This window comes from uncultured Cohaesibacter sp. (assembly GCF_963556055.3).
Taxonomy (GTDB): domain Bacteria; phylum Pseudomonadota; class Alphaproteobacteria; order Rhizobiales; family Cohaesibacteraceae; genus Cohaesibacter.
In genome coordinates, this window is the sequence record NZ_CAUVYE020000013.1 from 633,554 (window position 1) to 839,907 (window position 206,354).

182 protein-coding genes, 1 tRNA gene, 2 rRNA genes and 1 other RNA gene (1 of these 186 cut by a window edge) are annotated in these 206,354 nt (G+C 52.8%); 82 read left to right on the forward strand and 104 right to left on the reverse strand.

Going from position 1 to position 206,354, the window contains the following annotated elements:
* The 6 genes from ACHZB8_RS11575 to ACHZB8_RS11600 form a co-directional block, all read left to right on the forward strand.
* A protein-coding gene (locus ACHZB8_RS11575) for a sodium:solute symporter family protein (protein WP_316860487.1) crosses the window boundary here: on the forward strand, positions 1-1,721 show its 3' portion. The gene continues 52 nt to the left of window position 1, outside the view; only the last 1,721 of its 1,773 coding nucleotides appear in the window; its start codon lies beyond the left edge, outside the window; its stop codon occupies positions 1,719-1,721.
* Between the two features lie 110 nt (positions 1,722-1,831).
* The gene (locus ACHZB8_RS11580; RefSeq protein ID WP_316860489.1) at positions 1,832-3,673 is read left to right on the forward strand and encodes a DUF294 nucleotidyltransferase-like domain-containing protein; all 1,842 of its coding nucleotides are present in this window, start codon (positions 1,832-1,834) and stop codon (positions 3,671-3,673) included.
* 120 nt (positions 3,674-3,793) lie between these two features.
* Entirely contained in the window at positions 3,794-4,315 is a 522-nt protein-coding gene (locus tag ACHZB8_RS11585; RefSeq protein WP_316860491.1) for a hypothetical protein, read from the forward strand.
* A 32-nt stretch (positions 4,316-4,347) separates the two neighbouring features.
* Positions 4,348-4,713, forward strand: coding sequence for a response regulator (locus ACHZB8_RS11590; RefSeq protein WP_316860493.1), 366 nt, complete (start codon positions 4,348-4,350; stop codon positions 4,711-4,713).
* A gap of 12 nt (positions 4,714-4,725) precedes the next feature.
* Entirely contained in the window at positions 4,726-6,885 is a 2,160-nt protein-coding gene (locus ACHZB8_RS11595) for an exonuclease domain-containing protein (protein ID WP_316860496.1), read from the forward strand.
* Between the two features lie 275 nt (positions 6,886-7,160).
* Positions 7,161-8,645, forward strand: coding sequence for an ATP-binding protein (locus tag ACHZB8_RS11600; protein ID WP_316860497.1), 1,485 nt, complete (start codon positions 7,161-7,163; stop codon positions 8,643-8,645).
* A gap of 124 nt (positions 8,646-8,769) precedes the next feature.
* Here ACHZB8_RS11600 and ACHZB8_RS11605 read toward each other — a convergent pair whose 3' ends face one another.
* Together ACHZB8_RS11605 and ACHZB8_RS11610 are read right to left on the reverse strand one after the other, a co-directional pair.
* Complete coding sequence (locus tag ACHZB8_RS11605; protein ID WP_316860500.1) at positions 8,770-10,284, reverse strand: methyl-accepting chemotaxis protein; 1,515 nt, start codon at positions 10,282-10,284, stop codon at positions 8,770-8,772.
* Positions 10,285-10,617: 333 nt separating this feature from the next.
* Entirely contained in the window at positions 10,618-11,073 is a 456-nt protein-coding gene (locus ACHZB8_RS11610) for a hypothetical protein (RefSeq protein ID WP_316860502.1), read from the reverse strand.
* Positions 11,074-11,145: 72 nt separating this feature from the next.
* Here ACHZB8_RS11610 and ACHZB8_RS11615 point away from each other — a divergent pair, with 72 nt between their 5' ends.
* Positions 11,146-11,592 (forward strand): MarR family transcriptional regulator, encoded by a 447-nt coding sequence (locus tag ACHZB8_RS11615; protein ID WP_316860504.1) that lies wholly within the window; start codon positions 11,146-11,148, stop codon positions 11,590-11,592.
* Positions 11,593-11,663: 71 nt separating this feature from the next.
* Here the strand turns inward: ACHZB8_RS11615 and mnmA are convergent, their stop codons facing one another.
* A complete protein-coding gene (mnmA, locus tag ACHZB8_RS11620; protein ID WP_316860768.1) occupies positions 11,664-12,836 on the reverse strand; it encodes a tRNA 2-thiouridine(34) synthase MnmA in 1,173 nt (390 codons plus the stop codon).
* Positions 12,837-13,130: 294 nt separating this feature from the next.
* On the opposite strand from mnmA, the gene ACHZB8_RS11625 reads away from it, so the two are divergent.
* From ACHZB8_RS11625 to flhA, 9 genes are all read left to right on the forward strand, one after another.
* Positions 13,131-15,335 (forward strand): flagellar hook-length control protein FliK, encoded by a 2,205-nt coding sequence (locus ACHZB8_RS11625; protein ID WP_316860506.1) that lies wholly within the window; start codon positions 13,131-13,133, stop codon positions 15,333-15,335.
* Between the two features lie 22 nt (positions 15,336-15,357).
* Positions 15,358-16,026: a flagellar hook capping FlgD N-terminal domain-containing protein gene (locus ACHZB8_RS11630; RefSeq protein ID WP_316860508.1), complete on the forward strand. Its 669-nt coding sequence runs from the start codon at positions 15,358-15,360 to the stop codon at positions 16,024-16,026.
* Between the two features lie 357 nt (positions 16,027-16,383).
* Entirely contained in the window at positions 16,384-16,656 is a 273-nt protein-coding gene (locus tag ACHZB8_RS11635; protein WP_316860509.1) for a DUF1153 domain-containing protein, read from the forward strand.
* A gap of 418 nt (positions 16,657-17,074) precedes the next feature.
* Positions 17,075-18,664 carry a flagellar basal-body MS-ring/collar protein FliF gene (gene fliF / locus ACHZB8_RS11640; RefSeq protein ID WP_316860510.1) on the forward strand — a complete coding sequence of 530 codons (1,590 nt, stop codon included), beginning with the start codon at positions 17,075-17,077 and terminating at the stop codon, positions 18,662-18,664.
* Positions 18,665-18,672: 8 nt separating this feature from the next.
* A complete protein-coding gene (gene fliG / locus ACHZB8_RS11645) occupies positions 18,673-19,737 on the forward strand; it encodes a flagellar motor switch protein FliG (protein ID WP_316860512.1) in 1,065 nt (354 codons plus the stop codon).
* Positions 19,738-19,853: 116 nt separating this feature from the next.
* Positions 19,854-20,825: a FliH/SctL family protein gene (locus ACHZB8_RS11650; protein WP_316860513.1), complete on the forward strand. Its 972-nt coding sequence runs from the start codon at positions 19,854-19,856 to the stop codon at positions 20,823-20,825.
* Entirely contained in the window at positions 20,822-21,166 is a 345-nt protein-coding gene (fliN, locus tag ACHZB8_RS11655) for a flagellar motor switch protein FliN (RefSeq protein ID WP_316860516.1), read from the forward strand. Before ACHZB8_RS11650 ends, fliN begins: the two co-directional genes overlap by 4 nt.
* Before the next feature lie 15 nt (positions 21,167-21,181).
* Positions 21,182-22,555, forward strand: coding sequence for a sigma-54 dependent transcriptional regulator (locus tag ACHZB8_RS11660; RefSeq protein ID WP_316860518.1), 1,374 nt, complete (start codon positions 21,182-21,184; stop codon positions 22,553-22,555).
* A gap of 73 nt (positions 22,556-22,628) precedes the next feature.
* On the forward strand, positions 22,629-24,785 hold the full coding sequence (gene flhA, locus ACHZB8_RS11665; RefSeq protein WP_316860519.1) for a flagellar biosynthesis protein FlhA: 2,157 nt from the start codon (positions 22,629-22,631) through the stop codon (positions 24,783-24,785).
* 24 nt (positions 24,786-24,809) lie between these two features.
* On the opposite strand, the gene ACHZB8_RS11670 is transcribed toward flhA, so the two are convergent.
* The 5 genes from ACHZB8_RS11670 to fliI all read right to left on the reverse strand — a co-directional run bounded on the left by ACHZB8_RS11670 (position 24,810) and on the right by fliI (position 28,312).
* The gene (locus ACHZB8_RS11670) at positions 24,810-25,277 is read right to left on the reverse strand and encodes a GNAT family N-acetyltransferase (protein WP_316860520.1); all 468 of its coding nucleotides are present in this window, start codon (positions 25,275-25,277) and stop codon (positions 24,810-24,812) included.
* 11 nt (positions 25,278-25,288) lie between these two features.
* On the reverse strand, positions 25,289-25,726 hold the full coding sequence (locus tag ACHZB8_RS11675) for a paraquat-inducible protein A (protein ID WP_316860521.1): 438 nt from the start codon (positions 25,724-25,726) through the stop codon (positions 25,289-25,291).
* A gap of 45 nt (positions 25,727-25,771) precedes the next feature.
* Positions 25,772-26,317 carry a menaquinone-dependent protoporphyrinogen IX dehydrogenase gene (gene hemG, locus ACHZB8_RS11680; protein WP_316860523.1) on the reverse strand — a complete coding sequence of 182 codons (546 nt, stop codon included), beginning with the start codon at positions 26,315-26,317 and terminating at the stop codon, positions 25,772-25,774.
* Positions 26,318-26,544: 227 nt separating this feature from the next.
* The gene (gene fliJ, locus ACHZB8_RS11685) at positions 26,545-26,958 is read right to left on the reverse strand and encodes a flagellar export protein FliJ (protein WP_316860525.1); all 414 of its coding nucleotides are present in this window, start codon (positions 26,956-26,958) and stop codon (positions 26,545-26,547) included.
* Between the two features lie 13 nt (positions 26,959-26,971).
* On the reverse strand, positions 26,972-28,312 hold the full coding sequence (fliI, locus tag ACHZB8_RS11690) for a flagellar protein export ATPase FliI (RefSeq protein WP_316860527.1): 1,341 nt from the start codon (positions 28,310-28,312) through the stop codon (positions 26,972-26,974).
* A gap of 367 nt (positions 28,313-28,679) precedes the next feature.
* Here fliI and ctrA point away from each other — a divergent pair, with 367 nt between their 5' ends.
* Positions 28,680-29,381, forward strand: a complete 702-nt coding sequence (ctrA, locus tag ACHZB8_RS11695) for a response regulator transcription factor CtrA (RefSeq protein WP_316860529.1) — start codon at positions 28,680-28,682, stop codon at positions 29,379-29,381.
* A gap of 327 nt (positions 29,382-29,708) precedes the next feature.
* Here ctrA and ACHZB8_RS11700 read toward each other — a convergent pair whose 3' ends face one another.
* From ACHZB8_RS11700 to ACHZB8_RS11730, 7 genes are all read right to left on the reverse strand, one after another.
* The gene (locus ACHZB8_RS11700; RefSeq protein ID WP_316860532.1) at positions 29,709-30,674 is read right to left on the reverse strand and encodes a protein-glutamate O-methyltransferase CheR; all 966 of its coding nucleotides are present in this window, start codon (positions 30,672-30,674) and stop codon (positions 29,709-29,711) included.
* The gene (locus ACHZB8_RS11705) at positions 30,671-31,906 is read right to left on the reverse strand and encodes a chemotaxis response regulator protein-glutamate methylesterase (protein ID WP_316860533.1); all 1,236 of its coding nucleotides are present in this window, start codon (positions 31,904-31,906) and stop codon (positions 30,671-30,673) included. The genes ACHZB8_RS11700 and ACHZB8_RS11705 overlap by 4 nt, the downstream gene beginning before the upstream one ends.
* A 32-nt stretch (positions 31,907-31,938) precedes the next feature.
* The gene (locus ACHZB8_RS11710; protein ID WP_316860534.1) at positions 31,939-32,304 is read right to left on the reverse strand and encodes a response regulator; all 366 of its coding nucleotides are present in this window, start codon (positions 32,302-32,304) and stop codon (positions 31,939-31,941) included.
* Between the two features lie 35 nt (positions 32,305-32,339).
* A complete protein-coding gene (locus tag ACHZB8_RS11715; protein ID WP_316860536.1) occupies positions 32,340-32,828 on the reverse strand; it encodes a chemotaxis protein CheW in 489 nt (162 codons plus the stop codon).
* The gene (locus ACHZB8_RS11720; RefSeq protein ID WP_316860537.1) at positions 32,825-35,650 is read right to left on the reverse strand and encodes a chemotaxis protein CheW; all 2,826 of its coding nucleotides are present in this window, start codon (positions 35,648-35,650) and stop codon (positions 32,825-32,827) included. Before ACHZB8_RS11720 ends, ACHZB8_RS11715 begins: the two co-directional genes overlap by 4 nt.
* 233 nt (positions 35,651-35,883) lie before the next feature.
* Positions 35,884-36,621: a histidine phosphotransferase ChpT gene (chpT, locus tag ACHZB8_RS11725; RefSeq protein WP_316860539.1), complete on the reverse strand. Its 738-nt coding sequence runs from the start codon at positions 36,619-36,621 to the stop codon at positions 35,884-35,886.
* 262 nt (positions 36,622-36,883) lie between these two features.
* Positions 36,884-37,438: a YHS domain-containing (seleno)protein gene (locus tag ACHZB8_RS11730; protein ID WP_316860540.1), complete on the reverse strand. Its 555-nt coding sequence runs from the start codon at positions 37,436-37,438 to the stop codon at positions 36,884-36,886.
* Between the two features lie 223 nt (positions 37,439-37,661).
* On the opposite strand from ACHZB8_RS11730, the gene ACHZB8_RS11735 reads away from it, so the two are divergent.
* The 3 genes from ACHZB8_RS11735 to ACHZB8_RS11745 all read left to right on the forward strand — a co-directional run bounded on the left by ACHZB8_RS11735 (position 37,662) and on the right by ACHZB8_RS11745 (position 41,829).
* Complete coding sequence (locus ACHZB8_RS11735; RefSeq protein ID WP_316860542.1) at positions 37,662-38,273, forward strand: DUF1134 domain-containing protein; 612 nt, start codon at positions 37,662-37,664, stop codon at positions 38,271-38,273.
* A 234-nt stretch (positions 38,274-38,507) separates the two neighbouring features.
* Positions 38,508-39,827, forward strand: coding sequence for a hypothetical protein (locus tag ACHZB8_RS11740; protein ID WP_316860543.1), 1,320 nt, complete (start codon positions 38,508-38,510; stop codon positions 39,825-39,827).
* Between the two features lie 175 nt (positions 39,828-40,002).
* The gene (locus tag ACHZB8_RS11745) at positions 40,003-41,829 is read left to right on the forward strand and encodes an ABC-F family ATP-binding cassette domain-containing protein (protein WP_316860544.1); all 1,827 of its coding nucleotides are present in this window, start codon (positions 40,003-40,005) and stop codon (positions 41,827-41,829) included.
* Between the two features lie 30 nt (positions 41,830-41,859).
* Here ACHZB8_RS11745 and ACHZB8_RS11750 read toward each other — a convergent pair whose 3' ends face one another.
* Positions 41,860-42,117, reverse strand: coding sequence for a hypothetical protein (locus ACHZB8_RS11750; protein ID WP_316860545.1), 258 nt, complete (start codon positions 42,115-42,117; stop codon positions 41,860-41,862).
* Positions 42,118-42,233: 116 nt separating this feature from the next.
* Between ACHZB8_RS11750 and ACHZB8_RS11755 the strand changes: the two genes are divergently transcribed.
* From ACHZB8_RS11755 to ACHZB8_RS11765, 3 genes are all read left to right on the forward strand, one after another.
* On the forward strand, positions 42,234-43,118 hold the full coding sequence (locus ACHZB8_RS11755; RefSeq protein WP_316860546.1) for a DMT family transporter: 885 nt from the start codon (positions 42,234-42,236) through the stop codon (positions 43,116-43,118).
* A gap of 160 nt (positions 43,119-43,278) precedes the next feature.
* Positions 43,279-44,160 (forward strand): DMT family transporter, encoded by an 882-nt coding sequence (locus tag ACHZB8_RS11760; RefSeq protein ID WP_316860547.1) that lies wholly within the window; start codon positions 43,279-43,281, stop codon positions 44,158-44,160.
* Positions 44,161-44,347: 187 nt separating this feature from the next.
* Positions 44,348-45,934, forward strand: coding sequence for a peptide chain release factor 3 (locus ACHZB8_RS11765; protein WP_316860549.1), 1,587 nt, complete (start codon positions 44,348-44,350; stop codon positions 45,932-45,934).
* A 108-nt stretch (positions 45,935-46,042) separates the two neighbouring features.
* Here ACHZB8_RS11765 and ACHZB8_RS11770 read toward each other — a convergent pair whose 3' ends face one another.
* On the reverse strand, positions 46,043-47,239 hold the full coding sequence (locus ACHZB8_RS11770; RefSeq protein WP_316860550.1) for a peptidoglycan-binding domain-containing protein: 1,197 nt from the start codon (positions 47,237-47,239) through the stop codon (positions 46,043-46,045).
* Between the two features lie 253 nt (positions 47,240-47,492).
* Positions 47,493-49,346: a dihydroxy-acid dehydratase gene (gene ilvD / locus ACHZB8_RS11775; RefSeq protein WP_316860551.1), complete on the reverse strand. Its 1,854-nt coding sequence runs from the start codon at positions 49,344-49,346 to the stop codon at positions 47,493-47,495.
* Positions 49,347-49,808: 462 nt separating this feature from the next.
* Here ilvD and speA point away from each other — a divergent pair, with 462 nt between their 5' ends.
* The 5 genes from speA (at position 49,809) to ACHZB8_RS11800 (ending at position 55,712) form a co-directional block, all read left to right on the forward strand.
* Complete coding sequence (gene speA, locus ACHZB8_RS11780) at positions 49,809-51,707, forward strand: biosynthetic arginine decarboxylase (RefSeq protein WP_316860552.1); 1,899 nt, start codon at positions 49,809-49,811, stop codon at positions 51,705-51,707.
* A 170-nt stretch (positions 51,708-51,877) separates the two neighbouring features.
* Positions 51,878-53,083 carry a saccharopine dehydrogenase family protein gene (locus ACHZB8_RS11785; RefSeq protein ID WP_316860553.1) on the forward strand — a complete coding sequence of 402 codons (1,206 nt, stop codon included), beginning with the start codon at positions 51,878-51,880 and terminating at the stop codon, positions 53,081-53,083.
* Positions 53,084-53,167: 84 nt separating this feature from the next.
* On the forward strand, positions 53,168-54,361 hold the full coding sequence (nspC, locus tag ACHZB8_RS11790) for a carboxynorspermidine decarboxylase (RefSeq protein ID WP_316860554.1): 1,194 nt from the start codon (positions 53,168-53,170) through the stop codon (positions 54,359-54,361).
* Positions 54,362-54,384: 23 nt separating this feature from the next.
* Positions 54,385-55,269 carry an agmatinase gene (speB, locus tag ACHZB8_RS11795; protein WP_316860556.1) on the forward strand — a complete coding sequence of 295 codons (885 nt, stop codon included), beginning with the start codon at positions 54,385-54,387 and terminating at the stop codon, positions 55,267-55,269.
* A gap of 5 nt (positions 55,270-55,274) precedes the next feature.
* A complete protein-coding gene (locus ACHZB8_RS11800; RefSeq protein ID WP_316860558.1) occupies positions 55,275-55,712 on the forward strand; it encodes a GNAT family N-acetyltransferase in 438 nt (145 codons plus the stop codon).
* A gap of 60 nt (positions 55,713-55,772) precedes the next feature.
* Here ACHZB8_RS11800 and ACHZB8_RS11805 read toward each other — a convergent pair whose 3' ends face one another.
* Together ACHZB8_RS11805 and ACHZB8_RS11810 are read right to left on the reverse strand one after the other, a co-directional pair.
* Positions 55,773-56,339, reverse strand: coding sequence for a hypothetical protein (locus ACHZB8_RS11805; RefSeq protein WP_316860559.1), 567 nt, complete (start codon positions 56,337-56,339; stop codon positions 55,773-55,775).
* Positions 56,340-56,480: 141 nt separating this feature from the next.
* Positions 56,481-56,912: a deaminase gene (locus ACHZB8_RS11810; protein ID WP_316860560.1), complete on the reverse strand. Its 432-nt coding sequence runs from the start codon at positions 56,910-56,912 to the stop codon at positions 56,481-56,483.
* A 255-nt stretch (positions 56,913-57,167) separates the two neighbouring features.
* Here ACHZB8_RS11810 and ACHZB8_RS11815 point away from each other — a divergent pair, with 255 nt between their 5' ends.
* Positions 57,168-58,091, forward strand: a complete 924-nt coding sequence (locus ACHZB8_RS11815; RefSeq protein ID WP_324292908.1) for a 2-dehydropantoate 2-reductase — start codon at positions 57,168-57,170, stop codon at positions 58,089-58,091.
* A gap of 231 nt (positions 58,092-58,322) precedes the next feature.
* On the opposite strand, the gene ACHZB8_RS11820 is transcribed toward ACHZB8_RS11815, so the two are convergent.
* The 7 genes from ACHZB8_RS11820 to ACHZB8_RS11850 form a co-directional block, all read right to left on the reverse strand.
* Entirely contained in the window at positions 58,323-59,390 is a 1,068-nt protein-coding gene (locus ACHZB8_RS11820) for a sn-glycerol-3-phosphate ABC transporter ATP-binding protein UgpC (protein ID WP_316860564.1), read from the reverse strand.
* A 2-nt stretch (positions 59,391-59,392) separates the two neighbouring features.
* Positions 59,393-60,376 (reverse strand): hypothetical protein, encoded by a 984-nt coding sequence (locus tag ACHZB8_RS11825; protein WP_316860565.1) that lies wholly within the window; start codon positions 60,374-60,376, stop codon positions 59,393-59,395.
* A 6-nt stretch (positions 60,377-60,382) separates the two neighbouring features.
* Complete coding sequence (locus ACHZB8_RS11830; RefSeq protein ID WP_316860566.1) at positions 60,383-61,264, reverse strand: carbohydrate ABC transporter permease; 882 nt, start codon at positions 61,262-61,264, stop codon at positions 60,383-60,385.
* Positions 61,264-62,334 (reverse strand): sugar ABC transporter permease, encoded by a 1,071-nt coding sequence (locus ACHZB8_RS11835; protein WP_316860567.1) that lies wholly within the window; start codon positions 62,332-62,334, stop codon positions 61,264-61,266. The genes ACHZB8_RS11830 and ACHZB8_RS11835 overlap by 1 nt, the downstream gene beginning before the upstream one ends.
* A gap of 62 nt (positions 62,335-62,396) precedes the next feature.
* Positions 62,397-63,656 (reverse strand): sugar ABC transporter substrate-binding protein, encoded by a 1,260-nt coding sequence (locus ACHZB8_RS11840; RefSeq protein WP_316860569.1) that lies wholly within the window; start codon positions 63,654-63,656, stop codon positions 62,397-62,399.
* 20 nt (positions 63,657-63,676) lie between these two features.
* Positions 63,677-64,729, reverse strand: coding sequence for a LacI family DNA-binding transcriptional regulator (locus ACHZB8_RS11845; RefSeq protein WP_316860570.1), 1,053 nt, complete (start codon positions 64,727-64,729; stop codon positions 63,677-63,679).
* A gap of 466 nt (positions 64,730-65,195) precedes the next feature.
* The gene (locus ACHZB8_RS11850; RefSeq protein WP_316860571.1) at positions 65,196-66,308 is read right to left on the reverse strand and encodes a TAXI family TRAP transporter solute-binding subunit; all 1,113 of its coding nucleotides are present in this window, start codon (positions 66,306-66,308) and stop codon (positions 65,196-65,198) included.
* 281 nt (positions 66,309-66,589) lie between these two features.
* Here ACHZB8_RS11850 and ACHZB8_RS11855 point away from each other — a divergent pair, with 281 nt between their 5' ends.
* Complete coding sequence (locus tag ACHZB8_RS11855) at positions 66,590-67,372, forward strand: aldolase/citrate lyase family protein (protein ID WP_316860573.1); 783 nt, start codon at positions 66,590-66,592, stop codon at positions 67,370-67,372.
* Between the two features lie 14 nt (positions 67,373-67,386).
* Positions 67,387-68,277 carry a hypothetical protein gene (locus ACHZB8_RS11860; RefSeq protein WP_316860574.1) on the forward strand — a complete coding sequence of 297 codons (891 nt, stop codon included), beginning with the start codon at positions 67,387-67,389 and terminating at the stop codon, positions 68,275-68,277.
* A 134-nt stretch (positions 68,278-68,411) separates the two neighbouring features.
* Here ACHZB8_RS11860 and ACHZB8_RS11865 read toward each other — a convergent pair whose 3' ends face one another.
* From ACHZB8_RS11865 to ACHZB8_RS11875, 3 genes are read right to left on the reverse strand one after another with little or no spacing between them, the layout of a single operon-like run.
* Positions 68,412-69,437 (reverse strand): NAD(P)H-quinone oxidoreductase, encoded by a 1,026-nt coding sequence (locus ACHZB8_RS11865; RefSeq protein WP_316860575.1) that lies wholly within the window; start codon positions 69,435-69,437, stop codon positions 68,412-68,414.
* Between the two features lie 12 nt (positions 69,438-69,449).
* The gene (locus ACHZB8_RS11870) at positions 69,450-71,438 is read right to left on the reverse strand and encodes a TRAP transporter permease (protein WP_316860576.1); all 1,989 of its coding nucleotides are present in this window, start codon (positions 71,436-71,438) and stop codon (positions 69,450-69,452) included.
* A gap of 38 nt (positions 71,439-71,476) precedes the next feature.
* Entirely contained in the window at positions 71,477-72,418 is a 942-nt protein-coding gene (locus tag ACHZB8_RS11875; protein ID WP_316860577.1) for a DUF6282 family protein, read from the reverse strand.
* Positions 72,419-72,526: 108 nt separating this feature from the next.
* Here ACHZB8_RS11875 and ACHZB8_RS11880 point away from each other — a divergent pair, with 108 nt between their 5' ends.
* Positions 72,527-73,312: a helix-turn-helix domain-containing protein gene (locus tag ACHZB8_RS11880; protein WP_316860578.1), complete on the forward strand. Its 786-nt coding sequence runs from the start codon at positions 72,527-72,529 to the stop codon at positions 73,310-73,312.
* A 249-nt stretch (positions 73,313-73,561) separates the two neighbouring features.
* Here ACHZB8_RS11880 and pcaF read toward each other — a convergent pair whose 3' ends face one another.
* The 3 genes from pcaF to ACHZB8_RS11895 are packed head-to-tail and all read right to left on the reverse strand — an operon-like array spanning position 73,562 to position 76,156.
* Entirely contained in the window at positions 73,562-74,764 is a 1,203-nt protein-coding gene (gene pcaF / locus ACHZB8_RS11885; protein ID WP_316860580.1) for a 3-oxoadipyl-CoA thiolase, read from the reverse strand.
* Between the two features lie 10 nt (positions 74,765-74,774).
* On the reverse strand, positions 74,775-75,452 hold the full coding sequence (locus ACHZB8_RS11890; RefSeq protein WP_316860581.1) for a 3-oxoacid CoA-transferase subunit B: 678 nt from the start codon (positions 75,450-75,452) through the stop codon (positions 74,775-74,777).
* Complete coding sequence (locus tag ACHZB8_RS11895; protein ID WP_316860582.1) at positions 75,449-76,156, reverse strand: 3-oxoacid CoA-transferase subunit A; 708 nt, start codon at positions 76,154-76,156, stop codon at positions 75,449-75,451. The genes ACHZB8_RS11890 and ACHZB8_RS11895 overlap by 4 nt, the downstream gene beginning before the upstream one ends.
* A 125-nt stretch (positions 76,157-76,281) precedes the next feature.
* On the opposite strand from ACHZB8_RS11895, the gene ACHZB8_RS11900 reads away from it, so the two are divergent.
* Positions 76,282-77,043: an IclR family transcriptional regulator C-terminal domain-containing protein gene (locus ACHZB8_RS11900; RefSeq protein ID WP_316860584.1), complete on the forward strand. Its 762-nt coding sequence runs from the start codon at positions 76,282-76,284 to the stop codon at positions 77,041-77,043.
* A gap of 134 nt (positions 77,044-77,177) precedes the next feature.
* On the opposite strand, the gene ACHZB8_RS11905 is transcribed toward ACHZB8_RS11900, so the two are convergent.
* The 9 genes from ACHZB8_RS11905 to ACHZB8_RS11945 all read right to left on the reverse strand — a co-directional run bounded on the left by ACHZB8_RS11905 (position 77,178) and on the right by ACHZB8_RS11945 (position 86,705).
* A complete protein-coding gene (locus ACHZB8_RS11905; RefSeq protein WP_316860586.1) occupies positions 77,178-78,062 on the reverse strand; it encodes a dihydrodipicolinate synthase family protein in 885 nt (294 codons plus the stop codon).
* Between the two features lie 61 nt (positions 78,063-78,123).
* Positions 78,124-79,008 (reverse strand): ribokinase, encoded by an 885-nt coding sequence (locus ACHZB8_RS11910; protein WP_316860588.1) that lies wholly within the window; start codon positions 79,006-79,008, stop codon positions 78,124-78,126.
* Positions 79,009-79,031: 23 nt separating this feature from the next.
* Positions 79,032-80,081 carry an oligopeptide/dipeptide ABC transporter ATP-binding protein gene (locus tag ACHZB8_RS11915; protein ID WP_316860589.1) on the reverse strand — a complete coding sequence of 350 codons (1,050 nt, stop codon included), beginning with the start codon at positions 80,079-80,081 and terminating at the stop codon, positions 79,032-79,034.
* Positions 80,078-81,073: an ABC transporter ATP-binding protein gene (locus ACHZB8_RS11920; protein WP_316860590.1), complete on the reverse strand. Its 996-nt coding sequence runs from the start codon at positions 81,071-81,073 to the stop codon at positions 80,078-80,080. Before ACHZB8_RS11920 ends, ACHZB8_RS11915 begins: the two co-directional genes overlap by 4 nt.
* A 4-nt stretch (positions 81,074-81,077) precedes the next feature.
* On the reverse strand, positions 81,078-82,043 hold the full coding sequence (locus ACHZB8_RS11925) for an ABC transporter permease (protein ID WP_316860592.1): 966 nt from the start codon (positions 82,041-82,043) through the stop codon (positions 81,078-81,080).
* Positions 82,040-83,017 (reverse strand): ABC transporter permease, encoded by a 978-nt coding sequence (locus ACHZB8_RS11930; RefSeq protein WP_316860593.1) that lies wholly within the window; start codon positions 83,015-83,017, stop codon positions 82,040-82,042. Before ACHZB8_RS11930 ends, ACHZB8_RS11925 begins: the two co-directional genes overlap by 4 nt.
* Positions 83,014-84,072, reverse strand: a complete 1,059-nt coding sequence (locus tag ACHZB8_RS11935) for a nucleoside hydrolase (protein ID WP_316860595.1) — start codon at positions 84,070-84,072, stop codon at positions 83,014-83,016. Before ACHZB8_RS11935 ends, ACHZB8_RS11930 begins: the two co-directional genes overlap by 4 nt.
* 4 nt (positions 84,073-84,076) lie before the next feature.
* On the reverse strand, positions 84,077-85,054 hold the full coding sequence (locus ACHZB8_RS11940; RefSeq protein WP_316860596.1) for a nucleoside hydrolase: 978 nt from the start codon (positions 85,052-85,054) through the stop codon (positions 84,077-84,079).
* An 85-nt stretch (positions 85,055-85,139) separates the two neighbouring features.
* Complete coding sequence (locus tag ACHZB8_RS11945) at positions 85,140-86,705, reverse strand: ABC transporter substrate-binding protein (RefSeq protein WP_316860597.1); 1,566 nt, start codon at positions 86,703-86,705, stop codon at positions 85,140-85,142.
* 134 nt (positions 86,706-86,839) lie between these two features.
* Between ACHZB8_RS11945 and ACHZB8_RS11950 the strand changes: the two genes are divergently transcribed.
* Both ACHZB8_RS11950 and ACHZB8_RS11955 read left to right on the forward strand, forming a co-directional pair.
* A complete protein-coding gene (locus ACHZB8_RS11950; protein ID WP_316860598.1) occupies positions 86,840-87,739 on the forward strand; it encodes a LysR substrate-binding domain-containing protein in 900 nt (299 codons plus the stop codon).
* A gap of 739 nt (positions 87,740-88,478) precedes the next feature.
* Entirely contained in the window at positions 88,479-90,566 is a 2,088-nt protein-coding gene (locus ACHZB8_RS11955; RefSeq protein ID WP_316860599.1) for an FAD-binding protein, read from the forward strand.
* A gap of 37 nt (positions 90,567-90,603) precedes the next feature.
* On the opposite strand, the gene ACHZB8_RS11960 is transcribed toward ACHZB8_RS11955, so the two are convergent.
* The 4 genes from ACHZB8_RS11960 to ACHZB8_RS11975 all read right to left on the reverse strand — a co-directional run bounded on the left by ACHZB8_RS11960 (position 90,604) and on the right by ACHZB8_RS11975 (position 94,920).
* Entirely contained in the window at positions 90,604-91,629 is a 1,026-nt protein-coding gene (locus ACHZB8_RS11960; RefSeq protein WP_316860600.1) for a LacI family DNA-binding transcriptional regulator, read from the reverse strand.
* A gap of 394 nt (positions 91,630-92,023) precedes the next feature.
* The gene (locus tag ACHZB8_RS11965; protein ID WP_316860601.1) at positions 92,024-93,331 is read right to left on the reverse strand and encodes a TRAP transporter large permease; all 1,308 of its coding nucleotides are present in this window, start codon (positions 93,329-93,331) and stop codon (positions 92,024-92,026) included.
* Positions 93,332-93,337: 6 nt separating this feature from the next.
* Positions 93,338-93,859, reverse strand: coding sequence for a TRAP transporter small permease (locus tag ACHZB8_RS11970; RefSeq protein WP_316860602.1), 522 nt, complete (start codon positions 93,857-93,859; stop codon positions 93,338-93,340).
* A 98-nt stretch (positions 93,860-93,957) separates the two neighbouring features.
* Positions 93,958-94,920 (reverse strand): TRAP transporter substrate-binding protein, encoded by a 963-nt coding sequence (locus ACHZB8_RS11975; protein ID WP_316860604.1) that lies wholly within the window; start codon positions 94,918-94,920, stop codon positions 93,958-93,960.
* 919 nt (positions 94,921-95,839) lie between these two features.
* On the opposite strand from ACHZB8_RS11975, the gene ACHZB8_RS11980 reads away from it, so the two are divergent.
* The gene (locus ACHZB8_RS11980) at positions 95,840-96,283 is read left to right on the forward strand and encodes a hypothetical protein (protein ID WP_316860605.1); all 444 of its coding nucleotides are present in this window, start codon (positions 95,840-95,842) and stop codon (positions 96,281-96,283) included.
* A 353-nt stretch (positions 96,284-96,636) separates the two neighbouring features.
* Here ACHZB8_RS11980 and ACHZB8_RS11985 read toward each other — a convergent pair whose 3' ends face one another.
* The 6 genes from ACHZB8_RS11985 to ACHZB8_RS12010 all read right to left on the reverse strand — a co-directional run bounded on the left by ACHZB8_RS11985 (position 96,637) and on the right by ACHZB8_RS12010 (position 100,238).
* The gene (locus ACHZB8_RS11985; protein ID WP_316860607.1) at positions 96,637-97,602 is read right to left on the reverse strand and encodes a hypothetical protein; all 966 of its coding nucleotides are present in this window, start codon (positions 97,600-97,602) and stop codon (positions 96,637-96,639) included.
* Positions 97,599-97,955, reverse strand: coding sequence for a hypothetical protein (locus ACHZB8_RS11990; RefSeq protein ID WP_316860608.1), 357 nt, complete (start codon positions 97,953-97,955; stop codon positions 97,599-97,601). The genes ACHZB8_RS11985 and ACHZB8_RS11990 overlap by 4 nt, the downstream gene beginning before the upstream one ends.
* A gap of 208 nt (positions 97,956-98,163) precedes the next feature.
* Complete coding sequence (locus ACHZB8_RS11995; protein WP_316860609.1) at positions 98,164-98,373, reverse strand: cold-shock protein; 210 nt, start codon at positions 98,371-98,373, stop codon at positions 98,164-98,166.
* A gap of 270 nt (positions 98,374-98,643) precedes the next feature.
* Positions 98,644-98,853 (reverse strand): transcriptional regulator, encoded by a 210-nt coding sequence (locus tag ACHZB8_RS12000; RefSeq protein ID WP_316860610.1) that lies wholly within the window; start codon positions 98,851-98,853, stop codon positions 98,644-98,646.
* Between the two features lie 52 nt (positions 98,854-98,905).
* Positions 98,906-99,115 (reverse strand): cold-shock protein, encoded by a 210-nt coding sequence (locus ACHZB8_RS12005; protein WP_316860611.1) that lies wholly within the window; start codon positions 99,113-99,115, stop codon positions 98,906-98,908.
* A 301-nt stretch (positions 99,116-99,416) separates the two neighbouring features.
* Positions 99,417-100,238 (reverse strand): transglutaminase family protein, encoded by an 822-nt coding sequence (locus ACHZB8_RS12010; RefSeq protein ID WP_316860612.1) that lies wholly within the window; start codon positions 100,236-100,238, stop codon positions 99,417-99,419.
* A gap of 588 nt (positions 100,239-100,826) precedes the next feature.
* Here ACHZB8_RS12010 and ACHZB8_RS12015 point away from each other — a divergent pair.
* Together ACHZB8_RS12015 and ACHZB8_RS12020 are read left to right on the forward strand one after the other, a co-directional pair.
* Entirely contained in the window at positions 100,827-101,492 is a 666-nt protein-coding gene (locus ACHZB8_RS12015) for a ParA family protein (RefSeq protein WP_316860613.1), read from the forward strand.
* Positions 101,492-101,719, forward strand: coding sequence for a hypothetical protein (locus ACHZB8_RS12020; protein ID WP_316860614.1), 228 nt, complete (start codon positions 101,492-101,494; stop codon positions 101,717-101,719). The genes ACHZB8_RS12015 and ACHZB8_RS12020 overlap by 1 nt, the downstream gene beginning before the upstream one ends.
* A gap of 165 nt (positions 101,720-101,884) precedes the next feature.
* Here ACHZB8_RS12020 and ACHZB8_RS12025 read toward each other — a convergent pair whose 3' ends face one another.
* On the reverse strand, positions 101,885-103,195 hold the full coding sequence (locus ACHZB8_RS12025; RefSeq protein WP_316860615.1) for a hypothetical protein: 1,311 nt from the start codon (positions 103,193-103,195) through the stop codon (positions 101,885-101,887).
* A gap of 1,079 nt (positions 103,196-104,274) precedes the next feature.
* Between ACHZB8_RS12025 and ACHZB8_RS12030 the strand changes: the two genes are divergently transcribed.
* The 3 genes from ACHZB8_RS12030 to ACHZB8_RS12040 all read left to right on the forward strand — a co-directional run bounded on the left by ACHZB8_RS12030 (position 104,275) and on the right by ACHZB8_RS12040 (position 107,019).
* A complete protein-coding gene (locus ACHZB8_RS12030; RefSeq protein ID WP_316860616.1) occupies positions 104,275-104,841 on the forward strand; it encodes a hypothetical protein in 567 nt (188 codons plus the stop codon).
* 84 nt (positions 104,842-104,925) lie between these two features.
* Positions 104,926-105,330 (forward strand): hypothetical protein, encoded by a 405-nt coding sequence (locus ACHZB8_RS12035; RefSeq protein WP_316860617.1) that lies wholly within the window; start codon positions 104,926-104,928, stop codon positions 105,328-105,330.
* A gap of 891 nt (positions 105,331-106,221) precedes the next feature.
* The gene (locus tag ACHZB8_RS12040) at positions 106,222-107,019 is read left to right on the forward strand and encodes a tyrosine-type recombinase/integrase (protein ID WP_316860618.1); all 798 of its coding nucleotides are present in this window, start codon (positions 106,222-106,224) and stop codon (positions 107,017-107,019) included.
* A 73-nt stretch (positions 107,020-107,092) separates the two neighbouring features.
* Here ACHZB8_RS12040 and ACHZB8_RS12045 read toward each other — a convergent pair.
* Together ACHZB8_RS12045 and ACHZB8_RS12050 are read right to left on the reverse strand one after the other, a co-directional pair.
* Positions 107,093-107,167 (reverse strand) — tRNA-Glu (locus ACHZB8_RS12045).
* A 76-nt stretch (positions 107,168-107,243) separates the two neighbouring features.
* Positions 107,244-107,618 (reverse strand): hypothetical protein, encoded by a 375-nt coding sequence (locus ACHZB8_RS12050; RefSeq protein WP_316860619.1) that lies wholly within the window; start codon positions 107,616-107,618, stop codon positions 107,244-107,246.
* On the opposite strand from ACHZB8_RS12050, the gene ACHZB8_RS12055 reads away from it, so the two are divergent.
* Both ACHZB8_RS12055 and rpoH read left to right on the forward strand, forming a co-directional pair.
* Positions 107,617-108,645, forward strand: a complete 1,029-nt coding sequence (locus ACHZB8_RS12055) for an RluA family pseudouridine synthase (RefSeq protein WP_316860621.1) — start codon at positions 107,617-107,619, stop codon at positions 108,643-108,645. The genes ACHZB8_RS12050 and ACHZB8_RS12055 overlap by 2 nt on opposite strands.
* Positions 108,646-108,767: 122 nt before the next feature.
* A complete protein-coding gene (gene rpoH, locus ACHZB8_RS12060; protein ID WP_316860622.1) occupies positions 108,768-109,655 on the forward strand; it encodes an RNA polymerase sigma factor RpoH in 888 nt (295 codons plus the stop codon).
* A gap of 215 nt (positions 109,656-109,870) precedes the next feature.
* Here rpoH and ACHZB8_RS12065 read toward each other — a convergent pair whose 3' ends face one another.
* The 5 genes from ACHZB8_RS12065 to ACHZB8_RS12085 all read right to left on the reverse strand — a co-directional run bounded on the left by ACHZB8_RS12065 (position 109,871) and on the right by ACHZB8_RS12085 (position 117,353).
* On the reverse strand, positions 109,871-111,442 hold the full coding sequence (locus ACHZB8_RS12065; protein ID WP_316860623.1) for a hypothetical protein: 1,572 nt from the start codon (positions 111,440-111,442) through the stop codon (positions 109,871-109,873).
* Positions 111,443-111,509: 67 nt separating this feature from the next.
* The gene (locus ACHZB8_RS12070; protein WP_316860625.1) at positions 111,510-112,805 is read right to left on the reverse strand and encodes an adenylosuccinate synthase; all 1,296 of its coding nucleotides are present in this window, start codon (positions 112,803-112,805) and stop codon (positions 111,510-111,512) included.
* Between the two features lie 608 nt (positions 112,806-113,413).
* Positions 113,414-115,003, reverse strand: coding sequence for a phosphoglycerate dehydrogenase (gene serA, locus ACHZB8_RS12075; protein ID WP_316860626.1), 1,590 nt, complete (start codon positions 115,001-115,003; stop codon positions 113,414-113,416).
* Between the two features lie 104 nt (positions 115,004-115,107).
* Positions 115,108-116,271, reverse strand: a complete 1,164-nt coding sequence (locus ACHZB8_RS12080; RefSeq protein ID WP_316860627.1) for a phosphoserine transaminase — start codon at positions 116,269-116,271, stop codon at positions 115,108-115,110.
* 326 nt (positions 116,272-116,597) lie between these two features.
* Positions 116,598-117,353, reverse strand: coding sequence for a porin family protein (locus tag ACHZB8_RS12085; RefSeq protein WP_316860628.1), 756 nt, complete (start codon positions 117,351-117,353; stop codon positions 116,598-116,600).
* 420 nt (positions 117,354-117,773) lie between these two features.
* Between ACHZB8_RS12085 and ACHZB8_RS12090 the strand changes: the two genes are divergently transcribed.
* On the forward strand, positions 117,774-118,694 hold the full coding sequence (locus tag ACHZB8_RS12090; protein ID WP_316860630.1) for a DMT family transporter: 921 nt from the start codon (positions 117,774-117,776) through the stop codon (positions 118,692-118,694).
* Between the two features lie 77 nt (positions 118,695-118,771).
* Here the strand turns inward: ACHZB8_RS12090 and glmM are convergent, their stop codons facing one another.
* From glmM to ruvC, 14 genes are all read right to left on the reverse strand, one after another.
* The gene (gene glmM, locus ACHZB8_RS12095; protein WP_316860771.1) at positions 118,772-120,118 is read right to left on the reverse strand and encodes a phosphoglucosamine mutase; all 1,347 of its coding nucleotides are present in this window, start codon (positions 120,116-120,118) and stop codon (positions 118,772-118,774) included.
* 315 nt (positions 120,119-120,433) lie between these two features.
* A complete protein-coding gene (gene ftsH, locus ACHZB8_RS12100; protein ID WP_316860631.1) occupies positions 120,434-122,353 on the reverse strand; it encodes an ATP-dependent zinc metalloprotease FtsH in 1,920 nt (639 codons plus the stop codon).
* 248 nt (positions 122,354-122,601) lie between these two features.
* Complete coding sequence (gene tilS / locus ACHZB8_RS12105; RefSeq protein WP_316860632.1) at positions 122,602-124,176, reverse strand: tRNA lysidine(34) synthetase TilS; 1,575 nt, start codon at positions 124,174-124,176, stop codon at positions 122,602-122,604.
* Entirely contained in the window at positions 124,064-125,059 is a 996-nt protein-coding gene (gene ybgF, locus ACHZB8_RS12110; RefSeq protein WP_316860633.1) for a tol-pal system protein YbgF, read from the reverse strand. The genes tilS and ybgF overlap by 113 nt, the downstream gene beginning before the upstream one ends.
* Before the next feature lie 307 nt (positions 125,060-125,366).
* Entirely contained in the window at positions 125,367-125,846 is a 480-nt protein-coding gene (pal, locus tag ACHZB8_RS12115) for a peptidoglycan-associated lipoprotein Pal (RefSeq protein WP_316860634.1), read from the reverse strand.
* Between the two features lie 229 nt (positions 125,847-126,075).
* Entirely contained in the window at positions 126,076-126,612 is a 537-nt protein-coding gene (locus ACHZB8_RS12120; RefSeq protein ID WP_316860635.1) for a hypothetical protein, read from the reverse strand.
* A gap of 42 nt (positions 126,613-126,654) precedes the next feature.
* Complete coding sequence (gene tolB, locus ACHZB8_RS12125; RefSeq protein ID WP_394706187.1) at positions 126,655-128,007, reverse strand: Tol-Pal system beta propeller repeat protein TolB; 1,353 nt, start codon at positions 128,005-128,007, stop codon at positions 126,655-126,657.
* A gap of 197 nt (positions 128,008-128,204) precedes the next feature.
* Entirely contained in the window at positions 128,205-129,125 is a 921-nt protein-coding gene (locus tag ACHZB8_RS12130; RefSeq protein ID WP_316860636.1) for a cell envelope biogenesis protein TolA, read from the reverse strand.
* A gap of 2 nt (positions 129,126-129,127) precedes the next feature.
* Positions 129,128-129,580 (reverse strand): protein TolR, encoded by a 453-nt coding sequence (tolR, locus tag ACHZB8_RS12135; protein WP_316860637.1) that lies wholly within the window; start codon positions 129,578-129,580, stop codon positions 129,128-129,130.
* Positions 129,581-129,583: 3 nt separating this feature from the next.
* Positions 129,584-130,294 (reverse strand): protein TolQ, encoded by a 711-nt coding sequence (gene tolQ, locus ACHZB8_RS12140; RefSeq protein WP_316860638.1) that lies wholly within the window; start codon positions 130,292-130,294, stop codon positions 129,584-129,586.
* A 251-nt stretch (positions 130,295-130,545) separates the two neighbouring features.
* Positions 130,546-131,004 carry a tol-pal system-associated acyl-CoA thioesterase gene (ybgC, locus tag ACHZB8_RS12145; RefSeq protein ID WP_316860640.1) on the reverse strand — a complete coding sequence of 153 codons (459 nt, stop codon included), beginning with the start codon at positions 131,002-131,004 and terminating at the stop codon, positions 130,546-130,548.
* On the reverse strand, positions 130,997-132,046 hold the full coding sequence (gene ruvB / locus ACHZB8_RS12150) for a Holliday junction branch migration DNA helicase RuvB (RefSeq protein WP_316860774.1): 1,050 nt from the start codon (positions 132,044-132,046) through the stop codon (positions 130,997-130,999). The genes ybgC and ruvB overlap by 8 nt, the downstream gene beginning before the upstream one ends.
* Positions 132,046-132,663, reverse strand: coding sequence for a Holliday junction branch migration protein RuvA (ruvA, locus tag ACHZB8_RS12155; protein ID WP_316860641.1), 618 nt, complete (start codon positions 132,661-132,663; stop codon positions 132,046-132,048). Before ruvA ends, ruvB begins: the two co-directional genes overlap by 1 nt.
* Positions 132,664-132,681: 18 nt before the next feature.
* On the reverse strand, positions 132,682-133,143 hold the full coding sequence (gene ruvC, locus ACHZB8_RS12160; RefSeq protein WP_316860776.1) for a crossover junction endodeoxyribonuclease RuvC: 462 nt from the start codon (positions 133,141-133,143) through the stop codon (positions 132,682-132,684).
* Here ruvC and ACHZB8_RS12165 point away from each other — a divergent pair.
* Positions 133,024-133,512: a hypothetical protein gene (locus ACHZB8_RS12165; RefSeq protein WP_316860782.1), complete on the forward strand. Its 489-nt coding sequence runs from the start codon at positions 133,024-133,026 to the stop codon at positions 133,510-133,512. The two genes, ruvC and ACHZB8_RS12165, sit on opposite strands and share 120 nt — an antisense overlap.
* 94 nt (positions 133,513-133,606) lie before the next feature.
* On the opposite strand, the gene ACHZB8_RS12170 is transcribed toward ACHZB8_RS12165, so the two are convergent.
* From ACHZB8_RS12170 to ACHZB8_RS12195, 6 genes are all read right to left on the reverse strand, one after another.
* Positions 133,607-134,356 carry a YebC/PmpR family DNA-binding transcriptional regulator gene (locus ACHZB8_RS12170; RefSeq protein WP_316860642.1) on the reverse strand — a complete coding sequence of 250 codons (750 nt, stop codon included), beginning with the start codon at positions 134,354-134,356 and terminating at the stop codon, positions 133,607-133,609.
* Positions 134,357-134,479: 123 nt separating this feature from the next.
* Complete coding sequence (locus ACHZB8_RS12175) at positions 134,480-135,313, reverse strand: TIGR00282 family metallophosphoesterase (RefSeq protein ID WP_316860643.1); 834 nt, start codon at positions 135,311-135,313, stop codon at positions 134,480-134,482.
* A gap of 29 nt (positions 135,314-135,342) precedes the next feature.
* Positions 135,343-135,942: a 5-formyltetrahydrofolate cyclo-ligase gene (locus ACHZB8_RS12180; protein ID WP_316860644.1), complete on the reverse strand. Its 600-nt coding sequence runs from the start codon at positions 135,940-135,942 to the stop codon at positions 135,343-135,345.
* Between the two features lie 58 nt (positions 135,943-136,000).
* A non-coding RNA gene (gene ssrS, locus ACHZB8_RS12185) (6S RNA) lies at positions 136,001-136,160 on the reverse strand.
* Between the two features lie 55 nt (positions 136,161-136,215).
* Positions 136,216-136,575 (reverse strand): cell division protein ZapA, encoded by a 360-nt coding sequence (locus tag ACHZB8_RS12190; protein WP_316860645.1) that lies wholly within the window; start codon positions 136,573-136,575, stop codon positions 136,216-136,218.
* Between the two features lie 36 nt (positions 136,576-136,611).
* Positions 136,612-136,893: a DUF4164 domain-containing protein gene (locus ACHZB8_RS12195; RefSeq protein WP_316860647.1), complete on the reverse strand. Its 282-nt coding sequence runs from the start codon at positions 136,891-136,893 to the stop codon at positions 136,612-136,614.
* A gap of 542 nt (positions 136,894-137,435) precedes the next feature.
* Here ACHZB8_RS12195 and tkt point away from each other — a divergent pair.
* The 11 genes from tkt (at position 137,436) to ACHZB8_RS12250 (ending at position 149,324) form a co-directional block, all read left to right on the forward strand.
* A complete protein-coding gene (gene tkt / locus ACHZB8_RS12200) occupies positions 137,436-139,421 on the forward strand; it encodes a transketolase (RefSeq protein WP_316860649.1) in 1,986 nt (661 codons plus the stop codon).
* A gap of 229 nt (positions 139,422-139,650) precedes the next feature.
* Entirely contained in the window at positions 139,651-140,658 is a 1,008-nt protein-coding gene (gap, locus tag ACHZB8_RS12205; protein ID WP_316860650.1) for a type I glyceraldehyde-3-phosphate dehydrogenase, read from the forward strand.
* Positions 140,659-140,881: 223 nt separating this feature from the next.
* A complete protein-coding gene (locus ACHZB8_RS12210; RefSeq protein ID WP_316860651.1) occupies positions 140,882-142,075 on the forward strand; it encodes a phosphoglycerate kinase in 1,194 nt (397 codons plus the stop codon).
* Positions 142,076-142,240: 165 nt separating this feature from the next.
* On the forward strand, positions 142,241-142,867 hold the full coding sequence (locus ACHZB8_RS12215) for a thiamine phosphate synthase (protein ID WP_316860653.1): 627 nt from the start codon (positions 142,241-142,243) through the stop codon (positions 142,865-142,867).
* Positions 142,868-142,990: 123 nt separating this feature from the next.
* The gene (locus ACHZB8_RS12220) at positions 142,991-144,088 is read left to right on the forward strand and encodes a tetratricopeptide repeat protein (protein ID WP_316860655.1); all 1,098 of its coding nucleotides are present in this window, start codon (positions 142,991-142,993) and stop codon (positions 144,086-144,088) included.
* A 236-nt stretch (positions 144,089-144,324) separates the two neighbouring features.
* Positions 144,325-144,888, forward strand: a complete 564-nt coding sequence (gene efp, locus ACHZB8_RS12225) for an elongation factor P (RefSeq protein WP_316860656.1) — start codon at positions 144,325-144,327, stop codon at positions 144,886-144,888.
* A gap of 172 nt (positions 144,889-145,060) precedes the next feature.
* On the forward strand, positions 145,061-145,849 hold the full coding sequence (locus ACHZB8_RS12230; protein WP_316860777.1) for an inositol monophosphatase family protein: 789 nt from the start codon (positions 145,061-145,063) through the stop codon (positions 145,847-145,849).
* Positions 145,850-146,050: 201 nt separating this feature from the next.
* The gene (locus tag ACHZB8_RS12235; protein ID WP_316860657.1) at positions 146,051-146,524 is read left to right on the forward strand and encodes a YeeE/YedE thiosulfate transporter family protein; all 474 of its coding nucleotides are present in this window, start codon (positions 146,051-146,053) and stop codon (positions 146,522-146,524) included.
* A gap of 11 nt (positions 146,525-146,535) precedes the next feature.
* Positions 146,536-147,027 carry a DUF6691 family protein gene (locus ACHZB8_RS12240; protein ID WP_316860659.1) on the forward strand — a complete coding sequence of 164 codons (492 nt, stop codon included), beginning with the start codon at positions 146,536-146,538 and terminating at the stop codon, positions 147,025-147,027.
* 165 nt (positions 147,028-147,192) lie between these two features.
* Positions 147,193-148,230 carry a flagellar motor protein MotA gene (locus tag ACHZB8_RS12245; RefSeq protein WP_316860660.1) on the forward strand — a complete coding sequence of 346 codons (1,038 nt, stop codon included), beginning with the start codon at positions 147,193-147,195 and terminating at the stop codon, positions 148,228-148,230.
* Between the two features lie 65 nt (positions 148,231-148,295).
* The gene (locus ACHZB8_RS12250) at positions 148,296-149,324 is read left to right on the forward strand and encodes a peptidoglycan -binding protein (protein WP_316860661.1); all 1,029 of its coding nucleotides are present in this window, start codon (positions 148,296-148,298) and stop codon (positions 149,322-149,324) included.
* 21 nt (positions 149,325-149,345) lie between these two features.
* On the opposite strand, the gene ACHZB8_RS12255 is transcribed toward ACHZB8_RS12250, so the two are convergent.
* Positions 149,346-151,133 carry an ABC transporter transmembrane domain-containing protein gene (locus tag ACHZB8_RS12255; protein ID WP_316860662.1) on the reverse strand — a complete coding sequence of 596 codons (1,788 nt, stop codon included), beginning with the start codon at positions 151,131-151,133 and terminating at the stop codon, positions 149,346-149,348.
* A 340-nt stretch (positions 151,134-151,473) separates the two neighbouring features.
* Here ACHZB8_RS12255 and rpmE point away from each other — a divergent pair, with 340 nt between their 5' ends.
* A complete protein-coding gene (gene rpmE, locus ACHZB8_RS12260) occupies positions 151,474-151,698 on the forward strand; it encodes a 50S ribosomal protein L31 (RefSeq protein ID WP_316860664.1) in 225 nt (74 codons plus the stop codon).
* Positions 151,699-151,878: 180 nt separating this feature from the next.
* Here the strand turns inward: rpmE and ACHZB8_RS12265 are convergent, their stop codons facing one another.
* On the reverse strand, positions 151,879-152,427 hold the full coding sequence (locus ACHZB8_RS12265; protein WP_316860665.1) for a DUF1465 family protein: 549 nt from the start codon (positions 152,425-152,427) through the stop codon (positions 151,879-151,881).
* Positions 152,428-153,367: 940 nt separating this feature from the next.
* Here ACHZB8_RS12265 and ACHZB8_RS12270 point away from each other — a divergent pair.
* The 3 genes from ACHZB8_RS12270 to ACHZB8_RS12280 all read left to right on the forward strand — a co-directional run bounded on the left by ACHZB8_RS12270 (position 153,368) and on the right by ACHZB8_RS12280 (position 157,101).
* The gene (locus tag ACHZB8_RS12270) at positions 153,368-154,363 is read left to right on the forward strand and encodes an NAD(P)H-quinone oxidoreductase (protein ID WP_316860667.1); all 996 of its coding nucleotides are present in this window, start codon (positions 153,368-153,370) and stop codon (positions 154,361-154,363) included.
* A gap of 190 nt (positions 154,364-154,553) precedes the next feature.
* On the forward strand, positions 154,554-156,197 hold the full coding sequence (locus tag ACHZB8_RS12275; RefSeq protein WP_316860668.1) for a TadE/TadG family type IV pilus assembly protein: 1,644 nt from the start codon (positions 154,554-154,556) through the stop codon (positions 156,195-156,197).
* Positions 156,198-156,375: 178 nt separating this feature from the next.
* Entirely contained in the window at positions 156,376-157,101 is a 726-nt protein-coding gene (locus ACHZB8_RS12280; RefSeq protein ID WP_316860669.1) for a cell cycle transcriptional regulator TrcR, read from the forward strand.
* Positions 157,102-157,200: 99 nt separating this feature from the next.
* On the opposite strand, the gene ACHZB8_RS12285 is transcribed toward ACHZB8_RS12280, so the two are convergent.
* On the reverse strand, positions 157,201-159,102 hold the full coding sequence (locus tag ACHZB8_RS12285; protein WP_316860671.1) for a propionyl-CoA synthetase: 1,902 nt from the start codon (positions 159,100-159,102) through the stop codon (positions 157,201-157,203).
* A gap of 163 nt (positions 159,103-159,265) precedes the next feature.
* On the opposite strand from ACHZB8_RS12285, the gene ACHZB8_RS12290 reads away from it, so the two are divergent.
* A complete protein-coding gene (locus ACHZB8_RS12290; RefSeq protein WP_316860672.1) occupies positions 159,266-160,024 on the forward strand; it encodes a sulfite exporter TauE/SafE family protein in 759 nt (252 codons plus the stop codon).
* A 134-nt stretch (positions 160,025-160,158) separates the two neighbouring features.
* On the opposite strand, the gene ACHZB8_RS12295 is transcribed toward ACHZB8_RS12290, so the two are convergent.
* Positions 160,159-160,329, reverse strand: coding sequence for a DUF465 domain-containing protein (locus ACHZB8_RS12295; RefSeq protein WP_316860674.1), 171 nt, complete (start codon positions 160,327-160,329; stop codon positions 160,159-160,161).
* A 202-nt stretch (positions 160,330-160,531) separates the two neighbouring features.
* On the opposite strand from ACHZB8_RS12295, the gene ACHZB8_RS12300 reads away from it, so the two are divergent.
* The 5 genes from ACHZB8_RS12300 to ACHZB8_RS12320 all read left to right on the forward strand — a co-directional run bounded on the left by ACHZB8_RS12300 (position 160,532) and on the right by ACHZB8_RS12320 (position 164,106).
* Positions 160,532-160,738 carry a DUF465 domain-containing protein gene (locus ACHZB8_RS12300; RefSeq protein WP_316860675.1) on the forward strand — a complete coding sequence of 69 codons (207 nt, stop codon included), beginning with the start codon at positions 160,532-160,534 and terminating at the stop codon, positions 160,736-160,738.
* Positions 160,739-160,900: 162 nt separating this feature from the next.
* Entirely contained in the window at positions 160,901-161,401 is a 501-nt protein-coding gene (purE, locus tag ACHZB8_RS12305; RefSeq protein ID WP_316860778.1) for a 5-(carboxyamino)imidazole ribonucleotide mutase, read from the forward strand.
* Positions 161,388-162,488 carry a 5-(carboxyamino)imidazole ribonucleotide synthase gene (locus ACHZB8_RS12310; protein WP_316860676.1) on the forward strand — a complete coding sequence of 367 codons (1,101 nt, stop codon included), beginning with the start codon at positions 161,388-161,390 and terminating at the stop codon, positions 162,486-162,488. Before purE ends, ACHZB8_RS12310 begins: the two co-directional genes overlap by 14 nt.
* A 157-nt stretch (positions 162,489-162,645) precedes the next feature.
* The gene (gene rpsU / locus ACHZB8_RS12315) at positions 162,646-162,873 is read left to right on the forward strand and encodes a 30S ribosomal protein S21 (protein WP_316860678.1); all 228 of its coding nucleotides are present in this window, start codon (positions 162,646-162,648) and stop codon (positions 162,871-162,873) included.
* A gap of 408 nt (positions 162,874-163,281) precedes the next feature.
* Entirely contained in the window at positions 163,282-164,106 is an 825-nt protein-coding gene (locus ACHZB8_RS12320) for a tetratricopeptide repeat protein (RefSeq protein WP_316860679.1), read from the forward strand.
* Between the two features lie 58 nt (positions 164,107-164,164).
* Here ACHZB8_RS12320 and ACHZB8_RS12325 read toward each other — a convergent pair whose 3' ends face one another.
* Positions 164,165-165,583: an AarF/UbiB family protein gene (locus ACHZB8_RS12325; RefSeq protein WP_316860681.1), complete on the reverse strand. Its 1,419-nt coding sequence runs from the start codon at positions 165,581-165,583 to the stop codon at positions 164,165-164,167.
* Between the two features lie 41 nt (positions 165,584-165,624).
* Entirely contained in the window at positions 165,625-167,517 is a 1,893-nt protein-coding gene (locus ACHZB8_RS12330; protein ID WP_394706188.1) for a M3 family oligoendopeptidase, read from the reverse strand.
* A 348-nt stretch (positions 167,518-167,865) separates the two neighbouring features.
* Between ACHZB8_RS12330 and ACHZB8_RS12335 the strand changes: the two genes are divergently transcribed.
* From ACHZB8_RS12335 to ACHZB8_RS12345, 3 genes are all read left to right on the forward strand, one after another.
* Complete coding sequence (locus ACHZB8_RS12335; protein WP_316860682.1) at positions 167,866-169,497, forward strand: sigma-54 dependent transcriptional regulator; 1,632 nt, start codon at positions 167,866-167,868, stop codon at positions 169,495-169,497.
* 145 nt (positions 169,498-169,642) lie between these two features.
* The gene (locus ACHZB8_RS12340; RefSeq protein ID WP_316860683.1) at positions 169,643-171,394 is read left to right on the forward strand and encodes a L,D-transpeptidase family protein; all 1,752 of its coding nucleotides are present in this window, start codon (positions 169,643-169,645) and stop codon (positions 171,392-171,394) included.
* Positions 171,395-171,795: 401 nt separating this feature from the next.
* Positions 171,796-173,724 (forward strand): DUF882 domain-containing protein, encoded by a 1,929-nt coding sequence (locus tag ACHZB8_RS12345; protein ID WP_316860684.1) that lies wholly within the window; start codon positions 171,796-171,798, stop codon positions 173,722-173,724.
* A 172-nt stretch (positions 173,725-173,896) separates the two neighbouring features.
* Here ACHZB8_RS12345 and ACHZB8_RS12350 read toward each other — a convergent pair whose 3' ends face one another.
* Positions 173,897-175,120, reverse strand: a complete 1,224-nt coding sequence (locus ACHZB8_RS12350) for an outer membrane beta-barrel protein (protein WP_316860685.1) — start codon at positions 175,118-175,120, stop codon at positions 173,897-173,899.
* A 372-nt stretch (positions 175,121-175,492) separates the two neighbouring features.
* Here ACHZB8_RS12350 and ACHZB8_RS12355 point away from each other — a divergent pair, with 372 nt between their 5' ends.
* From ACHZB8_RS12355 to ACHZB8_RS12370, 4 genes are all read left to right on the forward strand, one after another.
* Positions 175,493-176,482, forward strand: a complete 990-nt coding sequence (locus ACHZB8_RS12355) for a KpsF/GutQ family sugar-phosphate isomerase (RefSeq protein WP_316860686.1) — start codon at positions 175,493-175,495, stop codon at positions 176,480-176,482.
* A 221-nt stretch (positions 176,483-176,703) separates the two neighbouring features.
* Positions 176,704-177,474 (forward strand): MotA/TolQ/ExbB proton channel family protein, encoded by a 771-nt coding sequence (locus ACHZB8_RS12360; protein ID WP_316860687.1) that lies wholly within the window; start codon positions 176,704-176,706, stop codon positions 177,472-177,474.
* 60 nt (positions 177,475-177,534) lie between these two features.
* Complete coding sequence (locus ACHZB8_RS12365) at positions 177,535-178,389, forward strand: flagellar motor protein MotB (protein WP_316860688.1); 855 nt, start codon at positions 177,535-177,537, stop codon at positions 178,387-178,389.
* An 81-nt stretch (positions 178,390-178,470) separates the two neighbouring features.
* The gene (locus ACHZB8_RS12370) at positions 178,471-179,547 is read left to right on the forward strand and encodes a cation diffusion facilitator family transporter (RefSeq protein WP_316860690.1); all 1,077 of its coding nucleotides are present in this window, start codon (positions 178,471-178,473) and stop codon (positions 179,545-179,547) included.
* Positions 179,548-179,607: 60 nt separating this feature from the next.
* Here the strand turns inward: ACHZB8_RS12370 and ACHZB8_RS12375 are convergent, their stop codons facing one another.
* Positions 179,608-180,063, reverse strand: coding sequence for an NfeD family protein (locus tag ACHZB8_RS12375; protein WP_316860691.1), 456 nt, complete (start codon positions 180,061-180,063; stop codon positions 179,608-179,610).
* A gap of 50 nt (positions 180,064-180,113) precedes the next feature.
* Entirely contained in the window at positions 180,114-181,085 is a 972-nt protein-coding gene (locus ACHZB8_RS12380) for an SPFH domain-containing protein (RefSeq protein ID WP_316860693.1), read from the reverse strand.
* 407 nt (positions 181,086-181,492) lie between these two features.
* On the opposite strand from ACHZB8_RS12380, the gene ACHZB8_RS12385 reads away from it, so the two are divergent.
* From ACHZB8_RS12385 to arsH, 4 genes are all read left to right on the forward strand, one after another.
* Positions 181,493-182,149 carry a response regulator gene (locus ACHZB8_RS12385; RefSeq protein WP_316860695.1) on the forward strand — a complete coding sequence of 219 codons (657 nt, stop codon included), beginning with the start codon at positions 181,493-181,495 and terminating at the stop codon, positions 182,147-182,149.
* Between the two features lie 72 nt (positions 182,150-182,221).
* Positions 182,222-182,566, forward strand: coding sequence for a helix-turn-helix domain-containing protein (locus ACHZB8_RS12390; protein WP_316860697.1), 345 nt, complete (start codon positions 182,222-182,224; stop codon positions 182,564-182,566).
* 27 nt (positions 182,567-182,593) lie between these two features.
* Positions 182,594-183,007 carry an arsenate reductase (glutaredoxin) gene (arsC, locus tag ACHZB8_RS12395; RefSeq protein ID WP_316860780.1) on the forward strand — a complete coding sequence of 138 codons (414 nt, stop codon included), beginning with the start codon at positions 182,594-182,596 and terminating at the stop codon, positions 183,005-183,007.
* 3 nt (positions 183,008-183,010) lie between these two features.
* Positions 183,011-183,760, forward strand: coding sequence for an arsenical resistance protein ArsH (gene arsH / locus ACHZB8_RS12400; RefSeq protein WP_316860699.1), 750 nt, complete (start codon positions 183,011-183,013; stop codon positions 183,758-183,760).
* Positions 183,761-183,920: 160 nt separating this feature from the next.
* Here arsH and ACHZB8_RS12405 read toward each other — a convergent pair whose 3' ends face one another.
* On the reverse strand, positions 183,921-185,132 hold the full coding sequence (locus ACHZB8_RS12405) for an NAD(P)-dependent alcohol dehydrogenase (protein WP_316860701.1): 1,212 nt from the start codon (positions 185,130-185,132) through the stop codon (positions 183,921-183,923).
* A 140-nt stretch (positions 185,133-185,272) separates the two neighbouring features.
* Between ACHZB8_RS12405 and ACHZB8_RS12410 the strand changes: the two genes are divergently transcribed.
* Positions 185,273-186,226, forward strand: coding sequence for an AraC family transcriptional regulator (locus ACHZB8_RS12410; protein WP_316860702.1), 954 nt, complete (start codon positions 185,273-185,275; stop codon positions 186,224-186,226).
* 96 nt (positions 186,227-186,322) lie between these two features.
* Here the strand turns inward: ACHZB8_RS12410 and ACHZB8_RS12415 are convergent, their stop codons facing one another.
* The 3 genes from ACHZB8_RS12415 to ACHZB8_RS12425 form a co-directional block, all read right to left on the reverse strand.
* Positions 186,323-187,909 carry a TRAP transporter large permease subunit gene (locus tag ACHZB8_RS12415; RefSeq protein ID WP_316860704.1) on the reverse strand — a complete coding sequence of 529 codons (1,587 nt, stop codon included), beginning with the start codon at positions 187,907-187,909 and terminating at the stop codon, positions 186,323-186,325.
* On the reverse strand, positions 187,909-188,445 hold the full coding sequence (locus tag ACHZB8_RS12420; RefSeq protein ID WP_316860706.1) for a TRAP transporter small permease subunit: 537 nt from the start codon (positions 188,443-188,445) through the stop codon (positions 187,909-187,911). Before ACHZB8_RS12420 ends, ACHZB8_RS12415 begins: the two co-directional genes overlap by 1 nt.
* Positions 188,446-188,684: 239 nt before the next feature.
* Entirely contained in the window at positions 188,685-189,773 is a 1,089-nt protein-coding gene (locus ACHZB8_RS12425; RefSeq protein ID WP_316860707.1) for a TRAP transporter substrate-binding protein, read from the reverse strand.
* Positions 189,774-189,902: 129 nt separating this feature from the next.
* On the opposite strand from ACHZB8_RS12425, the gene ACHZB8_RS12430 reads away from it, so the two are divergent.
* Together ACHZB8_RS12430 and ACHZB8_RS12435 are read left to right on the forward strand one after the other, a co-directional pair.
* The gene (locus ACHZB8_RS12430) at positions 189,903-191,300 is read left to right on the forward strand and encodes a cache domain-containing protein (RefSeq protein WP_316860708.1); all 1,398 of its coding nucleotides are present in this window, start codon (positions 189,903-189,905) and stop codon (positions 191,298-191,300) included.
* A 146-nt stretch (positions 191,301-191,446) separates the two neighbouring features.
* On the forward strand, positions 191,447-192,109 hold the full coding sequence (locus ACHZB8_RS12435) for a response regulator transcription factor (protein ID WP_316860709.1): 663 nt from the start codon (positions 191,447-191,449) through the stop codon (positions 192,107-192,109).
* 25 nt (positions 192,110-192,134) lie between these two features.
* Here the strand turns inward: ACHZB8_RS12435 and ACHZB8_RS12440 are convergent, their stop codons facing one another.
* The 4 genes from ACHZB8_RS12440 to ACHZB8_RS12455 form a co-directional block, all read right to left on the reverse strand.
* Complete coding sequence (locus ACHZB8_RS12440) at positions 192,135-193,244, reverse strand: hypothetical protein (protein WP_316860710.1); 1,110 nt, start codon at positions 193,242-193,244, stop codon at positions 192,135-192,137.
* Positions 193,235-193,900 carry a DUF1007 family protein gene (locus ACHZB8_RS12445; protein ID WP_316860711.1) on the reverse strand — a complete coding sequence of 222 codons (666 nt, stop codon included), beginning with the start codon at positions 193,898-193,900 and terminating at the stop codon, positions 193,235-193,237. Before ACHZB8_RS12445 ends, ACHZB8_RS12440 begins: the two co-directional genes overlap by 10 nt.
* Before the next feature lie 227 nt (positions 193,901-194,127).
* A complete protein-coding gene (locus ACHZB8_RS12450) occupies positions 194,128-196,374 on the reverse strand; it encodes a heavy metal translocating P-type ATPase (RefSeq protein ID WP_316860712.1) in 2,247 nt (748 codons plus the stop codon).
* Positions 196,375-196,443: 69 nt separating this feature from the next.
* Entirely contained in the window at positions 196,444-197,229 is a 786-nt protein-coding gene (locus ACHZB8_RS12455) for a creatininase family protein (protein WP_316860714.1), read from the reverse strand.
* Positions 197,230-197,363: 134 nt separating this feature from the next.
* Here ACHZB8_RS12455 and ACHZB8_RS12460 point away from each other — a divergent pair, with 134 nt between their 5' ends.
* Positions 197,364-198,542: a pyridoxal phosphate-dependent aminotransferase gene (locus ACHZB8_RS12460; RefSeq protein WP_316860716.1), complete on the forward strand. Its 1,179-nt coding sequence runs from the start codon at positions 197,364-197,366 to the stop codon at positions 198,540-198,542.
* 94 nt (positions 198,543-198,636) lie between these two features.
* On the opposite strand, the gene ACHZB8_RS12465 is transcribed toward ACHZB8_RS12460, so the two are convergent.
* Positions 198,637-198,771 (reverse strand): hypothetical protein, encoded by a 135-nt coding sequence (locus tag ACHZB8_RS12465; RefSeq protein WP_316860717.1) that lies wholly within the window; start codon positions 198,769-198,771, stop codon positions 198,637-198,639.
* A gap of 112 nt (positions 198,772-198,883) precedes the next feature.
* Here ACHZB8_RS12465 and ACHZB8_RS12470 point away from each other — a divergent pair, with 112 nt between their 5' ends.
* On the forward strand, positions 198,884-199,786 hold the full coding sequence (locus ACHZB8_RS12470) for a LysR family transcriptional regulator (protein WP_316860719.1): 903 nt from the start codon (positions 198,884-198,886) through the stop codon (positions 199,784-199,786).
* 102 nt (positions 199,787-199,888) lie between these two features.
* On the opposite strand, the gene ACHZB8_RS12475 is transcribed toward ACHZB8_RS12470, so the two are convergent.
* The 6 genes from ACHZB8_RS12475 to ACHZB8_RS12500 all read right to left on the reverse strand — a co-directional run.
* Positions 199,889-201,166 carry a uracil-xanthine permease family protein gene (locus ACHZB8_RS12475; protein ID WP_316860721.1) on the reverse strand — a complete coding sequence of 426 codons (1,278 nt, stop codon included), beginning with the start codon at positions 201,164-201,166 and terminating at the stop codon, positions 199,889-199,891.
* Positions 201,167-201,477: 311 nt separating this feature from the next.
* Positions 201,478-202,314, reverse strand: coding sequence for an S-formylglutathione hydrolase (gene fghA / locus ACHZB8_RS12480; RefSeq protein ID WP_316860723.1), 837 nt, complete (start codon positions 202,312-202,314; stop codon positions 201,478-201,480).
* A gap of 152 nt (positions 202,315-202,466) precedes the next feature.
* Entirely contained in the window at positions 202,467-203,204 is a 738-nt protein-coding gene (locus ACHZB8_RS12485; protein ID WP_316860725.1) for a hypothetical protein, read from the reverse strand.
* A gap of 353 nt (positions 203,205-203,557) precedes the next feature.
* On the reverse strand, positions 203,558-204,916 hold the full coding sequence (locus tag ACHZB8_RS12490; RefSeq protein ID WP_316860727.1) for a TIGR00366 family protein: 1,359 nt from the start codon (positions 204,914-204,916) through the stop codon (positions 203,558-203,560).
* A 733-nt stretch (positions 204,917-205,649) separates the two neighbouring features.
* Positions 205,650-205,764 (reverse strand): 5S ribosomal RNA (gene rrf / locus ACHZB8_RS12495).
* A gap of 165 nt (positions 205,765-205,929) precedes the next feature.
* A 23S ribosomal RNA gene (locus tag ACHZB8_RS12500) occupies positions 205,930-206,354 on the reverse strand; the annotation flags it as partial.

The window sequence follows — 206,354 nt, forward strand, 5'->3', positions numbered from 1 at the left end:
ACATCGGGATTGCCTTCTGGGCACGTGCCGGCTCGACCGGTGAATTCTACGCTGCAGGTCGCGGCGTTCATCCTGTTGCCAACGGCATGGCAACGGCTGCCGACTGGATGTCGGCGGCATCCTTCATCTCCATGGCAGGCCTCATCGCCTTCAACGGCTATGGTGCTTCGGTCTTCCTGATGGGCTGGACCGGTGGCTACGTGCTGCTCGCCATGTTGCTTGCGCCTTATCTGCGCAAATTCGGCAAGTTCACCGTTCCTGAATTTATCGGTGACCGCTTCTATTCATCAACCGCACGCATCGTGGCAGTTATCTGCCTGATCATCTGCTCGATCACCTATGTTATCGGTCAGATGAAAGGCGTTGGTGTTGCCTTCTCCCGCTTCCTGGAAGTGGATGCATCCACCGGTCTCCTGATCGGTACTGCTATCGTGTTCCTGTATGCGGTTCAGGGTGGCATGAAAGGCATTACCTACACTCAGATCGCTCAGTATATCGTTCTGATCCTTGCCTACACCATTCCTGCCATCTTCATTTCCATGGAACTGACCGGCAACTTCCTGCCACAGATTGGTCTGTTCGCTGACCATGTCTCCGGCACGCCTCTGCTGGCCAAACTTGATCAGGTGGTCACAGACCTTGGTTTCGGGGAATATACGGCCTTCACGTCCAACCCGCTCAACATGTTCATGTATACCATGTCCCTGATGATCGGTACGGCTGGTCTGCCGCACGTTATCATCCGCTTCTTCACCGTGCCGAAAGTCTCTGACGCACGTTGGACCGCAGGCTGGTCACTGGTCTTCATCGCGATCCTCTACACCACCGCTCCCGGCGTTGGCGCAATGGCTCGCCTGAACCTCATGGACACCATCCAGACCGGCACCATTGGTGCAGAAGACGGCAACCTCGCCTATGACGAGCGCCCGGACTGGTTCAAGAACTGGGAAACCACCGGTCTTCTGAAATTCGAAGACAAAAACGGTGATGGCCGCATCCAGTATTACAACGACGCATCTGAAAGCTTCAAAGCCAAAGCAGACGAGTTCGGCTGGAAAGGCAACGAGTTGAGCGTTGACCGTGACATCATGGTTCTGGCCAACCCTGAAATCGCCAAACTGCCAAACTGGGTGATTGCTCTGGTCGCCGCTGGTGGTCTTGCTGCCGCGCTTTCTACCGCAGCAGGTCTCTTGATGGCCATTTCATCGGCCGTTTCGCATGACCTTCTCAAAGGCACCTTCACTCCGGACATCTCCGAGAAACAAGAGCTGATGTATGCCCGCGTTTCCATGGCGGTTGCCATTGCTGTCGCTGCCTATCTGGGGCTCAATCCTCCAGGCTTTGCGGCACAGGTGGTTGCTCTGGCCTTCGGTCTTGCAGCATCGTCCATCTTCCCAGCTTTGATGATGGGCATCTTCTCCAAGCGTGTTAACTCCAAGGGCGCAACCCTTGGTATGCTCGCCGGTATCCTCTCCACCCTTCTGTATATCTTCACATACAAGGGCTGGTTCTTCATCCCCGGCACGGAAATGCTGCCTAACACCACTGCCAACCACTTCCTCGGCATCGCTCCGGAAGCCTTCGGCACCATCGGCGCAATCATCAACTTCGCCGTTGCCTATGCTGTGTCTTCCGCAACCGAAGAGCCACCGCAGGACATTCAGGATCTGGTCGAAAGCATCCGTGTACCAAAAGGCGCCGGTGCTGCGATCGATCACTAAGACAAAGTCGCGAAGGGCAGCAACCTGCCCCTTGCGGACCTTCGACACAAAGCAAAAAGATCCCGCCGACATCTTCGGCGGGATTTTCTCATGACATTTCGGAGCGACAGATGAGCATGTCCGATTTTGCCGACTTTGCGTCCCACAGACATCCGTTTGACCTGCTGGAAACAGACAGACTCGAGGAGCTGGCAACTCTGGCCACTGAGATTTCAGTCAAGGCAGGAGAGACGATCCTTGAAGTGGGCCAAGCGGTTTCCGGTCTTTACCTCATCAGATCAGGTGCCATCGATCTCATAACGCCTGAAGAAACATTGCTGCTGCATCTCAATGTCGGCAATTGTTTTGGCGAGCGCGCCATGTTGTCGGGCAGCGGAGCGCCAAACAAGGCCATTGCCAGTCAGGACAGCATCCTGTTCCTGATCCCGACTCAGAGTTTCGAGAAACTCGTCGCAGACTACCCCTCATTTCATGCATTTTTCGACAGTTCTCTGGCGCGAAAATCCTCCGGCCCCAAAGCGTCGGACGCGACAACAGATCTGATTTCTCTCACCATCGGCGACCTGATGACAGCCAATCCAATCACAGTGGCCCCCGATCTTTCGGTCAACAAAGCCGCCAAAGTGATGGAAAAAAAGAACATTTCCTGCCTTCTTGTGACCGAGCAGGAAAAACTGACCGGCATTCTGACCTCGGGCGACCTCACACACAGGATCATTGCCGCCGGACGCAGTCTGGAAACACCTGTCAAGGACGTGATGACCCCTGAGCCCTTCACCCTTGGGCCGGATGCCTTGGGCTTTGATGCCCTGATGGCGATGATGGAACGCACGCACACCCATTTACCTGTGGTCGAGAATGGCAAGCTGGTCGGCATCCTGACAAACACCAATCTGGTACGCAGGCAGGCCGTTTCGGCACCTTTCCTGATCCGTGATCTCCAGCGGCAGAACAGTTTCGAAAAACTGGCCGCCATCGTCGACAAGGTGCCACAAATGCTGGCGCAATTGGTCGGCAGTGGCGTCGATCCCTACAATATCGGGCGCATCATCACCAATGTCACAGACAGCCTGACACGGCGCCTCGTGCAACTGGCAGAAGAGAAATTCGGCCCGGCACCAATCCCCTATCTCTGGCTTGCCTGCGGCTCGCAGGGGCGTCAGGAACAGACCGGTGTGTCCGATCAGGACAATTGCCTGATGCTTGATGACAGCTATGACGAAGCAGAACATGGGGCCTATTTCAAACAATTTGCCCAGTTTGTATCGGACGGCCTTGATGCTTGCGGTTTCTATTATTGTCCCGGCGACATGATGGCCACCAATCCGCGTTGGTGTCAGCCGGTATCCGTCTGGCGCAGCTATTTCAGCAACTGGATCGAAAAACCCGATCCCATGGCCCAGATGCTGGCGAGCGTAATGTTCGATTTGCGCCCCATCGTCGGCGACAAAAGCCTGTTTGCAGGCCTATATCAGGAAACCCTCGACAAGACGAAGAAGAACAGCATCTTCCGCGCCCACATGATTTCCAATTCGCTCACGCACACCCCACCCTTGAGCTTTTTCCGCGGCTTTGCCCTGATCAAGAAAGGTGAGCACAAGGATACGGTTGATCTGAAACTAAACGGGGTCGTTCCCATTGTCGATCTGGCGCGCGCCTATGCCCTGCAAGGGGCGATCATCGCGGCCAATACCCGCGAGAGGCTGCTTCAGGCCAAGGAGCAGGGCACCATCAGCAGCTCCGGCGCTCAGGACCTCATCGATGCCTATGACCTGATCACGACCATTCGTCTTGAGCATCAGGCCAAGCAAATCCGCGACGGCCACAAGCCGGACAATTTCATGGCCCCCGGAACGCTCAGCGAACTGGAACGCAACCACCTCAAGGATGCCTTCATCATCATCAAGACCCAACAGTCAGCCCTTGGACATGCGCAAGGCGTCAAAATCTGACCAAAGGCTCATAGCCATTTGGCCACCAACGAAGGGCTGTCTTACCAACTGTATGGTTTCTATGCGAAAAACAAGACAAGAACCTTTAAAAAAAGAACGCAACATCAGGAGCCCCAGACTATGCTGTTCATCTTGCTAGGAACATTCATTGCCGGTATCGGAGCAGCCGGGTTTGCCATCCTTTTCTACAAATATGTGCTGCGTCGTCCACGACCAAAAGGCGCTATCCCGATTGCAGCCGGAACGGCGATGATCCTTTTGCAAATCGTGCTCGATTATGGCTGGTATTCGCGCGCCACCCACGATTTCGGCGAGGACGTGGTTGTCTTGCAGAAAGCGCAAGGCAAAAGCCTGCTTCAGCCCCTCTCCTATATCGTGCCGCGCACCGACCGCTTTCTTGCGCTGGACAAGGCGAGCATGAAAACCAATGACAATATTCCGGGCATCAAGCTGGCGACCCTGTTTGAAGCCAAGAAAGATGGCCCGACCACGTCCATTCAGCAACTGGTCGATTGCACCGGCAATCGCCGGGCCGACTGGACCGGCGACATGCCCCCCTCAACCAGCGATCTGCAAGCGAACACGACATGGTTCGATCTAAACAGTGAAGATCCTTTATTGAATGCAGTTTGTGCGAATTAGCCCCAAGTCGACCCATCCGAGGAGAAAAGCCAATGACAAAATCCGTTCTGGTTGTCGATGACGAAGCAACATTTTCCTTTGCTCTTGAACATCTCATGAAGTCAGAGGGCTACAGCGTCGAAACGGCTCAATGCGGCAAGGAAGCGATTGACCTTGTGATGGAGCGTCATCCCGATCTGGTCCTTCTTGATGCCTCGTTGCCTGACCGTGATGGCTATGACGTTTGCCAGACCATCCGCTCAGACCAGCGAAGCCAGGACATAAAGATCGTGATGATGAATGCAGGCAGCCGCGACATAGAAATCGAAAAAGGCCTGTCCGTGGGTGCCCACCGCTGCTTGAGCAAACCTTTCTCCTTGCAAAAAGTCGCACAAACGGTCGAGGAATTGCTGAAATAGGATCACCCCGGAATGGCCACATTGACAAACAGGCTGGAGCGCCTGAGCTTGCGCCTCAGAATATTTCTTTTTTTCGCGCTTATCGCCTTTGCATCCTGTGCCATCCTCGTCGTGAGCCTCGGATTTGCCTTGCAACGAATAGGCTTTGATGCTCTGCCGCATCTGATCCTTTTTGGTGGCATTGCCTGTTTTGGCATTTTCTTCATGACCGCCTGGGTCTGGCAGAAGTTCGACGTCAATGTTGCCCAGCCAATTGAAAGAATTGTCAAGAATGTTCGTTCCCTTGTCCATGCGGGATCGCCGCAACAACTGGACGAGGAAACAGGCAGATATCTGGGACTGCTCAACCCCGCCATAACCGAAATTTCCGCAGCCTTGACTGAGGAACGAACACAGACGGAAAAAAGGATAGCCAAGGCAATACAGGATGCAAAGAAACAGACAACGCATCTTGAAAGCGTCATCCAGTCTCTGGATCAGGGAATTCTGATCTGTACACTCGATTTCAAGATCCTGCTCTATAACCGGCACGCCATGCAGATCCTGCATGTTGCTGGCGATATAGGCCTTGGCCGTTCGCTTTTCTCCGTAGTCTCCGCAGCTCCCTTCCGCCATGCCCTTGAAAGGCTTACCCATCGCTTTGAGCAGGGCCGTCACACACGACATAGGGAAGGGCTCAGCCAATTGGTCATTTGCGCAACGGCCGACGGCAAACATACACTTCAGGGCCGCATGACCTTGCTGCTCAACGAAGAGGACCCGACTCCCTTCGGCTTTCTTGTGACATTCGAGGACATGACGCGCCAACTGGCTGAAAATATCGAGCGAGACAAACTGTTGCACAGCGCTCTTGTGGACCTGCGCCATCCCGCAGCCAACCTTCTGGCGACAGCGCAGATGCTTGATGGCGACTACAAGATAGATCAGGACACGCGTCGGTCATTCGAGCGGATGCTTGCCGAACAAGCCTCAAAGCTTGCGGAACGCCTCGAATTCTACGATCAGCAGTCACACGAAATGCTGACAAGCGCCTGGCCCATGAGCGATGTCTATTCATCGTCCCTGTTCAATTCGATTCTGAGACGCAACTCTTCCGAGACCATGAAAGTCACTTGCGAATTTGTTGGTGAATCGGTCTGGCTCCATTGCGACTCAATCACCATTGTTGAATTGCTGGAATTGGCCTTGCGCAGAACCGCTGAGTTGACTGAAGTTCGAGCCTTTCAATTCAAAGCGAGCGAACATGCAAAAAAGGTCTATATCGATCTTTGCTGGCGCGGGGATCCCTTGAGCATAGCGCAAATCAACAACTGGCTTGAAGAACCGCTTGATCAGGATTTGGCCGGGATCAACTCAAGAGATGCCCTGAGCCGTCACAAAACAGACTTCTGGAGTGCTCGCTCGGATGAAGGCTGCGCCTATTTGCGTTTGCCCCTCGCCCGCGCCCGTGATCATCACAGTCTTTCCGTGCAGGACGAACAAACGTTCCTCCTTCCCGAAAGACTAGAATTCTACGATTTCGAGCTGATGGAGCGGAAATATCTTGGTTCCCTCGAAGACGCTCCCTTGCGCGAGCTGGACTATGTGGTGTTTGACACAGAGACAACCGGTCTTGACCCGTCTGGCGGCGATGAAATCATCTCGATTGCCGGTGTGCGCATTGTCAATGGCCGCATCATAAAAGGCGAAGTGTTTGACCGCTTCGTTCACCCGGGGCGATCCATTCCCCCTGCCTCGACGAAAATCCACCACATCACCAATGAGATGGTCGCTGACGCCGACCCCATAGAGATTGTACTGCCGCGCTTCCATGCTTTTGTCAGCGATGCTGTTTTGGTTGCTCACAATGCAGCCTTTGACATGAAATTTCTAGAGCTCAAACAGCGTGAAACAGGCGTCCATTTCAAGAATCCTGTTCTCGACACCGTTCTGCTTGCCGCCCAATTGCAGGGACAGACAAGCAGCCTCACGCTTGATGCTCTGGCCGAACAATTCGGCATCGAAATCCCGCCCGAAGTGCGCCACACGGCCTTGGGCGACTCCCTTGCCACCGCAGAGGTCTTGCTTCGCCTCATCGACCTGTTGGAAGCCTCCGGCATCACCACCTTGCGACAAGCTGTTGAAGCGGAGAAACAGGCCGAAGCAATCCGCAGACAGCAGGCGCGCTACTAATTGGCGTGCCCTGCCTTTTTTGAAAAGCGGGAAGAAAAAATCAACACCACTCCAACAGCCACGCGTTGCCTGATTGTTGCCATCGGCTTTTTTTGTCACGCCCGACAGCGCTTTTTCATTGACTTCGAGGGCTGATGTATCACAACTATGCTCGCCCACAGAAAAGCCTCACAGCAAAAATGCCAGCAACAACCGACCCGTTTCTTGCGCATGGCAGGCGAATCTGAGACCTTGCGCGCCGTTCCACCTTATCGACACAGGATAGATAGACCAAAATGACCGTCAGCATAGATCTGGGGACCATGAAACTGGGCCAGCCGGCCGAGATGGATCTGGAAGAATTGCTGGCGACGCGCCTTCTGGTACAGGGCAACTCGGGCTCGGGCAAGTCCCATCTGCTGCGCAGGATCCTTGAACAAAGTGCCAAATGGGTGCAACAGATCGTCATTGATCCGGAAGGCGATTTTGTAACGCTGGCTGACAAATATGGCCATGCGGTAGTCGAAGCGGTTGGGACCGAAGCAGATCTGACCATGATCGCCGCTCGCGTTCGCCAACACCGTATTTCCGCTGTCCTCAATCTTGAGGGTCTCGATGCAGATCGACAGATGCGCGCCGCGGCCGCCTTTATCAATGGCCTGTTCGATATTGATCGGAACTATTGGTATCCGGCAGTGGTGGTGGTCGACGAAGCCCAGCTGTTTGCTCCGGCAGCGGGAGGAGAAGTCAGCGAGGAGGCTCGACGCCTCTCTCTTGGCGCGATGACCAATCTGATGTGCCGCGGTCGCAAGCGCGGTCTTGCGGGCATCATCGCAACCCAGCGTCTGGCAAAACTGGCAAAAAACGTCGCAGCCGAAGCCTCAAATTTTTTGATGGGGCGCACCTTTCTCGACATCGACATGGCCCGTGCCGCCGACCTTCTCGGTCTGGAACGTCGTCAGGCCGAAACCTTCCGAAATCTTGATCGCGGCCAGTTTGTAGCCCTTGGTCCGGCGCTCTATCGCCGCTCCGAAACCATCAAGATTGGCGCGGTGGAAACCTCGGCCCGATCATCAAGCCCCAAGCTGATGCCGCTGCCTGAGGTGAGGCTCGACAATATCGATGAACTTCTGTTCAAACCCGGCTCCGATGACGACCCGAAGCCTGCGACCCAACCACCAGCGCAGACCACCTCGGAAGTGTTGCAACAACTGGCAGAGAGGCAGCTGGACCAGAAATTCGGCAAGGAAACAGAGCCCCAACTGGATCTCGACCCCGGCCTGAGCAACGAGGAACGCACCGAAATCCTGCACAAGATCCTTACCGACCTGCTGGATGATCCAGAAGCAGCCTATCAGCCGGTCTCCGTGCTTTATCAGGATTTTCAGGTTCGCTGCCGGATCGAGAAAAGTCTCAAGACCACCCCGGATTTGCAGGAATTCCGTCAGCTTTTGTCGGTTGCACGCGCTGGAGTCGATGAACGTGAAGAAACCCTTGATGAAGATCAGTGGAAACAGGCTGGCATCATCGCCGAGCAATTGCCGGAAGACATGCGCGGGGTCTATCTGCTGCTCGCCAAGGCGGCACTGACCGGCAAAGCCTGCCCCACGAATATCGAGCTGGCAACCGCCTATGGCACCCGTTCCCCGTCCCGAGCCCGTTTCCTGCTGACCTATATGGAGGAACGCGGCTATCTTGTCTGCGCCAACGACCTGCGCGGCAACCGCATCGTCACGCTCAAGGATCTCGGCATTCAGACCGAGCCAGGCAACCCTGATTGATTATACCCTCTGGCCTGTTTGCCAAAGTGGCTTGATGCACTCAAGACAGGTTAAAAGAAAAAACCCGGCATACAGCCGGGTTCGTTCCTTGAAGACAAGACGATAATCACAATCCGAGACGAAGTCAGACCGGACGATAGCCCATTCGCAAGCCACCCCAATGCTGACCATTCACAAAAATCGGAGCCGACAGGTCTTTCATCAGCACATATTTGCCTCCGCCCATATCGCGGCGATAGGTTTGCAGCAGGAAGGGTTTCGAATTCTGCCCTGCCGCCAAACCGACACGATCATCAAAAATTCTCCGGTTTCGGCAATTGGCAGCATTCCAGACGGGATCATCGCGTTGTGGCGCTGAGAAGGCCTTGTTATGCGTCGGCAGATAACCATTTTTATCCACCGCAGCGACAAAGACGATTGCTTCATTTTCCGCCACGATCGGTTCCTGGAACCCCGGCATCACGCGATCAGTCATCGTCGTGAAGGGGGCCATCACCTGTTGCGGATTGGTGCCCTCGATTGGCTCGTAACGACTATCGAACAATTCGGCTTGCGAGATTCGACCCTGAGCGATTTCCGCTTCAAAAGCTTCTCCGACTTCCCTGGCAAGACGCTGGATTTCCTGAATGCAGAAAGTATCCCTTGTCTCAACACCACCAAGTGAGGATTTGGCGACCATGTTATCAGCCGAAGCACCAACCTCAAGCAAACGCCCGCAAGCTCCGTCAAGACCGGTTTGGGTAGATTTGAAGGCTGCGTGAACCGTATCGACATCCTGCACAAACGAAGAAAGTGATTGATCCGCATCCTGCACCTGAGAGCGAATGGCTCCGGAAGATTCCTGAATGCTCTGGAAGGTTTCATCCAGCCCCTTGATGACTTCCTGCATCGAGACGGTGCTGGTTTCCACTTCGCCCATGGCATCGCTCGCCTCACCGCTCAACCCGATCAGAGCTTCAGCCTCCTGATCCAATTCGGCGAGCGTAGAGCCGATCGTTTCGGTTGCACGGCTGGTCTGGGTGGCAAGGGCCTTCACTTCAGAGGCAACAACCGCAAAGCCTTTGCCCGCTTCCCCGGCCCGCGCCGCCTCGATTGTCGCGTTCAAGGCAAGCAGATTGGTCTGCCTCGCGATGGCATCAATCGCATCGGCGACGTCCCGCACCGACGTAAAAGCCTTCTGCAACCCCTGCAATTGCTGGGAAATGCCGGACACCGCCTGCATGAGGTCGCTCACCTTGGTAAGAGTGAGGTCGATCATCTGGCTGCTTCGATCCACATCTTGCGACGCGGTTTCGGCAATGTCGAAAGACTGATTGGCCGCCTCAAGAATTCTGTCATTGGACGACTTGATCTGACCCGAAGCGGTCACAAGATCGGAGATGGACTGGAAACAGGCGGTCGTATCTGAGTTGATCGTCTCGACTTCCCCGGAGATGTCGGCGAGCGTCAGCCCCAGACCGCTCAATTCATGCACGGTTTCAAACATCACTTCGGGAATTTGGGACTTGTCAGAAAATCCTGAATCCGCTGCGGCTTCCAAGCCGTCAACATTCGTTCCATGATGAGATTTATGTTCCAAATTCTGCTGGAACGGCAACTCATCGGCACTTGCCTTCGTTTGCTGAGAGAATCCGAACACGCCTTACCACCTCTATTTTTTATATCAACTGAGTTTTGGTATTTTAAGCGTAGTTAGAATTTTTTAAAAAATGCTAAATTATTATATATACCAAGGTTTTAGGCGGAATTGATCAATATACCACAGAGCCTGTTTTGTTTATTTTGAAAGTGCGAAACTTAGAAAATATATAGATAAACTAGGCAATTAACAGCCAGCAAAAGTTGTATCACAACCTTCAAATCCTGTTTATTGAAACACCACTTTTTTTCTTGAAATCCCTGCCGTGGTCGAGCTTTCCACACCAATCCCCTCAACTGGGGCCACCCTTTTTAAGCCAGATCTGAGCAAAACTCACTCGCTGTGCAGAGAGCCAGGTCTCACCCTGCCAGAAAGCCCAAGGCCATCGCGCATGCTCAACCCCAAAAGCGTGATATTCACACTTCCCGCAACAAGCTCAAGCAATTGCACGACATAAAAGCCGGTGTCGAACTGCCCAGCCTGCGCCTTGGCCGACAGATAAAGAGCGGCCGGGATCAGGATGACAATCCCGTTGGCTGCAATGATCGGCATCCGTCGGCGCTTGCGACCAACGATCGGATTACGCCATTTCTTACCAAGCGCATTGCCTGAAAGACCGGCAATCACAATCGCCGGAATGAGAGCCGTGAATCCCCACGGTATCAATTGCTTAACCATAACAACAATTGGTGCCCCCGCGAAGAGCTCGACGAATGCCGTACTGAGCCAGAAACTCGAAATCATCAAGAGCGCCAGGGCACCCGCAATGGGATGAATGACTTTGATCATGTCGCACCTCTCCTTTTACATAGCCTGCTATATATCATTGAATAGCAAGCTATACAAGTCTACAAATACCGCATGGAATTCACTCGGAATGAATCAGCAGGTTATCTGATCAACCACATGGCGCGCCTCTTCAGCCGAGGCCTGACAGAGCGCATAAAGGCTCTTGGCTTAACGGTTGGCACATTCCCGGCTCTGCTCGAGCTTTGGGAGACCGAAGGACTGACGCAAAAGCAATTGGTCGAACGGTTGGGGATTGAGCAGGCAACCATGGCCAACACGCTGATGCGAATGGAAAGGGACGGCCTGATACTCCGCAAGGCCGATAGCTCGGATGGTCGCGTTCAAAGAGTTTGGCTCACAGACCGCGCCCGCAGCTTGCGCGATCCCGCCATCGCGGCGGCCATTGAGGAAAATGCCTCAAAGCTTGTCGGCCTGTCCAAAGAAGAACAACAGCAATTCATTGCACTCATGCAAAGAGTCATCGAGACAAATGAGAACAAGGCCTTGACCAAGACCTGAGGTCAGAAACAAAAAGGCCAGCTATTGCAAGCTGGCCTTTGCCAAATGTCATTGCGGAGTGGGTTGCAACCTTAGGCGACGTCGATAACATCCGGGATTGCAACTTCGGTCTGAGTGCTGGCTATCCAGCCCCCACCCCAAAGCTGGGCTTCCTTTTCCGTGCTTTCATAGAACACGCAAGCCTGCCCCGGCGCGACGCCTTCCTCTCCATCCAGCAATTCCACCTCGAAACTGCCGTCCGCCATTATGTGCAAAAGTGCCGCTTTTGGGGGACGGGTCGAACGCACCTTGGCATAGATCTCAAGGCCCGTCTCAGGAAATTCGGCGACCACTTGCGGCCCAAGCCAGTTGACATCGCGCAGCTTGAGCCGTTTGGTCACCAACGCCTCACGCGGCCCCACGATCACGTGTTTCTTTTCAGGGTCCAGCTTGACGACATAGAGCGGAGCCCCACCATAGGAGACGCCAAGCCCGCGACGCTGTCCAACCGTATAGTGAATGATGCCCTTGTGATCGCCCAGCAGCGTCCCGTCGACATGAACGATCTTGCCCGGCTCTGCCGCGCCCGGATGCAGCATTTCGATGATGTCGGTATATTTGCCCGTTGGCACGAAACAGATATCCTGACTGTCCTTCTTGTCTGCAACCATCAACCCCAGCTCACGCGCCAGCGCCCGCGCCTCGGGTTTTGGCATGCCTCCCAGAGGAAAACGCAGAAAATCAATCTGCTCTTGAGTGGTCGCGAACAGGAAATAGGTCTGGTCCCGATCCTCGTCCGAGGGGCGGAACAGAACTCGGCGGTTGCCCACCAGCTTGGAGGAAATATAGTGCCCTGTCGCCATGCAGTCGGCACCGAAATCCTTGGCCGCCTCAAGAAGATCCTCGAATTTGACCGTCTGGTTGCAGGTCACGCAAGGCACAGGCGTCTCGCCAGAAAGATAGCTCTCGGCAAACCGATCAATCACCGCTTCCTTGAAACGGCTTTCATAATCCAGCACATAATGGGGAATGCCGAGATGTTCAGCCACCCGTCGCGCATCCTGAATATCCTGCCCCGCGCAGCAGGCACCTACCCGATGCATGGCCTTGCCATGATCATAAAGCTGCATGGTCACACCAATGACATCATAGCCCTGATGTTTCAAAAGCGCCGCAGTGACGGACGAATCCACACCACCTGACATGGCAACAACAACACGGGTGTCTTCGGGGCGACCAGGCAAATCGAGACTATTCATCATCAATCGATCCATTCTATCATTTCTCGGCAGCAAGCTCTGGTCCTGCTTGTTGAGCCGCCGACACTAGTTTAGGCCCTTATATAGCGACTTTACACAATTTGAAAAGGCCAAATTGGCATGGGGTCCGAATTGCGTACCCGGCATTTTTTTCCAATCACGGCAATAATTGACCTGCATGTGATCAGGAGCATCCAGAAAAACCGGCTGATTTCCGCCATTTCGAGCCAGACACAAAGCGAAAAAAATCTGGCACATTTCTTGAATACATATGCCTGACAATGCGTAATGAGGTTGGGTATGGCTGCTCAGTATTCTGTTTTGCTAAACACGGTTTCTGCTCCGGCAGCGTCGAGCGTAAATTCGACGAAAAGCTCCACATCTTTGACGAGTTCCTCCGGCTCGGCATCCGCTTTCGAACGCCAACTGGCCAACGAAAACCGCAAAAATGCATCATCCAAAGATGTAGCCAATTCCTCGGACAGCACAAAGACCAGAAAACCTGAGGCTGAGCAGGCTGCAAACAAGCCATCATCCGAGGCGCAAAATGCGTCATCAAGCGAGGCACCAGCACCGGAAGATGCGTCTTCTGATGTCAAGCCCGCAGTTGAAAACAGAAACGACACGCAAGCGAACGCAGATACAGCCAACAGCGAAGCGGCCAACTCAGCAGAACAGGGCGTTGATCCGTCTGCCGAGACTCAACAGCAAGTCATCTCGCAGCCACAAGGCACCCCTGTCCCACCAGAACAGAATACGGCCGATGCAACCTCTTCTGATAATGGAGAGGAAACTCCGGACACGACCGACAACGACGCCCCCCTCACCGTGGCTGAAGGGCTCATCACCCAAACGCTCATGGCACCTGTAGTTCCTGCCCAGAGATCGACCTCAGAACCCGTGGCTGTCGCGCAAGGCGAAACAACCACGCAGGTACAGCAAGTGGCAGGCCTTTCAGGATCCGGCACGGCTGCTCCTGCGCCAACAGTTCCGGAAGTGCCAACCGAGGGCCTTGCTCAGAAAGCCAGTCAGGCAGCCAGTCAGACAGTGGGTCAAGCAAGCGCACAACAGGGACCTGTTGAGCCTGTCCAACCAACTCAGAATGCTGTTCTCCCCGCCAGCCCGATCGCAGCAGGCGAACAGGCTCCCGCGCTCGGTGAACAGCAGGGAACGTCATCAACGGACACCTCCCAGCAGCAGGCGAATGTCCAGTCGGCACAGGTCTCCGAGATCAGCCAGTCCGTGTCGACATCAAGTGCATCACCTGACGCATCACAGATCTCAGCGACCAGCAATGCACAGGTTGAACCAGCACCTGTCGCAACGACCAATCAGGGCCAGACACAGGCACAAAGCCAGATACCCGCCAGCAGCGACGACATTCCCATGGCTGGCAAACTCACAGGCGCTCCGGCACAGCAACAGACCCCACAAGCTGCCAGCGCAGAGATCTCTGGCGGCACCAGCCAGGTAGCTGCCCAGTCTGTTGCAAGTGAGGAAACCGCTACGGCTGCACCGACCGAGAAACTCGTTCAGGGACAAACCTTGAGTGAGACGGGCAAACAACCGGCAGCAGAACAGACGGCCCAGATCAAGGAAACCGTAAAAACTGCAAAGGCCGAAAATGGCCAGCAGCAGACGACTGCCGTCAATGCGACCGGCAACACATCCAAAGCGCAGAATTCCGAAGTGGATCCGACCACCCAGCCAGTTGATCCGCTTCTGCAAACCAAGGATGGAACAGTTGACAAGTCGACCAAATCCTCAGTCGCACAAACCGGATCAACGACTGAGACAACAGATGTCCTTGCCAACAACGCCAAAAGCGCAGATGCATCTCCGGCTGAAGCCAAGGCGACAGTCAGCCGCGCACCCAAAGGGGATGCCTTTTCCAAAATGATGGCCCTTGGCGAAGGACAACCCATAAAATCCGGTACAGATACGATTGCCGACGATATGTCGCAGACAAGCACAGCCGCAGCAGCCCTTTCGCCACAAAGCTCAACCATCAGCCTGACGGGAGTTGAGACCTTGGCCAGAACCGGCCAGATGCCACATCAAATGAGCCTTGCCAATTCAGGTGCCATTGCCGCCGAGATCTCGAAATTCGCCCAGAAGGGTGAAACGCGCTTTGAAATTCGACTGGATCCGCCGGAGCTCGGCAAGATCGATGTCCGCCTGACGGTCGGTTCGGATGGCCAAACCCGTGCTCACTTGATTGTCGAACGCTCCGAGACCCTTGATCTTTTGACAAGGGACCAGCGGTTCCTTGAAAGAAGCCTCCAGCAAAATGGCGTCAATCTCGAAAATCAGGGTCTGGAATACTCCCTGATGGATCAGGGAAACCAAGGCTGGCAGATGGCGGACCAGGATAACAGCTTTTTCGAACAGGAAAGCCGTGAAAGCACGATAGACACTGAAGAAGAGATCGCGGTCAATGCGCCCAGCCAGGCCAGCAGAATGAACCAGTATTCCGCCACGGGCGGATTAAATCTTGTAATTTGAGTTTGAGACCGGAGACCTGACCATGACATCAATCGGTTCCATTACATCACAGACGGCCAGCAGCTCCGCTGCGGACAAGACCGGTCTCATCCAGAATTACGAGACATTTCTCACCGTGCTGATGACCCAGCTTCAACATCAGGATCCGATGGAGCCGATGGATTCGGGTGAATTCACCCAGCAATTGGTCCAGTTTTCCAGTGTCGAGCAGCAAATCAAATCAAACGAACAGCTGGAGAGTCTGGCTGAAATGATGACTGCGTCCAATGCGCTGAGCGTTCTCAACTTCGTTGGCACGACCGTAACCATCGACGGGTCTCAGGCTTATCTGGACAAATTCAATGACACGTCCTACAGCTTCACCGCAGAAACCGAAGGCACGGCAGATATTTATATCACCAATGCGGACGGAACCGTTGTATATGCCCAGTCCGACTATGCTTTCTCAAGCGGCGAACAGACTTTCTCGTGGGATGGAGCAGACGAGTCCGGTAACCGCATGGCATCGGGTACCTACACGATAAACTTCGACGCCAAGGATATGGATGGAAACGCCATGACCCTGTCAACAGACACATCGGGCGTCGTGACAGATGTGGACCTTTCCTCTACGGTTCCCCTGCTGATGGTCAACGGCCAATCGATCCAGACCTCCCAGATCAAGTCCGTAGGCATTGAAGCCGCCTCCTGAACCGGAGGACCCGCTTCGGTCTTCCCGCCTCAACTCCGGGACGAAAAGGCAAGCAATCCCTAGCAAAAACATTCTCAAACCCGAATGTTACGATAGAGCTCGCAGTCCTTTCAGGTAAAAGAAAAACATACTCTTGCAAAGTGCGAGTATATCGCCTGCGCAACAAAAAATTTACCTTATCGTAAGAAATGAGAACGGCATCACGCCCCCGTCAAACCTCATCGCCTTTCCGGAAATGCGAAAATTGACGCATATTGATAAAAACTATTACTAAACTCTATCCAGTGGCTTAGCTCTTTTTTAAAGGCATTGTCTTATGCTCTTCCGTGATGAGGTCAGGTTGAGTGTGAGAGTACAATGACCGATCAAATACGTGCTAGAGTAAAATATGTCATCGGTCCCGATGGGAGCCCTTTGACAGTGGCTGATTTGCCTCCCGCCAATACCAGACGGTGGGTAATCAGACGCAAAGCCGAAGTTGTTGCCGCCGTTCGCGGTGGTCTGCTTAGCCTTGAAGAGGCGTGCCAGAAATATGCTTTGACAGTTGAGGAATTCCTTAGCTGGCAGGCTTCCATCGATCAGCATGGATTGGCAGGTCTAAGGGCAACGCGGGTTCAGCAATACCGGTAAAATTTTGCAGAGAGCTTCAGCTCGCTGTAACAATTCAGAAAAGGTCGAGAGAATCTCTCGACCTTTTTATTTTTATACTGCAAATCTACTCGACAAATTTACGTATCGAAGCATTGAGCACAACTACTTAATTTATTTGGAATTTTGCCTTCCAAACATTTCTGCTTCGAAATCCCACAGCAAAAATAGACATAATTTCGACTTTTTTGACAAATTCGGCACTGAATTACAGTCGCATTTTGCATTGTTAACCATTCGTTAACCAAACTCTTAACATCTTGTTAACCATCTCCTAGGAAAATATTGCCTAGCGATTTGGAGCAAGCCTGAAAGACAAGGGCAAAGAAAAATAAGGGCAAGAATGTGAACGGCTTAATCGAATTTTTTCAAGACGCTTGGTCCGGCCCGCTTAGCAGCGATGGGTGTTGTCACAGCCGTTTTGATCGGTTTCTTTGCCTTCATCATGATGCGCATGACCGAACCAGTATTGGCCCCTCTTTACACCGATCTCTCTTTTGAGGATTCCATACAGATCACCAAACTGCTCGAAGCGCAGAATATCAAACATGAGGTCCGCGACGAGGGTGCAGCCATCCTTGCCCCGAAGGACCAGATCCTGAAATTGCGCATGCAGCTTGCCGAAAGCGGCCTGCCGACCGGTGGCAATGTCGGCTATGAGATTTTCGACAAGAGCGAGACCCTTGGCACCACAAGCTTTGTGCAGAATGTGAACCACCTGCGCGCTCTTGAAGGAGAATTGTCCCGCTCCATCCGCACCATTCGCAATGTCAGACTGGCAAGGGTTCATCTGGTTCTGCCCAAGCATGAGCTGTTCAAGCGCGACTCCAAGGACCCATCGGCCTCTATCGCGGTCAAGCTTCAGGGCAATCTGAGCACCACGCAAATTCAGGCCATCCAGCATCTGGTTGCCTCTGCTGTCGAAGGTCTTCATCCAGAAAGCGTGACGATCATCGACGAACGCGGCCGTCTTCTGGCCTCTGGACGCGGCGACGACGAGAACTACATGTCGGCCCACATGGAAGAACGCGAAGTTCAGCTCGAAAATCGGCTACGCGATCAGGTTGATGAAATCGTCTCCTCTATCGTAGGACAAGGCAGAGCCCGCATTGAAGTCGCGGCCGAGATGAATTTCAACAAGATAACGGAAACCTCCGACACCTTTGACCCCGACGGACAGGTTGTGCGTTCGACCCAGACGCGCAATCAGGCCTCCAACAGTCAGGAAAGAGAAGGCAACGAAGGCGTAACGGTTGGCAACGAACTTCCCGACGCCAACGCCCAGCAGCAGCCTTTACCCGGCACCCAGGAAAAGTCTGATACCACCGAAGAACTGATCAACTATGAAATCTCCAGGAAAACCACGACAGAGGTTTTCCAGGGTGGCCGCATTTCAAGACTGTCCGTTGCTGTACTTGTCGATGGGACATACGAACAGAATGATGCCGGTGAGTTGGTCTACAAACCGCGCACGCCTCAGGAGCTGGAGCAAATTGCGACGCTGGTTCGCTCTGCCGTTGGATATGATCAGACCCGCGGTGACAAGATCGAAGTCATCAACCTTCAGTTCGCAGAAGGACCGCAGACCATATTCGATGACGAGGGTGACGCTCTCTTTGCATTTACCAAAGATGACTATCTGCGCTTTACCGAGCTCGGCGTCATGTTCATTATGACTCTGCTCGTATTGTTGATGGTTGTGCGCCCGTTGATGAAACGCATGTTCGAAAAGGCAGAAGACAAGGACGACGATCACGAGATCATCATCGGCCCGGACGGCAAGCCCATGATCAAGACAGAAACTGGCGAGCTGATCCCTGCACCGGCAGGCGCAGAAGATATCAAGCATCCGACTATGCAAGCAATTGAGAATGCCCAGCTACAGGGAGCCCTACAGGCCGATACCCTGATCAAGGTTGGTGAACTCGTCAAGGAAAACCCGGAAGAAGCAGCCAAGATTGTCCGTCTCTGGCTTAGTGACGCAGCGTGAGGTAACCCATGGCCCCGAACACAGCCATCGCCAATTTTGAACGAAGCAATGCAACGGTTTCTTCCGAACATGAAGAACGCGAGTTGAGCGGCGCCGAGAAGGCTTCCATAATCCTTTTGGCTTTGGGTGATGAGCATGGTGGCCCGATCTGGAGCCGAATGGACGACATCGAGATCAAGCAGGTTTCCATTGCCATGTCCAAACTGGGAGGCATCACGCCAAACATGCTGGACAATCTCATCGTGGATTTTGTTGCGCGCCTCTCTTCCAAGGGAGCGGTCAACGGCAACTTCGATTCAACAGAACGTTTGCTACTGTCCTTCCTGCCACAAGAACGCGTCAACGCGATCATGGAGGAAATTCGCGGCCCTGCGGGTCGGAACATGTGGGAGAAGCTTTCCAATGTTCAGGAGAATGTACTGGCCAACTATCTGAAGAACGAATATCCACAGACGGTTGCGGTTGTGCTTTCCAAGATCAAGTCCGATCATGCCGCTCGCGTGCTTTCCATCATGCCGGAAGATTTCGGTCTGGAAGTCATCAACCGGATGCTATCGATGGAAGCGGTTCAGAAAGAGGTTCTCGAGAAGGTCGAACAGACCTTGCGTGTCGAGTTCATGTCGAACCTTTCCACCACTCAGCGCCGCGATGCCCATGAGGTCATGGCCGATATCTTCAACAATTTCGACAGACAGACCGAAGCCCGCTTGCTCGCCGCCCTGGAAGAGGAAAACAGGGAATCGGCCGAGCGCATCAAACAATTGATGTTCACCTTCGAGGATCTGAGCAAACTCGATGCGACAGGCGTTCAGGCTCTTTTGCAGAATATCGAGAAGGATGTTCTGGGATTGGCGCTCAAGGGAGCCAACGAAACCATCAGAACCCTGTTCTTCGACAACATGTCCCAGCGTGCCGGCGCCATGCTTCAGGAAGATATGGAGAGCATGGGCCCTGTCCGTCTGCGCGACGTCGACGAAGCACAAGGCGCAATGGTCAATATGGCCAAGGATCTTGCCGCTCGTGGCGAAATCATGATCGCAAAAGGCAACAGCGAAGACGAACTGATCTACTAAGTCAATCTGCAACCCGAACACACCAAGACCCGGCAAGACAGAAACAAACCGGCCATGACCCAGGCCAAATGAACAAGCAGCTCATCAAATAGCAGATGGGCTTTGTGGAAGAAACCATGTCTGAGGCAGCTCGCTATCTTTTTGACCTAGATTTTTCCGCTCCACCGGAGCCGGAAATCGAGGAAAAGATCGAAGAAATTCCGCCAGAACCGATGATCACGGTTGCTGAGCACGAGCGCCTGCTTGCTCAAGCCAAACAAGAAGCATTTACCGCCGGAACAGAGAAGGCTCTCAATGAGCGCGAGCAACTTGCCAGCGAGCAGAATCTGGCACTTCAGCAGAAAATGCTCGACGATGTCACAATGATCTATGCAGAAGTCAAAACCCTCATGCAAAGGCTCGAAAGGGATGCCAGCAAACTGGCCTTCACCTTTGCCTCCCGGTTCGCAGAGAAATTGGTGGCAAAAGAACCGAAAACTGAAATTCTCGCGTTGCTGAACCAGATACTGGGTCCCTTGCGCCAGACGCCTCACATCTCGATTCGTCTCAATGACGCTGTGGCCGAAGAGGTCAAGGCCAAGGTCGACGAGCAAATGAGTGAACTCGGCTTCACCGGCAAGCTGACCATTCTGCCAGATCCCGTCATCATGCCCGGTGACTGCGAAGTCGAATGGGTCGACGGTGGCATTGGTCGCAACATGCGCAGCGCCATCCGTCAGGTCGAACAACTGCTTGAAGACCATTTCTCCCATGTCCCCGAAGACGAAGCGGCAGACGAAGACGAGACCGGGGATCCGCAAGATGGGGATCCGCAAGAATCAGACACAGCAGAAGCCGAAACCCCGGAAGCGGACGCCCCGGAGGAAAAAGCGACTGAAGCTGATGCACCAGAACGAGAAGAAATGTCCGGGCAGGAAGCCAGTGAACAGACAATCGATCCGGACCCCGAACAGCAATTGAAAGCACTTCAAGAGGATGGCAAGGAAGCCGTTCATCAGAAAGACGAACAGCCAGCATCCAGGACATTCCCATCCAGTGCGGAGAGCAAGGCGGCAGCCGCCCCCGCAACAATCGGAGATAATGAATGAGCGACAATGAGCAAAATGACAGCCTGTCCTTACAGGAACAAAATGCACAGGCTGTCGTCAATGCAGGCATGGAAGGGTCTGAGAACAGCCCTAAAAATGCCGCCGATCTGGAAGCCGTTTTTGATGTTCCCGTTCGTGTATCAGCCATATTGGGACGCGCCAAGATGCCGGTAAGCGATCTTCTCAATCTCGATGTCGGCAATGTTCTGGAGCTGGACCGAAAGGTCGGTGAAGCTGTCGATATCTATGTCAACTCCCGTCTTGTTGCCCGAGGCGAAGTCGTTCTTGTCGAAGACAAGCTCGGTGTGACAATGACCGAGATCATCAAATCAGAAAAATAGGTTGGGAGAGAAAAAATGCGCCTACTCATTACCGGAACACTCAATGGCCAGCTTTCCCTAGCAACAAAAATTGCATTGGATCGTGGTGCCCAGGTCTCTCACGCGGAAACCACCGAAATGGCTCTCACCCACTTGCGCGCCGGACGAGGTGCAGACCTTATGATGGTTGATGTCAAGCTCGACATTGCCAAACTCATCAGAGCGCTGGAAGAAGAGCATATCACGATGCCGGTCGTGGCATGCGGGATCGAAAATGACGCCCGTGCAGCGGTGAATGCCATCCGGGCCGGGGCCAAGGAATATATTCCCCTGCCACCTGATCCCGATGTCATCGCGGCTGTTCTGGAAGCCGTCTCGAGAGATCAGGGAGACCTGCTCTATCGCGACCCGGCCATGAGCAATGTCGTGCAATTGGCCAACCAGATTGCACCAAGTGACGCCTCGGTTCTAATCACCGGAGAAAGCGGCACCGGCAAGGAAGTGCTGGCTCGCCATCTGCATGGCCACTCCCGTCGCGCCGCTCATCCCTTTGTTTCGGTCAACTGCGCTGCAATTCCCGACAATCTCCTTGAATCCGAGCTTTTCGGTCACGAGAAAGGAGCCTTCACCGGTGCTGTTGCCCGTCGCGTCGGCAAGTTTGAAGAAGCCAATGGCGGCACCTTGCTACTCGATGAAATCTCGGAAATGGACATTCGCCTGCAAGCCAAACTGCTGCGCGCCATTCAGGAACGTGTCATTGATCGTGTTGGCGGCACCAAGCCGGTGAATGTCGATATCCGCATTCTTGCCACGTCAAACCGCAATCTGGCTGATGAAGTTCGCGCCGGAACATTCCGCGAGGATTTGCTGTTCCGCCTCAACGTCATCAACCTCAATATTCCGCCACTTCGCGAACGCCCTCAGGATATTGACCTGCTGGCGGCTCACTTTGCCGACAAATATGCGCAAGCCAACGGCCTGCCACAGCGCAAGCTGAGCGCAGAATGCTATCGCCATCTGCATGCCAACAACTGGCAAGGAAACGTGCGCGAGCTGGAAAACACGATCCATCGCGCTGTGCTTCTCGCAACCGGTGTTGAAATCGGAGCCGAAGCGTTGCGCATGCCGGACGGAAGCCGGATGGACGAGACGATTGTCGGCATGGCAGCCGGCCCGGCAGCACAGGCCGTGATCGCCGCCGAAGGCGTCACCCGCTCACTGGTCGGGCGGACAGTCTCGGAAGTCGAGCAGGATCTTATCCTCGATACGCTGGACCATTGTCTTGGCAACCGGACCCATGCAGCCAACATTCTGGGGATCTCGATCCGCACCCTCCGTAACAAGCTCAAGCAATATTCCGACGAAGGCGTGGATATCCCCCAGCCGGGAGAAGCGCGCATAGCGGGATAGGATTAACCCGCTTTGGAATTAGCGGGAATCGAGAGATAAGAGAAACAACGCCACTCTTTGATGGAACCAGAGCATGAGTGATGCAGACGCAACAATGACACCAGAAGCCGCCAAGGGTGAGGCACCGGCTGCCTCGAGTGGTCCTTCTGTGTTTGACCAGTTGGGAAACGTCATCTCCTTCTTGCGACATGGAGATCTCGGCCTGGCAATTGGCGTCATGACCATTCTGGTGGTCATGATCCTTCCCTTGCCATCCGCTTTCATGGATCTGTTCCTCGCCATTTCCATCATCTTTTCGGTGCTCATTCTGATGACGTCTCTGTTCATCCGGGCACCGCTGGAATTCTCGTCATTCCCGACCATCCTGCTGATTTCGACCATGTTGCGACTGGCCTTGAACCTTGCATCGACGCGCCTCATTCTGGCCAATGGCCATGAAGGCACGGGCGCTGCCGGTAACGTCATCGAAGCCTTTGGCAACTTCGTGACCCGTGGCAATTTCGTCATTGGCGTGATCGTGTTCGCCATTCTGGTCACCGTGAACTTCGTCGTCATCACCAAGGGTTCTGGCCGAATTGCGGAAGTCGCAGCCCGCTTCACTCTCGATGCCATGCCTGGCAAACAGATGGCGATTGACGCCGACCTCTCCGCCGGTCTCATCAACGAGGAAGAAGCCAAGAAACGCAGGAAAGATCTTGCTGATGAAAGCACCTTCTTCGGTGCCATGGATGGTGCCAGCAAATTCGTGCGCGGAGATGCCATCGCAGGCCTCATCATCACCTTCATCAACGTGCTTGGTGGCATCATTATTGGCGTTGCGCAAATGGATATGGCCATTGGCGACGCGGCCCAGTCCTATACACTATTGACTATTGGTGACGGCCTTGTCTCCCAGATTCCTGCCCTGATCGTATCCACTGCGGCAGGTATCCTCGTCTCCAAGGCGGGCGTGTCCGGCTCCGCCGACAAGGCCATGGTCGGACAGCTTTCCGGATATCCCAAAGCTCTTGGCATGTCTTCAGCCGTCATGGTCGTCATGGCTTTCCTGCCCGGCATGCCCCTGATCCCGTTTCTCAGCCTAGGTGCTGGCGCGGGTTACTTTGCCTACAAGGCAGGCAGGCAACAGAAGCAGGATGCGCTCCAGAAAGTCATCGAGCAAAAGCAGAAGGAATTGCAGGAAGCAGAACCGCCCAAGGAAGAAACCATTTCCGAAGTGCTCAAGATGGACGAGCTGCGCCTCGAACTTGGCTATGGTCTCATCAGCATGGCCAACGGCAACGCATCCCAGGCCCTGACCGATCAGATCAAGGCTCTGAGGCGGCAACTGGCCGCAGAAATGGGCTTCATCATGCCCGCTGTGCGGATCATGGACAACGTCCAGCTGCAAGCCAACGATTATGTTCTGAAAGTCAAGGAAGTGGAAGTGGGCCGCGGTGTCGTTTATCCGAACCAGTTCATGACCATGGATCCGACAGGCTCGGACATAACCCTGCCAGGGATCAAGACAACCGAGCCGACCTTTGGTCTTCCGGCAACCTGGATCGATGGCTCCCTGCGTGAGGAAGCCGCTATTCTGGGCCTGACTGTCGTCGATCCGGCAACCGTCATCTCGACCCATCTGACCGAAATCATCAAGGCCAACATGGGTGAATTGCTCTCCTACGCCGTCGTTCAGGGACTTCTGGACGAATTGCCGAAGGAACAGAAAAAACTCATCGAGGATATCGTTCCGGGTCAGATCACGATCTCCGGCATCCAGAGGGTTCTCCAGTCTCTTCTCGAAGAACGCATTTCCATCCGCGACCTGTCTGCCATTCTCGAAGGAATCGCGGACGCTTCCGGCTTCACTCGCTCGATCCAGAGCATGACCGAGCATGTGAGAGCACGCCTGTCACTGCAAATCTGCGCCAGCCATCAGGCACCGGGTGGCTACTTGCCGATCCTGACGCTCTCGCCAAAATGGGAAAGGGAATTCTCAGGATCTCTCGTTGGCGATGGCGACGACAAGCAATTGGCCATGGCCCCAAGTAAATTGCAGGAATTTGTCGGGCTGGTCCGTGATGGCTTTGAGGATGCCGCCCAGGTCGGAGAAATTCCGGTTCTGCTGACATCTCCGGGCATCAGGCCCTATGTCCGCTCGATCATCGAACGCTTCAGGGCTCACACAACCGTGCTCAGCCAGAATGAGATTCACACAAGAGTGCGGCTGAAAACGGTCGGTTCGATCTAGATGAATTTCGGAAATAGTTAAGGATCAAGGCAAAGGCAGTCGCTTCGCCATTTCAGACGACTTTTCCCACCCCAGACTTTCATAAAGAGGGGCGCCTTGATCGCTTGCATGCAATATCGCATGACCCAAACCTCGACGCGAGAATTCCTGCTCGGCCAAAAGCACCAGTTCACGCGCTATTCCAGCGCGCCTATAGCCGGGTTCAACATATAAATTCATGATGAGCCCACGTCGCTCACTCTCCGGATGGGCAGGCCCCGGAGCCCAGTCGATTTCGGTCAGCCCGATTCCGGCAACCACTTTTCCTTCTTGTTCCACGATGAAGCCATAATAGCGACCATCTTCAAGGCGGAGCTTCAGCCACGATCTGAAAGGGGCTTCACTTCTCAGAAGCTGTTCTTCATCGACGGATCCCATTTCAACGAACATCGCGTGACGATGCCCACAGACACAGTCCAGATCATTCCCGTCAACAGGGCGCACGTGACGCATTTTTACTGATTCTACCTCTTGTTCACGATCACCGCAGCCAAAACGGACGTCAGAGTCGCACCGGCATAGAACCAGATCCCCGGCAGGGCCGTTGCTGTTGCCAGGCCGCTTGTCTTGGCTGAAAAAATCACCAGAGCGACCAGCAGCACGTCCATCATGGACCATTTGCTCGCAAGGCTGAGCAAGGCCAAAGATCGGCTTTTCTTGCCCCGATAGATGGCGATATGGAGCAGCAGAATCTTCGAGGCTGGAAACAGAATGGAAAAAGCCACGACTATGCCGGTCAGGACAAACTGCTGTTCAAGCCACAAGCCCATGACGATCGACATCAAGGACGGAGTTTCAGTAAAGAACAACAACCGGTCCAGAGACACCAGAGGCAATGTAATACCAAGCCCGAAGGAAAATGCGGCAAAGGCAACAAGGATGGGCAGAAGAAAAGAAGTCACAATAGCAATCCCGATCCGGTCCACAAGAGCATGAGCGCTCCCGGCTCACGGTCTATATATAAGCGCTGCAATTTTGCTTGCCAGATCTTTTACCTGATCCCAATCGGTAAATTCAATTTGAGCGTTAGGATCTGTCGGACCCTTTGTGATCGTCATGATAAGACGAATCATCGTCCGGCTGAACCAATCATAACTGGGATAATCCACTCTTCCGCCAACAGCGGTGACGATATCTGGCGTCACCGAATGCAGCTTGACCCATTTTTGCAAATAGAGGCTATTTTCCAGCAGCCGTTTTGCAGGCTTTCGAGCGGTCAGACTGACAGAAATCAGGACCAGACGCCTGCCTTGAAGCTGGTTTTTGTGTTTTTTCAGAAACTCATCGGCCGCCCTGAGGTGGCGACCATAACGGATCGCAGCAACAACCACGACAACTTGCGCTGACCCCAAGACATAATCGGACGTCATGCCCTCGCCAAGATCCGTAACCATGACATCCGCGCCGTCACGATCCAGAAATTCGTCGAGAGCCAGAGCGATTTTTCTGGCCTGCCCGTCGCGGCTTGCAAAAAAGAGTGCAATATCTGCCATGTCCCATCCATTGAAAGACTTGATCTCAAGGATTGACGATACAGCACCGCGAAGATCATGACCACATACAAACGCCCGCGACAAATTCGCAAAGGCGCCAAGCGCATGCTCCTCGCTACTTTGCGAAAAGCAGGCCTTCTACGTGTCATCTAAAAGAGCGAGTTGCATGGCGACGGTATCAGAAAGCGTAAAAACGATGCAGACTCAATCAGAACGAAGCAAGGCAATCAGCCGTTTCGATGGCGACCGATCATAGAGAAATCGTCAAGCTCGTCCTGTTCCGCCATTTCCTTGGCAGCGAATTCACGCTGTTGGTCGCGCTCTTCCAGCATCTCGACTTTTTTCATCTCACCAATGGCTTCGCGCAATTGGTCTTGCGCCCGCTCCAACTGCTCATTCAGATCGTCAATGGAGACCTGTAAATTTTCCTTGCGCTGAATGGCGGCCTTGGCAAAAGTGGGATAGGCGAAATGAGCGATGTCACTGATTCCGGCCTTTTCCTCCTCGATCGCGATTTGCGCATCGAGATCCCGGATCATGCCCTCAAACTCGGTGACCATCAATTCGATTTGTCCCACCTGACGCCGTTTCTCATCAACTTGGAACCGTTTCAGACGGATCAGACTTTCACGCGACTTCATTACTCAACACTCCTTAAAGCCCCGATTTACTCTGTGCGGATTGCGTTCCCAATATGGACTGAAGCATTTTATATCCCTCTTCGATACTGGTCGCCTCCCCCTTATTCTGTGTGAGGAACGTCTCCAGTGGTTCATGAAGAGCGATTGCCAAATCCACATCTGGATCGCTTCCCTGTTTATAAGCCCCCAATCGGATCAACTCTTCCATATCCGAATAGGTCGCCATAAATTGCCGAGCCTTCAGCACGTCTGGCCAAAAGTCAGGATCGGCTGCTTTGGGTAGGGTACGCGAAACAGATTTCAAAATGTTTATCGCCGGGTACCGACCCCTTTCCGCAATGGCTCTTTCCATGACGATATGACCATCAAGAATACCTCTCACAGCATCCGCCACAGGCTCATTGTGATTATCACCTTCTACCAAAACAGTAAAAAGACCTGTAACAGCGCCCTCATTTTTTTCACCGGGGCCTGCTCTTTCTAATAATTTCGGTAATTCTGCAAAAACAGTGGGGGTATAACCCTTCGACGTGGGAGGCTCGCCGGCAGCCAGACCGATCTCTCTTTGGGCCTGGGCAAACCTGGTGACAGAATCCATCATGCACAAAACCTGTTTGCCCTCTTTGCGGAAAAACTCCGCCAGCGTGAGTGTAAGATAGGCGGCTTGCCGTCGCATCAGCGCCATTTCATCCGAAGTGGCAACCACAACAATGGAGCGTTTCAGCCCCTCTTCGCCCAGATCATCCTCGACAAACTCCTGCACTTCTCGTCCGCGTTCACCGATCAGGCCAATGACATTGACCTCAGAGCTGGCGTTACGGGCCAGCATTGAGAGCAGAACCGACTTACCGACGCCAGATCCGGCAAAAATGCCCATTCTCTGCCCCTCACAGAGCGTTATGAATGTATTAAGGGCCCGAACACCCAGATCCATGGGACCACCCACACGCATGCGGCTATGCGCCGCCGGGGGCTTCTGACGCAAAGGCACCGCGTCATGACCTCGCGCCAGTGGCCCCTTGCCATCGATTGGCTCACCAAAAGCGTTAATCATGCGCCCAAGCCACGCCTTGGTCGGACGAACCATAGCCCGACCGTGCAATTCGGCCCGACACCCAAGGCGAATCCCGTCAAGCTCCGAATAGGGCAGACACAGTGCCCTGTCCGCAGAAAAACCGACAACTTCGCATTTTGCAGGATCGCGTCCCTCTGCATGTATAGAGAGCATTGAGCCGACGCTCATCTCGAAAAGTGGGCCGGAAACCTCAACCAAATGCCCCTGAATTGACGCAACTCTGCCATAGGAATGCCTGGGTGAAATGTCATCCAATTTGCCGATTAGGTCCTGTACCATTGCCAAGCCTTTAATATTTCTTTTCCATGGTAATGATTCGTTTACCTGATTGGTTAATTATTATCATCAGTAGGTTTGCTGGGGAAATATTTCCCAGTTGGGTCAAAACCGACTAACCCCGATAGGTGGTAACACTTGAAAGAGCTTCTTAAGGTGAAACTTTAATATCGGGACTGGGAACATTTTTCCTAGATTGCGGTGGGATCTCACTTTTCTTTGTGAAGTCTCACACGAAGCCTTGCATGATGGAATTAAGATTTGTTAACCATTATGTAATAGCTTTGGAATCTGGGGTTCGATTTGGTCCTTGTCGGCAGAGGCCTTGTGATTGCTCCAAGCCCAGAAAAGGCAAACTAAGAGGATTGGCATGCGCGTTTTGCTAATTGAGGACGACAGCGCCACAGCACAAAGCATCGAATTGATGCTGAAGTCTGAAAGCTTCAATGTCTACACAACCGACCTCGGTGAAGAAGGCATTGATCTTGGTAAGCTGTACGATTACGACATTATTCTACTGGACTTGAACCTGCCGGACATGAGCGGCTATGAAGTGCTGCGCACATTGCGTGTCTCAAAGGTGAAAACTCCAATTCTTATCCTTTCGGGTTTGGCCGGAATTGAAGACAAGGTTCGTGGCCTTGGTTTCGGTGCCGACGACTATATGACCAAACCATTCCACAAGGATGAACTGGTTGCGCGCATTCATGCCATTGTTCGCCGCTCCAAAGGCCATGCTCAGTCCGTCATCTCTACTGGCGAATTGACCGTCAACCTCGACACCAAGACCGTCGAAGTTCAGGGCCAGCGCGTCCATCTCACCGGCAAGGAATATCAGATGCTCGAGCTTCTGAGCCTGCGCAAGGGGACCACACTGACCAAAGAGATGTTCCTCAACCATCTTTATGGCGGCATGGACGAACCAGAACTGAAAATCATCGACGTTTTCATCTGTAAGCTTCGCAAAAAACTGGCAACAGCCACAGGTGGCCGCAACTATATCGAAACTGTCTGGGGGCGCGGCTATGTTTTGCGCGAACCTGACGAAGACGGTATGAGAGAAATCGCCTAAGGCATTTCTCGCCTATTGGACGAGCCAGGCACATCACGTCTGGCTTGTGGACATGGTTGAACGCGCCAAACCATTTCGAACAGGCCGCCATTTTGGGCGGCTTTTTCTTTGCCCGCTTGCCTGTTTCCCGCCTTCAGGCTCTGATTCGATGCAATACCTGCTCATCATTTCCCCAATTGCCAGCAGGGAATCAAAAGTGCAAAAGGCGTGAAAATCTTTCAAACTGCGGATTTCTGACTGGCCGATTTCGTTCCATTCCATGCCAAACAAAAAACCGCACCATGATCATGATGCGGTTTCTCAAGAATTATGACGTTGGAGGACAGTCTATTTTCGCCCGCCAGGAATGCTCGAAAGCCGAGATCCGCTGAAAGTGGAACTCCGAGGCATGGTAGTCCCTGCCCCGATAGCCCTTGCACCGAAGGATCCGTTGGCGACAGCACCACGAGAAACGGGCTCGGGACTTGCACTATTCGCCTGAGGCGAGCCAGCCTTGCAATAGAGACCACGTTTTCCTGAAACGGCCTGGAACGCATTTGTGAGTCCCACAACGGTTTCCGCTGCACCCAACAGCAGATATCCATCCGCAGGCATCTGTTTTGCCAAGCGCTGCATCACGTCCACTTTGGTGGATTGATCAAAATAGATCAGCACATTACGACAGAAAATGACGTCAAATTGTCCAAGAGCCGTATATTGATCCAGCAAATTATACGGCTTGTATGTCACCATCGAGCGTATCTCGGGAGAGATCTGCCACATTTCACCTTTCTGAGTGAAATATTTGAGAAGCAACTGAACCGGCAAACCGCGCTGTACTTCAAATTGGCTATAGATCCCGACTTTGGCCTTTTCCAAAACCTCATTTGAAATATCGGTTCCGATGATTTCGAAGCTCAATCCCGCCAGCTTGCTCGCATTCTCCTTGATGGACATCGCGAGGGAATAGGGCTCCTGACCCGTAGACGCCGCAGCGCACCAGATACGAACCTTGCCTCGTTTTCGCGTCTCCACCAAATGCGGAATGATCGTATTGGTAAAATGCTCGAAAGGCGTCTTGTCACGGAAGAAGAACGACTCATTGGTGGTCATTGCCTCAACAACCGCATTCTGCAAGCCGCGATCACCCAATCCCTTGATTTTGCCGATAAGCTCTTCAATAGACTGCAAACCCGATTTGCGAGCAATCGGCATCAGCCGGCTCTCAACCAGATATTGTTTGTCGTTAGAAAGCACCAGACCAGATTTTTCTTTCAAAAAATTCTGTAAGAAAGCATAATCCTGCGGCGTCATGAGCGCTCCCCTCTAAATACTCGCATTACTTTGGAGCCAATCTGATTGAGCGGTAGTACGGCCGCACAAACGCCAGCCTGAGCAGCCGCGCCGGGCATTCCCCAAACAACACTACTTGCTTCATCCTGGGCTATGATGCTACCGCCTGCATCGACGATATGCTTAGCCCCATCCGTGCCGTCATGACCCATTCCCGTCAGAATAACGCCAAGTGCTGCGGCACCATAAACCTGGGCAGCCGATTCAAAGAACGGATCAACGGCCGGTTTGCAAAAATTGACCGGCGGGCCATCACTCAGTTTGACCACTGCCTGCCCGGCCTGCTTGACCAGCTCCAGATGTTTACCGCCCGGAGCGACATAGATATGGCCGTTCTGAACCACTTCCCCGTCCTGTGCCTCAGCAGCAGGCATGCCGGACGATCTGGAAAGATGGTCAGCCAGAATGGCTGTAAAGGTCGCGGGCATATGCTGCGTGATCAGAATCGGAGCAGATCGCATTTGCGGACCGATCTCATGCAACAGTTTCTCAAGGGCCTGAGGGCCACCGGTCGAGCTTCCAATCAACAGAACACGAGGACGGGCTGATCCGATCTTGCGCAACATGATCCCATTCGGCCCGGCAACAGTACCGGCAACCGGTGCTGCGGCAGTCGTTGGTTTTACAGCCGTCCCGCCATCAGCCAGTGATTTCCGGCTTTGCTGAATGCGACTGGTTCCCGACAGACCCGACCGACCGACAGGGGCCGCGCGAGACGCACGGAATCCCGGAGCACTGTCAAGACCAGCTCCACCAATGCCCTTGATTTTCGCAAGGAGTTCATTGCGAAACTCGCGGGAAGTCGTGATCTGACTATTGGATTCCGGTTTCGGAACATAGTCTGTCGCACCAAGAGAAAGAGCGCGCAGGCTGATCTCGGCATTGCGCCGCGTGAGCGTGGAAGCCATGAGAATCTTTGCCCGGGGATGGTTCTTGAGCAGCAAAGGCAATGCTGTCAAACCGTCCATGTCCGGCATCTCAATGTCCAACACGACAATATCAGGTTTGGATTTGGCTATGTCTTCCACAGCCAAACGACCATTGCGGTGAGACCCCACCAATTCCAGGCCGGGATCATCGCTGACCCAACGCCCAATCAAACCACGGATAACAACCGAGTCGTCAACAACCATCACCTTCACTTTATTGGAAGACGATTTCGCGACCGGTGCTTCGGCAGACATCAAACCCATAACTCATACTCACGCAACATCGGTGTAACTGGCTAGATAAGGCCGACTTCTTGCAACTTTGCTTCCACGATTTCACGGTCAAACGGCTTCATGATATATTCATTGGCACCGGCGCGAATTGCTTTGGCAATGTGAGCGACGTCGTTCTCAGTCGTGCAAAAGATTACCTTCGGATTTGATCCGCCTTCGAGCTTTCGAAGCTCAAGCAAAAAATCCAGGCCGTCCATTACCGGCATGTTCCAATCGAGCAGGACGGCATCAGGCATCTGAAGCGCACACGCTTCCAGAGCTTCCTTGCCATCTTCGGCCTCGGTTATCCCGAAATCGAGATCCTCGAGAATCCGGCGGGCAACCTTCCTGATTACACTGGAGTCATCTACAACCAGACAAGTCTTCATTTTTTTCTCTCCAAAGGAAGCTTATGGCTCACCTATTAGGCTGCAACACTGTTGGTCACCATGTCACCAAGTACGCGATCAACATCTAGTATGACCATCAACTCGCTTTCCAGACGATGAACACCGGCGGCAACGTCCGCCCAACGTTGATCAAGATTGCTCGGAACCGCTTCACGGCTTTCCTCGCTAAGGTCAAGAACTTCCCCTACGCTATCAATGATCAACCCGTAGGATTCTTCTTTGAACTCGATACCGATTGCCATCATGCTTCCGGTATGTTCGTGCGGAGCCAGACCAAGACGCTTGCGCATGTCGATCGCCGTCACAATACGACCGCGCAGATTCAGCACGCCCGCAATTTCGGTTTGGGAAAGAGGAACCCGTGTAACGGATTCTGGCACGAACACATCATGGACTCGGCTAATCGGCAGACCAAACAATTGTTCTGAGATATAGATCGTCACATACTGGATGGTTTCGTTCAGGCTTTCATCTTCGAGACGATTGTTCACTTGGTCTCTCATGCGGCAACTCCCAATTCGATATGCTGTTCTTTAAGGGAAGCAATCAGTCCCGGACGGTCAAACTTGGCAACGTAATCGTTGAACCCTGCCTGGCGCCCGCGTTCGATGGCGGCAGGCGTGCAAAGAGAAGACAGGGCAATGATTGGAATGTCCCGAGTTGAAGGCTGACGCCGGATTGATTCACAAAGCTCAAAGCCGTTCATTTCAGGCATTTCAATATCGGATACAACGATTTCATAGCTTGGATCACGCTCAAGCACGGAGAGCGCCTCCTTGCCGCTTGAGCAAACGGTGACTTCATACCCGGCAGCTTTCAGAACCGGCCCCAGCATGTTGCGGAAGAAGCTTGAGTCATCCACAAACAGCAGCTTTTTCACCAAAAGATCCTCTGATGCCATTTCCTTGCGGTGGAACCAATCCTCAAACGCCTGAGGTAGGAAGTGACCCACATCGATGATCTCGGTTGCCCTGCCCTTGATCACAGCCGTGCCGAGGATGCCGGGAACTTCGGAAGACACTTCGATATTGAGTTGCTCGTCGACAATGTCGACGATTTCGTCAACCACCAGCCCCATGGAGCGGCCTGCATCGGAGAAGACCAGCATCGGCTGGCTGCCTTCGGTCCGGCGCTGTACAAAGTCATTCACCTGAACAAGAGGCATCAGGCTGCCGCGATACTGCACCATGTCTCTGCCGTTGGAGAATTCGATTTTCTCGATCTCGAATTCTTCAAGCCGCGTGACGAGTGACAGCGGAACCGCTTTCGGTTCGGGAGAACCGGCGCGGAAAATCAGCAAGGACACTGTATTCTGTTCCTCCGGCAAAGCTTCTTTCGCAGCTTGCTCGGTATTCGCTTCAACATCGGTACCAACATGGCTGCCAAAGGCTTGTGCAACGCCATTCGGATCCAGGATCATGATCACCGAACCATCACCAAGAATGGTGTTGCCGGAGAACATGGTCAGATGTCTGAGCATCGACGCCATTGGCTTGACGACGATTTCCTCGGTGTGGAACACCGCATCGACAACAACACCGAAGGTCTGGGCACCAACCTGCATGACAACGATAAAGCCGTTATCATTCAACTCGATATCCGCATCTTCCTTCTGTTCGATGCCGAGCAGATTGCTCAAATGCACCAGAGGCAGCAACTTATTGCGCAACCGAAGCACTGGCGTATCCTTGATCCGTTCGATCTTGTGTTCGGAATTGTTCTGAACACGAACCAACTCGACGACTGACAATTGCGGAATTGCGAACCGGTCACCGGACGCTTCGACCAGCAAGGTCGACACAATCGCCAGAGTCAGCGGAATTTTGATCGAGAAGGTCGAGCCTTTGCCCGGAACCGACTTCAGATCGACAGACCCGCCAATGATTTCAATATTGTTGCGAACGACGTCCATGCCAACGCCACGGCCGGAAACATTGGTCACTTTCTCGGCGGTTGAGAATCCTGCGGCAAAGATGAACTTGTTGATCTGCTGCTCGCTCATCTTCTCGAGTTCAGCTTCTGTAGCAAGTTCGTTCTTGAGGATCTTCGCTTTGACTTTTTCGGTATCGATACCACGACCATCATCAGAGATATCAATGATGATATGGCCACCTTCGTGATAGGCAGACAGCGTTACGGTGCCTTTTGCAGGCTTGCCCATGGCAACGCGTTCATCAGGCATCTCAAGACCATGGTCGGCAGAGTTGCGAACCATGTGAGTAAGCGGATCCTTGATCAGTTCAAGAACCTGACGATCAAGCTCGGTGTCCTGACCGATCATGATCAGATCGATTTCCTTGTGCAGATCATTGGCCAGATCACGAACGATGCGCGGGAGCTTCTGCCAAGCGTTGCCAATCGGCTGCATCCGGGTTTTCATGACCCCTTCCTGCAATTCGACCGTTACATTGGACAAGCGTTGCAGAGGCACCTTGAATTCGGAATCTTCATGACGGCGAACAATTTCCAGAAGCTGGTTGCGCGTCAGCACCAGTTCAGAAACCATCGTCATCAAATGCTCGAGAGTTTCCACATTCACACGAATTGAAGACTGATGCGAGCCACCGGATTTCTGATCCTTTTCAGCCTTGGGCTCTTCTTTCTTCTCTTTTTTGGCCTCAACCTTGGCAACAGGTTTTGCAGAAGGCATTTTGCCCTGACGCTTTTTGGCAGCGGCGTCGGCAATTGCCTCTTCTGCGGCTTCCTTGGCGCTCTGTGACACGTCCATGCCATCAGGCCCGTCAGCCTCACGGAATGCACGTTCAAGCTCATCAAGAGAAACCTCACCGGCTTTCAGCTCACGCTCAAGAACCTGATAAACTTCGTGCGGGGCGTCATCCTGTGCGCCTTTGGGAGCCTCCTGCTTGGCCTCTTCAGCCACAGGCTCCGCTTCCGCAGTGTCCTCTTCGGGAGTTTGATCAGAAACCGCCGTTCCCATTCCGGCATATTTCCCAATGCCAGACAAACGATCCAGTTGATCGATAAGATCATCGTCAGAGCCTTCGGGTTCCGCCTCGTTCTGTTCCAACTCACTGACGATTTCTTTAATTCGGTCCAGAGAGAGCAAGATAACAGATACTGACTCGCCAGTAACCGCTGCTCCATCTCTGAATTTGCCCATCAGGGTCTCGGCGGCATGCGCCAGACTCTCAAGTCTTGGCAAGCCCAAGAAACCACAAGTACCCTTAATCGTGTGCACAAGCCGAAATATATTGTCAAGAATTTGAGCATTGTTAGGTTCTTGCTCAAATTTTACCAGCTCGACGTCAACGACATCTAGGCTCTCATTTGTTTCCTCGATAAATTCGCGTAAAAGATCATCCATGGCCTAAAACCCTGATTTTGGCGGAAACCAGTCCGAAAAGACAGTTATTCCGCCTCAGTCTCAAGCCAAACCGTTAATTTAAGCTGAAGCCAAGCGCATAAACATTCAAACTTGAAGCAATAAGTAACTCATCTGTTTATAAATGTTTTTGGCAAGATTCGTACAGATCTACATCCAACAGGAAGTAATCAGCCTAAGAGTTTCAGATATAGGACAAATAGTTAGCGTGAAGATCACACGCCCTCTGCCGCATCTTTACCAATGCCATCAACACCATCAGGTAAACTACCGATAGTTTCTGCCAGCTCGTCCTCCGTCGGGATATGAACCGGTTTTGCCTCGATGGTAATTTTGTCATCGACCCAGTCGAATGCGAGATCCATCTTGGCCTCGCGTGCCAGAAGACCAGTATAATAGGGCTGAATCGTATGGGAAGTGATGCCTTGCTCGTCAGCAGGACGCCCGCGCAACAGTCGATCAAGGCTCGCCGGGATCCGTGCATTTCTGCCTTCGCACACCAGCGTGAAGGTCGGATATTTCGGATCCCCCTCAAACGAAACCTTGAGGCTACCCCCACGCGGGATGGTGGTGGCACCGATCAAGATGAGGTTGAGAAGAAGCTTGACCAGGTTCTTTGGCATGAGAACCGGTGCACCGCTCCAGTCAAGATCCGCCTTTTCGCCTTCCATGTAGCAACGAGCCACCTCTTCGGCATTACCCGTATCGATTTCAGCACCCGCAGATCCCGCCGCACCAAATGCCAATCGCGCAAACTGGAGCTTTGCAGATGCGGTTCGGGCGCTTTTGGTGATCAGCTCCATGGCGAAGACTTGCATTTCCTCGCCATTATCTTCGCCCAGAACTTCGAGACCATTATTGATCGCCCCGACAGGATTAATGATATCGTGGCAAACCCGGCTGCATAGAAGCGCTGCCAAATCCATGGAAGACAAACTCTCGTAACCAGACATTGCACCCTCGAATAGCTACGGCACTCCCTTGGGCCCGGTTCAATACCAATGCCGAGCTTTGACACTCAACAGCCCCCAAGTGAAAGTGGGTTAACTGAAATGCGAATCGACCTGTTTCGCCTTTTTTCGAGCATTACCTCTAAGGCTACCCAATGCCAAGTCCAGATCGAACACTATTTGTCAGTTTCACGAAGGGTATCGGGATAACTCAAGACCAATTTCTTGGAAAATGCGCTCTGTCAAACAATCATCGGAGCAGAGTCTAGCGCGGCTGGTTCGCCTCCAGCGTCTTCCAGTTTTTGATGGCCCGTTCCACATGCAAATCGACAGCTTCAGCCCACGCTGCCCGCGCCGTATAAGAATAGAAAAGAAAAAGACGACTTCTGTAAATGGCCCAGACATTGGGATTGCTATCCGAAATATAGCCTCTGGCCATGGCCAACGCCCCGTGCCCACCGAACATCGGTGCATAGACTTCCGGATTTGCGACAAAAACCTCTCTGTTGGCCCGGGAAGAAAACAGCCACGAAACGCCCTGCCACACATGTTCATATTCCCGCTCTCCGCGAATGGCAGCATGATCGGTGAAATAGGCCACCGGGTCATAGCCATAAAGTGCAAAGCCGCTATTCGAATCAACCACAATCCGGCGCGACTGTGCTGTGGCCTGAACCGGTGAAGCAAAGCCGACAACCATCATCGAGAGCATCACCAGATAAGCAAAGATGCCTATGCGAGTGCGAATAAAATACGGGATACAGCCAAGATCAAACGGCAAACTTCCGACAGGAAGCAAATTTCCACCCATTTTCTTCATAAAATCGACTCAACCCCGAAATGACGACGACCAGATCATTATTTGGCTTATATTCCCATCTAGGATATAGCAGCAATCTTTCCGTTAAATAAAAGCCTATGATGAAATGTGCGGTGAAAAATGACTTTTTCAACTTCGAATAGCTTTTTGATACCCAAATAGGCAAAATGATCGAACCCGAGTTAGTAAATAATCAGTACGAACAAACAAGGACACCGATGGAATGACGCAGTCGACAATGTCTTCAAGGACAGATCTCATCCTTCAAAATGTGATTCTGAGCCTTTTCTTGTTTTTTGCCCTCATCTTGTTCACAACACCTGGCAAAGCCCAGAACCCAGGTGCGGACAATCACTACACTGTCGCCGAAATCGTTGACACCGGACACAAATTCTTCGGCAAAGTTTCTGGCGGACTGGCGGCCGTCATTGAAAAAGCCGTCTCAAAGCACGGATTGCCGAATGGCTACATTCTTGGAGAAGAGGGAAGCGCCGCCCTTGTCGCTGGCGCTCGCTATGGTGAGGGGAGCCTCTACACCAAGAATATGGGCTCCCACAAGGCATACTGGCAGGGACCATCCATTGGCTGGGATTTCGGCGGTGATGGCAACCGCACGATGATGCTGGTCTACAATTTGCCATCGGTCGATTTTCTTTATCGCCGCTGGGGCGGGGTCAACGGATCGGCCTATCTTGTGGGTGGTTTCGGGCTGACGATGCTAACGGCAGGCAATCCCTATTATGTCGTTCCGATCCGCTCCGGCGTCGGGGCCAGACTTGGGATCAATATCGGCTATCTGAAATTCAGCAGAAAACCGACCTGGAATCCTTTCTGATCAAACCTGTTGATCTAAATAAATTTGGCAAGCACGATCTTTTTCTGTTCCGTTATCCGGCATTGGCTGATAACAATCACAAGATATGTCCGCCAAACAAAGCCTTGGTTTGTACTGAAAGGCATGTGCCTGAGCGAGACATGCTTTGGCGCCAAGGGTTAAGTGCAATTTGCATGACGTCCGAACAGACCGCCAGCCAGATGCTGATAGTAGAGTAGTCAGAGGATAAACACCGTGATTGCAATCATCATGTATATATTGCTCGGGGTCTTTGCCACTCTGCTGCTGATGCTGATCATTGTACCGCTCATCTGGAAAAGAGCCGTGCGTCTGACGCAAAAGCGCTTCATCGCGGAAATGCCGATCAGCTACAGCGAACTTCAGGCCGAGAAGGATCACCAACGTGCGGAATTGGCGATCGAGTTGCGTCGTCTGGAGGTCCTTGCAGACAGACGCCTCGAAGAGGTTGCCAATTCTTCCCTCAAGATCGACCGGCTGAAAAACACCATCACCAAACGCGAAACCGAAATCGCCAACCGGCTATCCGAGATCGAACAACTTGAGGAGACCCTTGAGGATCGCCAGCAAGAGCTTTCCAGGACGAACGACGGTCTCAAGAATACACAGCAGAAACTGAAAGAGGCCAACGAAACAATATCCGGCCTCTATAATGATGTGGCAAAGCTTGAAGAGGAACTGCGGCAACGCGAAACCGATATCAGCGAACAAAAGGTCGAAATTGTTGCTCAGCTGGCACGAATAGAAAGCCACAGAGAGGAAATCGCCAACCTCAATTCCGACCTCAATGCTGAAATTGATGAGCGCAAGAAGACGCAAGGCCTTTTAAACCAGAAAGCCACCGAATTCGACCGCGCCAAGGAACGACTGGCCAAGCAGCAGGAGAAAATCGACGATCTTCAGGCCAAACTGGCAGACAAGGATACGGAGATTTCCAATCTGACCAGACAGTTGCAGCGCGCCGCCGAGCAAACAATGAGTTCGGATGAAGACGGAAGCAAGCTTCTGGCCGAAGCCGAAGCACGCCGACTGGAAGCAGAAGTGAAGATTGCGAGTCTCGCCATGCAACTTGAGCATCACGAAGACGGGGAGAATCTCTCTTCTGTCATCGAAGGCCTGGAAAACGACAAGCAGAAGCTGGAAGACGAGCTCAAGACCCTTCGTGACCACAATGAGAAATTAAACGAAAAACTGTCTGGACTCGAAGCCCGGCAAGCACAGGACGATGAGAAAGAGGCACTTTCGCAAAAGGAAATCCTGCTGCGCAACGAAATGAAGCAGATCGCCGAACGGCTCGCGGAATTCAAGGCCAGCACGAAGAACAAGCCCGTCCAGCTCAAGGCCGCAGAGATTACAGATACAATCGAACACTCCGCTTCCCAACAACGCGATGGCGAGATCAGGGGCGGCGAAGACACGAACGCGCAACAACCTGCACAAGAAGCGGCTCCCAAAAAGACGAGGCAAGAGTTAGCGGACCCCTGGAGCCAGGTCGTCTCATTGGCCGAAGAGGTTCGGGAACTGGAAAATAGCTGATTTCCAACTGATTATCCTCGCGCATGAAAGCGGTGATTGAATCGCTTGTGCCTGCTCACTAAAACCTCCTTCCGCTATGGACTTGCCTTTATGCAGCAGTTTGTTTAAAGCCAGATGCACATGTCGCCAATGCCAATGGCACCTGACTGATCTTCCCTGTTTCGGAAAAATTCTGATGGCCCCACCGCTTCTTCACCTTCAAAATATCCATCTTGCAATCGGTGGACAGGCCTTGCTTTCCGGGGCCGAGCTGGCCGTCCATGAAGGCGATGCCATCGCGCTTGTCGGCAGAAACGGATCGGGAAAATCGACCATGCTCAAGATTGCGGCGGCGATTGTCGAGCCGGACCATGGCGAGCGCTTTTTTCAGCCCGGAACGACCTTGCGCTATCTGCCTCAGGAGCCTGACCTGTCCGCATTCAAGACCGTGCTTGACTATGTCGAGGAAGGCCTTGCGCCCGGTGATGATCATTATCGCGCTCAATATCTTCTCGAAGAACTGGGACTGACGGGCAAGGAAAAACCATCCGAGATATCGGGTGGCGAGGCCCGACGCGCCGCCTTGGCCCGTGTGCTGGCCCCTCAACCGGACATCCTGCTTCTTGACGAGCCAACCAACCATCTCGACCTGCCTGCCATCGAATGGCTGGAAGAGGAACTGAAGCAGATCCGCTCGGCCAAGGTCATCATCAGCCATGACCGGCGCTTTCTGGAGAATCTCACGCGAAATGTGGTCTGGATTGACCGGGGCACCGCCCGCCGCTCCAATCAGGGCTTTGCCCATTTTGAAAGCTGGCGCGACGACATTCTTGAACAGGAAGAAGTCGAAGCCCAGAAACTGAAAATGAAGATCCTCGCCGAAGAGGACTGGATCCGTTACGGCGTCACGGCTCGTCGCAAGCGAAATGTGCGCCGTTTGGGAGAGCTGCACTCGCTGCGCGAGAAAAAACAGCAAATGGCCCAAAACCGCCCGCAGGGCGATGTCAGAATGAGCGCCACCGAAGGTGAAGCCTCGGGCAAGTCCGTCATCAAGGCAAAGCATATTGCCAAATCCTTCGAGGGACGGCAGATCGTCAAGGATTTTTCAATCGAAATCCTGCGCGGTGACCGGATCGGCATCGTCGGCCCCAATGGAGCTGGCAAGTCAACTCTCATCAATCTTCTGACCGAAGGGCTCGAGCCGGATGAAGGCACGGTCACGCTTGGAACCAACCTCCAGATGGTCACGCTCGATCAGAAGCGTGAGAGTCTCAAACCGGACTGGACGCTCAAGGAAGCCCTGACCACTCATGGCGGCGACATGGTGCAAATCGGCAACAGCTCGCGCCATGTGGTTGGCTACATGAAGGACTTCCTTTTCCGCCCTGAACAGGCCCGCAGCCCCATCTCGGTTCTTTCGGGTGGCGAGCGTGGTCGCCTGATGCTGGCGCGGGCGCTGGCCAAGCCTTCAAATTTTCTGGTACTGGACGAGCCGACCAACGATCTCGATCTGGAGACCCTCGACCTGTTGCAGGAAGTCATTGATGACTATTCCGGCACCGTGCTTCTGGTCAGCCACGACCGCGATTTCCTCGACCGCCTGTGTACATCCACTCTCTATGCCGAGGGGAACGGGCGCTGGACAGAATATGCCGGCGGCTACTCCGACATGGTCGCCCAACGGGGCTCCGGTGTCGAAGCAAAGAAAGTCACCAGGAAGGAAAAGGCAGCAAAGCAGGAAAGCCTCGCCAAGAACAGCAATAATGGCGAACTCAAGCAGAGAAAGGGTCTGACCTTCAAGGACAAGCATCTGCTGGAAACCCTGCCTGCCAAGATGGACGAAATCCAGGGCAAGATCGATCGCCTGCGCACGCGTCTTGAAGATCCGGACTTGTTCAACAAGGATCCTGAAACCTTCAACAAGGCTGCCAAAGCGCTCGAAGCGCAGGAAGAGCTGCTCGCCAAGGCCGAAGAAAAATGGCTTGAGCTTGAAATACTGCAAGAAGAACTAGGCCAGCTCTGACAGCTCAAAGCAGACCAGGAGCCCTCTTTTCTATTCCTCAAGTTTGTGGCTATCGGCCGCAGTCAACTCCAAGCCGTATGCCTTGCGCATCGCTTCGATGAACTCGAGTGTCTCGGGACTGAATGGCGCCTTGCCTTCAAAGCTATGCAGCACGATGCCCTCGATCAGATCGCCAAGGCCGATCTCCAGGTGAGCGGCCAGAGCTTTCATGACTTTCAAAACATTCTTCTCCAGGCGCACGCCAGTCTGAACCCGCTCTATCTTTTTCTTCTCGGTCTTCTCGGTCACTGAGTTCTCCTCGATCTTTTCCTCCGCCAACTTGCCATTGACAGACCACATTTGACAATAAGGCTTTACATTTTTCTATTTTGGTACCATGGTACCATTAATATGTGAGGCACCCCATGACTGATAATCGCAAAGCAATTCTTCTCGCCCTTGTTTCCACGGCCCTGTTTGCCGCGACGGCAACACTGGCCAAACTGGCATCGCACGACTACCACTTTTTTCAGATCCTGTTCTTTCGGCAAATCGTCATCTTTCTTTCTGCCGTGCCAACAATTGCCAAAGACTTTCCCAAATATCTCAAGACAAAAAGCCCCCTATTGCACGGGGCAAGGCTTGCCGGTGCCTTCATTGCCCTGTCCTTGAGCATCCTTGCGCTGAGTGGCCTGCCTTTGACAACAGCAACCACCCTTGGTTTTGCCAATATCTTCTTCGTTGCGCTGTTGGGGCATTATCTGCTGGGTGAAACACTGGGCTCCTACCGCCTTGTGGCAATCGCAACCGGGTTTGTCGGGGTCGCCATCGCAATCCGACCGGATCCGTCCAGCCTGTTCAATCATTATAGCCTGTTCGCGATCATTGCAGCATTTGGCGCCGCCATTGCCGCCATCACAGTCCGCAAGCTTTCCCAAACTGAGGCAACGGCAACGCTTCTGTCCTATCAGGCCATTTTCATCGGCCTTTTGTCTGGCATTCCGCTTTTCTGGCTCTGGAAACAACCCGATCTGCTCGACTGGGCCTTGTTGCTGGGCATGGGAGTGCTGTCGACCGCAGCAAACTGGATTGGCATCAAGGCCTTGAGACATGGCGAGGCAGGACTTGTGAAAAGCGTTGGCTATCTCTCGCTTGTCTATGCTGCCATATTCGGCTTTCTGGTGTTTGGCGAGATTCCGCAACAAAACACGCTTATGGGGGCGATTCTCATCATCATTTCAGCCTTTGCGATCATTCAGCAAGGCAAGATGCAAACCCTCATCCGTCACCTCTTTGTCAGACAAAACTGACATTCTGCCTTTTGTGCCGATTGCAAAATGTCCAGCCTTGGGGATTTCTCGCTCTTTGCATCATCAAAGCGGGTGCAAAAAGGCGTGTGAGGAGATAGCCTGCAAGCCATAACAGTCATTCTTGCTGCTATTCCTTCCTCTGGCCACAGGTCCTCCCGCCATGTCAAACAATATCAAAGCCATTCAACTGGCTTTGCTTTCCACTGCATTTTTCACCATCGCCAACGCGATGATCAAAATGGCAACCAGCGACTTTCATGTCTTTCAGATCATAATTTTCAGGCAATCCATCATCTTGCTTGCCACGATGCCCGCGATCATTCGGACCTGGCCCAATACCCTCAAGACCAAAAGACCGCTCGCACATATTGTCCGCCTCTCAGGGGCTTCGACCGGGATGATTGGCGGAATGATTGCCGTGTCTGGCTTGCCCCTGGCGACAGCAACAACGCTCGGCTTTGCCAAAATCATGTTTTTGGCGATCCTGGCCTTTCTTTTTCTTAAGGAGTCGCTCGGCCCACATCGGGTTGGTGCGATTATTGTCGGCTTTCTGGGCGTCTTGCTTGTAATGCGTCCTGATGTCGACGGCATGATCAACCCCTACACCCTTGTTGCCGTTCTGGCTGCGGTGGGCAGCGCGGTCGCCTCAGCCAGTGTGCGTTCTCTCACCCGAACGGATTCAACAGAAACGCTTCTCGCCTATCAGGCTCTTGCGATTGGCATTCTGGCAGCCATCCCGCTTTACTGGGTCTGGCAGCAACCTGATTGGCAGGGACTTCTGTTTCTCATCTCGATCGGTTTGGTGTCAACCATCGCCCAATGGCTCGGCATCGTGTCCTATCGTTATGGCGAGGCCAGTCTGGTTGGCAGTATTGATTATATGAATCTCGTTTATGCGTCTTTTCTCGGCTATTTCATCTTCAGTGAAATTCCCGATAAGCAAACCATCGCAGGGGCCGTTCTGATCATCGGGGCTTCGGCCTATATCATGCATCGCGAAGCGCTGAACAAGAAACGCAAAAGACTGGAAGAACGGCCATGAACAAGTGGCAAAGGTGACCGCAAACGCATTTTACCTGACAGACCGGCCAGGCCTGCTATTAGCTCTGGCATTTATCGGCCCTTTCGCCTATTGTCCGGCCCGACTTATCAGTTTCAAAAAAGGGTAGATCGCGCTCCCGTCAAGAGGCGCTGAGCACCCTTCTGTGTGACAAGAAAGACAAAGCTCAATGCCAGCTTCTCATGAAATCCGCCGCACTTTCGCGATCATTTCTCACCCTGATGCAGGTAAGACAACGCTTACCGAAAAGCTGCTCTATTTTGGTGGCGCCATCCGCATGGCTGGTCAGGTCAAGGCACGTGGCGAAAAACGGCGTGCCAAATCGGACTGGATGAAGATCGAACAGGAACGTGGCATCTCGGTCACCTCCTCGGTCATGACCTTTGAGCATAAGGATCTGATCTTCAACTTGCTCGACACACCAGGCCATGAAGATTTCTCAGAAGACACCTACCGCACGCTAACCGCCGTTGACAGTGCGATCATGGTGATCGACGCCTCCAAAGGTATCGAGGCACAAACCCTCAAATTGTTCGAGGTCTGCCGCCTGCGCGACATCCCGATCATCACTCTGGTCAACAAATGCGACCGCGAGGCGAAAGATCCGTTCGAGCTGATGGATGAAATTCAGGAAACGTTGGCATTAGATGTTGCCCCGATGGTTTTGCCAATCGGATCCGGCTCGACTTTCCACGGCTGTTTCAACCTGACCAATGGCGAATATTATACAGCCAAGACTCGTGGCGATGCCTTCGACACCATCGTTGAAACCGATGGTATCAATGACAGCAAACTTGATGACATCGTTGATGGACAATTGCTTGAAGAATGCCGCGAGATGGTGGAGCTGGCATCGGTCGGCTATTCCGAGTTTGACCTCGAAAGCTATAGGGAAGGCCATCTTTCACCTGTCATCTTCGGCTCGGCACTCAAGGATTTCGGCCCCACCGCCCTACTCGATCTCATAGCCGAGATCGCACCGATGCCCCGCCCGGCCCCGACCACAGTGCGCACAGTGACACCAGATGAGAAAAAGGTGTCGGGTTTTGTCTTCAAGGTGCAGGCCAACATGGACAGCAATCACCGCGACCGCGTTGCCTTCATGCGCATCTGCTCGGGTGATTTCAAGCGTGGCATGAAATTGCGTCAGGTTCGCACGGGCAAGGATGTGATGGTGCACAGCCCGATCATGTTTTTTGCCCAGGACCGAGAGATTGCTCAGGAAGCAGGCCCCGGCGATGTCATCGGCATCCCAAACCATGGGACCATACGAGTCGGTGACACCTTCACAGAAGGTGAAGTCATGCAATTTACCGGACTGCCTGCCTTTGCCCCTGAAATTCTGCGCCGCGTGCGCCTGCCAGACAGCACAAAGGTCAAGCAGTTGCGCCGGGCGCTTGAAGATCTGGCCGAAGAAGGTCTGACACAGGTTTTCAAACCCAATATCGGCTCGAACTGGATCATCGGGCTTGTCGGCATCCTCCAGCTTGATGTCCTGAAATCCCGTGCCAAGGCCGAATATGGCGTAGAGATCGACTTTGAACCTCTGACCTACAATATGGCGGTCTGGGTCAAATGCGATGACGCAGCCAAGCTCAAGACATTTCTGTCTGCCAATGCCGGCAACATCGTCATGGATCGCGAAGGCAGCCCGGTTTTTCTTGCCAAGAGCCAATGGGAGATCGACTTCACCAAAGAACGCAACCCGGACATCATCTTCATGAAAACCCGCGAACTGATACAAAGCGGCGACTAGGTGAAACCCGTTTGTTTCTGAACGCCCCAAAACGGGAAGACGCGGACAAGAAAAAACCCGGCCTTGAGATGCAAGACCGGATCCCCCGGAAGCCATTTTGGTGCACTTTCAGAATTTCAGCGCATCATTGACTTTGTCCAGCTTGTTGTCGTCCAGCTTGTTGTCGGTCAGCGTGTCAGAGACATCGCGCAAGTAGGTTCCCTTGAACATGATCACCCGCACCGAATAGCCATCGGATGTCTTGGAGATATCGCCCTTGTAGAAAACATCGCAGCGATCAACGATACTCTTGAGCGTATCGGAAAGCGCTGCATTTCTGTCCTGACGAGCGGTTTCCAGGCGTTCAAGGAAGGTTTCGACACTGCTGAGTCTGGACATTTTCAAGGCACAATTGGCATTGTCGCTGATCACCTTGTTCGGTGCGGCACTAAGCTCCGGATAGGCCTCCGCCAGCTTGTTCTCGATAATGGATTGATCGACACCATCGATCACAAGGTTTGTCTCGGAATCCATCATATAGATCGGCTGCCCGTCGACGCTGAGGCTGCGAGCCAGCTTGAAGCGCTTGGAGACATCTTCCTGCTCGCTCGTGCAGGTGACAAATTCGCCGTTATCATTGCAAAGGTCATAGCCATTGCGCGCAAGAATATCCTGCGCCGATGCGTAGCCCTGCCCCAGAATGATGCCAAACAGGCTTGGAGCACCCTTTTTGAACATCATGGAAGTGTTGGCACCGGTAAGCGGTTTGATCCGACCATTCTCCTGTTCAGGGTCTTCCATCGGGGAGGCTGAGGCCAGACCATTTTCGGTATCAGCCCTGGCTGTGTCTTGCCCCGCAGGTGACTGCGAGGAAGAATATCCGTCTTCACCGGCCACAGGAGCGCCTTCAGTCGGAGACCTGTTTCCGAAAAGCTCCTTCTCGAAATCAGAAGAGAAGAGAACAGAGACCTGATCGGGTTTCAAATAACCCGAAGCCGAAAATCCTGCTGCGGTTTGAAAAGACCGGATGGCCGCCTTTGAACGGCGTCCCAAGACACCATCGACATATCCCGCATTGAAACCGAGTGAATTCAGGCGCTTCTGAACAGATTTGTTAAAAGCCCTTTGTTCAGCGCTCATGGAATATCGAGGCCGTGGTGCCGGTTTTCTATAATATCGATGAGAGTTGGCACTTCCCGCGATAACACCAAGCACGCCGCCAATGATCGTACCTGCGAAGAAGTCCCCACTCCGTGCGAATGCCTGAACCGACATGTTGGAAAATGCCAAACTGAGAAAAATGGCGAAAATCAAACTCTTCTTCACATCCAGTCTCCAAAGCAGATGTGCGCCCAGCCCCCTGAAAAAGCGCAACGAGTGAAGCAATCAGTCTTGATAAGAATATTAACGCCAAAACATGACGAAACTACGGGGTTCCCTGTCAGATTTGCAAATTTCCCGGCAAATGGCAAAGAACCCGCTCAAATCTGGCGGGTTCTTTTATGGACTAGTATAAAATAGTTTGACTTTGCAACACGTCAAACCGAGTGGGCAATCGATGTTTGCCTTTTCGTTGGCATCAATCGGCGCGCTTCAGCCCCTCGAGATTGCGAACAGCCCCTTTGTCGGCAGACGTAGCCATCAGGGCGTAGGCCTGCAAAGACCGGGAGACAATCCGCTCGCGTTTCTCGGCTGGTTGCCAGGCGGCATCGCCCTTGGCATCCATGGCCGCACGTCGTTCTGCCAGAACGGCATCGGAAACAGCCACATTCATCGAGCGGTTCGGGATATCGATCTCGATTGTATCCCCTTCCTCGATGAGGCCAATCGCACCACCGGCAGCAGCTTCCGGAGACACATGCCCGATCGAAAGCCCCGATGTCCCGCCGGAGAAACGGCCATCGGTGATAAGAGCACATTCCTTGCCCAGCCCCATGGATTTCAGGTAGGAGGTCGGATACAGCATTTCCTGCATGCCCGGACCACCGCGAGGGCCTTCATAACGGATGATAACGACATCGCCGGACTGAATCTTGCCGCCGATAATGCCCTTTACTGCTGCTTCCTGACTTTCGAAAATGCGGGCAGGACCGGAGAATTTCAAAATGCTTTCATCCACCCCTGCTGTTTTCACGATGCAGCCGTCAAGGGCAATATTGCCAAACAGAACCGCCAGACCGCCATCCTGACTGTAGGCATGCTCCTTGTCCCGGATGCAACCCTCGGCGCGGTCCTTGTCCAGTTCCTTGTAGCGGCTTGCCTGCGAGAATGCCTCAATCGAGTAGACGCCACCTGGCGCAGCCTTGTAGAGCTGCTCGACCTCGGCGCTTGGCGAGCCCATGATGTCGTATGCGTCAATGGCTTCACCGAGCGTGTTGGCATGCACGGTATTGCAATCGCGATGGATGAGACCGGCACGGTCAAGCTCGGCAAGAATACCGAAAATGCCACCAGCCCGGTTGCAGTCCTCGACATGATATTTCTGTGTCATCGGTGCCAGCTTGCAGACATTGGGAACGACGCGAGACAGGCGATCAATGTCAGCCATGGTGAAATTCACCTCACCTTCCTGGGCGATCGCCAGAAGATGAAGAACCGTATTGGTCGACCCACCCATGGCGATGTCCAGCGTCATGGCATTTTCAAAAGCCTTGAATGTCGCGATATTGCGCGGCAGGACGCTCTCGTCTTCTTCCTTGTAATAGCGTTTGCACATTTCAACGGCCTTGCGGCCCGCTTCAAGGAACAATTCCTTGCGGTCAGCATGGGTGGCCACGATGGTGCCGTTGCCCGGCAGAGCGAAACCGAGTGACTCGGCCAGACAGTTCATCGAGTTGGCAGTAAACATGCCCGAACAGGACCCGCAGGTCGGACAGGCAAACTCTTCAACCTTTTGCACGACTTCATCGGAAACCTGTGGGTCGGCAGACATGATCATGGCATCGATGAGATCGAGCTTGTTGTCGATCCCTTCCGCCTTGCCTGCTTCCATTGGGCCACCGGAAACAAAAATCGCCGGAATATTGAGGCGCATGGCAGCCATCATCATGCCCGGAGTGATCTTGTCACAGTTGGAAATGCAAACCATTGCGTCAACACAATGGGCATTGACCATATATTCAACCGAGTCGGCGATGATTTCACGCGACGGCAAGGAATAGAGCATGCCGTCATGCCCCATGGCGATACCATCATCCACCGCAATGGTGTTCATTTCCTTGGCGATGCCGCCAGCGGCCTCGATTTCACGGGCAACCATCTGCCCCAGATCCTTGAGATGAACATGGCCGGGCACAAACTGGGTAAAGGAGTTCACCACCGCGATAATAGGCTTGCCGAAATCCTCATTTCCAACACCGGTTGCACGCCACAGAGCACGGGCGCCAGCCATATTGCGGCCATGGGTGGATGTCTTGGAACGATAATCAGGCATTAGTGTATCCTTTAAAGGAGAGTGTGCACTCGACATCAAACGAGGCGAAAAACCGGGAAATGCGTATCATAACGCGACTTGAGCGTCCCCCACTCGACAATTGAGTGAGCAGACCGGCCTTTGTTTAAACCATATCGAAAGGCACTGACAATAGCATTCCTTTCAATTTCTGTATCATTTACGCACCAATCGAAAAGCCGAACATGCCTTTTTGGATCAATTTCATTGCCCACATGCAGCGATTTCATGCTTGGCTCGCAATGCAAGAAACTCGTTTTAAAAGGGTAAAAACCCGGTTATGGTCTGTGTCATGGGTTGCATGCAAAGGGAAATGTGCCAATCGAGAAATTTCGCTTGCACTAGCCCCTCTCAAGACGTCATAAGCAGGAAAAACATATAACACCCCGAATGGTCGCAACGAGCTTTCTCCACCATCGGGACTATGATTAAGAGGAAACGCGATTGAGCATCACCGAACAAGAAGCCCCATGCGCAATCTACGGCATTGAACGCTGGGGCGAAGGACGCTTCGAAGTTCTTGAAAACGGCAACATCGGTCTTATCACACAGCATGAAAAAGGCTCGACGACCACGGATCTGACATCCATTCTGCATTCGCTGGAAGAGCGTGGTATTGCCTCGCCCATTCTGCTGCGCGTGGCCAACAGCCTGAAAGACCAGATCGACCGGATCAACAACAGCTTCAGGACAGCGATCAAGGATCTGAACTACAAGTCCGACTATCGCGGTGTTTTCCCCGTCAAGGTCAATCAACAGGCCCATGTGATTGAAAAAATCGTCGAGTATGGTGCTTGTCATGAATTTGGTCTCGAGGTCGGATCCAAACCGGAATTGATCATCGCTCTGGGCCAGCGCCTTTCGAAGGACGCGCTCCTGATCTGCAACGGCATCAAAGACGGCGAATTCATCAATCTTGCCCTGCTGTCGCGCAAACTCGGCTTTAACACGATCATCGTGCTTGAAAGCGTGTCCGAGCTGGAACTTGTTCTTGAGGAATCGAAAAAGCTCAAGATCCGTCCGCAACTCGGCATCCGCATCAAGCTCAACAACCGTGTTACCGGCAACTGGTCCTCTTCATCGGGAGATCGCTCCGCTTTCGGCCTTTCAGCCGCAGGTGTGCTACATGTCATTGAGCGCCTGAAGGAAGAGGAATTTCTCGATTGCCTGCAATTGCAGCATTTCCATCTGGGCAGTCAGGTTCCCGATATTCTCGACGTCCGTCGGTCCGCCGCTGAAGCCTGCCGCTTCTTCGTCGAATTGCGCAAGGAAGGGGCCCCGCTCAATTATATCGATCTGGGTGGCGGCCTTGGCATTGACTATACAGGCGAGCACAAATCGACCGAGAACTCGATCAACTACTCTATCAGCGAGTATTGCTACAATATCGTCGAAGCGGTGAAAAACACCATGGATGACGCGGGGCAGAGCCATCCGACCATTGTCACCGAAAGTGGTCGGGCAACGGTTGCCTATAGCTCCATGCTGCTGTTCAACATCATTGACGTCACTCACTATGAGGAAGACAACAATGTTGAGGTAACCGACGACGACAACCGCTCGATCCGAGACATGCGCGATGTCGAAACCTATCTGACCCCGGCCCGGCTTCAGGAGTGCCTCAACGACGTCACTTTCTATCGTGACGAGGTGCGCCGCAACTTTGGCCGTGGCGAAGTCGGCCTGCGCGAATTGGCAAAAGCGGAGAAGCTCTATCTCAATCTGCTGGCCAAAATGCGCAAGCAGACCGAAACCGATGAATGGGTTTCGGATGACGTGCTGAACGCCCTTGAAGCGGCGGCAGATATCTATCACGCCAACTTCTCGCTGTTCCAGTCGCTCCCCGACGTCTGGGCGATTGACCAGTTGCACCCGATCATTCCGATCCAGCGCCTTGACGAGGTTCCGGCCCGTAGGGCAATCCTCAGCGACATCACTTGCGACAGCGACGGCAAGGTTGACCATTTCGTCCTTGCAGACGGCATTTCGCAGTCCCTGCCCGTCCATAGACTTGAAGAAGACGAGCATTACTGCATGGCGGTCTTTTTCGTCGGTGCCTATCAGGAAACTCTGGGTGATTTGCATAATCTGTTTGGCGACACCAATGTTGCGACCATTGAAATCCAGCCCAACGGCGATTTCAAGCTGATCCACGAAGTGGAAGGCGACACCATCAGAGAAGTGCTCAGCTATGTGGAATATGATCCTCTGGCCCTGTCGAACAACTTCAAAAACATGGTTGAGGAAGCCGTTTCCAAGAAAAAGCTGAGCGTCAAAGAGCGCAAGACCATCATGAACGCCTTCAAGGAAAGCTTGAACGGATATACCTATTTTGAACATTGAGGCGGGGCTCTTGGCCCCAGTCAACACGTTTTTCAAATAGGATCTTATGAATTGCAAACCCGGCAACCTGCCCGACGAAGGGGGCATGGTGTCGAGTTACCAATCAGATACAGTAACACCAAGATTCCCCGCACCTCTGCGGGGTCCCTCTGTAAAGAAGGACATATGAAATGAATAAAGTTCTTGTTATCGGCGCTGGCGGCGTCGGCTCAGTCGTCATTCATAAAATGGCGCAACTCTCGGACATTTTTGGAGAAATCACGCTTGCTTCCCGTCGCGTCTTCAAATGTGATGAAATTGCAGCTTCAGTCAAGGAGCGCACCGGCGTCATTATCAACACCGCCGAAGTGGATGCAGATGACGTAGATGCCCTTTCTGCCCTTATCGACAAGCTTGGTGTCTCGCTCGTGGTCAATGTGGCCCTGCCCTATCAGGACCTCAACATCATGGATGCGTGCCTGAAGAGCGGCGTCAACTATCTGGACACCGCCAACTATGAGCCACGCGATGTTGCCAAGTTTGAATATAGCTGGCAGTGGGCCTATCAGCAGCGCTTCGAGGAAGCAGGCCTCATGGCGCTTCTCGGCTCGGGCTTTGATCCGGGCGTGACCAACGTCTACACCGCCTATGCCAAAAAGCACCTGCTCGACCGGATCGACTATCTCGACATTCTGGACTGCAATGGCGGTGACCATGGCCAGCATTTCGCCACCAACTTCAACCCTGAAATCAACATCCGTGAAGTGACCGCACCGGTGCACCATTGGGAAAATGGCGATTGGGTTACCACGCCTGCGATGGGCAACAAGCAGGTATTCGACTTCCCTGCGGTTGGCGAAAAGAACATGTACCAGATGTATCACGAAGAGCTGGAAAGCCTCGTGAAGCACCTGCCGGAAATCAAGCGCGCACGCTTCTGGATGACATTTGGCGACGCCTATATCAAGCATCTGGAAGTCTTGCAGAATGTCGGCATGACGCGCATCGACCCCGTCATCTATGAAGGCAAGGAAATCATCCCACTGCAATTCCTCAAGGCCGTGCTGCCAAATCCGGGCGATCTGGGCAAGACCACCAAGGGCAAAACCTGCATCGGCAACATCATGACCGGAGAGAAGGACGGCGAAGCCAAAACGGTTTACGTCTACAATATCTGCGACCACGAAGAATGTTTCGCAGAAGTTGGCTCTCAGGCGATTTCCTACACCACCGGCGTTCCTGCCATGATTGGCGCGGCCCTGATGCTCACCGGCCAGTGGTCAGGCAAAGGTGTCTTCAACATGGAACAGATGGATCCGGACCCCTTCATGGACATGCTCAACAAACACGGCCTTCCATGGCAGGTGCACGACCTCGACAAACCGCTTGATTTCTGAGACAGGCGGTTCATATCCCGATCCGGAGCCCGGCAAAGCCGGGCTCTTTTTCCCTTAGGCCCTTGATCCTATCGAGAAGAAAAAATGACAGAAGCGCCCATCATGGAAACGCAAGCCGGCGATGCCGGTGCTTTTACGACCCTTGATCTGTCCAGAATCCCCTCGCCCTGTTTTGTCATTGACAAGGCTGCGATCCGCCGCAACCTGTCCATCCTTGCCAAGGTCGGTGAAGAAGCAGATGTCAAGATCCTGCTTGCCCTCAAGGCCTTCTCCTGTTGGGCACTGGGTGATCTTGTCGGCAATTATCTTGATGGCACCTGCGCCTCGGGGCTTTGGGAAGCCAAATTGGCAAAAGACAAATTCTACGGTGAAATCGCCACCTATTCCGCAGGCTTCAAGGCAGAAGAGATCCCTGAAATTCTTGAGCTTTCTGATCATTTGATCTTCAACAGCCCGAACCAGCTTTCCCGGTTTGCACCGCAGATCAAGGCGGCCCGCAAATGGGGCTATGCGCCTGATTTCGGGCTCAGGATAAATCCCGAGCATTCCGAAGGTCACATTCCCAAATATGACCCTTGCGCCATCGGCTCTCGTTTGGGAACGCCAATCAGCCAACTGACCGATGAGGATATGGCTCCCTTCAGCGGAATTCATATGCATACCCTGTGCGAGCAGGATTTCCTCCCTCTCAAACGCACATTTGAAGCGGTGGAAGACCGTCTTGCTCCTTGGCTCAAGAAGATGAAATGGCTGAATTTCGGAGGTGGCCATCATATCACCCGCGCCGATTATCAGCGTGAGGAACTGGTCGAGTTTCTAAAACAGATCAAGGCCAAATATGATGTCGAGATCTATCTCGAACCCGGCGAGGCAGTGGCGCTTGACGCGGGCATTCTGGTCGGAGAAGTCCTTGATGTGACCAAGAACGGCGCGATTAATCTGGCCATTATGGATATCTCAGCAACCTGTCACATGCCAGATGTCATCGAAGCCCCGTATCGGCCCGCCCTTCTTGGAGAACCTGAAGAGGGCAAGACATATCGCCTTGGCGGCCCTTCCTGTCTGGCTGGCGACGTCATCGGCGACTATAGATTTGTCTCCGAACTGGAAATCGGTCAACGCATCGCCTTTCTCGATCAAGCCCATTATTCCATGGTCAAGACAAATACATTCAACGGCGTGCGGCTGCCCTCGATCGCCATTTGGGATTCCGAAACAGACCAGCTCAACGTCATTCGCGAATTTCCCTATGCTGAATTTCGCGATCGCTTGTCCTGATTGCCCCATGCAAGGAATAGACTATGTCTGATGACTTTTACCCTGCCTTTCTGGCGTCCGAATTGTCGAGTGAGGAAAGCAATCCTGACACGGCCCTGTTTGAAGTCATTCCCTGCCCGCTGGAAAAAACGGTTTCCTACGGTGCGGGTACGGCAGCCGGCCCTTTCGCTTTGCTCGAAGCCAGCCAGGAACTAGAACGCTTTGATGGCAAGGGTTTCCCGATCAAGAAGGGCATCATCACGTCAGATCCGATTGACTGTACCCAGCCGATAGAAGCTGTCATGAAAGACCTGCGCGAGAAGACTGCCGCAAGTGTGAAAGCGGGTCGCATTCCGGTGACGCTCGGCGGAGAGCATAGCCTCTCTTATGGCGCGATCATGGGGGTCGCGGATGCTTTGGGAAAACAGATTGGCATCATTCAGATCGATGCCCATGCTGATCTGCGCGTTGCCTATCAGGGCCACAAGCATTCTCACGCGTCGGTCATGCATCTGTGTGCCGTTGAAAGACGCCTGCCTCTGATGCAATTCGGCATTCGTGCCCTTTGCATCGAAGAGCATGAAGCCCGAATGAACGAGACCCATATCAATTTTGTCGATGCGGAAAAACTGGTAACAGAGAATATCTCCGCCTACGATTTGCCTGAAGACTTCCCCGAGGACGTCTATGTCACCTTCGATGTGGACGGACTTGATCCCTCGATCATGCCAGCCACAGGAACCCCGGTTCCCGGCGGGTTGAGCTATTACCAGAGCCTGCACCTTGTTGCCCATGCTCTCAAAGGACGCAATTGTGTCGGTTTTGATGTGGTCGAGCTTGCACCGATTGAAGGCCAGTGGGCCTGGGACTTCACCGCAGCCAACCTCACCTACCGATTGATGGGGCTCGTTTCGCGGCGAAAGGGATGAAGCCAATGCCCCTTGGAAACACGCTCTCCCAATCTGCTGACTATGAGATCAGGCCCGCAGTTCCCTCACTTGAGGATTTTTTGCGCTTGCGCCGCATCACCGGGCTGACGGTCTATTCCGAAGAAGCTGCAAGGGCTGGACTTGCCGGAACCATCGCGGCAATCACAGTCTCGTACAGAAACAAAATCGTCGGCATGGGACGCCTTGTCGGGGATGGTGGCTGCGTATTCGTAATCAGCGATATTGCCGTCGACCCGCACCATCAGGGCCAAGGGCTCGGCAAGGCCATCATGCAAGGCTTGATGAGCTATGTGCATAGAGAATTGAAATCAAAAGCCTATATCTCCATCATCGCGGATGTCCCGGCCGATAATCTTTATGCGCAGTTCGGCTTTGAGCGAACCGCCCCGGCCTCTTTGGGCATGTCCTATCGCGTGGAATAAGGGCTTGGAACAGTGAAGAGAAGATAAGAGCAAGCCACCAGATTGGGCGGCCTGCAAATCTCACCATTTCTTGATTTTGTTTATGAGTTCCTCGCTCTTGTCGCGCAGACGATCAAGAGGTCCCTTTTTATCAACCTCACTTCCTTCGCTCGATGGCGAAAGAGGAACAGGGTCTGAACCTGACGTTTGAGGAATGCCCTCTGGAGGAATGGGGGCTGCCTCCATCTCGTCAGTTCTGGGAGCCCCTCCGAGGCGTTCGCGGAGAAGAATGGGGTTGCCATCTTTCCCGGTCCACTGCGTATCATATCCAGCTTCGGTCAAAACGGCCTGCACATTGTCAAGCCGCGCCGACAGCCGATCGATTTTCTCAAGCAAGCGGCCATTCATCTCCCTCTGCCGATCCAGCTCCTTGGCCAAACGGGTCAATTCGCTCAGCAACGCACGCGTGCTGACTTCCTGATGCCAATCTTCGTCCATCGGCTGATTGTCTTCGCTCGTAACAGCGCTTTCGCTGCCAATTGCCTTTTGTGCGAGAGCGGGCTGGAACGCACCAAGACAAAAGACAACAGCCAGGACCAAGCGTGCTGCCGATAGCCTGTTCAAATGACATCGATAGAGAGTAAGCATGCTCTTTTCCCCTTTGCTTCGTAAATTCGGCAAGTCAGCAAGAGAAAAATCACGCATCTATGGCAATATTAAGGGAGACCCGGCAGGAAATGGATACGATATTGCTTTATCTCTGACAAATGCAATCAGAGCTTCTGCCCCTTACCCCACGATGGCGATCTCGACACCGCAATCATTCAGAATTTCCTCGCTGCGCGTGGTGTCGAAGCGCCCCTGAATACCGTCATGATGTTTCCAGACCACTTTGGCGACCTGGTTGGCAGCAAGAAATTTTGCGCATTCCTTGCAAGGAGGGTGCGTGATGTAAACGATGCAGCCTTTGGCGGCTTCCTTCATCGCGGCAAGGGCATTCATCTCGGCATGAATGACGCGGTCATATTTCTCCTCGCGCACTTCATACCATTCGGGCCTGTCTTCCATGCTGCGCGGAAAGCCATTATAGCCAACCGCCGCAAAACTCTTGTCCGGGCGCACAACGACACAGCCGACCTTGGTCGATGGATCGCGACTGCGCTTCGATACGGCCTCCGCACATTCGAGAACCCATTCGTCAAATCCGGGTCTGGACGTCATTTTCTCCTCCAACTACACCAATTTTCTCAATTATCTGCGCCTGAGCATCTCAAATTGCAAGCAATTTCGAAATTGGCCGCTTTGTGTGCAATCGCAAATGAGGCCTACCCCCTTTTCCACCTCCCCGGAGAGCGATTACAACTGCCTGAAATTTAGCCGTTTTTGCGAAAAATAACTGCTGTAAACGCCAAAAAACCGACGCAAAATGGAATAGACTTTCCCTCTGAGATCTCTTCGAAGCATGGACTATCGAAAATGGAAAAGAATGCCCCAACAGTTGCCGTCATTGGCGCGGGCGCAATAGGCCTGGCCCTGGCCACGGCTTTGGCAAAAGCTGGCCATGAAGTCGTGCTTTGCGATGACCGCCGCGCCATTGGAACAATTGAGAAAACAGTCTGCGCACCAGACAATGCACCTGAAACTCTGGAGCACTGGGATCTCAGAACCGTTTCCAATCCGGACGAGATCCGTTCCTGCAAGATCGGGATTCTCGCGGTCAAAGCCCATCAGACCGACAATGTCGCACCCTGGCTTCAAGCGCTCAACAGGGGTGACGCCTCCATTCTGGTTGCTCAAAATGGCATCGAGCATGTGGAACGGACAGGCCGCCACGCTCCCAATGCCAAAATAGTCCCTTCCATCATTTTCCTCAATGTCGAGCGCATGTCGCCCGAAAAGATCAAAATGCGAGTGATCGGGAAACAGGATGTCACTCTTCCGGACACCGAAACCGGTCGTACCTTGGCCGAAGACCTCAGAAAAGGTGGCCTGCGGGTTGCTCTCTCGTCCGACTTCATGACCATGATCTGGAAGAAATTTCTCATAAATATTGTAGGCAATCCACTGACAGCCCTGACAGGAAGACGGGCCGACGTCATTCGCGAACCCGACATCGCAGAGCTGGCGCACTCGCTTCTCGTTGAGGCCATCGCTGTGGGACGGGCAGAAGGCGCTGATCTGCCAGAAGAAGGGTACGCCGACTTTGTCATCAAATGGCTGCAAGCCTTGCCTGATGGCAGCACAACATCGATGTTGCAAGACAGGCTCAACGGTCGCCAGATGGAGTATGACGCCATGACCGGAGCAATCGTCCGTAACGCAGAACGCCACGGAGTTCACGTGCCCTACAACAGGATGATCCTGGCTCTTCTCACAAATATCAAACCCGAAAGGGCCTGATGGCCCACTCCCGGATCTCGGATAACAAAAAGCATCTCACGCACCATATGCAAGGTGCTTTTTATGCGGCGGCTGAAAACCATCGGCGCCCCAGTCAGTGGGCAAGCCTGCTCAGGCCAAACGATCGCCTGATCGCTTGAAACAGTCGGCTGTTTTCGTCAATTTTTGTGATCCGCCTGCTGCACGAAGCGAAAGAAGGGGAACCTGTGACAGGCCCCCCACCTGCCCGCATTAGTCTGGCGTGAACAGATGCACCTGCGCCGGATCGAATGAAAGATCGAGCGCCTGGTTTGGCTCCAGCACCAGATCCTCGTCAAACGAAGCGATCATCTTGCTGCCATCAGCGAGCGACAGATCAACGACCGTTTCCGTTCCCAGCCGTTCGGTCAGAATAACCTTGCCGTGCATCTGGCCGCACCCTTGTGAACAGGTCTTGAGATATTGCGGGCGAACCCCCAAAACAGCCTTGCCGCCCTTTTCGAAGGAACGCCCCCTGGTTTTGACCCGTATCGGATCAAGAGCACTATTGCCCACTGTGGCGGTATCTGCATCCAGATCATGGATGTCCACATCGATGAAGTTCATCGACGGAGCCCCCAGAAAACCGGCAACAAACTTGTTGGCCGGTTCATGATAAAGCTCCATAGGCGCGCCGACCTGCATGACCTTGCCGTCACGCAACACCACGATCTTGTCGGCCAAAGTCATAGCCTCCACCTGATCATGTGTTACATAGATCATGGTCGCATCCAGTTGATTATGCAACTGGCCGATCTCCATGCGCATATCCATGCGCAAGGCCGCATCGAGGTTGGAAAGAGGCTCGTCAAACAGGAAGACCGACGGTTTGCGCGTAATGGCGCGCCCGATGGCGACCCGCTGTCGCTGGCCGCCTGATAGCTGACAGGGCTTGCGATCCAGCAGGTTTTCCATTTGCAGAATCCGGGCAGCTTCTGCCACCTTCTGTTCTTTTTCTTCCCTTGAAGCACCCGCGATCGTGAGGCCAAAAGCCATATTCTCACGCACCGACATGTGCGGAAAAATGGCATAGCTTTGAAACACCATGGCGATGCCACGTTCCTTTGGCTGAACGTCATTGACGACTTTCGAGCCGATTTCGAGCGTACCGGACGTGATGTCTTCAAGTCCGGCAATCATCCGCAACAAGGTTGACTTGCCACACCCGGAAGGCCCGACAAAGACAACAAATTCGCCATCTTCAATCGTAATATCAACACCCTTGATGACTTCGACAGTCCCGAAGGATTTGCGAATGTCTTTCAGAACCACCTTGGCCATATCTACGCCTCCCCGTCTTCTGCTATGTGAAGATAGCCTTCATCATCAACAAGGACCGTCTGGGGGTCCCTGACTTCTCCTATGAAAGCGTCTCGCCCGTTATCATCAAACCCGAGGATGACAAGACCCCGTTCCGTTTTCAAAATTCGTGCGGCATATCTGCGACACGGCAAGCCGCCGTCAAAGAAACCCGGTGCGAGCCGCCAGGGACCTCGCGGATCATCGGCGACGAGATAGTGATTGCCGGTAACCGGAGCCACACCCGCCTCTGCACACCGTTGCTTGGACCAGTGCACCGCTGACGTGCAGAAAAGGCAATACCAGCGACCATTCACCTCGAACACCTGAGGCACTTCCAACTGGCCAAACCCTCCAACGAAAACCGGTGACTGCAAATCCCAATGATAAAGATCCGGTGAGGTCGCAAATCCGATAGCACCCGCCGCATTGGCCTCTTCGATGCCCGCCCCGCGTGCGGTGAAGAACATCATCCAGCCATTGCCATCAGGATCGGGCATGACCCATGGATCGCGCATCGCCCTATCATGCCAATGCCCCACCATATGCTCCGTTTCATAATGCCGGGCAGCCTCCCCGACCAGATCGAGACAAGGCTCGGGGCTGACGCGCTGCCAATTATGCATATCGGTCGAGGTAGCATGGCCGATGCGCTGGTAAAGTGCGTCTTCGGCCTTGCATGCCCCGGTATAGAACAGATGCCACAGACCATCAGGCCCTTGAAGAACAGACCCGGTCCACGTGGTTTTGTCGTCAAAGGCTGGCCCTTCTGATGGTGCAAAGCATGTTCCCAGATGCGTCCAGTTCACAAGATCATCACTGGTCGCATGCCCTTGCGAAACATTCATGTGTCTCAAGTCGGGGTCTTTCAGAGATTTGTCCGCTTTCAAGAAATAGCCGTGCCAACAGGATCCGTCATGCGCATACCAACTGTCCCAAATCCATTGATCTTTGAGTGCGATTACCATTTTTTATTATCCTTTGACCCCTGTTGAGGCGATCGAGGCAATGAATGCCCTTTGCATGAGTAGATAGAAGGCCAGAACCGGAACGGAAATGAGAGTGAGATAAGCCATCAACTCCCCCCAGGCCACATCGAGCTGGAAGAAATAACCCAACCCCACCATGATCGGTCGATGAGCCTCATCCTGTACCACGATCAAGGGCCAGAGATATTGCTCATTATACATCTTGAGGGACTTGAGAATCGCTGCCGTTGCCAAGACCGGACCAGATAACGGCATCACGACCCGGCGATAGATTGACATCCAACTGGCCCCTTCAACACGCGCAGCTTCAATCAGTTCACGCGGCAGATCCTTGAAATACTGAACAAACAGGAAAATGGTCAAGGCGTCCACGATCCAGGGAATGATCTGCACCCGATAGGTATTGAGCCACCCCCATTCGATGCCCTCCATTCCGACCCATGGCAGTCTTGAAACAATCAGCAGCAAGGGAACCGCGATGGTCTCAAACGGAATAATCAAGGTTGCCAATATCACCGACAGCAGAATATTGCGACCTGTCCAGTTCAGGAACACAAACGAAAAGGCCGCGACAGAGCAAATGGCAATCGATACGATGACCGTAATGACAGTCACGCCGATGGAATTGAGCATGAACTGCCCAATCGGCGCACGCTTGAAGGCGGCAACATAGTTATCGAGGCTGATATCGCCCACAGGCAGAAAAGCCCTGAATGAGCTGGTATCCGCAAGCAGTTGGCTATCGGGTTTGAAAGAGGAAACCACCATGAAGACCAGAGGGAACAAAAACACCAGAGCAACCAGTGCCAGCACCAGATAGCGGGACAGCAGACGCAGCCCGCGATTTTGTTCGGAAACCAGAGCCACTATCGTTTCTCCCGTGTCAGGTAACGCTGAACCAGAGAGATGGACAGCACAATGAAGAACAGGATCACCGAAATGACCGATCCCCCGGAAATATCCTGTTTGCCATAACCACGTTGGACAGCCTGGAAAACAAGTGTTTGGGTTGAGTCAAGCGGCCCGCCCTTGGTCATCACGTCGATCTGCGAGAAGAGCGCAAAAGCCTGCATTGTAATGACAATCAGAACAAGAACGGCAGTATTGCGCAGCCCCGGCCAGGTCACATAGCGAAAGGTCTGCCAGCGAGACGAGCCTTCAATCGCGGCAACTTCATAAAGTGTACCCGGTATGGTTTGCAGTCCCGAGAGCCAGATAACCATGTGAAAGCCCATCGCCTGCCAGGCAGACATGACTATGATTGACCCAAGAGCCGTATCCTTGTTTCCCAGCCAGTCAATCGGCTTGAAAGCGCCCAATGTCAGCGCCGACACGATGTTGTTGAGCAGTCCGTCATCACCGTCATAGATGAAGCGCCACAACAGCGAGATGACCACAATCGATATCACCACCGGCATGAAATAGATCGTTCGAAAGGCGTTGATGCCGCGCAGTTTCTGGTTGATGAGCAGGGCCAGTCCCAACGCCCCGCCACCTTGCAAGGGCACGATGATCAACACGAACAACATGGTGTTGGCCAAGGCCTTCATGAAGACCACATCCTTGGCGACGACCACCTTGGCATTATCCCCGGATTGCCATCGAAACCATTCGCGCATGCCTTTATAGTGAGGAAAATCAGGACTGCGCGTGATTGTGCGCACCCGAGGATAGGCAATATTCCCCTCGCTATCATGGACAATCTGATTGTCTGCATCGCGCTCGGGCTCAAGTGTGATGACCGCGACACCCAGAAGATTCTCGTAATTCTGCAACCCGACAAACTCTGTCGGATTGGGTGAAATCAATCGCTGATTGGTCAGCGAAAACCAGAAGGCAAAGAAAAATGGCAAGATGATAAAGACAACAAGAAGGAAAAATGCCGGAATTGCAAAGGCCCAGCCCACCCCATTCGACCGCGTCAATTTCGAAGCCATTTCGTCCTCCTACCCTTTAGAAAAGAGAACCCGCGCAAAAGGCGGGTTCCCCAAACATGATCTTAGTGCCCATAGCCACTGTTTTTCTCGATGTCGGCGTTGATCTCGTCAACGGCGGCATCGAGCGTGTCGGCAACATCCGCGCCATTGGCGATATCGGCCATGGCCTTGGTGAAGACTTTGGACTGAACAACATAGCCAGGCGTAACCGGACGAATTTTAGCCTGCGCATTTGACAAGCCATAGAACACGGCCAGCGAACCACCATCCTTGTAATTCTTGGTCATCTGTGCAGCGGCGGCTGTCGATGGAATAAGGCCGATGCCATCAGAGAAGGCGGCAAGATATTTGTCCTGCAACGCAAACTCGATGAAGGCGGAGGCCCCATCTGGATGTTTGGAGGTTGCGGCAACACCGAACTGCCATGAGCCAGCCCCGATCGTCGGACCATTGCCAAAATCAGGAGCGGGCAGGAAGACGACATCATCCACTTCAGCCATGGTTGCCACAGCCCGCCAGTTGCCATTCCACTGGAAGGCAAAGCTGCCATCGATGAAACCATTCTGCTGATCGGCAGGGCTTTCGCTTGTCCCTGGTGCATAGCCATTCGCAAACAGGCTCTGCCACCATTCGCCAAATGCCAAGGCCGCTTCGCCATTCAAGGCACCTTCTGCCGTTTTGTAACCAGAGCGATCAATGATGTCGCCACCAAAGCTTTGCAGGAACGGGGAATAGGCATAAGGATACCATTCACCCTGATCATTCATGCCCAGATCGAGAGCATATTTGTATTTGCCCGATGCTTTGGCCTTTTCGAGCGCCCCCATGAACTCGTCTTTTGTCCATGGTTTGTCGAGTGTTGGCGTTCTCAGACCCAGCTCTTCAAGGTCGGACTTGCGCGCATAGAGTGCGATGGCAGCATCCCAAAGACCGATAGAATAAAGCTTGCCGTCCCAAATGCCTTTGGTACCCGGCAAGAATTTTCCAATCTTGGCTTCGTCGATTTGCAGGGGCTGCATATAGCCCGACCAGGCCCAGTTTGGCATGATTGGCCCATCAACATCGATGATATCGGGCAGATTGTTTGCAAGAGCTGCGGCAACCACGGAATCATTGTAACTGGTCTGCGGGAAGCTCTCCAGAACTACATTCCAGTCACTCTGACTGGCATTGAAGTCGCTCACAATCTGATTGATGATCTTGCTTTCAACCTCATTGCCTGCCCCATGATACCAGAGCGAGAGATTGGTTTGCGCAAATGCCGTGCCGGACAGTAATGTCGTAACGAACAGAACTGCAACAGATGTCTTTCTCAGTTTCATTGAATTCCTCCCATTGGATTTTAAACAAGTGCGGGATTCGATGAGATCACCGAATCCCGCCAGCAAACGGGCCCTTTCAAGAGTCCGGGATTTTCAGGAACTTCCATTTCATTCGAAATCAACTTGAACAGATGCTCGGCGGCAACTTGACCCAACTTGAAATAGGGCAACTCTATTGTCGTCAGAGGAGGGAAAAGGGTCTCGGCAATCACCCGGTAATTGTCATAGCCGGCCACCGAGATATCTTCAGGGACGCGCACGCCACGCGAACGAAGAATGCCATAGAGCCGCAAGGCCATTTCATCGTTACCGCAACAAATGACGGAAGGCGGTTCCTCAAGACCAAGGAGCTTCTCGACTGCACGAACAAGAAGCTGACTGTCCTTTTTGCCTTCCTCATATCCCATCATCACCAGTTCATCCGCGTAGGCAATACCGGCATCCTCCAAAGCCTCTCTGTAGCCTTGCGCACGCAACCCAGTGGCAACAAGCGCGTTATCGAGTGTCAGATAGCTGATGCGGCGATGACCATGCCGGATAAGTGCAGCGACCAGAGCTTTTTGCCCACCCCGGTCATCAGGCAACACGCAGGGGTGCCCTTCCTCGTCAAAGCAGTTGGCAAGAACAATCGGACAATCCGCAGGAATTGCCGGCAACTCGACTTTCTTGTGGTGATCAGCCACATAGATCAGCCCCTCGACGCGATGTTGCAAAAAGGTCCGAATGAGATGAGGCACGCGATCCGAAGAATTGTTTGTATCGGCAATCATCAAGGTCTTGCCGCTTTCAGCCATGAATTGCTGAATGCCCTGCACGATGAACAGATCTGGCAACCCCTCAGGCTCGATAGGTTCCAGACCGTGAGAAATGGCCCCGGTAATCAGCCCGATGAGGCCGGACTTGTTGGACCGCATCATCCTTGCCGCATTAGATGGCACATAGCCCAACTTCTGCATGGCAGTTTCAATGGCATCACGCGTTTCTTTCCGCACCGGCGCATCACCATTCAACACCCGAGAAACCGTTTTGGGTGAAACCCCAGCTTCCTTGGCCACATCGTAAATCGTTGTCATTTGTCCTCCCTGCCGAGACATGACCCGTTATGACATCGATGTCATGTCATCGATGTCATAACACCTTCCCCTCTTCCCTGTCAAGATCGGGCAGACTGGACAAAAAGTTGATAGAGAACTTCAGGCGGGAGCGCTTGCGCCCAAATCCGACACGTGCGTGAGCGATCGTCAACCACTTGCGCCAAAGCCACGCTCGTTTTGACACCGACAAATGGGCCATCACTCCACTGGCATCAACACTCCGGTTTTGTGCCTTTTGCAAGAGCAAATGCTGCAACAATGGAGACGCTTTTCAAGACCCTCAAAGCTGGGCCAATCCGGAAACAAGACCGGTAACATGTTCCAATCTCTATCAAGCATTCGGGGAAACCGGAAAAACCTTCACTTGACGGCTGAAATGAATGAAGCGTCACCCTATGGGCGACGCTTCCTCTATGTTCGGAGACTGTTCTTACCTTCGCTTCTCTTAGTATCCGGCGTCAGACAGGACCTCTTCCCGTGTTTCCACCCATTTGCTTTCTCTCTGGTCGGCGGGAAGGGCATTCCACGCATCTTGTAGCAATTTCTGGCGGGCACGAAGCTTGTCATTGAAAACGGTGTCTTGGTCAGTCCAAAGCCCGATCTCTTTCCAATAGCGGATAGCACCATCATGATAGGGCACAACCCAATTGAAATTCTGACGTTCAGGCGCAAAGCCGACCAGTCCCCTTTCCGCTTCGGCGTAGATCTTGTATTGATCACTCATTGCCTTGGTCATGTTGTAGACTTCGTCATCATCTCTGTCGGAGTAGGTGACGATCACCGGATAAGGGAAGCCGGCGCAGGAAATCGGCTTTTTCGGATCAATATTTGGCCCATCGGTTGCATCGCGCGGTGAAAATTGCGGTTTGATTTTTTGAAGGCGTTTCCAGCCTTCTGTGTCATCTTTCGGCAATTCCAGCCATTTCAGACCTGTTGGCGATGCGGCGGCCTGTGTTGTGTAGGTTGTTGTCGAAAGCGTCGTGATGGCATCGACCTGCCCGTTCAGAAAAGCTTCCCAGGATGCCCCGAAACTGGCCACTTCGACCATTTTGACGTCATCCCAGGTCAGGCCACCGAATGCCAGAAAGGCGGCAACATTGGCCTGAAGAGCCGGAGAACTGACCACATAACCGACACGTTTTCCCTTGAGGTCAGCTGCGGTTTTGATGTCACTATTTCCTTGAAGCGCAAGGGTGAAGCAGTTGTTCGAGTTTGCCCCCGCCAACAATTCAATATCCTGAGGACCAAGTTCCGGAGCCACAAACGCTTCCGTTCCCTCATAGGCGTTAAATGCTTCTGACCCGATCAATGCAAAGTCGACACGTCCCTGCTTGACCGGCAGCAACCGCGCAACATCCGATGTTGCTGGCAACACGCGCAGACTGATGCCATAGGAATCACTGATCGCCTTTCCAATCGCGACGGCCTGCGCATAGCCTGCCGATCCCACATCATAGGTTGTCATTGCCATGGTTCTGGGCAACTTGACCTCTTGAGCACAAGCCAATGTGACAGTGCCCGCCATCAGGGCGACAGTTAAGCTGGTTAATAGTTTCATTCTTTCCTCCCAAAAGACTGTTCCGTATTGGGCTTCAATAGCTGTTTGCAAGAATGTGATGCTTCTGGCTCCCGGCCCGGTTCAAACGCTTGAAAATGTCAGCCGAGAATTTCCTCCCATTGCATCAGACTTCTAGATGCCTTGTCTGAGCTTAGAGAAACTAAAAAATCTTCTCAATTGCTGAACGTCATCGTTTCGCCACGCGAAACGGACCTTCAATCATCATTGCTCCCTCACATTGGTTGATCGAAGATGATCATAACGAATTTGAGGAGTGACAGATGTCAGATAATAGCCAAATCTTTCGTGAAAGATTTCTTCGCGGCGACAAGATGATCGGCGTCTTTTTAAAGATTGCCCAAACAATGCCGGCCGAGATTTTAGGATTGTTGGGATACGACTTCGTCGTTGTTGATGAGGAACATGGCGTATTCAACAGGGAAAGCACCAATAGCATCATACTCGCCTGTCGCGCGCATGGTATCGGCTGTCTGGTGAGGGTGCCAAACGCCGAGACCGCAAATATTCAGACCGTTCTGGACTGTGGAGCCGATGGTGTTCTGGTTCCCCATGTGGACAGCGTCGAAAAGGCAACCGCTCTGGTCTCCTCAGCTCGCTATCGTTCTGGTACGCGGGGCTATTCCTCGACAACGCGAGCCGGAGACTTCGGAGGCCGCACGATTGCTGCCCATCTTGATGAACAGGATAACCGGGCAACCGTTATCGCCATGATTGAGGATCCCCATGCTCTGGATGTCGTTGATGGAATACTCGCCGTCGAAGGACTGGATGGCGCATTTATCGGGCGAGGAGATCTGACCGTCGCTTACGGCCAGACCAAACCGGGGTCGGAACCAGTACGCCAGGCAACCCGAAAGATCATTGAGGCTGCGGTTTCCTCGGGCAAGACAATCTGCGTCATGACAGGGAAATCCGACGATGCAGCCGAACTCGCTGGCATGGGGGCCACGTCCTTTATCGTTTCATCTGATCAAACCCTGCTGCGCAAGGCTGCGTCATCAACTCTGACCGAGATGCGTCAAACACTTGCAGGAAAACAATAAAGAAAGTCACCACCATGTATGATAAGTCGGATCCGCGTGCCGCGCTCGCGCCAGCAGCAGCGGCCAAGCCCAAGACTGGCTTGATTGCCGAGGAGCAGTTGGCCACCTTCTACGATACGGCTCCACAATTGACGGACAACAATGCCAAAAGCTGGTTCGTCCGGGGACACAATTTTGTTGTTGTCTATTCAGAAGTCGAACCCGGCGGAATGCTTGCACGCACGAACCAGCCGGATGAATATGTCGTGCTGCTTCCCACAGTCGCAGCGAGAATCGAAGCTGGAAATGAAACAGCCGATGTTGCAGGCCACTCAATCGCCTTTGTTCCTCCCGGTGAAAGCAGGGTAACCCTGCCGAAGGGGGGTGTCATCATCCGTCTGTTCACAACCCGGTCAGATGATCTGGTAGCGCTTTGTCCCAATGCTGAAGCCTATGATATTCCGCGAACCCATATTCCGGATTTTGCCCCATGGCCAACCCCGCCCGAAGGTTTGAAACTGCGTCACTATTCCCTTGATGTGCCAAAGCAGGAAGGGCGGTTCGGACGCATCTTCCGTTGCACCACATTCATGGTCAACATGCTGGATAGCTATGACGGCCCTCGCGACACCACCAAAATGTCGCCTCACCACCATGATGACTTCGAGCAATGCTCTCTCTTGCTGGAAGGGGAATATATTCATCATTTGCGTTGGCCCTGGACGACAAATCTGTCGGACTGGAAAGCCGACAAGACCATAGAGGTAAAAGGGCCATCTGTTCTTGTCATCCCGCCACCAACGCTTCACACCAGTCGCGCGACCGGAGCCGGACGGAACCAACTCGTCGATATCTTCTGCCCACCTCGTGCAGATTTCAGCGACAAGCCCGGTTGGGTTCTGAATGAAGAGGACTATCCACGCTAAGATGGCCAGAGCCTCTTGACCCTCTTGTCATGAATAGTCTTCACCACGACCTCGTGTCGAACCTGAATTCAGGATCGACACGAGGTTTCGCTTTTCTGCTCAAGAGAGAGAAACGATGGTTGCAAACCGTCGCTTCAGTCACCCTGGACTTCATTGGGAATAGATGACGAGAGGTCTGGCATGACCGAAAGCACGACCTTGCCGATCTGAACATTTGCATCCAGAATTCTGTGGGCTTCGGCAACCTCGTCGAAAGGAATGACGGCATGCATTTTCGTCTCGATGCGACCGTCTTCCAGAAGCGGCCAGACCTCATTCATCAAATCACGCGCAATCCGTCCCTTAAACTCAGCCGAGCAGGGCCTCAGCGTGGAGCCGCAAAGCGTCTGATGGCGCCGCACCATCTGGCGGAAATTGATCTCTCCCACAGCACCAAGATGGCTGGCGATGAGAACAACACGCCCCCCTGAAGCGAGAAGATCGAGATGCTTTTGGGTATAAGCACCCGCTTGTCCATCAAGGATCAGATCAATCCCCTGTTCACCTATCGCCGAGCGCACCTGCTCCGCCCAGTTTCCGTGATAGTCAAAGGCCCCGGCGCAACCGACATCAACACAGGTTTGCAGTTTGAGCTGGTTGCCAGCTGTCGCAAAAACTGTCGCATTGCGCAAATGACGAGCCATCTGGATCGCGGCCAATCCGACACCGCTTGTCCCGCCCTGAACCAGAAGACTCTCGCCATGAGACAGCCTGCCAATCAGGAAAATATTGTTCCATGCGGTGAAAAAGACCTCCGGCAAGGAGGCTGCCTGCTCAAAGGTTAGCCCACGGGGAATGGCAAGACATTGCTTCTCGGACACTGCGCAATATTCTGCATAACCGCCGCCATTGACCAATGCACAGACAGGATCTCCGATGTGGAAATTCTGCACGCCCTCACCGATGGTCTCGATGATCCCGGCCACATCCAGACCGGGAAGATCGGAAGCCCCCGGAGGAGGCGGGTACAAGCCCCGCCGTTGCTGAATATCGGGGCGATTGACACCAGCGGCCAACACCCGAACAAGCACCTCTCCCGCTTTTGCTCGGGGGCGGTCGCGTCGGGCCAGATGTAAAATTTCGGGGCCTCCTGCGCCCCGAAATTCAACGACTTTCATCATGTCTGACATGGCCTAGATTACCTTTGCCGGAATGGATTTCTGATTTTGCCACATGGCAAATGCCAAAATCGGCAAGGCAACGACGAGGGCCACGATCACCAGATCCAGATCACTCCAGCCGGGAATGATTGTCGCCGGCAGTGCGATCAGGATCGCTGAAAGGAACAGCAACAGACGCAGGGGAAACGCATAGGTCTTGTGTTCGAACAAAGCTCCGACAAAGGGAACGTATCCCTGAACCGAACAGGCGAACAACGCAATTCCAAGGAAGGCCAGACCAGAAGACACCACCGTTTCCATCGCTGTTCCCTGCAATACCAGAGCGGGCTGGAACGCAAAGAAGAAAGGAATGAAGTAGATCACCGATCCAATTCTCATTGCTTCAAAGCCCGTCTGCATCGGAGGGGTCTTGGCTATGGATGCAGCGGCAAAGGCACCCAGCGCAACCGGTGGAGTGATGAATGACAGCATGCCCCAGTAGAAGATGAACATATGCACTGCCATTGGGTTTAGGCCAACCTGTACCAGAGCCGGAGCCAACAGGATGGCCAGGAAAATATAGGCGGCTGTCGCCGTCATGCCGACACCGAGAATGAGACCCGTCACGGCACCCATGACAAGCAGCAAGAGAGGAGATCCGCCAGCAATGCGCAGCAAATCGTTGACCAGCGTTGCTGCGACGCCCGTCATCGACAGAGCTCCGACGATCATGCCAACGGCCGCCAGAATGGCAACAAGGTTCGAGAACATCGCCCCGAGGGAGTCGATGAAGCCTCCCACTGCCTTCCAGTTCCAGCGATGTTTCCTGGAAAAGATCTGATTGAGCACGATCAGCAACGGAGTGGCATAATAGGGTGCCAGAGCTTCTCGTCTCATGACCAGAAGCAGATATATCAGCAGGCCGAAAACGAATATGTAATACCAGCCTTCCTTAAGGGTCTGGCCGACGGAAGGAAGTTCTTCTGCGGGAAGACCCTTGATATTCTCGCGCGCTGCCATGGCATCGATCTGCACGAACAGACCGAAGAAATAAAGAGCAGACGGAATGATCGCAGCCAGTGCCACCGTGGCATAGGGCACATTCATGAAACTGGCCATCACAAAGGCTGTTGCTCCCATGACCGGTGGCATCAGGGTTCCACCGGTCGAGGCACAGGTTTCAACGCCAGCTGCGAAGCTGGCACGAATACCGGTACGTTTCATCGTCGGGATGGTCATCACACCGGTGGTCAGCACATTGGTAATGACGCTGCCGCTCATGGAGCCCATGAGACCGGATGAGAAAATGGCCACTTTGGCCGGACCACCTCTGACCTTGCCCAACAGAGCAAAGGACAGGTTCATGAAAAAGGCACCCGCACCAGTTTGCTGCAAGGCCGCACCAAAGACGATGAATCCGATGATCAGACTTGCAAATGTGCGCAGAGGGATACCCAGAATGCTTTCAGATCCCATGGCATGATAGGCCGCCGTGTAGGACGCTGGTGATGGAAAACCGGAAATCGCGGTGGGAAGATATTCGGTATAAAGGGGGTATAGCGACATGACGCCAACAATCAGCGCCAATGGTATCCCCCCGGCCCGACGACCTGCTTCAAGGACAAGCACCCACACGATAAAGGACATCCACACGGCCGTTTCGGGAGGAGCCATTTCCCATCCTCTGAGGGAAATGTTGTTTGCATTGGCAAAGAAATAGGCGCACACCCCGACAATCATGACGGCCAGCAGCCAGTCATACCAGGCGGGCCGACCAAAAGGCGCCTTCTTTGTTGCAGGATAAAGAAGAAAGCCACTCGCCAATGCAAGGGCAAGAATTGCATAATAGAATCGCAGATCCACTAATGTAAAACCAACCAGAAATCCCAGATTGAATGTCTGGTTGACAGCCAGCAGAAGCATCAAGATCGTGCAAATTCGCATAATCGAACGTGCAACACCTTCAAGCTTTCTAGCACCGACATTAGCGACTTCGCTTTCAGTTTCGCAGTTGTCCATCATTTATCCTCCCGACTAACAACAGCACAGGACCAAGGTCTCTAGGCGACTTCGATCCCAACCAGACGAGAAGGATTATCCCTTACCATCATTCTCACCTCAGCATCTGAAAACCGTAGTGCCAGGCACAATTTGATAGCCTGACGCATGCCTTCCACCGGCGTTGGATTATCTACCTGTCCAAGATCCGATCCGATTGAGGAATGCTCAACGCCGGCAGCGCGAATGTCCGCCACCAGATTTTCCGGTGTGAAGACGTTGAATCTGCTGTCGATATATAGACATGCGGACTGTTCGATAAGAGCGTTGTAAGTCTGGGCAATTTCCCGGATATCGTCATGCGTGAAGTGCAGCCCATACATCGGATGGTTGACGATAAGACGTTTGACGCCCCGCGATTTTGCCTCTTCGAATAGCTTCCATATTTCCCAGACATTCAGATGACCAGAGGAAAGAATAGCATCAAATTCCGCGATGGAGTCGAGAATAGTTTTAACGGGATCAATGATATCACCCTTATCGTCCAGAACCGTCAGCAATGTCGGCTTTTTCAGAGCCACTTTGGCAGCAAGGCGCGTCTTGCGGAAATTTGTGCGGATGTGGTTGGCCGAATGGGCTGTCGGCATCCAGATCATTTTCGCACCATGCTTGAGGATGGAGTCGACGATATAGGGATTGAAGCCACCGGCTGAATTGTTCAGAACCAGCCCACCAAACATGGCGATGCCCACATCACCCAGCAACCGTTCCATGATCGGAATGAATGGAGAGACAGAATAGTGGTGATCCTTGAAAAGAATGCCCTTCATGCCCGCTGCGGCGGCTTGTTCAACCGCCTGATAATGATCGACCTGCCGTTCCATGATTGATGGTCCGGAATGGACATGCAGGTCGACAGCTCCCTGCATCAGCGCGTCAACACGTGCGTCATCAATCGGTGCGATCAGGGTGCGAACTCTTTCACGATTTTCCTCGGTACTCATGGTAAATCCTATCTATGAACCAATATGTTGTCTTCATAGTTGTCCTTGACAGGGCCAGACCTCAACGGCTAAATAGGGGCGTTTCGTCTAGCGAAACGGAGGGGTGCCATGGGAATTCGCGCAATTGAACGTGCACTAGATGTGCTGGCTGAATTGAATCAACATCCGGTTTCAAGCATTGCTTCGCTCCACGCGGCAACCAGACTGCCCAAGCCCACTTTGGTTCGCATTCTCAAGACGTTGGAAGAAAAGGGCTATGTCGACAATGACCCACATCTGGGTGGTTATCTGGTAACCTCTCAGGTGACATCCCTTTCAGGGGGGTATCACAGCGAGCCGATGGTCGTGGAAGCAAGCAGGCCCTGGGCCATTGCCATGACCCGACAGCATCAGTGGCCGATTTCAATTGCCCTTCTAGATCAGGACGCGATTGTCGTTCGCTTTTCGACAATTCCGGATAGCGCGATTTCTCCCTTTCATATGACCGTGAATATGCGATTGCCCATCCTGACCAGAGGGTTGGGACTGGCCTTTTTTGCTTTTTCCAAGGAAGATGAACGCGAACTGATCCTCCAGTCGCTCCGCCAGTCAGATGATCCCGAAGCGGTCCTGTCTCGCGACAAAGATCGATTGGCGGCAATGATCGAGCAGGTGCGGGAGCAAGGATATGCAACGCGCAGCGAGCGCGCCAAGCCAACCAACTCCAACACGATTGCGGTTCCGATTTTTGCAGGAGATGGACGGGTTGTTGCCAGCATGGGGCTGACCTATTTCCGGTCGGCTTTTCCTAACATGCAGTCAGCAATCGACCGTTACGTCCCGCTCTTGAAACAGGCATCGCGCGAAATCACGACCGACATCGAACGCCTTTTCAAGCATAGCAATTTTATCTAGCGGGCCAGCGCACCCGCATGCAAGCGCTGGCGGCTGATGTTCAGAGGGTGCAGCAGCAACCAAAGCAACTGCCCGCACCCGGCGTCATGGCACTCATACGGCGCCCGCAGAGGACCAGACGAATTCCTCTGCGGGGCTTCCAACGCTCACCAGTTTCAGTATTGTCTTTGCCAGACATGGCCGGTGGAAGCCGACAATATTTACGCATTTTCGAATAGCAAACACTGGCAGGGGTCGGCCTATTCCCACCTAGACCCTCTCAAGCGCGATGGCTATACCCTGTCCGACACCAATGCACATCGTCGCCAAGGCCAGTTTGCCTTTGGTGTTGCTTAGTTCCATCAGGGCTGATCCGGCAATCCTTGCCCCGGACATGCCCAGAGGATGGCCCAGTGCGATTGCACCGCCATTGGGGTTGACCCTTGGGTCATCATCAGCGATGCCCAGATCGCGCATCACTGCCAGTCCCTGGCTGGCAAAGGCCTCGTTCAGTTCGATGACATCAAAGCTGGATTGTTCAAGCCCCAAGCGCGCCATGAGTTTTTTCGATGCCGGAGCAGGGCCAAAGCCCATGATGCGCGGTGGAACGCCTGCGGCAGCTCCGCCAACAACCCGAACGATAGGCGTCAGGCCATAGCGCTTCACAGCCTCTTCACTGGCAATCAGCAAAGCGGCGGCTCCGTCATTCACCCCGCTGGCATTGCCCGCGGTGACCGAGCCGCCAGCACGGAATGGAGCGCGCAATTTGGCCAGTCCTTCCAGTGTTGTCGAGGGGCGTGGATGCTCATCCATTTCCACCACAACAGGGTCACCCTTGCGCTGCGGAATTGTGACCGGGGTGATTTCCTGTGCCAGCCGACCATTTTTCATGGCGGCAGCAGCCTTCATCTGGCTGCGATAGGCAAACAGATCCTGATCTTCGCGGCTGATATTGAACTGTTCAGCAACATTCTCGGCGGTCTCGGGCATGGAATCCACACCATATTGCGCTTTCATCAGCGGATTGACGAAACGCCAGCCAATTGTGGTGTCATATATTTCGGACGAACGGGAATAGGCTGTCTCCGCCTTCGGAACAACGAAGGGAGCCCGCGACATGCTTTCCACGCCACCGGCAATGATCAGATCCGCTTCACCCGATCGGATGGCGCGTGCGCCGCTGATGATTGCATCCATCCCCGAACCGCACAGACGGTTGATGGTGGCTCCCGATACACATTCGGGCAAACCGGCAAGCAGACTGGCCATGCGGGCAACATTGCGATTGTCTTCCCCCGCCTGATTGGCGCATCCAAGCAGGACATCATCAACCTCGCTCCAGTCTATATCGTGGCCAGCCATGAGCGCACGCAAGGGAATGGCGGCAAGGTCATCTGCGCGAACAGATGCCAATGCGCCTCCAAAGCGGCCGACAGGAGTGCGGATATAGTCACAAATATAAGCTTCTGTCATGATCTCCTCCTCACAGCGCTGGAACAACCAGATCAACAATGTCCCCATCGATGGCGAGAGGAGCACCGGTTACGGACTGCAAATCATCAAAACTGATGACAGGTAGCTTTTCACGCAGAACGAAACGCTTGTCGCAAATGTCGATCACCGCCAGAGACGTGTAGATACGTGTTACACAGGCCACACCAGTGAGTGGCATCGTGCAGGTCTCGACCAGTTTTGGTTGACCTTTCTTGGTGACATGATCTGTTACGACTGCAACGCGTTTTGCTCCATGTACAAGATCCATCGCGCCGCCCACAGCAGGAACACCGCCTTTGCCGGTTGACCAGTTGGCCAGATCGCCTGTCTGTGCAATTTGATAGGCGCCCAAAATCGCAAGATCCAGATGACCGCCACGCACCATTGCAAAACTGTCTGCATGGTGAAAGAAGGCCGCTCCGGGTTTCAGTGTAATGGCTTTTTTACCCGCATTGATCAGATCCCAGTCCTCTTCACCGGTAGCAGGAGCCTTATCAAATCCCAGAACACCATTTTCCGTATGAAAGACAACTTCACGTCCTTCTGGCTGAAAGCGGGCCACCATTTCGGGAAATCCGATGCCGAGATTCACATAGGATCCATCTTCAATATCTTGTGCGGCACGCCAGGCAATCTGTGCGTTTGAAAGTTTGATTTCGTCCATCATGGGTAGACCGCCTCCATACGGTTGAGCATTTCTTCCTGAGCAGGATCGGAGACCTCCACGATGCTATCGACATAGATTCCGGGGGTAATGACATGTTCGGGATCGATGTCACCAGCAGGCACGATCTGTGACACTTGCACAATTGTGTGTGCACCGGCGGTGGCCATCAGAGGATTGAAATTTCGAGCAGCCATACGATAGGTCAGGTTTCCGTATGGATCGGCTAATTCTGCCTTGATCAGCGTGAAATCAGCGGTCAGGGATCTCTCCTGGACATACATCCGACCATCAAATTCGGCGACGGGTTTGCCTTCTGCCAGTTCGGTCCCATAGCTTGTGGGAGTGTAGAAAGCAGGAATGCCAGCACCTCCGGCGCGGATGCGCTCGGCCAATGTTCCCTGAGGCACCAGTTCCAGCTCGATTTTTCCGGCGAGATATCTCTCTGTAAAGGCCTTCGGATCAACAGAGCGGGGAAATGAGCAGATCATTTTCCCGACCATGTCCTGCTCGATCATTGCGGCGATACCGACATGGCCATTGCCAGCGTTGTTATTAATGACGGTCAGGTTTTTTGCGCCATGGTCGATGAGTGCGTGGATCAACTCGATGGGAGCGCCCGCTCCACCGAATCCCCCGATCATGATTGTTGCTCCGTCGGGAATCTCAGCGACCGCTACCGCCAAAGACGCGCATGTCTTATCCATGATGTCTCCTTTCTTCATGTCGCAACGAACTGCGACGCTGGAGACGATAGGAGCAAATGGGAGAGGACAACACAGAATTAGTTCAATATTTGACATTTGTTCAGATAGTGAATACAATTGTTCGCATGACAAACAAACCAACCGATTTTGTGACTTCTTTGGCCAAAGGACTACAGGTCATTGAAGCTTTTTCCGCAGACAGCCCAAGACTAAGCATCACCGATGTGGCTCAAAGGACGGGACTGGATCGCGCAACCGCGCGCAGATGCCTGCTGACCCTCAGCAATTTGGGATATGCCGACTATGATGGGAAATACTTCACTTTGGCTGTTCGGTCTCTGCGGTTGGGGCTCGCCGGGCTCGCTTCAATGCCGCTTCCTCATATCGTCCAGCCATGGCTTGACAAACTGTCCGAACGCATAGGCCAGTCCTGTTCGGTATCCATTCTGGACGGCAATGAAATTGTCTATGTGGCGCGAGCTGCGCAGACACGGATCATGTCCATAGGATTGATGCCGGGCTCGCGTCTGCCAGTCCACTGCACATCAATGGGACGTGTTCTGTTGTCCTCTTTGCCAGAAGAGGAAGCCAGATCATTGATCGAAAGCTGCGATCTGGCACCTCGCACCCCATACAGCCTGACGGATACCGATCAGATTCTTGAAGAGGTCGCCCTCATTCGGGAGCAAGGTTACGCCCTGCTTGATCAGGAAGTGGAGATTGGTCTGCGCTCCATCGCCATAGGACTGGTGGGACATAGCGGCAAAATGTGCGCAGCGCTCAATGTCGCTGTCGCTGCCGTGCAGCCTCAAGCCGCAGATCTCATCGATGCCTATCTTCCAGATCTGCGCAGGGTTCAAAGTGGATTGGCTCGTGCCCTGCCTTGAAGCATCCCGATCATTTTTTCGTAAACGCCACCAATCAAGCACCGGCTTGCCCCCCACACCTGGTTGCGCGGCAAGAGTTTTTAGTCGTGAGGGGCACGCCTTGCGACACAAGCGCGGTCACCGGTTTCAGCTCTCTAGTCCAGAGCACCGACTTCGCGCAAAACCGCCGCAATTTCATCGCGAGCTTCTTTGCCCAATGGGCTCTGCGGGGCGATGGGATTTCCGACTTTGAAGCCTTGCAGATCCAGCGCAGCCTTGATGCAGCCAGCAATGGAGTATTTGGCAAAAATCTCGTTGACGCGCCAGAGAGGGCGTTGCAACTCCATCGCCTTGTCCCAGTCACCTTTCTGAGCGGCTTCAAAAAGAGCGATGCTCTGTTTGGGTATAATGCAGGCTGGGCCAGCCATCCAGCCAACACCGCCAATCAACATGACACAGGCCGGAATATGCGCTGAGGCAGCGAAAACCTCCATGCGCCCCTTGGTCCGCTCGATTATGGAAAGAAGGCGTCCGGTATTGGTTGAGGCGTCCTTGATATATCGGATATTTTCAATGTGACTTAGCCGCTCGATGACAGGCAGGGAAAGATCCGAGCGCTGGAACTGCGGATTGGTATAGAGCACCACCGGCTTGCCATCTGCGGCGTTGGCGATCTCGGTGAAATAGGTTTCCACGCCTGCGTCATTCACCGGGAAATAGGCTTCCAGAATGGCCAGAATACCGTCCGCACCGGCATCGATCATATGACGGGTCTGAGCGACCGCGTCGGACGTGGAGGTAGAAGCAACTCCCGCGATGACAGGCACCCTACCCCTGGTAGCCTTGATCACCGTATCAACGATCTCATTGCGTTGCTTCTGGGAAAGGTAGGCAAATTCACCGGTGCTTCCAAGCGGCGTCAAACCATGCACACCAGCCTCAATGAGATGGTCTGCAAGATCAGCCAACACTCCTTTCATAATCGTACCATCAGAGGCAACCGGAGAAACGAGATAGGGAAAAACGCCACAGAAAGACATGGTCGGATTCCTTTGGAAAATCACTGTCGGGCCTGGATCTCATTTCAGGTCCGAACAGGTTTCATTTAACATCTGCCGCAAAGGGGATCGAGGGCTGGGCACCATTCTTGCAGCAGGCCAGGCTGGCAGCCTTGACAGCCATACGGGTAGCCGTGACAGGGTCGGCACCATCGGCCATCATTTTACAGAAATATCCGCAAAAGGTATCGCCCGCACCGGTGGTATCGACGACCTTATCGAGTTTCGGCGAAGGCACATTGACGGCCTCCTTGTCCGGCTCGACGACCATTGCACCGTCGGCTCCCAGAGTGACGATCAACAGGCGCCCCGTTTCTGCTGCATAGGCTTCTGCCCGTTCCAACCTTGGTTCCGAACCGGGCTTCAAGGCATCGAATTCCGTCTCGTTGGAGATGACCACATCGGCCTTTCTGGCAAGAGGGATATATTCCTCCTGAAAAGGCGCCGTATTGAGCACGCTTCTCGCCCCTGCGCTTTTGGCCAGATCGATTGCCCTGTCTATCGATGCAAGAGGGACTTCCTGTTGCAGGAGCAGAATGTCACCGCCCCCAAGGTCGGCAAGAGCAGCGTTGGCAGTAGCAACCGAAACCTCTCCATTGGCTCCCTTAACGATGGCAATGGTATTTTCACCGCTGTCCTCGACCTGAATAAAAGCCAATCCTGTGCTTTCCTTGCAAACTTCGGTGCGAGTGAGGTCAACTCCGTCGGCCTTCAGAAGCGCCAGTGCCAGATCTGCATGACTGTCCTTACCGGTGAGGCCAACCATGCGGACATCCCCCCCTGCGCGCCGCACGGCAAGGGCCTGATTGGCCCCCTTGCCTCCAGCAGACATGGCAAATCCCTTCGTTGGAATTGTCTCACCCGGTCGTGGAAAATCAGCAACCCGGATCACCATGTCGAGATTAATGGATCCGAAAACTGTAATCATTTTTCTGTTCCTCAGCTCTGGTTTCAGCTTTGATCATTGAGATGACAGGCAGCCATGTGACCGGACGCTACATTTTTGAGCGGCGGCCTTGCTTGTCTGCAAATATCCATAGCATGAGGACAACGTGGATGAAAATGACACCCCGAAGGCGGCTTCAAAGGTGATGGGATTTCGCCTTTGATGGTGTGGAACGAGGAATGTCGCCGTTTGAGGCTTGGCACCTGCCCAAGCAGAGCCTGCGTATATGGGTGGTTTGGCCTTGCAAACAGCTCTGCCGTTGATCCCTGCTCTACGATCCTGCCAAGATACATGACGACGACCCGATCGGAGATGTGTCGAACCACGCCAATATCGTGACTGACAAACAGGTAGGCCAGGTCATACTCGTCACGCAAGTCCATGAACAAGTTGATGATCTGTGCCTGAATGGAGACGTCCAGAGAGGCCACCGCTTCATCGCAAACAACCATTTCCGGGCGGACGGCGAGAGCACGGGCTATGCCGATTCTCTGGCGCTGACCACCAGAAAACTGATGCGGAAAGCGGTTCTGGGTTGCAGGATCGACGCCGCACTGAAGCAGCACCTTCTCAATATGGGCGTCCATTTCCAGTTCGGGAACGACCTTGTGATATCGAGCGGCCTCGGAAACAGATTTGCCTATGCGATAGCGCGGGTTCAACGAATCCAGAGGATCCTGAAAGATCATCTGAATCTTCAGATGAAACTGATCGATATCCCTTGAGGAGACATGAGCAACATCCTGTCCATTGTAGAGGATTCGCCCTTCTGTCGGGTTGTCGATACCCGCAACAATGCGGCCAAGGGTGGATTTGCCGCAGCCTGATTCACCGACCAGACCAACCACCTCGCGGCGATGAATTGCAAAGGAAGCATCATCCACCGCATGCACTGTCCGGCGGTTGATCGGCGCGCCAAGGCGGGCGGCAAGTTTCGCAGCAAAATCGGGCTTGCGCTCAAAACGCCGCGTGACATGGTCAATTTCCAGCAATGGGGTTTGCTGTTTGTCTGCGACCTGATCAGTCGCCGGATTAGCCTGAGGATCGGAGGTCATGAGACTTGTTCTCCCTGACGGATCGGATGCACACAACGAACAGAACGTTCGCCCTCCTGAGGAACCAGCTCAACGTCTTCAAGACAATCGAGCTGGACATAGGGACAGCGAGGATGGAACCGGCAACCCTTCGGCATGCGGTCAATTGGTGGTGTCATTCCAGGTATCTGGAACAGACGCGCTCCGGGTGCGTTGTCCGATGGAATTGAGCGGATAAGTCCTTGCGTATAGGGATGTCGCGGATGATCCAAAACATCATCAAGCAACCCCTCCTCGACGACAGAACCGGCATACATCACGTAAACACGCTGTGTAAGCTCGGCGACCACGGTCAAGTCATGCGTAATCCAGATGAGCGCCGTGCCGCGTTCCTTGCAGAGCTTCTGCATCTCGGCGATAATCTGAGCCTGAATGGTCACATCAAGCGCCGTTGTCGGCTCGTCCGCGATGATCAGATCCGGATTGTTGAGCATCGCAATGGCAATCGCCACACGCTGGCGCATACCACCGGAGAACTGGTGCGGATAGGCGTAAAGCCTTTCGTCCGGATCCGGGATGCCAACCATGCCGAGCGCATCACGACAACGTGCTCGGGCAGCGGATTTCTCTATTTTCGGGTCATGCGCTGTAATGGCTTCGATCATTTGCGTATCGATGCGCAAGACCGGATTGAGGGTCATCATGGGATCCTGAAAGATCATGGCCATGCGGTCACCCCGCAAGGAGCGCAGGCGCTTGGCTGATACTTTACGCAAATCCTCACCATTGAGCAGGATCTCTCCTTTTGAGATCCGGCCCGGCCGATCGATGAGGCCCATGATCGAAAGGCCTGTCACCGATTTGCCGGACCCGGATTCGCCCACCAAGCCTACGATTTCACCTGGCTTGATCGCCAGATTAACGTTACGAACCGCCGCAACGGCACCTTTCTCACCATCGAATACGGTCTCCAGACCGCGCAATTCAAGGGTATAGTCTGATCTGCTGGTCATGGTTCTAGTCCTTGAACTTCGGATTGAGGACATCGCGCAGACGATCGCCAACAAGGTTGATCCCGACAATCAGCAGCAGCAAGGCCACGCCGGGAAATACCGAGATCCACCAATCACCGGACAGCATGTATTTGTTGCCATTCGAAATGAGCAGCCCAAGAGACGGTTCTGTTACCGGCAGCCCGATCCCGAGAAACGATAGCGTAGCTTCAAGACTGACCGCATAAGCAACGCGCATGGTTGCAACGACGATGAGCGGAGGCAGGCAGTTGGGCAAGATGTGATTGAGCGTCACCATGCGGGAAGGCAGGGCAAGACAACGGGCAGCATCCACATAGGTTCGACCGCGCTCGACCAGGGCAGCACCACGCACCGTTCGGGCGTAATAGGCCCATTGGGTGACGACCAGAGCAATGATGATCTTGTCAACGCCCTGTCCCAGAATTGCCAAAAGGATGAGAGCGACAAGAATTGGCGGGAAGCTGAGCTGAATGTCGACCAATCGCATGACAAGCGTATCCGTACGCCCACCGAAATAGGCACTGACAAGGCCCATGACAGAGCCGATAACCAAGGCAATGCCAGCCGAGACGATCCCCACGAAAATACTGGTACGAAGGCCATAAAGGATCGCGCTGAGGAGATCCCTGCCCTGATCGTCGGTGCCGAGCCAATAGGTCATGCCCGAGAAGCTTTCCGATCCAGGAGGGAGACGATTATCCATGATATCGAGAACAGCGAGATCATAGGGGTTTTGCGGAGAGATCCAACTCGAAAAGAGCGCCGCCAGAAGCAGGACTATGACAATAAGCGCACCCAACAGACCAAGAGGATCGGTCAACACACGCTTTATGGCGCGACGCACGGGACGGGCCGGAGGCTCGGGCGGAAAACTGTTTGCGGCTGCAATTTGCGCTGCCAGTTCGGCAGACTGGGCCACTGATTTGGCGTTGGTGGACAGATCAGTCATTCGGACCCCCCATCAATTTTGACCCGTGGGTCAACCAGCGTATAGGTCAGGTCAACGATCAGGTTAATCACTGTAAACATGAGCACCGTGATCATCAGGTAAGCCAGAATGACCGGACGATCGAGAGTAGTAATGGCATCGATGATCAGCTTGCCCATGCCCGGCCAGGAGAAAATGGTTTCCGTGACAACGGCAAAGGCGATCAGCGCCCCGAGTTCCAACCCCACAACAGTAATCAGCGGAATGAGGGTGTTTTTAAGCACATGCAAAAAGACAATTCGCCATTCACTCACCCCCTTGGCTCTGGCAAAACGAACATACTCGGACTGCAAGGCTTCTGACACTCCGGCCCGCGTAAGACGAATGACCAGAGAAATCTTGAACAGTGCCAGATTAAGAGCGGGCAGGAAGATATGCGATAGGCCATCCGCCGTCAGAAAGCTCACTGGAACGCCCAACACATCAACCGTATCTCCGCGCCCCGAGGCGGGAAGAATATCGAGCTTGACTGCAAAAAGCAGGATCATCATCAGGCCGACCCAAAAGGTTGGGAGAGAAAAGCCCAAAATGGAAAAGGCCATGATACCCCGGGATTCGGGTTTGGAAGGTCGCAGACCAGCAATCACGCCAAGAGGAATGCCAATAACCAGTCCCATGATCAAAGCACTAAAGGCCAATTCCAATGTCGCAGGCATGCGCTCGAAGATGAGCCCTAGCGCCGGACGGTTATACAGGAAGGAATTTCCCAGATCGCCAGACAATGCGCCCTTGAGAAAATGCCAATATTGTACCCAGACCGGCTGGTCCAACCCCATACGCACGATTAGATCTGCGCGTTCTTGAGGGGTAGCCGTCGCGGAAATCATGACGTCAACCGGATTGCCAACCAGATAAACGCCAACGAAGACGAGAACCGACATCACCAGCAAGGTGAGCAGCGTCTGACCTCCACGGCGAAGAAGATAGGCAGTCATTGCAGGTCTTCCTCCCTGTTTGATTTGGTCTGATTCTTGTTTGATTTGATCATGTTTGCGGCTTTCGCGAGAGACCTCAGATGGTCAAGGAATAATGCTCGAACGCCATCGCTATCAACCTTGACAGCAATACGATGCGGCAAGGATGCTCCTTCGCCGTTTTCAGCATCGATGCACGGCTTGTTGCGCACCCGACTGGTGTGACCAGCAAGCTCGGCTCCAGTTGCAACGGAAACGAGTGAATGCTCGGTGTGAAACAAGTCTGGGGCAACCAGCCAGACAACAGGCAAAAGGTCGTGTACGGGGCCTCCCGCCCCACCATAAAGAGCAGGATTTTCTCGATCACTGGCACGGAACTGGCGAGAAAAGACCTGCCCCACAAGTCCGGCTTCACGTTCGATCAGCTCAAGATCCATTCCCGTCAAGCGACAGGTCCATGTCACATCCAACGGGAAAAGCGTAACGGCAACGCCACTCTCACAGACCATGCGCGCAGCATGAGGATCACTTAACATGTTCATCTCGGCATAGGGAGCCCGATTGCCAAGAGCCTCAAAGGCTCCACCCATTGCAACGATATTTTCAATGCCTTCAAGACAAGCCTTTTTGCCAGCCAGCTTCATGGCCAGAGCGACATCGGTCATGGGACCGGTCACGGCCAGAGTGATCGGCTTGTCTTCGGCAGCAGCATCCTTGATAGCATGGGCCATCGCGTCGGCTGCACTCACCTCCGGCCTGATGACGCTAGTCTCTCTGTTCGGCAAGCAGTGCGCAAGCCCCGACAGATGATCACGAAACGCTCCCAGAGCCTTGTGAGCACCAAAGATCTGATCTCTCAGCAAAGGCCCTGACGAGCCCCTGTAACACGGCACCATCTGGCCTGCATCGGCCAAAGCCACGGTAAACTCGCAATTTTCCAATGCGGTATCCACCGAAACATTCCCCGCGACAGCTCCGATACCGATCAGGTCAACATCCGTATCTGCCAACGCAAACAGAATGGCGGCCATATCGTCAATACCGGGATCGGAAGAGAGGAATATCCGCTTGCTCATCGCATCACCCCGCCTGTGAAAGCGAACGGATCCGCTCGCTCAAAAGTGAGAAGACACCATCCGCATCGACTTTCTGCACGACTTTCGCGTTTGCTTCTTCTCCTGACTGACCGTACCAGTCTGCAACGGTTTGACCGTAGCAAAGCTTGCTATCGCATTCGACGAATATATGCGCGGCTTCCGTTTTGAACAGTTCCGGAGCAACCAGATAAAGGGTCACGAGCGGATCGTGCATCGGCCCACCGTCGCCACCATATCTTCGGGGATCATTGCGGTTCCAACCCGTCAAGAGACGGTGGGTAGCTGCCAGAGGTGTACCAGTGGCCCCACCCTCGAAGTGCGCAATTCTTTCGGGCGAGGTCATTGCCTGATGAGTGGCATCAAGAGGCAAGGCGACATAGTCAAGACCTGCCGAATAGACGATGTTCGCAGCATGGGGATCGGCAAGAATATTGAACTCGGACGTCAGGGTTCGGTTTCCCGCGATCCGATAGGCTCCCCCCATAGACACAAGACAGTCGATTGCCGACAACAAGTCGGGATGAAGTTTGATCAGAAGGGCCAGATTGGTCATTGGCCCCAGGGTGCAGACCGTCAGCTTTTCATTGTTGCCCTTGGCCACTTTTAGCAATTCAGCCATCTTGTCAACGGCATGTTGTTCTGAAGGCAAGGCAACCGGATCTGGCAAAACCAGATTACCCAAACCACCAGCGCCATGGAACTTTCCGAAAATCGCTTCACCGATCATCGGTCCATCACATCCCGGATGAACAGGCACATCGGTCCGTTTGGCCAGCTCCAATATCTTGAGTGCGTTCTTTGTGCAAACTTCAAGCGGAACATTACCACAAACAGTCGTTATCGCTTTGACATCCAACTCGGGAGATCCCAGAGCGAAAAGGATAGCCAGCGCATCATCGACACCGGGGTCGCAATCAATGATGATGGATTTCGGTTTGGAAGGTTTCGCCTCTGCGGTCATGGCAGACTCTTTCTGTTAAGGCGAAGCGGTGTCACAAGTCATCGCTTCGCCTTTTGGCTCTTAGGTTCTTTCTGCGGGTCGTTCTTTATTTTGCCGGATGCACATTGGCCGCTAGCGTATAGCCATCGGTTCTGCCGACATAGGTCAGGCCATCTTTAAGGCCCCAGGTATGTGCAAGGAAGAAGACCGGGATCACTCCCATGTCATCCATGGCGATTTTCATTGCGTCCTGAAGCGCAAGATCGCGTTCTTTGGCGTCGAGCAAGCTACGACCGCGCTGCAATGCCTCATCAAAAGCCTTTGAGCTGTAGCGACCTCGGTTACCGCGTCCAGAATTGGCACTATAGGTTTCCAGTAGCGGGCCAAGCACACCAGAGGCTTCGCCGGTTTCAACGGCTGCACCACCCATGATGAAGCTGAATTCCAGCTTGGAAGCGCGGGAGAAATAGACGCTTTTCGGCAAGGTGACGATCTTGGTATCAATGCCTGCGCGGGTAAACATCTGCCCAATTGCCTGAGCAACAAGGCTATCGTTTGGATACCGGTCGTTTGAAGCATGGAATGTCAGGTCAAAGCCGTTCGGATAGCCAGCTTCGGCAAACAGTTCTTTGGCTTTCTTGGGATCATATGGATCCGGCTTCAGGCTTTCGACATATCCGGTATAGCCATCAGGAACCAGCTGGCCCGCAGGCACGCCCTGCTTGTCCATGATGCGATCGATAATTGCCTGCCGGTTGATGGCCAAAGAAAGGCCATGGCGAACCCGAACATTCTTGAGAGGATTCTCTCCGTTGGGGCCTTTGGCAAATGGAGAAACATCACGATCCTGGTCCATGTGCAAATACATGACACGGTTCGAGCTGTTGGTGACAATATCCGTGCTCCCGTTTTTTTCCAACGTTCCGATATTCGCGGGAGGAACCTGTTCGATCATGTCGACATCACCGGACAGCAGCGAAGCCACGCGAGCAGACGAGTCGGCAAAGACCTTGAAGGTTACATTGTCCCAGTCGGGTTTCGTGCCCCAATAGGCGTCGTTACGCGTCAACTCAATGGTGCTATCGGGGATCCAGCTGACAAACTTGAAAGGACCGGTCCCGATCACGCCCTTGCCGGTATTCAGAACAGAGCTTGCCGTCTCACCTTCTTCCGATGGCAAGATTGCAATACGGGACAGGTTATTCGGCAACAGCGGCATGGCAACATCGGTCTTGAATTCGACTGTCATCGGATCGATAGCCGTGACGGATGTGATGCCTTTTACATATGGCATGAACGAACTTGGACTATTTTCAGAGGCAAGCTTTACACGAGCGATGGATGCAACGACATCCTGTGCATCCAGATCAGAACCATCGTGAAATTTTACGCCCTCACGCAGATGAAACCGCCAGGTTTTCGGATCAACAGCGTTCCATTCCGTTGCAAGAGCTGGCGTCAGCTGTTGACGATCATCCTGGTTGACGAGCCCATCGAAGATATTGCGAGCCATGGCACTATTGGTACCAATGACATAGAACTGAGGATCCATCGAGGTTGGGGATCCGGCAATGCCAATTTTCAAATCCGCAGCCAAAGCTGCTGGCGTGGCAAGGCAAGTCGCAAGAAGACCTGCCGCAATTGACATCGCAAAGGATGGTTTCATCACCATAAGGTTTCCTCCCAATATTTGGTTTCAGAGCATCTATCGGCTCTAACTGCCCGTAAGTGTAAGGCACAGAAACTTTAGAACACAATTCAAATTTTCTTGCCACTCTATGCCAAAATGTTATACCTTGAAACACCATGCATCACCTTCAACAACGCCAGATCGAAGCTTTTCGTGCCGTCATGATTGCCGGCTCAATCAGCGCTGCGGCAGCAAGCCTGAATATCACCCAGCCAGCGGTCAGCAGACTCATTCGCGATTTGGAAACAGAAATCGGTTTTTCCCTCTTCAACCGGATCCGTGGAAGGCTCGTTCCAAGAGCGCAGGCCTCCAAGCTGTTTCACGAGGTCGAACGTGTATTCGTTGGCCTTGATCACATTTCGCGCGTTGCTCAGGATATAAATGCGGAATCCGAAGGCTTCATAAGGCTAGGCACGGTAAGTTCACTCAACAAGGTGTGCGCTTCTGTTGTTTTGCCCGAGGTGTTAGCTGCACACCCGCGGCTGAGCGTGATTTTCGACACCGAAAGCACGGAACGTGTCTTGGACCTTGTCAGTTTACGGCACTATGACATGGGCCTGATTTGCAGCGAATATGTTCCGACGGGATTGTTCAGCGTATTGCTGGGCAGAGGCGACGCTGTTGCTGTTGTTGCGACAGAACATCCTTTGGCGCGCAAAGACAGCGTCTCGATGGAAGACCTGTCTAGTGAACGCCTCATCTTGCCCGGCAGAACATCGCCCTTGCGCTTGTCTTTGGAAAAGACGATCCAAGCAGCCAATATCAAAACGAGCAATTCAATTGAAGCATCACTGGCGAACGGGTGTCGGCTGGCTTCATCCAATCTGGGCGTTACAATAACCGACCCGCTCGTAGCGAAAACGTCGTCTGCCAAGGTCAAGATTCTTAAACTTGAGCCCTCAATGCCGGTCTCTTACCAGTTGGTCAGGCTAGAGAAAGCAAAGGCTACCGGTCCCTCCGCCCTATTCGAAGCCAGTTTTAAAAAGGCGATCGAAAATTTGCTGAACGGATCGTGAGCAGAAATCAACAAGCGGATTGGTCTGACCATAGGCAATGACCCCATCCGGCATCGAACCAAACGCCCGGCGGATCGGCACCATTTGCGATACATCTTTTGTCGACCATTCAGGTCGATCGAAAATAAACGTGTTGACGTCTCAAAGACAATTCAACACGAGAAGCCATTGACAGCCTTTGGCTAGCCGGAAGGAAACGTATCGAATGACTTTCAAGCGGCCCTTTACTACAGAATTCCATCGCTACCGCGCCCTAAGCTTGCTCCACTGACGAAACAAAACCCCGGTTTATAGCAAGCAAGAAAGTCCTCTTGGCAAGTTTGAAAAAACTTCACACCATTAGCTGGTATAGAGATCGGAATGATCGAAAAGTCCCTCAATTTCAATCTTCTTCAGCCTATTGTTAAATAATATCCAGCTCAACTCATCCACGAGAACGTCAAAATTTACAAAAAAATTTTTCATTTTCCTTCTGCACCAATACTCCTCCCTATATATCTGTTTTTTAACATCAATAAGACAATCCAAAATATCTAAAATTCTTGTCGACCCACATCTCTTTTGGGTTGTGAATGCGCCACTGCTTTTAAATAGACATATCAATACGATTGATTATTAGGCTTGTGCTCCAAATCTTGAACCACCGTAGTCTTGCGTATTTGACACTGATCTGAAGCTATGTGATTAATCGATTAATCTTAGTGGCAAGAACTATTGGAATTGAATGTTAGGAGCTCTCATGCCTGATCGGATATGTGCATCAGCCTCCCCTCTTACCCCGAGGGTTCTACAGGCGCTGACACATGTTACCATGCCGCGCGACTATGACACCGTGCAGGCAGATCGCGTTGAAAATATTGATGGTTACAGGTTGGCAGTCTTCCGTTGTCAATCGCTGGTACTGGGATCTGGAGCCGCAGGCCTGCGCACAGCCTGCGAATTGAAGCGCAGAAATCGTGATGTGATGGTGATCACTGGCGGCATGTATATGGGCACGTCGGCCTGCTCCGGGTCGGACAAGCAAACACTCCACACTGCCTCCACCAATCGAAACGGTGACAATTTCGAACATCTGGCAAGAGATCTGGCGGCTGGGGGCTGCATGGACGAGGACATTGCCTACGTGGAGGCAGTCGGATCCATCAGTGCCATGGCGGGGTTGCAATATATGGGCCTGGATCTGCCCGAAGACCAGTTCGGCGCGATTTTGCGCTACCAGACAGATCACGACGAGTATGGCCGTGCGACCAGCTGTGGACCGCGCACATCTCGCCTGATGGTGAAAGCGCTCCTGCAAGAGGCAATCCGCCTCAGCATCCCTTTCCTGACGAGTGCCACAGGCGTCAGGATACTCACTTCGGGGACCGTTGAAGACAAACGCATCAGTGGCCTTATCGTCACCACCAAGGATTTCAGACACAATCCCTATGGACTGGCAGTCATAGAATGCAACGAGCTTGTAATTGCAACTGGCGGACCTGGCGAAATGTACCGCGACAGTGTCTATCCCAAGAAATGCTTCGGCTCTCTTGGAATGGCCCTGGAAGCAGGGATAGAGCTTTCCAACCTCACGGAAAGCCAGTTTGGCATTGGCTCCCCAAGGGAGACCTTTCCATGGAACCTGTCTGGAACCTATGTTCAGGTCATGCCATATGTCTTTTCCCGCGATGCAGACGGCAACGAGCACAATTTTCTTTCTGACACCTACCGAAGTACGCGGGAAATGGTCTCCAACCTTTTCCGAAAAGGCTATCAATGGCCGTTTCACGCCAGCCGAATGATGGATTTCGGCTCATCACTGGTAGACATTGCCGTGCATTTGGAAATACGGAAAGGCCGGAAAGTCTTTCTTGACTTCCTGCGCAATCCATTACCGGCAGAAGGTGGCGCACCATTCAGCCTTGACGATCTGGATGACGATGTCCGGACTTATCTGGAGAATAACGACGCATTGGCAGATTTGCCGATCAACCGTTTGGCAAAAATGAATCCTCTGTCAATCGAACTATACCGCATGAACGGAATTGATTTGACCAAAGAGCCCCTCCAGATGGCCATCAACAACCAGCACATGAATGGTGGGATCGAAATTGATCGCTGGGGGGCCACAAATCTTGATGGGGTTTATGCGGTTGGAGAGGCGGCAAGCACTCACGGGGTCACACGACCGGGCGGATCAGCACTGAACGCGGGTCAGGTGTTCGGAATTCGGATCGCCAAACATGTAGCCCACAAGCGTCGTGTGCGCGCCGACCCTATCGATCTTTCTAGCATCAAAGAACTCTTCCGGGAACTCGAACGGGCAAAAGCCGGTGCCCAATCTATCGCCGAGGTAAAACAAGCCATCCAGACCCGCATGAGTGACAGTGCCGGTTTTGTGGTGCACGGCGAGGATGTGAAAGCCGCTTATGGCGAAGCACAGAAGCTTCTTGATACCGTTCGATCAGCAGGTCTTCAGCTTAAAAGCGACAATCGGGCCGCTGACTATTTCATATGGAAGCAGTTGGCCCTCACCTCGACGGCAGTACTCGCCGCGCTCGATCACTATATTGAAAATGACGGAGGCAGCCGCGGTGCTCGCGTGATCCTAGACGCGTCATCGACACGCATCCCCAAGATCGGCTCGGGAGACCTCACCGCATTTGCTTATCGTGAGGAACAGGAACGGGACAAGAGCAGGAAGATTATCGTGACCTATGATGGACTAACGCTTTCCTGTCATGAGCGCCCAATCCGCCGACGCGACATCAATCCTGTTTATTTCGAAAAAGGATGGGGGGCATTTCTCAGAGAGGAAATATTCGGGACAAAGGATGACGACGGGTAATCTGAACCGGCGGCAACGCCTTGGCACCGGACAAGAGCTAGCCGGTTACGGGAAACGTGGATTGTCGCTCAATCAGTTCCGGCTTCAGTCGAACGGTGCGGCGCTTGCTTTTGTCTCCGTTGATCCGCGAGATGATGATGTCCGCCGCGATTTTTCCGACAAATCGTGAAAAGGTCTCGACACTCGTTAGCGGCGGATTCCAGATGCATGCTTCTGGCAAATTGTCACAGCCGATCAGCGAGAGATCTTCACCGATCACTCGCCCCCGCGACAAAAAGCCCGCGGTGGCCCCCATGGCGACAATGTCATTGTGACAGAATACTGCCGTGAATGTCGTATGGGCATCAACCAGATCGACCGCGCTCTCGCGACCAAAACCACGACTCTGCGGCCCCTGTTTGACGACGATGCAATGATCAGGAATGCCAGCCTTGTGAAGGGTGTCAACAAACCCCTTTGCGCGAAGTCGACCGGTCGATGAACTCTCCAGACCACCGATAACGGCGAATTGCGAATGCGAATCCTTGAGAAACTGTTTTGCCGCAAGCTCGCCACAGCGATAGTCATCAATGCCAACGAAATCGAAATCGGAATTCTCTATTTCACGAACAAACGTGACAACTGGAATTTCATGGGCAAAGGCCCGTTCCAGATCGTCAACTTCCGTGTTGGAACTTGGTGAAACAATAATCCCGGCCACCCCGTGGGCAATGACTTCAGCGATCATGGCCGACTGGCGTTCCTTGTTTTCACCAATATTGGCAATTATCGGCAGATATCCCTCTTGAGACAGCGCCGCTTCGAAGCTGGCCGAGAACTCGCCATAGAAGGGGTTGGCAATATCCTGAACGAGGACACCCACCAAACGCGACCGTCCCGTACGCAGCTTGGCAGCGGTATAGTCGCGCACAAAACCCAGCTCGTCCATTGCCTGTTTCACTTTGACACGGGTCGTTTCGGATACGCGCCCGGTACCGTTCATGGAATTGGAAACCGTGGCGGTGGAAACGCCCGCCCGCTTTGCAATATCCGAGACCGTTACTTTCTGGCGATGCTTTGCCATGCTCTTCCCGCGTATCCAAAAGTCAATTCTACCGGATCAAGATGGACCCGCACACCCAGTCTCCGACAAATAGTCAAGGAGCCCATCGATATAGTGATGTGCTCTCAAAATTTTACCCGTTAGGCAAGTAGATTCTTTTGAACAAAGTTGCAAGCCTTGACTGCTATTCCGCCTTTTACGGCTTATCATGGCCATTGGGAGCCATCGAGCCTTTTCCTTTCAACCATGATTTTGGTACGCCAGTTCCTCAAAATGCATACATGTCTCACCACCGCAAACAGATCAAGCGCCACTCGCGGCCTTCACCCCTTTGTGACGCTTCAGACAGACACATGACCAGGTCTGTAAACAACCCATCGCGCTCGATAACGAGGAACGAGCGCGATGGCAAAAGTCAGTTGATCAACCCAAACATTCTGGGCAGGAAAAGGCTCAGCCATGGCACGTAGGTGATCAGCATCAACGTGCCGATCAGCACCGCGCAAAATGGCAGGATGGCCCGAATGACCCGCTCAATTCTGGCGCCGCTGACACTACATCCAACGAACAGAGCGGTTCCGACCGGCGGCGTTGCTATTCCAATGCACAAGTTGAAAACGATCATCATGGCAAAGTGAATCGGATGCATGCCCAGTTGAAGCGCGATTGGCATGAAAATCGGAGTAAAAATCAGCAACGCTGGCGTTAGGTCCATAAACATTCCGATAATCAGCAGAATTATATTCATCATGATGAAAATAATGATCGGATTATCAGAGACCGACAGCATCCAGTCACTGATTATACTGGGCAGTCCTGTGAACGCCATGGCCCATGACATGATTGAAGACGCCCCCACAAGAAACAGCATGATACCCGTGATCTCCGCCGTCTCCTTGCAGATGATCCACATGTCGGACATGGACAACGATCGGTAGCAGAGCGAGAGGCAGAAAGAATAGAGGACGGCAATACATGCCCCTTCCGTGGCGGTGAAAACGCCTCCGATGATGCCGCCAATCACCACAACGATAAGGCCGAGGCTTGGAATGGCCTGCCAGACCACACGCAGAGCGACCTTCAGGCTGGGACAACTGTCGGCCTGACTGCCATAGCCTCGTTTGCGAGCAATGAAATAGGCAACAATCATGCAACTGAGCCCCATCAGAATGCCGGGAACATAGCCCGCAACAAACAAGGCAGCAACAGAGGTGCCACCACTGACAACCGAGAAAACGATGAGCGAGTTGCTCGGTGGGATCAACAGTCCGGTTGGACAGGACGCGACATTGACCGCTGTCGCAAATGACTTGTCATATCCATCTTTTTCGAACTGCGGGGCAACGGTTTTGCCGACAGCCGCCGCGGCCGCCACCGCCGAGCCTGAAACGGCACCAAACAGCATGTTCGACAGAATGTTGACATGAGCGATTGAGCCCGGCATGCGCCCGACCAAGAGCTTGGCGAAATTGACCAGTCTTTCGGCTATGCCACCGGAATTCATTATGTTACCGGCTAAAACGAAAAACGGAATTGCCAACAAGCTGAAACTATCAACGCCCGTTACAAGTTTCTGCCCTGCGGTGACACTCGCCACCTGCACGGGCAGCACCATGAACATCACCAGCAGCGAGGACAATGCAATGGCAACCGCAATAGGAACACTGAACGCGATCATCAATGAAAACAGGCAAAGGAGCCAAGCTCCGACAGAGATATCCATGGCTGCTTATTTCTCCTCGGAAGAGTTGTTGTTGAGGGCTTCCGCCGGATGCTGCGGAAAGAGCAGATCGATGATATTGAGCACCACATAGATGCAGATCAGCAGGGCTGAGAGCGGCAAAATACCGTAGACATAGCCCATGGGAATGCGCAGAGCTGGCGAAATCTGGAACATGGTGCGCCCCATGAGCGCTATCCCGCCATTGATCATCGCAAGATAGGCGAAGGCAATGACAAGAATGCCGATTACAATTTGCAAGGCGACATACATCTTCGGTGATAGGCTGTCCGCAAGCAGTGTAATCGCCAGATGACCATTTTTGCCAAACAGGAATGAAGCCCCCAACAGCCCCAACCAAATCATCATGAAACGCGAGATCTCATCGGTGAATGTGCTCGGATTGTTGAGAATGTATCGGCTGAACACCTGCCAAGATACAGCAGCTACGAGGAGTATGATGATGACACCACAAAAACTCAGTAGCAACTGATCAAGGCATGCTCTGAACTTCTTTAGGAACGAAAGCATTTGCCACCTTGTTTCCTACTTATGTGTGACGTTCGGCACCAATGACCACACATCGATAGGGGCGTGTGCTTTGTCACTGGTGCCGGTTGAGGCGAGGATCAGTGAAGGTCCTGAATGCGGCGAACATACTCGCCAAGCTTTGGTTCTTTCAGAGCGTCATCGATCATCGGTTTGACGGCTTCGCGGAAAGCCGCTTTGTCGACATCGTAGAACTGAACACCAATTTCCTTGGCTTTCTCGACATTTGCGGCTTCATTGGATGCCCATAGCTCAATTTCCTTGTCGAGGGCTTCCAGAGAGGCATCGCGCAGGATGCCCTGCTCTGCTTCACTGAGAGAATTCCAGGTCGCTTCGGAAATCAAAATGATATCTGGTGTCATAGTGTGTTCATCCTTGGAGAAGTGTTTGGCCACTTCGGCGTGCCGGGCTTCGACAAGGCTGGAGATACTATTCTCTGCGGCATCCATGATCCCCTGCTGTAGACCGGTGTAGATCTCGGTCCAGGGCATGGGCGTTGCGTTACCCCCCAAGAGCGATACCATGCGCATGGAAGTCTGGGATTCTGGTACCCGGATTTTCAAACCTTTCAGGTCTTCAGGGGTGAAAAATGGCTTTTGACCATAAAAGCTGCGCGCACCGGCATCCAAAAGAGAAAGACCGATGAATCCCTTGCCCTTGCTTTCCTGCATCAAGTCCCAAGCAACATCACTATGCATGAAGGCACGCTGGTGGTCAGAGTCGCGGAAAAGGAACGGCAACCCCATCACTTTCAGGGTCGGTTCAAAAGACTCGGCCAACGACCCATTGATCTTGGCCATATCCAATGCGCCATTAATGACCTGTTCGGCCTGATCCCGCTCTGAACCGAGCTGGGCGTTTGGAAAGATCTGAATGGTAAGATCTCCATTCGACTTTTCTTTGACGAGGTCTGCAAAAATCTGCATCCCTTGATGCTGGGCGTTGTCCGTCGACATTGCGTGTCCAAGAGTCAGATTGCGGGCCTGGGCTGATGTGAGAGCCAAAAGGCTAGAGGCCACAAAAGCCAGAATCAACTTGTTCATTTTTCTCTCCCATTATCGCCATGCCTGTTTCATGTATCCCGGAGAAAAAGCGCGTTCTCATATTCGGGGGCATCGTGATCAGGCATCAAGCGTAGAATTGCTTTTCCGTGCGCGAGTGTCAGTCCGCCTGGCTGAACAACTTGCTCGAAAAAGTGGAGCCTCCCCTTTTCAAAACCAGCTCATTCAATCCGTAAAACTCACTGCGCACCCTCATGATTAAACGATTAATCAAAAGAATCGAAGATGTGGAAAATACCTAACTGATGCCCTTTTGGGGGAAATCGATGCTTACCGGAGCATTGCTGGTCTTCACCTGAGATCTGCCGCATCAAGAGAAACGCCACTGTCCTGCAACAGGTAAATGAGTGCCAACATCAGGAATATAAAAGACAAAGTTCGATAGCCTTGCCTGCCCGCCTCAACGAACGAGGCACGGCAAAAGACAATGACACACTGATCATTTGCCAGTTGAGTGATACGCCAACAACAATGGGGAAAATGTGAGGAATCGAAAACCGGCAGGCACCTTCAGGATCTTGTTTGGAAAGAAATATCAGCAAAGACCAACAAGACAAAAGCCCTCGCAACTGCCTGAGCTGCAAGGGCTTTTAGTCGAAAGTGGTACGCCCTACGGGAGTGCAACAATCTCAACATTTCAATGACTTAATAGTGTCCAACCTCCAGAACTGGCTCGTTGAAATTATTGAGCAATTTCAGCAAATGTCCAACCCCTTTGCGACGATTATTATCAGCCTCATACAGGCCTAATACCGTTGACTGGAAGACAATCTTTCCATTCGAAATCAATTAGGGCCGCGATGTGAACCGACCTGCGTGTTGACCTCTGACGGAAGGCAACACACAGCCCGTCTTCAAGCATTTCAACAAAATTGGCTGCAAAATACAATGGAGATATCCCATGAAGAACCTTTGCATAAACATGCGCTCGACAATCAGTGTTAGAAACTTTTCCGAAGGAATGATCTCTTGTAAGGAAATATCCGCCGAACAGGTGGCAAGCTTCATCGCATCGGCCCGTCGAGATAACGCAAAGATAATAGGCCTATATGATTTCGGCACAGAAATCACTGATCAAAGGTGTCAAGATTTACAAGATCTTCTAGTGGCATTCGAAACAGTTACCGGCACATATCTCTCAGAGGACGCGTTTTTTGAAGAACCAGATGAAGATGGCGATGCGTTTCCAGTCGTAGATTGCACATCTATGGTCAACGAAACCTGCAGTATGTTGGTCGTGGAGTACTATTTCACCTTCAACAGTAACGTCAATTCTCTGAATTTTCGGGACAATATCTCAGTCACCCACGATGACATGGTGTTTTACTTATTCGAAAGACAATGAGGCTCTACGCTCTAAATACAGGAGCGTGTTTAGCAATCTCGGCCCAATGCTGCCGTTCGTGATCGGATCTACGCGGCAAACCCACTTCCCCATTGCTGTCATTCGCATGAAGCGCAGCATTCTTTGCGATCAGACGACGGGTGAGCGGTCTTTCTGGACCTTTTGCAGTAGCGCCGTGTTTCAAACCTCATCGACAAGCCAACCAGTAAATCCGGGCGAAGAGGCGCCGTTAGCTGCATCTTCAAGCATGTGAGGCCGACAAACGATGATGTCGCTCAATTTTTAAGTTCAAAATCGAGCGACATTTTTGGTGCGAGTTAGGACCTTTTTGCGCTGGCGTAAATTAGCCTTTGTCACCTAGGTTCGGATATGCATTCTTCACTTACCCGCCTAAATGGACGATTACAGGCCCAATCATTTCCATTACGATCTAGGTGTGCATTCTTCGGAATAACGATGGCTATGCATTTCGACTCTGAAGCCTTATATCCACGTTCGCAAAACCAACCGCGTTTTTGTGAAGTTCCAGACAAATATGCATTGTCTGGAACTTCTATCTTAATACAGTCGTTGTCTGTACTGTAGTAGCCGCGCTTACATTCCCATCCACGCCCATAAGCTGCATCCACGAGATAGCCGTTTGCGGGCACTTCAATGGCAATACACTGCCTATCGCTTTTTCGAAACCCTCGATCACAATCCCAGCCATCACCATAGGTTGCTCCCGTTAGGTAGCCATTAGCCGGTGCGAGAAGCTTGGTGCATTCAGATCCATTCGCGAAATATCCATATTCACATTCCCATCCACTTTCTCCTACATATTCAGATAAGTATCCATTTGGAGGAACGTTGATGAGAAGACAGGACACTGAAGATTTACGATATCCACGATTGCATTCCCAATCATCACCATAGGAACCCAGATGAGCATTCTCCGGCACAGCAATCGCGATGCAAGAATTGTCCACTTCTCTAAATCCGTGAGAACATTCCCAGCCTGAACCATATGTTTCATTCGTTAAATACGCATTCTTGGGTACGTCAATTAGAGAACATTGGCTGTCTTCTTTTCGATAGCCCTTTTTGCATTCCCAACCATCACCATATTGCTTTTCTTGAGAATTAGCAGGGAAACTGCTATTGGCTAAAGCGATGGTTGAATTGGCGAGTAAAAATCCTGGTAAGAAAAGAACAGCAAGAAAAATTGCTGCATTTTTTTTCTCTCTTGCTGACTTTACCGTTTTCTTTTTTGTTTCAAAGAGGATTGGCCGATATCGACCATGAGATGAAAATTTCTCAAATCTGAAAAGCTCCATCATTGTTGCGGATCTTTAAGCAATTCCATCTGACACGCTTGGGCAAGAAAACCGTTCGGTTTTTCCGTTCCTGCAGGGGTCGCCCATCCCGACTTTTCAACGATTGATTGCCGTTGGTAACTGCTAGCGGCTTTAAGCTCAGTGATAACATTTTGAGACAATGGATCATCTTTCGAGTTTTGAATACAGTAAGGCAAGAGAGCAGCAACAACGGCTGTTCTAGCTGCCTTGTCTGACAACTCGTTCGCTGTATCAGTCATCATCCAGCCTCCCCAGTTGAAGCCGACAACAGCCAGAACAACAGCGCCAGTGCCCGCACCCAAGAGTGCTGGTTTAATCCATTCGGTGATTGTCATGATTAACTTCCAATCGGTTGTAGTTTTATAGAGCCTCATCGCTCGAACTAAATACAGATGTAATTTATCAGAAATGAAGATGATTAGAGCGTCTGAAAGACAAGGTTATATTTAGAATTACCTTCGGTTCCTGCTCTAATGAATTTGTTCCTATTTTGTTCCATCAAAAACATAAAGCCGACATGATACATGCCGGCTCGGTAGCTTATCAGTCAGCTGCTTGCAGATTGACTGCGGAGCTTTTTCCATCCCGGCCGGATTCCAACTCGTAGGAGATCTTCTGGCCTTCGGTAAGGGAGAAAATATCAGAGCGCTCGACTGCTGAGATGTGAACGAAAGCATCTTTGCCGCCGTCATCAGGAGCAATGAAACCGAAACCTTTGGTGGAATTGAAAAATTTAACTGTACCAGTAATCATATTACTGTGTCCCTTTTAAATATATCGCCCGCGATATGCGGCGAATTGGCAGCCTCAACGTCGAATGCTGGGCCTAAAGGAACAGAATTACGAAATTAAATTGCATTCATTACATATACTATCCATTCGGAAATAGATAGCTTTATTTTTAAAATTTGGAAAATATTATTTTAATATATAGTAATTTCAATAATTTTACATCATGACGATAAAAATTATTGAAATAATAATTAAAAGCAAGCCAGAACAATTCTGTGAGACGGGAGCCCTTTAGCGAGCCTTCTGCCGTCTTCGTACAGGTTTTTTTGTCACATTCAGGTCCCGATCTTCGCTTTCTTTGGCGAGCCGCAGCGCCCTAAGCCTTGAGATATTCTCGCGGGTTTTTAGTGTCCGCTCTTCTTGCTCGTTCATAGCCTCCTTTTGAGACTTCTGAATAGCAGCGAGCCGTGATTCTGCCTTGGATCTGGCAATACTGGTCATTAAATTTTCCTCTTTTTGAAAAGATTGCGCCCATGCGCAGCCTCCGAAATTTTTAGTCAACGAGTTGGAGATTGACAGCCTGCCGTTTGCCGCAAGTGTTTCTTTGCAGGTCATAGGAAAGCTGCAAACCTTCGATCAGGCTGGTCATACCTGCCCGCTCGATGTCTGAGATATGAACGAGAGCATCTTTGGTGCCGTTGTTCGGTGTAATAGCGCCGAAGCCTGTCGTTGCGTTGTAGTATTTCACTGTACCAATTGTCATGATTGATGCCTCTTCGAACATGTCCAGACTCAGACCCACTCTGAGAAACATCCAAAACCAAATAGGCCTCGGAGAGCAGGATTTCATAATCTGAAAATTTTAATTGGAAGGCAGAAAGTTTTTTGCGCCGCCTTTGCGGATGCACTATATATAGAGATAAATATTAATTTTGCAAGATTATTAAATTTCTGCCAGTCCCAAGCGAAACAATTTTATAAACTGCGACAATACATCTTTTATTCTATTGCCATGAAGAATAATATTTTTAAGGGCATGGATAGACGCCAATTTTACGTCCGCATCACAAGGAACTACAGCCAGACACTTCATCTATCCAGACCGAGAACTCCGTCAGTTCGTGCTGTCCGAAACTGTGAGCCATGGGCACATCTGCCGCATCACGACCGCGCGCAATAAGAACGCGGCCAAAGCGGAGGTCGTTGTTGCGCGGATCGAATACCCACCAACGTCCTCCGAGAAAAACCTCCATCCAGGCGGCAAAGTCCATTGGCGCATCCACCACTCCCTGCCCCACATCGCTAATGTAGCCCGTGCAGTAACGTGCGGGAATATTAAGGCAGCGGCAAAAGGCTATTGCCAAGTGGGTAAAGTCGCGACATACGCCAACTCGCTCTTGATGCGTTTCCAGAGCAGTCCGGGTCGGCCTCGAATGCTCGTAGCCGAAGAGAATTTGCTTATGAACATGATCGCAAACGGCCTGAACTCGCTTCCATCCCAAAGGAGTGTGACTAAAGGTCTGCCATGCAAAATCGGATAGCAGGTCGGATTCGCAATATCGGCTAGGCAGAAGATAGGTCAACACCTCGCTTGGCAACTGCTCGACCGGCATCTGAAGAGCGTCTTCATTGATGGGATCCGGAGTGCCAGAATCCCTGATGACACCGTCAGTGGAAACCGTAACCGTGCCCGCAGGTGCCAAGATCCGGTTGCCCCAGTTGCCGAACGGGTCCCTGAATGCCTCGATCGGAATAGCAGGATCAACAACGAGAAGATCTGGGCGTTCGAGATCGCTGGCTCTTGAATAGTGCACATTGAGCAACAGGATCATAGGAGTGGGGGCAGGAAGGGAAAAAGAAAATCGGCACCCAAAGTGCATTCGCATATCTGCGTTCCTTCAGCTTGAAATCAACGGGGGGCTGAAAGAAATCGCAACCAGATCAGCCGACTGGTTGAGCTGATCTTATCATAGACAGCCGATGGCTGCACGCTTTCATCTCGGGAAGGCTCATAATCGTCCGCTTTCGCCTGCGGTACCACGGATCTCGCACCTGCAGCAAATGACCGCAATCCGCCCATTTACGGCAATCGCGGTACAATGGAACATGACCGTTGTGTGCGGCAAAGGTTTGAAAGTCGACATCACCGCCAAAATTCGGGCTCGTTGTTCTGAGACTTCCACTTTCATGCGGTCACGGCCCCTTTCCTCGAAATCACAAAAGTCATCATACCTTGTTGGGAAAAGGTCTTTCCGGTGTGGAAAAAAGGTCGTGTCTTGCTCAGGTAACAGACGCATCTCTTCAATCATCGCATAACAGTGCCATCCAAAACATAGGTTCATAAGTAATCAACAACATAGGTACTTATGCCTTACGAACCTCTGTTCGTCGATTGTCTTGCTTCGAACAATTTTTTTTGGCTCACGTAACAATCGCACTACTTACTCTACATATTGAGTAAATGGAGATTGAATATGGCCTATAAGATCGCTGTGCTGGCCCAAAAAGGAGGTGTCGGCAAAAGCACCATCGCCCGTTTGATCGCAACAGAATTCTCGCGCCTCGACGAAGGCACCTGGAATGTTGTCATCGCGGATATGGATGTTCTTCAAAGCACCAGTTTCCACTGGGCAGAACGCAGAGACCGAAACGCTATTACCCCACATGTTCTTGTCGAACGGTTCAAATTTGTCGACCATGCACTTGCCGCCGCTGATGGCTATGATGTGATGGTATTCGACGCCGCGCCGCACGCTTCACAAGATACCCTCAAGATTGCAAGATTTTCAGACGTTGTTATCATCCCCACCGGCTTATCTCTCGACGATTTGGAGCCGACGGTCAATCTGGCGAGAGAGCTCCACGCCAAAGGCGTAAAAGCGAATACGATCGTGATGGGTCTTTGTCGGGTGGGTGACAGTATCGTTGAGGAACTTGAAGCACGCCGGTATCTTGCCGAAACCGAATTTCGCACCGCGTCCGGGCACCTCCCTGACCGGACTGCTTACCGCCGCGCAAGTGACATGGGGCAAGCTGTGACCGAGACGCCATATGGCAGCCTGAATCAGAAAGCCAAGCATTTCTATCAATCACTCATGCAGCAACTCTACGAAACCTACCAATCTCAGGAGCAGCAATAATGGCCAAACTGGCAAAGCCCGGAACCAAAGGGTCCCCACCGCCACCAAAATCGACAGCAGCGACCACCAACACCCAAAGGGTGGCCAGTGATAAAAAGATACAGATCCCGATCATGGCCTACCCGGAATTGCGGCGGGAATATAAGGCATACTGCGCAGAGCATGACATCACCATGTGTCAGCAATTTGAGGACATGTTTGCCTTCTGGAAGGCGCATCACTCGTAGGTAAAGAACCTGCGTGATTCAGCAACCGATTTACCTAGGTTCATGGGAATCCATGTTTCTGGAAACACACGGACCCGATCATTGCTCTTTGAAGACTGAACTGCTTGTCGTCGCTAAACCGTCACGACAACAAGCGAGATCCACTATGAAGACGGGATCGGGCAGTTAATCTCTTCGCACGGTTTTCCGGTCCAGTCTTGCCCGTCTCTCAGCATTGCGCGGATCTGGCGCCTTGGCCATCATGTTTTCCAGGCCCTGTTCCTGAAATGACATTTTGGCTTCTGCTTTTGGATCAGCGGTGCCATATTGCTGTCGGTGCTGGTCACGATAGGCCTTAAGGGCGTAAAATTCATCCAGCATCTTTGACCGCACCAACTTGAGCGCTTCGTTGCCAACCTGCGTAGCAATGACATTCGCGATGCCGCCGAGAATCCGCTTCATTGGCTTTGAAAGACCCTTGATCTTATCAAGACTGACCTTGACGTCCATTTTCAGAATATCGTCAGACTGAGGCTCTGCATGAGGGTTATAGTTCACCTGCACATCGACCAGTGACGGATCCGCCTTGAATTGGCGTTCACACTGAGCGGCCTCTGAGCTCCAGATTCGCCGGGCATACTTTTTGATCACTTTAAGAGCAGGTTGCCATTTGGCTTTTAAAATCGCTCTCTTCTCATCATCCTTGGGAGCAGACGGGCCAAAGATCAGCGTGTCTTGCTTGACCGCTCCACTCGACGGTTGATAGGAAATCACTCCATCATCGACAGCAGCCAGGCCTGCTTCAAGAGCATCGTCGTGTCTCGCGATATACTGCTCATTCAGTTCTTTTTGGCGTAACGCCTTGGTCCGAATTGCATCTGCCTCCCGTTTTGCTTCTTCTGCCTTGGCAATGATCTGATCGCCCTCCGCCTGTTTTTGCCGCTGTTCGAAATATAGCGCGTCTTCGGCAATCTGGATCTCGCATTTCTTGGAAGTCACATACTCTTCAAATTCCCGCTTTTTCCTTTCCAAGTCCCGCCGATTTGCCTCGATGCTTTCCTGCAGGCTATGTGCTTCGTCGATTGTTTTTCTAGCCTCCGGCAGATCTCTTCTCGTCACCGCAAGCTGCTCATGAGCAGCCATTTGCTGAAGATATTCAGCTCGTGGCAGGCGAAATCGCTTGGGGCCATATCGCATCAGGCCGGCGTTCCTGAACACTGAAGTATAGATATCATCTTGCCACTGTTGCATGGCATGACGATAGGCTCGACCCTGTTCGGCCATATTGTCTTTCTTCCAGCCAGCGCCTCGACGGATATTATCAACGGCAGCTTTTCCTGGATGAAGCCAGGTGACCTCTCCACGCACAGGATCAACGCCATAAACATGGATATGCATATGCGCTTCGTCCCGGTGCACAACTGCCATCGCAAATTGACCACCTGCCTCTTCGAGGCGGTCCGTTTCGAAACGGACGACCTGTTGAAACAAGTCCATACACTCGTTCATCAGGTCGGGCATTGCCCATGCATCCGCACTCAGGATTGGAAGCGAAATCACAGATGAATATAGCGTGTGTTTGTCGACTCGCAGGGCTTTGGTGCGTACGGATTTTTTCCCAGTCTTTGGAATTGTATATGGCACCTGCTGTTTGACTTTGCAGGCATCATTGTGAGCTTGGCGTAGCTCATCAAAATTTTTACAAGAGCCCGGTATAATCAATGGGTCTGGATCTGGCTCTTCCACATGACTACATGATCCAGGCTTGCGCTCTGCCTCGGCGATAACCTCTTCGACAGTCCAGGCTCTGTCTCCATTGGCACGCTTTTTTTGTTGGCCGCCTTTGCGGCTATATGACTCGACGCGACCGTATTGATAACCTTGCAATTTCCTCGCTCCACATGTCTGTTGTGATGACCTGTGGAGCAAATAGGGCGCATTTCATTGGTCCGGAAATAAAAGCAAACGACCCCAGAAACCTCTCATTTTCAGAGACATATTAAGGGTGGTTCAAGAGTAATAGGGTCCGACTATACGTTTTGATTTCTCCGCTTTCGCGGATCAAAACGTGTCGGCTCTCCGAGGGCTCTTACGCAGAGTGCGGCATGGGAAACCCCTGCACCCGGCGCCGATGATATCGCCGCATGAAAAGCGCTCCGCCTTCTCAAACTCTTCAGGGGCCATCAGCCGGACCAGAGGGGGCTATCGCGCCCATCCTCTTGGATCTCCCACTCGTCTCCGACGGGCCTGTCTGGCGACTGGTAGACGATCCTCTCTGCCAGACCAACTCCGGCCAAGGGAGCGATTGCCATGCCCACCTTGGAACCCCTAGGCAGCCTTCAGCCGGACTCGAGACAACCTCTTTGTGGCGGTTTTCTCGAGGCTCTTTCCCTTAAACTGCAAGCTCCCTGATCCATTGCTGATCCCACCAATCAGCATGAGGTCAGAAAGCTTTGACAGACGGCAACCGGCTTGTGCGCAGCGGGTCTGGTGACGCCGCGCCCGATCCGGTTCGCCAGAAAGAGAAAACAGAAAAGGCAGGTGTCAAAATCCCTTCAACCTAGGTCGGAGATATTATGACCACCGCCAAAAATTTATCCACGACGCACGCCAGCAAATGGAAAGACACTGTCAGCTGTGGCGACATCGTTGCCTTTGAGATGCCTTCAGAACATCTCTACAATCCTCTACAACCACCCCAAAAGGCATTACCTTGGCTCATCGTTGACGAGGCAATCTATATCGGCACCCGATATCTGACCCTCGCACGGGGGCATGCCATCGGGACGACTTTCAACCACGGAGCCCAAATCCGCGTCGAGCGTTCTGCCGCCTTTGGTGCTGCAGGTCTCTCGCAGCCGACAGTCTACAATTTGCGGGGGCTTGTGATTGTCTCTGTCAACCATGAAGGCTTTGCTCCCAACAAGGATGGGACTCCAGTCCTTGGCCGGTTGATTGGCGATGAGCTCGTTCAGTTGGAACACCATAGAGCTCTTATCCATGCCATCAACGTTGAGCGCGCAGAAGGACGAGCCGATCTGCTCAAACTACAAGCCCTTCTTGCCAAGACATCTGGCCGCAAAATGTCCGGAATGATCATCCCTGCGCCGATTGCCATCCCGACACCCGATCCCCAGAAGTAGTCACAGAATGGTTTGAGATTTGTCCGACCAGCCACGGTGTCGGCCGGACAATCCACCAACCCAATTTCTATGAAAGGAAGATACATGCCCCTTATTCCAGAAACCTATCGCCACAATATTTCGCTTCTCGTCGATCAGCGCTCGACCGATGCCAGCCGCATCCTCGATATTGGAGCCGATGCAATCTGCGCGGCGAGACAGGCGTTATCCTCTTTGCCCGATATTGCAGTCGGCGATATTCTCGATGACATCAGGCCATTACATGCCCTGATCGATGCTGTCAGCAATCGCGGTATCCTTGATCCGCAATTTGACGAGCTCGTCGACGATTTGCTTGAAGCACTACCTATCCTCGACGAGGCCGATCCTTTGGCTCCGGCCTACGCCAGTGCCCGCGCCGATCTGCTAGAAGCTCAGTATTTCGCGAACCGATTTCTGGACATCATTCACGCTGAGAAGCGACGGGCACAATCGTTCAGAGAGATGTAAATCAAGTAAAACGCACCGAACAACCTCGCCATCCATGTATGCGATGGCGAGGCCAATGAGACAGCGTTGGCGGGAAAGCTGATAGTTTCAACAAATACGGCAGAAACCGCGAATAAACCCTCATGAAATCAGTTAGATAACTTTATTGTCAATTTCATTTGGGTTTGTGAAATTTTTGCCCTATGCAAAACCGCACATATTGTGCCTGTTGGCCAGCAATCACAGCGGCCTAAATACTGCTCATCGGGACTGACAGGATTTCTGAATACCTCGATTATATCAGGAAACCGAGGTGATCAAAGAGCATTTCGGCACAGATCGCGGTCTTGAGAGCGTTTTTCTCACGAAATTGACGACTTCTGGTTTGGGAGGCTCTCAGCGTTTCTACTTCCCTTTTAGTCACGCAAACGCAAAGAGCCGTCGGTTGGCATTCAACCGGGCGGCATAGCGATGGAATTCGCCGAGAAAGCAGACAGGAGCCGTCATAAAAAACCGCAGCGACATTCAAGCAGGCAGACATAAAGCGGGCCATCCGCGGCGCGCAATCAGCACGGTGTCGCCATAGCGGCAATCTCTATCACCGTTTTCGGTGAAATCACCCTGAAGATCAAGGACCCTGATCAACCGGGACTGAGAGACGTAGACGATTGGGACAACATATTGGAAAAATGAAACGTAATCTCTTATCCCGGCGTCACCAGAGTCACGGACCGCCACGGCAAGACCCGATGGCGCTTCAGACTCAAGGGATGCAACTCCTGCTATATCCAAGGAACATATGGTTCGAAGGAGTTCGAGGCTTCTTATCAAGCAGCAAAACTAGACAAACCATTCGAGATAGCAAAGACCAAGGCGAAACCAGGCACCTTTGACTGGCTCATCACACAATATATGCGGACAAAAACCTTCCGCGATATTGGGGATGTTTATCGTCGAAATCTCAGTCTGGAGATGGAGCGCTTTCGGAAAGATCACGGGCACCGCAGCATTACTGGCCTCAAGAAAAAGCACGTTGAGGCACTGATGGAGGCGAAGCGTGACACTCCTGCGGCTGCCAACAAACTCAAAAAGCTCATCGGGCGCCTATGCCGCTATGCCATCAATGATTTTGGCTATGCAATGACGGATCCCACCCAGGGCGTTAAACCCTTTAAGACGAATGAAGATGGCTACCATACATGGACCGACGCAGAGATCTCTCAATTCCTTGCTCATCATGGAGAGGGCTCTTTGCCGGCAATCGTCTTGCATCTTATTCTTTACACCGGAGCAGCCCGACAGGATGTCAACCGGATGGGCTGGCACAGCATTTACGAAAACAGGATCTGCTATAGTCGGGGCAAAACAGGTGGATTGGTTGACCTTCCACTTCATGCCAAACTCGAAGAGTTTCTAATCAACATTCCAAGCCATCAGAAAACCTTCATCACTCAAACAAAATCTGCTGATGAAAGCTATACAACTGAATCATTCGGCAATTGGTTTGGGAAACAATGCAAGGAAGCCGGCGTACCGGGAAGTGCGCATGGATTACGCAAAGCTGGTGCAACGAAGCTGGCGGAAGCCGGCGGCACCGAGTTTGAAATCATGACTTTCCTGGGCCATTCGAACCCGGGAGAAGCACGGAAATATGTAAAGAAAGCAAACAGGAAGCTGATGGCCGACAATGCAATGGCAAAGTTGAAATGATGTCCAACCTAGGTACCCCGGTTGGACAAAAGCCCTCGCAACCACCTGAGCTGCAAGGGCTTTTTGTCGAAAGTGGTACGCCCTACGGGACTCGAACCCGTGTTACCGCCGTGAAAGGGCGGCGTCCTAACCGCTAGACGAAGGGCGCTCATCAATCGGTGAGGCGGTTTATAGGGAGCTTTCAGACAAAGCGCAAGAGACGATTTTGACGAAACTGTGAATATTCAGTCCGCCTGTGGAATAAACTCGATACGGCGCGTCACGAAGCCTGATTTCTTGTTCATTTCCAGAACACTGGTCATTCCCTTGCCATCGACAAGAAGATAGACCGTGCTGTTTTCGATCATCATCGAACGGATCGTTTCTCCGGGTTTGAGCTGATTGACAATTGCACCACCAACCACTTGACCCGTGCCAACACTTTCATTATTCGACACGCTCTTGTAGATAAGAACACCAAGTACCGCCAGAATGCCGAAAACCATGACCAGAACCGAAGACATGAGCATTCTGCGCACTTTTCGTTCAACGTCCTTCATTTCCTGGCTTTGAGAGGACTCTTCACCAGCTTCATGCTGGTCGGTAGTTTGTTGCACCATGTCTGACTCATATTCTGATTCTGAAATTCTGACCTTTGAAGTCGAGGAAACCGACGCCGGAACACGCCTCGATGCCATCATCGCCAGCAAACAGGAGCGGCTCTCCCGATCTCGTTTCAAAAGCCTGATCAAGGACGGTCAGGTGACCATTCAAGGCCCTGATCAGCCAGAGCGGACGATAGTCGAGCCTAACCATCGGGTCAATGCCGGCGATCAGATAACTGTCACCCTGCCCCCGCCAGAAGATCCGACTCCACTTGGCGAGGACATTCCTTTGGAAATCGTCTTTGAGGACGATGACCTTGTTGTCGTCAACAAACCCGCAGGGCTTGTTGTTCACCCGGCGGCAGGCAACTGGTCAGGAACACTTGTCAACGCCCTGATCCACCATTGTGGAGACAGTCTGTCGGGCATAGGCGGGGTACGAAGGCCCGGCATCGTCCATCGACTGGACAAGGAAACCTCAGGCCTGCTTGTTGTTGCCAAGAATGATGTTGCCCACAAGGGCCTGAGCGATCAATTTGCCGACCATGGCCGTTCAGGCCCCTTGGTCAGAGCCTATATGGCTCTTGTCTGGGGGCAGCTTGACAAGAAAAAGGGCACCATCGACACCCAAATCGGCCGGTCCCAGAATAACCGCCTCAAACAGAAAGTCCTGAAAGTCGGCGGGCGCCAGGCAATCACCCATTATCGGCTCATCGAAGAATTCGCATCCGAGGGCACAATCCTCGCCTCTCTGGTCGAATGCCGTCTTGAAACGGGACGGACACATCAAATTCGCGTTCACATGGCCCATATCGGTCACCCATTGATTGGTGACCCCGAATATGGGCAAGGCTTCAAGTCCAAACTGAACAAGCTGCCCGAAACACTCGCTCGCGATATCGAGGAAAGAAAACGCCAAGCCCTGCATGCCGGTCTGCTGGGATTTGTCCACCCGATCTCGGGCGAAGAGATGATCTTTGAAAGCGATATGCCTGAAGATTTGCAAAATGTAATGAAGGCACTGAAAAAAATGTCAATTTAATTGAACCAAGGCCCTGAAATTAACGTAATTGTCTCTATATATTAAATCTATGCTCAGGCCGCACTGGCTGCGCAACCCGTCCTGCCGCATCTTTTTTTGGGGGACCATCGGGAGACTATTTTATGACGAATGAAACAGGCAATGTTCCAGCTCTCTCCTCAGAGGGAGGCCTCAGTCGCTATCTCAACGAAATTCGCCGCTTTCCCATGCTTGAGCCGCAGGAAGAATACATGCTGGCCAAACGATATGCCGAGCATGGAGACAAGGGGGCCGCACACAAGCTTGTGACCAGCCACTTGCGCCTCGTCGCCAAGATCGCCATGGGATACAGAGGCTATGGCCTGCCAGTGAGCGAAGTTGTATCAGAAGGCAATGTCGGGCTCATGCAGGCAGTCAAGCGCTTTGACCCAGACAAGGGCTTTCGCCTCGCCACCTATGCCATGTGGTGGATCCGGGCATCCATTCAGGAATATATCCTGCGCTCTTGGTCACTGGTCAAAATGGGCACCACCGCAAACCAGAAGCGTCTCTTCTTCAACCTCCGCAAAGTGAAGGGCCAGATTCAGGCCCTAGAAGATGGCGATCTGAAACCGGATCAGGTCGACTATATCGCCGAGAAGCTTGGCGTCAGTAACGAGGAAGTCATTTCCATGAACCGTCGCCTGTCCGGTGACGCCTCTCTCAATGCTCCGCTCAAATCCGATGGAGAAAGTGGGCAATGGCAAGATTGGCTGGTTGATGAAAGCGACACCCAGGAAACAGTTCTCGCCGACAAGGAAGAATTCACGCACCGGATGGAGTTGCTCACCAACGCCATGGGCATTCTGAATGATCGTGAACGCCGTATTTTCGAAGCCCGTCGTTTGGCAGAAAAACCGGCAACCCTTGAAGAATTGTCAGAAGAATTCTCAGTCAGTCGCGAGCGCATCAGACAGATCGAAGTGCGCGCCTTTGAAAAAGTGCAAAAAGAGGTTCAGACCCAGGCCGCCAAAACCCTTGAAACGGCTTGAACATCGGGTTTCCGATGATGGCACAAACCCTTTCGCTTTTGCTTGAAATACAGGATCCTTGTAATACAGGCTCTATGACCAATCCGCCGCTGTTTGACCACACCCCATAATCTGGCAAGAATGCCATATGGGGGATGCTGGCCGGGCAGAGGGGCATTTGGCCATTGTCGCGCCATGTAGATGAAGCAACGACCCTGCTTTGAACAAGGAAGGCCCTATTGAGCCCAGGCCTCGATGGCCTCATCAATCACCTGATCACCACGCTCGCCCTTCTCAAGAGTCAGGATTGCGCGCCGACCACTTTGATATTGAATCGGAATATCAATCCATCCGCGCAAATGCAGAAGCTCAAGATTATAGCGCTCTTCTCTGGCCCCTGATGTCAAGGCAACCCAATGCAGATTATCGTCGATACGGATTGCGGCACCAACCAGACCCTCGCCCCTGCTCTGTTCGGTTGGCTTGAGAATAAGGCCGGGCACCTTGACGATCGCCTTGCTTTCATCCGCCTCCTCGCGGATTGCCGATATCTCGATCAGGTGTGATGCAGGCAACTCCGCATCAAGGTTTTTCTTGATCTTCAGATTGAAGGAAATTTTCTTGTCCGGAATGGTCGCATCCACGTTGACAACAGCATTCACACCCTCACCTTGCAAAGCCCATAAGGCTTCACCGGCAGAGGCAGACCCCGGTTCGCCATTCTCTCCCTGCTCCTCATAAAGGATGGACCGTTGGGCCACGGGAAGCGCTGTAGCACTGTCTCCACCAGTTCCGGTCGTATCGGCATTCACATCCTGATCGCTTTGCGCCGCAGACCCGTCATTGGCAGGAGCGCTACTATCAGCATTTTGAGGCGTCGGAGAAACAGGAATGGTCTTCACGGATTTGGCAGGGATGGACGTCGAATCATTACTGTCAGTCTTGTCGTTGCCTGGAACTTGTGTTGTCTGGCCATTGCTTTGACTGACAACGACACTGTTGCCACTTTCATTGCCACCCGAGCCCCAAAGGGAATCCCGATTGGCATAGACAAGATATCCGCTGCCCAGCACGAAACAGACAACCAGCGCAACAAGCGCCAAAAAGCCAAAACGCGGTTTGGTGTCGTCTTCCTCATCAAAGCCGATCTTGTAATCTGGCTCGTCCGAGTGCCCTTCTCCGCTATCCTTGCGTTTGTAAGTCTTGGAATGAGAAACAACGGCATCACCCAAAGTGGGCTCGATACGTGCCCCTTCACCTTCTCGTTCCTCACCAACCGCGTCCGCAGCATCCTGCGCCGATTTGACGGCCGCATTTGTAGCAGCCCCCAGAGCATTGGCATCCCTTACCGCATTTTTCAGAACATCCTGCCCAGCGCGGCGCACGACCTTGTCGGTCGGGGATTGCTTCTCGCTATTGGCAGGAGGGAGAATCTCGCCCATCTTCTGTTTCTTTGGCTCGAGCGCCTTTGACGAATCGGATGACGTCTCCTCGTCGCCCTCATCAGGCTCGGCATTGGCCTCGCCCTCAGCCCTGTCTTTCTCGGCCTTTGGGCTTGAAGCTTCTTGCGCCTTCTTTTCCGATTCGCTGTTGAGGTCGCGTTCGACAGACCGGACTGCTTCCTCAAGAATCATGCGCTGCTTGGAGATATCAGACGGGGGCAATGGCGGATCCATATTCTGAAGCTTGTTCAGCAATGCCTTACGCGCCTTGTCATAGATAGCTTGACGCTGCTCTCTAGACTGGTTTGGCACCGCTTCGACTGCGCGCTTCAAAATTACGTAATAGTCCGCCATATTCCATTCCATTCATTTGCCTGCCGGAACGATCTGACAATAGAAAGATCGCACCAACAAAGACAATAGGCAAGCCTTCCTAGTCCTCGTAAGGATCCTGAACCAGAATCGTATCGTCCCTTTCCGGACTTGTAGAGAGTAACGCAACCGGCGCACCAATCAACTCCTCAACTCGACGAACATACTTGATCGCCTGTGCGGGAAGATCTTTCCAGCTCCGTGCCCCTTTGGTGGATTCAGTCCAACCTTCAAGGCTCTCATAGATCGGCTTGACCCTTGCTTGCGCCCCTTGAGATGCAGGCAGATAGTCAATCTCTTCTCCATCCAGCATATAGCCAACGCAGATCTTGATTTCTTCCAGACCATCCAGAACATCAAGTTTTGTCAAGGCTATACCGGTGATACCAGAGGTGCAAACGGTCTGGTGCACCAGTACCGCATCGAACCAGCCACAGCGGCGCTTACGCCCCGTAACCACACCGAATTCATGCCCTTTCTCGCCAAGGAACGCCCCAACCTCATCAAAAAGCTCGGTTGGGAAAGGCCCCTCGCCCACACGCGTGGTATAGGCCTTCGTAATACCGAGCACATAATCAAGCTGCGTCGGGCCAAGGCCAGAACCGGCAGCGGCCTGACCGGCCGAGGTATTGGACGACGTCACAAATGGGTAAGTACCATGATCGACATCCAGCAATGCCCCTTGCGCCCCTTCAAACAGAATGCGTTTGCCAGCCTTGCTGGCCTGATTCAGAAGGCGCCAGCTCTGATCCATGAAAGGCAGGACCTGATCGGCTACGCTCATGAGCTCCTGATAAATGTCATTTGGATCAATCTCGTTGACACCAAGACCGCGGCGCAACGGGTTGTGATGAGCAAGAAGCCGTTCGATCTTGGCAGGCAGGGTCTGGTTGTTGGCAAGATCCATCACCCGGATCGCCCGGCGACCAACCTTGTCTTCATAGGCCGGGCCAATGCCCCGTTTTGTGGTACCGATCTTGGTACCCGCAGAAGCGGCTTCCTCACGCATTGCATCGAGTTCGCGATGCAGCGACAGGATCAAGGTAGCATTCTCTGCGATCCTCAGATTATCGCGGGAAACGGTTACGCCCTGCTCTGCAAGACGTCCGATTTCCGCCACCAGCGCATGGGGATCAAGCACGACACCGTTGCCGATCACGCCCATTGTGCCCGGACGCACGACACCGGATGGCAAAAGGCTCAGCTTGTAGCTGACACCGTCGATCACCAGCGTATGCCCGGCATTATGGCCACCCTGAAAACGGACCACAATATCGGCTCGCTCTGACAGCCAGTCTACAATTTTACCTTTTCCCTCGTCGCCCCATTGCGACCCGACGACCACAACATTTGCCATCGATGTGCGCTCCTTTAATAATTATCAATGAGAGGGATCAGTTTATTGTCTTCTCGCAAATAAAAATGGAGAAATTCAGAACAACCAAATCTCGTCAGATCGTACAACAATCCAATCCCACCGATTTGCGCCTCCAGTCTTGACAAAAAGAGACACAGTTATTCGTGTGGCTAGCGCTTCTCCCGGTCCAGTCCGATGCGCGGAACGGTCGAAATCCCCCTGTTCCAGTCCGTCCCAGCATGTCTCATGATTCCGAAAACTCAAAGGAATCACCGAACTTTACTAGAAACCGAGGCCAAACAAGTCAAACCAAGCGAGCGGACTATAGACAATTCTTTATTGTGAAGCGAGCAAGAAACCAACTTTTCAAGCACTTGAACACGACTCTGAAACAAATTTGCATCGCTAATTAAGGGAAAGAAGAAGCATTTCCTCGCCAAACGCATGCACCGTTCGTCTCGGGAGTAGAAATTCGCCGAATCTATACGCAAAGACACGAATAAATCAGAACGCCAGCAATTTCAAAAAATCAGAAGGCGCCTTGCGAACTGGTTTAGCAAGGCGCCTTCCTCCAATGCAATCAACTGCTAACTGCAAGGCAACGAAAACTAGACATGAAAGCGCAGGGCTTTTGCCTGAACAACGCCTTCCAGTGCTTCGATTTCCGCGATCACAGTATCAGCAATCGTGCCATCGATTTCGATGAGCGCAATGGCATCTTCACCGGCTTCCTTGCGGCCAAGGTTGAATGTCGCAATATTCAGCTCATTCTTGCCAAGCAATGTCCCAAGACGACCAATGAAACCGGGTTTGTCCTTGTTGGTGATATAAAGCATGTTCTCACCAAGCTCGGCTTCCATGTTGATGCCCTTGATCTGAATGATCCGGGGTTTCGCATCGCCAAAGACCGTCCCGGCAACAGACCGTTCCTGACGCTCGGTAACGATGGTCACACGGATATAGTTTTCATAGGCCCCTGTCTGCTCGCGACGGGTTTCCTCAACGGTGATGCCACGTTGTTTGGCAACAGCCGGTGCAGACACCATATTCACGGTCTGCAACAAGGGCTTCAGAACACCGGCAAGAACCACGGAGGTCAGCGCCTTGGTGTTCATCTCAGCGACATCGCCTTCATATTCGATGCGAATGCCCTTGAGCCCTGTTTCTGTCAACTGGCCTCCAAACGAACCCAACTGATCAGCAAGCTTGACAAATGGCGTCAGGCGCGGCGCTTCTTCAGCCGTGATCGATGGCATATTGAGCGCGTTGGAAACCGCTCCATTGACCAGATAATCAGCCATCTGTTCGGCGACCTGGATAGCCACATTTTCCTGAGCTTCAGACGTGGACGCTCCCAGATGCGGGGTGCAAACCACATTCGGCAGGCCAAACAATGGGTTTTCCTTGGCTGGCTCGGAGGTAAACACGTCAAATGCGGCGCCTGCGACCTTGCCAGACTTGATGGCCTCGGCAAGAGCAGCCTCATCGACAAGACCACCGCGTGCGCAGTTGATGACACGCACGCCGTCTTTCATCTTTTCGATCGCAGCGGCCGAGATGATGTTGCGGGTCTTTTCGGTCAAAGGTGTATGCAGGGAAATAAAATCTGCGCGAGCAAGAAGATCGTTAAGCTCGACCTTTTCGACACCCAAATCCACAGCACGCTCCGGAGAAAGGAACGGGTCGAACGCGATGACCTTCATTTTGAGGCCAACGGCACGCGTTGCAACAATACCACCGATATTGCCGCAGCCGATGATGCCGAGAGTCTTGTTGGTGATCTCGACACCCATGAATTTGGATTTTTCCCACTTACCGGCCTGCGTCGACGCATCTGCCGCCGGAATCTGGCGAGCAACGGCGAACATCATTGCAATGGCATGTTCAGCGGTCGTGATCGAGTTGCCGAACGGCGTGTTCATGACGATGATACCGCGCTGGGTTGCCTTTTCGATATCGACATTGTCAACACCAATACCGGCACGACCGATCACTTTGAGATTATCCGCCGCCGCGATAATCTTTTCGGTTGCCTTGGTCGCAGAGCGGATTGCCAGACCGTCATACTTGCCGATCACTTCCGCAAGCTTGTCCTTGTCCTTGCCCAGATCGGGAAGATAGTCGACATCAATGCCTTTATATTTGAAGACCTGAACAGCGGTTGGCGACAGTTTGTCAGAAATAAGAACTTTTGCCATGGGATTATCCTCATGCTTGTCGGGTCGGCGCAAGGGCTTTCAAAGCCCGATTGCACCTGACCTCTGGAAACGGTAATTGTCGAAATGAAAGTTGGGGCTCTGGTTTACAGAGCCGCCTTTTCGCAAGCAAAGGCCCAGTCGAGCCACTCGGTCAACGCTTCAAGATCGAACGCTTCAACAGTCGCGCCAGCCCAGATGCGAAGCCCTGTAGGCGCATCACGATAGGCGCCAATGTCAAAAGCAACGCCTTCCTTGTCGAGACGGGCAACGAGAGCCTTGGCAAATTTTGCCTGAGCATCCGCGTCCAATGCAGCAATATCCGGATCTACGATCGTGAAGCACACGGACGTATTGGAACGAATAGCCTTGTCTTTGGCGAGGAAGTCAACCCAAGAGGTTTTCTCGGCCCAGGCTTCAAGAACTGCAAGATTCTTGTCCGCACGCGCCATCAAGCCCTTCAGACCACCCAGATCTTTGGACCATTTCAGCGCATCAAGATAATCTTCGACACAAAGCATGGAGGGGGTATTGATGGTAGCACCCTCAAAAATGCCTTCAATCAGTTTACCGCCCTTGGTCATACGGAAAATTTTTGGCAACGGCCACGCCGGTGTGTAGCTCTCAAGACGCTCAACCGCGCGAGGCGACAGGATCAGCATGCCGTGAGCAGCTTCACCACCCAGCACTTTCTGCCAGCTATAGGTTACAACGTCGAGCTTGTCCCAAGCCAGATCTTGCGCAAAAGCTGCGGAAGTTGCGTCGCAAATCGCCAGACCTTCGCGATCCGCAGGGATCCAGTCGCCATTGGGGACGCGCACACCAGAAGTCGTGCCATTCCATGTGAAGACCACATCGCGTGTGAAATCCACCGCGGAAAGGTCTGGAATCTGGCCGTAATCGGCTTTCATCACTCGCACGTCTTCAAGCTTGAGCTGTTTGACAACGTCAGTCGCCCAGCCGGCACCAAAGCTTTCCCACACGAGGATGTCTGCCCCACGAGCCCCAAGAAGAGACCACAGGGCCATTTCCACCGCACCGGTATCCGACGCAGGCACGACGCCAATGCGATAATCAGCAGGAACACCGAGAATGTCGCGGGTCTGATCGATCGCCGCTTTCAATTTGGCCTTGCCAAGTTTTGCTCGGTGAGAACGGCCCAGTGGCGCGTCTTTCAGGCTGTCAAAAGACCAGCCTGGACGTTTGGAGCATGGACCAGAAGAGAAATGGGGATTGTTCGGCCGCACGGCCGGTGTCGTAATAGCGCTCATAATGCTACCCTCACAGATAGTTGCCTCTCGTTGGGGAGAGGTGTCCCACTGATCGGGGTATCCCAATTTCCTGGATCCGTCAAATCAAATCTGGGCAAGACAAGAATTAGGAGGGGATGACGCTCCGGATGCATAAAGGCGCGTTCAGCGCATGCCGTGGTTGAAATCACACGCAAACAGCGAAAAGGCGACTGCTACAGTGAACAGTCGCCTGTTTCGAGAGGTCTTTTTCGACGCCGAGCCGGAAAGGCTCCATCATTCGGTGACGGTTAGTGCACCCTCAACAATGGCCAGCAATCCTTGGCTCAGGCTCGGCTTAGCCCTTGCTAGTTCAGATCGTAACGAAGACCGACACGGAACTGATGTGCATAAAGATCTTCATACTTGGCTGGATTTTCGGTCGAATTGGACGTAGGCACATCGCTCTGTGCTTTACCGAATGACATGAAGCGGTAGTTCGCATCAAGCTTCAGATTGTCAGACACGTCAAATGCAGCACCAGCCATCAGGTTCCAGGCAAAGTTGGTTTTGCCGTCGTCACCAAAGACATAGCCACTGGTTGATGTATAGTCGCTTGCTCTGACATAGGCCAAACCAGCACCAGCACCAACATAAGGCGTGATTGCACCCCAGGTGGTGAGATCGTAATAGCCGTTCAGCATCAGGGTCCATGCACTGAAATCAGTTGTTTCAGACGAATCGTCCAAAGCATGATTACACGGGTCAAGACACGGAGCTTTCGCTTTATACTTCACTTTGGAGTGATAATCAGCGGTCAAGTCTGCGCGGAAATGCTCATCAAAATAGTAACCGACGCCGACACCGGCCAGCCAGCCATTTTCGATGTCACCATCATGGAACTTGACTTTGGTTCCGTACGCGTTGACCCAGGACCCTTTGCCGCCAGTGTAGGCGGAAAGCCCCATGTCGCCGCGCAAATACCAGCCAGAGCCGATAGCAATCGGTGCTTCTGGTTCATATTCTATGATCGGTGGCTCTGGCAAGTCGGCTGCGAAGGCAACAGACGCTGACATAGCGGCCCCGAACACACTCAAAAACAGATTTTTTTTGAGGCTGCTCATCTCTTTTCCTCTCGACGCAAGTTTTAAAACACGAAACTGAGACATAAACTCAAAAAGAAAGATCACAGAATTTTGTTAAAACTGAATTAACTACGATTATTAAGCATAATTACCGCAAAAAACTTGCAATTCGTAATATTTACGTAGGAATTTACTGCAAATTGCAAAAATCATTATTAATAAATCATTACCAAGTCTGAAAATCCTGGGTTTTCTAGGCCTTCCAGCTCGAACAACCGGAAGTCGAACACCGACACGTTTCGGCAAACCGGACCTGTTTGGCGTTTTCCCTCTCTATATTCTGGAAATTGGGCAAAAGACCATGTATCAAGGCTCAAGGCAAACGGCATATGAATCCACTAGGCATATGCATCCACTATCAGTGGCGTTTTTCACTTTCACTTCGAAATACCGGAAACAATGTCAAACCATTCCTTGCGTCATTGGCTGATGATGGCCTTTCTCGTCCTGTCCTGGGCATCAGCCATCATGCTGACACGCGTCGCCGTCACTGACCTGTCGCCCTTGTGGGTCACCTCCGGCCGGCTTGTCACCGGCGCGATCGTCCTCATTCTCTATCGCACGCTTTTTGTCAAAGCGCGTTGGAGTTTGAGGTGGCATCATGCCCCTTGGGTACTCTGGCTCGCCCTCCTGAGTTCCGCCATTCCCTTTTTCCTCATTGCCTGGGGAACGCAATATGCAAGCTCAGCCATCGCAGGAATTCTGATGGGCACGATTCCCTTATCGGTTTTGGGATTTGCGCACCTGTTTCTTCCCGATGAGAAATTCTCAAAGAACAAGGCAGTCGGCTTCATGATCGGATTTGTCGGACTCTTGTTGATCATCAAGCCCGGAGCCGAGACCATCGCTGCCGAACACAGGATGGAACTGATTGGCATATTGGCGATTTTCATTGCCAGTCTTTGCTATGCCCTCAACAGCGTCGTAACGCGGAAAATGCCCGCCGCAAGCAATGTAGACAAGGCAACAGCAGTGGTAACCACGGCAGCCATTTTGCTCCTTTTGATGACCCTTTCGCTTGAACCTGCCAGTTCGATTTCTTCCGCACCAATCATGAGCTGGATTATTTTGACTTATCTTGGCGTTGTTCCGACGGCATCGGCCTCTCTGGTGCTCTTTGTGCTTTTGTCTCAGACAACCGCCAGCTTTGTTGCCATGAACAACTACATCATCCCTGTTTGCACGGCCTTCGGCGGCGTTTTCTTTCTGGGCGAAACCTTGCCAATCAATGCCTGGCTTGGCATGGTGGTCATCCTGTTGGGCCTCGCGATCAGTGAAAGGCGGCCCAAAATCAAAAATGCATCAGGTCAGGCCACCTGAAAAGCAGAGCATGACAAACAAAAAAAGAGCCACTCCGCAAGGGGCAGCTCCTTTTTTCAAATCAGTGAGCAAATCAGCTAGGCACTCGCCTTGACCACTTCGGTGCAGATATCATTGACAACCTGCTCAACCAGTGAAGGATCATCCCCTTCGGCCATCACGCGAATGACGGGCTCGGTTCCCGATTTACGAATGACAAGGCGGCCCTTACTGCCAAATTTCTTTTCGCCCGCCTCGATCGCTTTCTTGACTGGTTCCTCTTCAAGAGGCTCGCCACCGGAGTATCGGACATTTTTGAGAAGCTGCGGTACCGGCTCGAAGCGATTGCAAACCTCGCTTACCGGCTTACCCATTTTCACGACCACCGCCAAAATCTGCAAGGATGCGATCAAACCGTCGCCTGTGGTGCAATAGTCGTTCAGCACGATATGGCCGGACTGCTCGCCACCCACATTGTAGTTGTGCTTGCGCATATGTTCGACCACATGACGGTCACCAACCTTGGTCCTGATCATGGAAAGCTTGAGGCCCTTGAGATAACGCTCAAGCCCCAGATTGGACATGACCGTTGCAACAATGCCTGGCGCTGTCAGCAATCCTTCACGGAACCAGCTTTCTGCAACAACAGCCATCAACTGGTCACCATCAACCACATTGCCCTTTTCATCCACGATGATCACGCGGTCCGCGTCCCCGTCAAGCGCGATCCCGATGTCTGCACGGACCTCCCGAACCTTTGAAACCAGCGCCCCCACAGAGGTGGAACCGCAATGATCATTGATGTTGAACCCATTGGGTTCGACACCGATTTTCACCACTTCCGCTCCCAATTCCCAGAGTGCATCGGGTGCGACCCGATAAGCGGCACCATTGGCGCAGTCGATCACGACGCGCAGCCCTTCAAGAGACAGATCCTTGGGCATGGTGCGTTTGGCAAATTCGATATAGCGGTCATAGACACTGTCGATGCGCTTGGTCCGCCCCAACTGTTCCGCGGGCACAAGACTGCTGGACATGTCGGTTTCAATCAGGCGTTCGATCTCTTCCTCGATCTCATCGGACAACTTGTAGCCATCCGGACCAAACAGCTTGATACCATTGTCGTGAAATGGATTATGCGATGCCGAAATCATGACGCCGAGATCAGCTCTCAGCGAACGGGTCAACATGGCAACACCCGGTGTTGGAACTGGCCCCAGAAGGAAGACATCCAGACCCATTGCGGTCAACCCTGCGGTGAGAGCAGGCTCCAGCATATAGCCGGAAATGCGTGTATCCTTGCCGATCACCACGCGATGGCGAAAATTACCCCGTCTGAAAATCTTCCCCGTCGCCATGCCCACTTTCATGGCAACTTCAGCCGTCATTGGAAATTTGTTGGCGCATCCCCGAATGCCGTCTGTTCCGAAATATTTAGCCATCAGTCTCAACAAACCTTTCAAGAGAACAAATAATCAATCCTGGCCAAGCCCCCGTACCACCCGATCAAAATCGGTTGTGCGGCCCGATCCGGTTGAAGCGCTTCAACCACCAGAGCTGGGTTTGCCAAGTTTATGCAAATCTGTCGACATCTTTACTCCGATTTAAACGAGAAATCTCGTAATATCGCGATAAGTTTATTCAAACTTTGTTTCCTGTTATTACAGTTTCAAAGCGATCCCGAACAGGACGTTCGGGACTTGATCGCGCACAAAAAAAAGCGCCCCTGAGGACGCTTTTCTTTTTGATGTGACAACAAATCAGGTTTGGGGTTGTGGCTCGATGCCGCCATCGGACTCCCCACCCTTCTTGATTGTGCCAGCGGTTGGAACCGCAGACCCCTTGGGTGTTGAAGGCGCGTCATCATCTTCCCTGATCGGTGGTTTGCCAGCGAGCAGATCCTGAATTTCCTGACCACTCAGGGTTTCATATTCCAGAAGTCCTTCGGCAATGGTGATCAGTTCATCCTTGTGTTCAGTAAGGATTTCCTGAGCCTTCTTGTAGCCGGTCTCAACAAACCGCTTCACTTCGGCATCGACCAGTTTCTGCGTCTCGTCCGACACATTCTGCTGACGAGCAACCGAATGACCAAGGAACACCTCCTCCTCGTTGCCAGCATAGAGAAGCGGCCCCAGACTGTCCGACATGCCATATTGCGTAGCCATGGCATGAGACAGGCGCGTTGCCATCTGGATATCACCCGACGCCCCTGACGTGACCTTGTCATAGCCAAAGATCATTTCCTCGGCGACACGACCACCCATGGCAACCGCAAGATCGGCATTGCACTTGGCGCGAGTAAGGGACACCTGATCCTTTTCAGGCAAACGCATCACCATACCAAGCGCACGCCCGCGCGGAATGATCGTCGCCTTGTGGATCGGATCGGATGCCGGCATATGCAGCGCGACCAGCGCATGGCCAGCCTCATGATAGGCGGTCAGTTTCTTCTCTTCATCGCTCATCACCAGAGTGCGACGCTCGGCACCCATCATGACCTTGTCCTTGGCGTCCTCAAACTCCTGCATGGAGACGAGACGGCGATCACGACGTGCAGCCAGAAGGGCGGCTTCATTGACGAGGTTCATCAGGTCAGCACCGGAGAAACCGGGGGTACCGCGAGCCAGTGTCTTCAAGTCAACATCCGGGGCCAAAGGCACATTGCGCATATGAACTTTGAGGATCTTCTCACGGCCCGAGATATCCGGATTCGGAACCACGATCTGACGGTCAAAACGGCCCGGGCGCATCAACGCAGGGTCAAGCACGTCTGGCCGGTTGGTCGCAGCAACAAGGATAACACCCTCATTAGCTTCAAAGCCGTCCATCTCGACCAGCAACTGGTTGAGCGTCTGTTCGCGTTCATCATTACCGCCACCGAGACCGGCGCCACGATGGCGCCCCACCGCATCGATCTCGTCGATGAAGATGATGCAGGGCGCATTCTTCTTGGCCTGCTCGAACATGTCGCGTACACGGGAGGCACCAACACCAACGAACATTTCAACAAAGTCGGAACCGGAAATGGAGAAGAAGGGAACATTGGCTTCACCGGCAACAGCCTTGCCAAGCAAGGTCTTACCTGTACCCGGAGGGCCTACCAGCAGAACGCCGCGTGGAATACGACCACCAAGACGCTGGAACTTCTGCGGATCGCGCAAAAACTCGACAATTTCCTGAAGATCTTCCTTGGCCTCGTCAACACCTGCCACATCGTCAAATACCACGCGCCCTTGCGCTTCGGTCAGCAGCTTTGCCTTGGACTTGCCAAAGCCCATTGCCTTGCCACCGCCCTGCATCTGGCGCATGAAGAAAATCCAGACCGCAAGAATGAGGATCATCGGGAACCACGACACCAGCGCACCAAGCAGCGAGAAGCTCTCGGTTTGCGGTTTGGCGGTAATGGAGACGCCATTTTCTTGCAGCTTCGGAATCAGCGTGATGTCATTCTCGGGCAGATAGGTCTGAAAGCCGCTATTGTCTGACATCTGGCCGCTGACCTGCTGACCAACAATTGTAACCTGTTTGACGCGGCCTTGTTCCACGTCCGTCACGAATTGAGAAAATGGAATCTCCTGAGAGTTCGCTTGCTGAGCCGGGCTTTGAAATAGCTGAAAAAGAGCCACCAGCAACAGGCCGATAATGACCCACAAAGCCAGACTACGGAAATTCGCGTTCATATGTTTTCCCTTGGTTCCTCAGAAACAGGGGGCCATTCCTGGGAGCCAGCCATCCTGCTTCTCGCTCTTGAGCGATGCGCCATACCATCAATGAACAGTTGTCATTTTCGACATGTCACACCAGATTTTTAAGGGCAGCCAGAAGAAAAGACACACTTTTCATCGGCGCCCGATGTCACTTCCTGTTGAATTTAGGTCTTGATTGGGCCCTTGCCAAGGCAAGCCTACCCAATTCTTCCTAATTATTATTATATCATTCGTCCAAGATCAGTATTTGATGAAAAAATCGTATCGTTTTCCTCAAATTCAACCCTAAAAGCAGGTTTGTCGCGCTCATTAGACCAATGCATAACCGCGCAGGGCTCACCCCGCCACCATACCGAAGGCAATGCTTCTATCAAAGGCACCGGAAGATTATCATCATTCCAGGCCCCGCTTTTCAAGAAACCAGCCTTCATCTCATAGATCAGCCGACCTTCTTGGCCCAGCGCATGCAGCACGGGCCTTTCATCGCCGAAATCGACTTCGCCTGCCAGCCGCACAGAGCAAAGACCCAGCCAATCCACTGGTTTTTGCAAAAAAAGCGGACTTTCAAGGGGATTCCGACCCGGTTCCCGATAAATAAAGAAGCCGTCCTTGCCACGCCAGAGCATATCGAAGCAACAGCCTCCAACGGTTCTCTTTTGTGCATATTGTCTGGAATAAGCTGATTGAAGAGCCTCATCCATAGCCAGCAATTTAATTTCGCGTGGAGGATAGGCTGGTCCGGCAACATAAATCAGCGCCTTGCGCAAAATCCGCAAACGGAATTCTTCAGCCAGAGCACAATAGGACGACAAATTCACCCAAAGGGAATGACCGGGCGCTTCAAGAGCTTCGTCTTGAAAAAACTTATCAACAACAGTTGAAAGCGCAGCATCCGCCCTCTGCATCCGCCGTGCTGTCGCCCCCAATCGCTCCGGGCTACATCCCTCCTCAGCAAGCACCGGCATCATCGCCCGCACTCTTGCCCGCAGATAGCTCTTCTTGTTGTTGCTGGGGTCTTCGGCCCATTCGATTTTGCGTTCCAGAAGACTGGCAACCAGACGAGTTTTGGGAACCGAGAGAAAGGGGCGTAACAGTGTCAATCTGCCTTGCCGCTGAACTTCGTGCATGGCCCCCAAGCCCGACACGCCGCTACCACGCAGGAGACGCATAACGACCGTTTCAGCTTGATCGTTCAAATGATGGGCCAGCACGAGACAATGACAGGACATTTCCTCAGCATAGTCTGTGAGGAGTCTGTAGCGTGCTTCGCGTGCCTCTGCCTGAAGATTGGCATGCGATTTCTCACCCTCCCACACCAACGTCCTGTGCGACAGCCCACGCTCTTGAGCAAGCTGTGCAACATAGGCACATTCGTCACCAGATTCAGGTCTTAAGCGATGATCCACACTGGCAACAAAAAGTTCAATACCGATGTCTGCCCTTTGGCACCATTCGTGGCAGAGCACCATCAGCGCAAGCGAGTCAGCCCCGCCAGATACGGCAAGAAGGATACGCACGGGATCGGAAGATTGCCCTTTCAGGCGAACAATGCGAGAGAGCCAGGAAACCCGTTCATGGACTTTATTGTTCGCCTTATATCGGTCTGTATATTCTGCCAAACAGGCAAAAAGGGCATCATAGTCATCTTCATGAAGCGGCCCATCAGCCAGCTTCCGGTCTTCTTTAACATTGGCCACTTTTGATTTCAGCCTGCACTTTTTGGCGAATGGCAGGTGAGACATTGGGGAACTTTTGCAGCAGTTCCTCAAAGGTCGCACAAGCTGCATCCTTTTCATTGATCTGACGCAGGGCCATTCCGGTTCTCATCAGCATTTCAGGTGATTTCTGAACATTGGGAAATTGCGAATAGGCATCGAGAAAAACCTGAATGGCATCCCGATATTGACCCTGCTGAAATTTGCTTTCGCCAAGCCAGTAATAGGCGTTCGGAGCAAGCCTGTCTCCGCCATAAGCATTGACGAACTGCTGAAAGGCACTTTCGGCTTCGTGATAGTTGCCGTTCAGTATGAAGCCGTAGGCCGTATCATAGTCGGTTGCGGGATCACCGGTCATGATGTAGGACCCGTCATTGCCACCAACCGGCGCCCCCACATTGCCCGAAAGCATGGAGGACAGATCGATAGGCCCGGCACCCGGTTGTGACAGCGAGCCTCCCGGACTTGAATTGTTTTTTGTGCCACCTTCAAGCGAGAGCTGATTCTGCGAGAGACTGCCAAGACTTTGCGGTGGAGTACCCAATTGCTCAAACTGCTGCGCGGCAGGTTTCTCGGCTGGCGGATTGATGCTTGATCTCTTCGTCCCGGTTTTACGTTCCAGATCCTGAAAACGGAATTCGGAATCCTCCTGGAACCGCTGCAATTGCTCCTGCAACTGACGAACCCTGAAGTTCAACTCTTCTATCTGCCCGTTATACTGGCGCATTTGCTCTTCAAGTCGATCAACCCTGACCGCAAGGCTGGCGGCAGACTGGGCAACCACGATACGACCTGTCTCCTGCCCGATGGCCACAGGAGGAAGCGGCACCGCCTGATCGCGAACCTGCGCCTCAAGAGACTGGATCCGGCCATCAAGCCCTTGCAGCAACGAGGAGTTGGAAGCCAGACTCACGCCGCTTCCACCCAATACCAATGCCAATGTCGTGGCCAACAATCTATTCATGAATTTCCTCACAATATCGACAATATCGCGACATCCGAACTGACACCTTGCCAAAACAAACGAAAGACTTTGTCTGCCATTTATCCTGAAAAGACGCCAACAAGGCGCTGTCCCAAAACAAAGCTGACCCCGTCGAGATCCGGGGCCGGTGAAGCGCACAACAAAACAAACCCATTCCCGCTTCTACACCAACCACAATATAGGAAAATGCAGGCCTACACGCAATGTGCAAGCCTGCATCCCGGATAATTTGTTTGAATGACAATGAAGCGAAGACAAAACGCCAGAGAGAAGCGCGAATGCCTCTTTAGTTGGCAAGCGCGGTCACTGCCCTACGGTTTTGCGACCAGCAGGAAATATCATTACAAACGGCCACAGGGCGTTCCTTGCCATAGGACTTGGTTGTCATCCTGTTGGCAGCGACCCCTTTGGAAACAAGATAGTTCTGCACAGCATTGGCGCGGCGGGCACCAAGCGCGATGTTATACTCGCGCGTTCCGCGTTCATCCGCATGACCTTCAATGGCAATACGGTAGTTCGGATACTGGTTGAGCCAAACGGCCTGATTATCAAGCGTCGCCTGAGCGGAATAGTTCAAATCCGTACTGTCGGTTTCAAAGAAAACACGATCACCGACATTGACGACGAAATCCTGAGCAGATCCCGGTGTCGCAGTTGAGCCATTTGCATCTCCAAGCCGGTCGGGCGTGGAAGAACAGGCCGCCACCGCGAACAGCAAGACGACACCGAAGAGCATGCGGAAAGTTGTATTTGCACTAAATGACATCTGCCTGTCCCTTACGATTAATTCAGCACCAATTTCCCAAGAACTTTGGATGAAACGCTATAGTGCAGAATTTTAGTTAACCGGACGTTCCTAAACATGGTTACCAACTTGTTAATACCCCAGAATACTGTCCGTTCAAAGGGCTTCATCGATTCAAATCATGGCCAGACTGAGGCATAAGAAAAAAGCAACAACAAGTTTGCGTGACATGTGAATTTGTGATGTATAACTACCGGATCCGGCCAATAAGCGGCAAAAATCCGATCCAGCCTCCCAGCATCATCACACCACCCGCAAGAATGAGGATCGGACCGGTCAACCGTGCGAAAAGTCGAAAAATCGTGTCGACACCATCCCACCGCTTACCTTCCTCATCCCCCAAGGTCCGGCCAATGCCGGCAATCGCAAGCCAAAGACCGCCAAAGCCGATAACCAGACCCATGTTTGGTTTGAGAAGGGCAACCACAAGCTCGCCAGCATCAAAGACCAGCGTGATGGCAATGAATGCAAAGACCAGACTGGATAGGCATAGATTAAACCCGCTTATCCGTGCCGCCCATCCCCTTTTTGTAGAATACAGATTGGTATAGGAATCCCCATCCAGATCATAACCGGAGCGCATTGCCGCAAGACCTCTGTCGAGGCCCGCTCCTGACAGCAAAAGGAAAGCAAGCCCCATGAGGGCTGTACTTTCAAATTGCTGCGCCAGGATCATCAACATGAAGATCGTCAGGATGAAGACAATGACAAAAACATTTTGACGCACATTGTCCTCCCCTCAATGGCATCACCTTTTTGCCTGATCTCCTTATTGCACCAACGGTGACCAGGCCGGATCTGAAGCAAACTCGGGCGTTGGAATCTGATACTTGTTCCGCCCTGTCAGATCGATTGCATAGAGCTTTGGCCCGCCATTGGCTCCAGGGCTTTCACTGAAATACATCAATACCCGCCCATTGGGGGCCCAGGTCGGGCCTTCATTGTGATATCCGTCCACCAGAATGCGTTCACGAGAGCCGTCCGTTTGCATGACGCCAATCTGGAACTGTCCGTTGTAACGCTTGGTGAAAGCGATCAGGTCTCCCCGCGGCGACCAGACCGGCGTTGAATAACTGCCGTTGCTAAAGCTGATGCGCTGGACGTTGGAGCCGTCAGCATTCATGACGTAAATCTGTTGTTTTCCTCCGCGATCGCTTTCAAAGGTAATCTGACGGCCATCGGGCGAGAAGCTTGGCGAGGTATCAATAGACGCAGAGTTGGTCAGGCGCGTGATCCTGCCCGTCCGCAGATCCATTCGATAGATGTTGGCATCGCCCCCCTGTTGCAGGCTCAAGACGATACTCTGCCCGTCAGGTGAGAAACGGGAGGAAAAACTCATGCCGGGGAACTTGCCGACCACAGACCGACGCCCCGTTTCAATATCAAGCAAATAGGCTCTGGGCTCGCCATTCTCCAGTGCCATATAGGTGATTTCCTGTTTGGTTGGTGAAAAGCGTGGGGTCAGAACCAGATCGCGGCCATCGGTGAGATACCGCACATTGGCGCCATCCTGATCCATGATCGCCAGACGCTTCACCCGGGCATCCTTGGGTCCGCTTTCGTCGACAAAGACGATGCGGGTGTCGAAATAGCCCTTTTCCCCGGTCAACCGTTCATAAATCGCGTCTGAGATGATGTGCGCAATGCGGCGCCAATTTTGTGGTGAGGTAAAGAACTGCTGCCCGATCATCTGCTTGCCAGCATAAACATCCCAAAGGCGGAACTCAGCTTTCAAACGGCCATCGGCTTCGCTTGTCACCGTCCCGGTTACCAGCGCTTGCGCATTCAGTACCGTCCAGTTGGCGAAAGAAGGCACCGTCGAGGCGTTCAGATCCTTCTGCAAATAGCTATTGCGATCCAGCGGCGCAAACAGACCGGACTGCTTCAAGTCGGCTTCGACAACTTCCGAAATCTGCCTCCCTTGCTCGATGCCACCAAAGTCTGTCACTGCAACCGGCATCGGCTGTATATTGCCCTGTGTGATATCGATCTCAATCAACGCATATCCCGGCCTTGTCATTGCGCCGCAGAACAGGAGTGTCAAAGCGAAAAAGGAAACGCGTGCTCCCTTGCCTGTTATAAACGAGCGAGAAAGCCAGCCGGATATTGCATTAAGAAGCATCTTCATCTGTTTTCTTTCTGTCAAGATCGCAAAGGGCCTGACCTCAGTCATCGACCCTGTTATCATGTTGCCGAAAAAATCCCCTCATCTCGGCAATCGTCTCTTACACAACCTGATCACTCTTGATAGCAGCAGACAAGTTGTAATTTCGAAGGTCATGCACTCCCGCCAGCTCATGGCAAGTCTGGCGAAAGGTGCTAGAACATATCGCTGGGATCAAACGTGATCCGTACCCGACGCCAGGCGTCATACTTATCCGCCGGCAAAGTGTAAGGTGCGCAGCGACGAACCGCACGCATGGCACTTTCAACCGCAGCAACCCCGAACTGGTTCGCAGGAAACTCCACCGGCTCCGGCCCGGCATTCAGATTTCCCTGTCGATCGAGTCCAAATTCAATTCTGACACGCAATTGTGACGCATCAACGGCACCAACGGGCGGTGACCAACATTGTGCAATTTGAGCGCGCAGGGCATCAAGTTCGCTCTGCGTCATGGCAGCAGCCTGATTACCCGTACGCGAGCCGAACGAAGCCTGCTGATCATCTGTCCCGCTTTGAACCGGGGCTGCCTGATCGGCCTTGTTCGCCAGCGCCTTCAAAGCATCCACATCAAAGCTTCTGTTCTTCTTGGGTGGTTCTGGTTTGCTTATTCGTGGCTTGATCTTGGGCAGTGCCGCAATCGGATTAGGGACCTGGGGCTTTGGCTCATCGACCTTTTTCGGCTCGGGCGCTGGCTCGGGTTCCGGTGCCGGGGCTGGTGCCGGTTCCGCCTTGGGCTCGGGCACGGGTTGAGGCTCAGGCTCAGGAGGTGCCGGCTCGGCCTTTGGCTCCGGGGCTTTGGCCTTTGGTTCAGGCTCGGCCTTCGGCGCAGGCTTTGGCTCAGGTTCCGGTTCCTTCGGCTCAGGCGCCTTCTTGGTTTCCTCTTTGATGACCTTGGAAACCTCTCCCGATGCCTTGCCCTTGATCACATCGGTGACATCGGAAATCTGAACCAGCTCGATCGGCAGGATCTCAAGCTCACTGACATTATCAACCTTTGGAGCGGGCAGACTAACAAGCCCCCACCCCAGCAGGACAATATGCCCTATGCTCGAAACGATGAAACCGACATTCTTCAAGACTATTGAAGCTCCCCGGTGCTAACCAGCCCGATTTTCTTGAAACCGGCGCGATTCATCGCTCCCATCACTTTCATGATGGTGCCGTAGTCAACATCCTTGTCACCGCGCACGAATATTCGCTCTTCATAGCCATTCTGCGCCACGCCCAGCAAGGTTTCGACCAGCTTGTCAAACTCCACCGGTTGGTCCTGAAGATAGATGCTTCCATCCTTGGAGATGGACAGGCTCAGGGGTTCGGTCTGACTGGAAAGCGGATTGGCGTTGCTCTCTGGCAGGTCAAGCGGCACCCCGACCGTCATCATTGGTGCCGAGACCATGAAAATGATCAGCAGCACCAACATGACATCGACCATCGGTGTCACGTTGATCTCGGCAACAGGTCTGTGCCGAATGGCGCGGCGTGCGCCCCGCCTGCGAGAACCGCCCGGTGTCCCCATGGATCCCATAGCCATGCGCTATCCCCTTTCGTCCATAAGACGCGAAAGGATCGCGGAGAATTCATCTGCAAAGCCTTCAAGACGCATCGCATGCTGGGACGCAATGGAGGCAAGCTTGTTGTAGGCAACAACAGCCGGGATCGCAGCGACCAGACCAATTGCAGTTGCAAACAGCGCTTCGGCAATGCCCGGAGCCACCACTGCAAGCGATGTATTCTTGGAAGCGGCAATCCCCTGGAATGAACTCATGATACCCCAAACCGTGCCGAACAGACCGACAAAGGGAGCCGCTGAACCAACGGTCGCAAGAAACAGCAAGCGTTTTTCCAGCCGGTCGACCTCACGCGCAAGCGTCACATCGAGCACTTTCTCCAACCGTGCAGGCAAACCGGAAATCGACCGCGCATGCCCCTCGAAGCTTCGCTTCCACTCACGCATGGCCGCCACGAACAGGGCTGCCATGGCATGATTGGATCGCCCGGAAAGCGACTTGTAAAGCTCTTCCAGAGATTGCCCGGACCAGAAGACCTTTTCAAACCGATCCATCTGCCGCTTGGTACGCATATAGAGAAGGCTCTTGTCGATGATGATCGCCCAGGACCAGACAGACGCCGCCATCAATCCCATCATCACGATTTTCACGACAATATGAGCCTGAAGGAAAAGCGTTATCAGCGACATATCCACGTTCGGGGTCGCAAGGGCTGTTTGAACAACCTCATTGGGCATGAATTTCTGTCCTTTCTGGAACGCGCAGAAAACGCGTATCTTTCGTCCTCTAAAGCAATGCACACAGCAAACCGGCCCCAGAGTCGACATTCAGCGACAGCATGTGTCAGCAGATTTTGTCAAAACTAGGGACAACACCAAGATGCAGAACCTATATCGCACCTCTAGACAAGGCATAATTATGGTTAATGAAAATTTAAATAAAGGTGCACGAGCTTTGAAACAGCAGAAGAAAAATGAAACTGCTTGCCTCAACAGGCAAAAGACTGCCTGATTTTCTCTGGAATTCGCCGTGGTTTGCCATCGCGATTGATGGCAACAACCGTAACACGTGCAGTGAACAGGATCTCGTCATCGCGCAAAATCTGCTGGTCCAGGATCATGCGTGCGCCCTTGACGGCATGAACCCGGGTCTCCACCGCAAGAATATCGTCAATATGGGCAGACTTGAGAAAGTTGATGTCCATGTGGCGCACGGCAAGCGCCATCCGTTCTCCCTTTTCCGGGTTATCCATCTCACTGTGATGAATACCAAGGAGCCGGATGTGATCCGAGCGTCCCCGCTCGATGAAACGCAAATAGGAGGCGTGATAGACAATCCCGGAAAAGTCGGTGTCCTCATAATAGACCCGAACCATCTGTCGGTGACCAAACTCGGTGAGGCGACCGGCAAGATCTGGCCAGTCAGTTTCGTTATGATGCTCAGGCATCATCCAATCCTTCAGCAAACAGGCCCATTTGCGGGGGAGCGTCTTTTTTCGGCACAGCCAGACCCAAATGGGCAAAAGCCTTCGGCGCCAGCAGGCGTCCGCGCGGCGTGCGCTGAATGAAACCCTGCTGGATCAGATAAGGCTCGATAATTTCTTCAATTGCGTCCCGGGGCTCCGAGAGCGCGGCGGCTATGGTCTCTACTCCGACAGGACCACCTCCGAAAGAGGTTGCGATCAGGGTCAGATACCGCCTGTCTAGGGCGTCGAGCCCTTCATTGTCAACTTCCAGCATTTTGAGGGCTCGGTCAGCCACCTCGCAGCTGATTTCGCCCCCGGCCTGAACGATGGCCACATCGCGCACGCGGCGCAGAAGTCTGCCAGCGATACGGGGTGTCCCGCGAGACCGGCGAGCGATCTCGATCGCCCCGTCCTTGGTGATGGAAACCCCCATCAGTCGCGCACCACGTGTGACAATATATTCCAGTTCGTCCACAGTATAAAAATTGAGCCGCACCGGAATGCCGAAACGATCTCGCAAGGGTGTCGTCAGCAATCCAAGCCGCGTTGTCGCCGCCACCAATGTGAACTTGGCCAGATCGATCTTGACCGATCGGGCCGCAGGCCCCTCACCAATGATCAGGTCGAGCTGAAAATCCTCCATCGCCGGATACAGAATTTCCTCAACCGCCGGATTGAGCCGGTGGATCTCGTCAATGAACAGCACATCATTCTCTTCGAGATTGGTAAGAAGCGCGGCCAGATCACCCGCCTTTGCAATCACCGGCCCGGATGTGGATTTGAAATTCACCCCCAGCTCGCGCGATACGATCTGCGCCAGCGTCGTCTTGCCTAGGCCGGGAGGGCCGACAAACAGCACATGATCAAGTGCTTCCTTGCGGGTGCGTGCCGCCTCGATGAAAATGGACAGATTGGCCCGGGCCTGCGCCTGACCGACAAAGTCATCAAGCATTTGCGGACGCAAGGCGCGATCGGTATCTTCCTCTCGCGACCCCGCAGAGACGAGACGGTCTTCTTCATCCATCATTGGCTAAGCTCCTTGAGCGCATGCCGGATAAGCGCTGCCGTACCAAGTCCGTCCCCTTCCCGTTTGATGACGGTCGCCACCGCAGCACTGGCCTGAACCTGCGCGTAACCCAGATTGGTAAGAGCGGATACCGCTTCGGCCATGGCCTTGGGCGCACCCACGGCATCAATCTCGGCTTGCAAATTGGCCACCGCCTTGTCGGTCGCAGCAAGGCTTGGCGTCTTGTCCTTCAACTCCGAGACAATACGTTGTGCCACTTTCGGGCCCACGCCGGGCGTCCGCGCGACCATGGCCTTGTCCTGCAAGGCAATGGCCGACGTCAGTTCCGAAATCTTCAAGGTCGAGAGAATGGCCAAGGCAACCTTTTGCCCAACCCCTTGCACAGTGGTCAAAAGGCGGAACCAGTCACGCTCCAACGCCGTGGCAAAACCGAACAGCTTGATCTGGTCTTCCCTCACATGTGTCTCGATGAGCACGGTCGCAGCCTCGCCAGCAGCAGGCAGGGATTGCAAGGTCTGGTTCGAACAATAGACCTCATACCCCACGCCTCCGACATCGACAATCACATAGCCATCGGCATATTCGTCAATCAAACCCTTAAGCTTGCCAATCATGCAAAATCATTCCTTGCCCTAAGCGATTTTATAGGCCTTCTGCCCCCGCTGGTGCGCGTGGCAAATGGCAATGGCCAGCGCGTCCGCTGCATCCTCACTGTCGAACGTGGCTTTCGGCAGCAACATCTTGACCATTGTCTGCACCTGATTCTTGTCCGCATGCCCCACCCCGACAACGGTCTTCTTGACCGCGTTGGGCGCGTATTCAGCAACTTCCAGCCCCATCTGGGCCGGGGCGAGCAGAGCAATCGCCCGTGCCTGCCCCAATTTCAGTGTCGCAGCCGCATCCTTATTCACAAAGGTTTGCTCGACCGCCACCTCACTCGGATCATAACGCTCAAGAACTGACATGATACCCTCATGCAATTCAAGCAGGCGCTCGGCAAGATCCTTCTTGCTATTGGAAGTAATCAGGCCCGAGCCGACAAAAATCAGCCGATTGCTGATGACATCAATCGCGCCCCAGCCCGTGCGGCGCAATCCCGGATCAAAGCCAACGATTCTGACAGGATGCTCTTTCATACCCAATTCTTAACCAACAAATATGAACAATACCAGAACAAACTATGGGTTCAAACAGGATTTGACAAGTTCCGCAAGCATGGCAACACGTGTTCACGCTCATTGCCCTATCTTGACGCGCCACTTAAGGATCGGTCTCCCGGAACCAATATCGAGCGACCACTCGCCATGGGAGTTGCGTCCATGGCGCTGGCCTCGGATTTCACCCATGATTTTCCTGACTGGTCACTCACGGCAAGCCCAGTCTCGCCGACTGAGGTAAAATACGGCGCGGACCGGATGAATTCTTCACCCCGCTGTTTGGCTTTGCCAAAATCAAGCTATTGACCGCCTCGATCAACCGATAAAATCGTCAAACAAAAAACCCCGCCCGGACAAGCCGCAGCGGGGTTGCATATTCAATCGATCATGAAAGAGCGGATCACCCTTCCAGAGACGCGGCCACTTCATCGCTCATGGTGAAGTTGGAATAGACATTCTGCACGTCATCATCATCTTCAAGAGCATTGACCAGACGCATGATCTTGGCAGCCTTTTCCGCGTCGACATCAATCTCGTTTTGTGGCTTCCAGATCGCATTCTGGGATTCAGGCTCCTTGCCAAGCGCATCTTCCAAAGCCTTGCCGACCTCGATCATGTCTTCAAAGCTCGTATAGATGGTGTGGCTTTCCTCATCACTGATGACGTCATCAGCACCCGCCTCGATGGCTGCTTCCAGAATGGTGTCGGCATCACCGGTATCAGCCGGATAGACCAACTCGCCAACGCGGTCGAACATGAAGGCAACAGAACCGGTTTCACCAAGTGACCCACCGCTCTTGGTAAAGGCGGCACGCACGTTGGACGCAGTACGGTTGCGGTTGTCGGTCAGGGCTTCCACCACAAGCGCGGTACCACCAGGGCCATAGCCTTCATACCTGACTTCATCAAAGTTGCCTTCATCACCGGCTTCAGCCTTCTTGATGGCGCGATCGATATTATCCTTGGGCATGGACTGCCCACGCGCGTTCTGAATTGCCAGACGCAAACGAGCATTCGAGTCAGGATCACCTCCACCCATTTTCGCAGCTACGGTGATTTCCTTGGATAGCTTGGAGAACAACTTGGATCGCTTGGCATCCTGTGCGCCCTTGCGATACATGATGTTCTTGAATTTTGAATGGCCTGCCATAATCCTACATTTCCGTATTATTTTTAGGTCGTCGCGCATTCCACGCTCTATTTGCAGCAGGTCATGCCACAGATAGCCAGCAAAGATCAAGCAGTCAGATCGAATGGCCGCATCAACGGGGCTTCAATTTGCGCTCTTTTCCCAAAAAGAAGGAATATGCCGGGATAAATGCCCGCCCAGCCTCAATGGCTCGGTCGCAATCGCCAATCCGGTTGCATCATCAATATCAACCGCAAGACCACAAAGGGTCGGCTCACCAAGCGCAGGGGTGTAGCGGGATGAGGAAATCTTGCGCAAAAAGCGTTGCACCGGCTCGTCCTTGTCCATGCCAAGCACGGAATCATAGTCACCGGTCATACCAGCATCGCTCATATAGGCTGTTCCGTGTGGCAAGATGCGGTGATCTGCGGTCGGCGCATGGGTGTGCGTCCCAACCACCATGGAAACACGACCATCGAGAAAATAGCCCATGGCCTGTTTCTCCGATGTCGCCTCGGCATGGAAATCGACAATGATTGCGTCTGCAAAATCCCCCATCGGGCAGGCATCAAGTTCCTTGTCCAGCGCGTTGAAGGGGCAATCCAGCGGATCCATATAAACGCGCCCCATGGCATTGACGACCAACACCGACGCGCCATTGCGCGCGTGATAGAGATTGGCCCCCTTGCCGGGCACTCCTGAAGGATAGTTGATCGGCCTCAGAAAAGCGGGCTGGCGCTCACAAAAGACCAGAGCATCGCGCTGGTCCCAGGCGTGATTGCCGGTGGTGACCGCGTCAGCCCCTGCATCGATGAGATCCTGCAAGATCGATTCGGTTATGCCAAAACCACCTGCGGAATTCTCTCCATTGATGACAACGAAATCGAGTTGATAACGCTCGATAAGATTTGGAAGTTTGTCTTGAACGATTGTCCGCCCGGCACGTCCTACAATGTCACCAATAAAAAGAAGTCGCATCAAATCCGTCTCATTCAGCCCGGCCAACCCTAAGCCGGTTCAAATATTTCTCGCTCTGTCACGATCGCATCCAGAGGCAGGTCATACTCCCCTACGGGAACCTTGTCCAGTTGTTGCAGGCCAAAGGCCAGACCGACCAGAACAGGCCGCGTGCCGCCGATGATCCGTTCCGAAATGTAGCGATCATAATGACCCGCCCCATGCCCAAGACGATTGCAGCCCCGATCAAAAGCCAGAAGCGGCATCACCAGACATTCGGGCAGAACCTCTCGGGCCTTGACATCCGGACCCTTGGTCCCATAACCGGCATCGATCAATCCACATCCATGCTTCCAGTTACGGAACAGCATCCCGGTTGTTCCAATTGTTATGGGCAACGCGAGTTCGCATCCCCTCTCTCTCAAGGGGCTTTCGAGCAGGCTGGCATTTATTTCCGATCCGATTGGCAAAAAAAGGCCGATGATCGCGCCTTTGCGGAGCGTCAGCCGGTCGAAGTGGTGAAGGAAATTCTCACAGATCTGCTGGCTAAGAGCATGATGCTCTTTCGGGGACAGAGCAGCCCGCAGAGCTCTCATCTTGCCTCGAGCTTCGCTCTTGAGCTGTTTTGTTACGCCATTATCCATGCTCATCAATCCGCATATCGAAAAAGAGCGACCAACCTTGCTGAAAGGAAAGTCGCTCCTAATCGGAAAGCCGCAGCGACCGTCGATGCTTTTCAGATCCTGGGACACCTGAAATACAGGTGGGTGCCAGTTGAAACGGACCACGGTCCAGATCAGCGCCAGCTCCCGTTCGGATCGTTAAGGCCCCAAGGAAAAGTTGCTTCTAACGTGAAGTGCAGCAAGTTTTCCATATATAAAGCATCGCTTAGTAAAATTCCAGTCTGATTATGACATGGCAGATCAGCCATCCTGCAATACTTCGGACAATCGCTCCAGTTGCTCCGCAGCCTTCTCGATCCTGAGTGCGATGGCTTCCTGATCCCCTTCATTCTTGTCCATGATGGCAGATCGGGCATCCCGCAAAGCGGCGATCTCTTCGGCCAGTGTCTTTGTCTTGCCTTCGGTTTCATTCAGCAAGTCCATTGCCATGATGCCAGCCATCACCGTCAACCGCTGATCTCCGATTTCTCCGAAATTTTCCTTCAGCTGCACAATCATGTCATCAAACCGGCGCGCCAGGCCCAGCAGATGATCTTCCTGCCCGTCTTCGCAGGCCATGCGATAGGCGCGTCCGTTGATGCTGACATTGACCTGAACCATTTATTTCTCCGGCAACCTCGTAGAGACCTTCAATCGTCATCCACCATGCTGTTCCAGCACGGCACGAACCGACTCCATAGCAGCCCCAAGCCGTCTCGAGACCTCTTCATTCGCTCCTTCGAGCTTATCGGCGCGAGTCGTCACTTTTTCGAGCGAATCCGTCAAGTCGGACCGCTCCTCACTCATGCGCTGCAAGTCATCTTGCATTGCCTTGACCGAAAGATCTTTGGTCTTGCGCTTGGTGATCGATTGCTCCAGGGACACAATCGCTTCATCAAGCCGAGACAATGCCGCCTCAATACTTGGCTTGCCACTCATACGAACCTCAATTTGGAAACGCAGCCGCTTCCCCCACCAGCTCTGCCCCAAAATCTGGGGACCATATTCGCCGTGCTCATAATGAAAACCTGCGTCATCAAGCCCCGTCACACACGATCAGCAGGCCAAATCCATTTTCCGGTTTCCCGAAAAAAGGAAGCGCCACTCGACACCGTTGAGCCGAAACCAACGCGACCGAACAATGAATCACACAGGTTTTTCGATCAATTTTGAGTCTAGGAGAGACAGTCAATCCTCGTCAATGGCCCCATTTCGTCAACAGGCCCAGTCCACAGAGGAATAAACATGGATCGAATATCATGCAGATTCTGCTATTTTCCGACATTGGTCTAATGGTGCACATTGACTCTGCTCGCCCGAGTGATAAATGTCACAACGTTTGTATCAGCCTCTGTCTGCCGGGCTTGAAACGTGGCAAGGCAGTTCCTGTTTAACCTGATTGCGTTCAATGTCATTGCCGATACCGGAAAGCTCGCATTTTCCTGATCGCGTGGATTGAACAAGATCCAGAAGCAGAGTTCATGAACAACATGGATAAACAGACCCGCATGGCGCATGCGATCCGCTTTCTTTCAATGGATGCCGTTGAGAAGGCAAACTCCGGACATCCCGGCCTCCCAATGGGTGCGGCAGACATCGTCACCGTCCTCTTTACAAAATTCATGAAATTCGATCCCACCAGCCCCAAATGGGCTGACCGTGATCGTTTCGTCCTGTCGGGTGGCCACGGCTCTATGCTTCTATATTCCTTGCTGCATTTGCTGGGTTTTGAAGATATCACCATTGAGGATCTGGCCAACTTCCGTCAGTTGGGCTCAAAAACTGCTGGCCATCCCGAATATGGCCATGTGAACGGTGTCGAAACCACAACCGGCCCGCTCGGTCAGGGCATCGCCAATGCCGTTGGCATGGCCATCACCGAAAAGCTGCTGTCCGCAAAATTCGGCTCCGATCTTGTTGATCACCGCACCTATGTCATTGCAGGTGACGGTTGCCTGATGGAAGGCATCTCCCAGGAGGCGATTGCCCTTGCCGGTCATCTCAAACTGAACAAGCTGATTCTTCTCTGGGACGACAACAACATCACCATTGACGGCAATGTCAGCGTGTCCGATTCCACCGATCAGCATATGCGCTTCAAGGCATCCGGCTGGAACACCTTGAGTGTTGACGGCCACGATCAGGAAGCAATCGCAGCCGTTATCGAGGAAGCCCAGAAAAGCGACAAGCCGACGATGATCGCCTGCAAAACGGTCATTGGCTATGGTGCCCCGACCAAGGGTGGCACCAACAAGGCCCATGGCGCTCCTTTGGGCGCAGAGGAAATCGCGGCAACCCGTAAAGCTCTCGGCTGGGAGTATGAGCCGTTTGAAGTCCCCTCGGACATTCTGGACGCCTGGCGCATTGCCGGGCTGAATGCCGCGCAAGGCCACAAGGAATGGCAAAAACGCTTCGAAGCTGCCGATCCTGAACTGCGTGCCGAGTTTGACCGCCGCATGCGGGGCGATCTGCCGGCCGGCTTTGATGAAGCCATGGCAGACTATAAAAAGTCTCTCGCTGCCGAGCCGAAAAATGTGGCAACCCGCAAAGCATCCGAAATGGCACTTACCGTCATCAACGAAGCTGTGCCGGAAACCATCGGCGGTTCTGCCGACCTCACCGGATCCAACAACACCAAGACCCCAGCAACCGTATCAATCACGGCAGAAGATTTCTCCGGTCGCTACATGAACTGGGGTATTCGTGAGCATGTGATGGGCGCAGCCATGAACGGCATGGCGCTGCATGGTGGCGTCATTCCTTACGGCGGCACCTTCCTGGTCTTTGCCGACTATATGCGTGGAGCCATGCGTCTGTCTGCACTGATGGAACAGCGCGTCATCTATGTATTGACCCACGATTCGATCGGCCTTGGCGAAGATGGTCCAACCCACCAGCCCGTAGAGACACTGGCGTCCCTGCGTGCCATTCCAAATCTCTTGGTCTTCCGCCCATCGGACGCCATGGAAACCGCGGAATGCTGGGAACTGGCCCTGAAGTCTTCCAATAATCCGAGCGCTCTGGCATTGACCCGTCAAGGCCTGACGCCTTACCGCACCGAATATTCGGAAGAAAACTACTGCGCCCGTGGGGCTTACGTCCTTTCCGATTGCGAGGGGGAGGCTGACGCTTCCATCTTTGCATCAGGTTCGGAAGTGGAAATTGCCATGGCAGCCCAGAGCGCCCTTGCGGAGCAGGATATCAAGGCCCGTGTCATTTCCGTTCCTTGCTTCGAACTGTTCGAAGCACAATCAGAGGAATACAAGAAGGAAATCATTGGCGATGCCAAGGTGAATGTAGGGATTGAAGCAGCTCTTCGCATGGGCTGGGATCGCTTCATCGGCTCTGATGGCATTTTCGTCGGCATGAACGGCTTTGGGGCCTCTGGCCCTTACAAAGCCCTGTATGAGAAATTCGGCATCACTGCGGACAATATTGTTGCTCAGGTTGCCGAACGCCTCAAATAAGCGTAAACACATAACCGGCATCCAGAATTGGCAGGAAAAGTAAGGTTTTTTCTGCCAATTCGCTTGGCAGGGATGTGAAATTGTCATACGACAAAAGTATATTGTCCACCTAATATGAGCTCGATCAACGCGCGGGAGTAAACCCTCATGTATCTCGCAACCCAAAAGTTGATCTAAGTGCAAGACCGGCCCCGACTGTGAGTGGTGCTGGCTAAATCAGGAGAAAGTCATGACTGTTAAAGTGGCGATCAACGGTTTCGGTCGTATTGGCCGTAACGTACTTCGTGCTATCATCGAATCCGGCCGTACCGACATTGAAGTCGTTGCAATCAACGATCTGGGCCCAGTGGAAACCAACGCTCATCTGATGCGTTTCGACTCTGTCCATGGCAAATTCCCTGGCACAGTTACTGTTGACGGCGACACCATCGACGTAGGCCGCGGCCCAATCAAAGTTCTGGCTGTTCGCAACCCTGAAGAACTGCCTTGGGGCGAAATGGGCATCGACATTGCAATGGAATGCACCGGCATCTTCACTGCAAAAGAAAAAGCTTCCATGCACCTGACCGCTGGCGCTAAACGCGTTCTGGTTTCCGCTCCTGCTGCTGGCGCTGACAAAACAATCGTTTACGGTGTCAACCACAACACCCTGACCGCTGATGACCTGGTTGTTTCCAACGCATCTTGCACCACCAACTGCCTGTCTCCGGTCGCTTATGCTCTGAACAACGCTGTTGGCATCGAAAAAGGCTTCATGACCACCATTCACTCTTACACTGGTGACCAGCCTACTCTCGATACCATGCACAAAGACCTGTATCGCGCACGCGCTGCTGCTCTGTCCATGATCCCGACTTCTACCGGTGCTGCTAAAGCTGTTGGCCTGGTTCTTCCTGAACTGGCTGGCAAACTGGACGGCGTTGCAATCCGCGTTCCGACCCCGAACGTATCTGTTGTCGACCTGGTATTCGAAGCCAAAAAAGACACCACCGTTGAAGAAATCAACACAGCAATCAAAGCTGCTGCTGATGGCGAACTCGCTGGCATCCTGGGCTACACCGAACTGCCTAACGTGTCTTCCGACTTCAACCATGACAGCCATTCTTCCATCTTCCACATGGATCAGACCAAAGTCATGGAAGGCCGCATGGTCCGCATCCTGACCTGGTACGACAACGAATGGGGCTTCTCCAACCGTATGGCTGACACCGCGGTTGCAATGGCTAAATTCATCTAAGAGTGCCAATGACCGTTCTGCCGGTCCCGTGTCCGGCAGAACAACACGGTTTTCAAAGGCGCCGTTTGCGAGACAAAACCGGACAATCGGTTTTTGATCCGGGAACGGCGCCTTTTCTCCGTCATGCCCAGAAAAGTGAGCAAGACTTTTCAAGGGACAGGCGCTGACACTTCCCTTTCAGATATTTTCCGACACCATGTCGACCAGACCGGAGGAACACCCAATGGCAAATTTCAAAACCCTTGACGATGTAGACGTAAGCGGCAAACGCGTTCTGGTGCGCGTCGACCTCAACGTTCCAATGAAAGACGGTGAAGTCACCGACACCACCCGTATCGATCGCATTGTACCGACCCTGACAGAAATCTCTGAAAAAGGTGGCAAGGTCATCATTCTTGCTCACTTTGGTCGTCCCAAGGGCGAAAAGAAACCTGAAATGAGCCTGAAACAGGTTGTCCCTGCCCTTGCCAAAGCACTTGAGCGCCCGGTCGCCTTCGCTGAAGACTGCATCGGTGATGTGGCCAAGGCTGCAATCGACAACATGACCAATGGCGACATTCTGGTGCTCGAAAATACCCGCTTCTACAAAGGCGAAGAAAAGAACGATCCGGAATTCGCAGCGCAGCTCGGCGCCAACGGCGACCTGCTGGTTGCTGATGCATTCTCCGTCTCCCACCGCGCTCACGTTTCGACCGAAGGCCTGTGCCATCACATGCCAGCCGTCGCTGGCCGCACCATGCAGCAGGAACTCGAAGCCCTTGATTCTGCCCTTGGCACACCGAACCGTCCGGTTCTGGCCGTTGTTGGGGGTGCGAAAGTCTCCACCAAGATCGACCTGCTCGAAAACCTCGTCACAAAGGTTGACGGTCTGGTTATCGGCGGCGGCATGGCAAACACCTTCCTCGCCGCTCAGGGCAAAGATGTTGGCAAATCCCTTTGCGAACATGACCTCGCCGAAACCGCTCTGCGGATTCTGGCTGCCGCAGAAAAGGCAGGATGTGAAATCGTGCTGCCGACCGATGCTCTGGTCGCCAAGGAATTTGCAGCCAACGCTCCACACGAAGTGCTTGACGTGGATCACATCCCTTCCGACGGCATGATGCTCGACGTTGGGCCGAAATCCATCGAAGCCGTTGTTGCGTGGATCAAGAAAGCCAACACTGTGGTCTGGAACGGCCCGCTTGGCGCGTTTGAAATCGAACCATTCGACACCGCAACCGTTGCTGCAGCAAAAGCAGCAGCAGAGGAAACCAAAGCTGGCAAGCTGACCTCGGTTGCTGGCGGTGGTGATACTGTTTCCGCGCTGAACCATGCTGGTGTTTACGACGACTTCTCCTACATCTCCACCGCTGGCGGTGCATTCCTTGAATGGATGGAAGGCAAGGCCCTTCCGGGTGTTGAAGTCCTCAAAGCCTAGTTGCTTTGTGCCCGTTTTCGGAATCGGGCCCATGTTCAAAAAATGCGCCGATCACGTGATTGGCGCATTTTTTTATTGTCAACTCGCGTGAAGTCTTGCAACCTGATGCCTTTTGCGAGATATCAGATCAGACGCAATTTCAGACGCAAACCAATAGGTCACACCATGGAGCCCAGCCAGATTTATCTTCTCACTCCAAGACATATCGATCTGGATACATTTCCCGCGCAGTTGCAGGAAGCCCTGGCGGGCGGCCCCATTGCGGCTTTGCTCATCGATTGTGATGCCCGGGATAGCGAGTTGCAGAAAATCGCCCAGACGATCGCTCCCATCGCACAAAAACAGGATATAGCGGTACTGCTGCGTGGTGACAGCCGGATTGCAGGCCGCAGCAAATGCGATGGTCTGCATCTGGATGGTGATCTCATATCGATCCAGAATGATGTCGAAGAGTTTTCCAACCGTTTCATGCTCGGCGCCGAGGGGGGCAACAAACGTCATACTGCCATGGAAATTGGTGAAAGCGGCATTGACTATATTATGTTCGGTCGCCTCGATGCACCCGCCACCGAAAGCATTCACGACAAGTCGCTGGATATGGCCGACTGGTGGTCATCCCTGTTTGAAGTGCCCGCCGTGGTCATTGGCGGCACGGATCTGGAGGCATGCAGCAAGGTATCCGAATTGGGCATAGAATTCATAGCTTTGAGAGAAGCAATCTGGGAGCACGAACAAGGCCCGCAAAGCGCTGTCCGGCAAGCCACATTGCTTTTGGAAAAAGGCGCCCAGTAGACACCCCTTGTCCAACGCAAGACAGCCCAGATCACAGAATGGCCGGAATTTGCTGGCAAACCGCAACAAAAACGGGGCTCTCGCAAATCTGCACAGTAAGAGCAATGTAAGATCAACACGGTCATGATTGAAAATTTCCAAGGCTCATCGGCCCTCTCAAGGCCTCCGAAGAGAACAGATGTCAGGCGCAGTGCCTTTTTTGCCATGCTGCTGTCTCTCTGCGTGTTCACTCTGCCCTCCTTTGCTCAATCGCAAGATGCCAGCGAGCCACAAACGCAAGGCACAGCATCCGAAAAAGGCAAGCAGACCGACCGCGCGGCACAGACAGGCGATATCAATCAGCCGATCGTAAATCCGGATCACCCATTCCTTCAGACCCCGCAATTCACGCTCCAGCCCTCGTCAGCCTATGCAGCCTATCAGCGGGGCTTTTATCTCACGGCCTTCGCCCTTGCGACAAAGCTTGCCGGAATGGGAGAAGTCTCGGCACAGACATTGCTGGGTGAACTCTACCTCAAGGGACAGGGCGTCCCCCAGGACTACAAGGCGGCGCGGGAATGGTTTCAGCTTGCCGCCGAGAAGGATGACCGGGAAGCCCAATTCAATCTGGCCATGCTCTATGCAAGAGGAGATGGCATTCAAAAAGACCTTGGCAAAGCCATTGACCTTTTCGAAAAAGCCTCCGCCAGCGGGCAGAAAAATGCCCAGTTCAACCTCGGTCTTCTCTATCTCAATGGCCAGGTGGTCAAGCAGGATCTGACCAAGGCCCTCGATCTCATTTCCAAATCGGCCAAGCAGGGCCTTGCCGAAGCTCAATATACATTGGCGAACCTCTATCGGTCAGACTTTTTTCCCGCCCCAAATCTGGAACAGGCCAGCTACTGGATGCAGCAGGCGGCGAAAAATGGCTTCATCGATGCGCAACTGGAATTCGGCTTGATGCTGTTTCAGGGAGAAGGTGTAAAAAGGAGCTATAGCGCAGCCCAGGCCTGGTTGAAACAGGCTGCCGATGCAGGAAGCGTCCTCGCGCAAAACAGACTGGCGCGGGTTCTGGCACGGGGATATGGCGCAGCTCCCCAGCCCGTCGAAGCAGCAAAATACTATCTGTTGTCGACCCGAGCCGGAAAAAGGGACGATTGGCTCGAAAACTTTTTCCAGAAGCTTTCCGACGAAGACAAAAAGAAGGCTCTCCAAGCCTTGGGCCAATATAGTTTGTGGTAATTTCGTCAAGAAGCATCTCAAAAGACCATGCTTTCTTGGCACATTCACTTTCAAATTTACCCTTTTGTGCCAAAATTCCTGCCAAAAGCCTTGCAAAAGCCTTTTGAATATGGTCCTACAGGGCACCCGTCTGGGCACATCTGATGATGCATTGCCAGACATTCATTATTCTTTGACAATTTAACAGGATCGCCGCAGCCTCCGTGTCTCGCATCCTGACAGCAAGATGGCTTGTTATGAAGATCAATGGCAACGAAATCCGTCCTGGCAACGTGATTGAACATCAAGGCACGATCTGGGCCGCAGTAAAAGTCAACGCAGTGAAGCCCGGCAAGGGCGGTGCATTCGCTCAGGTTGAACTGAAAAACCTTCTCGATGGCCGCAAGCTCAACGAACGCTTCCGCGCATCTGAAACCGTTGAACGCGTGCGCCTTGAGCAGAAAGACTTCACCTTCCTTTATGAAGAAGGCGACAATCTGGTCTTCATGGACACCGAGAGCTATGAACAGCTAGAACTGAACAAGGACTTTGTCGGCGAACGCGCCGCATTCCTTCAGGACGGCATGCCTGTCGTCGTGGAACTTTACGAAGAACGCCCGATCGGCATCGACCTGCCAGATCAGGTGACGCTGGAAGTGACGGAAACCGAACCGACCATCAAAGGTCAGACCCAGTCTTCCTCCTACAAACCGGCAATGCTTGAAAATGGCATCCGTTGCATGGTGCCTCCTTTCATCACCACCGGCGAGAAAATCGTCGTCGATACCAACGAAATCGAATATGTGAAGCGCGCAGACTGATCTGCCTTTGTGTTTCGTTGCAGGCCAACATGTCAGTTTGGCCACAAGCCCTTGAGTGGCGCGTCAGCCGATGAAGTTTGCCGACGCGCCCTGTTTTTCCATAAGCCTGGCAAGTCCGGAGCAGAATCCGTCCCTTGCCGCTTTCCTCTTTTATCCGGGAACACTTTCGATCATGGCTCGCTCAGCACTCCTCAATGTTATGGTTCAGGCCGCTCTCAAGGCAGGCCGCCGTCTTGCGCGCGACTTCGGTGAACTGGAAAATCTTCAGGTCTCTCGCAAGGGACCGGGAGATTTTGTCTCAAACGCAGATCTGCAAGCGGAAAAAACCCTGACCGACGAATTACGGCGCGCAAGACCGAATTTCGGCTTCTTACGCGAAGAAAGCGGCGAAGAAGAAGGGGCCGATAAAAGCCACCGCTGGATCATTGATCCCTTGGATGGCACAACAAACTTTTTGCACGGCATCCCTGTCTTTGCCATCTCCATTGCTCTGGAGCATGAAGGACGCATTGTTGCCGGTGTTGTCTACAACCCCGCCACAGATGATCTATACACCGCCGAACGCGGGCGCGGTGCCTTCCATAATGACCGCCGCATGCGCGTTGCCGCTCGTGATGACATTCATGACTGCGTGATTGCAACCGGCGTTCCACATCTTGGCCGCGGCAAACACAAGCCCTATCTTGGCCAGCTTGAAAAGGTCATGGGGGAAGTCGCAGGCATCCGCCGCATGGGAGCCGCTTCCATCGATCTGGCTTATGTCGCATCCGGCCGATTTGACGGCTACTGGGAAGAATTTCTCAGCCCTTGGGACATCGCAGCAGGCATTCTTCTGGTGCGCGAAGCTGGTGGCTTTGCCACAGACATCAATGGTGGTGACAAAATGTTTGATACCGGCTCCATTGTTGCTGGCAACGAAATGATCTGTCAGCGCCTGAGAAAGTCTCTAAAAAGCGCATGAAGGCTAAAAAAGGCCTGAAATCACCGATTATCCATGCAGCATGGCCCACAAAGGCCATGCTTTCTTTTTGCCTGATGATGAAGCTGCGAGACGCACCTTTCCCATTTCATGCGCTGCATGTAAGTGAGAAATCGCATTGAGATGTTCGAAACTCCGTAAATGAACCGATTTTTAGTCGCATATTTGACTAAAGTCGAATATATGAAAGTACGAACTCAAGAAGTTCAAGCCTTCTCTTATCCGTTTGGAGTTGAGACTTTGACCGAATTTACCCCACTCACGTCCTATGCAGGCGGCATGTTGATTGGCCTGTCGGCTGTTCTCTTGATGCTCTTCTGGGGGCGGATTGCCGGCATGACCGGCATTCTGGCTGGCATCATCCCCCCACTCGGTAGCGATCTTCGCTGGAAAGCCAGTTTTCTGGCCGGAGCGATTCTCGCTCCACTGCTCTTTCAGCTTACGATTCGCGATATTGACTATCAAATACCCATTTCCACTGAAGCCCTGATCATTGGCGGCATCATCACCGGCATCGGCGTCACCTTCGGTTCCGGCTGCACATCTGGCCACGGCATCTGCGGCCTTGCCCGTTTCTCCCGTCGCTCAGCGGTTGCCGTTACCTGTTTCATGAGCTTTGCATTCCTGACCGTCTTCATCATTCGCCATATTCTTTGAAGGATACTCCCATGCGTTATTTTGCAGCTGGATTGATCGGGGCAATTTTTGGCCTCGGCATCATTGCCTCTGGCATGGCAAACCCTGCCAAGGTCCTCAATTTTTTCGACATTGCCGGAAGCTTTGACCCAAGCCTTGCTTTCGTCATGGCCGGAGCGTTGACGGTAGCCATTCCCGGCTATGCTTTCATTTTCAGAAAAGTGAAAAAGCCGGTCTACACACCGACTTACAATGTCCCCACCAACCGGAAAATCGACATCAGGCTGGTGGTCGGTTCCTCGATCTTTGGGATTGGCTGGGGAATCGGCGGTTTCTGCCCCGGCGCATCCATTCCAGCCCTTGGCCTTGTTCACGAATCCAGCCTGGTGTTCGTCGTCGCTCTGGTTGTTGGAATCGTTTTGGCGCAGCTGATTCAGAAATCCGGAATAATCGAGCAAATCGCGAAAAAAGGATCGCGTCTTTTGCTCTCCAGACCCTCCGAAAATATACAGGACCGCGCATAACGGCGCCCAAGCGTCATCTTTCTGCCCCTGATTGCGAATATAGTCCACAAGCCCCCTTCCCCTTGTTGAGGAAATTGGGCAATGTCTCAGGGCCTGACGTTAAGTTTTCATAAAGAATCTTTCGTCTGGCCCCAGACCTGATTTTCGCGAAACCGGATACGGATGATGACCAGCGAATTGGATCCTTACAAGCTTTCTAGTCCACAACGCTACTTGTGGCGCATGCTCATTTTCATTGGCGCAGCGGCTTTCGTGCCCATCATTCTCTATCGCCAGATCATCCAGGCATTCTGGAGCAACCCCATGCTCAATGCCATGATCTTCTTTGTTCTGGCAATCGGCATCTTCCTGTCGATGCGTCAGGTTGTTCGGCTATTCCGCGAAGTCAAATGGGTCAACAATTTTCGTTTGGGAGATCCCGGACTGGAAGTGGCAAAGCCTCCCGTGCTGCTTGCACCGATGGCAATGCTGCTCGGTGACCGGATCGGCCGCATGGCAATCAACACGTCCACGATGCGGTCTATTCTCGAATCCGTCGGCATGCGCCTTGATGAAGCGCGCGACATGTCCCGCTACTTCACTGGCCTTCTGGTGTTTCTCGGTCTGCTCGGCACCTTCTGGGGCCTGTTGCAGACGGTAAGCTCTGTTGGCGACGTCATCAGCTCGCTCTCGGTTGCGTCAAGCGACGTCGGCGTCATTTTCGAAGATCTCAAGCAAGGCCTTGAAGCCCCCCTTCAGGGTATGGGCACGGCCTTCTCATCCTCCCTGTTTGGTCTTTCCGGATCTTTGGTCCTCGGCTTCCTCGATCTGCAAGCCAGTCAGGCACAAACACGCTTTTTCACCAATCTTGAGGATTGGCTCTCGACTGTCACCGACATCAGTTTTGAAGATCTCGATGAAGGCTATAGCGATCCCCTCGGAGGCGGAGACAATGATCGGTTGGTCAATGTTCTCGAACTGCTTTCCCGCAAGATCGACCTGCTCGGCGCAGAGGCCAAAACCGGAAATGGCCGCAATGCGACCTCAGCAATGGCCAATCTGGCCGAAGGCATTCAGGGTCTGGTGCAGCATTTGCGCTCCGAGCAGCAATTGATGCGCGAATGGGCCGATCAACAAGCCTCTCAGCAGGAAGAAGTCAAAGACGTGCTGATCAAGCTCAATGAGACCTTGAACCAGCCAATCGGCAACAAACGCAATTCGTAATCAAGGGCAGAGCCACAAGCAAACCCTTCACGCACTATCGTGATTCAGATTTGTGAGGAAAGAAGATGGGCTTGTCCCGAAATCGCCGCAGCGAACAGAGAGCTGACTATTGGCCCGGCTTTGTTGACGCCATGGCGACCCTTTTGCTTGTTCTGATTTTCCTGCTCACCGTTTTCATGGTGGCGCAGTTTTTCCTCAGTCAGGAAATTTCGGGAAAAGACACCGCGCTCAACAAACTCAACAGTCAAATCGCTGAACTGACCGAACTGCTCGCCCTTGAGCGCGCCAACCGGCAGGATCTTGAAAGTTCTCTGGTCACCTTGCAGGCAAGCCTGGCAAGTGTTGAATCCGATCGTGATCGCCTGATCTTCCAGCTCGAAGCTACAAAAGGAGACAGCGACAGCGCCGGAGGGCAGATTTCGTCCCTCGCCTCCAAACTGCAATCCGAAAAAGAGATATCCCAACGCGCCTTGGCGCAGGTGGAACTGCTCAATCAGCAGATTTCCGCCCTGAGACGCCAGATCGCGGCTCTGGAAGATGCGCTTGATGCTTCGGAGAAGCGAGACCGGGAAAGCCAGACAAAAATCGCCAGCCTTGGCAGACGCCTCAACATCGCGCTGGCCCAACGGGTGCAGGAATTATCGCGCTATCGATCCGACTTCTTTGGCCGCCTGCGCGAAATCCTGTCCAACCGCTCGGATATCCGCATCGTCGGTGACCGATTTGTTTTCCAGTCCGAAGTTCTGTTTCCCTCAGGAGGGGACCGGATGAAAGCGGAAGGAGAAGGCGAACTTGACCGGATGGCCGAAGCAATCCTTGAGCTGGTCAAGGAAATTCCAGAAGGCATCGATTGGGTCCTGCGCATTGATGGCCATACGGACGTGCGGCCCATCAATAGTGCACGGTTTCCATCCAACTGGGAATTGTCATCGGCCCGCGCCATTTCGGTGGTCAAATATCTGATATCCAAGGGTGTACCACCCGAGCGGCTGATGGCTGCGGGCTTTGGCGAGTTCCAGCCGTTGGAAGAAGGGGACTCCGAAGAGGCCCTGCGCAAAAACCGCCGCATTGAATTCAAGCTCACGCAGCGTTAGCCCGCCAAGCCGATCTCTTGTTCAGCCTCGCATGCCCGAGCCCATTTCATGGCTGAATTGCAGCCGGGCCAGACGAGCATAAAGGCCATTTTGCGAGACGAGACTTTCATGTGTCCCCTGCTCAAGAATGCCCCCCCTCTCCATCACGAGAATGCGATCCGCTTTCTTGACCGTTGCCAGCCGATGGGCGATCACCAGGGTCGTGCGCCCTTTCATCATCTCTCCCAGAGCCGCCTGAACAAAAGTTTCGCTTTCGGCATCAAGGGCGCTTGTCGCCTCATCCAGAAGCAGAATGGGCGCATCCTTCAAAATGGCCCTTGCAATGGCAAGCCTTTGCCTTTGGCCGCCCGAGAGAGTAACCCCTCTCTCTCCAACCATCGTGTCATAGCCGTCAGGCAGCTTGGCGATAAACTCGTCCGCATAAGCAGCCTTTGCTGCCTTGACAATTTCGTCCCGGCTCGCCCCCTTCTTGCCCATCGCGATATTGTCTGCAATCGTCATTGCAAAAATCACTGGCTCTTGCGGCACAAAACCGATGGCCTGTCGCAAATCATGAAGCGACAAGTGAGAGATTGGCAGATCTCCAAGGCTGATCTGCCCTGCCACGGGATCATAAAAGCGCATCAGAAGCTGAAAGACCGTGGTTTTCCCGGCACCAGAAGGTCCGACCAGAGCAACGGTTTCTCCTTCCCGCACTTTCAGGCTGAGAGAAGAAAGCACCCGCCCTGAGGAAGATGACGGATAGTGAAAGCTGACGTCGGCAAAGGTAACCGCCAGCGGCGCGCTTTTATCCAGTATCAAGGGCTTCTCGGGATCCTTCACCCCCAGAGGCTCATCGAGCAGCTCGAATAGTCGTTCCGCTGCTCCTGACGCCTGAGAGATCTCACCCCAGACTTCACTCATGCCGCCCAGACCAGCCGCAGCCATCATCGAATAAAGAACAAACTGTCCCAACGCCCCGGAAGACAACACAGCGTTTGCAACATCCGGTGTCGCATACCAGAGCACTCCGATGATGCTCGAGAAGATGATGAAAGACGCAAAAGCCATCAGGATGGCACGCGCCTTGATGGAAAACCGGGCGGCCTCATAGGCAGCCTCTATGCTGTCATGAAAAAAGCGGCTGGCGCGTCCTTCCTGCGTGAAGGCCTGAAGGATACGCATAGACCCGATTGCCTCGGTCGCAAAGGCCGAACTGTCTGCCAGCCGGTCCTGAGCAAATCGCTGTTTCTTGCGGACCCAGCGTCCAAGCACCACAAGTGGAATGACAACCAGCGGAATGGCACAAAGCACCAGAAAAGACAATCTGGGGCTTGTAACCAGCATCATGCTGGAAGCCCCGACAAACATCAGGAAATTGCGCAGAGCCATGGAGGCGGTTGAACCAACCGCTGACTTGATCTGTGTGGCATCTGCGGTCAGTCGGGAGACGATTTCACCACTGCGCGCTCCATCGTAAAAACCCGGCGAGAGCATGGTCAGCTTGCCGAAAACATCGCGGCGCAAATCATTGACCACCCGTTCCCCCAAGATAATCACGAAATAGTAACGGCTTGCGGTCATCAGAGCCATGAAGAAGACAGCAAGGATCATCAGACCGGCATAGCGATCAACGGACGCCAGATTGCTCTGAGACAAACCCTGATCAATGAAGCTTCGTGCCAGAATGGGCAGGGACAAGGTGGTCAGCGAGCCAAGCAGCAAGGACACCACGGCAGCCACGACCAGCGGCTTGTAGCGGAGCAGATAGGGAAAGAGACGCAGAAAAGGCGCAAACCGGTTATTTGAAGATCCTCTATCTTGAGCCATTCCGATACTCCATGAACAAATTTGCGCCGATTCTGATAACAACTGCGCCCTCAGAAGGCTTTTTTCTTCTTCTAGATAGGGAACAGGCTTGTATATCTCAACGCTCTGCGCTATAGGGACCCACGATTATTTTGCGGCTGTGCGGCCATGATCGCCCGCAGCCGAGGTTTTGGGTCGCCTGACTGGTTGTCCTTGATGGACGGACAGCATCGGGCAACCCCGAGCAAGTCGGCCTCCAGTGGGCAGGCATGTTCCCATAACTCAATTACGATCAACCTGTCGTGGACAGTGGCGAAACGTCGTCCAACAGAGTTGATTGACCGCTAAGGACGTCTTGACGATGAAAAACGATATCCATCCTGACTATCACATGATCAAAGTTGTCATGACTGATGGCTCCGAATTCATGACCCGCTCCACCTATGGCGCCGAGGGTGACACTCTGAACCTCGATATTGATCCGACCTCCCATCCTGCATGGACCGGATCCAATAACCAGCTTCTGGACCGCGGTGGTCGCGTATCCCGCTTTAAAGACAAATTTGCCGGCTTCCTTGGCTCCTGATTGCCAACCGCGCAAATGTCGAAAAAGTCAAACCCGGTGCCAAGGCGCCGGGTTTTTTCGTTTTCCGGATCTGCCATCGAAGCACTGTTTATGATCAGGACGCAAGACCTGTCCCTTTTCAAAACAAAAAGGGTGCCATATTGGCACCCTCAAGGAAGATCACACAGATGAAGGATCGGATCAATCGGCAGCCTTGGCCGAAAAGGCATTTGCGATCATGCCGATCTGATCTCCAACCGGATTGGACTGCGCCGTTTCAACTTCAGCGCTGGCAGAGCGTTTCGAATAGATCACTTCATCGAGGTGGCGAATGCGCTTTTGCAGATGCATGGACTGCTCAATCAACTCGCGCAAGCGAGTGGGCAGCTCTTCCCATCCGGGACCGTCCTTGGAAGAGGACAGGCCATGCAATTTCACCTTGTTTTTCTCCTGCCCGGCCTGTTCCAGGGTCATTTCCCCTTCATTAACAGCACGTTGCAGCAGAAGCCACGATGCCATTTGCATCAAGCGGGTGGTCAGGCGCATGGATTCGGTCGCGTAGGCAAGCGAAGCAACCCGCGGCAGGCTTTTGGCTTCTACCCGTCCCTCGCCGTCAAGATAATCGGCAGCTTCTTCAACCAGCGCCATACCATCGCGGAACAGGGTCTTGAAACTATCGGAATCCGCAAGCTTCGCCCCAAAAGAGACAGGAGATGAATCGAAATGTCTTTGTTTATGTTTGTCGCTCATGTGACCTCCAAATGCCTGGCCAATGCCTACCATGTCCGATGTATCAATTTCAAACAGACAATCAGCCGAATTGCTATTTGAAAGAATATGAAGCACAAACCATGCCATTGTGCCCATTTGCCCTTGACAGGCCTCTGCCCGTATTTCTGCAAGACAATAGCCAGACTAATCTTGCACTCCTAGCAGACTTTCCTCCCGGGCTCGAGTGATTCTTGTGCGCACAAAGGAATCGACCCCAAAGTGCATCACGCCATTCACGTCCCGACACCAAAAGCCGAATGCAGTGGTTTGGCCTGCAAGCGGCATGCGATGACGAGCCAGCCAACAGGATCACCCCAACGGAAACAGAAGCCTGATCAGGAAACCTGCTCCGTTTTGACGTCTGCATGCGTTGTGATCAAGAAAAATCTCGCCTTTTCATGAGATTACCGAATGAGACAAAATACATTGGTTAACGCATCGATAAAACAAAAATAGAAAAGTTGATAGAGAAATAATCATCTCCAGCACCAAGCAATTGATCGAACAATCCAAAGTGCTTTGCCAAAAAAAGAGCCGCAACTAGCGGCTCTCAGGAGTTAACAGGGAGGCGTCAAACAGAGTGACAGGAGCCACTCGAAATCCATAAAGTATGGATAGTTATATTTACGCAAAGATTGATTAATAATTGGTTAACACAAACTTACACAAAACTTATACTTTATTATTTTCGCACGTCAATTTTAAAAACACGTAGGAAAATTCAATATTAGAGAAATATGTGTCATTCATAAACAAAATTTACTTGCTCTCTAGTTAAATATACCTGACTGAATGTTTATCCTTAAGCGAACTGAATTTATTGGCCATTGATCGCATTTGATCAGGATCTGACATGCGCTAGAAAAGCAGAGTATTTCAATCCCTTTTCCTGCCACCAAAAGAGAGAACCGAGACGACGATGACCCTACCGGCAAAAATGAAAGCGATTACCGCCCCGGAGGCGGGAGGACCCGAAAAACTTGAGATCGTGGAAAGAGAAATCCCAACCCTTTCTGAAGATGAGGTTCTCATCAAGGTCAAGGCTGCCGGTGTGAACAGGCCAGATTGCATCCAGCGGGCAGGCAACTACCCTCCCCCTCCGGGAGCATCGGATATTCTGGGACTGGAAGTCTCGGGCGAGATTGTCGAAATTGGAGCCAGGGTGACGGACTGGAAAGTTGGAGATCTCGCTGTTGCGTTGGTATCAGGGGGAGGATATGCCGAATATTGCAAAGCCCACCATGGCAGCGTGTTGCCAATTCCCAAAGGCTTCAGCCTGATGGAAGCAGCGAGCCTGCCGGAAAATCTGTTCACCGTGTGGCACAATGTTTTCCAACGCGGAGCCCTCAAAGCCAATGAGAGCCTGCTCATTCATGGCGGATCATCCGGCATTGGCATGGCAGCGATCCAACTGGGCAAGGCGTTTGGAGCCAAGGTTGCCATAACCGCAGGAAGCGACGAGAAATGCGAAGCTTGCACAGCACTCGGTGCTGATCTGGCGATCAACTACAAAAACCAGGATTTTGTTTCTGAAATCAAGTCATGGACCGACCGGAAGGGCGTGAATGTCATCCTGGACATGGTCGGAGGCGACTATATATCGAAAAACTATGTCATCGCCGCAGAAGAAGGACGCATTGTCCAGATCGCGTTCCTCAAGGGGGGCGTTGTCGAAGCCGATTTCCGTCGCCTGATGATGAAACGCCTCATTCACACCGGCTCCACTTTGCGTGCGCGACCAGACAGCGTCAAACAGTCCATTGCCAGGGAATTGCAAAAAGAGGTGTGGCCTCTTCTGCGTTGTGGCCTTGTCAAACCGCAAATTTACAAATGCTTTACAATGGATGAGGCAGCCAAGGCCCATGAGTTGATGGAAAGCTCGCAGCATATTGGGAAAATCATGCTCGAAATCTGAGTTTTCCCCCTTAATATTGCTCTAAATTTCCGAGACCTCTGTTCTTTAATCCTTTCTTTACGTCGATGAAAGGAAACGGCCTCGATTTGCGCAATTACAGACAATTTGAAATGAATTGGTAAGGCTCCTGAGCTTCAATACGGCAAAAGTGTTCGTACGCGGCATCACCGATGCCCGAACAGGATGTGCCATGTCTATTTTGCCGAAATTTATTGACCGCTTGCTGAAGCCGTCCGCATCGATCGCCGATGCTGAAGAAAAGGAAACAGGTAAATCCTTTCTTCGCGATGAAAGCGGCGCAATAGCGATTATCTTTGTTGTTACCCTCATCCCCATCATCCTGATGCTCGGTGCCGCCGTCGACTATTCTCGTGTTGCTCTCGCCCGTTCCGAAGCCCAGGATGCGCTTGATGCAGCAACCCTGGCCGCCGTCAAGCAAATCGGCAAAGTCACGGACGCAGAAATCCGTGCGATGATCGAATCCTATGTGGCAGCCAATGGACCGAGCAACACCTCGATTACAGTTAACCCGATTACCATCGAGCATAATCCGACATCGCTGAAGGTCTGGGCCAAAGGCACGACCGAGATGACGGTCATGAAGCTCATGAATTTCGAGAACTCCGAATTCTCGATTTCATCAAAGTCGGTTACAGGCAACAAGACCCTGGAAGTCGTTCTGGTCCTCGACAATTCAGGCTCGATGGACTCCTCGGCAGGGTCCACGACCAGAATCGAAGCGCTCAAAAACGCATCCGATGAACTGGTCGACATTCTGGATGAAAAGAAACAGGATGAAGACTCACTCAGCTTTGGTGTTGTTCCATTCACGCATCTTGTCCGGCTGAGCGAAGGAATGGAAGATGCTGAGTGGCTGGATCAGAATGGCGTTTCGTCCATCCACCAGAACAACCTGCCGCCCGATTCCAACCGGTTCGACCTGTTCGCCACGCTCACCGATCCCAGCACCAATGCTGCGGTCGAATGGGAAGGCTGTGTAGAGGCACGTCCCCATCCTTATGACATCAAGGACACCAAACCAAGCAGTTCAAAACCGGACAGCTATTTCGTTCCCTACTTCCATCCCGACATTCGGGAACCGAACAATGAGAAATACAGCTCATACGCTTCGGGGAACAGTTCATCGTCATCCACCTATTACAACTATCTCAACATCAGCAGCGGCAGCAGCGGCGGATGGGGATGGTACTGGAACAGCTACTACAACAACAGTTCCTCAAGCTGTTCCGGAGATGATGACGAATTTGGATGCTACAAGGATCAAACGATCAAGTCAGGCTATGACGGCCCGAACTATCTTTGCGACATGCCACGCCTTCTGCCTCTGACCAACACCATTAGCACCGTGAAATCCAAAATCGAGGAAATGCGGGCCAAGGGCGCCACGAACATTCACATGGGCACGATCTGGGGTTTGCGGCTTCTGTCCAGAAAGGCACCCTATACCGAAGGGCGACCTTACAGTGATGAGGAAAACATCAAGGCCCTCATCATCATGACGGATGGCAACAACACCTACTATGACAATTACTACCACGCCTATGGCTGGTATGATGACGGTCGGATCAACGGCTCCTCCACGGTTGTGTCTGAAATGAATACGCGAACCGTGGAAGCATGCGAGGCTGCCAAGAGCAATGACGTCAAGGTTTTCACGATCTATTTCGGCAGCCCCAGCAAAACGACAGCCGCGATGTTGAGCGATTGCGCAAGTCAGGATGACTATTACAAGAGCGTGGACAACGCCAACGAGTTGAGTACGGTCTTTCAGAATATTGCATCCGAACTAAGCAAACTGCGTTTGGTTGAATAAAGCCGATACAGCAACATGAAGCGGTAAAAAAACGCACCAAAACCCGGCTTTGGTGCGTTTTCTTGTTTGCGAATTCCTGTCAATAGAAGTATAGTCAGCTCATTCCCTGTCATTTTTAACCAAACTTGATAAGGCTGATCTGGAGAGGATCCAGGTCAAGCAACAATGAGGATGTACCATGTCGAATGCACCACTGATGCCGAAAGCAACCGCAGTTTGGCTGGTCGATAACACTGCTCTGTCTTTCGATCAGATTGCTGCCTTCTGCAAATTGCATCCACTTGAAGTCAAGGCGATCGCGGACGGCGAAGCTGCACAGGGCATCAAGGGGATGGACCCCATCATGACCGGCCAGCTGACGCGCGAGGAAATCGAGAAGGCGCAGAAAGATCCAAATCACAGGCTCAAGCTTGCGCCACCAAAAGTGACGATTCCCGAACCCAAGCGTCGCGGCCCGCGCTATACACCCGTTTCGAAACGCCAGGATCGCCCCAATGCCATTCTCTGGCTGGTTCGCAACCATCCGGAACTGAAAGATCAGCAAATCGTTCGACTGGTCGGCACAACAAAACCGACAATCGAAGCGATCCGCAACAGAACACACTGGAACAGCGCCCAACTCCAGCCGATGGATCCTGTTACCCTTGGCATCTGTAAACAGATCGATCTCGACCTTGAAGTCAAGAAATCCGCAGCCGATGCACCCGCTCATCAAGGCTTGCCGGAAGACCAGACACTGCTCTCGACCGAGGAATCTCTGGCTCCTGCAATTCCTGTAGATCCGTTCGGCAACTTCAAATCTGCCGAAGAACAGCCTGATGACAATGACACTGTACCTGACGCAGCATCCGTCTTTGCCAATTTCCAGCCCAGCAAGCACGATGATGACGACGACGAAGAGTGATCAAGCTCTGAGATCAATCTGATCTCGGCTGAAGCCAACAAGTTCCATGAAAAAGGCCGGGTTTGACCCGGCCTTCTTTTTGTTGAGAAAAGCCCTTGCCTAGATCCCATGCTCACGCAAAGCATCCTCGATTTCACTGAGGATGGTTGGATCATCGATCGTGGCCGGCATCTTGTAGTCTTCGTGGTCGGCAATCGCCCGCATGGTTCCACGCAGAATCTTGCCTGAACGGGTTTTGGGAAGGCGATCTACTGTGACCGCAATCTTGAAGGCTGCAACAGGACCGATTTTCTCGCGAACAAGCTTGATCAGCTCTTTCTCGATATCCATCGGGGTACGCTCGACGCCCGATTTCAAAACCACGAAACCAGCAGGCAACTGGCCTTTGAGCTTGTCGGCAATCCCGATGACGGCGCATTCGGCAACATCGGGATGAGCAGCAAGAACCTCTTCCATCGCTCCGGTAGACAGGCGATGCCCGGCGACATTGATAATGTCATCCGTCCGGGACATGATATAGAGATACCCATTGTCATCCATATATCCGGCATCCCCGGTTTGATAATAGCCAGGGAATTCATCCAGATAACTGCTCTTGAAGCGTTCATCATTCTGCCACAGGCCAGGAAGATTGCCCGGCGCGAGCGGCAGTTTGATCACGATATTGCCCATTTCATTGGCCGCAACAGGATGGCCATCCGCTCCCACGATCTGGACATCATAGCCGGGCATAGCAACAGTCGGCGAACCATGAACAACCGGCAGAAGCTCGATCCCCACCGGATTGGCTGCAATCGCCCAACCTGTTTCGGTCTGCCACCAGTGATCGATCACCGGTACCTTGAGCATGTCTTCCGCCCACTGCACGGTATCGGGATCCGCCCTCTCACCCGCAAGGAACAGGGTCCGCAGACTGGAAAGATCATATTTGCTGATAAATTTGCCATTTGGATCTTCCTTCTTGATAGCCCTGAAGGCTGTCGGAGCGGTAAACAGAGCAACAACCTTATGTTCCTCGATTACGCGCCAGAAGGTTCCGGCATCCGGCGTTCCAACCGGCTTGCCTTCAAACAGAACCGTTGTCGCACCATAGATCATCGGCGCATAGACGATATAGGAATGGCCGACAACCCAACCCACATCGGAAGCGGCCCAGAACACTTCACCGGGCTTGATGCCATAAAGATATTCCATGCTCCATTGCAGGGCGACCATATGGCCACCATTGTCGCGCACAACGCCTTTTGGCTGCCCAGTGGTGCCGGATGTATACAGAATATAGAGCGGGTCGGTCGCCAGTACAGGCACACATGGCACGTCCCGCCCGCTTTCGATCTCTTCCACAATCGCTGCGTGATAATTGACATCGCGCCCTTCAATGAGATCGCAGACCAGTTCCTTGCGCTGGAAAATCACGCAATGGTCTGGCTTGTGTGTTGCCAGTTTGATTGCCTCGTCCAGCAACGGCTTATAGGCGATTGTGCGATTTGGCTCGATCCCGCAAGATGCTGAGATGATGACCTTTGGCTTGGCATCGTTGAGCCGGGTCGCCAGCTCGTTGGCGGCAAAGCCACCGAACACGACAGAATGGATCGCACCAATCCTCGCACAGGCAAGCATCGCAAAGGCCGCCTGCGGGATCATCGGCATATAGATGACTACACGGTCTCCCTTGACGACACCAAGATCCTGCAACACGGCAGCCAATGCCTGTGTCTGCAATTTCACATCCTGGTAGCTGTAGGTTTCCTTGTGTCCGGTGATCGGGCTGTCATAGATCAGGGCCTGCCTCTGGCCATGGCCAGCTTCCACATGGCGATCCACCGCGTTGTAACAGGTGTTGCACTCGGCACCAGCAAACCAGCGTCCATAGGTTCCCGCTTCTTCATCAAAGATTTTGTGCGGCGGTTCAAACCAACTGATTTTCTTTGCTGCCTCTGCCCAAAAGCCATTCGGGTCTGTTTTCCACCCATCGTAAATTTCTTTGTAAGACGCGCCCATTTGAGCCTCTCCACGGTTATATTGGAATTATTCAATGGATAACTTGCGAAATGGCGTCAGGTCTATTCGGCAAAAGAAGGGTCTAGCCTTTAAGATCATTCGACTTTTTGCTGTTTCTCTGCTATTACGATACAACTGTATCGCATATCAATCGAAGGCCCCCATGATTACCGACCCATATTTTTATGCCGCCGCGATTCCGGCAATCATTCTGGTTGGCATCGCCAAAGGAGGCTTTTGCAGCCCCCTGGCAATGCTTGGTGTGCCAGTTCTTTCACTGGTCATTTCCCCCATCAAGGCGGCAGCCATCATGTTGCCAATCCTGATTTGCATGGATTTTGTCGGCCTGCTGGCCTATCGCGGAAATGCCAACAAGAGTGTTCTGAAGAGCATGTTGCCTTTTGCCCTTCTCGGTATAGGCATTGGCTGGCTGTTGGCCGGTCAGTTCGATGAACACATCATCAAGTTCCTCGTCGGCCTCACGGCCCTGGCCTTCGTTGCAGACTATGCCTGGCGGACGATCCGCAAAAAGACGATTGCCACGCGCGGCCCCATCTCAGCGGGCATCTGGGGCACCATAACAGGTCTGACCAGCTTCATTGCCCATTCCGGTGGCCCTCCCTATCAGATCCACACCCTGCCTCTTGGCATGGCTCCGATCACATATGCCGCAACCTCGGTCTATTTCTTCACGACGATGAATACGGTCAAGCTCGTTCCCTATTTCGCTCTTGGGCAATTCTCGACCGAGAATTTATGGACAACACTTGTTCTGGTGCCTCTTGCGCCTATCGGCACCATGCTCGGGATTTTTCTGGTCCGAAAAATAAGCCAGGGTCTGTTCTATCGCTTTTCCTATCTGGCCATGTTCCTCATTGCGCTGAAACTGTGTTCGGACAGTCTTTTCGAGCTACTGGCTTGACTGTAAAACCTGCGACCAAACAGCTCACCTGAGTGTCCCGAGCGGGTACAGTGATACATGTTTGAAGCAACGCAGAATCAAAAAAGCCGCGGTCGAAAATTCCGCGGCTTCGTTAGTCCATGAAATGCTCAAAATCAGCTGGCTGCCTTTAGCTGCGCGATTTCGTCTTTCATACTCAATTTTCGTCGTTTCATCTCGGCAATCTCAAGGTCGTCTACTGATGGATGGGTGGTAGCTTCCTCGATTACCTTATCCAGTTCATCATGCTTACGTTGCAGTTCTTGGATACGTGAATCTAACGACATTCGGACCTCCATAGGTTCAATTGAGACACAAGAATTGTGACATACATATTACATGGTGTCGACTCAGAAATGTTTGAACCGCTGGAGCAAAAATAATTTTCACAACTTGTTTGGAGTTGGTTGGTAATAATTGGTCTTGCTTGCAAAACAAATTCAAACAATCTATTGGAATTTATGAAATTTATTAAATTGGCCAATCGTCATGACACCAGAAAAAGAAGCCCAAATTCGCGCCCAACTTGCGCAACTCAAAACCGAACATAGCGACCTCGACCTAGCCATTGATGCGCTTGAAGCGAGGCCTGGCGGAAATGCCTTGCCAATTCAACGAATGAAAAAGAAAAAACTTTTGCTCAAAGACGAAATCGAGCGGCTGGAGAACGAACTTTTTCCAGACATTATTGCATAATAATGACAAGTTGTGACAGCGGCCAACTGGCCTCGGAAAGAGAGCGATCCTGCTCAGGTTGCCCACAAGTTGCTGCTTGCCGCCGGAGCAGATTTCTCTATACTGCCCGACTTCAAATCTGCTGACCTGCATCCCGGCATCAATCTTGAAAAGGATCCGGCCATGACATATTCCACACCTCCCGTCGCCATCATCATGGGCAGTCAATCAGACTGGCCGACCATGAAGCATGCGGCCGACATTCTCGATACTCTGGGCGTGGACTATGAAGCGAAGATCATTTCAGCCCATCGCACACCGGATCGTATGGCCGATTTTGCCAAGTCGGCGCGGGAACAAGGATTCCGTGTCATTATCGCAGGTGCTGGCGGAGCGGCCCATCTGCCGGGCATGACCGCCTCCATGACCCCTCTTCCCGTACTCGGTGTTCCGATCCAGTCCAAGGCTCTGAGTGGGCAGGATTCCCTGCTCTCCATCGTGCAGATGCCGGCAGGCATTCCGGTCGGCACCTTGGCAATCGGACGCGCAGGCGCTGTGAATGCCGGGCTGATGGCCGCTGCCATTCTGGCCACCACCGATGAAACTCTGGCACAGAAGCTAGACGCCTGGCGCAAGGCCCAGTCGGATGCCATCGCTCTGCAACCTGTTGATGAAGGTGATTAAAAAGATGCTCAATCCGGGAGATACTATCGGAATTCTTGGCGGTGGCCAACTCGGTCGCATGATGGCGCTGGCTGCCAGCAAACTTGGCCTGAAGACCCATGTCTATTGCCCGGATCCTGACAGCCCGGCCTTTGACGTCACTGCTTTCCATACTTGCGCGGACTATGAAAACGAAGAGGCACTCGAAGACTTTGCCAATTCGGTTGCGCGAGTGACGTATGAATTCGAGAATATCCCATCGGCCACCGTCGAGTTTCTGAAAAAGCGCCTGCTTGTTCTACCGGATGAAGAAGCCCTGCGCACATCACAGGACCGACTGACCGAAAAAAACTTTTTCCGTTCAATCGACATCCAGACCGCGAGCTTCTATGAGGTCTCGTCTCAGGAAGACTTGCGTGAAGCGGTCGAGTTTATTGGCCTGCCCGCCCTGCTCAAGACAAGACGGTTTGGTTATGACGGCAAGGGTCAGGTCTTCTTGAAGTCGATCGAAGATGTCGATGGCGCGTTTGAGCGCATCGGCTCCCAACCGGCCATTCTGGAATCCTATGTTCCGTTCGTGAAGGAAATCTCGGTCATTGCGGCACGCAATGAAAAGGGCCAGATCGTCACTTACGACATCGCCGAGAATGTGCACAAGGACCAGATCCTCAAGACCACCACCGTTCCCGCAGACATCAACGAGGGAATTGCCAGAGAGGCACGAAAAATCGGCGAGACGGTTGCCGACGCGCTTGATTATGTCGGTGTACTGGCCGTCGAGCTGTTTCTCCTGTCCGAAACCCACGATCATCGGCTGGTCGCCAATGAAATGGCTCCGCGCGTTCACAATTCCGGCCACTGGACGGAAAGCGCCTGCCTCATTTCGCAATTTGAACAGCATATCCGTGCCGTTGCAGGCTGGCCCTTGGGCAATACGGATCGCCATAGCGATGTGGTCATGACCAATCTCATTGGCGAGGACATCGAAGCCCGACAAGACTTGCTCGCAAAATATGGCACCGCCTTTCACGACTATGGAAAATCGGAAACCCGGGCAGGCCGGAAGATGGGCCACATCAACCGAATTACACCCAAAAAACACGGTTGAATGCAGACTTTTGGGTGTTTTTTCCTCAAATGGGATTGGTTGCTATGGACAAGCTCGCACTGGTCTGATAGAACCGCGATCAAAGTTCGGGCGCTGCCATGGCGGTGACCGATTTTTTTTCATGAAATCCACACATCACGAACTTAAGGATTGACGCGTGCAGGTACTCGTCCGCGATAACAATGTTGATCAAGCCTTGAAGGCGCTGAAAAAGAAATTGCAGCGCGAAGGCGTTTTCCGCGAAATGAAAATGCGGAATTTTTATGAAAAACCTTCTGAAAAGAAAGCTCGCGAAAAAGCTGAAGCTGTGCGTCGCGCACGTAAGCTGGCTCGCAAGCGGATGCAGCGTGAAGGTCTTCTCCCCTCCAAGGGCCGTGGCAACTAAAAGCGAGATAAGAGCCAAGCTCTTTCGACGCTTTGCCCTGTCTTACCTTGCGGGAAATTGCATTCTGCGCGAAACTGTCATCCGATATTGGAACTGGCAGGAGCGTCCAGATCAATCAGGCAATATCCAAGTTCGAAAACTGTTTCAGGTCCGTTTTTGCGATGGACCTGTACGCGTCTGTATGGATGGGCCAAACCCCACCCTCATGACGGCATGCACTTGAAGCATTCTGACGATTTGAATCGCCGGCAAACTGTTTGTCGAAAGCCGGAATCAAAAAGGAATGTGAAGATTTTCGAACTCTGCCGCAATTTGGTCAGACTGACCTGCCACACAAAGACCCAACTTGAAAACGGTTTGATCAGTCAACATCAGATGAGGTCTTAGATGAATTGCAGGCAACACCATTTGAAGTTTCTTGCTATCACATGCCTCGCCATCGGCCTGACTGCCTGTCAGACGACGGGTATGAAAAGCGGTGCCGATTTTGACCGCAATGCGGGAGACGCAGACAATATCGCCTCACTGAACCAGGTGGTTGCCAGTGAGCCGAACGATCCCGATGCCTATAACATCCGTGGTACGGCCTACGGTCGCTCGGGTCAGTATGAGCTGGCGCTGCAAGACTATACGCGTGCCCTTCAAATCAATCCCGACTTCCATCAGGCTTACGCCAACCGCGCCCTCATCTACAAGAAAATGGGCAACATGCAGGCTGCCCTGACGGATTACAATCGGGCGATTTCTCTGGATCCGACATATGATGTGGCCCTGATCGGTCGTGGCGATATCCACCGCGTTCAGAATGATCTTTCCAGCGCCGTATCCGATTACAACCAGGCCATCATCGCCAAGACGCGCGATCCGCGCGCCTATTACCATCGTGGTCTGATTTTCCAGCAGCAACGCAATCATGCTCAAGCGATCGAAGACTTCACCTTCGCGCTCAGCCTTGATTCCTCAAACCCGGACGCCTTCAACTCACGCGGCATCAGCTATCTTGCGCTGGGTGACATGCGCGGTGCTCTGGGCGACTTTTCCAATGCTGTGAAAATGGATCGCGACAATTATCGTGCTTGGACCAATCAGGGCATTGCCCTTGAAAAAGCGGGCAATTACAGCAAGGCCTACGATTCCTTTGCGCGCGCCAAATATATCAATCCAAGCTATATGCCAGCCGTCAATGGCATGAACAGAACGCGCAAACTGAAGAATCAGGGCAGCAGCGCCTGAGACGACTTCTGCCTGACATCCGCTTTCATGTTTATCCGGAAATCTCCCGGCCCCTTTGTCATGCATTGGGGCCGAAAGTTGAATCGTAATTCTCAGGAGCTTCCGGTAGCAGGCGCCTTGCGGCCAACACGCGATCCTGACTGAAGTCAGCGATCTGCTCGTTGAAAAGCTCATAGAAATTGAGCTCTGCGCCCAAATGCAGGAATACCCCGCCTAGCCCGATTGCCGCCCGATCCATGAAAACAAACTCGCGCGGAACCGTCACAGGCCCCAGACGCTTGAATTCCTGATGCACCTTGAAAGCCTGTTTGCGGCCATATTCAGCCGGGCTCACTCCGTCAGCAATGGAACGCACCCTGTTATCGAGCAATGGCCCGTAGATGAATCCGGCCCAGATATTGAGTGCCTCGATCAGAGGATCACTGAGCTCCTTGAACCCCCAGCATTCATAGGCATGCACGATCTGATCACGATCATTGCGCTCAAGACCATGATAGAGGTCGACAACCCCTTGCACAAAACGCGGTGGGAAAATCCGGACACAGCCATAGTCGAACAGATTGAGCCCACCAACCTCGCCATCTGCTTCAAAAACCGAATAGTTGCCCAAATGCGGATCACCATGAATGACACCATGATGGGCAAAGGGATACCACCAGGCTAGAAACAGTGTTCTGGTCAGGAAGTTTCTCACTTCCTGGCTATGCTCCTTGTAGGAGAGCAGTTTTTTCCCGTCGAGCCAGCTCATGGTCAAAAGGCGCGGGGTGGACAGATCATCGAAAAGCGTTGGAATGCGCACACGGTCATCATCGGCAAAGATCTCGCCATAAAGACGCATATGCCAGGCCTCACGCACATAATCGAGTTCTTCGCGCACACGCTCTGCAATCTCTGTCGCCATTTCGCTGGTGTCGACTGCATTCTGCATCGTTCTGTGAAGAGAGAAAATCATGTTGAGCTGACGCAGGTCTGCTTCCACCGCCGAGGCCATATCGGGATATTGCAATTTGCAGGCAAGGCGCGTTCCATCCACATGGATAGCCTTATGCACTTGTCCCAGAGAAGCCGCAGCAGACGGCTCGTGATCAAAGTCCGCAAAGCGGCTTCGCCAGTCCGGCCCCAATTCGGACCGCATCCGGCGCTTTGTAAAGACCCACCCCATGGGAGGAGCATCGGACTGAAGTTGAGAAAGCTCGGCAGCATATTCAGGCGGCACGACATCGGGCACGGTCGCGATCATCTGCGCAACCTTCATCAAGGGGCCCTTGAGGGTCCCCAATACACGCGCAAGATCGGCGGCTTCCCTCTCGATATCGCCAGAGCTGCCACCCAACAGGCGCGCACCGGCAGCACGCGCAACAAATCCACCCACCCCGGCATTCACCCGGGCATAACGTTTCATGCGACGACCAAAGCGATTTTGGTCATCGTAAGACGCGCCATCGTCATGGTGGTCGGTCATCTTCTCGTCAGTCATAAATCAAAGGCGCTCCGGTTTTGGCAACTGACCTTCAGACATCAAGCCTCTTCGAGTGCTTCAAGTTCATCAATCAACGCCACAACAACTGCCAGACCCTTGGACCAGAATGAAGGATCCCGCGCATCCAGACCGAACGGAGCCAGAAGCTCGGAATGATGCTTGGTGCCGCCAGCACTCAACATATCGAAATATTTGCTGACAAAGCTGTCGTCGCTATTCTGATAAACCGAATAGAGCGAGTTCACCAAACAATCCCCAAAGGCATAGGCATACACATAGAATGGGGAATGGATGAAATGCGGAATATAGCACCAGTAGGTTTCATAGCCCTCACTCAACCGAATTGACGGCCCCAGACTGTCTGCTTGTACGCTCATCCAGAGTTCGCAGATCTGTTCCGATGTCAACTCACCATTGGCGCGCGCAGTGTGAAGCTTGCGTTCGAAAAGATAAAAGGCAATCTGGCGCACGACGGTATTGAGCATGTCCTCAACCTTGCTTGCCAGCATCGAACGACGCTCTTCAACCGTGCGCGTCTTGGCCAGAAGCGAACGGAAGGTCAGCATTTCACCAAAGACACTGGCCGTCTCTGCCAAAGTGAGCGGCGTCGGCGCCATCAAGGCACCCTGTTTTCCGGCAAGCACCTGATGCACGCCATGCCCCAATTCATGGGCCAGCGTCATCACGTCACGAGCCTTGCCCATATAGTTGAGCAAGACATAAGGATGCACGCTCGGTACGGTCGGATGAGCAAAGGCACCCGGAGACTTGCCTTCCCGCACCCGCGCATCAATCCAGCCCTTATCGAAAAACTGCTCGGAAATCTCGGCCATCCTGGGAGAGAATCCCGCATAGGCCTCTTGCACGATCTGCTTGGCTTCCGGCCATTCGATAACGCGCATGGGGACTTTGGGAAGCGGCGCATTGCGATCCCAATGTTCAAGCACATCCTTGCCGAACCATTTGGCTTTGAGCTTGTAGTAACGATGGGACAGACGCGGATAGGCATCCTGAACCGCTTCAACCAGCGCGTCCACCACGTCTCTCTCAACCCGGTTGGCCAGATGGCGGCTATCCGCCACATCTTCAAACCCGCGCCAGCTGTCGGAGATCGCCTTGTCCTTGGCAAGCACGTTGGAAATGAGGGAGAAAGTGGAGATATTCTTCTTGAAGGTAACGGCAAGTGCCTCTGCGGCAAGCTTGCGCTTGGCCTCATCCGTGTCGGTCAACAAATTGAGCGTCTGCTCGATAGCCAGTTCCTGACTCTTGCCATCCTGCTCGACCGTGAAACGCAAGGCCGCCATGGTTTCATTGAACAGACGGTTCCATGCCATGGCACCGGTCACGGATTTTTCGTAAAACAGCTTTTCCAGCTCATCAGACAACTGATAGGGCTTTTCCTTGCGCAAATCATCGAGCCAGGGCTTGTAATGGGCAAGTGCCTCACTGGCGCTGATCGCACCGTCAAGCACATCATCCTCGACGCGGTTCAGCTCCAGCTCGAAAAACAGCATCTGCGTTGATATGGTTGTCAGACGCTCCTGAGCATCGCCATAGAATTTGGCACGCTGCGGATCGGTTGAATTGCCATTATACATCAGACCTGCAAAGCTGATCAGCCGCCCCATGCGCTCCTGCAAGGCTTCATAGCGCTTGAGCGCGTCTGCCAGGCTGTCCCCGCCTTCAGTGCTGAGCTTTGAGCTGATCTGACCTTGATAGTCTTTTGCAAAAGACGCAGCCTCTTCCTGACAAAGAGAATAGTCCGTCTCGATCTGGGGATCATCCAATCCCTTGTAAAGATCGCTGAGATCCCATTCCGGCAGTCCCGCCATTGACGTACCGGCGGATGCGGCATCTGCGCTCGAGTGAGAACGGGCGAACGAAGTATAGAGAATATGGTCAGCGTTCATAAACAGAATCCAAAAACAAATGAGGGGGTCAGCCAGTCGGCTCACGGTCTGAGAAGTGGCGATTAACACGATTAAGATAAGACTTCCTGCCATAAGGTCAAATGTCTAAATCGTAAGGTGAACGAAAGCCCTTTATTTGTCCCGCTTCAAACCGTTGACGATTCTCATATTTTCACAGTTTCCTCACGGAACAGAAAAGCAATCGCGGCCGGACAATTAACGCTCTCTTAACCAGTCACGCGCATTGTGGTTCAAAATGAAACAAAACGCAGTGATTCCCATCACCAATGGGTTTGTTCAACCCGGTCGCTGGCCTTGCCACTGACACCACTGGAAACAATCGCATTTGACAATCTGCCGAGGGACCCCATGAGCGAGCGAATTCTGATTGTGGACGACGATCCGGTACAGCGGCGCCTGCTGGAAGCAATTGTCGAGAAAAGCGGCTTTCGATCTTTCAGCGCGGAAAATGGCGAACAGGCCATCGCCATTCTCAATCAGAATGCCCACGACTATTTCGATTTGATGGTTCTGGATCTTGTCATGCCCAATCTCGATGGCATGGGCGTTTTGCAAGCCTTGCAAAAGTCGGATATCAAGGTCCCGGTCATCGTCCAGACCGCCCATGCCGGTATCGACACTGCCGTCAACGCGATGCGCGCAGGCGCGTTCGATTTCGTCATAAAGCCGGTCGCCCCGGAACGGCTTCAGGTCGCGATGCGCAACGCACTCAAGGTCAATGCCCTTGAAGACGAGATCGTTCGCATTCGCTCCAAACAGACCGGCAGCCTTGGTTTCAAGGACATCATTTCCTCAAGCCAGATGATGGATCGCGTTATCAATCTGGGACAGCGGGCCGCAAAATCAAATATCCCCATTCTCATTGAAGGGGAATCGGGCGTCGGCAAGGAATTGATCGCAAAGGCAATCCAGAATGCATCCGACCGATCAAACAAGCCCTTTGTTACCGTCAACTGCGGTGCGATCCCGGACAATCTGGTCGAAAGCATCCTGTTCGGACACGAAAAAGGAGCCTTCACCGGCGCCAACGACAAGCATACCGGCAAGTTCGTCGAAGCCAATGGTGGCACTTTGTTCCTCGATGAAGTTGGCGAGTTGCCACTTGATACCCAGGTCAAACTGCTCCGCGCACTACAGGAAGGGGAGATTGACCCGGTCGGAGCCGTAAAACCGGTCAAGGTGGATCTGCGGCTAATTTCGGCGACCAACAAAGACCTTATTCAGATGGTCAAGGACGGCAAATTCAGAGAAGATCTCTACTATCGCCTCAACGTCTTTCCGATCCGCGTTCCCCCTTTGCGAGACCGCAAGGAGGATATACCAACCCTGACAAAGTCATTTCTGTCCCGTTTTGCTGCGGAAGAAGGCCGCAAGAATCTGGCCAACATCGCCCCAGAGGCCATAACCCTGCTGCAAGGTTACGACTGGCCTGGCAATATCAGACAGCTTGAAAACACCATTTTCAGGGCTGTGGTCCTGTGTGACAGCGATCAACTGACGGTCAATGAGTTCCCGCAAATTGCCAGCCAGATGAGTGCCTATAGCGCAAGCATCGTCAAAGCACGCTCCCCGAATCCCGATGAAGTGGAGGCGCTGGAACTCCCTGCGGCTGCTCATCCGGCTTCGATGTCAGCGCCAACATCCGTACCTTCGGGCATATCCCCTTTGCCCGGCAGTCAAACGGGCTTCAGACCGACAGGAACTGTACAATCAGCAAATCACGCCTCGTCTGGAGACAACCAGACCGATCAGCAACAGCAGGATCCGTGGGGCTTTTTGAGATTGCTGGATGAGAAGGGCAACATTCGCCCCTTGAGCGAACTTGAAGCGGAAATTATCAAGCGGGCACTTATCCACCATGATTACCGCATGTCCGATGCGGCCCGACGTTTGGGAATTGGTCGCTCGACGCTATACAGAAAACTCAAGGAATATGGGCTGGAACAGGAAGACCATGATCTTGCCCAATCCGGTACCTAGGCATGGAGCGTTGCAGCATGGTTACACAAAAGCTTGCACTGCTGTTCAAGCCCCATTTGTTTTGAAAAAGCTGTTGCACAATTTCCCATATTGGCCTCACTACTATTTCCAAAGCTGCTGATTTGAAATTTCGGGATTTGAGATAATGAAACGCACCCACACCGCTCTGGTGGCCCTCATGCTTGCTTTTCCGGGGTCTGCATATGCGACACCGGACGAAGACCAGACTGCCCAAGCATCTCTTGTCCTGATTGGCGATCACCCATCAAGTGCATTGTTGAGCGATATCGAAAATCAATCCCGGATCAACACCATCCTGTCCAACATGTGCAAGACGAATCTGGGAGATATTGATCAGCAGGCAGATCAGGATATCGCAGACGGAATTGCCAAGGCACTTGAAGAGCGCCCCGCAACCAGCGATTTTCTGACCAAACGAGACAATGCAGCTCTCGAGGCCTTCTACGAAGAGCGCAACTTTGCCCCAGCATGGTTTGACAATGGCCAATGGACAAGAGCAGCAAGAAAACTGATTTTCGCGCTTGCACGCGCAGATCGGGACGGCCTGAATCCGGCTGACTACAAAACGCCCCTGCTAACCACATCCCGTAAAAGGGGATCATCTCCCGAAGACATAGCCAGGGCCGATATCCTGTTGTCTCTGGCAGTCACGCGCTACACCAGAGATGCTTTTGCCGGTCGGGTGGACCCACGCATTTTTTCCAAAAAAGAGGTCACGATCAAGCCGCACTATCCTGACTCGATTGCCGCATTGAGCAAATTGACGATCAGTGCCGATCCCGTGGCCGACATGCGCAGCTACAACCCGCCTCACAAGGGTTTCCTGGCTCTGAGAAACGAATATAATCATATTCGCGCACTGGGCTCGAGAGAGAAGACAACACCCATTCCAAACGGCAAAAGCCTCAAGATCGGAATGCGGGACGAGCGTGTCCCTCTGATTCGCGAGAGAATTGGGCTGGAGCCTGAGCAAAATACTGAAGATGCCAATCTTTACAGCAAGTCACTGGCGGAAAAAGTCAAGGACTTTCAGCTCACCAATGGTCTGATCGCTGACGGCATCGTTGGCAACGCCACCTTGAGCATCATGAACCGTGGCAGCGACCACAAGAAATTGCTGGCAGACATGATCGCCAATATGGAGCGCTGGCGCTGGCTGCCGCGTGATCTGGGCGAAATGTATGTCATGGTCAACATTCCGACTTTCAGCCTTGATGTCGTCGACAAAGGTAAAGTCATCCATCAGACTAGGGTCGTGGTCGGGAAAAGCGCCCACAAGACACCGCTTTTCTCCGATCAAATGGAATATCTGGTCGTCAACCCCTATTGGAATGTACCCAAGTCAATTGCCTCGAACGAATTGCTGCCAAAGATAAAGACGAACCCGGCCTCTTTCTTTGCCAACACGAATTATCAGGTACTTGCGAGCGTGGAAGGCAAGACCAAGATCATTGATCCGTCTCTTCTGGATTGGGACAAGGTTGAACCGGGCATGGTGCGTCTTCGTCAAACGCCGGGAACCAGTAACGCGCTCGGAAACATCAAGTTCATGTTCCCCAATCAGCATTCCGTCTATTTGCATGACACTCCGTCGCGAAGCCTGTTCAACCGCGATTATCGCGCCTTCAGCCATGGTTGCGTTCGCGTACACAACCCCTTCGAGCTAGCAGAAGTTGTCTTGTCACAAACGGCCAACTGGAATGCAGACCGTGTCAAGAAGCTGCTGGGCAAAGAGGAACGCACGGTTCGTCTGGACAAGAAGATACCGGTTCATCTGGTCTATTTTACAACCTGGATGTCTGAAGACGGACAGTTGCTACTAAGAAACGATCTCTACGGCCACAACAATACGGTCAAGAAAGCCCTCAATCTTTAAGGCTTTGTTAAACATAAGAATCGACTTTCGGACTTGATCGGGCCAAGGGCTTCCTTTTGCCGCATTTGGACAGCAGGTTACGCCTGAAACGCGGATTATCTGTGTTTCAACGGCTAATTATGCTTAAATTTGGGTTTCGTTTACCATGTCGCAAGCATAATTGGCTCGAAGATATGCAAGATTTCTGCTATCAATGAAATAAACCGGTTGCAAGAAGACCCCGTTTCACTTGTCTGAAGTGCCCTGTTTGGACCCCAGCAAAGGAATGTCTTCATGCAGTTCAGTTTCTGACCATGAGCAGATCTTGTCCAGAAAATGGATGTCTCTTGGCCAGACTAGTCATGCATCTGCCACCGAAATGGTCCGCAGTCCAGGCCTTTGCTGATACGAATGTAGGTTCAATGGCACAAAAGATAGGGTTCATTGTCGGGTTTCTTTTTCTTTGCTTTTTGACGGCAAACCCGGCTCTCTCAAGCACCCGCTCGCTAAACCTGTATAATGCGCACACCAAAGAATCTGCCAAGATCGTTTACAAACGGGACGGCAAATTCGATGCGGACGGATTGCGCAAACTTAATCAGTTTTTGCGGGACTGGCGACGGAATGAAAAGACCGAGATGGATCCCTCTCTGTTTGACCTGATCTGGCAGGTTTACAGGGACACGGGTGCCAAGCAACCGATTACCGTTTTTTCCGGATACCGTTCCCCCGCCACCAACAACATGTTGCGCAGCAAAAGCAAGGGCGTCGCCAAAAACAGCCGCCACACGATGGGTATGGCGATGGACTTCTATCTGCCCGGCGTCCCGCTTGACCGCATTCGCACGGTAGGCCTTAAAATGCAGGCAGGTGGCGTTGGCTACTATCCCGGCTCCCGCTTCATTCATATTGATACCGGTTCCGTCCGTCACTGGCCCCGCATGTCTCGCAAGCAGCTTGCCAAGGTTTTTCCAGATGGCGTAACGGTCCATGTGCCAAGTGATGGCAAGCCATTTTCCGGCTACAAGGTGGCAAAAGCGCAGGTTGACAAGCGCAAGGCGGCAATGCTGCAAGCCTCTCGTTCGGCTCGGCGCTTCACCCAATATGCATCCGCAGCGCCATCAAAAACAAGCACCAGAGAAACGCAAGAGGTCGCTTCCCTTTCGCAATCGGATCAGGACAGCGGTGGAAGCCTGTTCCGCAAGCTTCTGACCCGCACACCGAAAGCACCTCCAGCACCAGAATTTGCCCAGTCTCAGGAGCCGACCATTCAGGAGACAGATGAGGTTCTTGAAAGCGAAGAAGACATCAACCAGCTTCTTTTGCCTGAGACATTGGCAGCCCTTCCAAAGGTCAGGACAGTCCGCATCGCATTGGCTCAAAACAAGGCCAGCACAGACGTGCCGGACCCGGAACAGATCATTGCGCAGGCCAAACAGGCGGACGAAGAATTTCGGGCTGAAAGCGGTGGGGAGGCCGAAAAACCCTTTATTCTCACATACCTTCCTCGCTCCAGACCCGGCGAAATTACCGGATCGACACAGCGCCTGGCGAGCATCGAACCCGACGCCTTCAAGACGCCGGTCGAAGTGCCTGTAAGTTCACAGGCATTGCAAGCCTCAGCCGCCGCACCAGCCCCTGAAGAAGTGGCAAGCGCGACCAAAGGCACTATCGAAACAAGCGAGAATATGACTCTGGCCTCTCTTTATCCTGCCAGTCAGGAAGCAGGCATCGACGCCAAGGCTGTCCCGGACCAGCAGACAGCCACGCAACAGACAGAAGTCAAAGAGCAAACCACCGACATTCTGGAGCAGATGACAAAGGGCACAACGGAAGACAAGTCGGCAAATCCGACCCGCTTTGCCTATGCATCGGCGGACAATACATTCCTTGCAATATTGCCGGAAACGGCCCCTCTGAAGGCGAATGCAGGACAAGGGGATGAATTGACCACCATGCCCAAATCTGCCAACAGAAAATTGCTGGCCAACCTGTCTGGCGACGTGAATGCGTCCACCGTACCACCCTCTTTGCCAAAAGCTGCGGACTCGCTGCCTGCCCAGATAATGGCAAGCACAGATCCGTCATACGGCGACTCCGACGAGCTGAACCGCCTGACTTACGCCTATGGGCCCTCGACCATGGCTTACTTTGCCCATATCGAACAAGCCGCCAGTACAGCGCGTTTTGCACGCCTATCCAAGCCGGTTCCCAAAAATCTGAGAGCCTTGATGCATAAGCCGAGCTTTGTCATCAATCAGGGTTTCAGTCTGGAATCGAATGTCAGCCTGATGGACACACAATTCTCTGGCCCGGCAATTGCGCGAATGGCAACGGTGCGGTTCAACTGACAACATCAAGACTGACAACATCTAGGATGAAACTGTTCAGTCCTGTGCTCAAGACAACAGATAAACGCGCCCCAGTGCATGCAAAGTCAGACAAGGCAAACCATTGGCTCGAAATGTCGGCAAGGAGCTGTTATGACGTGGTCTTTGTCAACCGTCACAGGATGGAAGTGGGTTAACGCTGAAGCTTCAGCCCGATGCGAATTTTATTGGCTTCATAGTCAGAACCCTCTTCGCTGCTGTCCCGTCTTTGATGTCCTGCACTCACAATCAGCTGTGCATAGCGGTTGAAGGAGTAGGTCGCATTGAAGGTCGCATCCAGCACCCAGTCCTTGCGGGAGATCCCGTTATAGGTCTCATGGGCCGCCGAACCTTCAGCTGACAAAACCAGATTGCGCAGCACCGCATAATCCGCTGAGAGGGAAACCGTGCGCGTTCGAACGCTTGTTGCATCGGTCGCAGACGATGACATTTCTGTGGTATACCCGCCCCTGAACGTCCAGAGCGTGTTGGGAGACCAGGCCAGACTGGCATCAACAAACAAGGACTTGTCATTGTCCGTTGCCGAGGCATCAGGCTTCCAGACCATGGCACCGACGGAGGCTTCACCGGAGAGATCTTCCCGGTTCGTGAGCGCAATCCCGATGGCTCCGCGCAATGTGTCGCCGCTTTGTGTATTTGTGTCCTCATCAAATCGCTTGCGGTTCATTTCAACATCGACAAAAGGCATGACCTGATCGGTAAGCGACACCCCAACGCGGCCACCCGCACCATAGGTGTTATAGTCCCGGCTGCTGTCATTCTCGTAATTGGAACGATCTATCGAACCGCGTAGCTGCAACAACAACCGCCCTGCCTGCCGTTGCAATCGAGCTCCGGAATGAAGGTTGGTCAGATAGTTCGCACTGCCGCCAGATTGGTCAAGGTCGACGCTGTCTCTGTCTTCGATCGCTCGACTTGCACTGCCCGTAATGGTCAATTCGGTGCCATCGGACAGGTCAAGCCGCAATTCGCCGCCAAGAGATTCCTCATTCTCCGGCTTCCTGTTGGGCGTTTGATAGCCCGACATTGAAGCGGCCCCCTCGACCTTGAGAGAATGCCGGCTCCAGTCCGACTGAATGGTAACGTCCAGATCCGTTGAACCGACCCGCCCGGTCTGCCGGTCTTCGCTCAAGTCGATATTGTCCGTGAAAGTCCCCCAGAAGGTAACCGAGGGATAGAACAAAAAGCGCCCGACACGAACACCCAACGGGTCATAGGGGCCAATCTCGTCTTCGACCACCTCCGATATCTGAGTTGACCCGACCGGAGAAACAGGCGAGACAGTATCCGATGACGAAGAAGATCCACGCAATGCCAGATTATCACTTGCAGCGAAAAGACTGCTTGTGGAAGACACTCCGCTCACTTGCTGCGCAAATGCCGCGGTACCGGAAAAGCAGCTCCCGGCCATCAAACCGGATACCAACATGGCCTGAATCGCAGACTGCCTCAAAACACAATGACCTTCTTTTTAAGGAAATGCCTCTTTCAAGGCAAACTGGCGCCCACTCCGATGCGCTCCACCTATTGCAAAAAGCAAAAAGCGCATCACGAAATCCTTTCCAGATCGTAAAGAAATTTGGTTAATAACTCCTTGCCTTGGCACCTGCCATATTGCAGTCAAATTCGGGGCAAAAAGAAAGATCACCCGAAGAATCCGGATGCCTTTTCATATTGCACTCTTTGGTATAGACAAACTCCATCTCCCTCAAAACGATCAGGATTGTGAATGAACACGCCAGTCTCAAGCGAAGCAACTTCTCCCAGTCTCTCGGCCAACCACACGATAAGCAACGAAATCGAAGGCCTGAAGGCCCTTCAGATTGCATTGAAAGACGGGCTCAAGGCCCCCTTTGAACAAGCCGTTGCCACCATTCGCGCAGCAGCTGGCCGGGTCATCGTCACAGGCATGGGCAAGAGCGGCCATATCGCTCGCAAGGTGGCAGCAACCCTTGCCTCTACCGGAACACCCGCATTTTTTGTTCATCCCGGAGAAGCAAGCCACGGCGATCTTGGCATGATCAAGGACGCAGATGTCGTACTGGCCATGTCATGGTCTGGCGAGACGGCTGAGCTTGCAAGCATCATTTCCTATTCCCGCCGCTTCAAGGTTCCCCTTATCGGCATGTCTTCCAATCCCGAGAGCACGCTTGCGACCCAGTCAGACATTCACCTTACCTTGCCCAAGGTCGAAGAAGCCTGCCCGCATGGCCTCGCTCCGACAACATCCTGTGTCATGCAGTTAAGTCTTGGAGATGCCTTGTCGATTGCGCTTCTGGAAAGTCACGGTTTTACCGCCCAGGACTTCAAGATCTTCCATCCGGGTGGCAGCCTGGGTGCAAGTCTCCAATATGTTCGCGACCTTATGCATCAGGGAGACAAAATGCCTCTGGTCGGTGTAGAGACGCAAATGAGTGAAGTGATCGTCATCATGTCGCAAAAGGGATTTGGCTGTGTGGGCGTACTTGATGATGACGGCAAACTGGTCGGCATGGTGACCGATGGTGACTTGCGCCGCAATCTCAGCACGGATCTGCTTGCCAAAAATGTCCAAGCCGTCATGACGAAAAATCCCAAGACCCTCGGGCCGGACATTCTGGTTCCAACTGCAATCGAATTACTGAACAAATCGGCCATTACCGCCATATTCGTCGTCGATGACAAACGCCCGGTTGGCTTGCTGCACATGCATGACTTCCTGCGTGTCGGCGTCGCCTGAAACGGCCAGATTTCCTTTTCAAACGACTGGGCCAGCCCCCCGGCTGACCCGCTCCAAAAGCCCTGAAACCTCGTTATCCCTTTGGTAACCTTAAGAGAAATTATTCGAAAAAAGGGCTTTTTTGAGCAATCCATTAGCAAACCATTAGAGCTGTTTTCATAGACTGCCAGAAGTAACATGGCGTTGGAATTATATTCCGAAAGTTAAGTCGGGAAACATCAATGGATATTGCAACACTCCTTGGTATGGTCGCAGCATTTGGCATCGTGTTAACCGCGATCATGATGGGTGGCACGCTTGGCCAGTTTATCGATATTCCATCCGTCCTCATCGTGGTCGGGGGTGGCCTATCTGCGACTCTCATTCGCTTCACGTTGGGTGGGATCGGCGGAGCCATCATGACCGGTGGGGGCGTCGCCTTTGGTGGCAAGGCAACCAATCCGCGCGACATGATCGAAAAGATCACCGAACTTGCAGACGTCGCCCGCAAAAGTGGCCCGCTGGGTCTCGAAGGGGTTGAAGTTGACAATCCTGTCCTCGCAAAGGGCGTACAATTCATCGCCGATGGATATGAGCCCAATTTCATCCGCGAAAGCATGGAACGAGAGCGCGATCTCTATATCGAACGTCTGCAAGAGGGCAAACGCTTCTACAAGCAGCTGGGCGATGCCGCTCCCGCCTTCGGAATGATTGGTACGCTGGTCGGCCTGGTGCAGATGCTTGCCGCGATGGATGACCCATCCGCGATTGGTCCCGCCATGGCGGTTGCCTTGTTGACCACGCTTTACGGCGCGTTGATTTCCAACGTGATCTGTATCCCCATCACCGACAAGCTCGATGCCAAGCTGGATGGGGAAGATCTCAATCAGACCCTAATCATCGATGGCATCATGCAGATCCGCGAGAACAAGAGCCCCAATCTGATCCGGGAAATGCTGCTCGCATATTTGCCGGAAAAAGCGAGAAGCGATTTGCAGGACGAAGCTGCGTAACAACGCTCCAAAAAGGTTGATGGTCCAAACAGGACGCAAATCAGAGAGATGAGCAGAACAATGGCGAAAAAGAAACCTCAAGGCGGCGGAGGTGCTCCCGATTGGTTGGTAACCTTTGCCGACCTGATGTCCCTGCTTGTCTGCTTTTTCGTCTTGATCATTTCCTTCTCGATTCAGGACAACCAGAAACTTCAGGTTGTCGCCGGTTCGATGAAAGATGCATTTGGCGTCAAACCAGTGATGCGCAAGGCCGGCATGATCGAAATCGAAGGCATGCCCGTGCGCGAATATATCAAACAGGTAGCAGCCGTTCCGCAGGAAAACGACTCTGACTTTGCCGAGGAGCGCCACGATCAGCGCACCAAGCAGGGCCCGGAAGCCAACACCCACGACATTGAAAAGACAGAGATCGAAAAACCGCGCATGTTCGCAACCGCCGCAGCCTCTCTGAGACAGGCTTGGCAGGAACTGCCTGAAATCTCTGAAATTTCAAAACACATCATCATAGAAGAAGAAGAAGAAGGCCTCAACATCCAGATGGTTGATCAGGATGGCCGTTCAATGTTTGCGGAAGGGGCCAAATATCCTTACGACTTCACCCGGCGCCTGATCGTCACAATGGCACCCGTTCTTGCCAGCATGCCAAACAGGATAAAGATCAGCGGCCATACCACCGCCTCCAATGTCCCCGTCAACACGGGCTACTCCGGATGGGAATTGTCAGCAGATCGGGCCAATGCCGTTCGCTCTATCCTGATGGAACATGGCGTCCCATCAGATCAGATCTTTGGTGTGGTTGGCAAAGCCGATTCCGATCCGCTCTTCCCAAACGATCCATACCTTGCGGCGAACCGGCGTATTTCGATTTTGCTAATGGCCGAAGAACCGCCATTGCCACCGACACATCAACCCTGAGACTGGTCCGCTCTTCATTGCGCCAACAGCGAATTTCAGTTAGCCTCCGCAGCAGATTGTCAACTAGCTGCGGGCGCGTTTATGCATATTCACAAACTTGATGACTGGACACATTCCCACGTCTATATCGATAGAGAAGTCAGCGCAGATAATGAAAAACGGACCTTCTATGTCGTTCTTCTAACAGCGGTAATGATGGTTGCGGAAATCATTACCGGATATCTCTTCAATTCCATGGCTCTGCTGGCCGACGGCTGGCACATGGCGACTCATGCGGCGGCACTGGGCCTTTCTGTTTTCACCTACCGCTATGCCCGCAGACATGCTCAAGACCGATCCTTCAGTTTCGGCGTTGGAAAGGTTGAAGTTCTGGGAGGATATACGAACGCCGTCATTCTTGGCCTGGTCGCTCTCTTCATTGCGCTGGAGTCTCTTGAGCGGTTGTTCAACCCTCTGGACATTGCATTCAACGAAGCCATGCTCGTTGCCTTTCTCGGACTTGTCGTCAATCTTCTGAGCGCCTGGATTCTGGGGGGAGAAGGACATCACCATCATCATGGGCACGGTCACCACCACGGACACGATCACCATGATCATGAACATGACGAGCATGACCACGATCACCACCATGATCATGATCACCATCACGCCCACCATGATGCGGAAGCCTCCCATATCCACGATCACGGAGCAGGCAAGGCAACGGACCAGAATCTCAGAGCTGCCTACATGCATGTTCTGGCCGATGCCCTTACATCCGTTCTTGCCATTGTGGCGCTGTTATTTGGCAAATTGTTCGGCTGGCTATGGGTGGATGCCGCGATGGGGCTTGTTGGTGCCTTCATGATTTCCCGATGGGCCTATTCGCTTATCGGAGACACAAGTTCCATCCTTCTGGATCGTCTGCTGGATAAACGTCTTGAAGACAAAGCCAAGGCGCTGATCGAAGCAGATGCAGACAACCGGATTGCGGATCTGCATATCTGGCAGGTAGGATCAAACAAATTTGCAGCTATCGTCACCTTGGTGACACATCTGCCACGTCCTGCCGATCACTATAAGGCCTTGCTGACATCGCTACCTGAACTGGTTCATGTGACAATCGAAGTGCAGCATTGCGAGGGAGAACCCTGCATTCCCCTCACCAACCTCACATGACAAAGGCATGACCTGATGGAAAACCCCAACTCGTCCTTCAACCGCGAGCTGGGGTTTGCTTCACTTCTCAACAGGTGAAACCTCAAGGCTGGCTCCGTCCCCGCCGACAACCTCGATCCGGCTGCCTGCCGGGCAATCCGGTCCGATGACACGCCAATAGCTGTCTCTGACCTTGACCCTGCCATGCCCATTCACGATAGGCTCTTCAAGCTGATAAACATTTCCAACCAGAGCAAGCGCCCGCTTGTTGAGCATCGGCTTGTCTGTCGCACTGTTGGCCGTTTTTGCAAGAATGAAACGACCAACCAGCACGGAACATAAGGACAGGATCGCAAACAGGATCAGCGAGCTTTGCCAGCCAAGATCTACCAGAAAGGCAATTCCTCCAACCAACAATGCCGCAATCCCGAACCATAAAAGCATGATCCCCGGAGCCACGATTTCCAGAACCAGCAAAGCAAGGCCCAAAATCACCCATGACCAGGTTCCCAACGAAACGATCAATTGCTGTATCATTTTCTTATTCCTCTATTGTCAGAAACAGTGGCCCCAACATTGTTCACTGACTAGTCTTCCTTGACGCTCGGGACACGTGCCGAGCGATTGGACAGCGGATTGTCCTTGCCAAACACTTCCTTGCTGATTTCGCCGATGCCACCCAGAGCCCCGAGAATGGACGTCGCTTCAATCGGAAGCATGACAACTTTCTGATTGGGAGCCTTGATCACTTCGCCAAGGGTTTCAACATATTTGCTGGCAACGAAATAGTTGACCGCCTGAATGTCACCTTCGGCAATCGCCTTACTGACCATTTCGGTAGCCTTGGCATCAGCCTCGGCAGTTCTCTCACGCGCTTCTGCGGCCAGAAACTGAGACTGCCGTTCGCCTTCGGCTTGCAGGATCTTGCCCTGTTTTTCCCCTTCTGCCCTCAAAATAGCGGACTGGCGATCTCCCTCCGCCTCGAGAATCGTTGCACGTTTCTCGCGTTCCGCTTTCATTTGGCGGCCCATCGCTTCCACCAGATCCCGCGGAGGATTGATATCCTTGATTTCGATACGGGAAATCTTGACACCCCAGGGAGCGGCGGCTTCATCTACCACTTTCAGGAGCCGGGAGTTGATCTCATCACGATTTGAAAGCAATTCGTCCAGATCCATCGAGCCCATTACAGTTCGGATGTTGGTCATTGTAAGATTGAGCAAGGCATGCTGAAGATCATTGACCTCATAGGCTGCATCGGCCGCATTCATGACCTGATAAAAAGCAACTCCATCGGAGGTGATGGTCGCGTTATCCTTGGTAATCACTTCCTGACTTGGAACATCCAGAACCTGCTCTTTCATATTCATTTTCGAGCCAATCCGGTCGATGAAGGGAACAATCACCCCAAGCCCCGGCGTCAGAGTGCGCTTATAGGCCCCGAACCGCTCAATCGTGAAGTTATAGCCTTGCGGAACTGTTTTGACCCCGGCAAGCAGAATGAGGATGAACAAAAGAACAAGAGCTAATACAAAAATATCAAATCCGAAAAGATCCATTGGTCTTTCTCCAATTCAGTTAATTGCGGCAGAACCGACTGTGTGTCATGAATAGTGTCCAGCGAAACCCCACGACGATTGTGCGCATGAAAATGACGTCTTGAAGACTGGGTTACAAAATCCTCGAACCGCTTGAACCTTTCACGCCTCACCCATTGATCTGGTGTATGAACAAGGTAATTGCAATTCCGGTTGAGAGAAAAGTTCAGCAATATTATAGCGGAAAACCGGCGAAGTTGAGGAAAACAAATCCCCTCTAGTCCAAAAGAGTTATCCGCAATCAGGCGTTAGATATTTCAACGAGCAACCAGAAATTTTATTCATTTTTACGCATTTTTAGGTAACCCTGTAAAATATAACTAATCAAAAGTTTTTAATACCAATTATGTCAGCGTCGGGGGAAACTGATGTCATTGCCAATTCAGCACGGCTCGGCCTTGATTTTAGACGACAATACATTTCACAGGAAATTGCTACGATCAATCCTGCGAACATCCGGATTTTATCATGTTACGGAGTTCGACAATATCGAACATGGCCTTGAAGAAGCACAGAGAACATATCCAAACTTCGTGTTTCTTGATTTCGATACCGGAACCGCATCAGATCTCGCCAGAGGCAATCTCAACTTGCGAACCAAGTTCCTGCATGCCTCCACGCATTTGATCATCCTGTTGGAGCATCCCACGCGAAATCGCGTGACCAACGCAATTTCACACGGCGCGAACTGGGTGATTTCCCGCCCCTTTTCTTCCCGGATTCTGACCACGAGACTTCAGGCTGTCATCGACCCCAGCAAGGTCATGCGCGTTCGCTCGATCCATCCGTCAAGCAAGACTCAGCCATTTGACATGAAAGGCATCCGCCCCCCCATACTCACCCAGACAGATCCTGTCAGGCATTTTGATTTGGGCTATTCTCAAGACGCTCAAACAAGACATCTCCAGATTGATAGCGACAGCTATTATAACGATGAAGGCTATGGCAATACGGACCTGCCCGAGCCATTGATGACACGGGCATATAAATCTGCCTACTCTGACGACGATGTCGCACTGATCTGAATGGCCTCAAGCCCGTCAGGTCGAGCAGATAAGGGGATTGACGGAAGTTGGCATATCAATTATTCATGATATATGGATAAATTACAAGCAACAACGGCCTTTTCCGCCATCAGTCAACCAACGCGCCTTGACGTCTTCCGGCTTCTGATCAAGGCAGGAGAAATCGGGCTCCTGTCTGGAGAAATCGGCGAGATGCTGGATGTCAAACAGAACACCATGTCGACCAATCTGAATATTCTCCTCAGAGCCGGGCTCATCCGCAACGAGAGAGAAGGCAGATCGGTTCGATATTTTGCAGACTTGAACGGAATAAGCGCCCTGATTGACTATTTGCTCCGAGACTGCTGTGGCGGGGAACAGGATAAATGCCTCCCCGTAATCGAAACCATATGCGGCTCTGGCAAGACCAGACGATAGACCCCAATGGATAACGAGACCAGACCCATGATGATCACCATCTATCACAACCCTGCTTGTGGCACATCGCGCAACACTCTTGAAATGATTCGCAAGGCTGGCATTGAGCCAACCATCATAGAATATCTTGAAACGCCTCCAAGCCGCGAAAAACTGATCGAATTGATCAACGCGATGCCGATAACGACCCGTGAACTGTTGCGCCGCAGCGGCACACCCTATGACGAATTGGGGCTGGACAATCCAGAGCTGAGCGATGAAGCCCTGATCGATGCCATGATGGAATATCCGATCCTGATCAACCGTCCGATTGTCGTGAGCGAAAAAGGCACCAATCTCTGCCGCCCCTCCGAGAAGGTCATGGACCTGCTGCCCGTCAATATCGGCAGCTTTACAAAGGAAGATGGCGAAGTTGTTTCAACGGAAAAAGGCAAAGAATAGCATATGGATAACAAAAACGCCGCGCCACTGGGCATATCGCTTGATGATAGGGACCATCTCGCAAACCCGGCATTTTTCAACGGCATCGACCACGCCCGGCTGGCTGGTCCTGAAGATGATGGCCACCCTCCCCGGATCCTGCTTCTTTATGGCTCCTTGCGTGAACGATCTTTCTCGCGCCTGGTATCAGAGGAAGCGGCTCGTATTTTGACAGCGCTTGGAGCAGAAACAAGAAGTTTCAATCCCTCGGGCCTGCCCTTACCCGACGATGCGGCAGCCGACCATCCCAAAGTGCAGGAACTGCGCGACTTGACGGCTTGGGCAGAGGGCATGGTCTGGGTATCCCCGGAGCGCCATGGCGCCATGACAGGCATCATGAAGGCCCAGATTGACTGGATTCCCCTCTCGCTGGGTGCAATACGCCCCACTCAGGGCAAGACACTGGCCCTGATGCAGGTCGAAGGGGGCTCACAAAGCTTCAACGCTCTCAACCAGATGCGAATTCTTGGCCGCTGGATGCGGATGGTAACCATCCCCAACCAATCTTCCATCGCCAAAGCCTTCACCGAATTTGACGAGAATGACCGCATCAAGCCATCGCCCTACTACAATCGGATTGTCGATGTCTGCGAAGAGCTGATGAAATTTACCTGGCTGACGCGAAGCCGAGCTGGCTATCTCGTTGATCGCTATTCGGAGCGCGTTGAAACCGGACAACAGCTGATCGACCGGGTCAATCAAACCAAAATCTGATCAGTGCCATATTGGACAATGGCCGTTGTGAAAGCCCGCAGACTGGTTGGGGCCAATCTGCGGGCTTTCTGCTTGGGAGCGTCAATTTAATAAGCTGGCACACCTACATACCGCTCCGTTACAAAGCGCTCCTTTGCAAGACTTCATGGGAATTGGGGTATCAGGTCATGTCGATGACAAAACGATAGCGCGCCTTTTTGGCGACCACCTGATCCCACGCCTCATTGAGTTGATCGATCGAAATCATTTCCACTTCGGGACGGATATTGCGCTCGGCGCAGTAATTCACCACTTCCTGGGTCTCTGGAATACCGCCGATCATCGTGCCGGTCAGGGTCTTGCGGCCATCGACCAAGAGCCCGCCATTGACCGTGCCCATGTCTCCGATAACACCGACATTGATCAAGGTTCCCTCGAACCGCAGCAAGGGGATGAACATGTTGACATTGAACTGATAGGGCACCGTTGAAATGATATAGTCGAACTGGCGATAGTATGGTTTGAAATCCTTGCGATTGCTCGCCTCACTCCAGACCATCACGTCTCTGGCACCCATTCTCAGCGCGTCAGTTCGCTTGGCTTCCGTGGTCGTGAATACAGTGACCTCAGCACCTCGAGCAGTCAGCAACTTGAGCGCCATATGTCCCAAGCCGCCAAGACCGATGACACCAACCCGCTGCCCTTCCTGAATATTGTAATATTGCTGCGGCGAAAAAGTCGTGATCCCTGCGCACATGATCGGCGCGGCGGAGCGCAGATCCATCCCTTGCGGTATTTTGATACCAAAGCGTTCATTCAGCACGATCCGGTCGGCATAACCGCCATATGTCAGCGACCGATCACGATTGCGGCCATAGGTAAGCGTTGGAGATTTGACGCAATATTGCTCCAGTCCGGCGCGACAATATTCGCACTCGCCACAGGAATCGACCATGCAGCCGACCCCGGCAATATCACCCACCCTGAAGCGACTGACCGATGGACCAACATGGGTGACCCGCCCGACGATTTCATGTCCCGGTACAAGCAGATAGTCGAATTTGCGCCAGTCACCATGTCCGAAATGAATGTCAGAATGGCAAATCCCGGCATACATGATATCGACCACGATATCATCAGGTCGCATCGAGCGATGGACATAATCGAACGGCCGCAATTTTTCTCCGGGTGCCATCATGCCCCACCCATGCGCCTTGATCTCGGGAGCTGCCACACTCTGACTTTCACCAGCAGCAAGAGCTGACCCGGCCATTCCCAGCATACTGCCAGAAAGAGAGCTGGCAGCCACAAGGCTTGCGCCGCCTCCGATCAGCGTTCGACGCGATATCTTGTGGCTGAGATCGCTCGACTGGTCATCGCAATGCTGGCACATGTATGTCCTCCTGTGATTAGCCATGAAACTGGAACGGGCAGTCCGAGACAGTGTGACCTGGCCCTACGCCTGCTTGATGATGAAACGCTCCCGCTTTTGTGATAAGGTAACAAAACACGTTCAGTGCGGAATGCCGGTTTATGTCAAAAACTTGCTCAAACATGTCAAACAACCCGATCTGGTTGCACCCAAAAGCGCCTTCCGACCTCGAGCATCAGCTTGATGCCCTGCTCGCGGACTGTTTGAACAGGGCTCCGATTGGCAACAAAGGCAGCGGAATCAAGGGCATCCGACTTTTCTGGACAAGCGTTGCTGGCCCTCCGGCCCCGGTCATTTATGAACCCGGTATCGTACTGATCTTGCGAGGCAGCAAGCAGGGCTCTCTGGGCTCGCAAACCCTCCATTATGACCGCGATACCTATCTGGTTTTCACCCTGCCGACCCATCTCGTCTGTACCACGCATGCGAGCGAGATGGACCCATTGTGCGGCCTCTTCCTATCCATCAACCGGGATGATTTGACCAAACTTATCGCTTCCATGGCGGAAGTCAGTGCAATTCCGACACGCGAAGCGGGATATTCAGTCTCTTCCGGCCCGGTAACAGATGAAATGCGCTCAACCATCAAGCGCATCTTTGACACCATTGGGGATCCCGTTGCTGGCAATGTCATTGGTCCATCTCTGCGGCAAGAGCTGCTATTCCACATTCTGCGCGGACCATGCGGCCCGGATCTGGCGGCCCTGCTCAATCAGGGCGGAGAGCACATCCTGCTCGAAAATCTGATTCAGACGATTCGTAAAGACATAACCTCCCCGATCAGCGTCGAGACGATGGCCCAAAGGACAGGAATGAGCCTGTCCACCTTTCACCGTGCTTTCCGCAACCGGACCGGTCAAACCCCCTTGCAATATGTCAAGAAACTTCGCCTGCACGCCGCTCGGGAAATGATCGCCTATAAGGGGACCCGGGTCAGTGAAGCGGCTTTGAGCGTTGGATACGAGAGCTGCTCCCAGTTCACCCGTGAATATAAGGGCCTGTTTGGGGAGACCCCACGCGAAGCACGCAATCTTGTCTTGCACGATACGGGATGAAGACAAGCCGCGCCAAATGTCCTGCATCCAGTCAAGCAAAAAGCCCGCAGCCTTACGACTGCGGGCTTTTTCAGATTTGTGATCAAGCCGCAAAGCTTACCGATAAATCAGGTGCGGCAACCAGGTCGCCATATTTGGCACATACCACAGGATGATCAGTGCAAGAACCTGAATGAACACAAACGGAATGATACCCCGATAGATCTGTCCGGTTTTGACCGAAGCAGGCGCAACACCCCTTAAATAGAACAGGGCAAAGCCGAAAGGAGGCGTCAGGAAGGACGTTTGAAGGTTCACAGCCATCATGATCCCGAGCCAGATCGGGCTCATGGGTTCGCCATTCGGCATTTCCATTTGCAAGAGAACAGGTGCAACCATTGGCACGACAACGAAGACGATTTCCAGGAAGTCCAGAAAGAAGCCAAGGAAGAACATCAAAAGCATCACGGCAATCATTGCGCCGATAGCACCGCCCGGAATGTTGGACAGAGCGGCCTGGATCATTTCTTCACCACCCAGCCCCCTGAACACCAGCGAAAACAGCGATGCGCCGATCAGGATAAGGAAAACCATGGTGGTGACTTCGGTTGTCCCTTCCATGACCGTGCGCAGAATGCCATTGCGGTAAGTCCGAACAACCGCAGTCACGATCCCCCAACCCAAGACGACAACGCAAAGGGCTGCGATGACAATCGCGATCATGTCCTTCGTATCAATCTGATCACGTGCAATCCGCAAATCCATGAATTCGGACAGGATCAGCGCGATGACCAGAGCCACGGCAGCACTGGTAATCGAAATGCTATGCTTTTCATCAAGACGATAGCCAGCAAGCAAGATCGCACCAATGGCCCCGACGGCAGCCGCTTCGGTTGGCGTTGCAACACCGCCCAGAATGGAACCCAGCACAGCCAGAATAAGGATCAGAGGTGGCAACAGGGCATGGAAAATTTCGGTCGTAGTAACCTTTACGCGTTCATCCTTCGGTATGGAAGGAGCAACACTCGGCTTCAGCGTGGCAACGATGATCTGATAAAGGATGTAGAAGCCAACAAGCATCAAGCCGGGAATGAGAGCACCGGCGAACAGGTCACCCACCGAAATCGTGTCCGGCGAGAAAATCCCCATATCAAGCTGTGCCTTTTGATAGGCGTTTGAAAGCTGATCACCCAGAATGACAAGCACGATGGAAGGAGGAATAATCTGGCCCAGCGTACCAGCGGCCGCAATAGAGCCACAGGCCAGTTCCGGGGAATAACCCCGCTTGAGCATCGATGGCAGGGACAGAAGCCCCATCGTCACGACGGTCGCCCCGACGATACCGGTAGACGCAGCCAACAAGGCCCCCACGATTGAAACGGCGATCCCCATACCGCCATTGATCGATCCGAGCAACCGGCCCATGGTATCGAGCAACTCCTCGGCCACCTTCGAACGCTCAAGCATGACACCCATGAAGACAAACAGGGGAGCCGCGACCAGGGTTTCGTTCGTCATCGTTCCGAAAATACGCTGCGGCAAAGCCGACAGGAACGACATCTCAAAGGCCCCCATGCTCCAACCGATCAGGGCGAAAGCCAGCGCCACACCTGCCAGAGAAAAGGCGACAGGAAATCCGAGCATCAGGACAACACAGGCAACACCGAACATCGCCAGATCAAGAGAATGAGCAATGAATTCCATCAATTCTCTCCCATCTGTTGCAAGCGTTGCAATTCAATTTCGTCACCTTGCAAAGCACACCAGGACCGCACGAATGTCACGAACCCTTGCAACCCCATTTGTATGGCGAAGATGATGATGGAACTCTTGAGCAGAAACCGCGCCTGAATACCGGAGGTTTCAGCACTGCCCTCCAGAATGGCCCAGCTGTTGTAGACATATTTCCAGGACACAAGAACCAGCAGCACGCAGACCGGAATCACGAGAAAGATGGACCCGAAAACGTTGATCTTGGCCTTTGTCCTTGGATGAGCTTCCCGATAGAAAATATCAACACGCACATGCCCGTCGCGGGACAAGGTAAAAGCCGATGCCTGCATGAAAAGGAAGGCATGAACATAAATAATCAGTTCTTGTGCCCAGATTGATCCGACACCAAAAACATATCGCATCAAAACGACCACGAACTGTATGAGAACGACGAGAAGAGCAAACCAGGCAAGTCCCTTGCCTGTTGCTACATTGACCCGATCAATCAGGTCTGCCAGAGCGCGCATTACTAAACTCCTGTCCGCGACCGGGATGAAACAATGATTCAACAGCAATCCGATAAAATTGCCAGCAGGGAGGTCGGGACCTTTATTGGTTGACATACACAACCCGGTCGATGTCATCAACCCGACAGTGGCTGTCAAAGATGGGGAATCCTCAATTTGTTCTGAGAAAAGCAATAGAATATTGAGGTAGAAAGTCGCTCTCCCCAAAATGGGGAGAGCCGGGTGGCAAGATTGACAATCTAGCCAAGAATGCGATCACGACCTTCCATGAAAGGACGTTCCGTGATGCGAAGCCAATCGCCCACATTTTTACGAGCTTTCAGATAGCTCTGGTAAATGCGGCCGGACAACTCGTCTTCTGCACCGAATTCTGCAACAACCTCTTCGCAGACGCGACCGATTTCATCGTAGACATCCTGCGGGTAACGTTTCAGCTGCACGTGATGCTTGTTGACCAACTGCTCGAGAGCAGCACCGTTGCGAGCATTGAATTCGGTCGTCAGCAGATTGTCTTCTGCCAGACAAGCCGTTTTCAGCATGGCCTGATCGGCTTTCGAAAGATCATTGAAGAGATCCAGATTGATACCGAGGGAAATGCCGCCGCTTGGTTCGTGGAAGCCAGGATAATAATAGAATTTGGCAACCTTGTAGAAGCCCAGTGCCAGATCATTCCATGGGCCGACAAATTCTGTCGCGTCGATGGCGCCGGTTTGCAGAGCCTGGAAGATTTCACCACCAGGCAGGGAAACAGCAGAGCCGCCCAGACGACGAAGAACTTCGCCACCGATGCCCGGAATGCGCATTTTCAGACCTTTGAGATCTTCAACGCTGGTGATTTCCTTGTTGAACCAGCCACCCATCTGAGCGCCGGTGTTGCCGCAAGCAAAAGACTTGATGTTGAATTTGGCTGCAAGCTCATCCCAAAGCTCCTGACCGCCTTCATGATAGATCCAGGAGTTGAACTCAGCAGCAGTCATGCCCATCGGAACAGTGGTGAAGAAAGCAAGAGCCTTGCTTTTGCCAACAAAGAAATATTCAGATGCATGATAAAGATCTGCGGTGCCGTTCATCACGGCATCATAAGCTTCATAAGCAGGCACCAGTTCCCCTGCCGAATAAAGCTTGACGGTGATGCGACCATCGGTCAAGGCGCCCAGATTGTCAGCAATACGCTGAGCACCGGTTCCAAGGCCCGGGAAGTTTTTAGGCCAGCAGGTGACCATTTTCAATGTGCGCTTACCCTGTGCATAAGCGGGCGCTGCAAGCGTGCTTGCAGCTGTCGCTCCGGAGACAAGGCCAGCCGTTTTCAAAAAATTACGACGATCCATGAAGGATTCCTCCTTGAGAAAATTTTTTTAATTTGGACTGCACTTACCAGAATGGTTCAATTTGACAGCGGTAGCAACCAATGCCCAATTCCTCTATTGATAGGAAAGACAACAGTCCCGAGGCGGTACATGAGCAAGAAACAACCACAAAATGGGCGATATGCCAACGGAAAATTATCTTTTAAGCTCAAAATTTTGCTGATTGCTGTCCTGCCCATCATTCTGATTTCGGGAATAACCGGATGGGGCATCCATATCGGAGCCAATCGGTTCATCGACAAAGAGATAAGTCTGATCAGAGAGCGCGACATCAAAACGCGCCAGAGGGAATTGAAAAACTACATTTCCATGGCTTTGACTGCGATCAGGCACGAATATTCAGATACCTCAAAAAGCCAGGAAGAAGCGCAAAAAGCGGTTCGACGAATCCTGCACAATCTCACCTATGGCGAGGACGGATATTTCTTTGCCTATAACCGAGCAGGAACGAGTCTTGTCAACGCACCCTCACCTTATCTGGTTGGAGAAAATCTCTGGTACAAAAAGGATGAACAGGGCCGCTTTTTCCTTCAGGACATGATGAAGAAAGCCATCGATGGTGGCGGCTTCTACACCTATACCTGGCCAAAGCCCTCCACGGGAGAGAGAACAAAAAAGCTGGGATATTCGATATTGTTGCCAAACTGGCGATGGATGATCGGAACGGGTGCCTATCTGGATGATATCGAGCACGAAATGGTGATCGTCAAAAGGGACATTCTGAACCTCACCCGACAAGCCGAACACATGTTGTTCATCGTGACCCTGGCGGTGATTGCCATCACAGCCCTGGCCATCGGAGTTTTGCATTTCAGGGAACACAGACTGGCAGACGAGAAGCTCAAGGAGCTGACAACGCGCATCGTGGAAATTCAGGAAGAGGAGCGAAAACGCGTATCCAATGAGCTTCACGACGGCATCAACCAGTTGCTCGTCAGCATTCGCCACCGGCTTGAGCTTTCGATCGACCAGATCAACAAACCTGAAAAGGCAATGCCCCTCATTGTCAAGAGCCTTTCCATCCTGGATAACTCGATTGCCGATATCCGCCGCATATCAAAGGCGCTGCACCCCTCGGCTCTGGTCAATATCGGACTGTCCGAAGCCATTAGCGAACTGGGGCAGGAATTTCAGGAAAGCTCGCAAATCCGAACTGAAGTCTTCACCGATCAAATCGATGATCATCTGTCAGAGCAGGCAAAGCTATCTCTCTACAGGGTGACACAGGAAGCATTGTCCAACATTTCCCATCATGCGTCGGCCAGCTTTGTACGGATCGAGATGACGGTACAAAAACCCAATAGGAGAGTCTGTCTCAAGATTGCGGACAATGGCGTCGGAATGCAAAAACAAAACCGCAAGACCGGTGGCACTGGCCTTGGATTGAGAAACATCTTCGAGCGTGTTGAAAGTCACGGGGGATCATTGACAATCGGCAGAAGCCAATTGGGCGGTTTTGAACTCATCGTCCTGCTTCCACAAACATGAACAATTCAAGCATCTTAGGCCCCATCAACAGATTGCTTTTTATACAAGATTTTTTGCCGGGGTGACCTTGCCAACCGGTTTGACTATTGCGATTACTATATTGATTTGCCCTGTCCTGTTGGTCGTAAAATGGAACAATCTGAACCATGAGTGACACCATTCGCATCGTTATCGCTGATGACCACGCCTTAGTGAGAGACGGTATTCGAGCGCGCCTCGAGCTTGAAAACGGATTTGAAATCGTCGCCGAGGCAGCGGATGGATTTGAGGCTCTGGACAAGGTTCGCCAGCTTCACCCGGACATCATCATTCTCGACATTTCGATGCCCAGATGCAACGGTCTGGAAGCGGCCGAAATGATCCGCAAGGAGGCACCGGACTGTCGGATCCTGTTCCTGTCCATGCATGACAACCCCGAATATCTTCGAGCCGCGATAAAAACAGGAGCCCACGGCTTTTTGCTCAAGGATATTGCAGCCCATGACATGTCCAGAGCGATCCACACGATCGCTACAGGCGGCTATTCTTTCTCGAAAAACACGCCATTTGAGCAAGTCAGGGAGGAAGTCAACGCCCAAACCAACCCATACAATCTGACAGAACGGGAGCTAGATGTCCTCAAGGGCATAGCAATGGGCAAGGCCAACAAAGAAATTGCCAGCGATCTCGGGATCGGAGTGCGAACGGTCGAAAGTCATCGCCAGCGCATGAGAGAAAAACTCGGGGGAGGCAATGCCGCCCATCTCACGCACATCGCAATGGAACTCGGACTGGTCTACAGTTCACTCGGCAATGAATTCAAGCGCTAAAGCGCCAAGCCCCAAAGCGCTACTCCTAAAGCAGGTTGGCCAATAACAGCACCCCGCCAAAGGCAAAAACAACCAGCCCTGCCACAAACAGAACAGACGCGCCAAACCAGTCCAGAACACGGTTTGAAAATCCGCGATCCACGATCATCTGGGAAAAGGATCTGGCATAAACCGCCATAAGCGCAAGCAGCGCGACAGTCAGCCCGGTTCCCAATCCCATCGCATAGGATGCCAAAACCCCGGCCCAGAAGACCTTTTGAGACAAGGCAAAGACGAGAACAATCAAGGCCCCAGAGCAAGGCCGCAGTCCCATTGAGAAAATCGCAAGGGCCATCCCGCGAAACCCGTTGGCGCTTTCAATCACCTCAAGCGTCGGCGAGTGGGAATGACCGCAGCTGCATTCCCCCTGTAGGTCATGGCTATGGGCATGGCTATGGGCATGATCGTGAGCGTGGCCATGATCAAGATGTTTGTGACTGTCCTCATGATCGGAATGCAAGGGACAGCTCTCCTCATGGGTATGAGATCTCGACGCCCATGCCAGCTTGAAGGCCCTCCAGGCCCGCATAAGCAGCCAGATCCCCAAAATGACAAACAAGCTGTAGGAAGCCAGCTCCAGAAGCTGGGCTGTCTGAGTAATCACCATCGCCGTCATGTTGAGAATGACCGCCGCAATGCCAATGAGCAACACCGCAACACTTGCCTGCACCGCAGCGCCAAGCAAGGCCATGACGGCCCCTTTTCTGGCTGATGCGCCGCTGGCAAACAGATAGGTCGTCAAGATCACTTTGCCATGGCCCGGCCCGACCGCATGAAACAACCCATAGCCAAAAGACAAGCCCAGCAGCAGCAAAAGCGCTGTGTGGCTGGTTTTGACAAGCTTGACCGCATCTTTCAGAGCCAGATAAAATTCCGATTGCCGGGCAATGACATAGCCTTGAATCTGCCCCCAGACGCCTTCTGTCGCAATGGGACCTGTGGTATCTGGCAGCGCAACCCCGAAAGGTGACGTTGTGGCCTGCGCCTCATGAACAACGCAGAAAGACAAGAAAAAGACAAGAAACACCACGAAAAGCGCCGCCCCCTTCAATAACAGGGAACGGAAAAGACTTTCAGACTGAAATCCTATTCGCATTTCAAAATAACCTGGTTGGCCAATGTGGACGTGATTTTCATCAGATATCCCGGCGGCTCACGCTGCCCTTGCGGCACTGTTGCCAACAGGCTCGCGGTTTCCGCATCAAGCTCGGCTGGCTTGATAAGGCGCACATCGCACGACTGCCCGGAATTGCGGACCGAAACCGGATCTTTTTCCGGGAAGGAAAAGTCAACGAAATACGTCGGATCATAAACATCAAGAACCGCTTCCTGACGGGCATCCACATCGGAGAGCACTGGCAGGGTGAAATGCAAGATCAGAAAGCCGTTCTCCGAAGAAAGCCAGTAATCTCTTGGATCGCCAAAAACGGCGTCGGTCGTATCCGGTGCGCCTTGTTCGTAAATATCGGAGAAATATCCAAACTCTGCCAGAGACTCGACATTGACCTCAGCCAACGGCTGCAATTCCTCTCGCGACAAGACGCCGTCATCATCCTCATCCAGCCCCTGGCTTGCAAAGGCGCTGAAGGCCTCATCGAAAGTCCAGCTATGGTTGACCGCTGTCACCTTGTCACCGGTCATGACAAGTTCCGTCTTCACAGAGACCCAGACATGAGGATGCGCTTGAGCCAAGCTGAAAGGCAGGCAACAGCCAACCACAAACGTCACCAGAGAAAGAAGGTTCAATCGCATCTAATCCCCCGCAAAGAAACATGAACGTATAAAAGTCGAACATGACATTCCGAAAATCGATCCTGCCGCGGACACTACTAGATTCCGAGTGGGGCGGGAAGATGTCATTGCGATTTAGTCGCAACAAGATTGTCGCTCCAAATATGTAAAAAAGGAGCGGCAATCGCACGAATTGGCATGGTGTGCCGGTGCGATTGCTTCCTGTTTCTGTTCCTCTTGAATGAATACTAGTCTCTTGCTTTCCAGCGCCGGAGCAAAAGTGCATTACTGACCACGGACACCGAACTAAAGGCCATCGCGGCCCCGGCAATCGCGGGATTGAGAAAACCGAGTGCGGCCAGGGGAATCCCGACAATATTATAGAAAAAGGCCCAGAACAGATTCTGCCAGATCTTGCGATATGTCCGGCCTGCGATGTCGAACGCATCTCCCACCAGATTGATGTCCACCCGCATCAGCGTGATGGCAGCCGCTCCAATCGCCACATCCGTGCCTGACCCCATTGCAATACCGACATCAGCCTTGGCCAGCGCCGGAGCATCATTGAGCCCGTCTCCAACCATTGCAACCACGTGCCCGTCGGCCTGCAAGTCGCTGAGCTTTTCAAGCTTCTGTTTGGGTGAGACGCCACCGATGGCTTCACTGAGCCCCAAATCCTGCCCCACGCGTGCAACGGTCTTTGGCACATCTCCGCTCAACAACAGGGTCTTGAGTCCCCTTGCTTCCAGTTTGGCGACAGCCTCTTTCGCCTCCTTGCGCACCTCGTCCCTGAAACCGAGCAGCGCCGCAAAGGATCCGTCCCGAGCAACAAGAGACAGGGTGAGATCCGTTTCCGCCATGGCCCCGATCACACCGTCCCACTCGGCCAGATCGACGCCATTTTCTTCAAGAAATGCACGTGTACCAATCAAATAGATAGACCCGGCAAGCTTGCCCTCGACGCCCTTGCCGACATGGGCCGTTATGGCCTCGGCTCTCGGCAGAGCTTGACCATATTTCTTGGCATCGGCAACACAGGCCTTGGCCAAGGGATGCTCGCTGCCCGACTGGACCGCAGCAACCGCAAGCATCGTTTCTGTTTCATCCACGCCCTTGGCGAACTGGAGGGCAACGATACTCGGTTTGCCTTCGGTCAGAGTACCGGTTTTGTCAAACACCACATGGCTGACTTTGCCGGCGATTTCCAGCACATCGATATCACGAATGAGAATACCACTCCGTGCGGCAGCTCCAGTTCCGGCAACAAGAGCAGTCGGGGTCGCCAGGCCGAGCGCGCAGGGACAGGCAATGACCAGAACCGAGACAGCAGCCACAAAAGCCGCTTCAAACGATCCCCCCCAGATGATCCACGCAAGGAATGTAAGCACAGCAATACCGATCACCACGGGCACGAAGATCGCAGAAATACGATCCGCCAGACTTTGCATCTTGGCTTTGCCGGTCTGGGCCTGATCAACAAGCCGGATGATCCGGGCAAGCACGGTATCATCACCGATAGCCGCAACATCGAGCACAACAGACCCCACTCCGTTAACCGCACCGGAGATGACCTTGTCTCCCGTTTCGCGCAAGACCGGCTCGCTTTCACCAGATAGAAGCGCCTCATCAAATTCACTGCGCCCCTCGATAATCACACCATCAACCGGCACCACTTCGCCGGGCAAGACCCGCACGTGATCGCCCATCTTGACCTTCTCGATCGGCACCATCTGCTCAGAGGCTCCGTCCTTGCCGAGCAACCGGGCCTCTCTTGGCCTGAGTTCCATCAAGGCCCGCAAGGCATCCGCCGCACTGCGTCGCGCCCGCCCCTCCAGCCATTTGCCGAAAACGATAAGTGTCAGGATCGCCGCTGATGCTTCAAAATAGAGATGACCGACAGAGGCCGCACCAAGCGTGACCACCTGATAGAGCGAGAAAAGAAAGGCCGCGCTGGTTCCCATTGCCACGAGCACATCCATGTTGGCCGATCCGCTGCCGAGCGCCTTTGCGGCTCCTCGATAGAAACGTGCACCAACAACGATCTGAACCAGAGAAGCCAGCACCAGTTGGATCAGCGCAGGCATGTGCCATCCCAGGCCGAGCCAATGTCCAACCATTGGAGCGACAAGAGGAACGGTCAGAACCGCTGAAAACAAAAACAGATAGAAGGATCGACGTTCATCGCGCTCGCGATTTGCATCCACCGCTTCGGCCTGAGCCTGACGCTCCGAGAGGCTTCCCTCTCGCAAGCTGGCACCGAAACCGGTTTTCTCGATCATCGCCTTGATCGCGTCCGCATCAATATCACTGCGGACCTTTATGTCGGCCCGCTCCAACGCCAGATTGACCTGCGCCTCAATTCCCTCCTTGGCATTGAGAACACGCTCGACGCGCGCCGAGCAGGCGGCGCAATGCATGCCACTGATGTCAAATACAAGATTTTGCGATTTGGAAGACCCCGAAGGTGCAGTCACTGTCTGGGTTCTGTCTGTCATGATAAATGGACCACATTAAACTAGAGTATCAAAGTCAAGATACATATAATGCTTCCAGTCACAGGAAGGTCAAGACCCCGGCAAAGGAAATTCTGACACTTCTCTTGCATATTGCGTGAACCCCTCGGCAATATGATCAATAAGCTTTTGCCCCTTTTCCACCGACGCGCTGGACGCATTGCCAACAACACCGTCTTCATTGAGGTCGGTTGCCATCCATCCGAGCGGCTTGCGCCCGTAAAATTGCAAATGCTGATTGGATGTGCTGATCACTTCCTGCTGTGAAGTAAAATTGCTCGCCTTATCCATCGCCACCAGATCGGGTCTCAAGGCAAGCATCAGGGATGTTTCCACCGCCCCGCCATGAATGCCATAGGCGATTTCATCCTCTTTGAACAAACCTTCGGGATAGCCGAACCGCAACCAATTGGTCGCAGAGGCCACCATGCCATGATGCACCCTGAGATCTTGCATCAGGATATCCTGCAAGGGACCATTGCCACCATGGCTGTTGATGACAACAAGCCGCTTGATGCCAACACGCCTTACCGAAAGACACAAATCGGTCCAGTAGGGCAACAGATGCTTCCAGCTTGATGTCAATGTCCCGGCGCCGTTCAAATGCTCCTCGGACCAGCCCACCTGTTGCACCGGCAAAAAGACGAGCGGCAGATCCTGAGGTTTTTTGGCAACGACATGCGAGATATAGCCTTCGGCCAGAATCGCATCTGTACCCGTCGGCAAGTGCGGTCCATGCTGTTCGATCGCAGCAATGGGCAAAACGGCAACAGCCTTTTCGATTTCCTCATCGCAAAAATCATCACGCCCCATCTCGCGCCAGAAAGCCTTGATCATTGACTGGTCCCTCTCATATCTCACCCTCAACTTATCCTCAACAAATGACAATGACCAGAGACGAGAGTGACTTTACGCGTCCTCTCTCACTGCCTATCGTGAGGCAAAGACATCATGACCTTCGAGAGACAGAGATGCTCCATCCCATTCACAATTTCAGCAATCTTGGTGACGAAAACGCTTTCGCCGTTCTAGCCCGAGCCAACCAACTGGCAGATCAAGGCCGCGATATCATAAATCTCGGCATCGGCCAGCCAGATTTCAAAACCCCTCCCCACATCGTCAAGGCAGCCATCACCGCCCTGGAAGCCGGAGAACACGGCTACACCCCCGCAATTGGCATCCCCGCCTTGCGGGACGTTGTCGCAAGCGAAATCAATGGCCGATACGGAGCCTCCATCTCCCCCGACCAGGTCATGATCATGCCCGGTGGCAAGGTGACCATGTATATGGCCATTTCCATGTTTGGCACCGAGGGCGTCGACATTCTCTACCCTGACCCCGGCTTCCCGATCTATCGCTCGATGATCGAATTCACCGGAGCAAGGCCGGTGCCAGTACCCTTGCGGGAAGAAAATGGCTTTGCCTTCTCTGCCGATGAACTGCTCTCGCTCATCACACCAAAGACACGCCTCATCATCCTCAATAGCCCGTCAAACCCGACCGGAGGCGTCACCCCCAGAAGCGAGATCGACAAGCTGGCCAGAGGTCTGGCTGACTGGCCCGATGTCGCGATCCTCTCCGATGAAATCTATTCCCGCATGACCTTTGATGGCCTCGAGCACCAGAGCCTCACGGCCTATCCGGACTTGCAGGACCGCCTCATTCTGCTCGATGGCTGGTCCAAGACCTATGCCATGACCGGCTGGCGGCTCGGCTATTCGGTTTGGCCCAAAAGCCTGTTCGATCACGCGCGCAAGCTCGCCGTCAACTCCTATTCATGTGTGAATTCTGCTGCCCAGTTTGCCGGCATTGCAGCCCTCACCGGCCCGCAAGATGCAACAGAGGCCATGATGGCGGAATTTGACACGCGCCGAAGAGCAGTGGTTGATGCGCTCAATGGACTCCCGAATGTGTCCTGCGTCATGCCCAAAGGCGCCTTTTACGCCTTTCCCAACATCAGCGCCACCGGTTTCAAGGCCAAGGACCTTGCCTCCCGCCTGCTGGAAGAGGCCGGAGTGGCAACCATCGGTGGTCCCGATTTCGGGGTTCATGGCGAGGGCTATATCCGCCTTTCCTATGCCAATAGCCTTGAAAATATTCTGGCCGCTGTCGAACGCATTGGCGATTTCCTTTGCCAGAACCGGCCTTGACAGACTGCCACAAAAAATCAGGCCAAACCGGGGTAAAGTCTAGCGCCCCGTTTTGACCTGATCACCACTCAGACGATGAATTAGCCTTCCTTTTCTAGAGGAACAGCCCCTTCAGCAACTCTGGCCAATTCTCGCATTTTGGAAGCGGGTCCGACTTGCCCGGCCCTTTTGCAAGACCGCTTTCCTGAAGCCACTTAACCCCGAATGTTGTACTAATCCAAACAAGCATGAAGACCTCCTGTCATTGTTGGAGCATCTGCGATACTACGCTCTTGTCCTTGCAAAATAATCCAATAATATCCTATCCTGTTATTCAAAAATGAATAGAGCAAGGAGGCACCATGACCTTTGACTGGAATGCCATTCGGACCTTTCTCCGCGTCGCCAAGACGGGAACCTTGAGCGCAGCGGCTGCGGATCTTGGCCTCTCGCAGCCAACCGTTGGCCGCCATATTTCCCGCCTTGAGGAAAGCCTCGATCTTCGACTCTTTGATCACAATCAATCAGGCTTCGAACTTACCGAAGCAGGAGAGCGATTGCTCGAAGCGGCCAACAACATGGCCCTGTCGGCCGCCGATATTCAACGCCGGGCCAATTCGACCAATGCGGCAAGGGAAGCGGTACGCCTGACCATCGAGGTCCGGCCCTGGTCTTCGCTGCTGCTATCGAGAAATATCGACAAGCTTCTTCCGCCAAGCGGTTCGAGAGAGAGTGCTCGCCAGATAAGTTTCAATTTCCTTTCCCTTGATGAATATCTCAGCATATCGCGCCTTGAAGCGGACATCGCGATCCGAAACCGGGTACCCAAACAAGGCAATCTCATCTCCGTGAAACTGGGATATCTCACTCACCAGATATTTGCGTCCCAAAGCTATTGCGAACAGCATCCCGATGTTTTTGATCCCTCGACATGGGAGGCACATGACTGGGTCGGCTTTGGCCATACCCGACCAAGCTCCCCCTCTCACAAGGTCATTCAATCCATTCTCAATGAACGCGAACCGCGCTATGTGACCAACCAGCTCGACTGCATCGTCGACATGATCGAAGGCAACACGGCAATCGGAGTTCTGCCCACCTGGATTGGTTTCAAGGCCGGTTTTGTTGCTCTCACCGACGAGATCCTCCACCCCAAGGAAGTCTGGCTGGTTTATCACCCTGATCTGAAAGCACACCCGGTCAAACGACAGGTCAAGGACAGGCTACAGACGCTGATCACGGAAACTCTGGCCAAATACTCCTGAGATGAAGGGGCAAGGCAAAGCGTTTGAGCAGGCACCCCATACGAAAAAAGGCCGCATCCATGGGATACGGCCTTTTCTTTGCGCATGAGAATGAACATGAGCCTATTCGGCAGGCTCGACACTCGCTTCAGCTCTTTGCTGCGGCAGGATCAAATTGAGCAGGATCGCGACGATGGCGCAAAGGCCGATACCCTTGATTTCAAATCCGCCATAGCCGACCGACAGCCCACCAATTCCGACGACCAGCACAACCGAGGCAATGATCAGATTGCGAGGCTCGGTCAATTCGTCACCGACCTTGAGCAGGGTTGATACCCCGACCACAGCAATTGCTCCGAACAGAATAACTTCGATGCCACCCATCACCGGCACAGGAATAGTACTCAGCAAAGCATTCAGCGTTCCGGAGAAGGACAGAACAATGGCCCAGATGGCCGCAAATGTCATGATAGCGGGATTGAAAGCTTTGGTCAGCGCAACCGCACCGGTCACTTCTGAATAGGTCGTGTTGGGAGGCCCACCGAAAAAGGCCGCCAGACTTGTAGCCAGTCCATCGCCGAGCAGTGTGTTTTTCAGGCCCGGTTTGGCAAAGAAGTCCTTCTTGGCAACGCCCGAAATAGCCGCAATATCACCGATATGCTCAATCGCTGGCGCAATGGCGACAGGCAAAATGAAGAGAATTGCCTCAAGGTTGAATTCAGGGAAAACGAAGGGGGGCACAGCAACAATCGGCGCAGTCGACAGAGCAGAGAAATCCACCACACCAAACGCAAAACTCGTAAGGTAGCCAGCAACAATACCAAACAGGATCGGCACCAGTCTGAACATGCCCTTGCCAAGCAAGGTCATGATGACCGTGGCACCAACAGATACAAGGGCAATAATCACCGCTTGCTCCAGAGGCACGAGTTGAACCGCTCCATCACTGGTCTTTCCCTGCGCCATATTGAGAGCCACCGGAGCAAGAGAAAGGCCGATCACCATGATGACCGGCCCGACAACAACAGGTGGCAAAATGCGATCAATAATGGATTGGCCCTTCCAGCGCACCAGAAATGACAACAACACATAAACCAGACCGGCAGCAAAAAGCCCCGACATGGTAGCTGGAACGCCCCATGCTTCAACGCCATAGATGATGGGTGCAATGAAAGCAAAGGAGGACGCGAGAAAAACGGGGACAGAACGCTTGGTCACCAATTGGAAGAGAAGCGTGCCGGCTCCGGCAGTAAACAGGGCAACCGAGGAACTGAGCCCGGTCAGAATTGGAACGAGAACCAGTGACCCGAAGGCCACAAACAGCATCTGCGCACCGAGAAGAATTTGACGACCGATCCCTTCCCGGAATTCCGTATCAGTCGAAGAAGACCCTTCAGACATTTTGTTTCCCTTTAAGCCTTCAGAACAGCAGGCCGCAAGACGGAAGGCTCAAACGCAACCACATGGCCAAGACATTGACCCCTTGAAAAGGTCAGACCCATGCGGCTGGCCAGCTGCTTTGATCCAGCCTGCAGGCAACTGGCCAATCATGAAATAAGGATTTGTGGATCGGGACCACTCTTTGACAGATTCTGGTCGTGAAAAGAAGACCCAAGACGGCTCAAATACCCATCAATACGCAAAATGGTTAGGATTTGAGGATAAGTACGCCTTATCGGGTCGATATGTCCCAGCAATGAAACCGTTTGGCCCTACTCGGCCAAACGATCTGCATGCCACTCGAAGTGATCCGCAAGAAAACTTGCGATAAAATGATAGTAATGATCATAACCACCATGAAGACGGAGCGTCAGCTCAACGCCAGCCTTTCGGCAGGCTTTCTCGAAGGCCCAGGGCTCGAGCTGATCCTCGAAATACTCATCCGCCAGTCCCTGATCGATCAGGATGTCGCCTTCCCAGCCTCTCTCCTGAACAAGAAGACAGGGATCATATGCTTCCCACACGCTTTCATCTTCCCCCAGATAGGCCTCGAACGCTTTGCGTCCCCAAACGGAATGGGTCGGATTGCAAATCGGGGCAAACGCTGAAACCGAGTGGAAAAGCTCAGGATGCCGCAATGCCAGCATCAGGGCCCCGAAGCCTCCCATCGAGTGTCCGGTTATGCCAATCGCATCCTCATCAACAGGCAAGGCCTCAAGAAGCAAACCCGGCAGCTCCTTCGTCAGATAGCTTTCCATCTGAAAATGCTCAGACCAGGGCTGCTCTGTCGAATCGATATAGAAGCTTGCCGACTGCCCGAGATCATAATGCTCGTCATCTGGAACCTGCTCACCCCTCGGGCTCGTGTCAGGAGCCACAAAAATCATCCCATGCTTTGCCGCATGCATCTGGGGCAATCCCTGCATGGTAATCTCTTGCCAGCTACAGGTAAGACCCGACAGATAAACAAGAGTAGGGCAGACGAATCCTTCCAGTGCTTCCCTAGGCAGGAACACGGCAAGATCCATATCGGTGCGGGTGGCCTCTGAACGATGCCGATAAACCCGTTGCTCACCACCAAACGACTTCGCTTTGGAAACCAGTTGCATAATGTCAATCTCCCGGCAACGACAGCAGGCACCAACCTGAAAACCACATATATGGCACGCCTCCAAGCGCACCATGATATGTGGCGCATCTATCGTTTCTGTGACGAATGGATGGAAAGGCTATGAGTGACGTCAAATCACTCAGTTGCCCTTCATTTCTTCTTCTTGCCCAGCAGCTTCAGACGTCCTGCAATCGCAGCATCACACCGACCTGTGGGCCGACGAACGATAAGCTCCTGGGTGAAATTCACATGCTGGCCAATGGGGCCGCCGGTGAAAGCTTCCGTGCCGGCAGGCAAAACCTGCAAGACCGCATAATCTCCACCAGCATCGGTGAAGAGGGCATAAGGCTTGCCTGAAACCATCAGACCAATCTGGCCTGTGCGAACGGTCGCCATCGTAATCGGCTGTTTCCGACCATCGAAATCCAGCTCTGTCTCGCTTAATTTGAATTTGCGTTTCTTGTCTGAAGCCAAAACCCAACTGCCCAACAGATCTTTCATCTCCGTATCAACCGCGAGACAGGACTTGTTCGCATTTGGAACACTCAGGCGTGTTGCCTCGCCCTGTTCCAGAATTTCGCCGTTCGCGCTCAAACGATAGATCATGTGGGTGTCGTCGATCTTTGCGACATCAACAATGGCAGCAGACAGCCCATTCACATTCAGATTGCGCGCGAAAAACTCGAATCTCTGGCCAGGAATAGATCCCTGTTTGAGATAGAGCCAGGTACCGGGCAGATTTCCGCTGAAAATGAGCCAATCACTCATCACCAGAGGTCTAACGCCCTTGTTGTCTTTCAACTCCCAGACACCGGTAAAGAAGGGCGTATCGCTGGCAGCCTTGACCGGTTCGGAAACCAGCGTAGCAACGAGCACCATCATTGCCATCAGAGACGCCAAACGCGCGTGTAACTTGAAACAAACCAAATCGAAAGCCCTCCCTTGACCAACACCGCAGACTGATGGTTCACCAATCCGCCCGAACACACCTAAAGTCTCCTATCCTTTTGACAATTTGGCAATGCTCCGTTTGGCCTCCTCATTAAAATAGTCGGCATTGCGCGGACAAACTCGGAAAAAACACACCAAACGCCCATTCATTTTCGTGCATTCCAGACAAGAAGCGACAGCCAAGCACGAGAATCGGATTGTCAGTTTCAACTCACGACCAAAGGCTGAACGAGAAAAGGGCCCTCGATCAACTCGAAGGCCCTTCGTTATTACCGATTCTCTTTGTCGCCCTATAAGATCATGGGCAAAACGATCAGCCCAATGGATGTGGCTACAAACCACATGAACCAGATGAAGGCCATGAAGCCCCAAACCTTTTTGAGCTCGATATCAACGAGCGCGAGCGCCGGAATGATATAAAGAGGCTGAATAAGGTTGGTTGCTTCATCGCCAAGCATGAAGGCCGTCACGATGGATGGCATGTGAGCATCAAAGGCTTTGGCTGCTTCAACCAGAATTGGCCCCTGAACGATCCACTGACCACCTTGAGAAGGCACAAACAGGTTGACGATGGAAGCAGAAACATAAGATGCCCAATAGATGGTTGTTTCGCTAGCCATGACGATCAGCCCGTTGGCCAGAACACCTGTCAGGCCGGTTTTGGCCATGACACCCATGATCCCACCATAAAATGGAAACTGAATCATGACGTTCGCGGCAAGAACCATATTGTGCTTTACGGCATCAACGAACTTCTTAGGCGTTTTGTAGAGAATGAGGTCTGCAATCAGGAAGATGAAAATGATGAAGTTGAGGCTAAGCCCATTTCCTGTTGCGAAGTGATAGACGATGTAGATCAAACCGATCAATGAAAACACACCGAGTGCAATACGGCTGTTATTCATTTTATCGGCAATGGTTTCATTCGGTTCTTCTTCGCCTTCTTTCGTCAGATTGATTTCGCCTTCAAAGGAAATCACTTCTTTTTCCGGTGGCGTTGTTTTGATTGTTACAAACAGGGTAACAAGGAACAGGATGCCAACCATAATCAAGCCAAGCGGGTTGAACGCAGTTTCCGATACCGGCATAACACCCAATTCATCAATCATGAAATGGTCAGGAGACGCCAGCAGGGCAACAGCTGAAATACTTGGGCAGATTGGCTGAACCATCACCATGCATGCATAACCAGCAGCAATCATCAGAGGAAAATGCACCCTCTTGATATTCTTGGAAAGATACATGGCCAGGACCGGAGACAGGATAGTTCCGAATGCCCAGTTGATCCAGCTGGCGACCGTCGCAAACACGATCAGAATGACATAAGCCCCAACAGCTGACTTCGGAGCACTTGCGATCGATGACAGGATTTTTTCCATTTGCGGAGATTTTGCCGCCATACTGGTGAGCACCACCATGATCGTCATCTGGAACGCAAAAGCGATCATTGACCACAGACCACCATACCAGGCACTGATGATGGCCATTGGTCCTGACGACGTCAGGAAAAATGCCAACACAAACACGATGGCTGTCAAAATCAAAGCAAAAACGAATGACTCTGGAATCAACTTATCCGCAGCAAAGTTGAAATTCTTCGAGAAACGCCACAAAAAGGATCCACGATCCATATTCTTTGCGGTTTCCATACTATCCTCCCTGAGTTGAAGATTCTAGCATCACCACTCGACCGCCCCCATGAAGATCGGGATAATGCATTGAATAGTCTACTTTTTATGGGAAACAGCTCAAACGTCTGAACATAGAATTATCACATGTTAATGCGCCCGAACCACACTGTGGTACAGCCAAAAGAATAGGTAAACAAAGTAATAATTACCCATTTTGAATGTGAAATTATTTTTATAATCAATTCATACCGTTGACTTAGAAAACTGGAAGAATTCAAATTTATAAACAACACGGCAGAAGCAATCATTTCAACCATTTCGGATAGAACAAAGAAAAAAGGCAAACTGTAAGTTTATTATTCGTCAACATTTATTATACGAAAAACGAGATTGACTTGAAAAATAGCTGATATTTCACTTGTCCCAAGTTTGAGTTTTGGAACACTTAGATTATTTTTTTCAATATATTAGATTGTTGACATGTAGCAGAAATATTTTTCCAATTGAATTAATATTCTCCGCATAACTCCCTATAGCATTGCTTCCCCAATTATCTAACGTCCATCCGTTTGTTTCTAAATATTAAAATGCTCAATTCAGAAACAGACAATTCTTACCGAGTAAACACGAATACAAGTGCTTCCTTTCACTATCTTTTCCAATTACTGGTATTGATCAACATTGATTTATTAACGTAAAAACCCCCGGAGATGATTATCTACGGGGGTTTTTATGATCTTGCGCTTAACAGGCCTGGCAGTGACCTACTCTCCCACGCCTTGAGACGGAGTACCATCGGCGCTGAGGAGCTTAACGGCCGAGTTCGGGATGGGATCGGGTTTGGTCTCCTCGCCATAACCACCAGGCCGGTTAAGAGCAAGAATTGAGAAGCTGGTTTGTATTTACGAAGGGATTGAAGCTTTCACCGCGCGTTTGGGACGCTAACGGTGATTTTAACAAATCACCTATCGCTTAGTTTCGGCGTTTTTGCTTAAGCAAAAGACGCCTTGAATGAGTATAGACAAATGAGAGTAATCAAGCCGATTGAGCTATTAGTACCGGTAAGCTTCGCACATTACTGCGCTTCCACACCCGGCCTATCAACGTGGTGGTCTTCCACGGCTCTCAGGGAGAACTCGTCTCAAGGGGGGCTTCCCGCTTAGATGCTTTCAGCGGTTATCCCTTCCGCACATAGCTACCCTGCAATGCGGCTGGCGCCACAACAGGTCCACCAGAGGTGCGTCCATCCCGGTCCTCTCGTACTAGGGACAGCTCCTTTCAATTCTCCTGCGCCCACGGCAGATAGGGACCGAACTGTCTCACGACGTTCTGAACCCAGCTCACGTACCGCTTTAATTGGCGAACAGCCAAACCCTTGGGACCTGCTCCAGCCCCAGGATGCGATGAGCCGACATCGAGGTGCCAAACAATGCCGTCGATATGGACTCTTGGGCAT

Bases quoted from the DNA above. Each gene is read 5' to 3' on its own strand.
- ACHZB8_RS12170 (WP_316860642.1), bottom strand. From the start codon at position 134,356: ATGGCAGGCCATTCAAAATTCAAGAACATCATGTATCGCAAGGGCGCA.
- pcaF (WP_316860580.1), bottom strand. From the start codon at position 74,764: ATGACAGAAGCTTATATTTGTGACTATATCCGCACTCCTGTCGGCCGC.
- ACHZB8_RS11595 (WP_316860496.1), top strand. From the start codon at position 4,726: ATGGCCACATTGACAAACAGGCTGGAGCGCCTGAGCTTGCGCCTCAGA.
- ACHZB8_RS12300 (WP_316860675.1), top strand. From the start codon at position 160,532: ATGACACCAGAAAAAGAAGCCCAAATTCGCGCCCAACTTGCGCAACTC.
- ACHZB8_RS12195 (WP_316860647.1), bottom strand. From the start codon at position 136,893: ATGAGTGGCAAGCCAAGTATTGAGGCGGCATTGTCTCGGCTTGATGAA.
- ACHZB8_RS11590 (WP_316860493.1), top strand. From the start codon at position 4,348: ATGACAAAATCCGTTCTGGTTGTCGATGACGAAGCAACATTTTCCTTT.
- ACHZB8_RS12425 (WP_316860707.1), bottom strand. From the start codon at position 189,773: ATGGATCGTCGTAATTTTTTGAAAACGGCTGGCCTTGTCTCCGGAGCG.
- ACHZB8_RS11875 (WP_316860577.1), bottom strand. From the start codon at position 72,418: ATGAGTACCGAGGAAAATCGTGAAAGAGTTCGCACCCTGATCGCACCG.
- gap (WP_316860650.1), top strand. From the start codon at position 139,651: ATGACTGTTAAAGTGGCGATCAACGGTTTCGGTCGTATTGGCCGTAAC.
- ACHZB8_RS11960 (WP_316860600.1), bottom strand. From the start codon at position 91,629: ATGGCAAAGCATCGCCAGAAAGTAACGGTCTCGGATATTGCAAAGCGG.
- tolR (WP_316860637.1), bottom strand. From the start codon at position 129,580: ATGGCTATGGGATCCATGGGGACACCGGGCGGTTCTCGCAGGCGGGGC.
- fghA (WP_316860723.1), bottom strand. From the start codon at position 202,314: ATGCAACTGGTTTCCAAAGCGAAGTCGTTTGGTGGTGAGCAACGGGTT.
- ACHZB8_RS11990 (WP_316860608.1), bottom strand. From the start codon at position 97,955: ATGACAATCACCGAATGGATTAAACCAGCACTCTTGGGTGCGGGCACT.
- flhA (WP_316860519.1), top strand. From the start codon at position 22,629: ATGAGTGATGCAGACGCAACAATGACACCAGAAGCCGCCAAGGGTGAG.
- ACHZB8_RS12255 (WP_316860662.1), bottom strand. From the start codon at position 151,133: ATGGCTCAAGATAGAGGATCTTCAAATAACCGGTTTGCGCCTTTTCTG.
- ACHZB8_RS11860 (WP_316860574.1), top strand. From the start codon at position 67,387: ATGTATGATAAGTCGGATCCGCGTGCCGCGCTCGCGCCAGCAGCAGCG.
- ACHZB8_RS12085 (WP_316860628.1), bottom strand. From the start codon at position 117,353: ATGAGCAGCCTCAAAAAAAATCTGTTTTTGAGTGTGTTCGGGGCCGCT.
- ACHZB8_RS11765 (WP_316860549.1), top strand. From the start codon at position 44,348: ATGCCAGCTTCTCATGAAATCCGCCGCACTTTCGCGATCATTTCTCAC.
- ACHZB8_RS11810 (WP_316860560.1), bottom strand. From the start codon at position 56,912: ATGACGTCCAGACCCGGATTTGACGAATGGGTTCTCGAATGTGCGGAG.
- ACHZB8_RS12250 (WP_316860661.1), top strand. From the start codon at position 148,296: ATGGGCTTGTCCCGAAATCGCCGCAGCGAACAGAGAGCTGACTATTGG.
- hemG (WP_316860523.1), bottom strand. From the start codon at position 26,317: ATGGCAGATATTGCACTCTTTTTTGCAAGCCGCGACGGGCAGGCCAGA.
- fliG (WP_316860512.1), top strand. From the start codon at position 18,673: ATGGCCCCGAACACAGCCATCGCCAATTTTGAACGAAGCAATGCAACG.
- ACHZB8_RS11980 (WP_316860605.1), top strand. From the start codon at position 95,840: ATGAAGAACCTTTGCATAAACATGCGCTCGACAATCAGTGTTAGAAAC.
- ACHZB8_RS12475 (WP_316860721.1), bottom strand. From the start codon at position 201,166: ATGTCTGAAGGGTCTTCTTCGACTGATACGGAATTCCGGGAAGGGATC.
- ACHZB8_RS12020 (WP_316860614.1), top strand. From the start codon at position 101,492: ATGGCCAAACTGGCAAAGCCCGGAACCAAAGGGTCCCCACCGCCACCA.
- ACHZB8_RS11600 (WP_316860497.1), top strand. From the start codon at position 7,161: ATGACCGTCAGCATAGATCTGGGGACCATGAAACTGGGCCAGCCGGCC.
- ACHZB8_RS11955 (WP_316860599.1), top strand. From the start codon at position 88,479: ATGCCTGATCGGATATGTGCATCAGCCTCCCCTCTTACCCCGAGGGTT.
- ACHZB8_RS11745 (WP_316860544.1), top strand. From the start codon at position 40,003: ATGGCCCCACCGCTTCTTCACCTTCAAAATATCCATCTTGCAATCGGT.
- ACHZB8_RS11900 (WP_316860584.1), top strand. From the start codon at position 76,282: ATGACAAACAAACCAACCGATTTTGTGACTTCTTTGGCCAAAGGACTA.
- ACHZB8_RS12065 (WP_316860623.1), bottom strand. From the start codon at position 111,442: ATGGAATGGAATATGGCGGACTATTACGTAATTTTGAAGCGCGCAGTC.
- ACHZB8_RS12470 (WP_316860719.1), top strand. From the start codon at position 198,884: ATGACCTTTGACTGGAATGCCATTCGGACCTTTCTCCGCGTCGCCAAG.
- ACHZB8_RS12000 (WP_316860610.1), bottom strand. From the start codon at position 98,853: ATGACCAGTATTGCCAGATCCAAGGCAGAATCACGGCTCGCTGCTATT.
- ACHZB8_RS12430 (WP_316860708.1), top strand. From the start codon at position 189,903: ATGAGCAAGAAACAACCACAAAATGGGCGATATGCCAACGGAAAATTA.
- tolB (WP_394706187.1), bottom strand. From the start codon at position 128,007: ATGCTTCTTAATGCAATATCCGGCTGGCTTTCTCGCTCGTTTATAACA.
- ACHZB8_RS12455 (WP_316860714.1), bottom strand. From the start codon at position 197,229: ATGATCAAGGCTTTCTGGCGCGAGATGGGGCGTGATGATTTTTGCGAT.
- ACHZB8_RS12405 (WP_316860701.1), bottom strand. From the start codon at position 185,132: ATGTGCCAGCATTGCGATGACCAGTCGAGCGATCTCAGCCACAAGATA.
- ACHZB8_RS12175 (WP_316860643.1), bottom strand. From the start codon at position 135,313: ATGCGACTTCTTTTTATTGGTGACATTGTAGGACGTGCCGGGCGGACA.
- ACHZB8_RS11715 (WP_316860536.1), bottom strand. From the start codon at position 32,828: ATGAGAGACCAAGTGAACAATCGTCTCGAAGATGAAAGCCTGAACGAA.
- ruvB (WP_316860774.1), bottom strand. From the start codon at position 132,046: ATGGATGAAGAAGACCGTCTCGTCTCTGCGGGGTCGCGAGAGGAAGAT.
- ACHZB8_RS11925 (WP_316860592.1), bottom strand. From the start codon at position 82,043: ATGACTGATCTGTCCACCAACGCCAAATCAGTGGCCCAGTCTGCCGAA.
- ACHZB8_RS11660 (WP_316860518.1), top strand. From the start codon at position 21,182: ATGCGCCTACTCATTACCGGAACACTCAATGGCCAGCTTTCCCTAGCA.
- ACHZB8_RS11815 (WP_324292908.1), top strand. From the start codon at position 57,168: ATGGAAAAGAATGCCCCAACAGTTGCCGTCATTGGCGCGGGCGCAATA.
- ACHZB8_RS12440 (WP_316860710.1), bottom strand. From the start codon at position 193,244: ATGCGAATAGGATTTCAGTCTGAAAGTCTTTTCCGTTCCCTGTTATTG.
- ACHZB8_RS12290 (WP_316860672.1), top strand. From the start codon at position 159,266: ATGATTACCGACCCATATTTTTATGCCGCCGCGATTCCGGCAATCATT.
- tilS (WP_316860632.1), bottom strand. From the start codon at position 124,176: ATGAAAAGGATGCAGCTTGTGCGACCTTTGAGGAACTGCTGCAAAAGT.
- ACHZB8_RS11635 (WP_316860509.1), top strand. From the start codon at position 16,384: ATGACCGATCAAATACGTGCTAGAGTAAAATATGTCATCGGTCCCGAT.
- ACHZB8_RS12490 (WP_316860727.1), bottom strand. From the start codon at position 204,916: ATGGAAACCGCAAAGAATATGGATCGTGGATCCTTTTTGTGGCGTTTC.
- ACHZB8_RS11870 (WP_316860576.1), bottom strand. From the start codon at position 71,438: ATGATGGACAACTGCGAAACTGAAAGCGAAGTCGCTAATGTCGGTGCT.
- ACHZB8_RS11945 (WP_316860597.1), bottom strand. From the start codon at position 86,705: ATGGTGATGAAACCATCCTTTGCGATGTCAATTGCGGCAGGTCTTCTT.
- ACHZB8_RS11895 (WP_316860582.1), bottom strand. From the start codon at position 76,156: ATGGATAAGACATGCGCGTCTTTGGCGGTAGCGGTCGCTGAGATTCCC.
- ACHZB8_RS12310 (WP_316860676.1), top strand. From the start codon at position 161,388: ATGAAGGTGATTAAAAAGATGCTCAATCCGGGAGATACTATCGGAATT.
- ACHZB8_RS11800 (WP_316860558.1), top strand. From the start codon at position 55,275: ATGCCCCTTGGAAACACGCTCTCCCAATCTGCTGACTATGAGATCAGG.
- ACHZB8_RS12215 (WP_316860653.1), top strand. From the start codon at position 142,241: ATGGAGCCCAGCCAGATTTATCTTCTCACTCCAAGACATATCGATCTG.
- ACHZB8_RS11905 (WP_316860586.1), bottom strand. From the start codon at position 78,062: ATGTCTTTCTGTGGCGTTTTTCCCTATCTCGTTTCTCCGGTTGCCTCT.
- ACHZB8_RS12090 (WP_316860630.1), top strand. From the start codon at position 117,774: ATGTCAAACCATTCCTTGCGTCATTGGCTGATGATGGCCTTTCTCGTC.
- rpmE (WP_316860664.1), top strand. From the start codon at position 151,474: ATGAAAAACGATATCCATCCTGACTATCACATGATCAAAGTTGTCATG.
- ACHZB8_RS11735 (WP_316860542.1), top strand. From the start codon at position 37,662: ATGACGCAGTCGACAATGTCTTCAAGGACAGATCTCATCCTTCAAAAT.
- tolQ (WP_316860638.1), bottom strand. From the start codon at position 130,294: ATGCCCAATGAGGTTGTTCAAACAGCCCTTGCGACCCCGAACGTGGAT.
- ACHZB8_RS12360 (WP_316860687.1), top strand. From the start codon at position 176,704: ATGGATATTGCAACACTCCTTGGTATGGTCGCAGCATTTGGCATCGTG.
- ACHZB8_RS12265 (WP_316860665.1), bottom strand. From the start codon at position 152,427: ATGAGCGACAAACATAAACAAAGACATTTCGATTCATCTCCTGTCTCT.
- ACHZB8_RS12165 (WP_316860782.1), top strand. From the start codon at position 133,024: ATGCAATTCAAGCAGGCGCTCGGCAAGATCCTTCTTGCTATTGGAAGT.
- ACHZB8_RS12275 (WP_316860668.1), top strand. From the start codon at position 154,554: ATGTCTATTTTGCCGAAATTTATTGACCGCTTGCTGAAGCCGTCCGCA.
- ACHZB8_RS11670 (WP_316860520.1), bottom strand. From the start codon at position 25,277: ATGCGTCACGTGCGCCCTGTTGACGGGAATGATCTGGACTGTGTCTGT.
- ACHZB8_RS12210 (WP_316860651.1), top strand. From the start codon at position 140,882: ATGGCAAATTTCAAAACCCTTGACGATGTAGACGTAAGCGGCAAACGC.
- ACHZB8_RS12050 (WP_316860619.1), bottom strand. From the start codon at position 107,618: ATGGTGCAACAAACTACCGACCAGCATGAAGCTGGTGAAGAGTCCTCT.
- pal (WP_316860634.1), bottom strand. From the start codon at position 125,846: ATGTCATTTAGTGCAAATACAACTTTCCGCATGCTCTTCGGTGTCGTC.
- ACHZB8_RS12325 (WP_316860681.1), bottom strand. From the start codon at position 165,583: ATGACTGACGAGAAGATGACCGACCACCATGACGATGGCGCGTCTTAC.
- ftsH (WP_316860631.1), bottom strand. From the start codon at position 122,353: ATGAACGCGAATTTCCGTAGTCTGGCTTTGTGGGTCATTATCGGCCTG.
- ACHZB8_RS12415 (WP_316860704.1), bottom strand. From the start codon at position 187,909: ATGGAATTCATTGCTCATTCTCTTGATCTGGCGATGTTCGGTGTTGCC.
- ACHZB8_RS11630 (WP_316860508.1), top strand. From the start codon at position 15,358: ATGACATCAATCGGTTCCATTACATCACAGACGGCCAGCAGCTCCGCT.
- fliN (WP_316860516.1), top strand. From the start codon at position 20,822: ATGAGCGACAATGAGCAAAATGACAGCCTGTCCTTACAGGAACAAAAT.
- ACHZB8_RS11710 (WP_316860534.1), bottom strand. From the start codon at position 32,304: ATGAAGACTTGTCTGGTTGTAGATGACTCCAGTGTAATCAGGAAGGTT.
- nspC (WP_316860554.1), top strand. From the start codon at position 53,168: ATGACAGAAGCGCCCATCATGGAAACGCAAGCCGGCGATGCCGGTGCT.
- ACHZB8_RS12355 (WP_316860686.1), top strand. From the start codon at position 175,493: ATGAACACGCCAGTCTCAAGCGAAGCAACTTCTCCCAGTCTCTCGGCC.
- ACHZB8_RS12270 (WP_316860667.1), top strand. From the start codon at position 153,368: ATGACCCTACCGGCAAAAATGAAAGCGATTACCGCCCCGGAGGCGGGA.
- ACHZB8_RS12285 (WP_316860671.1), bottom strand. From the start codon at position 159,102: ATGGGCGCGTCTTACAAAGAAATTTACGATGGGTGGAAAACAGACCCG.
- ACHZB8_RS11995 (WP_316860609.1), bottom strand. From the start codon at position 98,373: ATGATTACTGGTACAGTTAAATTTTTCAATTCCACCAAAGGTTTCGGT.
- ACHZB8_RS12340 (WP_316860683.1), top strand. From the start codon at position 169,643: ATGAAACGCACCCACACCGCTCTGGTGGCCCTCATGCTTGCTTTTCCG.
- ACHZB8_RS11700 (WP_316860532.1), bottom strand. From the start codon at position 30,674: ATGACGCCGCAGGATTATGCTTTCTTACAGAATTTTTTGAAAGAAAAA.
- serA (WP_316860626.1), bottom strand. From the start codon at position 115,003: ATGGCAAAAGTTCTTATTTCTGACAAACTGTCGCCAACCGCTGTTCAG.
- ACHZB8_RS12235 (WP_316860657.1), top strand. From the start codon at position 146,051: ATGAAAGTACGAACTCAAGAAGTTCAAGCCTTCTCTTATCCGTTTGGA.
- ACHZB8_RS11835 (WP_316860567.1), bottom strand. From the start codon at position 62,334: ATGGCTTCGAAATTGACGCGGTCGAATGGGGTGGGCTGGGCCTTTGCA.
- ACHZB8_RS12070 (WP_316860625.1), bottom strand. From the start codon at position 112,805: ATGGCAAATGTTGTGGTCGTCGGGTCGCAATGGGGCGACGAGGGAAAA.
- ACHZB8_RS11760 (WP_316860547.1), top strand. From the start codon at position 43,279: ATGTCAAACAATATCAAAGCCATTCAACTGGCTTTGCTTTCCACTGCA.
- rpoH (WP_316860622.1), top strand. From the start codon at position 108,768: ATGACGAATGAAACAGGCAATGTTCCAGCTCTCTCCTCAGAGGGAGGC.
- ACHZB8_RS11930 (WP_316860593.1), bottom strand. From the start codon at position 83,017: ATGACTGCCTATCTTCTTCGCCGTGGAGGTCAGACGCTGCTCACCTTG.
- ACHZB8_RS11625 (WP_316860506.1), top strand. From the start codon at position 13,131: ATGGCTGCTCAGTATTCTGTTTTGCTAAACACGGTTTCTGCTCCGGCA.
- ACHZB8_RS11840 (WP_316860569.1), bottom strand. From the start codon at position 63,656: ATGAAACTGAGAAAGACATCTGTTGCAGTTCTGTTCGTTACGACATTA.
- tkt (WP_316860649.1), top strand. From the start codon at position 137,436: ATGAACAACATGGATAAACAGACCCGCATGGCGCATGCGATCCGCTTT.
- ACHZB8_RS12080 (WP_316860627.1), bottom strand. From the start codon at position 116,271: ATGAGCGCTATTACGACACCGGCCGTGCGGCCGAACAATCCCCATTTC.
- ACHZB8_RS12365 (WP_316860688.1), top strand. From the start codon at position 177,535: ATGGCGAAAAAGAAACCTCAAGGCGGCGGAGGTGCTCCCGATTGGTTG.
- ACHZB8_RS12180 (WP_316860644.1), bottom strand. From the start codon at position 135,942: ATGAGCATGGATAATGGCGTAACAAAACAGCTCAAGAGCGAAGCTCGA.
- ACHZB8_RS11865 (WP_316860575.1), bottom strand. From the start codon at position 69,437: ATGATGAAAGTCGTTGAATTTCGGGGCGCAGGAGGCCCCGAAATTTTA.
- ACHZB8_RS11820 (WP_316860564.1), bottom strand. From the start codon at position 59,390: ATGGCCAAGGTGGTTCTGAAAGACATTCGCAAATCCTTCGGGACTGTC.
- ACHZB8_RS11970 (WP_316860602.1), bottom strand. From the start codon at position 93,859: ATGCTTTCGTTCCTAAAGAAGTTCAGAGCATGCCTTGATCAGTTGCTA.
- ctrA (WP_316860529.1), top strand. From the start codon at position 28,680: ATGCGCGTTTTGCTAATTGAGGACGACAGCGCCACAGCACAAAGCATC.
- ACHZB8_RS11940 (WP_316860596.1), bottom strand. From the start codon at position 85,054: ATGACCGCAGAGGCGAAACCTTCCAAACCGAAATCCATCATCATTGAT.
- ACHZB8_RS11845 (WP_316860570.1), bottom strand. From the start codon at position 64,729: ATGACAACGATTTACGATGTGGCCAAGGAAGCTGGGGTTTCACCCAAA.
- ACHZB8_RS11985 (WP_316860607.1), bottom strand. From the start codon at position 97,602: ATGATGGAGCTTTTCAGATTTGAGAAATTTTCATCTCATGGTCGATAT.
- fliJ (WP_316860525.1), bottom strand. From the start codon at position 26,958: ATGAAGTCGCGTGAAAGTCTGATCCGTCTGAAACGGTTCCAAGTTGAT.
- efp (WP_316860656.1), top strand. From the start codon at position 144,325: ATGAAGATCAATGGCAACGAAATCCGTCCTGGCAACGTGATTGAACAT.
- ACHZB8_RS12420 (WP_316860706.1), bottom strand. From the start codon at position 188,445: ATGCGCGCTCTGGCAGACCTGATTGATCGGGTCAATGTAGCAACAGGC.
- ACHZB8_RS11650 (WP_316860513.1), top strand. From the start codon at position 19,854: ATGTCTGAGGCAGCTCGCTATCTTTTTGACCTAGATTTTTCCGCTCCA.
- ACHZB8_RS11975 (WP_316860604.1), bottom strand. From the start codon at position 94,920: ATGAACAAGTTGATTCTGGCTTTTGTGGCCTCTAGCCTTTTGGCTCTC.
- ACHZB8_RS12245 (WP_316860660.1), top strand. From the start codon at position 147,193: ATGACCAGCGAATTGGATCCTTACAAGCTTTCTAGTCCACAACGCTAC.
- ACHZB8_RS12030 (WP_316860616.1), top strand. From the start codon at position 104,275: ATGACCACCGCCAAAAATTTATCCACGACGCACGCCAGCAAATGGAAA.
- ACHZB8_RS11610 (WP_316860502.1), bottom strand. From the start codon at position 11,073: ATGATCAAAGTCATTCATCCCATTGCGGGTGCCCTGGCGCTCTTGATG.
- ACHZB8_RS12380 (WP_316860693.1), bottom strand. From the start codon at position 181,085: ATGGATCTTTTCGGATTTGATATTTTTGTATTAGCTCTTGTTCTTTTG.
- ACHZB8_RS12385 (WP_316860695.1), top strand. From the start codon at position 181,493: ATGTCATTGCCAATTCAGCACGGCTCGGCCTTGATTTTAGACGACAAT.
- ACHZB8_RS12460 (WP_316860716.1), top strand. From the start codon at position 197,364: ATGCTCCATCCCATTCACAATTTCAGCAATCTTGGTGACGAAAACGCT.
- ACHZB8_RS12390 (WP_316860697.1), top strand. From the start codon at position 182,222: ATGGATAAATTACAAGCAACAACGGCCTTTTCCGCCATCAGTCAACCA.
- ACHZB8_RS11950 (WP_316860598.1), top strand. From the start codon at position 86,840: ATGCATCACCTTCAACAACGCCAGATCGAAGCTTTTCGTGCCGTCATG.
- ACHZB8_RS11615 (WP_316860504.1), top strand. From the start codon at position 11,146: ATGGAATTCACTCGGAATGAATCAGCAGGTTATCTGATCAACCACATG.
- ACHZB8_RS12230 (WP_316860777.1), top strand. From the start codon at position 145,061: ATGGCTCGCTCAGCACTCCTCAATGTTATGGTTCAGGCCGCTCTCAAG.
- ACHZB8_RS11585 (WP_316860491.1), top strand. From the start codon at position 3,794: ATGCTGTTCATCTTGCTAGGAACATTCATTGCCGGTATCGGAGCAGCC.
- ACHZB8_RS11850 (WP_316860571.1), bottom strand. From the start codon at position 66,308: ATGAAACTATTAACCAGCTTAACTGTCGCCCTGATGGCGGGCACTGTC.
- arsC (WP_316860780.1), top strand. From the start codon at position 182,594: ATGATGATCACCATCTATCACAACCCTGCTTGTGGCACATCGCGCAAC.
- ACHZB8_RS11805 (WP_316860559.1), bottom strand. From the start codon at position 56,339: ATGCTTACTCTCTATCGATGTCATTTGAACAGGCTATCGGCAGCACGC.
- ACHZB8_RS12280 (WP_316860669.1), top strand. From the start codon at position 156,376: ATGTCGAATGCACCACTGATGCCGAAAGCAACCGCAGTTTGGCTGGTC.
- ACHZB8_RS11730 (WP_316860540.1), bottom strand. From the start codon at position 37,438: ATGAAGAAAATGGGTGGAAATTTGCTTCCTGTCGGAAGTTTGCCGTTT.
- ACHZB8_RS12025 (WP_316860615.1), bottom strand. From the start codon at position 103,195: ATGGACTTGTTTCAACAGGTCGTCCGTTTCGAAACGGACCGCCTCGAA.
- ACHZB8_RS12220 (WP_316860655.1), top strand. From the start codon at position 142,991: ATGATTGAAAATTTCCAAGGCTCATCGGCCCTCTCAAGGCCTCCGAAG.
- ACHZB8_RS12015 (WP_316860613.1), top strand. From the start codon at position 100,827: ATGGCCTATAAGATCGCTGTGCTGGCCCAAAAAGGAGGTGTCGGCAAA.
- ACHZB8_RS12035 (WP_316860617.1), top strand. From the start codon at position 104,926: ATGCCCCTTATTCCAGAAACCTATCGCCACAATATTTCGCTTCTCGTC.
- fliI (WP_316860527.1), bottom strand. From the start codon at position 28,312: ATGGTACAGGACCTAATCGGCAAATTGGATGACATTTCACCCAGGCAT.
- fliF (WP_316860510.1), top strand. From the start codon at position 17,075: ATGGGTGTTGTCACAGCCGTTTTGATCGGTTTCTTTGCCTTCATCATG.
- ACHZB8_RS12375 (WP_316860691.1), bottom strand. From the start codon at position 180,063: ATGATACAGCAATTGATCGTTTCGTTGGGAACCTGGTCATGGGTGATT.
- ACHZB8_RS11785 (WP_316860553.1), top strand. From the start codon at position 51,878: ATGAATAAAGTTCTTGTTATCGGCGCTGGCGGCGTCGGCTCAGTCGTC.
- ACHZB8_RS11855 (WP_316860573.1), top strand. From the start codon at position 66,590: ATGTCAGATAATAGCCAAATCTTTCGTGAAAGATTTCTTCGCGGCGAC.
- ACHZB8_RS12445 (WP_316860711.1), bottom strand. From the start codon at position 193,900: ATGCGATTGAACCTTCTTTCTCTGGTGACGTTTGTGGTTGGCTGTTGC.
- ACHZB8_RS12240 (WP_316860659.1), top strand. From the start codon at position 146,536: ATGCGTTATTTTGCAGCTGGATTGATCGGGGCAATTTTTGGCCTCGGC.
- chpT (WP_316860539.1), bottom strand. From the start codon at position 36,621: ATGTCTGGTTACGAGAGTTTGTCTTCCATGGATTTGGCAGCGCTTCTA.
- speB (WP_316860556.1), top strand. From the start codon at position 54,385: ATGTCTGATGACTTTTACCCTGCCTTTCTGGCGTCCGAATTGTCGAGT.
- ACHZB8_RS11920 (WP_316860590.1), bottom strand. From the start codon at position 81,073: ATGACCAGCAGATCAGACTATACCCTTGAATTGCGCGGTCTGGAGACC.
- ACHZB8_RS12055 (WP_316860621.1), top strand. From the start codon at position 107,617: ATGTCTGACTCATATTCTGATTCTGAAATTCTGACCTTTGAAGTCGAG.
- purE (WP_316860778.1), top strand. From the start codon at position 160,901: ATGACATATTCCACACCTCCCGTCGCCATCATCATGGGCAGTCAATCA.
- ACHZB8_RS12190 (WP_316860645.1), bottom strand. From the start codon at position 136,575: ATGGTTCAGGTCAATGTCAGCATCAACGGACGCGCCTATCGCATGGCC.
- ACHZB8_RS11720 (WP_316860537.1), bottom strand. From the start codon at position 35,650: ATGGATGATCTTTTACGCGAATTTATCGAGGAAACAAATGAGAGCCTA.
- ACHZB8_RS12040 (WP_316860618.1), top strand. From the start codon at position 106,222: ATGCGGACAAAAACCTTCCGCGATATTGGGGATGTTTATCGTCGAAAT.
- ybgF (WP_316860633.1), bottom strand. From the start codon at position 125,059: ATGAATAGATTGTTGGCCACGACATTGGCATTGGTATTGGGTGGAAGC.
- ACHZB8_RS11890 (WP_316860581.1), bottom strand. From the start codon at position 75,452: ATGATGGACGAAATCAAACTTTCAAACGCACAGATTGCCTGGCGTGCC.
- ACHZB8_RS12005 (WP_316860611.1), bottom strand. From the start codon at position 99,115: ATGACAATTGGTACAGTGAAATACTACAACGCAACGACAGGCTTCGGC.
- ACHZB8_RS11705 (WP_316860533.1), bottom strand. From the start codon at position 31,906: ATGGGTTTGATGTCTGCCGAAGCACCGGTCGCGAAATCGTCTTCCAAT.
- ACHZB8_RS11915 (WP_316860589.1), bottom strand. From the start codon at position 80,081: ATGACCTCCGATCCTCAGGCTAATCCGGCGACTGATCAGGTCGCAGAC.
- ruvA (WP_316860641.1), bottom strand. From the start codon at position 132,663: ATGATTGGCAAGCTTAAGGGTTTGATTGACGAATATGCCGATGGCTAT.
- ACHZB8_RS12450 (WP_316860712.1), bottom strand. From the start codon at position 196,374: ATGACAGACAGAACCCAGACAGTGACTGCACCTTCGGGGTCTTCCAAA.
- ACHZB8_RS12010 (WP_316860612.1), bottom strand. From the start codon at position 100,238: ATGCGAATGCACTTTGGGTGCCGATTTTCTTTTTCCCTTCCTGCCCCC.
- ACHZB8_RS11910 (WP_316860588.1), bottom strand. From the start codon at position 79,008: ATGATTACAGTTTTCGGATCCATTAATCTCGACATGGTGATCCGGGTT.
- ACHZB8_RS12410 (WP_316860702.1), top strand. From the start codon at position 185,273: ATGTCAAAAACTTGCTCAAACATGTCAAACAACCCGATCTGGTTGCAC.
- ACHZB8_RS11825 (WP_316860565.1), bottom strand. From the start codon at position 60,376: ATGGTAATCGCACTCAAAGATCAATGGATTTGGGACAGTTGGTATGCG.
- ACHZB8_RS12435 (WP_316860709.1), top strand. From the start codon at position 191,447: ATGAGTGACACCATTCGCATCGTTATCGCTGATGACCACGCCTTAGTG.
- ACHZB8_RS12335 (WP_316860682.1), top strand. From the start codon at position 167,866: ATGAGCGAGCGAATTCTGATTGTGGACGACGATCCGGTACAGCGGCGC.
- ACHZB8_RS12370 (WP_316860690.1), top strand. From the start codon at position 178,471: ATGCATATTCACAAACTTGATGACTGGACACATTCCCACGTCTATATC.
- ACHZB8_RS12485 (WP_316860725.1), bottom strand. From the start codon at position 203,204: ATGGCAATGATGGTGCTCGTTGCTACGCTGGTTTCCGAACCGGTCAAG.
- ACHZB8_RS11880 (WP_316860578.1), top strand. From the start codon at position 72,527: ATGGGAATTCGCGCAATTGAACGTGCACTAGATGTGCTGGCTGAATTG.
- ybgC (WP_316860640.1), bottom strand. From the start codon at position 131,004: ATGCCTGAGCATCATAACGAAACTGACTGGCCAGATCTTGCCGGTCGC.
- ACHZB8_RS12465 (WP_316860717.1), bottom strand. From the start codon at position 198,771: ATGCTTGTTTGGATTAGTACAACATTCGGGGTTAAGTGGCTTCAGGAA.
- ACHZB8_RS11755 (WP_316860546.1), top strand. From the start codon at position 42,234: ATGACTGATAATCGCAAAGCAATTCTTCTCGCCCTTGTTTCCACGGCC.
- ACHZB8_RS11580 (WP_316860489.1), top strand. From the start codon at position 1,832: ATGAGCATGTCCGATTTTGCCGACTTTGCGTCCCACAGACATCCGTTT.
- ACHZB8_RS11935 (WP_316860595.1), bottom strand. From the start codon at position 84,072: ATGAGCAAGCGGATATTCCTCTCTTCCGATCCCGGTATTGACGATATG.
- ilvD (WP_316860551.1), bottom strand. From the start codon at position 49,346: ATGCCTGATTATCGTTCCAAGACATCCACCCATGGCCGCAATATGGCT.
- ACHZB8_RS12295 (WP_316860674.1), bottom strand. From the start codon at position 160,329: ATGTCGTTAGATTCACGTATCCAAGAACTGCAACGTAAGCATGATGAA.
- ACHZB8_RS12345 (WP_316860684.1), top strand. From the start codon at position 171,796: ATGGCACAAAAGATAGGGTTCATTGTCGGGTTTCTTTTTCTTTGCTTT.
- ACHZB8_RS11965 (WP_316860601.1), bottom strand. From the start codon at position 93,331: ATGGATATCTCTGTCGGAGCTTGGCTCCTTTGCCTGTTTTCATTGATG.
- arsH (WP_316860699.1), top strand. From the start codon at position 183,011: ATGGATAACAAAAACGCCGCGCCACTGGGCATATCGCTTGATGATAGG.